Source organism: Williamsia sp. CHRR-6 (assembly GCF_018474015.1).
Taxonomy (GTDB): domain Bacteria; phylum Actinomycetota; class Actinomycetes; order Mycobacteriales; family Mycobacteriaceae; genus Williamsia_A.
Map to the genome: position 1 here is coordinate 230,443 of NZ_JAHCSG010000004.1, position 230,686 is coordinate 461,128.

General features: G+C 66.9%; 216 protein-coding genes, 3 tRNA genes and 1 pseudogene (1 of these 220 cut by a window edge). 97 read left to right on the plus strand and 123 right to left on the minus strand.

Features of this window, described 5'->3' with window-relative positions:
* The 3 genes from KIK15_RS18620 to ispH form a co-directional block, all read left to right on the plus strand.
* Nucleotides 1-2,416: the 3' portion of a PGRS repeat-containing protein gene (locus KIK15_RS18620; RefSeq protein ID WP_214244957.1), read on the plus strand. It extends 119 nt beyond the left edge of the window; only the last 2,416 of its 2,535 coding nucleotides appear in the window; the start codon falls outside the window, past its left edge; the stop codon is at nt 2,414-2,416.
* A gap of 203 nt (nt 2,417-2,619) precedes the next feature.
* Nucleotides 2,620-2,925: a FeoA family protein gene (locus KIK15_RS12560; protein ID WP_214244959.1), complete on the plus strand. Its 306-nt coding sequence runs from the start codon at nt 2,620-2,622 to the stop codon at nt 2,923-2,925.
* Between the two features lie 173 nt (nt 2,926-3,098).
* Nucleotides 3,099-4,046 carry a 4-hydroxy-3-methylbut-2-enyl diphosphate reductase gene (gene ispH / locus KIK15_RS12565; protein WP_214244961.1) on the plus strand — a complete coding sequence of 316 codons (948 nt, stop codon included), beginning with the start codon at nt 3,099-3,101 and terminating at the stop codon, nt 4,044-4,046.
* A gap of 18 nt (nt 4,047-4,064) precedes the next feature.
* Here the strand turns inward: ispH and KIK15_RS12570 are convergent, their stop codons facing one another.
* From KIK15_RS12570 to KIK15_RS12590, 5 genes are all read right to left on the minus strand, one after another.
* On the minus strand, nt 4,065-5,132 hold the full coding sequence (locus tag KIK15_RS12570; RefSeq protein WP_214244962.1) for a metallophosphoesterase: 1,068 nt from the start codon (nt 5,130-5,132) through the stop codon (nt 4,065-4,067).
* Between the two features lie 125 nt (nt 5,133-5,257).
* Complete coding sequence (locus KIK15_RS12575) at nt 5,258-5,620, minus strand: iron chaperone (RefSeq protein ID WP_214244964.1); 363 nt, start codon at nt 5,618-5,620, stop codon at nt 5,258-5,260.
* The gene (locus KIK15_RS12580) at nt 5,617-6,372 is read right to left on the minus strand and encodes a hypothetical protein (protein WP_214244966.1); all 756 of its coding nucleotides are present in this window, start codon (nt 6,370-6,372) and stop codon (nt 5,617-5,619) included. Before KIK15_RS12580 ends, KIK15_RS12575 begins: the two co-directional genes overlap by 4 nt.
* Before the next feature lie 10 nt (nt 6,373-6,382).
* On the minus strand, nt 6,383-6,964 hold the full coding sequence (locus tag KIK15_RS12585) for a NifU family protein (RefSeq protein ID WP_214244968.1): 582 nt from the start codon (nt 6,962-6,964) through the stop codon (nt 6,383-6,385).
* Nucleotides 6,965-6,966: 2 nt separating this feature from the next.
* Nucleotides 6,967-8,910 (minus strand): ferrous iron transporter B, encoded by a 1,944-nt coding sequence (locus KIK15_RS12590; protein WP_214244970.1) that lies wholly within the window; start codon nt 8,908-8,910, stop codon nt 6,967-6,969.
* A gap of 589 nt (nt 8,911-9,499) precedes the next feature.
* On the opposite strand from KIK15_RS12590, the gene KIK15_RS12595 reads away from it, so the two are divergent.
* From KIK15_RS12595 to KIK15_RS12605, 3 genes are all read left to right on the plus strand, one after another.
* On the plus strand, nt 9,500-11,428 hold the full coding sequence (locus KIK15_RS12595) for a CocE/NonD family hydrolase (RefSeq protein WP_250324575.1): 1,929 nt from the start codon (nt 9,500-9,502) through the stop codon (nt 11,426-11,428).
* Nucleotides 11,429-11,649: 221 nt separating this feature from the next.
* Entirely contained in the window at nt 11,650-11,892 is a 243-nt protein-coding gene (locus KIK15_RS12600; RefSeq protein ID WP_214244974.1) for a hypothetical protein, read from the plus strand.
* A 265-nt stretch (nt 11,893-12,157) separates the two neighbouring features.
* A complete protein-coding gene (locus KIK15_RS12605) occupies nt 12,158-12,523 on the plus strand; it encodes a VOC family protein (RefSeq protein WP_214244976.1) in 366 nt (121 codons plus the stop codon).
* 15 nt (nt 12,524-12,538) lie between these two features.
* Here KIK15_RS12605 and KIK15_RS12610 read toward each other — a convergent pair whose 3' ends face one another.
* From KIK15_RS12610 to KIK15_RS12625, 4 genes are all read right to left on the minus strand, one after another.
* Nucleotides 12,539-13,126, minus strand: a complete 588-nt coding sequence (locus tag KIK15_RS12610) for an SgcJ/EcaC family oxidoreductase (RefSeq protein WP_214244977.1) — start codon at nt 13,124-13,126, stop codon at nt 12,539-12,541.
* A 106-nt stretch (nt 13,127-13,232) separates the two neighbouring features.
* On the minus strand, nt 13,233-14,555 hold the full coding sequence (locus KIK15_RS18775; protein ID WP_214244979.1) for a HAMP domain-containing sensor histidine kinase: 1,323 nt from the start codon (nt 14,553-14,555) through the stop codon (nt 13,233-13,235).
* Nucleotides 14,552-15,286, minus strand: coding sequence for a response regulator transcription factor (locus KIK15_RS12620; RefSeq protein ID WP_214244981.1), 735 nt, complete (start codon nt 15,284-15,286; stop codon nt 14,552-14,554). The genes KIK15_RS18775 and KIK15_RS12620 overlap by 4 nt, the downstream gene beginning before the upstream one ends.
* Nucleotides 15,287-15,361: 75 nt before the next feature.
* Nucleotides 15,362-15,508 (minus strand): alpha/beta fold hydrolase, encoded by a 147-nt coding sequence (locus tag KIK15_RS12625; RefSeq protein ID WP_214244983.1) that lies wholly within the window; start codon nt 15,506-15,508, stop codon nt 15,362-15,364.
* Nucleotides 15,509-15,600: 92 nt separating this feature from the next.
* Here KIK15_RS12625 and KIK15_RS12630 point away from each other — a divergent pair, with 92 nt between their 5' ends.
* The gene (locus KIK15_RS12630; RefSeq protein WP_214244985.1) at nt 15,601-17,274 is read left to right on the plus strand and encodes an HNH endonuclease signature motif containing protein; all 1,674 of its coding nucleotides are present in this window, start codon (nt 15,601-15,603) and stop codon (nt 17,272-17,274) included.
* On the opposite strand, the gene KIK15_RS12635 is transcribed toward KIK15_RS12630, so the two are convergent.
* On the minus strand, nt 17,267-18,184 hold the full coding sequence (locus tag KIK15_RS12635; RefSeq protein WP_214244987.1) for a hypothetical protein: 918 nt from the start codon (nt 18,182-18,184) through the stop codon (nt 17,267-17,269). The two genes, KIK15_RS12630 and KIK15_RS12635, sit on opposite strands and share 8 nt — an antisense overlap.
* 41 nt (nt 18,185-18,225) lie before the next feature.
* Nucleotides 18,226-19,476, minus strand: coding sequence for a serine--tRNA ligase (gene serS, locus KIK15_RS12640; protein WP_214244989.1), 1,251 nt, complete (start codon nt 19,474-19,476; stop codon nt 18,226-18,228).
* Between the two features lie 49 nt (nt 19,477-19,525).
* Between serS and KIK15_RS12645 the strand changes: the two genes are divergently transcribed.
* Together KIK15_RS12645 and KIK15_RS12650 are read left to right on the plus strand one after the other, a co-directional pair.
* Nucleotides 19,526-20,782, plus strand: a complete 1,257-nt coding sequence (locus KIK15_RS12645; RefSeq protein ID WP_214244990.1) for a septum formation family protein — start codon at nt 19,526-19,528, stop codon at nt 20,780-20,782.
* 6 nt (nt 20,783-20,788) lie between these two features.
* Nucleotides 20,789-21,139 carry a metallopeptidase family protein gene (locus tag KIK15_RS12650; protein WP_214244992.1) on the plus strand — a complete coding sequence of 117 codons (351 nt, stop codon included), beginning with the start codon at nt 20,789-20,791 and terminating at the stop codon, nt 21,137-21,139.
* 3 nt (nt 21,140-21,142) lie between these two features.
* Here the strand turns inward: KIK15_RS12650 and KIK15_RS12655 are convergent, their stop codons facing one another.
* Entirely contained in the window at nt 21,143-21,796 is a 654-nt protein-coding gene (locus KIK15_RS12655) for a histidine phosphatase family protein (protein WP_214244994.1), read from the minus strand.
* Nucleotides 21,796-22,725: a prephenate dehydratase gene (gene pheA / locus KIK15_RS12660; RefSeq protein ID WP_214244996.1), complete on the minus strand. Its 930-nt coding sequence runs from the start codon at nt 22,723-22,725 to the stop codon at nt 21,796-21,798. Before pheA ends, KIK15_RS12655 begins: the two co-directional genes overlap by 1 nt.
* 96 nt (nt 22,726-22,821) lie before the next feature.
* Here pheA and KIK15_RS12665 point away from each other — a divergent pair, with 96 nt between their 5' ends.
* From KIK15_RS12665 to KIK15_RS12685, 5 genes are all read left to right on the plus strand, one after another.
* Nucleotides 22,822-23,577: a DUF2470 domain-containing protein gene (locus KIK15_RS12665; RefSeq protein ID WP_214244998.1), complete on the plus strand. Its 756-nt coding sequence runs from the start codon at nt 22,822-22,824 to the stop codon at nt 23,575-23,577.
* 83 nt (nt 23,578-23,660) lie between these two features.
* Nucleotides 23,661-24,143 (plus strand): DinB family protein, encoded by a 483-nt coding sequence (locus KIK15_RS12670; protein ID WP_214245000.1) that lies wholly within the window; start codon nt 23,661-23,663, stop codon nt 24,141-24,143.
* A 22-nt stretch (nt 24,144-24,165) separates the two neighbouring features.
* Nucleotides 24,166-24,987, plus strand: coding sequence for a CPBP family intramembrane glutamic endopeptidase (locus KIK15_RS12675; RefSeq protein ID WP_374222855.1), 822 nt, complete (start codon nt 24,166-24,168; stop codon nt 24,985-24,987).
* A gap of 55 nt (nt 24,988-25,042) precedes the next feature.
* Nucleotides 25,043-26,347, plus strand: coding sequence for an LCP family protein (locus tag KIK15_RS12680; protein WP_214245004.1), 1,305 nt, complete (start codon nt 25,043-25,045; stop codon nt 26,345-26,347).
* Between the two features lie 65 nt (nt 26,348-26,412).
* Nucleotides 26,413-26,967, plus strand: coding sequence for a ferritin (locus KIK15_RS12685; protein WP_214245006.1), 555 nt, complete (start codon nt 26,413-26,415; stop codon nt 26,965-26,967).
* A 33-nt stretch (nt 26,968-27,000) separates the two neighbouring features.
* Here the strand turns inward: KIK15_RS12685 and KIK15_RS12690 are convergent, their stop codons facing one another.
* The 4 genes from KIK15_RS12690 to KIK15_RS12705 form a co-directional block, all read right to left on the minus strand.
* A complete protein-coding gene (locus KIK15_RS12690; RefSeq protein ID WP_214245008.1) occupies nt 27,001-27,942 on the minus strand; it encodes a DUF5926 family protein in 942 nt (313 codons plus the stop codon).
* A 26-nt stretch (nt 27,943-27,968) separates the two neighbouring features.
* Nucleotides 27,969-28,766, minus strand: a complete 798-nt coding sequence (locus KIK15_RS12695; RefSeq protein WP_214245010.1) for a glycerophosphodiester phosphodiesterase — start codon at nt 28,764-28,766, stop codon at nt 27,969-27,971.
* Nucleotides 28,766-29,548: a DUF4328 domain-containing protein gene (locus tag KIK15_RS18435; RefSeq protein WP_214245012.1), complete on the minus strand. Its 783-nt coding sequence runs from the start codon at nt 29,546-29,548 to the stop codon at nt 28,766-28,768. Before KIK15_RS18435 ends, KIK15_RS12695 begins: the two co-directional genes overlap by 1 nt.
* Before the next feature lie 492 nt (nt 29,549-30,040).
* Nucleotides 30,041-30,892, minus strand: coding sequence for a S49 family peptidase (locus KIK15_RS12705; protein ID WP_250324576.1), 852 nt, complete (start codon nt 30,890-30,892; stop codon nt 30,041-30,043).
* 31 nt (nt 30,893-30,923) lie between these two features.
* On the opposite strand from KIK15_RS12705, the gene KIK15_RS12710 reads away from it, so the two are divergent.
* From KIK15_RS12710 to KIK15_RS12730, 5 genes are all read left to right on the plus strand, one after another.
* Nucleotides 30,924-31,847, plus strand: coding sequence for a TIGR03560 family F420-dependent LLM class oxidoreductase (locus tag KIK15_RS12710; RefSeq protein ID WP_214245297.1), 924 nt, complete (start codon nt 30,924-30,926; stop codon nt 31,845-31,847).
* Nucleotides 31,848-31,958: 111 nt separating this feature from the next.
* Entirely contained in the window at nt 31,959-32,762 is an 804-nt protein-coding gene (locus KIK15_RS12715; RefSeq protein WP_214245014.1) for an SPFH domain-containing protein, read from the plus strand.
* A 15-nt stretch (nt 32,763-32,777) separates the two neighbouring features.
* Nucleotides 32,778-33,557, plus strand: coding sequence for a maleylpyruvate isomerase family mycothiol-dependent enzyme (locus tag KIK15_RS12720; protein WP_214245016.1), 780 nt, complete (start codon nt 32,778-32,780; stop codon nt 33,555-33,557).
* Entirely contained in the window at nt 33,557-34,294 is a 738-nt protein-coding gene (locus KIK15_RS12725; RefSeq protein ID WP_214245298.1) for a VOC family protein, read from the plus strand. Before KIK15_RS12720 ends, KIK15_RS12725 begins: the two co-directional genes overlap by 1 nt.
* The gene (locus KIK15_RS12730; RefSeq protein ID WP_214245018.1) at nt 34,291-35,031 is read left to right on the plus strand and encodes an alpha/beta fold hydrolase; all 741 of its coding nucleotides are present in this window, start codon (nt 34,291-34,293) and stop codon (nt 35,029-35,031) included. The genes KIK15_RS12725 and KIK15_RS12730 overlap by 4 nt, the downstream gene beginning before the upstream one ends.
* Nucleotides 35,032-35,104: 73 nt before the next feature.
* Here the strand turns inward: KIK15_RS12730 and KIK15_RS12735 are convergent, their stop codons facing one another.
* Genes KIK15_RS12735 through KIK15_RS12750 form a run of 4 tightly spaced genes read right to left on the minus strand, consistent with a single transcriptional unit; the run spans nt 35,105 to nt 41,987 of the window.
* Nucleotides 35,105-36,178 carry a winged helix DNA-binding domain-containing protein gene (locus KIK15_RS12735; protein ID WP_214245020.1) on the minus strand — a complete coding sequence of 358 codons (1,074 nt, stop codon included), beginning with the start codon at nt 36,176-36,178 and terminating at the stop codon, nt 35,105-35,107.
* 3 nt (nt 36,179-36,181) lie between these two features.
* Complete coding sequence (locus KIK15_RS12740) at nt 36,182-39,580, minus strand: ATP-binding protein (protein ID WP_214245023.1); 3,399 nt, start codon at nt 39,578-39,580, stop codon at nt 36,182-36,184.
* Nucleotides 39,577-40,440 (minus strand): DUF4194 domain-containing protein, encoded by an 864-nt coding sequence (locus tag KIK15_RS12745; protein WP_214245025.1) that lies wholly within the window; start codon nt 40,438-40,440, stop codon nt 39,577-39,579. Before KIK15_RS12745 ends, KIK15_RS12740 begins: the two co-directional genes overlap by 4 nt.
* Nucleotides 40,437-41,987: a DUF3375 family protein gene (locus KIK15_RS12750; protein WP_307851874.1), complete on the minus strand. Its 1,551-nt coding sequence runs from the start codon at nt 41,985-41,987 to the stop codon at nt 40,437-40,439. The genes KIK15_RS12745 and KIK15_RS12750 overlap by 4 nt, the downstream gene beginning before the upstream one ends.
* Before the next feature lie 185 nt (nt 41,988-42,172).
* On the opposite strand from KIK15_RS12750, the gene KIK15_RS12755 reads away from it, so the two are divergent.
* The 4 genes from KIK15_RS12755 (at nt 42,173) to KIK15_RS12770 (ending at nt 44,693) form a co-directional block, all read left to right on the plus strand.
* Entirely contained in the window at nt 42,173-42,343 is a 171-nt protein-coding gene (locus KIK15_RS12755; RefSeq protein ID WP_214245027.1) for a hypothetical protein, read from the plus strand.
* Between the two features lie 173 nt (nt 42,344-42,516).
* On the plus strand, nt 42,517-43,146 hold the full coding sequence (locus KIK15_RS12760; RefSeq protein WP_214245029.1) for a superoxide dismutase: 630 nt from the start codon (nt 42,517-42,519) through the stop codon (nt 43,144-43,146).
* A gap of 163 nt (nt 43,147-43,309) precedes the next feature.
* Nucleotides 43,310-43,846: a peptidase gene (locus KIK15_RS12765; protein ID WP_214245031.1), complete on the plus strand. Its 537-nt coding sequence runs from the start codon at nt 43,310-43,312 to the stop codon at nt 43,844-43,846.
* A 124-nt stretch (nt 43,847-43,970) separates the two neighbouring features.
* On the plus strand, nt 43,971-44,693 hold the full coding sequence (locus KIK15_RS12770) for a TMEM165/GDT1 family protein (RefSeq protein ID WP_214245033.1): 723 nt from the start codon (nt 43,971-43,973) through the stop codon (nt 44,691-44,693).
* Here KIK15_RS12770 and KIK15_RS12775 read toward each other — a convergent pair.
* Both KIK15_RS12775 and KIK15_RS12780 read right to left on the minus strand, forming a co-directional pair.
* Nucleotides 44,677-45,264 carry a helix-turn-helix domain-containing protein gene (locus tag KIK15_RS12775; protein ID WP_250324578.1) on the minus strand — a complete coding sequence of 196 codons (588 nt, stop codon included), beginning with the start codon at nt 45,262-45,264 and terminating at the stop codon, nt 44,677-44,679. The genes KIK15_RS12770 and KIK15_RS12775 overlap by 17 nt on opposite strands.
* A gap of 214 nt (nt 45,265-45,478) precedes the next feature.
* On the minus strand, nt 45,479-47,125 hold the full coding sequence (locus KIK15_RS12780) for a TM0106 family RecB-like putative nuclease (protein WP_307851875.1): 1,647 nt from the start codon (nt 47,123-47,125) through the stop codon (nt 45,479-45,481).
* A gap of 142 nt (nt 47,126-47,267) precedes the next feature.
* Here KIK15_RS12780 and KIK15_RS12785 point away from each other — a divergent pair, with 142 nt between their 5' ends.
* On the plus strand, nt 47,268-47,984 hold the full coding sequence (locus tag KIK15_RS12785) for a DUF6474 family protein (RefSeq protein ID WP_214245035.1): 717 nt from the start codon (nt 47,268-47,270) through the stop codon (nt 47,982-47,984).
* A 37-nt stretch (nt 47,985-48,021) separates the two neighbouring features.
* The gene (locus KIK15_RS12790; protein ID WP_214245037.1) at nt 48,022-48,537 is read left to right on the plus strand and encodes a hypothetical protein; all 516 of its coding nucleotides are present in this window, start codon (nt 48,022-48,024) and stop codon (nt 48,535-48,537) included.
* A 39-nt stretch (nt 48,538-48,576) separates the two neighbouring features.
* Here the strand turns inward: KIK15_RS12790 and KIK15_RS12795 are convergent, their stop codons facing one another.
* The 4 genes from KIK15_RS12795 to KIK15_RS12810 all read right to left on the minus strand — a co-directional run bounded on the left by KIK15_RS12795 (nt 48,577) and on the right by KIK15_RS12810 (nt 51,753).
* On the minus strand, nt 48,577-49,326 hold the full coding sequence (locus KIK15_RS12795; protein ID WP_307851876.1) for a CPBP family intramembrane glutamic endopeptidase: 750 nt from the start codon (nt 49,324-49,326) through the stop codon (nt 48,577-48,579).
* 36 nt (nt 49,327-49,362) lie between these two features.
* Nucleotides 49,363-50,916: a succinic semialdehyde dehydrogenase gene (locus KIK15_RS12800; protein ID WP_214245038.1), complete on the minus strand. Its 1,554-nt coding sequence runs from the start codon at nt 50,914-50,916 to the stop codon at nt 49,363-49,365.
* Nucleotides 50,917-51,016: 100 nt separating this feature from the next.
* The gene (gene rraA, locus KIK15_RS12805) at nt 51,017-51,502 is read right to left on the minus strand and encodes a ribonuclease E activity regulator RraA (protein WP_214245040.1); all 486 of its coding nucleotides are present in this window, start codon (nt 51,500-51,502) and stop codon (nt 51,017-51,019) included.
* Between the two features lie 29 nt (nt 51,503-51,531).
* Nucleotides 51,532-51,753 carry an RNA-binding S4 domain-containing protein gene (locus KIK15_RS12810; RefSeq protein ID WP_214245042.1) on the minus strand — a complete coding sequence of 74 codons (222 nt, stop codon included), beginning with the start codon at nt 51,751-51,753 and terminating at the stop codon, nt 51,532-51,534.
* 105 nt (nt 51,754-51,858) lie between these two features.
* On the opposite strand from KIK15_RS12810, the gene lysX reads away from it, so the two are divergent.
* Nucleotides 51,859-55,137, plus strand: coding sequence for a bifunctional lysylphosphatidylglycerol synthetase/lysine--tRNA ligase LysX (gene lysX, locus KIK15_RS12815; RefSeq protein WP_214245044.1), 3,279 nt, complete (start codon nt 51,859-51,861; stop codon nt 55,135-55,137).
* On the plus strand, nt 55,134-56,114 hold the full coding sequence (locus KIK15_RS12820; protein ID WP_250324579.1) for an alpha/beta fold hydrolase: 981 nt from the start codon (nt 55,134-55,136) through the stop codon (nt 56,112-56,114). The genes lysX and KIK15_RS12820 overlap by 4 nt, the downstream gene beginning before the upstream one ends.
* 6 nt (nt 56,115-56,120) lie before the next feature.
* Here KIK15_RS12820 and KIK15_RS12825 read toward each other — a convergent pair whose 3' ends face one another.
* Nucleotides 56,121-56,294, minus strand: a complete 174-nt coding sequence (locus tag KIK15_RS12825; protein WP_214245046.1) for a hypothetical protein — start codon at nt 56,292-56,294, stop codon at nt 56,121-56,123.
* 168 nt (nt 56,295-56,462) lie between these two features.
* Between KIK15_RS12825 and KIK15_RS12830 the strand changes: the two genes are divergently transcribed.
* Nucleotides 56,463-58,316, plus strand: a complete 1,854-nt coding sequence (locus tag KIK15_RS12830; protein WP_214245048.1) for a LamG-like jellyroll fold domain-containing protein — start codon at nt 56,463-56,465, stop codon at nt 58,314-58,316.
* Here KIK15_RS12830 and KIK15_RS12835 read toward each other — a convergent pair whose 3' ends face one another.
* From KIK15_RS12835 to KIK15_RS12890, 12 genes are all read right to left on the minus strand, one after another.
* Nucleotides 58,317-58,697, minus strand: a complete 381-nt coding sequence (locus KIK15_RS12835; protein WP_214245050.1) for a DUF4189 domain-containing protein — start codon at nt 58,695-58,697, stop codon at nt 58,317-58,319.
* 55 nt (nt 58,698-58,752) lie between these two features.
* Nucleotides 58,753-60,219, minus strand: a complete 1,467-nt coding sequence (locus tag KIK15_RS12840) for a glutamate synthase subunit beta (protein WP_214245052.1) — start codon at nt 60,217-60,219, stop codon at nt 58,753-58,755.
* Complete coding sequence (gene gltB / locus KIK15_RS12845; protein ID WP_214245054.1) at nt 60,212-64,810, minus strand: glutamate synthase large subunit; 4,599 nt, start codon at nt 64,808-64,810, stop codon at nt 60,212-60,214. The genes KIK15_RS12840 and gltB overlap by 8 nt, the downstream gene beginning before the upstream one ends.
* Nucleotides 64,811-65,103: 293 nt before the next feature.
* Complete coding sequence (locus tag KIK15_RS12850) at nt 65,104-66,957, minus strand: EAL domain-containing protein (protein WP_214245056.1); 1,854 nt, start codon at nt 66,955-66,957, stop codon at nt 65,104-65,106.
* 426 nt (nt 66,958-67,383) lie between these two features.
* Complete coding sequence (locus KIK15_RS12855) at nt 67,384-69,312, minus strand: cysteine-rich tail protein 1 (protein ID WP_214245058.1); 1,929 nt, start codon at nt 69,310-69,312, stop codon at nt 67,384-67,386.
* Nucleotides 69,312-69,971, minus strand: coding sequence for a hypothetical protein (locus KIK15_RS12860; RefSeq protein ID WP_214245060.1), 660 nt, complete (start codon nt 69,969-69,971; stop codon nt 69,312-69,314). The genes KIK15_RS12855 and KIK15_RS12860 overlap by 1 nt, the downstream gene beginning before the upstream one ends.
* A 5-nt stretch (nt 69,972-69,976) precedes the next feature.
* On the minus strand, nt 69,977-70,756 hold the full coding sequence (locus KIK15_RS12865) for a hypothetical protein (RefSeq protein WP_214245062.1): 780 nt from the start codon (nt 70,754-70,756) through the stop codon (nt 69,977-69,979).
* A gap of 23 nt (nt 70,757-70,779) precedes the next feature.
* Nucleotides 70,780-71,385, minus strand: a complete 606-nt coding sequence (locus KIK15_RS12870; RefSeq protein ID WP_214245064.1) for a hypothetical protein — start codon at nt 71,383-71,385, stop codon at nt 70,780-70,782.
* 275 nt (nt 71,386-71,660) lie between these two features.
* Entirely contained in the window at nt 71,661-72,320 is a 660-nt protein-coding gene (locus KIK15_RS12875; protein ID WP_214245066.1) for a hypothetical protein, read from the minus strand.
* Between the two features lie 362 nt (nt 72,321-72,682).
* Nucleotides 72,683-73,354 (minus strand): hypothetical protein, encoded by a 672-nt coding sequence (locus tag KIK15_RS12880; protein WP_214245067.1) that lies wholly within the window; start codon nt 73,352-73,354, stop codon nt 72,683-72,685.
* Nucleotides 73,351-73,521, minus strand: coding sequence for a hypothetical protein (locus tag KIK15_RS12885; RefSeq protein ID WP_214245069.1), 171 nt, complete (start codon nt 73,519-73,521; stop codon nt 73,351-73,353). Before KIK15_RS12885 ends, KIK15_RS12880 begins: the two co-directional genes overlap by 4 nt.
* Nucleotides 73,521-73,955, minus strand: coding sequence for a hypothetical protein (locus KIK15_RS12890; protein ID WP_214245071.1), 435 nt, complete (start codon nt 73,953-73,955; stop codon nt 73,521-73,523). The genes KIK15_RS12885 and KIK15_RS12890 overlap by 1 nt, the downstream gene beginning before the upstream one ends.
* A gap of 483 nt (nt 73,956-74,438) precedes the next feature.
* On the opposite strand from KIK15_RS12890, the gene KIK15_RS12895 reads away from it, so the two are divergent.
* From KIK15_RS12895 to KIK15_RS12910, 4 genes are all read left to right on the plus strand, one after another.
* Nucleotides 74,439-74,672, plus strand: coding sequence for a hypothetical protein (locus tag KIK15_RS12895; protein ID WP_214245073.1), 234 nt, complete (start codon nt 74,439-74,441; stop codon nt 74,670-74,672).
* Between the two features lie 619 nt (nt 74,673-75,291).
* A complete protein-coding gene (locus tag KIK15_RS12900; protein WP_214245075.1) occupies nt 75,292-75,765 on the plus strand; it encodes a hypothetical protein in 474 nt (157 codons plus the stop codon).
* A gap of 125 nt (nt 75,766-75,890) precedes the next feature.
* Nucleotides 75,891-76,661: an ABC transporter permease gene (locus tag KIK15_RS12905; RefSeq protein ID WP_214245077.1), complete on the plus strand. Its 771-nt coding sequence runs from the start codon at nt 75,891-75,893 to the stop codon at nt 76,659-76,661.
* Between the two features lie 126 nt (nt 76,662-76,787).
* Nucleotides 76,788-77,795, plus strand: a complete 1,008-nt coding sequence (locus KIK15_RS12910) for an alpha/beta hydrolase (RefSeq protein ID WP_214245079.1) — start codon at nt 76,788-76,790, stop codon at nt 77,793-77,795.
* A 16-nt stretch (nt 77,796-77,811) separates the two neighbouring features.
* Here the strand turns inward: KIK15_RS12910 and KIK15_RS12915 are convergent, their stop codons facing one another.
* The 6 genes and pseudogenes from KIK15_RS12915 to KIK15_RS12940 form a co-directional block, all read right to left on the minus strand.
* Nucleotides 77,812-78,693 carry a haloalkane dehalogenase gene (locus tag KIK15_RS12915; RefSeq protein WP_214245081.1) on the minus strand — a complete coding sequence of 294 codons (882 nt, stop codon included), beginning with the start codon at nt 78,691-78,693 and terminating at the stop codon, nt 77,812-77,814.
* Nucleotides 78,694-78,774: 81 nt separating this feature from the next.
* Entirely contained in the window at nt 78,775-79,668 is an 894-nt protein-coding gene (locus KIK15_RS12920; protein WP_214245083.1) for a haloalkane dehalogenase, read from the minus strand.
* Complete coding sequence (locus KIK15_RS12925) at nt 79,665-80,243, minus strand: TerD family protein (RefSeq protein WP_214245085.1); 579 nt, start codon at nt 80,241-80,243, stop codon at nt 79,665-79,667. Before KIK15_RS12925 ends, KIK15_RS12920 begins: the two co-directional genes overlap by 4 nt.
* A 91-nt stretch (nt 80,244-80,334) precedes the next feature.
* Nucleotides 80,335-80,487: pseudogene (locus KIK15_RS12930) on the minus strand (C-terminal helicase domain-containing protein); the annotation flags it as partial.
* Between the two features lie 12 nt (nt 80,488-80,499).
* Nucleotides 80,500-81,360: a formyltetrahydrofolate deformylase gene (gene purU / locus KIK15_RS12935; protein ID WP_214245089.1), complete on the minus strand. Its 861-nt coding sequence runs from the start codon at nt 81,358-81,360 to the stop codon at nt 80,500-80,502.
* Nucleotides 81,357-81,980 (minus strand): TetR/AcrR family transcriptional regulator, encoded by a 624-nt coding sequence (locus tag KIK15_RS12940; RefSeq protein ID WP_214245091.1) that lies wholly within the window; start codon nt 81,978-81,980, stop codon nt 81,357-81,359. The genes purU and KIK15_RS12940 overlap by 4 nt, the downstream gene beginning before the upstream one ends.
* A gap of 98 nt (nt 81,981-82,078) precedes the next feature.
* Here KIK15_RS12940 and KIK15_RS12945 point away from each other — a divergent pair, with 98 nt between their 5' ends.
* The gene (locus KIK15_RS12945; protein ID WP_214245093.1) at nt 82,079-84,313 is read left to right on the plus strand and encodes an MMPL family transporter; all 2,235 of its coding nucleotides are present in this window, start codon (nt 82,079-82,081) and stop codon (nt 84,311-84,313) included.
* Between the two features lie 30 nt (nt 84,314-84,343).
* On the opposite strand, the gene KIK15_RS12950 is transcribed toward KIK15_RS12945, so the two are convergent.
* The 5 genes from KIK15_RS12950 to KIK15_RS12970 all read right to left on the minus strand — a co-directional run bounded on the left by KIK15_RS12950 (nt 84,344) and on the right by KIK15_RS12970 (nt 87,934).
* On the minus strand, nt 84,344-85,216 hold the full coding sequence (locus KIK15_RS12950; protein ID WP_214245095.1) for an SDR family oxidoreductase: 873 nt from the start codon (nt 85,214-85,216) through the stop codon (nt 84,344-84,346).
* A gap of 42 nt (nt 85,217-85,258) precedes the next feature.
* Complete coding sequence (locus KIK15_RS12955) at nt 85,259-85,396, minus strand: hypothetical protein (RefSeq protein WP_214245097.1); 138 nt, start codon at nt 85,394-85,396, stop codon at nt 85,259-85,261.
* Entirely contained in the window at nt 85,393-86,748 is a 1,356-nt protein-coding gene (locus KIK15_RS12960) for an OFA family MFS transporter (protein ID WP_214245099.1), read from the minus strand. Before KIK15_RS12960 ends, KIK15_RS12955 begins: the two co-directional genes overlap by 4 nt.
* 92 nt (nt 86,749-86,840) lie before the next feature.
* A complete protein-coding gene (locus KIK15_RS12965; protein WP_214245100.1) occupies nt 86,841-87,377 on the minus strand; it encodes a hypothetical protein in 537 nt (178 codons plus the stop codon).
* 23 nt (nt 87,378-87,400) lie between these two features.
* A complete protein-coding gene (locus tag KIK15_RS12970) occupies nt 87,401-87,934 on the minus strand; it encodes a hypothetical protein (RefSeq protein WP_214245102.1) in 534 nt (177 codons plus the stop codon).
* Nucleotides 87,935-88,119: 185 nt separating this feature from the next.
* On the opposite strand from KIK15_RS12970, the gene KIK15_RS12975 reads away from it, so the two are divergent.
* The 3 genes from KIK15_RS12975 to KIK15_RS12985 all read left to right on the plus strand — a co-directional run bounded on the left by KIK15_RS12975 (nt 88,120) and on the right by KIK15_RS12985 (nt 91,097).
* Nucleotides 88,120-89,220 (plus strand): sensor histidine kinase, encoded by a 1,101-nt coding sequence (locus tag KIK15_RS12975; RefSeq protein ID WP_214245104.1) that lies wholly within the window; start codon nt 88,120-88,122, stop codon nt 89,218-89,220.
* The gene (locus KIK15_RS12980; RefSeq protein ID WP_214245106.1) at nt 89,217-89,897 is read left to right on the plus strand and encodes a response regulator transcription factor; all 681 of its coding nucleotides are present in this window, start codon (nt 89,217-89,219) and stop codon (nt 89,895-89,897) included. The genes KIK15_RS12975 and KIK15_RS12980 overlap by 4 nt, the downstream gene beginning before the upstream one ends.
* Nucleotides 89,898-89,978: 81 nt before the next feature.
* Nucleotides 89,979-91,097 carry a hypothetical protein gene (locus KIK15_RS12985; protein ID WP_214245108.1) on the plus strand — a complete coding sequence of 373 codons (1,119 nt, stop codon included), beginning with the start codon at nt 89,979-89,981 and terminating at the stop codon, nt 91,095-91,097.
* A 253-nt stretch (nt 91,098-91,350) separates the two neighbouring features.
* Here KIK15_RS12985 and KIK15_RS12990 read toward each other — a convergent pair whose 3' ends face one another.
* A complete protein-coding gene (locus KIK15_RS12990; protein ID WP_307851877.1) occupies nt 91,351-92,163 on the minus strand; it encodes a toll/interleukin-1 receptor domain-containing protein in 813 nt (270 codons plus the stop codon).
* 33 nt (nt 92,164-92,196) lie between these two features.
* On the opposite strand from KIK15_RS12990, the gene KIK15_RS12995 reads away from it, so the two are divergent.
* From KIK15_RS12995 to KIK15_RS13015, 5 genes are all read left to right on the plus strand, one after another.
* Entirely contained in the window at nt 92,197-93,933 is a 1,737-nt protein-coding gene (locus tag KIK15_RS12995) for a class I SAM-dependent DNA methyltransferase (protein ID WP_214245111.1), read from the plus strand.
* Nucleotides 93,930-95,162 (plus strand): hypothetical protein, encoded by a 1,233-nt coding sequence (locus KIK15_RS13000; RefSeq protein WP_214245113.1) that lies wholly within the window; start codon nt 93,930-93,932, stop codon nt 95,160-95,162. The genes KIK15_RS12995 and KIK15_RS13000 overlap by 4 nt, the downstream gene beginning before the upstream one ends.
* A complete protein-coding gene (locus KIK15_RS13005; protein WP_214245115.1) occupies nt 95,162-95,878 on the plus strand; it encodes a DUF3800 domain-containing protein in 717 nt (238 codons plus the stop codon). The genes KIK15_RS13000 and KIK15_RS13005 overlap by 1 nt, the downstream gene beginning before the upstream one ends.
* Before the next feature lie 117 nt (nt 95,879-95,995).
* Nucleotides 95,996-99,109, plus strand: coding sequence for a type I restriction endonuclease subunit R (locus KIK15_RS13010; protein ID WP_214245117.1), 3,114 nt, complete (start codon nt 95,996-95,998; stop codon nt 99,107-99,109).
* A 488-nt stretch (nt 99,110-99,597) separates the two neighbouring features.
* On the plus strand, nt 99,598-100,902 hold the full coding sequence (locus KIK15_RS13015; RefSeq protein ID WP_307851878.1) for an HNH endonuclease: 1,305 nt from the start codon (nt 99,598-99,600) through the stop codon (nt 100,900-100,902).
* A 25-nt stretch (nt 100,903-100,927) separates the two neighbouring features.
* Here KIK15_RS13015 and KIK15_RS13020 read toward each other — a convergent pair whose 3' ends face one another.
* The 4 genes from KIK15_RS13020 to KIK15_RS13035 form a co-directional block, all read right to left on the minus strand.
* A complete protein-coding gene (locus KIK15_RS13020) occupies nt 100,928-101,884 on the minus strand; it encodes a hypothetical protein (RefSeq protein WP_214245121.1) in 957 nt (318 codons plus the stop codon).
* A gap of 72 nt (nt 101,885-101,956) precedes the next feature.
* A complete protein-coding gene (locus KIK15_RS13025; protein WP_214245123.1) occupies nt 101,957-102,346 on the minus strand; it encodes a DUF779 domain-containing protein in 390 nt (129 codons plus the stop codon).
* A gap of 43 nt (nt 102,347-102,389) precedes the next feature.
* Complete coding sequence (locus KIK15_RS13030) at nt 102,390-102,803, minus strand: DUF779 domain-containing protein (RefSeq protein WP_214245125.1); 414 nt, start codon at nt 102,801-102,803, stop codon at nt 102,390-102,392.
* A gap of 36 nt (nt 102,804-102,839) precedes the next feature.
* Nucleotides 102,840-104,363 carry an aldehyde dehydrogenase family protein gene (locus KIK15_RS13035; protein ID WP_214245127.1) on the minus strand — a complete coding sequence of 508 codons (1,524 nt, stop codon included), beginning with the start codon at nt 104,361-104,363 and terminating at the stop codon, nt 102,840-102,842.
* A gap of 118 nt (nt 104,364-104,481) precedes the next feature.
* Between KIK15_RS13035 and KIK15_RS13040 the strand changes: the two genes are divergently transcribed.
* Nucleotides 104,482-104,946 (plus strand): SRPBCC family protein, encoded by a 465-nt coding sequence (locus KIK15_RS13040; RefSeq protein ID WP_214245129.1) that lies wholly within the window; start codon nt 104,482-104,484, stop codon nt 104,944-104,946.
* 63 nt (nt 104,947-105,009) lie between these two features.
* On the opposite strand, the gene KIK15_RS13045 is transcribed toward KIK15_RS13040, so the two are convergent.
* The 4 genes from KIK15_RS13045 to KIK15_RS13060 form a co-directional block, all read right to left on the minus strand.
* Nucleotides 105,010-105,453 carry a potassium channel family protein gene (locus KIK15_RS13045; protein ID WP_214245131.1) on the minus strand — a complete coding sequence of 148 codons (444 nt, stop codon included), beginning with the start codon at nt 105,451-105,453 and terminating at the stop codon, nt 105,010-105,012.
* A gap of 62 nt (nt 105,454-105,515) precedes the next feature.
* Complete coding sequence (locus tag KIK15_RS13050) at nt 105,516-106,280, minus strand: acetoacetate decarboxylase family protein (RefSeq protein WP_214245133.1); 765 nt, start codon at nt 106,278-106,280, stop codon at nt 105,516-105,518.
* Nucleotides 106,281-106,324: 44 nt separating this feature from the next.
* Nucleotides 106,325-107,590 (minus strand): GAF domain-containing protein, encoded by a 1,266-nt coding sequence (locus tag KIK15_RS13055; RefSeq protein WP_214245135.1) that lies wholly within the window; start codon nt 107,588-107,590, stop codon nt 106,325-106,327.
* Nucleotides 107,591-107,656: 66 nt separating this feature from the next.
* On the minus strand, nt 107,657-108,526 hold the full coding sequence (locus KIK15_RS13060) for an SDR family NAD(P)-dependent oxidoreductase (protein ID WP_214245136.1): 870 nt from the start codon (nt 108,524-108,526) through the stop codon (nt 107,657-107,659).
* A 57-nt stretch (nt 108,527-108,583) separates the two neighbouring features.
* Here KIK15_RS13060 and KIK15_RS13065 point away from each other — a divergent pair, with 57 nt between their 5' ends.
* A complete protein-coding gene (locus KIK15_RS13065; protein ID WP_214245137.1) occupies nt 108,584-108,985 on the plus strand; it encodes a YccF domain-containing protein in 402 nt (133 codons plus the stop codon).
* A gap of 13 nt (nt 108,986-108,998) precedes the next feature.
* Here KIK15_RS13065 and KIK15_RS13070 read toward each other — a convergent pair whose 3' ends face one another.
* The 5 genes from KIK15_RS13070 to KIK15_RS13090 form a co-directional block, all read right to left on the minus strand.
* On the minus strand, nt 108,999-109,319 hold the full coding sequence (locus tag KIK15_RS13070) for a barstar family protein (RefSeq protein ID WP_214245138.1): 321 nt from the start codon (nt 109,317-109,319) through the stop codon (nt 108,999-109,001).
* A complete protein-coding gene (locus KIK15_RS13075; protein WP_214245139.1) occupies nt 109,316-109,732 on the minus strand; it encodes a ribonuclease domain-containing protein in 417 nt (138 codons plus the stop codon). The genes KIK15_RS13070 and KIK15_RS13075 overlap by 4 nt, the downstream gene beginning before the upstream one ends.
* Nucleotides 109,733-109,855: 123 nt before the next feature.
* Entirely contained in the window at nt 109,856-110,206 is a 351-nt protein-coding gene (locus KIK15_RS13080; protein ID WP_214245140.1) for a hypothetical protein, read from the minus strand.
* Between the two features lie 163 nt (nt 110,207-110,369).
* Complete coding sequence (locus KIK15_RS13085; RefSeq protein WP_214245141.1) at nt 110,370-111,872, minus strand: ATP-dependent DNA ligase; 1,503 nt, start codon at nt 111,870-111,872, stop codon at nt 110,370-110,372.
* A gap of 13 nt (nt 111,873-111,885) precedes the next feature.
* Nucleotides 111,886-112,122, minus strand: a complete 237-nt coding sequence (locus KIK15_RS13090; protein WP_214245142.1) for a hypothetical protein — start codon at nt 112,120-112,122, stop codon at nt 111,886-111,888.
* Between the two features lie 172 nt (nt 112,123-112,294).
* Between KIK15_RS13090 and KIK15_RS13095 the strand changes: the two genes are divergently transcribed.
* Nucleotides 112,295-113,164: an alpha/beta hydrolase gene (locus tag KIK15_RS13095; RefSeq protein ID WP_214245143.1), complete on the plus strand. Its 870-nt coding sequence runs from the start codon at nt 112,295-112,297 to the stop codon at nt 113,162-113,164.
* Nucleotides 113,165-113,210: 46 nt separating this feature from the next.
* On the opposite strand, the gene KIK15_RS13100 is transcribed toward KIK15_RS13095, so the two are convergent.
* The 3 genes from KIK15_RS13100 to KIK15_RS13110 form a co-directional block, all read right to left on the minus strand.
* The gene (locus KIK15_RS13100) at nt 113,211-113,423 is read right to left on the minus strand and encodes a hypothetical protein (RefSeq protein WP_214245144.1); all 213 of its coding nucleotides are present in this window, start codon (nt 113,421-113,423) and stop codon (nt 113,211-113,213) included.
* A 153-nt stretch (nt 113,424-113,576) separates the two neighbouring features.
* Nucleotides 113,577-113,921 carry a hypothetical protein gene (locus KIK15_RS13105; RefSeq protein WP_214245145.1) on the minus strand — a complete coding sequence of 115 codons (345 nt, stop codon included), beginning with the start codon at nt 113,919-113,921 and terminating at the stop codon, nt 113,577-113,579.
* A 123-nt stretch (nt 113,922-114,044) separates the two neighbouring features.
* Nucleotides 114,045-115,097: a Brp/Blh family beta-carotene 15,15'-dioxygenase gene (locus KIK15_RS13110; protein ID WP_214245146.1), complete on the minus strand. Its 1,053-nt coding sequence runs from the start codon at nt 115,095-115,097 to the stop codon at nt 114,045-114,047.
* Nucleotides 115,098-115,332: 235 nt separating this feature from the next.
* On the opposite strand from KIK15_RS13110, the gene KIK15_RS13115 reads away from it, so the two are divergent.
* Both KIK15_RS13115 and KIK15_RS13120 read left to right on the plus strand, forming a co-directional pair.
* Nucleotides 115,333-116,151, plus strand: a complete 819-nt coding sequence (locus KIK15_RS13115) for a bacteriorhodopsin-like (RefSeq protein WP_214245147.1) — start codon at nt 115,333-115,335, stop codon at nt 116,149-116,151.
* Nucleotides 116,152-116,441: 290 nt separating this feature from the next.
* Nucleotides 116,442-116,816 (plus strand): hypothetical protein, encoded by a 375-nt coding sequence (locus tag KIK15_RS13120; protein WP_214245148.1) that lies wholly within the window; start codon nt 116,442-116,444, stop codon nt 116,814-116,816.
* Nucleotides 116,817-116,843: 27 nt separating this feature from the next.
* Here the strand turns inward: KIK15_RS13120 and KIK15_RS18915 are convergent, their stop codons facing one another.
* Nucleotides 116,844-116,969, minus strand: coding sequence for a hypothetical protein (locus KIK15_RS18915; protein WP_374222856.1), 126 nt, complete (start codon nt 116,967-116,969; stop codon nt 116,844-116,846).
* A gap of 161 nt (nt 116,970-117,130) precedes the next feature.
* On the opposite strand from KIK15_RS18915, the gene KIK15_RS18920 reads away from it, so the two are divergent.
* Entirely contained in the window at nt 117,131-117,406 is a 276-nt protein-coding gene (locus tag KIK15_RS18920; RefSeq protein WP_214245150.1) for a hypothetical protein, read from the plus strand.
* 376 nt (nt 117,407-117,782) lie between these two features.
* Here the strand turns inward: KIK15_RS18920 and KIK15_RS13135 are convergent.
* Nucleotides 117,783-117,866, minus strand: a tRNA-Leu gene (locus tag KIK15_RS13135).
* A gap of 215 nt (nt 117,867-118,081) precedes the next feature.
* Between KIK15_RS13135 and KIK15_RS13140 the strand changes: the two genes are divergently transcribed.
* The 7 genes from KIK15_RS13140 to pknB all read left to right on the plus strand — a co-directional run bounded on the left by KIK15_RS13140 (nt 118,082) and on the right by pknB (nt 127,736).
* Nucleotides 118,082-119,416 carry an FhaA domain-containing protein gene (locus KIK15_RS13140; RefSeq protein WP_214245151.1) on the plus strand — a complete coding sequence of 445 codons (1,335 nt, stop codon included), beginning with the start codon at nt 118,082-118,084 and terminating at the stop codon, nt 119,414-119,416.
* A gap of 165 nt (nt 119,417-119,581) precedes the next feature.
* Nucleotides 119,582-120,043 (plus strand): FHA domain-containing protein, encoded by a 462-nt coding sequence (locus KIK15_RS13145; RefSeq protein ID WP_214245152.1) that lies wholly within the window; start codon nt 119,582-119,584, stop codon nt 120,041-120,043.
* The gene (locus KIK15_RS13150) at nt 120,040-121,521 is read left to right on the plus strand and encodes a PP2C family serine/threonine-protein phosphatase (RefSeq protein ID WP_214245153.1); all 1,482 of its coding nucleotides are present in this window, start codon (nt 120,040-120,042) and stop codon (nt 121,519-121,521) included. Before KIK15_RS13145 ends, KIK15_RS13150 begins: the two co-directional genes overlap by 4 nt.
* Complete coding sequence (locus tag KIK15_RS13155) at nt 121,521-122,954, plus strand: FtsW/RodA/SpoVE family cell cycle protein (protein ID WP_214245154.1); 1,434 nt, start codon at nt 121,521-121,523, stop codon at nt 122,952-122,954. The genes KIK15_RS13150 and KIK15_RS13155 overlap by 1 nt, the downstream gene beginning before the upstream one ends.
* Nucleotides 122,951-124,459 (plus strand): penicillin-binding transpeptidase domain-containing protein, encoded by a 1,509-nt coding sequence (locus KIK15_RS13160; RefSeq protein WP_214245155.1) that lies wholly within the window; start codon nt 122,951-122,953, stop codon nt 124,457-124,459. Before KIK15_RS13155 ends, KIK15_RS13160 begins: the two co-directional genes overlap by 4 nt.
* Entirely contained in the window at nt 124,456-125,835 is a 1,380-nt protein-coding gene (locus KIK15_RS13165; RefSeq protein ID WP_214245156.1) for a protein kinase, read from the plus strand. The genes KIK15_RS13160 and KIK15_RS13165 overlap by 4 nt, the downstream gene beginning before the upstream one ends.
* A complete protein-coding gene (gene pknB / locus KIK15_RS13170) occupies nt 125,835-127,736 on the plus strand; it encodes a Stk1 family PASTA domain-containing Ser/Thr kinase (protein WP_214245157.1) in 1,902 nt (633 codons plus the stop codon). The genes KIK15_RS13165 and pknB overlap by 1 nt, the downstream gene beginning before the upstream one ends.
* On the opposite strand, the gene KIK15_RS13175 is transcribed toward pknB, so the two are convergent.
* Nucleotides 127,733-128,389, minus strand: a complete 657-nt coding sequence (locus KIK15_RS13175; RefSeq protein WP_214245158.1) for an aminodeoxychorismate/anthranilate synthase component II — start codon at nt 128,387-128,389, stop codon at nt 127,733-127,735. The two genes, pknB and KIK15_RS13175, sit on opposite strands and share 4 nt — an antisense overlap.
* 101 nt (nt 128,390-128,490) lie before the next feature.
* Between KIK15_RS13175 and crgA the strand changes: the two genes are divergently transcribed.
* Nucleotides 128,491-128,781 (plus strand): cell division protein CrgA, encoded by a 291-nt coding sequence (crgA, locus tag KIK15_RS13180; protein ID WP_214245159.1) that lies wholly within the window; start codon nt 128,491-128,493, stop codon nt 128,779-128,781.
* A 94-nt stretch (nt 128,782-128,875) separates the two neighbouring features.
* Nucleotides 128,876-129,292 carry a PH domain-containing protein gene (locus KIK15_RS13185; protein ID WP_214245160.1) on the plus strand — a complete coding sequence of 139 codons (417 nt, stop codon included), beginning with the start codon at nt 128,876-128,878 and terminating at the stop codon, nt 129,290-129,292.
* 79 nt (nt 129,293-129,371) lie between these two features.
* Here the strand turns inward: KIK15_RS13185 and KIK15_RS13190 are convergent, their stop codons facing one another.
* From KIK15_RS13190 to KIK15_RS13205, 4 genes are read right to left on the minus strand one after another with little or no spacing between them, the layout of a single operon-like run.
* Nucleotides 129,372-130,199 carry a rhomboid family intramembrane serine protease gene (locus KIK15_RS13190; RefSeq protein WP_214245161.1) on the minus strand — a complete coding sequence of 276 codons (828 nt, stop codon included), beginning with the start codon at nt 130,197-130,199 and terminating at the stop codon, nt 129,372-129,374.
* A gap of 35 nt (nt 130,200-130,234) precedes the next feature.
* The gene (locus KIK15_RS13195; RefSeq protein WP_214245162.1) at nt 130,235-130,762 is read right to left on the minus strand and encodes a peptidylprolyl isomerase; all 528 of its coding nucleotides are present in this window, start codon (nt 130,760-130,762) and stop codon (nt 130,235-130,237) included.
* Nucleotides 130,763-130,785: 23 nt separating this feature from the next.
* Nucleotides 130,786-131,727 carry a hypothetical protein gene (locus KIK15_RS13200; RefSeq protein ID WP_214245163.1) on the minus strand — a complete coding sequence of 314 codons (942 nt, stop codon included), beginning with the start codon at nt 131,725-131,727 and terminating at the stop codon, nt 130,786-130,788.
* Nucleotides 131,724-132,251: an RNA polymerase sigma factor gene (locus tag KIK15_RS13205; RefSeq protein WP_214245164.1), complete on the minus strand. Its 528-nt coding sequence runs from the start codon at nt 132,249-132,251 to the stop codon at nt 131,724-131,726. The genes KIK15_RS13200 and KIK15_RS13205 overlap by 4 nt, the downstream gene beginning before the upstream one ends.
* A gap of 170 nt (nt 132,252-132,421) precedes the next feature.
* Between KIK15_RS13205 and KIK15_RS13210 the strand changes: the two genes are divergently transcribed.
* Nucleotides 132,422-132,964 (plus strand): hypothetical protein, encoded by a 543-nt coding sequence (locus tag KIK15_RS13210; RefSeq protein WP_214245165.1) that lies wholly within the window; start codon nt 132,422-132,424, stop codon nt 132,962-132,964.
* 285 nt (nt 132,965-133,249) lie between these two features.
* Nucleotides 133,250-133,624 (plus strand): DUF4190 domain-containing protein, encoded by a 375-nt coding sequence (locus KIK15_RS18780; RefSeq protein WP_214245166.1) that lies wholly within the window; start codon nt 133,250-133,252, stop codon nt 133,622-133,624.
* A 22-nt stretch (nt 133,625-133,646) separates the two neighbouring features.
* On the opposite strand, the gene KIK15_RS13220 is transcribed toward KIK15_RS18780, so the two are convergent.
* From KIK15_RS13220 to dnaA, 10 genes are all read right to left on the minus strand, one after another.
* Nucleotides 133,647-133,719 (minus strand) — tRNA-Ala (locus KIK15_RS13220).
* Nucleotides 133,720-133,833: 114 nt separating this feature from the next.
* Nucleotides 133,834-133,907: transfer RNA gene (locus KIK15_RS13225), tRNA-Ile, on the minus strand.
* A gap of 54 nt (nt 133,908-133,961) precedes the next feature.
* The gene (locus tag KIK15_RS13230; protein ID WP_214245167.1) at nt 133,962-134,999 is read right to left on the minus strand and encodes a DUF3566 domain-containing protein; all 1,038 of its coding nucleotides are present in this window, start codon (nt 134,997-134,999) and stop codon (nt 133,962-133,964) included.
* A 42-nt stretch (nt 135,000-135,041) separates the two neighbouring features.
* Nucleotides 135,042-137,558, minus strand: coding sequence for a DNA gyrase subunit A (gyrA, locus tag KIK15_RS13235; protein ID WP_214245168.1), 2,517 nt, complete (start codon nt 137,556-137,558; stop codon nt 135,042-135,044).
* A 53-nt stretch (nt 137,559-137,611) separates the two neighbouring features.
* Nucleotides 137,612-139,702, minus strand: coding sequence for a DNA topoisomerase (ATP-hydrolyzing) subunit B (gene gyrB, locus KIK15_RS13240; protein ID WP_307851893.1), 2,091 nt, complete (start codon nt 139,700-139,702; stop codon nt 137,612-137,614).
* A 187-nt stretch (nt 139,703-139,889) separates the two neighbouring features.
* Nucleotides 139,890-140,450 carry a DUF721 family protein gene (locus KIK15_RS13245; protein ID WP_214245170.1) on the minus strand — a complete coding sequence of 187 codons (561 nt, stop codon included), beginning with the start codon at nt 140,448-140,450 and terminating at the stop codon, nt 139,890-139,892.
* Nucleotides 140,447-141,646 carry a DNA replication/repair protein RecF gene (gene recF, locus KIK15_RS13250; protein ID WP_214245171.1) on the minus strand — a complete coding sequence of 400 codons (1,200 nt, stop codon included), beginning with the start codon at nt 141,644-141,646 and terminating at the stop codon, nt 140,447-140,449. Before recF ends, KIK15_RS13245 begins: the two co-directional genes overlap by 4 nt.
* A 3-nt stretch (nt 141,647-141,649) precedes the next feature.
* Nucleotides 141,650-142,546, minus strand: coding sequence for a phosphogluconate dehydrogenase (NAD(+)-dependent, decarboxylating) (gene gnd / locus KIK15_RS13255; RefSeq protein WP_374222852.1), 897 nt, complete (start codon nt 142,544-142,546; stop codon nt 141,650-141,652).
* A gap of 14 nt (nt 142,547-142,560) precedes the next feature.
* Entirely contained in the window at nt 142,561-143,727 is a 1,167-nt protein-coding gene (gene dnaN, locus KIK15_RS13260; protein WP_214245173.1) for a DNA polymerase III subunit beta, read from the minus strand.
* Nucleotides 143,728-144,174: 447 nt separating this feature from the next.
* A complete protein-coding gene (dnaA, locus tag KIK15_RS13265) occupies nt 144,175-145,653 on the minus strand; it encodes a chromosomal replication initiator protein DnaA (RefSeq protein ID WP_214245174.1) in 1,479 nt (492 codons plus the stop codon).
* A gap of 514 nt (nt 145,654-146,167) precedes the next feature.
* On the opposite strand from dnaA, the gene rpmH reads away from it, so the two are divergent.
* From rpmH to KIK15_RS13310, 9 genes are all read left to right on the plus strand, one after another.
* The gene (gene rpmH / locus KIK15_RS13270) at nt 146,168-146,311 is read left to right on the plus strand and encodes a 50S ribosomal protein L34 (RefSeq protein WP_214245303.1); all 144 of its coding nucleotides are present in this window, start codon (nt 146,168-146,170) and stop codon (nt 146,309-146,311) included.
* A 38-nt stretch (nt 146,312-146,349) separates the two neighbouring features.
* Nucleotides 146,350-146,745, plus strand: a complete 396-nt coding sequence (gene rnpA / locus KIK15_RS13275; protein ID WP_214245175.1) for a ribonuclease P protein component — start codon at nt 146,350-146,352, stop codon at nt 146,743-146,745.
* Nucleotides 146,738-147,025, plus strand: coding sequence for a membrane protein insertion efficiency factor YidD (gene yidD, locus KIK15_RS13280; RefSeq protein ID WP_214245176.1), 288 nt, complete (start codon nt 146,738-146,740; stop codon nt 147,023-147,025). The genes rnpA and yidD overlap by 8 nt, the downstream gene beginning before the upstream one ends.
* A 3-nt stretch (nt 147,026-147,028) precedes the next feature.
* Nucleotides 147,029-148,174 (plus strand): membrane protein insertase YidC, encoded by a 1,146-nt coding sequence (yidC, locus tag KIK15_RS13285; RefSeq protein WP_214245177.1) that lies wholly within the window; start codon nt 147,029-147,031, stop codon nt 148,172-148,174.
* Between the two features lie 45 nt (nt 148,175-148,219).
* Nucleotides 148,220-148,783: a R3H domain-containing nucleic acid-binding protein gene (locus KIK15_RS13290; RefSeq protein WP_214245178.1), complete on the plus strand. Its 564-nt coding sequence runs from the start codon at nt 148,220-148,222 to the stop codon at nt 148,781-148,783.
* A gap of 113 nt (nt 148,784-148,896) precedes the next feature.
* On the plus strand, nt 148,897-149,574 hold the full coding sequence (gene rsmG / locus KIK15_RS13295) for a 16S rRNA (guanine(527)-N(7))-methyltransferase RsmG (protein WP_214245179.1): 678 nt from the start codon (nt 148,897-148,899) through the stop codon (nt 149,572-149,574).
* Between the two features lie 34 nt (nt 149,575-149,608).
* Entirely contained in the window at nt 149,609-150,580 is a 972-nt protein-coding gene (locus tag KIK15_RS13300) for a ParA family protein (RefSeq protein ID WP_214245304.1), read from the plus strand.
* Complete coding sequence (locus KIK15_RS13305) at nt 150,577-151,578, plus strand: ParB/RepB/Spo0J family partition protein (protein WP_214245180.1); 1,002 nt, start codon at nt 150,577-150,579, stop codon at nt 151,576-151,578. The genes KIK15_RS13300 and KIK15_RS13305 overlap by 4 nt, the downstream gene beginning before the upstream one ends.
* A gap of 150 nt (nt 151,579-151,728) precedes the next feature.
* On the plus strand, nt 151,729-152,481 hold the full coding sequence (locus KIK15_RS13310; RefSeq protein ID WP_307851879.1) for a hypothetical protein: 753 nt from the start codon (nt 151,729-151,731) through the stop codon (nt 152,479-152,481).
* On the opposite strand, the gene KIK15_RS13315 is transcribed toward KIK15_RS13310, so the two are convergent.
* The 9 genes from KIK15_RS13315 to KIK15_RS13355 all read right to left on the minus strand — a co-directional run bounded on the left by KIK15_RS13315 (nt 152,436) and on the right by KIK15_RS13355 (nt 164,447).
* Complete coding sequence (locus KIK15_RS13315) at nt 152,436-153,641, minus strand: N-acetylmuramoyl-L-alanine amidase (protein WP_214245181.1); 1,206 nt, start codon at nt 153,639-153,641, stop codon at nt 152,436-152,438. The two genes, KIK15_RS13310 and KIK15_RS13315, sit on opposite strands and share 46 nt — an antisense overlap.
* Before the next feature lie 105 nt (nt 153,642-153,746).
* Entirely contained in the window at nt 153,747-154,085 is a 339-nt protein-coding gene (gene trxA, locus KIK15_RS13320; protein ID WP_214245182.1) for a thioredoxin, read from the minus strand.
* Nucleotides 154,086-154,147: 62 nt separating this feature from the next.
* A complete protein-coding gene (gene trxB / locus KIK15_RS13325; RefSeq protein ID WP_214245183.1) occupies nt 154,148-155,122 on the minus strand; it encodes a thioredoxin-disulfide reductase in 975 nt (324 codons plus the stop codon).
* 77 nt (nt 155,123-155,199) lie between these two features.
* Nucleotides 155,200-155,943, minus strand: coding sequence for a hypothetical protein (locus KIK15_RS13330; RefSeq protein ID WP_214245184.1), 744 nt, complete (start codon nt 155,941-155,943; stop codon nt 155,200-155,202).
* A 74-nt stretch (nt 155,944-156,017) separates the two neighbouring features.
* Complete coding sequence (sigM, locus tag KIK15_RS13335) at nt 156,018-156,617, minus strand: RNA polymerase sigma factor SigM (protein ID WP_214245185.1); 600 nt, start codon at nt 156,615-156,617, stop codon at nt 156,018-156,020.
* Nucleotides 156,614-157,252 (minus strand): DNA-3-methyladenine glycosylase I, encoded by a 639-nt coding sequence (locus KIK15_RS13340; RefSeq protein WP_214245186.1) that lies wholly within the window; start codon nt 157,250-157,252, stop codon nt 156,614-156,616. Before KIK15_RS13340 ends, sigM begins: the two co-directional genes overlap by 4 nt.
* On the minus strand, nt 157,245-161,099 hold the full coding sequence (murJ, locus tag KIK15_RS13345; RefSeq protein WP_214245187.1) for a murein biosynthesis integral membrane protein MurJ: 3,855 nt from the start codon (nt 161,097-161,099) through the stop codon (nt 157,245-157,247). The genes KIK15_RS13340 and murJ overlap by 8 nt, the downstream gene beginning before the upstream one ends.
* Nucleotides 161,096-163,516, minus strand: a complete 2,421-nt coding sequence (locus KIK15_RS13350) for a DUF6049 family protein (protein ID WP_214245188.1) — start codon at nt 163,514-163,516, stop codon at nt 161,096-161,098. Before KIK15_RS13350 ends, murJ begins: the two co-directional genes overlap by 4 nt.
* The gene (locus KIK15_RS13355) at nt 163,419-164,447 is read right to left on the minus strand and encodes an NUDIX hydrolase (RefSeq protein ID WP_214245189.1); all 1,029 of its coding nucleotides are present in this window, start codon (nt 164,445-164,447) and stop codon (nt 163,419-163,421) included. Before KIK15_RS13355 ends, KIK15_RS13350 begins: the two co-directional genes overlap by 98 nt.
* A gap of 125 nt (nt 164,448-164,572) precedes the next feature.
* On the opposite strand from KIK15_RS13355, the gene KIK15_RS13360 reads away from it, so the two are divergent.
* Both KIK15_RS13360 and KIK15_RS13365 read left to right on the plus strand, forming a co-directional pair.
* Nucleotides 164,573-166,054: a CCA tRNA nucleotidyltransferase gene (locus KIK15_RS13360; protein ID WP_307851880.1), complete on the plus strand. Its 1,482-nt coding sequence runs from the start codon at nt 164,573-164,575 to the stop codon at nt 166,052-166,054.
* A 459-nt stretch (nt 166,055-166,513) separates the two neighbouring features.
* Nucleotides 166,514-167,677, plus strand: a complete 1,164-nt coding sequence (locus tag KIK15_RS13365; RefSeq protein WP_214245305.1) for an EAL domain-containing protein — start codon at nt 166,514-166,516, stop codon at nt 167,675-167,677.
* Between the two features lie 27 nt (nt 167,678-167,704).
* Here the strand turns inward: KIK15_RS13365 and KIK15_RS13370 are convergent, their stop codons facing one another.
* The 6 genes from KIK15_RS13370 to KIK15_RS13395 all read right to left on the minus strand — a co-directional run bounded on the left by KIK15_RS13370 (nt 167,705) and on the right by KIK15_RS13395 (nt 173,199).
* A complete protein-coding gene (locus KIK15_RS13370; RefSeq protein WP_214245191.1) occupies nt 167,705-167,965 on the minus strand; it encodes a hypothetical protein in 261 nt (86 codons plus the stop codon).
* 427 nt (nt 167,966-168,392) lie between these two features.
* Nucleotides 168,393-169,325, minus strand: coding sequence for a diacylglycerol kinase family protein (locus KIK15_RS13375; protein WP_214245192.1), 933 nt, complete (start codon nt 169,323-169,325; stop codon nt 168,393-168,395).
* A gap of 21 nt (nt 169,326-169,346) precedes the next feature.
* Nucleotides 169,347-170,039, minus strand: coding sequence for a hypothetical protein (locus KIK15_RS13380; RefSeq protein WP_214245193.1), 693 nt, complete (start codon nt 170,037-170,039; stop codon nt 169,347-169,349).
* Nucleotides 170,039-170,572 carry an RNA polymerase sigma factor gene (locus tag KIK15_RS13385; RefSeq protein ID WP_214245194.1) on the minus strand — a complete coding sequence of 178 codons (534 nt, stop codon included), beginning with the start codon at nt 170,570-170,572 and terminating at the stop codon, nt 170,039-170,041. Before KIK15_RS13385 ends, KIK15_RS13380 begins: the two co-directional genes overlap by 1 nt.
* A gap of 58 nt (nt 170,573-170,630) precedes the next feature.
* A complete protein-coding gene (locus KIK15_RS13390; RefSeq protein ID WP_214245195.1) occupies nt 170,631-171,500 on the minus strand; it encodes a DUF4394 domain-containing protein in 870 nt (289 codons plus the stop codon).
* A gap of 91 nt (nt 171,501-171,591) precedes the next feature.
* Nucleotides 171,592-173,199, minus strand: coding sequence for an FAD-binding oxidoreductase (locus KIK15_RS13395; RefSeq protein WP_250324582.1), 1,608 nt, complete (start codon nt 173,197-173,199; stop codon nt 171,592-171,594).
* 20 nt (nt 173,200-173,219) lie between these two features.
* Between KIK15_RS13395 and KIK15_RS13400 the strand changes: the two genes are divergently transcribed.
* Nucleotides 173,220-173,819 (plus strand): TetR/AcrR family transcriptional regulator, encoded by a 600-nt coding sequence (locus KIK15_RS13400; protein WP_214245196.1) that lies wholly within the window; start codon nt 173,220-173,222, stop codon nt 173,817-173,819.
* Entirely contained in the window at nt 173,819-175,399 is a 1,581-nt protein-coding gene (locus KIK15_RS13405) for a glycerol-3-phosphate dehydrogenase/oxidase (RefSeq protein ID WP_214245197.1), read from the plus strand. Before KIK15_RS13400 ends, KIK15_RS13405 begins: the two co-directional genes overlap by 1 nt.
* Here the strand turns inward: KIK15_RS13405 and KIK15_RS13410 are convergent.
* Together KIK15_RS13410 and KIK15_RS13420 are read right to left on the minus strand one after the other, a co-directional pair.
* Complete coding sequence (locus KIK15_RS13410) at nt 175,372-176,523, minus strand: aminotransferase class V-fold PLP-dependent enzyme (RefSeq protein WP_307851881.1); 1,152 nt, start codon at nt 176,521-176,523, stop codon at nt 175,372-175,374. The genes KIK15_RS13405 and KIK15_RS13410 overlap by 28 nt on opposite strands.
* A 448-nt stretch (nt 176,524-176,971) precedes the next feature.
* Nucleotides 176,972-178,495 carry an MFS transporter gene (locus KIK15_RS13420; protein ID WP_374222853.1) on the minus strand — a complete coding sequence of 508 codons (1,524 nt, stop codon included), beginning with the start codon at nt 178,493-178,495 and terminating at the stop codon, nt 176,972-176,974.
* A gap of 14 nt (nt 178,496-178,509) precedes the next feature.
* Between KIK15_RS13420 and KIK15_RS13425 the strand changes: the two genes are divergently transcribed.
* Genes KIK15_RS13425 through KIK15_RS13435 form a run of 3 tightly spaced genes read left to right on the plus strand, consistent with a single transcriptional unit; the run spans nt 178,510 to nt 180,379 of the window.
* Entirely contained in the window at nt 178,510-179,130 is a 621-nt protein-coding gene (locus KIK15_RS13425; protein ID WP_214245199.1) for a YqgE/AlgH family protein, read from the plus strand.
* Nucleotides 179,127-179,723, plus strand: a complete 597-nt coding sequence (locus KIK15_RS13430; protein WP_214245308.1) for a molybdenum cofactor biosysynthesis protein — start codon at nt 179,127-179,129, stop codon at nt 179,721-179,723. Before KIK15_RS13425 ends, KIK15_RS13430 begins: the two co-directional genes overlap by 4 nt.
* Nucleotides 179,720-180,379 (plus strand): TVP38/TMEM64 family protein, encoded by a 660-nt coding sequence (locus KIK15_RS13435; RefSeq protein WP_307851883.1) that lies wholly within the window; start codon nt 179,720-179,722, stop codon nt 180,377-180,379. Before KIK15_RS13430 ends, KIK15_RS13435 begins: the two co-directional genes overlap by 4 nt.
* Here KIK15_RS13435 and KIK15_RS13440 read toward each other — a convergent pair.
* Nucleotides 180,369-181,349 carry a bile acid:sodium symporter family protein gene (locus KIK15_RS13440; protein ID WP_214245200.1) on the minus strand — a complete coding sequence of 327 codons (981 nt, stop codon included), beginning with the start codon at nt 181,347-181,349 and terminating at the stop codon, nt 180,369-180,371. The two genes, KIK15_RS13435 and KIK15_RS13440, sit on opposite strands and share 11 nt — an antisense overlap.
* Nucleotides 181,350-181,352: 3 nt before the next feature.
* Entirely contained in the window at nt 181,353-181,793 is a 441-nt protein-coding gene (locus KIK15_RS13445) for an SdpI family protein (protein WP_214245201.1), read from the minus strand.
* Nucleotides 181,794-181,852: 59 nt separating this feature from the next.
* On the opposite strand from KIK15_RS13445, the gene leuS reads away from it, so the two are divergent.
* Nucleotides 181,853-184,696 (plus strand): leucine--tRNA ligase, encoded by a 2,844-nt coding sequence (leuS, locus tag KIK15_RS13450; protein WP_307851884.1) that lies wholly within the window; start codon nt 181,853-181,855, stop codon nt 184,694-184,696.
* A gap of 21 nt (nt 184,697-184,717) precedes the next feature.
* Here the strand turns inward: leuS and lon are convergent, their stop codons facing one another.
* Complete coding sequence (gene lon, locus KIK15_RS13455) at nt 184,718-187,042, minus strand: endopeptidase La (RefSeq protein ID WP_214245202.1); 2,325 nt, start codon at nt 187,040-187,042, stop codon at nt 184,718-184,720.
* Between the two features lie 90 nt (nt 187,043-187,132).
* The gene (locus tag KIK15_RS18625; protein WP_214245203.1) at nt 187,133-188,659 is read right to left on the minus strand and encodes a DUF222 domain-containing protein; all 1,527 of its coding nucleotides are present in this window, start codon (nt 188,657-188,659) and stop codon (nt 187,133-187,135) included.
* 131 nt (nt 188,660-188,790) lie between these two features.
* On the opposite strand from KIK15_RS18625, the gene KIK15_RS13465 reads away from it, so the two are divergent.
* The gene (locus KIK15_RS13465; RefSeq protein ID WP_214245204.1) at nt 188,791-189,288 is read left to right on the plus strand and encodes a hypothetical protein; all 498 of its coding nucleotides are present in this window, start codon (nt 188,791-188,793) and stop codon (nt 189,286-189,288) included.
* A gap of 63 nt (nt 189,289-189,351) precedes the next feature.
* Here the strand turns inward: KIK15_RS13465 and KIK15_RS13470 are convergent, their stop codons facing one another.
* From KIK15_RS13470 to KIK15_RS13485, 4 genes are read right to left on the minus strand one after another with little or no spacing between them, the layout of a single operon-like run.
* Nucleotides 189,352-189,864, minus strand: a complete 513-nt coding sequence (locus KIK15_RS13470; protein ID WP_214245205.1) for a hypothetical protein — start codon at nt 189,862-189,864, stop codon at nt 189,352-189,354.
* A 19-nt stretch (nt 189,865-189,883) separates the two neighbouring features.
* A complete protein-coding gene (locus KIK15_RS13475) occupies nt 189,884-190,333 on the minus strand; it encodes a hypothetical protein (RefSeq protein ID WP_214245206.1) in 450 nt (149 codons plus the stop codon).
* Between the two features lie 7 nt (nt 190,334-190,340).
* On the minus strand, nt 190,341-190,724 hold the full coding sequence (locus KIK15_RS13480) for a DUF5313 family protein (RefSeq protein ID WP_307851885.1): 384 nt from the start codon (nt 190,722-190,724) through the stop codon (nt 190,341-190,343).
* The gene (locus KIK15_RS13485) at nt 190,721-191,188 is read right to left on the minus strand and encodes a MarR family winged helix-turn-helix transcriptional regulator (protein WP_214245207.1); all 468 of its coding nucleotides are present in this window, start codon (nt 191,186-191,188) and stop codon (nt 190,721-190,723) included. The genes KIK15_RS13480 and KIK15_RS13485 overlap by 4 nt, the downstream gene beginning before the upstream one ends.
* Nucleotides 191,189-191,338: 150 nt before the next feature.
* On the opposite strand from KIK15_RS13485, the gene KIK15_RS13490 reads away from it, so the two are divergent.
* Entirely contained in the window at nt 191,339-191,836 is a 498-nt protein-coding gene (locus KIK15_RS13490) for a DUF427 domain-containing protein (RefSeq protein ID WP_214245208.1), read from the plus strand.
* A gap of 22 nt (nt 191,837-191,858) precedes the next feature.
* On the opposite strand, the gene KIK15_RS18785 is transcribed toward KIK15_RS13490, so the two are convergent.
* From KIK15_RS18785 to KIK15_RS13505, 3 genes are all read right to left on the minus strand, one after another.
* On the minus strand, nt 191,859-192,983 hold the full coding sequence (locus KIK15_RS18785) for a diguanylate cyclase (protein WP_214245209.1): 1,125 nt from the start codon (nt 192,981-192,983) through the stop codon (nt 191,859-191,861).
* Nucleotides 192,984-193,095: 112 nt separating this feature from the next.
* A complete protein-coding gene (locus KIK15_RS13500; RefSeq protein WP_214245210.1) occupies nt 193,096-193,770 on the minus strand; it encodes an SDR family oxidoreductase in 675 nt (224 codons plus the stop codon).
* An 11-nt stretch (nt 193,771-193,781) separates the two neighbouring features.
* Nucleotides 193,782-194,432 (minus strand): TetR/AcrR family transcriptional regulator, encoded by a 651-nt coding sequence (locus tag KIK15_RS13505; RefSeq protein WP_214245211.1) that lies wholly within the window; start codon nt 194,430-194,432, stop codon nt 193,782-193,784.
* Nucleotides 194,433-194,561: 129 nt separating this feature from the next.
* On the opposite strand from KIK15_RS13505, the gene KIK15_RS13510 reads away from it, so the two are divergent.
* Genes KIK15_RS13510 through KIK15_RS13525 form a run of 4 tightly spaced genes read left to right on the plus strand, consistent with a single transcriptional unit; the run spans nt 194,562 to nt 199,777 of the window.
* Nucleotides 194,562-195,929, plus strand: coding sequence for a cytochrome P450 (locus KIK15_RS13510; protein ID WP_374222854.1), 1,368 nt, complete (start codon nt 194,562-194,564; stop codon nt 195,927-195,929).
* A gap of 56 nt (nt 195,930-195,985) precedes the next feature.
* The gene (locus KIK15_RS13515) at nt 195,986-197,326 is read left to right on the plus strand and encodes an amylo-alpha-1,6-glucosidase (RefSeq protein WP_214245212.1); all 1,341 of its coding nucleotides are present in this window, start codon (nt 195,986-195,988) and stop codon (nt 197,324-197,326) included.
* Between the two features lie 40 nt (nt 197,327-197,366).
* The gene (locus tag KIK15_RS13520; protein ID WP_214245213.1) at nt 197,367-198,755 is read left to right on the plus strand and encodes a hemolysin family protein; all 1,389 of its coding nucleotides are present in this window, start codon (nt 197,367-197,369) and stop codon (nt 198,753-198,755) included.
* A complete protein-coding gene (locus KIK15_RS13525; RefSeq protein WP_214245214.1) occupies nt 198,752-199,777 on the plus strand; it encodes a CNNM domain-containing protein in 1,026 nt (341 codons plus the stop codon). The genes KIK15_RS13520 and KIK15_RS13525 overlap by 4 nt, the downstream gene beginning before the upstream one ends.
* Before the next feature lie 117 nt (nt 199,778-199,894).
* Here the strand turns inward: KIK15_RS13525 and KIK15_RS13530 are convergent, their stop codons facing one another.
* Nucleotides 199,895-202,015: a PhoX family phosphatase gene (locus KIK15_RS13530; protein WP_214245215.1), complete on the minus strand. Its 2,121-nt coding sequence runs from the start codon at nt 202,013-202,015 to the stop codon at nt 199,895-199,897.
* Nucleotides 202,016-202,122: 107 nt separating this feature from the next.
* Entirely contained in the window at nt 202,123-203,790 is a 1,668-nt protein-coding gene (locus KIK15_RS13535; RefSeq protein WP_214245216.1) for a FumA C-terminus/TtdB family hydratase beta subunit, read from the minus strand.
* A gap of 105 nt (nt 203,791-203,895) precedes the next feature.
* Between KIK15_RS13535 and KIK15_RS13540 the strand changes: the two genes are divergently transcribed.
* The 7 genes from KIK15_RS13540 to KIK15_RS13570 all read left to right on the plus strand — a co-directional run bounded on the left by KIK15_RS13540 (nt 203,896) and on the right by KIK15_RS13570 (nt 211,644).
* Entirely contained in the window at nt 203,896-204,573 is a 678-nt protein-coding gene (locus KIK15_RS13540) for a GntR family transcriptional regulator (RefSeq protein ID WP_214245217.1), read from the plus strand.
* A gap of 156 nt (nt 204,574-204,729) precedes the next feature.
* Nucleotides 204,730-205,494 carry an SDR family oxidoreductase gene (locus KIK15_RS13545; protein WP_214245218.1) on the plus strand — a complete coding sequence of 255 codons (765 nt, stop codon included), beginning with the start codon at nt 204,730-204,732 and terminating at the stop codon, nt 205,492-205,494.
* On the plus strand, nt 205,491-206,660 hold the full coding sequence (locus KIK15_RS13550; protein ID WP_214245219.1) for a CaiB/BaiF CoA-transferase family protein: 1,170 nt from the start codon (nt 205,491-205,493) through the stop codon (nt 206,658-206,660). Before KIK15_RS13545 ends, KIK15_RS13550 begins: the two co-directional genes overlap by 4 nt.
* Nucleotides 206,657-208,129 (plus strand): aldehyde dehydrogenase family protein, encoded by a 1,473-nt coding sequence (locus KIK15_RS13555; protein ID WP_250324584.1) that lies wholly within the window; start codon nt 206,657-206,659, stop codon nt 208,127-208,129. The genes KIK15_RS13550 and KIK15_RS13555 overlap by 4 nt, the downstream gene beginning before the upstream one ends.
* Nucleotides 208,126-208,983, plus strand: coding sequence for a CoA ester lyase (locus KIK15_RS13560; RefSeq protein WP_307851887.1), 858 nt, complete (start codon nt 208,126-208,128; stop codon nt 208,981-208,983). The genes KIK15_RS13555 and KIK15_RS13560 overlap by 4 nt, the downstream gene beginning before the upstream one ends.
* Before the next feature lie 64 nt (nt 208,984-209,047).
* Nucleotides 209,048-210,496, plus strand: a complete 1,449-nt coding sequence (locus tag KIK15_RS13565) for an aldehyde dehydrogenase family protein (protein ID WP_214245220.1) — start codon at nt 209,048-209,050, stop codon at nt 210,494-210,496.
* A 44-nt stretch (nt 210,497-210,540) separates the two neighbouring features.
* A complete protein-coding gene (locus KIK15_RS13570; protein WP_214245221.1) occupies nt 210,541-211,644 on the plus strand; it encodes an NAD(P)-dependent alcohol dehydrogenase in 1,104 nt (367 codons plus the stop codon).
* Here KIK15_RS13570 and KIK15_RS13575 read toward each other — a convergent pair.
* Nucleotides 211,622-212,056, minus strand: coding sequence for a thiol-disulfide oxidoreductase DCC family protein (locus KIK15_RS13575; protein WP_214245222.1), 435 nt, complete (start codon nt 212,054-212,056; stop codon nt 211,622-211,624). The genes KIK15_RS13570 and KIK15_RS13575 overlap by 23 nt on opposite strands.
* A 364-nt stretch (nt 212,057-212,420) precedes the next feature.
* Here KIK15_RS13575 and KIK15_RS13580 point away from each other — a divergent pair, with 364 nt between their 5' ends.
* A complete protein-coding gene (locus tag KIK15_RS13580) occupies nt 212,421-213,326 on the plus strand; it encodes a hypothetical protein (RefSeq protein ID WP_214245223.1) in 906 nt (301 codons plus the stop codon).
* 75 nt (nt 213,327-213,401) lie between these two features.
* Here the strand turns inward: KIK15_RS13580 and KIK15_RS13585 are convergent, their stop codons facing one another.
* Nucleotides 213,402-214,211, minus strand: a complete 810-nt coding sequence (locus KIK15_RS13585) for an LLM class F420-dependent oxidoreductase (protein ID WP_214245224.1) — start codon at nt 214,209-214,211, stop codon at nt 213,402-213,404.
* Between the two features lie 101 nt (nt 214,212-214,312).
* Here KIK15_RS13585 and dinB point away from each other — a divergent pair, with 101 nt between their 5' ends.
* Nucleotides 214,313-215,491 carry a DNA polymerase IV gene (gene dinB, locus KIK15_RS13590; RefSeq protein WP_214245225.1) on the plus strand — a complete coding sequence of 393 codons (1,179 nt, stop codon included), beginning with the start codon at nt 214,313-214,315 and terminating at the stop codon, nt 215,489-215,491.
* A 32-nt stretch (nt 215,492-215,523) separates the two neighbouring features.
* Nucleotides 215,524-216,807, plus strand: a complete 1,284-nt coding sequence (locus KIK15_RS13595) for a lipase family protein (protein WP_214245226.1) — start codon at nt 215,524-215,526, stop codon at nt 216,805-216,807.
* A 40-nt stretch (nt 216,808-216,847) separates the two neighbouring features.
* Here KIK15_RS13595 and KIK15_RS13600 read toward each other — a convergent pair whose 3' ends face one another.
* Together KIK15_RS13600 and KIK15_RS13605 are read right to left on the minus strand one after the other, a co-directional pair.
* Nucleotides 216,848-218,254, minus strand: a complete 1,407-nt coding sequence (locus KIK15_RS13600; protein ID WP_214245227.1) for an HNH endonuclease signature motif containing protein — start codon at nt 218,252-218,254, stop codon at nt 216,848-216,850.
* A 373-nt stretch (nt 218,255-218,627) separates the two neighbouring features.
* Complete coding sequence (locus KIK15_RS13605) at nt 218,628-218,894, minus strand: hypothetical protein (RefSeq protein WP_214245228.1); 267 nt, start codon at nt 218,892-218,894, stop codon at nt 218,628-218,630.
* A gap of 264 nt (nt 218,895-219,158) precedes the next feature.
* On the opposite strand from KIK15_RS13605, the gene KIK15_RS13610 reads away from it, so the two are divergent.
* On the plus strand, nt 219,159-219,419 hold the full coding sequence (locus KIK15_RS13610) for a hypothetical protein (RefSeq protein WP_214245229.1): 261 nt from the start codon (nt 219,159-219,161) through the stop codon (nt 219,417-219,419).
* Nucleotides 219,409-219,828, plus strand: coding sequence for a TA system VapC family ribonuclease toxin (locus KIK15_RS13615; RefSeq protein ID WP_307851889.1), 420 nt, complete (start codon nt 219,409-219,411; stop codon nt 219,826-219,828). Before KIK15_RS13610 ends, KIK15_RS13615 begins: the two co-directional genes overlap by 11 nt.
* Before the next feature lie 742 nt (nt 219,829-220,570).
* Here KIK15_RS13615 and KIK15_RS13620 read toward each other — a convergent pair.
* Together KIK15_RS13620 and KIK15_RS13625 are read right to left on the minus strand one after the other, a co-directional pair.
* Complete coding sequence (locus tag KIK15_RS13620) at nt 220,571-221,665, minus strand: inositol-3-phosphate synthase (RefSeq protein ID WP_214245230.1); 1,095 nt, start codon at nt 221,663-221,665, stop codon at nt 220,571-220,573.
* Nucleotides 221,658-222,257, minus strand: coding sequence for a PadR family transcriptional regulator (locus KIK15_RS13625; protein WP_214245231.1), 600 nt, complete (start codon nt 222,255-222,257; stop codon nt 221,658-221,660). The genes KIK15_RS13620 and KIK15_RS13625 overlap by 8 nt, the downstream gene beginning before the upstream one ends.
* 189 nt (nt 222,258-222,446) lie before the next feature.
* Between KIK15_RS13625 and KIK15_RS13630 the strand changes: the two genes are divergently transcribed.
* From KIK15_RS13630 to KIK15_RS13640, 3 genes are all read left to right on the plus strand, one after another.
* Nucleotides 222,447-222,851 (plus strand): DUF5318 family protein, encoded by a 405-nt coding sequence (locus KIK15_RS13630; RefSeq protein ID WP_214245316.1) that lies wholly within the window; start codon nt 222,447-222,449, stop codon nt 222,849-222,851.
* 160 nt (nt 222,852-223,011) lie between these two features.
* A complete protein-coding gene (locus tag KIK15_RS13635) occupies nt 223,012-225,132 on the plus strand; it encodes a transglycosylase domain-containing protein (protein ID WP_214245317.1) in 2,121 nt (706 codons plus the stop codon).
* A 25-nt stretch (nt 225,133-225,157) separates the two neighbouring features.
* Nucleotides 225,158-226,738, plus strand: a complete 1,581-nt coding sequence (locus KIK15_RS13640; RefSeq protein WP_214245232.1) for a glycosyltransferase family 87 protein — start codon at nt 225,158-225,160, stop codon at nt 226,736-226,738.
* On the opposite strand, the gene KIK15_RS13645 is transcribed toward KIK15_RS13640, so the two are convergent.
* Together KIK15_RS13645 and KIK15_RS13650 are read right to left on the minus strand one after the other, a co-directional pair.
* Nucleotides 226,651-228,189, minus strand: a complete 1,539-nt coding sequence (locus KIK15_RS13645) for a hypothetical protein (protein ID WP_250324586.1) — start codon at nt 228,187-228,189, stop codon at nt 226,651-226,653. The two genes, KIK15_RS13640 and KIK15_RS13645, sit on opposite strands and share 88 nt — an antisense overlap.
* A 2-nt stretch (nt 228,190-228,191) precedes the next feature.
* Complete coding sequence (locus KIK15_RS13650) at nt 228,192-230,192, minus strand: aminoglycoside phosphotransferase family protein (protein WP_214245233.1); 2,001 nt, start codon at nt 230,190-230,192, stop codon at nt 228,192-228,194.
* 181 nt (nt 230,193-230,373) lie between these two features.
* Between KIK15_RS13650 and rpsF the strand changes: the two genes are divergently transcribed.
* Nucleotides 230,374-230,661 carry a 30S ribosomal protein S6 gene (rpsF, locus tag KIK15_RS13655; protein WP_214245234.1) on the plus strand — a complete coding sequence of 96 codons (288 nt, stop codon included), beginning with the start codon at nt 230,374-230,376 and terminating at the stop codon, nt 230,659-230,661.
* The last annotated feature ends 25 nt before the right edge of the window (nt 230,662-230,686 follow it).

Here is a 230,686-nt window from a genome sequence, read left to right on the forward strand (position 1 = left end):
CGGCGGCGGTGTGGTCTCCACCGATCTGGCCGACGCGGCACCGGAGTCGACGACAGACATCACCCTCGCCGGTTGGACCGGTGGCGGCGTGTTCTGGTCGCTGCCCACCCCGTGGGGCGGATCGGTGACGGCGAACCTGCGCACCGGCACCACCCCACCGTCGGTGTCGGGGCAGTCCTCGGTTGCAGCCCAGGCGACCGGGCCCGTCCAGTCGGTGACCACCACCCAGGCCGTCACGCCGCGCGCCGGCAAACACCGCCGGGTCGATCGCACCGCCCCGCCGGCCGGTGGTCCGGCGTCCTCGCCGATCGCCGGGCTGGCCGCGTTGATGAGCTCCACCCCGTCGCCCGGGACCGGAACCGCTTCGGTGCCCACCGACCCGACGAGCCCCACCTCGACCGTGTTGTCCAGCGTGCGAACCACTTTCGCGACCCCCATCACCCCGCTGGGGGTCAGCCTGGCCGCACCGACGGCCACACCGCCCGGGCTGATCACCACCTCGGGCCCGCTGCTCAACCCGCTGGCCCAGTTGATCGCCGCACTCATCGGTGACGGCGCCGATGCCGCAGCCGACTGCGTGGCGCAGGCGTGCAACGGCGGTAACGGCGGCATCCTGTTCGGCAACGGCGGCAAGGGTGCCAACGGCGGTCGTGGCGGCAACGCGGGACTGTTCGGCAACGGTGGTGCCGGCGGCAACGGCAACGCCGCCGGGGTGGCCGGCGGTGCGGGCGGCAACGGCGGATTCTTCTCCGGCAACGGCGGCGCCGGTGGCAACGGCGGGATCGGCGCCGACGGTGGCGCGGGCGGCAACGGCGGCTTCCTCTCGGGCAACGGTGGTGCTGGCGGCAACGGCGGCGCCGGTGTCGCCGGTGTCGCGGGCACGGCCGGTGTCGTGGGTGTCGTCGGCGCGACCGGCGCCGACGGCGACGCGGGTGCAGTCGGTTCGGCGGGCGCGGCTGGTCAGGCTGGCGCCACCGGCACCGCAGGTGCCGCGGGTGTCAACGGCGCCAACGGTGTGGACGGCGTGAACAGCACCAGCAACACCAGCCAGGCCGCACCGGGACCCGCGGGAGGGGACCTGACCGGACAGAGCGGGATCACGACGGCCGGCGCCGGCGGCGCTGGAGCGAATGGCACCGTGCCCGGACAGCGCGGCGGCGACGGCGGGACCGGTGGAACCAACTCCGCGCCCGCGGGGATCAACTCGGGAGGCAGCGGCGGTGCCGGCGGCAACGGCGGTCCCGGAGCAACCGGTGGCAACGGCGGCGCAGGTGGCTTCGCGGTGAACGACAACGGCATCGCCATCGGCGGTGCCGGTGGCGCCGGCGGTACCGGTGGCGCGGGCGGTGGCGCAGGCGGCAACGGCGGGGTGGGCGGCACTGCTCGCGATCCGGGGCTGTCGCTGGCCAACGGTGGCACCGGCGGCACCGGGGGCAAGGGTGGAACCGGTGCCGCCGGTACTGCCGGTGCCAACGGCTCGGCCGGGGGCGCAGGCGGTCAGGGCGGCGACGGCACGGCCGGTGGCGTCGGTGGAACCGGTGGCAATGGCACCGCAGGCGCCGCCGGCGGGACCGGAGGCGTCGGCGGGATCGGCGGTGCGGGGACCGCGGGGACTGCCGCCGGAGCCGGCGGAGCCGGCGGGCGCGGCGGACTCTTCGGTAACGGCGGCGCCGGGGGCAGCGGCGGTGACGGCGGTGACGGTGGAACCGGAGGCGTCGGCGGGACCGGCGGGACCGGGGGCACCGGTGGGACCGGCGGCGCGGCAGGCAACGGTGGCGTCGGCGGGACCGGCGGAGCCGCGGGCGACGGCGGTGTGGGCGGCACCGGCGGTAGCGGCGGCAACGGCGGCAACGGTGCGACGGGCGGCCCCGGCGGCAACGGCGGCAACGGCGGCAATTCGGCCGGCGACGGTCGCGTCGGCGCGGGTGGAGGCGCGGGTGCCGGCGGCGACGGCGGGGCTGGTGGTGCCGCGGGCACGGGCGGCGCCGGTGGCATCGGAGGTGCAGCCGGACAGGCCGGTGCTGGCGGAACCGGCGGCGCGGCAGGGAATCCGGGTGCAGGCGGAGCCGGCGGCCCAGGCGGCGCAGGCGGGGCCGGCGGGGTCGGTGGGGCCGGCGGCTCCGGTGGTGCGGCAGGCGCGGCTGGTGCGGGCGGAGTCTTCGGACGCACGGGCACCGCAGGGACGGCCGGAGCCAACGGCTCCGCCGGGGCAACCGGCGCGGCCGGGAACACAGGTGCAACCGGCCAATCCGGTGCGACCGGGGCGACCGGTTCCGCAGGTGCGACCGGCGCCTCGGGTGCAGCGGGCCAGGCTGGTGCCACGGGGAACGCCGGTGCCAACGGCACCGCCGGGGCTGCCGGGGCGACCGGCGCGTCGGGTCAACCGGGGGGCTCGGGATCGAAGATCCCTCGTTGACCGGATCGAAGATCCCTCGTTGACCGGATCGAAGATCCCTCGTTGACCGGATCGACGATCCCCGGCTGACACCGGGCCTGTGGTCGAGCGCGATCAGCCCGGCGTGATCGGCATCACACGTAGCAACATCCGTTGTCCAGGTTATGCTTGCCTTACCGAGGTGAGCCTTTCTTTCCCGGCTCACTCCCAAGGAAGTGGTGGACATGTCGTTGATGACCGAGCAGCTGGGTAACCGCACGATGGTCGAGCCGGCCGAGCTCGACCGCGACGTGATGTCGGTTGCCGACCTACGGCCGGGCCAGCGCGCGCGGGTCACCCGCTTGTGCGCCGACGCCGACGCCGCCACCGCGCGTCGCTACTTCGACCTGGGATTCACCCCCGGCGCTCTCATCATCGCTCAGCGTCGGGCGCTGTTGCGCGGCCCGGTGGTCCTACGGGTGGCCGGTTACGACGTGGCGCTGCGCCGAGCACAGGCCAGCTGCATCAAGGTCGAAGTCCTGGACCACTAGCCACGCATCACAGCTCGGTAACGGGGGCGCCAACCCGCCGGGTGTCCGAATCGATGTCATCACAATTCGCGGGTCCGACTGCCCCACAAAATAGCCTCTGAACTGCACAAACAGCCTTTTTCTCGGCATTTCGTCATGCTGCAGGATTCCAGCTTGGATGTTGTTCTTGTCTCATGGCTCCCGATCGCACCGTACTGGTCGCGGCTCCGCGCGCGTTCTGCGCCGGCGTGGAGCGCGCCATCGACATCGTCGAGCGTGTTCTGGCCACCCATCCGCACCCGGTCTACGTGCGCAAGCAGATCGTCCACAATGCACACGTGGTGGCCGACCTGTCGGCCCGCGGCGCGATCTTCGTCGAGGATCTCGACGAGGTTCCCGCCGGCGCCACCGTGGTGTTCTCCGCTCATGGGGTCTCCCCCGCCGTGCGTGCCGAGGCCGACCGCCGCGACATGACCGTCTTCGACGCCACCTGTCCCCTCGTGGCCAAAGTGCATACCGAGGTGCAGCGGTTCGCCGCACGCGGCGACACCATCCTGTTCATCGGTGAAGCAGGCCATGACGAGACCGAGGCCACCCTCGGCGAGGCGCCCGAGCAGACCATGCTGGTGCAGACTGTCGACGATGCGCGCACCGTGCAGGTCCCCGACCCCACGCGCGTTGCTTACCTCACCCAGACCACGTTGGCGCACGACGAGACCGCCGAGATCATCGCGGCGCTCTCCCGACGGTTCCCAGCGCTGCGAGGCCCGGGCTCCGACGACATCTGTTACGCCTCCACCAATCGGCAGGCCGCGTTGCGTGAGATCGCCGAGACCTCAGATCTCGTCCTGGTGGTCGGTTCGATCAACTCGGCCAACACCGCCCGCCTGGTCGACATCGCTCGCCGCATGGGCACCACCGCTCACCTCATCGAGGATGTCGGTGCCATCGACGAGCGGTGGTTGATCGGCGCGATGACCATCGGGGTCACCGCAGGGGCATCGGCGCCGCCTGCACTGGTGGACGAGGTGATCGACAACCTGCGCCGTCGTGGCAACGTCGTCGTGCGCGAGGTGGTGGTGGCGCGCGAGACTCTCACCTTCGACGTGCCCGCCGGCCTGCGTCGGCTGTCGGTCAGCTGACGCAGGCGGCGAAACGCATCAGCCTGCGGCCTGCTGGGTGTAGGGCACGCGGGTCCAGCTCAGCACGTCCGTGGCGCCGATCGGGTTGACCGTCACCCGCAGGTAATCCTTGTTGTTGGACGATCCGTCGACGGTGACACGGGTGAGGTTGTCCACGCCGGCCGAGAGCCCGTAGAACGAGAGCCATTTGGATCCGGGAGCCAGTGGGTTGTCGGAGTTGTAGACGTGGCTGTCACCGTTGAACAGGTACACCGGCTTGCCGAATGCTTTCGACTCCGTCGCCAGCGCCTGCACCAGCGGCGCGAACGCACCCGCGTCGTTCTGGGTGACGTTGACGGTGGGGTCGAACATGTCGGCCTGCAGGTAGAACGCCACCGCACGCTGACCGGTCTTGCTCGCCACAGCAAAGGTGTTGCGCACCTGGGTGATCGCCGCGTCGATCCGTTGCTTCTCGTCGGCGATCTGCTCGGGGGTCGCAGCGGTCTTCCCGATCCCGGTCCAGGGCTGCAGGTCGTCGTTGCTGCCCACCACGTGCAGCGTTGCCATCCCGACCCGCGCGCGCGTCAGGGACACGTTCTCGGGTACCCCGATCGCCGCCTGACTGGCCACACGGATCGATTGCCGGCCCAACGTGCGTCCGGGCCGGTCAAAAAACACCGAGCGGACCTTCGCCAACCGTTCCAACGGGTTGAACGCACCGTTGTTCGCGCGGTGGCAGTCGGTCCACTCGTTGTCGCCGGGGGTGTAGATCAGTGGCTTGGTGAAGGTGTCGAACCCTGTGCGGATGAAGGAGAAGTAGTCGTCGGAGCACTGCGACGAGCCGTTCTTGATGTCGCCGAGGTGGAAGGTGAGCGACACCGCAGGATCGGCGTTGATCTGGGCGATCCACTTGTCGAACACGTCGATCTGCGCCTGGCCGTAGGGCACGTCGCCGATAACGGCGTAGGTGTAGCTGCTGCCGGCACCGGAGCTGCCGAAGTCGATGCCGCCGAGGATCGGATCGGCAGAAGCAGGCGCGGCCGCCACCCCCAATCCGACCAGCGCGCAGGAGGTGATCACCGAGAGTCGTCTGAACACAGATGTCATCGGACCACCGTGTCCAGGCCAGGTGAACAGCATCTTCTCGACGGGTTACCACCCGGTGGCGCACTCCTGTCGGGTCACCCTGCAACCCGTCGAGTGGGCGGTAAACCCCGTCGAGTGGGCGGTAACTACCGACCGCCGCTCTCGATCTCTGCCATCCGAGTACGCACCAACTGCGCGATCACATCAGTGTCCACGGGTTCGTCCAGCGGCAGATGTACTGCGCCAGAGGTGGTTCGGAATCGTTGCAGCACCTGCGGCAGGGTAGCGATCACCCCGCCACTGCACGGATAGAACCCATCATGCTTCTTGGCCGCGGCGTATGCGGCCAGATGCTTTGTATGCCAACGGAACCCGGGCATCGCATAGAGCATGTCCTCGACAGCGTCCGGGGCGGTGGCGACGATGGCGGCCCGGATCGTCTCCATTCGCTCACGGCGGGACGGGTCCAGAGCCGCCAGATACGTCTCGATACGTTCGGCTGTACTCATGAGCCACGGTGTTCGATCAGCCACCGCGTCCCCTCATCTGCGGCCTGTCGCAACGCTTTTCGCTCACCGACGTAGTCGGCGGCCGCACCCACCACGGGCAGTTTGCTGAACACCTTCGACACCCGGCCCGGACTGGGTCGCTGTGCCAGTTCGCTGCTGATGCTGCGCAACACCTTGGCGGCCTTCCACATTCGTCGGGCCACCTCTCGCGCCGAGCGCGGCACGCGACGGTCCTCGTCGGTGATCGGTTCCTCATCCCGATCGGGCTTGACAGCCACCACGATCGGTGAATCGCCCGGTTTCACCAGCGAGACCTCGGGCTCTGATTCGGCCAAAAGCGTTGCTGAATGCAGATTCCGATTGCACAACACTGCGGCCAGCAGGTCGGTCTGGGTGTGGCGGTCATCGACGCCATAGGCCTGGGCCACCGCACACAACACGAACGCCTGCTGGGTGAACCCCAGCAGGTCTTGGACCGGCAGCCGGTCGGCCACGGCACCGAACACGCCGGGATAGGCCACGATCACCGTGGTCACCGCGCCCATACGGTCCACCCACCAGTCGGCTCTGGCGGCCTCATCGGCGCTCTGCCACGCCGGTGAACCCGGCGCACCGATCGCGCTGCCCACGATGGCCAGCCGGCCGGCCGCCAGCGGGCCGTCGTCGTGGGCCAATGCGGCCAGCACCGGGGCCGCCAATCCGGTCACCCGATGCAGCGCGCGGGCTACCCGCAGGTCGTCGAGACGGGGCATAGATGGGTCCTCAATGGTTGACCGGCATGATGCCCAACAGCTTACGTCCCGCGCCCATCGCCGGCGGCGCAGCAGTGCGCACCGCGCGCAAAGCCGGAAAGCGTTCGCGGACAGCACTTTCAAACCTGTCGGTCAAGGTCACCTCGGACGCCGGGCAGTGCGCACAGGCGCCCTGCAGTTCCAGGGTGATCACCCGATCGGCGATGTCGAGCACCCTCAGACCACCGCCATGCGAGGCGATGAACCGACCGACGTCACCGGCCAGCACCTCGTCCACCGCGGCGCGCAACACGTCGTCTGGGGTGCCGACGGTCACCGGCGACCACTCGTCGGGCTGGGCCAACGCGTGCTGCAAGACAGTACGTACCCGAGCGCCCTCGATGCGCCATGACCTGTTGGGACCCAACGTGGTTCGTAACGCCACCGGCTCCATCACCAGCGCCGCCAGCACCCCCTCGTCGAGGAGCTGCTGCACTGCCGCTGGAGCCGACCCGACCGGGCCGACAAAACCCACGGTGCCCGCGGGCATCACCCAGCGCAGGTCGGTGGAGTCGTCCACGGCCTCTGGATGAATGGCCACGATGTCGGTCATGGTCAGGTGACCGCCGAGACCACGGTGTAGGCCAGAAACGACATGATCCAGGCGAGGGCGAACATGTAGCCGAAGGCGATCACCGGCCACCGCCAGGTGCCCGACTCGCGGCGCATCACGCCGATGGTCGACATGCATTGCAGGGCGTAGAGGAAGAACACCATCAGTGCAGCCACCACCGGAGCGCTGAACAGCTTCTCGCCCTTACGATCTCCGCTGGAGACCGTCATCTTCTCCAGTGCGTTCTTGGGGTCGTCGGGGTTCTCGGCCGCAGCCACCTGACCCAGTGTGGCCACAAACGTCTCGCGCGCCGACAACGATGCCAACACCCCGATGTTGATGCGCCAGTCGAAACCCTGCGGCTCGAAGACCGGCGAGATGAACTTGCCCACCGAGGCGGCGAAGCTGTGGTCGATGACGTAGGCAGAGGTGGCTGCGTCGTCAGCGGGATCGATGCCTGCCTTCGCGAAGTCGGCATCGGAGCGGAACGGGACGTTGAGCAGCACCCACAGGATGGCGGTGGTGGCCATGATGATGACCGCCACCTTGCGCACGAACCCGCGGCAGGCGTCCCACACCGACAGCGCCATCGACCGCATCGAGGGCAACCGGTACGGCGGCATCTCCATGTAGAAGGGCAGCAGAGGGCCGGTGCCACGTCCCAATCGCGAGAACAGTGCCGCGGTCAGCATGGCCGACACCGCGCCACCGATGTACAGACAGAACATCACCAGACCCTGAGCCCCAACGGGTCCCACGCGACTCGACGAGTCGACCAGCAGGCCCGTGAGCAGGATGTACACCGGCAACCGTGCCGAGCAGGTCATCAGCGGAGCGGCCATCATGGTGGCCAACCGGTCGCGAGTGGACGGCAGCGTTCGCGTGGCCATGATGCCGGGGATGGCGCACGCCAGCGACGACAGCAACGCCACGAACGCGCGACCCTCCAGACCGACGGTCGACATCAACTTGTCCATCAGGAACGCCGCGCGCGCCATGTAGCCCACGCCCTCGAGCAGCGCGATGAGGATGAACAGCAGCGCGATCTGGGGCAGGAACACCAGCACCCCGCCGACACCGCCGATGAGTGCGTCGGCGATGAAGCTGGCCAGCCATGGCGGGCCGACATGATCGTTGACCAGTCCGGACAGGTAGGCGAAGAACTCTTCGACGTATCCCTGCAGCGGGGCGGCGACGGTGAAGATCACCTGGAAGAACGCAAACATGGTGGCGAAGAAGAACAGCGACCCCCACACCGGGTGCAGCAGCACCGCGTCGATTCGCCTCGTGCGCGAATCCATTTGTGGCAGAACATACTTCGATGCGCGCAGTACCGATTCGATCCAGGTGGTCACCTCCTCGGCTGCGGTCGGCGGGGCCACCGGTGGGGCCGGCCACTCGTCGGGCCGAGCCATCAGCTCACGCAGCTCGGCGAGTTGTTGGCGTCGGCCGCTGGTGACGGTGACCACCGGGGCGCCCACCGCTCGCGCAAACGCCTCGACGTCGATCGATCCCTGTCGTCGGGTCAGTTCGTCGGAGAACGTGAGCACCACGCACACCGGCACACCGGTGCCCTGAACCTGGGCCAGCATGCCCAGCGAACGCCGCAATGTGGTGGCGTCGAGGGTGACCAACAATCCATCGGGGGTGTCGATGTCGGTATGGGCGGGGTCGAGGACGTCGGCGACGATCTGCTCATCGGGACTGATGGCGTCGAGGCTGTAGGTGCCCGGGAGGTCTTCGACGATGATCTCGGAGTCGCCCACACGGGTGCGGCCCTCGTAGCGCGCCACGGTGACGCCGGGATAGTTGCCAGTTTTGGCTCGCAGCCCTGTCAGCGCGTTGAACAGGGTCGTCTTGCCCGAGTTGGGGCTGCCGACCAGGGCCAGCCGAATGTCGGCAGCGAGGGTGGCGGTGCCCCCGTCGCCGTGCGGTCCACAACTCATCGAGTGCTGCTCCTGGTCGGGTGTCGGACACGGACGTTTGTCCGTGGTCAGGTAAGGCTGCCCTGACCACATCGAGAGTAGACCCAACCGAGCCCACGGTGTCAATCGCGATGGCTGAGCCCTCGAGTGGGTGGAACAGCGACGTCGAGAGGGTGCGCAGTGCAGTAGACCCGCCCCGGATGCTTTCGCCACTTGGCTTCAGGTGCGCACACGCGTCCTTTTTGCACTTTGCCATCCGTGAATGTCATTGTTTATCTCTATTCATGCAGCTGAGAACCTCTACTAGGGCCTCCTAGCAACACTGCCACTTGACAATGGCACTTTGGCTGATGCAGCCTCCTCTGCACCAACGCACAGACCTACCGGCGAGTAACTGTGACATCTCACATGTCGGCTGCGTTGTCATCGAGGCGCCTGGTCCACGTCGCCTCCGTCCCTCGACAGTTGGAGAATCATGGCCTGGAAACGGCTACAACGAGCAACTGCGATCGCGGTCAGCGCTACGTGCCTGTCCGTCGCAGCGATGTCATCGAGCCCAAGTGGCCCCGCCTCTGCCGCGCCATGGACTCCGGGTCCTGGTGTCTCCGGCATGATCAACCCCGCCTGGACAGCCGCCCACGACGGACCCGCAAAGTATCCGCGCATCGCCACCCAATGGGACGTCCCGATCCGAATGTCGGACGGTGTGGTCCTGCGTGCGAACGTTTATCGGCCTGCCGATGCTGCTGGGCGGCCGATCAACACCCCGATGCCCGCATTGCTGAACCTGACCCCCTACACGAAACTCGCCAGCGCACTGTTGGACCTCGCTCTCAACGTTCCAGTGTTGTCACAGGCAGTCATCAACCTTCTCAATGCGATCAACTTCGCCGGCACTCCCATCTCCGGAATCGACGATCTTCGCAACGTGATCACCAACGGTGCGGCCTCTGTGTTCACCACCGACCAGAAGCTCATCCGCAACGGCTACACGCAGATCGTCGTCGATGTCCGCGGCACCGGCTATTCCCAAGGAACGTGGGACGTCCTCGCCGACCGCGAACAACAGGACACGATCGAAGTCCTCGATTGGATTCGTGGACAGAAGTGGGCGAACGGGCGGATGGGCATGTTCGGCGCCTCCTACTCTGCAATCAATCAGCTGCAGGCCGCATCCCGGAATCCGCGGGGCCTACAGGCTTTGTTTCCCGTGGTGCCAGGCGGCGACATCGCCCGCGACATCGTCATCCCGGGCGGTGGTATCGGGCTGGGCTTCCTGACGCCATGGCTGGCGGGCGTGAACGCTGCAAAATTCGTCCCCGACCTTCGATCGCTCCTGACCGGCACCTTTGACTGGAAGTGGTTGAAGAGTCGAATCGAGAACCCGGCAGTGTTCGTACCGGAGCTCGTCAGCGCCCTGCTGGCGCCAAACCTGTCCCAGATGACACCGACAACCCGACGACTCTTCGACGACACATCGCGGCTGCGGGCCGCATACCGCACCCCGCTGGATCGCATCACGGCCGCAACCTTCGCGATCGGTGGCTGGCACGATCTGTTCACGAACACCGAATGGCGACTGCCCGGGGCCCTCACCAGCCTTCCCAGCACCAAGAAGAAGCTGATCATGGGCGACATCCACCACGCCACGGTGACCAGCGACATGGGCCGCAAGAAGGGGCAGCCGACTCGTCCGGATGTCCTGCAGATGGCTTGGTTCGACAAGTGGCTCAAGGATGTGGACAACGGGATCGAGAAGTACTCACCGGTGACGGTTCACCGAACGGGTGGCGGCTGGGCCCTCAGCCCGACCTTCCCAGAACCCGGGCAGCGCTATCAGCGTCTCTATCTTTCCGGGCGCCGGTCGGGCACTGCACCGAAAGCACTCAGCGACAACACTCTTCAGCTGACTCCGCCCACCGCTCCGGCCAGACGAACCATCGCACCAGGTCTCACCACCCTGTGCACCGACGACACCGGGCAAGCTGCGGCGGGCATCCTCATCTTCCCTGGCTGTACCGATGACAACCGCGTTGGAGAACTCAACGCGCTGACATTCACCTCGGCACCGGTGACAACGACCACCGTCGTGTCAGGTCCGATGAATGTTCATCTGAACACCACTCAGGACGCGCGTGATGCGTACTGGAGTGTCACCGTGACCGATGTTGCCCCGGACGGCCGATCTGATCTCATCAGCTCGGGTCAGCTCACCACCTCGCTCAGACAGATCGATCCGTCACTGAGCACGCGCGCTCCCAATGGCGATTACACCGACCCGCAGTACCGACTCAATCTCTTCGAGCGGCAACTCGTTCGGCCGGGCCAAGCCGTGCAGCTCGACATCGGTACGCACGCGGTCAGTGCGTTGCTCAAGCCGGGGCATCGCCTGCGGGTCAACGTCTACGCCCTCAACCTGATCAAGGCCATGACGGTAGGACCTGTCACTGCCACCACGTTGCTACGCCCCCAGCATGTCTTGATCGACCCGCGGCAGCCCAGCTATCTCGTGGTGCCCTCGAACACGGCGCTGCGCTGAGGACACCGACGCGGCGAAAGGGATGGACCGATGAACCTGTATTGGATGCTCGCGACAATCGTCTTGCACTGGCTGGCAGCGGGGTGGGTGACGGCGTTGTTCATCGGGCGCACAGTGGATCTGGCTGAGACAGAGGAGCCCGACCCAGATTCCGAAGACACGGTCAGGTGCTTCTTCTGCGGTTCCGGAGACGCGGGGTGACCCACCCCTGGGCACTGACGGTGGTTCCCGACGACGATCATGCAGATCCGGTGATCGTCACAGGAACTGCGACTGCGGTGGCCGTGGCGACTGCCACGGCCGCCGCAACCATCCTCGAGGTCCTCGACCAGCGAAAGATCGGCACCCGTTGGGCGCTCGTCTCTTTGACGATCGGGGCTCGCAATGCCCTACTGGCCCTCGAGTTGCAGCAAGGCCCAACCCTTACGACGCTCACGACGGTGTTGACGAGCGCCATTCGGTGACCGATCTACGACCGGCGTCACCCTCTCCGACGGAGTCGGCGTCCAACTCGTAGCCTGCCGTGCGCGCAGATTCAGGGCTGACGATCAGCTCGATGCGTGTTTGAGAACTGAACAATGCAGCGTCATGTCGAGTGGGTGGACCAGCGCCGTCGAGTGGGAGGCGCTTTTTCCGCCCACTCGACGGGGTTTTCCGCCCACTCGACGGGGTTTTCCGCCCACTCGACGGGGTACACGCACCCGGCGCGATCTCGGCTGTTTTCACGAGATGACTGCGCGAGCCGTGATCTATGTCGGTGACCTCGAGAAGATGGTCAGCTTCTACTCCCGCATGTTCGGGCTCACCCGTGTCGATGCCGAAACAGGTTTCGCCACACTGTGTTCAGCCGAGTGGGAGCTGAGCCTGGTGCAGACGCCCGAGGCCGCACCCACCACGGCGCCCGCGCCCAGGCGTTCGGACACCGCTGTGAAGGTGGGGTTCTCGGTGGTCGACCTCGACGCCACGGCAGCGCTGGCCACGGCCTTGAACGCGACGATGGACCCACCGGAAAACCGATGGGTCCATCGCGGGCGTGTGCTCTGCGACCTGGTCGATCCCGAGGGCAACGTCCTGAGTCTCAGTGCACCGGAATGAGATCCGGCGCAGCGATCACTTGGTCTCGGGCTCGGGCAGCTTCGAGGAGTGCTGGGTCTCGATCAGCCACTTGCCGTTGATCTTCTCGTAGAAGAAGCTGAAGCGTGCGCGCACCACCGACTTCGAGCCGTCCTTGTTGGTCAGAGTGAAGTCGTAGATGCCGCTGTTGCCGGCCGAGTTGGAGTCGTAGACATCGATGTACTCCGACACGATCTTGCCCTGGGGCTTGCTGGGCAGGAACTCGTTGGCGAAGTAGGCGCGGATGCCGGCGCGGTCGATCCGCGGAGTGTTGCTGACCGTGGGCAGCAGGATGGCACCGGGGGCGTACTCGTCGGCCACGCGGTCCGGGTTGAGGGTGGCCAGCGCAGCGTTCCAGCGATCGAACAGGGCCGCGATCTCTGCCTTGCTGGCCAGCGGACCCTGCTTGTAGCCACCCGGCTTGCCCGGCGCGTGGTGCGGGGCGGCGCTTGCGGGGGCGGCAACTCCGGCCATGCCGGCGAGCACCGCTCCGGTGGCGAGGGCTGCGGCGACGGCGCGCTTGAGCGAGTTCATGAAGTCTCCCGAATCGTTGTCGTTGACCGCAGACCCGCGGTCGACACCCATGCTGCCGAAGCGTGCGTCAACAGATGATCAAGAAAGCGACAACTTCTCGCTCGGTATCGTCACGAATCACCCTTGGAATCTTTACGTTTCGCCGAGAATCGGGCAATCAGGAGAATCTGCGAAGTCGGATCGTGACTTTCAGTCCGCCATCATCGGGAGATTGCAAATCAACTGTGCCACCATCACGTTCGGACAAGTTACGCACAATGGACAACCCGAGTCCACTGCCTGCACCCGATGTACGTGCCCGCCAGAACCGATCGAAGGCGCGACTACGTTGCTCCTCGTTCAGTCCCGGTCCGTGGTCGCGGACCGACAGCAGCACCGAGTCGCCGTCATCGTGTACTCCCACCTCGATACGGGTACCCGCCTCGACCACCTTCAACGCATTGTCGACCAGATTGTCCAAGATCTGTTCCAGCGCACCGGGTGTGGCCAGCACCATGCCGTAACCATGCACCGTGGTCACCCATTCGACGTTCGCCTCGGTCAGCACGGGCAGCCAGACCTCACGCCGATCCTCGACCAGCTGGGCCAGGTCGATCCGAGTGGGTGGCGCCGCAGGCACCTCGGCCCGTGCCAACGCCAACAGTCCTTCGACCATCTTGTGCATCCGCACCACCTCGCCCTCCACCCGTGCGACCTGCCGAACGATGGCGGGGTCTTCGGACGCATCCGAGATGTTGTCCAGGGACAACCGCATCGACGTCAGCGGAGTGCGCAGCTGGTGTGAGGCGTCAGCGACGAAGGAGCGTTGCGACGCGAGCAGTGCCTCGGTGGTGGCGGCACTGTTGTTCAGTGTGCGGGCCAATTCCGCTATCTCCGCAGGGCCGTCTTCGGGTGCGCGCGCCGACCACTCACCGTCGCCGAGCCGACGGGCCACCGTCTTCACACGCTCCAGCGGCCGAACGAGACTGCCCGCCAACAGGAATGCGAGGGCACCCGAGGCGATCAGGACGATCACACCGACACTGATCCGGAACTGCCAGATTCCGGCGATCTGATCGTCGACTTCATCAGATGGCGCGACGATCTGCACCGCGGCCACCGTGCGGCCGTCTTGGCGCACCGGGATGACCACGCTGACACCCTCGGCACGTAGCAGTGCGTTCCTGCCCCAAACAGCCTTGGGCTCTTTGCCTTCCAGCGCCTGGGCGACCTGCCCGTCCGGCACCTCATCGCCCACACGGACCAGTCGCACCTTCGCCCCGGTCGCCCCCTCGAAGTCCCGGGTGCGGTCGGCGATGGAGGTGGCGGCGGCGCTGTCGGAACGCAAGACCAGCGGAACAAACAGCTGCGCTTCACGTTTGACGTTCGTCTCCAAGGTGCTGCGCAACAGGTTCGACGAACTGATGGCCACCGGAACGGTGAACAAGGTCAGGGCGACGGCGACCAACAACAGGTAGCTGACGACCAGGCGCCGTCTCACGGCTGCTCCACCCGAAAGCCCACCCCGCGCACCGTGGTGATCTCCAGGGCACCGGTGAGCTTGCGCCGCAGCGCCCCGACGTGGACATCGAGGGTGCGGGTGGAGCCGAACCAGTGTTCATCCCACACCTCGTTCATCAGGTCCTCGCGCCCCAACACCACGCCTGGGCGGCTGGCCAGGGTGGCCAGCAGGTCGAATTCCTTCGGGGTGAGGCTCACCTCGTCGTCATCGACGAAGGCCCGCCGGGCGTCCCGGTCGATACGCAGACGACCGATGGTCTGCACCTGTGTTCCGCCGGCCGCTGGGATCGGACCGGTGGTCGCCGCCGGTGAACCCGATGGCCCAGCGTCCGAACCATCGGCGTCCGGCGTCGCCACCGCGGTGGTTCGCCGTAGCACAGCCCGGATGCGAGCCACCAACTCCCGCAAACCGAATGGCTTGGTCAGGTAGTCGTCGGCACCGAGTTCCAGGCCCACCACGCGTTCCACCTCATCCGACCGCGCGGTGATGATGAGCAGCGGCACATCGCTGGTCGCGCGAATGGTCCGACACACCTCGATTCCGTCTGCATCAGGCAGGCCCAGATCGAGCAGCACCACCTCGGCGTCGTCGAACCCGGCCAACGCCTCTGCGGCCGTGGTCACATGCGTCACCTCAAACCCGTAGCGCGGCAACCCATCCACCAACGCCTCAGCGATCGCCGGGTCGTCCTCCACCAGCAGCACACGCATGTCCGAACTCCTTTGTCCAGGCCAGAATACTGATCGGGGGCTTGCGACCGGGTGCGCGGCAGCATTGCGGCCGAATCACTTGGCCAGGAAGTTCAGCAGCGCCGCGTTCACCTCGTCGTGATGGGTCCACGGCAGACCGTGCGGCCCGCCCTCGATCTCGACGTAGGTCGCACTCGGGAGCAACGTGATGATCTCCTGCGCGGGCGAGTCGATCGGCAGCACCCGGTCGCGAAAGCCTCTGCCACCAACCTCATCTCAGCTGCCCAGGACTGACGCCGACCGAGAATGTCATACCTCGCTTTTATAATGTCAGCATGAGCTCGGGGGCAGCCAATCCGCTATCGGTGCAGGTCACAGACCTGTCCGTCGATGATTTGCTGGCCCTGCGCGACGCGATCGCCGACCGGCTGCTGCAACCGGGTGCGTTGCTGTCGTTGACCGACGCTCAGGTAGTCACCACCGCGCAACGAGTCGAACGGCAGGCCCGGCGCGATGAGGCGCTCACCCTCGACCTCACTGCCGCGATGCGGGAACGATCGATGGCAGCCAAGATCGGTCTGCGGCCGTCAGCACATCTGAGTCAGGTTCTGCGACTGTCGAAGTCGGAAGCATCGGCGCGCGTCAAGGATGCTGAACTGGTCGCGCACTGGCACGACATGACCGGCGAACTCGCACCCGCCTCGCTGCCCGCCACGGCAGCTGCCCTGCGCGACGGCGACATCTCGCGACGTCATCTGCGCGTCATCCACTCGACCCTGCAGTTGCTGCCCGCCTCGGTTCGCAGCGACGAACGGTGGCACGCAGCCGAGAAGCAACTCGGCACCCTGGCTCGCACCCTCGACATCGACGAACTGACCGCGGTCGGCAAACGTCTGGTCGCCTATCTCAACCCGGACGGCGAATTGACCGCCGACCGTGACCGCCACCGTCGCCGCGGGTTGTCGGTGTCCCGACAGGATGTCGACCACATGTCCGCTCTGACCGGCCAACTCGACCCGGCCACCCGTGCCCTGTGGGATGTCGTAGCCGAAAAGTGGGCACGCCCGGGCGTCAACAACCCTGACGATCCCGATTCGCCCACCGGTTCTGGAGATGGCGTGGACCCGGCCATCCTGGCCGACGCCGCCGCCCGAGACACCCGCACCCCACAACAGCGCCAACACGATGCGTTCCGCCGCCTCCTCGAAACCACGGTGGCAGCACAGACATTGGGCTCACACCGCGGGATGCCCGCCCAGATCGTTGTCACCATGACCCTGACCGAACTCGAGCAGGCGACCGGCGTGGCCACCACCGCATCGGGCGGCACGCTGCCCGTCCGCGACGCGCTGACCCTCGCCGGTGACAGCCGGCCGTTCCTGGCCCTGCTCGATCACGCCGACCGACCGCTGTTCCTCGGCCGCACCCAGCGGCTGGCCACGATCAACCAGCGGCTGGCCCTGTTCGCCGCCGAGCGCGGCTGCGGACGACCCGAGTGTGACTCACCTTTCAGCCGCGTCGCCGTGCACCACATGGTCGAGTGGCGCAATGGTGGTCGCACCGACATCACCACTCTCACGGGCGCGTGCGATGCCTGCCATGCCTTAGTCCACGACGGACCCGACGGCTGGATCACCGAGGTCATCGGACCCGACACCGGCCCACCCCAGTGGTGGGGCCGAGTCGGCTGGCGCCAACGCAGCAGCGGAGAGCCGTTGCGCCCCAACGATCGACATGTCCTCGACCGCACCTTCCACGCCGAGCTCGAACGACTGCGCGACGAGATGCTCGGCGTGCCCCCGAAACCGGGACCACCACCACCGGCGGAACCACCACCCACGTCACCACCACCGGCGCCTGAGCGACCAGACCTGGTCGACGATCACACCCGCCTCCGTGAGCGCATCCTGTGGGAGGTCATCCGATCGACCCCATGTACCGATCCGCACTCACCGGCCCAGCCGGCGCGCACCATCGACCTGCGGTGGAACACAACATCAGTCAGCTGAGAGTGGCGCCGAGCTGGACTCCGGTCTCGCTCTGCGAAGCTGCCTCCACCGCACCCGACCACGCCACGGCCACCGCACCGATCACCGCGGCAACAAACCCGAGTACGGCCAGCCAACCGAGGCCCGGCAGAGTGCGGTCACCGAGCATCAACACTCCGATCACGCCGGGCACCACCGTCTCACCGACGACCAGCGCGGCGGTGGCACCGTTGACCGAACCCAGTTGCAGCGCAACGGTGTGCAGGTAGAAGCCGCCTGCGCCGGCCAACGCCAACGCGTACGCAGCCGGATCACTCAGCAACACAACGAGATCGAACGGCGACACCCCGTCGAGCACCCGCACCGAGATGGCCACTGCGCCGAACAGAGCGCCTGCACTCAAACCGGCTGCGATCGCCGCACGAGAACCCAAGTAGCGCACCAGGATCACCGAGACCACCAACACCACCGCGGTGATCACCAACAGCGCCCAGTGGAACGCACCGCCCTCAGACTCGCGCGGGTTCTCCTCCGCCGAAAACCCCAGCGCGCACAACGCCGCGATCACCACCCCGATGGCCAGCCAGTCCCGCGGGTGCAGCCGGATACCCAACACCACCGTCCCCAGCAACGCCGTGACTATCAGGTTGGCACTGACGATGGTCTGCGACAGGAACAGCGGCGCCAACCGTGCCGACACCGCGCTGCCGGCGAACCCGACCACGTCCAACACGGTTCCCACGATGAAGTACACCGTCAGCATGGCCAGCAGGGTGGCCCGCAATGTCGGTGCGCCCGTGCGGGTTTCCAGACGAACATCGCCGCGTGCAGCCGCCGCGGCGTGCGAGCGCCGCGCGCCGTAGGCCTGCAGCACCGAGGAGACGCCGTAGGCCAGGCTGGCGAACAGAGCGAACACCACTCCGACGATCATCGGTTCACCTCACCTCCTCCGCGAGCCGCACCCCAGGCGGCTCACTGCAACAGATCGGTACCCATCTGCACGGCCAGCGCCTCAGGCAGCTTCACAGTGCCGTCGGTCTGCTGGTGGTTCTCCAGGATGGCCACGATCCAGCGAGTGGTGGCCAGGGTGCCGTTGAGGGTGGCTGCGGTCTGCGGTTTGCCGTTCTCGTCGCGGTATCGCACCGACAGTCGGCGGGCCTGGAAGGTGGTGCAGTTCGACGTGGAGGTGAGCTCGCGATATGTCTGTTGCGTGGGAACCCAAGCCTCACAGTCGAACTTGCGCGCAGCAGACGACCCGAGGTCCCCGGCTGCAGTCTCGATCACTCGGTAGGGAACATCGATGGCAGCCAGCATCTCCTTCTCCCAGTTGAGGAGTCGCTGGTGCTCGGCGGCAGCGTCGGCGGGCGTGCAGTAGACGAACGCCTCCACCTTGTCGAACTGGTGGACGCGGATGATCCCCCGGGTGTCCTTGCCGTAGCTGCCCGCCTCACGCCGAAAGCAGCTCGACCAGCCCGCGTACCGCTTGGGACCGTCACTCAGGTCGAGGATCTCGTCCATGTGGTAGCCCGCCATCGGAACCTCCGATGTGCCGACGAGGTACAGGTCGTCGGCGGGCAGGTGGTACACCTCGTCGCGATGCGCACCGAGGAACCCGGTGCCCTCCATCACCTCTGGGCGCACCAACACCGGCGGGATCATCAGGGTGAACCCGTTGGCCACGGCCAGACGAGTGGCCAACTGCAGCAATGCCAACTGCAGCAACGCACCGTGACCGGTGAGGAAGTAGAACCGCGACCCCGACACCTTGGCGCCACGCTCCATGTCGAGCAGCCCCAGCGACTCACCGATCTCGAGGTGATCCTTCGGCGCGGCGATCGCCCGCGGCTCCCCGACGTGTTCGAGCACGATGAAGTCGTCCTCACCACCGGCGGGCACCTCGTCGGCGACGATGTTGCCGATCGAACGGTGCGCGGTGGTGAATGCGGCATCGGCCTCGTTCGCCGACGCCACTGCGGCCTTGACCCGCTCGGCCAACTCCTTGCCGCGGGCCAGCAGCGCCGGCTTCTCGTCGGGGTCGGCCTTGCCGACCAGCTTGCCCAGCGACTTCTGCTCGGCCCGCAACGCGTCGGCCTCGGCAACTGCAGACCGACGTGCTTGGTCGGCGGCCAGCAACGCATCCACCAGCGCAGGATCATCGCCCCGCTTGCGCTGCGAGGTACGGACGAGTTCGGGATCATCGCGGACGATCTTGAGGTCGATCACGAGATAGGACCCTACTGGTGCCTGCGTCCACCAGGCATCATGGTTTCCGATGTCCTCACCCACCACGCCTCCCGAGCCGGATCCGACCGCGCCGGATCAGACCGAGCCCGATCAGACCCAGCCCGATCAGACCCAGCCCGATCAGACCGGGCGAGATCAGACCCAGCCAGATCAGACCGGGCCAGATCAGACCCAGCCGGCCCCGACCGGGCCAGACGCCGGCGCCGCGGTCGGCCGTCCCGACCGCTGGCATCGGGTGCGCGCGCATCCGCTGCGCACCGTCCTGGGTGCGGTGGTCATCGGGGCCCTGATCTGCGGCGGCATCGTGGTGGCCTCGGGAGGGTTCTCCGACTCCGGCCAAGTCAGCAAGACCGCGATCGGCGCCGACGATCGCGGCCCGGCGAAGAACGACTTCAACCAGTCGGTTCCCGGCGACTGCCTCACCTGGCCACCCGACGATCCGGGCAAACCGAGCAAGATCGGCTGCGGCGGCCAACACTATTTCGAGGTGGCCCACGACCTCGACCCCAGGCTGCTGCCCCCGGTCGAGTTCGACGCCAAGGCAGCGTGGCCCACCCGGGAACGCTTCATCGCCATCAAAGATCAGTTCTGTCCGGCCCCGGTCACCGCGTATCTCGGCGGACGCTACGACCCCAAGGGTCGCTTCTCCATCGGCTTGCTCTACCCCTCCCGCATCCAGTGGGACGCCGGGGAACGGGCTATGCGGTGCGGGCTGCAACTGTCTGACGCTCGCGGACGGCTGCAACCGTTTCTCGGCCGGGTCGCCGACCTCGACCAGGCGTTGCAGTGGCCGGTGGGAACCTGCGTGGGCATCGACCTCACCACCCGCCAGCCCACCGACACCGTCGCCTGTGCCGAACAGCACGCCTTCCAGGTGACCGGGCTGGTGCGGTTGGGCGTCAAGTTCGGGGCCCCCGCCTCGGGGCGTCCCTGGCCGCCGGAGCGCGACCAGAACGCCTTTCTGGCCACCACCTGCCCCACCATCACCAACAGCTACTTCGGCGGTCAACCCAACTTCGCCAAGACCACCCTCAACGTGCAGTGGTCCACCATCAGCCAGGCGGGCTGGGCGGCGGGCAGTCGCACGGTGGTCTGCTTTGTCGCCCTACCCGACGGTCCCGGCTTCGCGACGCTGACCGGTGACGCCAAGGGCGACCTGCTGATCAACGGACGCAAACCGGTGCCACCGCCGGCCGAACCACCGGGTCGCTTGCTGCCCACGCCGGTGCCGTTGGCCCCCGGCCTGCAACCCAACCCGACCGAGGTACCGGCCCCGGAGGGCTGAGCAACGATGCCGGTGACGATGGGTGAGCGGGAGTTCGAGGACCTGGTGGCCGACGCACTGGACACCATTCCCGGCGATCTGACCGACGCGATGAGCAACGTGGTGATCCTGGTGGCCGACCACCACCCCGAGGAACCCGACCTGCTGGGTCTCTACGAGGGGGTGGCGTTGACCCACCGCGACACCACCTACGGCGGTTACCTGCCCGACACGATCACCATCTACCGCGAGCCACTGCTGGCGATGTGCCGTGATCGCGCCGAGCTGGTGCACGAGGTGGCGGTGACCGTGGTGCACGAGGTGGCCCACCACTTCGGCATCGACGACGACTGGCTGCATCGCCACGGCTGGGGCTGAGCCTCAGCCCATCGGGTCGACAGCGGTGGCGCGACCTTTGGCCGCGGGCACCTGCCCACCCCAGTTCACGCACTCCCACGCCCCGTCGCGCCAGGCCAGTTCGATCGATCCGGTGTTGGGCAGGCCGTTGGCCATCGCGAAGTCGCGATCCACCTCGGCCAGATGCGCCGCGGCCAGCCTGATCGCCGCGCCATGTGAGACCACGTAGATGTCTGCCGAGTCGGGGTCGTCGAGGTGCGCCATCCGCAACGACTCGATGATCGGCACGTAGCGCGACAGCAGGTCGTCCAGGCTCTCGCCGCCGGCGAATGCGATCGCGGAATCACCCGTATACCAGGTGTTCACGAGATCCCGGAACGCGCGCACCGACTCGGGGTCGTGGGCGTCCTCGAGGTCGCCGACCTGTACCTCATGCAGGTCGGGCACCGTGGTCACCGGCAGCTGCCACACCGATCCGATCAACCCGGCGGTCTGCTGGGCGCGCAACGCCTGCGAGGAGAACAGCGCCGCCGGGGTCGCGTCGGGACGTTCCAACGCGAAGCGGACTGCTTGGCGCGCACCGAAATCGGTGAGCCCCGCACCCGGCAGTCGGGTGTCGAGTCGACCCATCACGTTGGAGATGGTCTGTCCGTGTCGGACCAGGTGCAGGGTGCCCATCAGCGTTCCCCTCGTCGGAGTTGCTCGATCCACCCCGACGCCGCCGAGCTGTCCGGCGGGGTGGCCCCGTTGTCCCGATCGGCCGGCCACGAGCCGAGGAAGGTGACGCGATCGGCGTAGGCGTGCACGGCCGCCAACGCCTGAGCCATCGCCTCGTCGTCGAGGTGACCGGCGGCATCGAGGAAGAAATAGTAGTAGCCGGCCCGATCTCGCCGAGGTCGCGACTCGATGCGGGTGAGATCGACTGAGCGCATGGCGAACTCGTTCATCGCGCGCACCAACGACGCCGGCCGGTTGGGCAGGTCGAGCACCATCGAGGTGCGGTCGTTGCCGGTGCGGGCGGGCAGTGGGGCTGGGGTTCCCAGCAGCACGAAACGCGTTGTGGCACCTGCCATGTCGGCCACGCCGTCGGCCAGGGTGGTCAACCCGTGCAGCGACGCGGCCAGCGCAGTGGTCAGGGCGGCATCGGCGCGTCCCTGCGCAACATCCTGTGCCGCAGCCGCATTCGAGGCAGCGGGGATCACGTGGGCCTGCGGGTAGAGCTGCTCGATCGATTCGCGGGCCTGCCCGGCGGCCACCGGATAGGCGGCGATGGTCTGCACCGGCTGACCGGCGCGGACGGCGGCCACGGTGAAGGAGATGTCCAGGACGGTCTCGGCGAAGATCTGCACCGGTTCGCCGGTGGCCAACGCATCCATGGTGGCCGGCACCGAGCCCTCCACCGAGCTCTCCATCGGGACGCATCCGAACCCGACCGCACCCGAGCGCACGGCTGCGATGACGGCTGCGGGACTGCCCAGCGGGATGGTCTCGACCGCACCGGTCCCGGCATCGGCCAGCGCAGGCGGTCGGTGCGGGGAGTCGAGCAAACGGCCCAACGCCATCTCGGTGAAGGTCCCGGGCGGACCGAAATAGGCGACGTCAAGCACGGACCCAGCGTAATGCACCCCCTTGCGCGACCCCGCGACCTCGTTTTAGGTTAGGTTTACCTAATCCACACCACGCCGGACCCAGAGCGAGGATCGATGACCGAGACGATGACCGGACGTCCTACCGACGCCGAGGCGATCGCGACCGCCTGCATGAACCCATCGGCGGCGATGGTGGCGCTGGGGGTGAACACCGGGCGCGCGGGCGGCGACCCGTCGCCGGTGTCGATGGTCCACCTCTTCGACGACCAAGCATTCCTACTGGTCGAGAGCTTTGGTGCCGCCGTGGCCGCCCTCCTCGCCGACGCCTCCGGCGTGCCGGCGATGGTGGAGGTGACCGACTTGGCGCCGGTGGCGTTGGCGGAGCGGGCGCGGTCGCTGGTCTGGCTGAACGGGGAACTACACCCGGTACCCAGCGATCTCGAGCGCGACCTCGCCGTGGAGATCGCCGCCGAGCATCCCGCCGACGAGTTGCTGGACCTGGGCCACGGGTGGTCGATGCTGCGACTGCAACTCAGCGGTGCAGTGATCGCCACCGGCTCGGGGGCGGCCGCGGTGTCGGTCGATCAGCTGACCCGCGCCACGCCGGATCCGTTCTGGGCCTACGAGGCGCAGTGGCTGACCCACCTCGACACCCACCACACCGACATCATCGACCGGCTGGCCATGCGCCTGCCCGCCCACCTGCGCGACGGTGATGTGCGGCCACTGGGACTGGATCGACACGGCATTCGGCTACGGGTGCACGATCCGGCCACCGACGTCCGCCTGTCCTTCGACCGACCCGTCGACGACATCGCGCAACTCTCCCACGCCCTGCGCACACTCGCCGGCTGCCCGTTCCCCACCTGAGCCCGGCCGCCTGTTCTGGCCCATCTGTTCGACCCCGAACTGTTCCGGCCCAGGGGTTCTCACTCGGATCTACTGTCGCAGGCATGAGGGAACACGACGAGCTGATCGATGCCCTGGCGACCCATCGCCGCTTCCTGCGCCAGACCCTGCGCGACATCGGCGAAGACGCCGCGCGCGCCACCCCCACGGTGAGCGTGTTGACGCTGGCCTCGCTGGTCAAACACGTCGCCGACACCGAGGAGCAGTGGATCACCTTCGCCCGCACCGGGTCCATGTCCGGGGGCGGGGAGTCAAGCGGTGAGGACACCCGATTCCTGTTGCGCGACACCGACACCGTCGCCACGCTGCTCGCCCGATACGACGAGGTGGCCGCCGCGACCGAGGAATTCCTCGCCCACGCCGATCTCGACGTGGCGCACCCGCTGCCCAGCGCACCCTGGTTCCAACCGGGCGCGTCGTGGTCGGTGCGGCGCATGGTGGTGCATGTGCTGGCCGAGACAGCCCAGCACGCCGGACACGCCGACATCATCCGCGAATCGATCGACGGCGCCCGCACCATGGGCTGACGCAGCGCGGCGCGTGACTACGCTGGCGGCGGTGACCGATCGGATCCACACGCTGCTGCGCCCACCGCGGCCCGTCGGCATCGAGGTGGTGACCGACCCCGTCCGGCGCCGCGCTATCGGCATCGAGATCGCCATCGTCCTGACGCTCACCTTCGGGCTGTCGGGCGCCTCCTCGGCACTGTCGCTGCTGGAGGACGCGTTGCGACCCGGCGGCATCGGCGGGCAGACCGTCGCCCTCAACCAGAGCACCTCGGCCAACGAGTACATCGACCTGGCGCGCCAGTTGCTCTCGGCCACCCGGTTGTTCGCCATCGCTGCGTTGGCGGTGTATCTCGTCTACCGCAGCGGCGTGGCGCTGCACCGCGCGGGCATCACCCGCCGACCCACCCGCATCGACCTGGCGTGGGGCGCGGGCCTGGCCGCCGGTATCGGCATCCCGGGGCTCGGGCTGTACCTGGTGGCGCGGGCGCTGAACTTCAACGCCCAGGTGCTGCCCAGCGACCTCACCGAGACCTGGTGGCGGCTACCGATGCTGGTGGTCTCCGCGATCGGCAACTCGGCGGCCGAAGAGTTCCTCGTGGTGGCCTACCTGATCACCCGGCTACGCCAACTCGGCTGGTCGGAGAACCGGTCGTTGCTGGCCTCGGCGCTGCTGCGCGGCAGCTACCACCTGTATCAGGGCCTAGGTGGTGGCCTGGGCAACGTGGTGATGGGCCTGGTGTACGGCCGGTTCTTCCAGCTCACGCGCCGCACCTGGCCGTTGGTGATCGGTCACGCATTGATCGACACGGTGGCGTTCGTGGGGTACGCGCTGCTGCGTGACCACCTGACCTGGCTGACCTGAGCTTGCGCCCGAGAAACCGACAGGCGAGGCGTTCTCAGCTGCGATACGTACAGTCATGGGCGTGAATGAGCAGGACCCGTTCATCCGGCGTCGCCCGAACCCCGCCCCACCGGGGAGGGTCCCGCCCCGGGCGCGCCGCGCGCCCGGCCCCGCTCCTGCTCCTGCCTACCGCCCGCCGCAGGCCTGGTCGCAGGCCCCCGATCCGCGCCCGGTGACACCACGCAACCTCGGGTATGCCCCACCACAGACGCCCGAACCGATTCCCGTCCGCGCTCGCCCCGACGGCTTCCGCCGCGACCCCACCATCGATCGACCGTTCGACGCCCACCGCGAACGTCGGGCCGGTGGCCCACCGCGTATCGGCGACGGCGACCCTCCCAGCGCGGCTCCCAGCCGTCGACGCCGCCGATTCCGGCTGGGTCGCACCCTGCTGGTGCTGTTGGTGGTGTTCGTCGTCGCCGCGGTAGGACTGGTGTTCTACTACGACGGCAAACTCACCCGCGTCGCCGCCCTCACCTCCTACCCCGGCCGGATCGGCGACACCCCAGGCACCAATTGGCTTCTGGTGGGTTCGGATTCGCGCGAAGGACTGTCGGCGGCCCAGAAGGCACAGCTGTCCACCGGCGACAGCGCGGGCAGCCGCACCGACACCATCATGCTGGTGCACATCCCCGAGAACGGGCGCGCGACGATGGTCAGCATCCCACGCGATCTGTATGTCACCATTCCCGGCCAGGGACCGCACAAGATCAACGCCGCCTTCGCGTTCGGGGGCCCGTCGCTGCTGGTACGCACCGTGGAGACCACCACCGGCATCCACATCGACCACTACGCCGAGATCGGGTTCGGCGGGTTCGACACCCTCGTCGACGCCGTGGGAGGGGTGAGGATCTGCCTCGATCAACCGGTGAACGACCCGAAGGCAGGCATCCGGCTACGCGCGGGATGTCAGACGTTGAACGGCAAGCAGAGCCTGGGCCTCGTGCGTACCCGCGCGTTTGCCAACGCCGACCTCGAACGCGTGGTCAACCAGCGAAAGTTTCTGTCCGCGTTGATGAAGAAGGCCGCCAGCCCCGGCACGGTGCTCAACCCGTTCGCATCCATCCCGTTCGCCAACGGCGCGGTGCGGTCGTTGACCGTCGACAAGGGCGATCATCTGTGGCACCTGGCCGGGTTGGCGTGGGCACTACGCAGTTCACCGATCACCACCACCACGCCCACCGGCGGGCCCGAGGACACCGACGACGGCAACGCGTTGGCGGTCAGCGACGACACCACCCGGTTCTTCGGATACCTCGCGCGTGATCAGCAGGTACCGGCCGACCTGATCAGCAACACCGGCGGCGCCATCGCAGGCTGAGGCTGAGCGCGAACACCTCTCGGGTGACCTGGACAAACACGCGAGGTAAGGTTAGCCTTACCCGCATGACTGCATCGAACCGTGCCGGTGAGACCAACCGCTTCCACGACCTGCTGCACGCCCAGATCGGCAACGAGTTCGCTGCCTCCCAGCAGTACATCGCACTGGCGCTGTACTACGACGACGCCGACATGCCGCAGTTGGCTCGTCACTTCTACGCCCAGGCTGTCGAGGAGCGCAACCACGCGATGATGATCGTGCAGTACTTCCTCGACCGCGATCTGCCGGTGGAGATCCCCGGCATCCCGGCCCCGCAGACCTCCTTCGCCGACTACCGCGCACCCATCAAACTCGCGCTGGCACAGGAGAACACCGTCACCGACCAGATCGTCGCGCTGGCCACCACCGCGCGCGACTCGGGTGACTACCTCGGCGAGCAGTTCATGCAGTGGTTCCTCAAGGAGCAGGTCGAGGAGGTGTCGGTGATGACCACCCTCGACACCGTGGCGCAACGCTGCAACGGCAATCTGTTCGACCTGGAGACCTTCGTCGAGCGCGAGCTCAACGGTCCCGAGGCCGCCGACCCCACCGCTCCACCTGCGGCCGGCGGCAACCTCTGACTACACCTCACGCCCACCCATGGGCGCTGGAGTTCAGCGCAGAGTGACCTGACGGCTGCGGATGCCGTCGCGGGAGCGGCGCTGCTCGGCGGTCAACTCGCCGGTCTGTGCCAACGCCTCGAGCAGGTCTGCCTCAAAGCGTTGCGCCGGGCCCACCCACTCCTCGTGGTGTCGCTCGTTGTCCAGGTCGAACACCGGCACCAGCAGACCGTGGGTGCGGAATGATCCGGCAAAGCGCGACCCATCACCCATCGTCAGCTTGCCGGCCGCATGCAACCGAGCTAACGCCGTCATCACGTCGTCCTCGGATTCGCCTCGCACCCAACGGATGTGGGCACGTTCACCGGCGTCCACCCACCACGGTGCACCACCGAGATCGGCCTGCAGCCGCGCGGTGGGCATGATCGACTCCGACGCCTGGGCCACCATCGCCTCGATCTCTGGGCTCAGCTGAGCACCGGGGGCGAACCACCACGAGAAGTCCTCGTGGGTGGTGATGTCGAGGACGGTGTCGGCGCCCACCGTTGCGACCAGATCGTCGGTGCCCGAGCTGGTGTCGAGGACGTCGTCGTCGGTCTGCTGGGTGTAGGGGGCTCCGGCGGCAGCGTTGGACGCCCAGCGCAGCGCGGCCGCGATCTCCCCGGGCACGTCGGCGGCGTTGAACTCGGTCTGCAGCGCGACCAGACCCTCGACGACATCGCCGTTCTCCCGGGTCAGGGCCTGCACCGCGCCCGGCAAAATGGTGGCCAGCGAGACCGCGTTGGTGCCCACCCCGTCACCGGCGGGGGTGATGGCCACGGTGGCCGAGGCGACGAACGCGCGCAGCGCCACCAGGTCACACTCGGCGGCCAGCCCGTCGAACGGACGCGCTGCGGGGGCTGCGGACTGGGCCTGGCGCAGCTTGCGCGCCGCCACCCGCTCGGCCCGGTTGCTACCCGGGCGGGGACCTGATCCGCGTTTGCTCTTCTTGGCCATGGGTCACAACCTACCGACCGGCCGACTCAGCTCGGCGTCGACTCCAACCATCGCAGCACCCGGTCGGGATGGTTGGTGGCCACGAAGTCCACCCCGTAGCGGGCGCAGTGGGTGACGTCGGTGCGCTCGTCAACCGTCCAACAGTAGGTGGCGCGGCCCGACATCGCTGCGCGCGTGGCGATCTCGGGACGATCACGCAGCATGGCGATCGACGGCCCCACTGCGGTCGCCCCCACCGAGGTGGCTGCGACACCCCGCAAGAGGGTGGCCGCGTCCCCCAGCAGGACCGTGGGCAGCATCGGGGCCTGGCGCCGGATCCGCCACATACCCACCGTCGAGAACGAGATCACCACGGCGCGACTGTGGTCCACCGACGGCGGCGAGGCCACCTTGAACCGCTTCAGTTCCTCGAGCACCAGGTCCTCGACCTGCCCGCCGTAGCGCACCGGATGTTTGGTCTCGATGAACAACCGCGCCGGTCGGTCGTGGTCGAGGGTGAGGGTGATCAGCTCGGCCAACGTCAGCACCGTCGCCGGACGCCCGTGGGGATGCCAGCTGCCGAAGTCCAACTCCTGCAACTGTGCCAGCGTCATCTCGCTCACCACGCCAGTGCCCGACGAGGTGCGGTCGACGGTGCGGTCGTGGATGCACACCAGCCGGCGGTCGCGGGTCAGGCGCACATCGCATTCGAGGCCTTCGGCGCCCTGGGCCAGCGCGAGTTCGTAGGCGCCGATGGTGTGTTCGGGGCGGTCAGCCGAGGCGCCGCGGTGTGCGACCACCGCGGGCCGACCCGGTCGGCGGATGTCGCCCGGATCCTGCGCCATCACGCGGCCAACCAGCGGGTGACCGGCTCGGGCCGGGCCTCGGCGTCGAAGCCGTTGCGCAGCAATCGGATCGACACCACGGCGAAGGCTGCGCCCAGCAGGTTGCAGATCACGGTGAACAACACCGCATTGGCACCCCACTGCACCGACTCGGCGCGCAGTCGGATGAGAAGGATGACGACGCCGAACGCGTTGAGCCCCGCCCAACTCGCCCACCACAACCGCAGCACCCGATCCACCCGGTCGGCAGGCAGGTGATGGCCCAGCGCGGCCAGCTCGTGGATGAACAGCGCCGGGAACACGATGGTGGCACCCGGGACGAGAGTGCCGGCCAGCAGTTGCCACAGCGGCCGCGGATCCACCCGATCAGCGGCGGCATAGGCCTTCGCCCGGGCGCGATGCAGCCACGAGACGAAGGCAACCGCGGTGAGCACCACCACGGCCACCGACAGGCCACCGGTGAGCCAGGTGAACAGATACGACATGACGGCGACGGTCTCGTCGATCGGATGCGACCGATTGATCACCAGCAGTGCGTAGACACCCATCTGCGCGACTGCGGCCACGCCGAGCACCGCGGCGGTCACCAGCAGTAGGTGGTGCAGTGATTCCCCCAGGGACTCGAACACGGACTTCTTCGCGGTGCCGTCGGCCTCGGCCGGGGCCACCGCATCGCGCAGACCCCAGCGCGGGATGGTGGCGTAGCGCGGGGTGGGTCGTCGCCGAGTCGTCTGCCCGGGGGTGGCGCGGGGCGCGCGCGCCTCGGGGGGACGAGAGGCCACCCACCGCACCCGGGGTGCCGACGCCGGGACGGCGACCGGTCGCGGCGGCCACGGTGCGCCAGCGGCCTCGGGCACCACCTGCAGTCGACCGCTGCACCGCGGACAGCCGGTGCGACGAGGATCGTGCGGCGCCTCGATCCGGCATCGCGGACAGAAATCCATCAACGCTTCGATCCCTCCTGCGGACTCGGCACGAGTCCATGGTGGCACGACGGTGTGGCGACTGGTGGAGCGTCGGGTGATCCACAAGTTGTCCACAGGTGAAAGGCGAGAATTGTTCGTCTGCCTATCCGTAATCGAATTCACGATCTCGAGTAATTCCGGGGACAAACCCACAATTTGCTGTGATGCAACTCACTCGTATCGTCCGAACGGGCTACGTTGTCCACAGTTTCCACAGCCTCATCCACAGGTTGAGACTGCCCGTGTACGGCCGGTGCCAGCACTATCAGGGCGTACCTGTGGATGGATTCGACGGGGCGAACCGGTTGCTCACAGGCCGAGCGAGGACCACCGACCGCGCTTGTCCAGCGCCGACAATGCGCCGGACATGACGCCGTCCATCACCGCTGACATCTCCAACTGGCCGCCGGTGATACGCGCGAGCAATGGTTTGGGTGGCGCGATGACATCGACCTCGGCATCGGGATAACGCTCGGCGATCACCGAACGCAACACCCCGACGCCATCGACCAACCCGACGCCCAGCGCTTTGCGTCCGATCCACACATCGCCGTTGAACAGTTCGTCGTCGGTACCGCTCAGCTTGGCTCCGCGGCGCTGCTTGACCCACCCGATGAACGCGCCGTGCAGATCGCCCTGCAACTCCGCCAGCCACGCCACGTCCTCGGGTGACTCCGGGCTGAACACGTCCAGGCGCGACTTGTTGGCACCGGCGGTGTAGACGCGGCGCTCCAGGCCCACCTTCCCGATCAGCTCGGTGGCACCGAACCCCGAGGACACCACCCCGATCGATCCGACCATCGAGGTCTTGGCAGCGAAGATCTCGTCGGCGGCACACGCGATCCAATACCCACCGGATGCGGCCACGTCCTCACAGAAAGCCAACACCCGCACCCCGTTCTCCGAGGCGAGCTGACGGATGCGTTCGGCGATGTACTCCGACTGCGCGGGTGAGCCTCCCGGCGAATTGATGACCAGCACCACGGCTTTCACCCGATCGCCGGTGAACGCCTGCTTGAGCACCGGCTCGAGACCGTGCCCGGTCAGCCCGCCGCGACCCATCCCGACCGCACCGATCACGCCTTCTAGGCGCACCACCGCGACCCGATCCTTACCTGCTTTACCGAACAGACGGTGCAAACGTGTCGATACCGAAGCCATGGCCCCACTGTAGAAGGGCATGCTGGAGGTCATGGAGATATGCGTGTTCACCGAACCCCGGCTAGGCGCAACCTATGACGAGCTGCTCGCAGTGGCCCGTACCGCCGAGGCCGCCGGCTTCACCGGCTTCTTCCGGTCCGATCACTACCTGGCCATGCACGCCGGTGACGGTCCTGGACCTGGCGACGCCTGGATCACGCTGGCGGGTTTGGCGCGGGAGACCTCCAGCATCCGGCTGGGCACCCTGGTCACCTCGGCCACCTTCCGGCTGCCCGGCCCCACCGCCATCTCGGTGGCCGGGGTGGACGCGATGTCGGGCGGACGCGTGGAGTTCGGGATCGGTGCGGGCTGGTTCGAGGCCGAACACACCGCCTACGGCATCCCGTTCCCCTCCCTCGGGGGCCGGTTCGACCGACTCGAGGAATACCTGGCCGTGGTCACCGGACTGTGGTCCACCCCGGTCGGTGACCGATTCGCGTTCGACGGCAAGCACTTTCAGTTGTCCGACTCGCCCGCACTACCCAAACCCATCCAGCAGCCCGGCCCGCCGATCATCATCGGTGGCGGTGGCAAGAAGCGCACCCCCGCACTCGCCGCCCGCTACGCCTCCGAGTTCAACGTCCCCTGGGCCACCCCCGAGGACAGCGCACCGTTGTTCCGCCGGGTGGAGGCGGCCTGCGTGGGGGTGGATCGTCGGGCGCCCATCACCCATTCGGCGGCCCAGGTGCTGTGCTGCGGCGTGGACGAGGCGAGTGTGGCTCGCCGCGCCGAGGCCATCGGCCGTGACGTGGCCGAGCTGCGGGCCAGCGGTCTCACCGGCAGCCCCGCCGAGTTGGTGGACAAGATCGGCCGCTTCGCCGAGGTGGGCGCCAGTCGCATCTACCTGCAGGTGGTCGACCTGGCCGACCTCGACCACATCGAGCTGGTCGGATCAAAGGTCCTGCCGCAGCTGTAGCGGCTCAGGCCAACCGGGGTCTTTGGACCCTGTCGAGCACCACCGCCGCACGCGGAGCCTGAGAGACGAACACCCCCACCAGATCGATGGGGGTGCAGCCGGAGGCTCGTCATGACTGCATTCGTAGTCGTCGTGGTAATCGTTCTCATCGTCATCGCACTGCTGCTGGCCGCGTCGATTCGCGTGGTCACCCAGTACGAGCGCGGGGTGTTGATGCGCTTCGGTCGGGTGGTCGACGTCCGTCAGCCGGGTCTGACCTTCATCATCCCCGTGGTCGACCGGCTGGTGCGGGTGTCGATGCGGGTGGTCACCATGCCCATCCAGTCCCAGGGCATCATCACCCGCGACAACGTCAGCGTGGACATCTCCGCGGTCGCCTACTTCCGCATCGTCGATGCGGTGAAATCGGTGGTCGCCATCGAGAACATCCGCATCGCCATCGACCAGATCGCCCAGACCACCCTGCGCAAGGTGGTCGGCAAACACGCACTTGACGAGGCGTTGAGCGACACCGACGCCATCAACTCCGACATCCGCACCATCCTCGACGTCACCACCCTGGAGTGGGGTGTGGAGGTGACGCTGGTGGAGCTCAAGGACATCCAGTTGCCGGTCAGCATGCAGCGCGCCATGGCGCGTCAGGCCGAGGCCGAGCGGGAGAAGCGCGCCAAGATCATCGCCGCCGAAGGCGAGGCGATGGCGGCTGCAGCCCTGGGCCAGGCTGCCGACACGATGGCTGCCCACCCGATCGCACTGCAGCTACGCAACCTGCAGACCCTGGTGGAGATCGGGGTGGAGAAGAACACCACGGTGATCTTCCCGGCGCCGCTGATGAGCACGATCGCCGAGTTGGGCACGTTCCTCACCCGAGAGCAGCACGCCGGAGCGGCGTCGAACGGCCACGTCCACGTGTGATGTAAGACTTGGGGCATGAGTGTCTCCCTGACCTTGGACCCGTATCTGCAGTCCATTCGCCAGGCCACCGGGCAGATCATCACCGCCGCCGGCGCCACCGGACTCGATGCACGGGTGCCGACCTGCCCGGACTGGACCATGGCGCACCTGCTGGCGCACATGGGGATGGTCCATCGCTGGGCGCAGTCGCAGTTGTTGGCCACCGAAGCGCCCTTCGTCAACGAAGAATCGGTGCTCGAGACCATCCCGGCCGCAGGCCTCGCGGAGTGGCTGAGTGTCGGGTCGAACGGGCTGGTGGAGACCCTCGATGCAGTCGACCCTGAGATCGAGGCGCCGATCTTCCTGCCCGCCACCGGATTGACACCGCTGATGTTCTGGGCGCGCCGACAGGCCCACGAGACCGTGATCCACGCCGCCGACGCGATGTCGGCGGTGCGGGGCGGCTATCCGATGGCCGCAGACCTGGCGATCACACCGCAGTTCGCCGCCGACGGTCTCGACGAACTGCTCTACGCGATGGCGCCGCTGGGCCGATCCAAACTGTTCACCGATGTGCCGTACCGAATCCTGGTGGCAGCAGCCGACATCCCGGCTCGCTGGACCCTGTACGTCACCGCAGATGCGCTCACCTGCGAGCGGATGGACACAGCCGACCCCGAAGTCACCTGGTCCGGTTCGGCGGCCGAGCTCTACCTCGCCCTGTGGAACCGTGGCGAGTCCATCACCATCTCCGGGTCGGCCACCCCGCTGCTGTTGTGGCGCGAGCGGCACCAGATCCGGCGGGGTCGCCGATGATCGAGATCCGCTGGCTGACCGCGTTTCTCGACTTCCCTGCCGACGAGTTCGGTGACGAGGTCACGTTCTGGCGGGCCATAGCGGGCAGCACCATCTCCCCACCGCGTGGCGACAAGAAGCAGTTCGCCTCGCTGGAACCGTTCAACGGCGATCCGCACCTACGGGTGCAGCGCGTCGATTCCGGTCCCGGAGGTGTGCATCTCGACCTGCACGTCATCGACCTGGGAGCCACCGCCCGGCACGCGCAATCCGTTGGTGCCGAGCTGGTCTCGGTGTCCGACGGGCTCACCCTGCTGCGCTCACCGGGCGGGTTCGTGTTCTGCCTGGTGCCCTGGCAGGGGCAGACCACCAGGTCGCGACCCATCCGGTGGCCCGGCGACACCATCAGCATCATCGACCAGGTCTGCATCGACGTGCCGGCCCGCGCCTACGAGCGCGAGTGCACCTTCTGGACCGAACTCACCGGATGGCCGATCAGTGCGGGCACCACCTACCGACATCTGATCAGGCCTGACCACATTCCCTTGCGGATCCTGTTGCAGCGCATCGGCTACGGCGTGATCGGGGCGCATGTCGATCTGGCCAGCACTCACCCGCAGGAAGAGGTGAACCGCCATGCGGACTGGGGTGCCGAGGTGGTGGCCCACCACGATCACTGGACGGTGATGGCCGATCCGACCGGGCGGCCGTACTGCATCACCGCCCGCAACCCGCGAACCGGAGAACTCCCCACGTGACGTCGGTGGTGTTGCTGCACGGACACCTGGGGCTCGGGTTCTCCTGGCGGTACCAGGTGAAGGCATTGCGCGAGCACGGTTTCGAAGTTCACGCGCCCGATCTGCCCGGTCACGGCACCACCCCATTGCCGCCGGGCGACCTGTCGTGGCCGGCGCTGATCGACTGGCTGAGCACGCTGCTCGACGAGCACGCCATCGACGACGCGGTCCTCGTCGGCCACGACATCGGGTCGGCGCTGGCGGTGGCGTCGGCGCGCCGTCACCCCGAGCGGGTCTCCGGCCTGATGCTCATGTCGATGCCGTATCTGATTACGCCACAACCGATTCCGTCGGTAGGACGGCTCCTGCGTGACCCGGGGCAGGCCGCATCGGTGTCGGCGTATCTGCGCGAGAGCCTCATCACGCTCTGCGCCGACACCATCCCGATGTCGGATGCGGAGCTCGCGGTGTTCGTCAACGCCTACACCGCAACCGGTTTCGCCGAGGCCCGGGCCTGGCTGGATCTGACCGTCGGACACCTCGACGGCCCCGCTGAGCTCCCGACGCCCGCCTACTTCCTCGACGGCGAGCATGATCAGGGTGTCGCGCTGGCCGGGGTGCAGTCCATGGGCGCCATGCGGTCGGTGATGCCGGCGTTGCGCGGTGTGCACACCTACGACAACGCAGGCCACCTGTTCGCCCAGGAGTTTCCCCGCCAGATGAACGCCGCCCTGCTCGGGTTCATCCGCTCGCTGTAGTCGACGCCAGTTTCCGCCCAGTCGACGCCGGTTTCCGCCCAGTCGACGCCAGTTACCGCCCAGTCGACGCCGGTTACCACCCAGTCGACGCTGCGATGGTCAGGTGTTGCGCCTCGGCCGCGATCTCGGCGCGCTGGCCGGCGGTGACGGCGGCCAGCTCGGTGACCGACACCCTGCCGTCGCCCGCCACCGTCCACGCACCCACCACCCGGCCATCGACCAGCACATATCCGGGCTGACGGCCGTTGGGAGACTTCAACTTCTCGAACACGTCGTCGTCGATGACCCGCCGCCGATCAGCCTGCGACACCACGATGTTGTCGTAGGGGGCCAGCAGCCGCACGGGCGCGGGTTCGTCGCCGGCGGCCAGCTCCAGACCGTCGAGGTCGAACAGCTCCTCACCCTCGGGGCCAACGTAGGTGCACAACTCCCAGTCCTGCTCCATCTTTCGCACCAGCGGCCCCAGACCGGTTCGACCGCACCACTTCTGGATACCCCCGATGGTTGCGGGCCCAAAGCCACGCAGGTACAGCCGAATCAGGTCGGCCAGCGCCTCCTCGCCGGTCACCGCAGGCTCCCCGGGCCCCACCCAGTCGTCGAACACCGCATACGTGGTGGCCCCGTGCCCGTCCCACAGTCCACGTGGCGGCACCTGTACCAACGGCACCGCGCAGCGCGCGACGCTCACCAGGGTCGACGGCGACTCGTCGGGCCACCGCGCCGCCAGGTGCTCACCGAGGTGCTTGGTGGACAACGGGTTGTCCCGCAGAGCTTCTCGGGCCATCTCGGCCACCGCCTGCGCCGAGGCCGCGACCAGCTTGCGGCTGTGCAGCGCCAACTCCCGGTCCAGGCTGGTCCGCGCCACCTCCCGCACCCACCGGGCGTCCTGGGTGTCCATCAGCCACACGGTGGCGCGCAGCAACGCCATCCGCACCACCTCACGTTCGAGCATCAACGCGTCGAGGTCGGCCGGGTCGAAATCCTCGATGCGCGCGAACAGCCCGAAGAACGCCGCGCGCGGCTCCTGCGACTGCATGCCGACGGTGCGGTCGAGCACCTCGACGACGTCCTCGTCGATGCGCGTCAGAAGGTGCTGGCGGGCCAGCAGCGTACGGTTCCACTGCCCACGTGTGATCTGGCTGCTCATCACCTATCGACCGGCGGATGCGCTTCGGGCATCGGCGATCTCACCGAAAGTGGCGGTCCGGGCGTCGGATCGGGCGCCGTCGGGGCCGACCCGTTTGTCCACCAGGATCACCTGCCCGATGAACGGCTCGACAATGCCCGCCATCCGGATCGGGGCAGCGATGATGAGCTGGAACCCGAACTGTTCGAACGCCCGCAACGACTGCGAGGAGAACGTCTCGTCGGACTTGCTGAACGCCTCGTCGAGCATCAGCGGCGCGAACCCCGGCCGATGATCTTCTGGGCTGCTCAGCGAAAAGCTCAGCGCCGCAGCCAGACAGAACGCGACCAGCTTCTCCTGCTCGCCACCGGAGTTGGTGGCGGTGTTGCGGTAGGTATGCACCGGCGGATCATCCACGCCCGCCCCACTGGGCATCTCCTTGCCGTAGAAGAAGTAGGAGTTGCGCACATCCAACACGTTGTCGCACCACCGTTTTCCCTCGGTGTCGGTGGCGGTCAGTTTCGCGATCAACGACTTGATCCGATAGAACTGTCGCGCCAGCACCGCACCGTCGCCCGCGCGGGCGGCCGGGGCGTCACGCATCATCGAGTCGACGATCCGACCGAACTCCAGCGCCTCGTCGGTCGGGTTGTGCTGCACCGCGATCTGCAGATATGTCCCGGTGTTGAAGTCCACGCGACGCAGGCCCGAGTTGACCTCGGCGATGCCCTGGCGGATGCGTTTGTTGGTGTCGCCGATCTCCTTGTACAGGTTGGACACCGAGTGGGAGATGTCGGTGGTGATCAACTGCCGGAACCGTTCTTGCGTCGAGGCCAGTCCATGCTCGACCAGGCTCTGGTGGATCGACACCAGATCGGCGGCACACTCGATGGTCGGTGTCAGGTTGTTCGCCGCCGCCGGCCACTCCCGCACGAAAGCCTCGGCGGCGCGCACCACCTTGTTCTCGGCGTTGTCGCGCACGGTGTTGGCTTCGGCCTGGATCGACTCCAATGCATTGCGCAGATCCGAGCGCACCTCCCCATAGGTGCTCAGGGACAACTCTTTCCCGCCTTCGGCGAGCACCTGGGCCAACACCCCGCCCAGGTAATCGCGGTCGTCGTCGGACAACTCGTCGGTCTCGGTCGTCTGCTCCAGTTCGGCCAACCACCGGTCCCAGTCGGTGCCGATGTGACGCAACTGGTCGTTGATCGCCCCCACCCGGGCCACCGCCTCCCGCCAGTCGGCGCGGGCGATGTCGACCTGCTCTTCGAGTTCGGCCAGATCCACCCGGTTCTCCCGTACCGCGTCGATGCGGCGGTTCAACTCGTCGGCGTCACGTCGCGACGACCACCAGTTCAGCTCCGTCCACGACCCGTACGCCGCCAACGCCTCGGCCGCCTTTGCGCGCTCCCGGTTGTCCTCCAACAGGTCTCGCATGTCCTGGGAGGCCTGGCGGGCCTCGTCGAAGCGGGTCTGCAGACCCACCAACGACTCCTCCAACGCGGCCCGTTTCCCATCGGTGTTGGACCCGAAGATCCAGTGGGTGCGGTCATCGACCCGCCGCCGATCGTCCTTGCGGTAGCGATCGCGACCGGCTTTCACCAGACCCTGCGGGGTGACTGCGAGATCGTGGCGTTCGAGCTCGATGGCGTTGTCGACGCACAGGTGCTCGGCCGAACGTGCCACCACCCCGGCCAGCCATGCCCCGGCCGGGTGATCACGCGCCACCGACAGTTTCTCGGCCAGCGACCCCGGCACCGGCGTTGCGACATCGGGCGCGTGGTCGGGGTACACGCGAAACTCCAGCACCCCACCGAGGTTGGTGGCGTTGACGAACTCATTGACCCGCTGCCGATGCTGCTCGGGCACCAACAGTGTCATGCCCAGCCCACGTAGCACCCGTTCGGCGGCACCAGCCCACACGGCGCGATGCGGTTCGGCCACCTCGATCAGCTCGGCGGCGAACGGCAACTCCGCGGCGGGCACGCCGGTGGCGGTGGCGATCGCGTCGCGCTGGGCCAATGACTCGCGCGGCAGCAACGATCGCCGGGTGGTCAGGGTGGCCAATTCCTCCACCACAGCGTCGTATTCGCGACGTGCATCGGTCTCGGCGGAGAACACCGCATGCGCGCGACCCGACAGCGACGCTGCCGATTCCTTGGCCGCGCGGGCGATCGATGGCGCCCGGTCCCGCAATGCCGCGAACTCCTCCTGCGACTCCGGGGTCTTCTCACCCAGGCGAGCCACCACCGCGGCATAGCGCTCGTAGGCACGGTTACGGGCGGTCACCTGTTGCTCGAACGACTTGAGTTCGCTTTCCAAAGCCGTCAACTCACCTTTGTCGACGGTCAGCTGATCCCGCAGGGAGGTGTGACGGTCCTCGCGCTCGTCGGCGATGTTCTCCCAGGTGACCACCTCGTTGTCCAGTGCGGTGCGCTGGTCCTCGATCTCGTCGAGTTTGGCCTGTAGCAACGACACCCGGTGTTCGCGCATGAACGCCCGCATCGGTGGGCCCAGCAGCTCACCTGCCCGTGTGGTGGATTCCTCTGCGCCACAATAGGTCTCCCACGCCTCGGGGATGGGCCGCAGCACCTTCTCCTGCGCATGGGCTCGGGCCGCGGCCTGATACGCCTCGTCGAGCTGGGTGAAGTTCTCCACCAGTCGTTGCGCTTTGGCGTAGGTGTCGGGGCGATCCAGCATGTAGGTACGGATGAACAGGTTGAGGTCGCCGACGTTCTTCATCGCCTTGGCCTTGCCCATCAGCGACAGTGCGGCGGTGGAGCTGCCGATACCGACGCGCCGACGCAGCGCCTCGGAGTAGGCACTCTGCACGTCGAAGCACGCCACCTCGGGGTGGCGGCTGCGGTAGGCGCGGATGTCGAAACCGCTTGCAGCCCATTCGTTGAGATGCAGCAGGCTCACCTCGCCCGGATGCAGCTGGTACCACGAGCGCAGGCTGGAGCCGTCGTTGCCCGAGCCGGGGAACCACTTGAGCGCGACCGCGGTGGTCACCGAGCCGGCCCCGTTGTCGTAGGTGGCCGCGATCGCCGACCAGGTGGCCCCGGTTCCCCGCAGATATTGCACCTGGGATTGGTTGTGTTCGTCGTCGTTCTCCGCCCACGCACCGCGCACATAGTCGGCCATCGACCGGGCCGCACGCTTGGCGCCCTTGGCTGTCATGTCCGCCGAGGCGTTGAAGACCTGATCGTAGGTGGGCAGCAGCACCACCGAGTGGCCGTCCATCAGCGATGACTTGCCCGAGCCCGACGGGCCGGTCAGCAGCACGCCGCGCTCGTCGATGGGAAAGTCCTTGTAGCCGTGAAAGGTTCCCCAGTTGACCAGCTGGATGCGGGTGAGTCGGAACTGGCCGATGTTGATCGCCCTGGTGGACTCGGCGGCGCGTTCGACGACGGTGTCGGTCATGGCGTCTCCTCGTCGGCGGCGAGCGGGGTAGATACGTTGGCGGTAGGCGCGTCGGTGGTAGGTACGTCGGTGGCAGATGCGTCGGTGGCAGATGCGTCGCGGTCGTCGAGCTCGGCCAGATCGCCGCCGGCACCGGAGAGTTCGCGGTAGGCGGCGGTGTATGCCTCCACCTGCTCGGGAGTCAGCAGCGAGACGATCACCCCGTGGATCAGGTAGCGGTCGGTGCCGGCCACGGCCCGGATGATCTTACGGTTCTCCAACACGTTGATCGCGGCCTCGATCCGGCGGACGAAACCGGCCTCGTCGGTGTCGCGGCTGGGCTTGTAGGTGAGCATGTGGTCGATCATCTCGGTCCGCTCCACGGTGGCCGACTCGTCGATGCTGGTGAGGAACTTCTGTCGGAGATACAACGCCAACACCGAGGCTGCGAGGGTCAAGGTGGAGGCGCGCAGGATGTTTCGTTGCCGCGGATCGGTGTCGGTCACCTGACGGGTGAAGGCGTAGCGGTATTCGGTGTTGATCTCCAACAGCAGGTTCAGTTCACTGAGCCGCGACCGGATGATCGCCTCGTTGGCCTCGATGGCCCGCCAGTTACGCGATTTGGAGCTTACGTGGGCGGCGGCGATCAGCTCCTGCAGCGCGTAGCACACCGGCGCGGGCAGCTCCGAGGTGTCACCGGCGAACCGCGGTGCCACCCGGGCTTCGCTGATCTCACCCGGCGGACCGCCCGACCCGTCGAAACTGAAGTGCGACAGGTCGACCGACGGTTCGGAGTAGGCCTGCGGGGTGTCGGCGAACAGGTCGTCACCGGTGTCGGCGGGGCTGTCTGCGGGGGTGTCGGTGTCGCCGCCGGTGCTCATCCTCGGACCCCTTTCACGTCGTCGAGCAGGTGCATTGCCGGCGCCTCTACGACCGGCGGGGGTGCGGGCAGCGGCGCGGTGAACGTCATGGCCGGGATGTGGATGTCGCGGATGCCGCGCGCGGTGTGCGCGGGCACCACCGCGCGCGCCAGGCCCACATCGACCGTCCCGTGGCGTTGCGCAAGCGACCAGATGCCGACGATGTCGCCGACGCGCGGCGCGGGCAGACCGGCCAACACCGCAGGCAGATCGGCGGGCCCGCGGGCCACCGCCTCATTGACCGCCTCGGTCAGCACCTGCCAGTCGATGGTCTCCGATCCGACGAGTTCGGCGGGGTCGATGGCGATCTCACCGACGGTCACCTCCACCCCGTCGGGCACCTCCACCACCCCGTCGTGCATCGACAGTGCGCCCACCGAGGACGAGTCCACCCCGGCCATCGGCACCTCGATGCCCATGTCCCGGCCGGCCGACGCAGCTTCGAACGCGGCCGCCGCGGCACGCTGAGCCACCGAGATCTGTTCGCGCAGTGCGCGATAGTGCAGGAAGTCGCCGCCCTTGACGAAGGTGTTGATGCGGCGATAGACCTGCCCGCGGATCTCGTCGACCCGCTGCACCTCGTCCCACATCCGATCGATGAACCGCGCCAACGTGTCTGCGATGTCAGCCGGTAGATCGGGCAGCCCGGTGAGGATGTCGTCGATATGGCGTTCGAGGGTCTCGCGCATCCGGTGATCCGACATCAGCAGATAGAACGCATCGAACGCGGTTCCCTCCGCCGACTTCCCAAGCTCGTCGTGTCCGTCGAACATCCGGTTGAGCGCCTCGGCGTAGGCACCGGCGTGATCGTCGAGGCCGCCGGTGAGCAGCGCACGGGAGTTGGAGCGCAACTTCTCCCCGTATCCGATGATGTCGGCGGGCATCCGTTCAGCCAGCGAGGTGACCATCCGCAGATCGTCGTAAAGGCGACGGGCGTCGACGGTCGGTAGGGCCCCGGAGGACAGGGCGGCGCGCCGTGCCGTCAGCTCGGCGATCTTGGCGTCGATGTCGCGGATGTGTTCGCCGGGATCCGGGTTGATGGTGACCGCGATGTTGGACAGGCGGCCGATGACCAATTCCATCGCGGTCTCGGTGGCCACCGAGCGATCGTGGCGGACGGCCTGCACCTGGGCCAGCGCCGTGGTGGCCCCCCGGGTGAGCTGGTAGCGCTCGAGGTGACGTTGCTCGTCGAGCGTGCGGGCCACGAACCCGTCACGCACCCATCGATCCAGCAGCTCCTCGGCGGTGGGAACCGCGACCCCACGATCGCTCCAGTGCGAGGCCAATGTCTCGATGTCGTGTGCGATGCCCGCAGCCAGGTGGTCGCCGTCGACCTGACCGTCGGACAGCCGCGCCGCCATCATCGCCAGGTAGACCATCGCGCTACGGGACCGCAGCAGCCGCAGGGTGACGTCGGCGTCGGCGTTCTCGGTGAACGCCGCGTAGAGCGCGGCAGCGTCCGAACGGGCCAGGCTCACGCGCGGATCGGCGGACCGGTGGCTGCTCACTCGGGAAAGGATAGAGGGACGCGGTGAGGGTGGACGCAATCGAACCGAAACCCACTCCCGTCGTGCAACGACTTGTGGTTACCGCATCGTGACCTTATGCTCGGGTGACTGGCCGGGCTTGTGATTGCTATCACGCGATCAACTGGAATGACCACGACCGGCATGACGACGAGAAGGAGAAGGCGATGGCAACGCACTCGCATCCGGACCTCTTCACCTCCGTCGCCGCCACCCCCCTCACGCGCCGGACGGGGATCGAGACCGAGCTGCACCTCGACATCCGTCGCCGCTGCATCGGCATCTCGGTCAGCATCATCGCGCTGGTCTCGGTCCTGATGCTGCTCTGGCTGGTCTGAATCCACCCCTGACGATCTCTTTGCCCCGTCGGCGTTGAGTTGCCGAGGGCGACCTCGCTGCGGTTGACACCTGCGCGCGTCATGTTGTTGCCAACATCGCAGTAGGTGCGTAAGTCTGGAGTCTGCACACACGCAGATCGCAGACGGGCCGAAAACCCGAGGAGAGGAACATCGTGTCTGACTACACCTTGCCGGATCTCGACTACGACTACGCGGCCCTGGAGCCGCACATCTCCGGCAGGATCATGGAGCTGCACCACAGCAAGCACCACGCCACCTACGTCAAGGGCGTGAACACGGCACTCGAAAAGCTCGCTGCCGCACGGGAAGACGGCACCATCGCCGACAAGGTCTTCGGGCTCTCGGCCAACCTCGCCTTCCACCTCGGTGGCCACACCAACCACTCCATCTTCTGGAAGAACCTGTCTCCCAACGGTGGCGACAAGCCCGAGGGTGAGCTCGCAGCCGCCATCGACGACCAGTTCGGTGGCTTCGACAAGTTCCAGGCGCACTTCACCGCAGCGGCCACCACGTTGCAGGGCAGCGGCTGGGCCATCCTCGGATACGACACCATCGAGGGCAAGCTGGTCATCCAGCAGCTCACCGACCAGCACGGCAACACCTCGGTGGGCCTGGTGCCCATCGTGATGCTCGACATGTGGGAGCACGCCTTCTACCTCGACTACCAGAACGTCAAGCCGGACTACGTCAAGGCGTGGTGGAACGTGGTCAACTGGGCCGACGCCGCAGCCCGGTTCGCCACCGCCACCAGCCAGGGCAAGGGCCTCATCGTCCCCGCCTGATCGTTCGCGAACCACCCTCACGGCCCGGGAGTCCAGCAGGACCACCCGGGCCGTCGGCGTATTCGGCCGACCGTGTTCGTAACACGGGCGCAACGCCGCCGTTTAGCACTCCACTCCCCTTGTGTGCCAGCGCTATTGGCGGGCACAGTGAGCTATGGAATACATGGACGACCCGGCGCGCACCACCACGGCGATCGGACTGACCCCGTTCCATCGCGACGGCGAACTACGGGGCATGCTCATCTCAGGTCGCTGGCCCGAGACCACCCTGGAATGGACACAGACACTGGTCGCATCCGTGCGAATTGCGTGTCGCCCTGGGTTCTTGCGGTCGACCACCGTGTTCGGGGTGGTGGAGGATCGCCCCGACAACTGCGCCGCCGACACCGTCGGCATGATGCTGTCGGTGGGTGCGGTGATCGACCCCGACTTCATCGACCGGGCCGCGCGTCTGAGCAGCCCGCCGGCGCTGGTGATGCTGCACCCGCCGTCGCACACCCGAGCGTCGCTGCCCGAATGCTCCGAGGTCGCCTCCGGGTGCGTCCTGCTGCCGGGTGTTCCCGAGCTGGGCCTCGATCACCGCGCGGGCTGGGCCGAGGCCGAGGCCGACGGCACCGTGGTCACGCTGCGCAACCAGATCGGCGTCGACCCCAACGCCGATCCCGACACCGCGGTGCTGGCCATGCTGCTGGCCGCCTGATCCCGCGGGCGTACGCAACGGTTTCCTCCGGGCACCCGAACTCTCCAAAAAGGGGCTCCGAACAGGGCTTTTGTGGGTCCATGAACTGTTGCGCAGAAACGCACGCGTGGCTAGCGTCGGTCGCGTGCTCACCGCCCTCCTGCTCAGCTTCGGCGTCATCTTCGTCGCCGAACTGGGCGACAAGTCGCAGCTGATGGCGATGACCTACGCCATCCGCTACCGCTGGTGGGTGGTGTTGCTGGGCATCACGGTGGCCACCACGGCCGTGCACGCGGTCTCGGTGCTGCTGGGTCATCACCTCGGCCTGTCCATCCCCACCGACCTGATCTCGATCGTCGGCGGCGTGGCGATGGTGGTCTTCGGACTGTGGACCATCCGCGGCGACGAGCTGGACGAGAGCGAATCAGCCGCCGCCGGCCGGGTGGGTGCCTCGGTGCTGCTGGCCGTGATGTCGTCGTTCTTCCTGGCCGAGCTGGGCGACAAGACCATGCTCGCCACCATCACCCTGTCCACCGACCACGATGCGGTCGGCGTGTGGATCGGCTCGACCGTGGGCATGGTGGCCGCCGATGCACTGGCCATCGGGGTGGGCGCAGTGCTGGGTCGCCGACTGCCCGAGCGGATCATCTCCCTGGGTGCGGCGGTGCTGTTCTTCGGCTTCGGCGCCTGGTTGATCGCCGAGGGCATCCTGGCCGCGAACAGCGCAATGGTCACGGTGATCGCGCTGAGCGCCACGGCCGTCGTGGGCGCCGTCGGGACCACCTACGTGGTCGCGGTGCGTCGCGCTCGTGCGGCTCGCTCACCGGCGTTCGGTCACGCCGACGAGGTGGTCACCGATAGGCGGTGACTGCGCGCAGACCACCCGGACGGGAACGGTCAGCCGCGGCGGCGGTGTCGGTGCTCGCCGGGTCGGTGGCTGCGGGTGGGTCGACCAACGCGGTGCCGGTGGGCAGGTCCGGGGGATCCTCGGGGAGTCCCTGCTGCACGCGCAGCACCCGGATCAACTCGTTGACGATGAACACCGCATCGCTCGACAACCCCGCCAGCCGGAACGCAGTCAGCTGCACGCTGGTGTCGGCCTGCAACCGCATGCGGTCGATCTCGTCCCGAGTGCGTTGTGCGGCACGATCTTCCAAGAAGTAGTGGACATCCACCCCGAAGGCGGCCGCGATTCCCTCGACGGTCCGGAACGACGGAGATTTCGCCTTGCCCGAACGCAATTGGCTCAGATACGACTCGCCGAGGCGAAACCCGCGCTCGGTGGAACGCGCCGCGATGGCCTTGGCACTGTAGGCGCGGCCGTTGGGTCCGGGCACCGTCCGAAACAACTCCTCGAGCCGACGCGCGAACAACCCCGGATCGTCGTCGACCACGCCACCGGTGCGACCGAATGCGGTCGCGTCTCTGTTTCCGGACATCTGCTGTGCCGCCCCCACTGTGTAACCGTGTGCAGACACAGGTGCGTCGGCCTAGACCGTGAGCCCCCGTGCTCTCCGCGACCGCGAGTTTCCCCCCCGGGTCATCGGTGCAATGTGTGCATCAGGGTATACGAACAGCGCACCAGGCGGAACACCACGCGCACGCATGCGTACCAGTTGACCGGTGAGAGGAGCCGGTCTCTGGAACCTACCCCTAGACATCGTCGACGTGGGGCACATCGGTCACAGCCGAACTCGACATCCACTCGCGCAGAACCTTGGTGGCCCACACATCGTCCTCGTTGTAGCGGAGCAACCGATCGCGTTGAGTGGCATCGATCATCGTGCCGTCCAGACCCACCGCGAGCCGATACCAGTCCATCGAGGCCTCGCCGCCGGCTTCGGAGTCGCGCCAGTCGAAGCCGGCCACCGGGGCAATCTTCTTGAGGCCCTTGCCTTTCGGACAGATGAACGCATCACCCACCGCCTCGTAGACATCCACCCACTCCGGTGAGTCGATGAATGCCTGCACCTCGGATTCGGTGGGGACACCGGCGATTCCGTGAAACCGGCGGGCCGATCCGAGGAGCCACCGATTCTCGGCCTGCTGTGAATAGCAGTAGGCGGCGAACGTGCGGCCGGCCGCGTGGGCCGCCGCGCGTTCCGCACTCAGCCAGGCCCAGAACTGTGCGAACGAGCGCGCCTCGTCGACGGTGGGCAGCGGATCCCAGGTGACGAACGGGCGGTAGCGCACCGGGCGAGTCGGATCGGTGGTGTCGGTGAGCAGCGTGCCCCACAGGTAGGCGCCGTCCTCACCGAAGCTCTCCATGTCGACATCGACCTCGATGTCGGCGCGGGTGATCTCGGGCGCCACCACGCGCCGGACCAGCGGTACATCGCGCAGCCATGCCCGCGCCAGCACCACCGCATCGGCGAACACCCCGTCGCTCCATTCGTCCGGTGGCGGCCCGGTGTGGGCGGCCAAGGCGTCGACGGTGTCCAGTCCGGCCAGCCGAGCCCCGGTCACCTGCCCGCCACCGAGCACCAGGCTGACGTCACGGGCGGCCACCAATTGCCGTTCGCACACCGGCCACCAGGCGCATGATCGGCATTCGCCCACCCGGCTCGGCCGGGTGGGCACCTGTCCGGCCGCGATGGCGCCGCGCCGGGCGAAGGTCTCGTCGTAGCTGTCGGCGCAGGCGACGAGATCGTGGACGACCACACAGTCGGCGTCGAGCCCGATCACCCCACCCAGCCCGCACGCCGAGCCGTGGCCTGCGACGGCCAGCAGCCGCTGCAGATGTCCCAGTCGCAGCAGATCCCGCCGGTGGTTGCGCAGCGCGCGGGTGGTGTCTCGGGCCGGCGCCCACGTGTGTAGTGGACTGCTGAGCACGAAGCGCTGCTCGGCGACGGGACGTTCGGCGTTGCCGGCAGCGGCCGGTTCGCTGACACGGTGGTTGACCACGATCACCGGCACATAGCCGTCGTCGACGCGGATCAACAGCTCGCTGCCACCCCGCCGTCCGGCGACCCGGTCGGCGGGGAGCATGGCGTTCCAGATGCGCGCCGCACCCGCTTCGAGGGCGTGCACGGTGGCGTCCACCCGCGCCTGGGTGGTGGCGGCCTCGATGCGCACGTGACCGTCTGCGGTGGTGGTCACCAGCTCACGCACCCGCTCCCGGTGCGCGGCGGCCGCCTCCTTACGCCGAACCACCGACGGGTCTTCGCCGTCGCGGGCAACAGCGCCGGGTGCGATGGCCGCGGCGCCATGATCGAGGGCCACTCGGTGTTCACACCCGGCCAGTTCGCGGGCGCTCAGCAGTACCGGTGCATAGGCCCGGATCACCACCTCGTCGCTCACGCCCGCTCCCTACGTCGATCACTCGTTGTGCCATGCTGGTTCTGCTAGTTCTTCTACCGTAATCACCAGACATTTCGTCGGCGGCGGCGAAGTCGAGAACACTCTCGACCTCACCGTCCCCAACCCCGGGAGGATCTGCCCTATGGGTCTGTTCACCTCGAGCCGCACCAGCCGCTCACAGAGGAAGGCGCAGGCCAAGGCCATCAAGGCCCGGGAGAAGTTGTCTGCGCGGCTCAGCGCGCGGGTGTTGCGCAAGGACCTGCGGGCGCGGCTGCGGCAGGAGCGCACGCTGGCGAAGAAGGCGCGGCGATCCGAGCAGAAGGCGGCCCTGCTGGCCGCGAAGACGGCCAAGGAGACCAACCGGGTTGCGTTGAAGGTCGCCAAGGCCGAGGTGGCCAAGGCCAAGGCGCAGGCCGAGGCGGCCGCCGCGGGCACCAGCATCACCCCCAAAAAAGTGAAGCGGTTCCTGTCGCTGGCGCGGCTGGCGGCACCGGTGGTGGTCCCGCTGGCCTACCGGGCGTCGACGGTGATCCGCGAACAGCTCACCGAGTACCGGGCCAACAAGATGGGCGTGCCGCTGGCGGAGCTGAACAAGTTCAGCGGGCACGGTGCGGCCCTGTCGGCGCGGATCGCCGGGGCGCGACGCTCGCTGCAGACGTTGGCCGCCACCCGTGACAACACCGCCGAAACCAAGCGGTTCGTCGCGACGATGAACGAACGCCTGACCGATCTGGCCGCTGCCGTCTCGGCCGCCGAGCACATGCCGGCCGCACGTCGACGGGCCGCCCACCAGGCCATCTCGCGCGAACTGGCCGGGATCGACGCCGATCTGCTTGCCCGCCTGGGTGTTCGGCCCTGATGATCTGAGCCCCACCGAAGGACAGGAGTCGTCGCAGATGACCGGCCCCCAGACGCCATCCGACCCGGAACAGCCGGGCCTGTTTCCGGAGCTGCCCACGGCCGCATCCGATCCGGCGGCTCAGCCGCCGGCGTCGGTCGCCAAGAAGGCTCCCGCCAAGAAAGCACCGGCCAAGAAAACGCCGGCGAGAAGAGCTCCGACGAAAAAGGTCGCCGCCCAGAAGGTTCCGGCCAAGAAGGTTCCGGCCAAGAAAGCATCGCCCGCGAAGGTCGCGGCCACTCGTGGTCCGGCCAAGAAGGCCCCGCCGACCAAGGCCACCGCGAAGCCCAAGCCTGCCGCAGTCACACCGCCAGCGCCCACGCCGCCTGAACCGGTTGCGCCGCAGCCGCAGTCACCGAAGTTCACGCCGATTCGACGCGCCACGACGGTGGCCCAGCCCGACCCGATCAACCCGGTACCGATCGCCCTCGGCCTCGGCGCGATCGGCGTGGTGTTACTGGCTGCGCGCCGCCGCTCTCGCAGACGCGCCGCCCGCCGCCGCACGGAATCCTGACCGCAACAGGGTCGTTCGCGTCCGACCGGGTGCGGTCGGTCAGTGTGAGGTGACGTGCCACACGGCGAGTGCCGCCAGCGCGCCCGCCCCGTTGAGCGCCCAGTGCAGTCCGATCGGGGCCAGGATGCTGCGGCTGCGGTGGCGCAACCAGATGAAGGCGAATCCTGCGACGGTGGTTGCGGCCACCGCACCCAGCACTCCGAGGATCTGCCCGACGCTGCCGCTCCCCACGGCACCCGAGAAGCCCTTGTTTCCCGCCGTCAGGCTCAGCGACGAGGCAATGTGCCACAGCCCGAACAAGATCGACCCGATGACGGCAGCCGACTTGAGTCCGAAACGGCGAGAGAGGGTTCCGTGCAGGACGCCACGGAACAAGATCTCTTCGGGTATCACCGTCTGCAGGGGGATGATCACGAGCACCGCGAGCAGCGTGGCGCCGACGTTGACGCCGTAACGCTCGTTGAGGAACGCCGGCTGCAGGGCGGGGATCAGAGCGACTGCGGCTACTGCGGCGACGGTTACGCCCGCCACCACGCCTCCCCAACGCGCGCCGCGTCGCAACTCGCGCAAACCCAGTTCGTGCCAACGCATTCCGCGAAGCCTCGCGTAGGCGAGCAGGGCGAGGGCGCCGACCGGCACCGCCACCAGCTGCATGGTGTCCGACGAGAAGTGCGCGGTCACGTTGACCGCGGCCAGAGCGCCAACCACGGCGGCCACGTCCACCAGGAGCCAACGAGAAGGGGTGCCCACGGGACTCGGCAGCGCCGACGGTGGGGATGTAAGGGTCACCTCACCCAAAGTAGCAAACAGCGCGGAACTGCGCGGTCAGCGACCGGGCAACAGTCCGGTGGCGCGCATGGCCAGCGGCACCAGCTTCAGGAACAGTTTGCGCGGCACGCCTCTGATCCCGTCGATGCCGATGAATCGCTGGGTGGCGATGGTCTGCGACTCGCAGTACTTCACCAGGCCCTCGGGACCGTGCCGCCGGCCGACGCCAGAGATGCCCATGCCGCCCATGGGCGCCGCGGTGGATCCCCAGGCGGCCGCGTACCCCTCGTTGATGTTGACCGTGCCCACCCGCAGTTGCGCGCCGATCTCCCGAGCCTCCTGAGCGTCACCGGCGAAGACACTGGCGTTGAGGCCGTAGTCGGTGTCGTTGGCCAGCTTGATCGCCTCGTCCACCGAGTCGACCTCGTACACCGACACCAGCGGGCCGAAGGTCTCCGACGCGAAGCACTCCATGTGCTCGTTCACCCCGGACAACACGGTGGGCGCATAGAAGAACGGGCCCAACTCCGGCAGCTTCTTGCCGCCGGCCAGCACGGTCGCACCCTTGGCCACCGCGTCGGTGACGTGTGCGTCGACCGCGTCGACCTGCGCCTTGGAGGCAAGCGATCCCATGTCGGCGTCGAAACCGTAGTCCGGGCCCACCTTCATGGAGTTGACCTTGGCGGCGAACTTCCGGGTGAACTCGTCGGCCACCGGCTTTTCCACGTACAACCGCTCGATGGCGATGCACAGCTGGCCCGAGTTGGAGTAGCACGCGCGGGCGGCACCCTCGACCGCGCGGTCGATGTCGGCACCCTTGGTCACGATCATGGGGTTCTTGCCACCGAGCTCGGCGGAGAATCCGATCAGACGACGACCGGCCTGTTCGGCCAGCGTGGCTCCGGTCTGCGAGGAGCCGGTGAACATCAGGTAGTCGGCCGTGGCGACCAGCGCCTGCCCGACCACCCCGCCGGGCCCGGGCACCACGGCGAACAGCTCGGGGGCCAGCCCGGCCTCGTAGAGCAACTCGGCCACGGCCAGCGCGCAGTACGGGGTCTGTGAGTCGGGCTTGATGACCACGGCGTTGCCGGCCATCAGCGCTGCCACCGCGTCGGACGCGGCCAGGGTCACCGGGTAGTTCCAGGGCGAGATGACGCCGACGACACCCTTGGGCTGATAACGCACGCGCACGTCGGTGGCCACCGGGATCATGCCCTTGACCTTGCGTGCGGCCAGCGTCTTGGGGCCCACCTTGGCGTAGTGCCGCGCAGTCAGCGCGACGTCGACCACTTCTTCTTGCGCGTAGGCGCGGGCCTTGCCGGTCTCGGCCTGGGCGATGTCCATCAGCTCGTCGAGGTGGTCGAAGACCAACGCCGCGAAACGCTCCAGCAGTTTCGCCCGCTCTTTGGGAGGGGTTGCCGCCCAACGGGTCTGGGCTGCGCGCGCCCGCTGCACGGCCAGGGTCAGATCGTCGGCGGTGCCGACGGGGATGGTGGCCATCTCGGTGCCGCTGAAGGCTTCCAGGATCGACCGGGTGGGACGGGCGTCGTACCCGTCGATCGCGACGAGCCGAACTAGACGATCAAACGTCGCGGTATCCGGTTTCCCCATGGCGGGCCTCCTCCAGGCTCTCGTGTCGACGTCGACACGGCAGGCGGCGTGTCGATCTGACACGGCATTGTCTCAAGTGTAGGGGACGGGTGTCGCCCCATCAGCTGGGCGAGACGACCACGATTCCGTCGTCGTCGCTGTACACGATGTCGCCCACGCGGAAGGTCACCCCACCGAACGCCACATCGACATCGGCCTCGCCGGCGCCGGTCTTGGTGGACTTGCGCGGGTTGGTGCCCAACGCCTTCACCCCGATGTCCATCCCTGCCATCGTCGCGGCGTCCCGGATAGCCCCGTGAGCCACGATGCCGGCCCAGCCGTTGGAGCGGGCGAGCTCGGCGATCAGGTCGCCCACCAGCGCGGTGTGCAGCGACCCGGCACCGTCGATCACCAACACCTGTCCCGCACCCGGGGTCCCGAGCACCGACTTGAGCAGCGCGTTGTCCTCGAAACAGCGCACCGTGCGCACCCGACCCACGAACTCGCGCCGGGCCCCGAACTGGCGGAACTGGGTGTCACAGCTACGGACGTCGGCACCGATCTGGTCGACCAGGTCGGCGGTGGGGGTGAAGGTGAGATCGCTCATGGGTGCTCAGCTTAGGACGCGCGCGCTGCTCAGCCGCGCTCCACTCGGGCTCGCATGCCGCCGACGCTCACCACGTCGCCCACCACCAACTGGCGACCACGGCGGGTCTCCACCTCGTCGTTGACCGTCACCTCGCCGTCGGCGATCACCAGCTTGGCCTCGGCTCCGGTGTCGATCAGGTTGGCCAGCTTGAGGAACTGGCCCAATCGGATCGAGTCGTCCCGGATCGGCACGCCGTGCGCGTCAGACATGTGGGCTCCTCACAGTTCGGTCTCGGCCACGGTGCATCATCGCGTGGACGGGGCCGGGATATCTAATGTCGACGCAACGACTCTGCGGGGAAGGCGGGCACCGACGTGGCACTGCGTTCTCATGACGCCCCCACCGTGGCCGGACGCGTGGTGGGCGCGTTCACCCTCGTCCTGCTGATCAGCAGCATCTCACCGCTGTTCCGCCACCTCATCGCCGTGCCCCGGCACTGGGTGGACACCTACGTCATCTCCGCCCCCGACACCTCGTTCGCGTGGGTGGTGGTGCTGGCGCTGATCTCGGTGGCGCTGTCGGCCCGCAAACGCATCGCCTGGTGGGTGACGCTGGGTTATGTCACCGTCTTCGCTGCCACCAACGCCGTGCTGTTCGTGCCGGCGATCGGCAGGCAGGCCGACATCGATCGGACCGACCGCATCAACCTGACCATCGGTCTCGCGCTCGACGCGGTGATCGCGGGATACCTGCTGGCCACCCGCCGCCAGTTCTTCACCCGGGTGCGCCGCGGCGCGGTGGTGACGGCCGCGGCGGTGCTGTTCGGCGGGCTGGCCACCGCCACCGCTCTGGGCTGGGCGCTGGTGGAGGCCTTTCCCCGCGATCTCACCCCGGCACAACACCTTCCGTACGCGTTCAACCGGGTGGTCGCCTTTGCCACCGCATCTCCTCGCACCTTCGACGGACGTCGCTCGTACATGGTGATCGACTCACTGCTCGGTCTGCTCGGTGCGGTGGCGCTGATCGCGGCAGCAGCGGTGTTGTTCCGATCGCAGCGCCGCACCGGGCTGCTCACCCCGACCGACGAACGCGTATTGCGCGCCCTGGTCGACGCGTATGCAGCCGAGGACTCGTTGGGCTACTTCGCCACTCGCCGCGATCGTGCCGTGGTGTTCGCGCCCAGCGGACGCGCCGCCGTGAGCTACCGCGTGTTCGTCGGGGTGGGCTTGGCCGCGGGTGACCCCATCGGCGACCCCCGGTACTGGCCGCACGCGATCGCAGAATTTCTCGAGGTGTGTCGACGCTACGGCTGGTATCCGGCCGCGCATGGGGTCAGCGAACGCGGGGCCATCGCCTACGGGGCGGTGGGGATGACGGCGCTGACCATCGGTGACGAGTGCATCGTCGACGCCCGCCGATACCGCATCAGTGGACCGCAGATGCGTGGTGTGCGTCAGGCCGTCACCCGCGCCCGCCGGGCCGGCCTCAGTGTCCGGATCCGCCGTCACCGCGAGCTGGACGCCGCCGAGATGGCTGCGGTGATCGACCGCGCCGACCGGTGGCGCGATACCGATTCCGAACGCGGCTACGCAATGGCGTTGGGCCGCTTGGGCGATCCGGGCGACGCCGACTGTCTGCTGGTCGAGGCGGTCCGCGGGATCGGTACCGCCGACGAGGACGTGGTGGGCATGCTGTCGTTCGTCCCGTGGGGTCGCACCGGCGCCTCGCTGGACCTCATGCGCCGCGACCGCAGCGACATCAACGGGGTGGTGGAGTTGATGGTCAGTGAACTGTGCCTGAACGCAGGCACATTCGGTATCACCACGGTGTCGTTGAACTTCGCGGCCTTTCGCGCGGTGTTCGCCGACGGTGACCGGATCGGGGCCAGCCCCTTCATCCGGGGTGCGCGCGGCGTGCTCAGCTTCGCATCACGGTTCGTGCAGATGGAATCGCTGTACCGGTCCAACGCCAAGTACCTGCCCACCTGGACCCCGCGCTACCTGTGTTGCGAGGACACCCCGATGCTGCTGCGGGCCGGGCTGGCGGCCATCGTCAGCGAGGGTTTCATCCCGCTGCCCCGGCTGGCGCGCCGAGTCACCGAGAACCCCGGTCCCCCAGCTCTTCCCGCCGACATCGACGTCGACGAGCTGATCGCCGACATCGCCGCCCACGCTCACGCGGCGGCCCGACCGCCCAAGAGACCCGAACAGGTGCGGGTCCGGATGGCGGCGTTGGCTGAGCTGACCGCAGCCGGGATCACGGCCTATCCGCAGGCCCGGCCTCCGACACATCGGTGCAGCCAGGCGCGGAACGCACCGCCCGGCAGCCCCGTGGAGGTGGCCGGTCGGGTGTTACGCCTGCGCGATCTGGGTGGGGTGGTCTTCGCCGAGGTACGCGACTGGTCGGGATCGGTGCAGGTGCTGTTCGAGGCCCAGATCGCCGGTGCAGCAACCACATCAGAGTTCGCCCGCGTGGTCGACCTGGGTGATCTGGTGTCGGTGCGCGGCCACCTGGGCCGCAGCCGCAGCGGCGAGATCTCGGTGGTGGCACAGGGATGGTCGATGCAGGGCAAGTGTCTACAGCCGTTGCCCGACAAGTGGCATGGGCTGGTGGACGCCGAGACCCGGGTCCGGCAGCGATATCTCGAACTCGCGGTGGACCCGTCGGCGGCCGAACTGCTGCGCATCCGAGCGCGCGCAGTCAAGGCCATCCGGGACACGTTGTGCGACTTGGACTTCGTGGAGGTGGAGACCCCGATCCTGCAGCGGGTGCACGGCGGCGCCAACGCCACACCGTTTCGGACCCACATCAACGCCTACGATCTGGATCTGTACCTGCGCATCGCCCCCGAGTTGTACCTCAAGCGGTTGTGTGTGGCCGGGGTGGAGCGAGTCTTCGAGTTGGGGCGCAACTTTCGTAACGAGGGCGTCGACCACAGTCACAACCCGGAGTTCACCAGCCTGGAGGCCTACTGGGCGCACAGCGACTACCGTCGGCTGATCCCGTTGACCCAGGAGCTGATCTGTGCGGCCGCCGTCGCCGCTCATGGTCGGGCCGTCGTCCGCCGGCCCGACGACACCGGTGGGCATCAGCTGATCGACATCTCCGGACAGTGGGCGGTGATCTCGGTGTTCGACGCGATCAGCGCAGCGGTGGGCCAACCGGTCGGTTCTGACACCGATGTCGATCGACTCCGTACGCTCTGTGAGCAGATGGGTGTGGCCTATCAGCCGTCCTGGGAAGCAGGTGAGCTGGCGTTGGAACTCTATGAGCAGCTGGTGGAGGGCGCCACCACCACGCCCACGTTCTACGTCGACTTCCCCACCTCGGTGTCGCCGTTGACCCGCGCCTGCCCGGATGATCCCGCCGTGGCGCAGCGGTGGGATCTGGTGGCGTGGGGGGTCGAGTTGGGGACGGCCTACAGCGAACTCACCGACCCGGTGGAGCAGCGCTCGCGGTTGCTGGCGCAGTCTCAGCGGGCGGCGCAGGGCGACCCCGAGGCGATGGAGGTCGACGAGGACTTCCTGACCGCCCTGGAGTATGGGATGCCCCCGACCGGTGGACTGGGGTTGGGCATCGACCGCGTGATCATGATGATCACCGGAGCCTCGATCCGCGAGACCGTGACGTTCCCCCTGGCCAAACCCCGATGAGCGCCAGCGAATCGGCGTCAGACCCGATGAGCGCCAGCGAATCGGCGTCAGATCCGATGAGCGAACAGCCGTTCAACCCGGTGGCCCACGCCGACGGTGCACCGCCGACCCCGGGCCGCCTGGTCTCGTTGAACGGCTTGGACATTCATGTGGTGGTGCAGGGCGCCGGTCCGCCGGTGTTGTTGCTGGCGTCGTTGGGCGGACACTGGTTCGATCTCGACCATCTGGCGAATGCGTTGGCTGATCGCTTCCAGGTGATCCGTTACGACCGGCCGGGCTATGGCCTCAGCAGTCCGCTGGCGCGCCACCATCACCCCACTCTGGCCGCGGAGATCGAGCGGATCGGTGCGGTGTTGGATGCAGCCGGGGTCACTGGGCCGGTGCTCATCGCCGCTCACTCGATGTCGTCGATGTACGCCGAGGGTTTCGCACGCACCGCGCCGGATCGGGTGGCGGCGCTGCTGATGATCGACGGCAGCTTCGTGATGGCGCCGTGGCGGGTGTTGCCCACTGCGGTGCGGGTCCGCAATGCGCATCGTGCGGCTCGGGCGGTCCGGGCCACGGGTCTGCTGCCGCTGGTCGGTCCTCGTCTTCGACATCTGGCTTTGCCGACCCCGCCGGGTGGCTTCGATCCTGTTCAACGACAGTGGATCTCACGGGTCTTCTCGCGGTCGGTCCACATCGCGGCGACGATGGTGGAGAACGCCGCGTTCCCTGCCATCAACCTCGATCTCATCCGGGTTCGTCGCCGACATCGGCTCGATGTGCCGGTCACCGTGCTGGCGGCGCTGCCGGTGCAGGGCTGGTGGTACCGCCGGGCGTGGCGGTGGCGCCAGCGCCGCTACGCCCGTCACCTCGATGCGGTGTACGAACAGCTCAGTCCCACAAATCATCTGCTGGTCACCGAACATCCCGAGCCGGTGGCGCACGCCATCGAGCGTCTCGCGCGCCGGTCGGGGTTCATGCGCCCGAGCTGAGCCGCCTCAGGTCTGTGGCCTGCGCAGATCGGCGGGGGTGACCATCCGCTCGGCCTCCTCGGGCCAGATCCGGGCCGAGCGGGTGCGGACCAGCCGCCCGATCACCCGGGCCCGCGTCCGCGACAGGCCGAGGTTCGGCGCTTGGCCGCGCGGTTGTCGTGTGGTGCTCGTCAGTTTCATGGCCGATCACTCCCCTGCCTCGAGCCAGGTCCCGTTGGTCTGATCTGTGACCCGTGTGACAGATGGTACTGATGAGGTTCACCGGATCCGGGCCCGACACGCTGGGCGTTCATCCTCGATTCGCACGGCGGCAACGTCGGGTTTCCACGAGCGGCGCATGGTGCGGTGGTGCCTGACTTCCCCGACCTGTCCCGCCGCGGCTTCCTGCGCACCTCGTCGGCGGTAGGTGCCGGCGCGGTGATCGCCACCACCGTCGGGGGTATGACAGCATCACCCCCGGCCGCAGCCGCCTGGCGGTACGACACCACCGCGCAACGCTTCACCGTCGCGGTCATGCCCGACACCCAGTACTTGTTCGACGGTGATTCCATCCACCCCGAGCCCCTTGCGGCTTCGTTTCGCTACCTGTACGACCGCCAACGGGACCTGAACCTGGCCTTCCTCGCCCACCTGGGTGACGTGACCCAGAACGGTGCGCAGAACGAGATCACCGCGGCCAGCCGGGTCTTCGACTCCCTCGATCGCGCCGGCGCATCGTGGAGCGTGCTGGCGGGCAACCACGACGTCAACCCCAGGACCGACGATCAGCGCGGACCTACCCCGTTTCTGAAGGCGTTCGGTCCCAGCCGCTTTCGCCGCTCGAGCACCTACCGGGGTGCGTCGCCGGATGGCTACAACAGCTATCACGTGTTCAGTGCCGCCGGGCGCGACTGGCTGGTGTTGTCGCTGGACTGGCGACTCTCGGCAGCCGGATTCGCCTGGGCACGTGGTGTTCTGACCGCCAACCGCACCACCCCTACCATCCTGATTTCCCATGAGCTGGTGGCTCCCTCCGACGACACCAGCGGGAAGGCCGAGTTCAGCGAGTACGGCAACACCATCTGGACGTCGCTGGTCAACGGATTCGATCAGGTCTTCCTCACCCTCAACGGGCATTTCTGGCCGTCGGCTCGGATGACCGCGCGCAACGACGCCGGCCATGACGTGCACCTGCACATCACCAACTACCAGAACCGCTACTACGGCGGCGCCGCCATGATCCGGCTGTACCACTTCGATCTGAACCGCAAAGTGATCGACGTGGAGACCGTGAACCCGTTCATCGAGGCGCAAGATCCGCGGCGCCGCAACGAACTCGCCGCCCAGGAAGTCGAATTGTCCGGTGATGTCGACCGTTTCAGCATCGACCTCGACCCCGACACCCGGTTTGCTGCGTTCGCGCCACCGCCGGTGCGACCGCCCCGCGCCGCCGCGGCGGTGCTGATCCGCGACACCGCCGCCTATTGGCGGTTCGACGGCAACCCCGACGGATCGGCGGTGGCCGGTTCCACTCGGGTGAAAGACCTGTCGGGCAAGGGCAACGACCTCGTGGTGGCCACCACCGCAGGCTCGGCGGGCACCGACCTCACGTGGTCGTCGTCGCATCACCCTGATCAGCCCGCCGCGGCCAGCCTGCTGTTCAACGGCAAGCCCAAGACCTCGACCTATCTGCAGACGGTTGACGGAGCACCCATCAACACAGCCACGTTCGCCTCCGGCTACACCGTGGAGGCATTCTTTCGCCTCACACGCGACTTCGACGCCGACGCCAACGGCTTCTCTGCCGTGTTGTCCCGCTACGGAAACGCCTCGGCCGCAGGCAAAGCCGGCGGCGGCGCATCAGGTGACCCGGATGAGCCGGTGGTCACCCTCAGCCTGTCGGGTGACCGCGAGTTGCAGTGGTGCGTGTACCCGACGTCGTCGAACTCCTCGATCACCAACTGGGGTCACGAGTTGCCGCTGGACCGTTGGTGGCACGTCGCGGTGGTCAACGACACCCGGCGCACCGTGATGTACGTCGACGGGTGTGAGGTGGTGCGCAACCCGTCCACCCCCAACCGTGGCCTGGCCACCGTCGGAAAGCCCTGGCTGGTGGGCGGTTACGAGTACGGCAACGCCATCGACAAGACGTTCGTCGGGTGGATCGGCGACATCCGCGTGGTGGCGCGGGCACTGAACCCACGCGAGTTCATGATCAGCTGATCAACGAAGCGTGCACACGAAGCGCGCGACGTAACCGGGAATCCCCAACCTACGCAACGCCCCACGCTTGGCCTCGGCGGAGGTGCGGTAGCCCTTGGCGGTGGCATACCGGGTACCGAAGTTCGAGAACGCCACCGCACCACAGGAGTTGCGGAACGACGAGTATCCGCAGTCTGCACCGCACCGGGCGATCGCGGCGTTGATGGCGCTTCGCTCGGTGGGATAGTTCCACGCCACGCTGGTCCGCGCGTCGTAGGAGAACGCGATGGCCGCCCAGTAGGCGGGTGCCGCGTTGGCGGGTGCCACTCCGACGGTCAGGGTGCTCATCACCGCGATGGTCATCGACACCGCAGCTCCGGCCAGAAGCTTTCTCATACGCATGTACAGGAGAGTAGCAGTCGATGAGATGCAGTGCGTGCGCGGTACGCCGCCGAGGTCAGCGCTGCGGCGCCTGCGTCGGCACGATGGGCGCCGGCAGGAAGGTCTCCTGGGTGAGGTAGCGGTCCACCGCAGCGGCCGCCGAACGGCCTTCGGCGATGGCCCACACGATCAGCGACTGCCCGCGACCGGCGTCACCGGCGACGAACACCCCGGGCACGGTGGTCTGGAAGTCGTCGTCGCGCACCACGTTTCCGCGTTCGTTGTAGTCGACACCGAGCTTGTCGAGGAAGTCTTCGCGCTCAGGTCCGACGAAGCCCATGGCCAACAGGACCAGGTCCACCTCGAGCTCGAAATCGCTGCCGTCGACCTTCTGGAAGCGACCGTCGACCATCGTCACCTCGTGTGCCGACAGGCTGGTCACCACGCCGTCGGTGCCGTTGAACTTCTCGGTGTTCACCGAGAAGACGCGTTCGCCACCCTCCTCGTGCGCCGAGGACACTCGGAACATCAGAGGGTAGGTGGGCCACGGGGTGCTCTCGGCCCGCTCCTCCGGCGGGCGCGGCATGATCTCGAACTGGTGCACCTCCTGCGCACCCTGGCGCAGTGAGGTACCCAGGCAGTCGGCGCCGGTGTCGCCGCCACCGATGATGACCACCTTCTTGCCTTTGGCGGTGATGGGCGGCTGACCGTTCTCGTCGGTGACGTCGTCGCCGAGCTGCACCTTGTTGGCCCACGGCAGGTACTCCATGGCCTGGTAGATGCCCGAGAGTTCACGTCCGGGGATCGGCAGATCACGCCAATTGGTGGCGCCGTTGGCCAGCACCACCGCATCGTGGTTGCCGCGCAGGTCCTCCACGCTCAGGTCGACACCGACGTTGACCCCGGTGCGGAACACCGTGCCCTCGGCCTCCATCTGCTCGATGCGGCGATCGATGTGGCGTTTCTCCATCTTGAACTCGGGGATGCCGTAGCGCAGCAGACCCCCGATGCGATCGGCGCGCTCGTAGACGGTCACGGTGTGACCGGCGCGGGTGAGCTGTTGTGCCGCGGCCAGTCCGGCCGGACCCGAGCCGACCACGGCCACGTTCTTGCCGGTCTGCTTGCTCGGCGGCACCGGGGTCACCCAACCCTCGTCGAAGGCGTTGTTGATCAACTCCACCTCGACCTGCTTGATGGTGACCGCGGGCTGGTTGATGCCCAGCACACACGACGCCTCGCACGGGGCCGGACACAACCGGCCGGTGAACTCGGGGAAGTTGTTGGTGGCGTGCAGTCGGTCGATGCCCTCGCGCCACTGCCCCTTGTAGACCAGATCGTTCCACTCGGGGATCAGGTTGCCCAGCGGGCAACCGTTGTGGCAGAACGGGATACCGCAATCCATGCACCGGCTGGCCTGATGCCGCAGGACCTCACGGTCCTGCGGTTCGTAGACCTCTTTCCAGTCCTGCAACCGCAGGTCCACCGGCCGACGTGCCGGCAGTTCCCGCTCGGTGTACTTGAGAAATCCGCGCTGATCACCCACGAGCTGCCTCCATGATCGCTTCGTTCACGTCCCGCCCGTCTCGCTCGGCGGCCGCGATTGCATCGAGCACCTTCTTGTAGTCACGCGGCAACACCTTCGCGAAGGCGCGCTGCGTGGTGTCCCAGTCCGCCAGTATGGCTGCGGCGACCGGGGATCCGGTCTCGTCGCGGTGCTTGGCCACGATGTCGTGGAGGAACGTGATGTCCTCGGCGTCCAACGCGACCAGGTCGACGAGTTCGGTGTTGAGATCGGCGGAGAACGTCGAGTTCGGGTCGTAGACGTAGGCGATACCGCCCGACATGCCTGCGGCGAAGTTGCGTCCGGTGCCACCGAGGACCACCACCCGCCCGCCGGTCATGTACTCGCATCCGTGGTCGCCCACACCCTCGACCACCGCGGTCGCGCCGGAGTTGCGCACGCAGAACCGCTCACCCACCACACCGCGCAGCAACAGCTCACCGCCGGTGGCGCCGAAGCCGATCACGTTGCCCGCGATGATGTTCTCCTCGGCCACGAAATCAGCCGGGGCGGTGTCAGAAGGACGCACGATGATCCGTCCACCCGAGAGTCCCTTACCGACGAAGTCGTTGGCGTCGCCGTGCAGCCGCAACGTGATGCCCTTGGGCAGGAACGCACCGAAGCTGTTGCCCGCCGACCCCGAGAAATCGATGGCGATGGTGTTCTCCGGCAGTCCGGCCGCACCGTAGGCCTTGGTCACCTCGTGACCCAACATCGTTCCGACGGTGCGGTTGACGTTGGAGATGGCCGAGGTGAACGCCACCGGCTCACCGGAATCGATGGCCGGGCGGCTCTGGGCGATCAGCTGCTGATCAAGTGCCTTGTCCAACGAGTGGTCTTGGCGGCCCGAGCAGTACAGGTCCTGGTTCATGAACGGCGAGTCGGCGATCGCCAGGATCGGCGACAGGTCCAGCTTGCCTGCTTTGGCCCGCTTCCAGTGCGCCAACGCCTTGGAGGTGTCCAGGGCCTCCACATGGCCCACCGCCTCCTGCAGAGTGCGGAAGCCCAGGCGCGCCAACAGCTCTCGCACCTCCTCGGCGATGAACATGAAGAAGTTCTCCACGAACTCGGGCTGACCGTTGAACCGCTTGCGCAGCACCGGGTTCTGGGTGGCCACGCCCACCGGACAGGTGTCGAGGTGACAAACCCGCATCATGATGCAGCCCGAGACCACCAGTGGCGCGGTGGCGAAGCCGAACTCCTCGCCGCCCAGCAGAGCGGCGACCACCACATCACGGCCGGTCTTGAGCTGACCGTCGACCTGAACCACGATGCGATCGCGAAGCCCGTTGAGCAACAACGTCTGCTGCGTCTCGGCCAGCCCCAGCTCCCACGGCGCCCCGGCATGTTTGACCGAGGTGAGCGGGGTGGCGCCGGTGCCGCCGTCGTGACCGGAGATGAGCACCACGTCGGCGTGCGCCTTGGACACACCCGCGGCGACGGTGCCCACACCGACCTCGGAGACCAGCTTCACGTGGATCCGTGCGGCCGGGTTGGCGTTCTTCAGGTCGTGGATCAGCTGGGCGAGATCCTCGATCGAGTAGATGTCGTGGTGCGGCGGCGGCGAGATGAGCCCGACTCCCGGTGTGGAGCCACGGATCTCGGCCACCCACGGGTACACCTTGTGCGGCGGCAACTGCCCACCCTCACCCGGCTTGGCGCCCTGGGCCATCTTGATCTGGATGTCGGTGCAGTTGGTCAGGTAGTGCGAGGTGACACCGAACCGACCCGAGGCGACCTGCTTGATGGCGCTGCGCTTCCAGGTGCCGTCGGGTTCGCGGTCGAACCGCTTGGGATCTTCGCCGCCCTCACCGGAGTTCGAGCGCGCGCCCAACCGGTTCATCGCGATCGCCAACGTCTCGTGCGCCTCGGCCGAGATCGAGCCCAGGCTCATCGCGCCGGTGGAGAACCGTTTGACGATCTCGCTGGCCGGCTCCACCTTGTCGATGGGGATGGGGTCGCGATCTCCGAAGTTGAACTCGAAGAGTCCACGCAGCGAGGCCATCTTGGCCGACTGGTCGTCGACGAGCTTGGTGTACTCCTTGAACACCCGGTACTGGCCGGTGCGGGTGGCGTGCTGCAGCTTGAACACCGTGTCCGGGTTGAACAGGTGGTACTCGCCCTCACGCCGCCACTGGTATTCGCCACCCACCTCCAATTCGCGGTAGGCGCGCTCCTCGGGCCGGGCCTCGAAGGCGATGGCGTGGCGGGCGGCCACATCGGCGGCGATGTCGTCGAGGTCGATGCCACCGAGGTGGCTGTGCATGCCGGTGAAGTACTCGTCCACCGTCGCCTGACCGATGCCGATCACCTGGAACAGCTGGGCCCCGGTGTAGGAGGCGAGCGTGGAGATGCCCATCTTGCTCATCACCTTGAGCACGCCCTTGCCCGCAGCCTTGGCGTAGTTCGTGCATGCGGTCGGGAAATCGATGTCGCCCAACACACCTCGCTCGATCATGTCTTCGATCGACTCGAACGCCATGTACGGGTTGATGGCCGCGGCACCAAACCCGACCAGGCACGCCATGTGGTGCACCTCGCGGGCATCACCGGACTCCACCAGCAGCCCCACCTGGGTTCGGGTGCGTTCGCGCACCAGGTGGTGGTGCACCGCCGCGGTGAGCAGCAGCGACGGGATGGGTGCCAACTTCTCGTCGGACTCACGATCGGACAGCACGATCAGACGCACGTCGTCGGCGATGGCCTCGGACACCTTGCGGCGAACGTCCTCGATGGCGCGCCGCATGCCCTCGCCGCCCTCGACGACCGGGTACAGGCCGTGGATGACCACGCTACGGAAGTCGGGGTACTGACCGTCGTCGTTGAGCCGCACCAGCTTTGCCAACGCGTCGTTGTCCAGGATCGGCTGGCTCAGCGCGATCTGACGGCACGACTCCGGCGTGGGGTGCAGCAGGTCGCGCTCGCGGCCGATGGTGCCACCGAGGCTGGTGACCACCTCTTCGCGGATGGCGTCCAGCGGCGGGTTGGTCACCTGGGCGAAGATCTGCTGGAAGTAGTCGAACAGCATCCGCGGCCGCAGCGACAGCACCGCCAGCGGGGTGTCGGTGCCCATCGACCCGATCGCCTCGGCGCCGGTCTTGGCCATCGGGGTGACCAACATGTTCAGCTCTTCGGTGGTGTAGCCGAACACCTGCTGGCGCAACCGAACCCGGTCATGCGACATGTGGGTGTGCGGGCGGGCCGGCAGCTTGTCCAACGCCAACAGCCCGTCGTCCAGCCACTGCTGGTAGGGGTGCTCGGCAGCGAGTGCGTCCTTGATCTCCTCGTCGGCCACGATGCGGCCCTGAGTGGTGTCGACCAGGAACATGCGACCGGGCTGCAGGCGCAGTTTGCGCACCACGTCGGCGGGGTCGATGTCGAGGACACCCACCTCCGAGGCCATCACCACCAGTCCGTCCTTGGTCACCCAGACTCGGCTGGGGCGCAGACCGTTTCGGTCCAGCACGGCGCCGATGACGGTGCCGTCGGTGAAGCACACCGACGCCGGTCCGTCCCATGCCTCCATCAGGGTGGAGTGGTATTCGTAGAAGGCCCGGTGCTCGGGCTTCATGCTCTCGTGGCGTTCCCAGGCCTCGGGGATCATCATCAACACCGCGTGCGGCAACGGACGTCCACCGAGGTGCAGCAGCTCGAGCACCTCGTCGAAGCGGGCGGTGTCAGAGGCTCCCGGAGTACACGTGGGGAAGATCTTCGCCGCCGCATCGGGACCGAACACGCTCGCGTCGATCAGCGCCTCGCGGGCGCGCATCCAGTTCTCGTTGCCGGTGACGGTGTTGATCTCACCGTTGTGGGCGACGCGCCGAAACGGGTGCGCCAGCGGCCACGACGGGAACGTGTTGGTGGAGAAACGTGAATGGACAAGGCCCAGTGCGCTTTCCACACGCTCGTCCTGCAGGTCGAGGTAGAACCCACGCAACTGAGGGGTGGTCAGCATGCCCTTGTAGACCAGGGTGGCGCCCGAGAGGCTGGGGAAGTACACCGTCTCGCGGCCGGGCCCGTCCTGGCCGGCGCCGTTGGTGCCCAGCTCGGATTCCACCCGCTTGCGCACCACGTAGGCGCGGCGCTCCAACTCGTCTCCGGTGAGGCTCACCCCTGCCGCCCCGGCGATGAACAGTTGCCGGAAGGTGGGCATGGCGTCACGGGCCAGGGCGCCCAGGGAGGTCTCGTCGACGGGCACCTCACGCCAGCCGAGCACCGACATGCCCTCTTCGACGGTGATGCGCTCGACCGCCTCGACCGCGGCCTTGGCGTCGCCAGAACCCTGGGGCAGGAACGCGATCCCGGTGGCGTACTCGCCGGCCGGCGGCAGCTCGAAGTCGACCACTGCACGCAGGAACCGGTCGGGGACCTGGATCAGGATGCCGGCGCCGTCACCGGTGTTCGGCTCGGCTCCCGCTGCACCTCGGTGCTCGAGGTTGACCAGCGCGGTGATCGCCTTGTCGACGATGTCGCGGCTACGGCGTCCGTGCATGTCGACGACGAAGGCCACGCCACACGAGTCGTGCTCGTTGGCCGGGTGGTAGAGCCCTTGCGGGCCGGGAGCCTGCTTCATCACTGTTCGCCCTAACATCGCTGCTTCGCGATCACGCCTCAGGTTGGTGGATGGCTTCTCCCAGTATGGGGCGGCCTCCGCTGAGGACTGTTCCGATATGCGCTGACCTGCACGGATGCTCTGGTCGTAGACATCCGTGGGTTACATCAGCGCCGTTGCTGACGTGCGGGTGGACCCCTCGGTGGTGTCCTGAGGTCCCACGAACTGCCCGCGTGGGTTGGCCCGCGGGTAGATCATCGTCAATTTTCTCACGACAGGGGTCGTGAACCGTAATCGGACTGTGACGGCCGGCGTCAGTCTTCGAAACCCGGGGTGACCGGTGCCAGCACCCGGTCGAGCAGGGTGTCGGCGCGCTGCGCCACATCACCGCGATCGCTGAGCGGCAGGACGGTGAGCTGGGCACCCAGCTGCCCGATCGACGGGTGTACCCGCAGCCACCGAGATTGGGTCCAACGCGCCATGGCGTGAGCCTGGGCGAGGATGCCGGGCCCGAAGTTGTGGGGCCGGTGGGAGTACATGGTCAGCAACGCAGACCGACCCTGGTGTGCGGCGAGGTGGTACTGCACCACCGAACCCACCGGCCCCAGCGCGGTCACCATCCGGCGATAGCTCTCCCACCGCTCGTCGGCGTCGAGATCAGCGATGTGCAGCACCGGGGCACCCTGGTCGAGGCCGAATCCCGAGGACACGCCGTAGTGCTGGGCGATGTGGTCGAGCAGCATCGGGAACTGGTTGCTGGCCCCCACGGTGCGCACCTTGCCGTCGGCCGAGACCAGCGACAAGCCGACGCTCTCCAGACCAGGCACCACGGCGACGACGGTTTCGGCTATGGCGCACAGGTTCTCGTACACGCTGTGCGGCGCCCCGTGCGCGCGACGAGCCCGCACGCCCACCCGGTCCTCATGTTCCAGCGAGAGCCGGCGGGCCAACACTCGGGCCATCGCGGTCACCGCAGCGCGGTCGGTGGTGTGGTTCCAGGCGTAGCGGCGCGCCATCAGCGGACCGGTGTCCCCGAGGTCGCGTGCCACCAGCGTCGCGCCGTCGTCGGCACCGAGGCGCACCAGCACGATGTGGTCGTCCAGCGCCTGCATCCGGGCCCCACGCACACCGTGGGGCAGTCGGGTGCCGGCTCCGATCACCCCCACCAGGCTGCACGAATCCGACAGTTTCTGATAGCGCACCGCGGTCGCGGTGTCGAACAGCGCGGGGTCGGGCAACGACAGCAGCACGCAGGTGTCTCCGTTCCCGGCCAGCACCCGCTCCTCCATCGCCAGGCGGATCTCCTCGATCTCACCGAGCGGGTCCACCCGGGTGGGTTGGCCGTCGAGGAGTTGTTGAATGTCGGTGGAGCGCACCGGCACCACCGTCGCGTCCTGGTCCAGCACGTCACTGCACCGGGCCGCGGCCATCAGATCGTCGGTGATCGCCAAGGGGCCGGGGCGCCCGAAGTGGTAGCCCTGTCCGAGCACAGCACCGAGTTCGACGGCACGATGCAGATCCCGCTCGGTCTCCACGCCCTCACACAGCAGCAGCGCCCCGGTCTCTGCGATGTACTCACGCGCCACCCGCAGGGTCCGCTCCTGCTCGCGGCCCAGCTCGGCAGCCAACATCGAGCGATCCAACTTGATGATGTCGGGCCGCAGCAGTGGCAGCAGCGTGATGGAGTCGGCGTTGACGCCCACGTCGTCGAGCGCGATGGAGCAGCCTTGTTCGTGCGCCCAATCGGCCACCCACAGAACAGATCTCGGATTCGACAGCAGCGCCCGTTCGGTCAGCTCCAACACCAGTGATGTGGCGGCCGCGGCGTCGCGCAGGGCCATCGGGTCGATCTCCCACGGCGGCGGCTCGCCGACCACGCCGGGCTCGATGTTGAGAAACAGCCGCAGCGGTCCGGTCATACCGCCCTGCTGTGCGCCCAGCATCGCGGCGCGGCGGCACTCCCAGTCCAGGGCCCCCAGCACGCCGAGCTCGCGGGCCCGGGTGAACATCTCGTAGGGACCCACGCCTGGACGGTTGGGGAATCGGGCCAAAGCCTCGAACCCGACGACTGTGGAGCTGCCGATGTCGACGATCGGCTGGAAAACCGACCTCACTTTGCGGTGGGCACCCAGCAGCTCGTCGAGCACGTCAGATGACGACGGGATCACCCTGGACACCTCCCCCAACTCACGCTCGAGTTACCGGAGAGCCCCCGCCGCCCCGTCGATCAGTGCCGATGGTAACCCCACGGCGGTTGATCAGGGAATGATCGCTACAACCAGCCCCGCTGCTCGGCAGTGGCTGCCGTCTGGGCGCGGGTGTCGGCCCCGGTCGTCGTTGTTGCGGAACGTCTTGGCACGGCCGGGCCCGCACGGTCTGGGTCGGTTCGCACGGCCTGCGTCAGTTCGCATGGTCTGCGTCGGTTCGCACGGTCTGGGCCAGTTCGCACGGCCTGGGTCAGTTCGCACGGCCTGCGTCAGTTCGCACGGCCTGCATCAGTTCGCACGGTATGGGCCGATCCGCACCCCACATGCACCGTGCGAACCACAGCACACCGTGCGAACTGCACGACACCGTGCGAACCCCGCCACCAATCAGCGGCGGGGTGCCCCTCCACCGCCGCCACGCACCGGGCGATCATCGGTGGTGTCGAGGTTGAGCCCACCGATCACTGTCGGCGCCACCTCCTGCTCACCACCCACCAACTCCTCACCGTTGGCTTTGGAGTTCAGGTAGCGGGCCGACTTGTGGCCCTTACCCTCGCCACCTTCACCACCCGGACGGGCACCACCCATCGGCGCACCACCCATCGCCCCCGGCGCACCAGGACGACCATTCTGCAGCGCAGCCTGCTCCGCAGCCACCATCCGCTCAGCAGCACCCATCGACCCCGCCCGAGCCTGCAACGCCTTCTCCGCTGCCGCCGCACCGCCCAGGCCACCACCAGCACCACCGCCGCCGCCGCCCTTGCCCATCGCGGCAGCCGCCTTCGCCGCCTTCGCCGCGGCAGCTTTCTCCGCATTCGCCAACGCACCCGCCGACCTGGTTGCCGCGGAGTTCCCCAACCCAGACCCCGCCCCCGCCAAACCCTTCGCCGCACTCCCCGCCTGCGACGCCGCCGACTGCGCAACACCCGCCGGATTCCCCGCGGCCGCAGCCTTGGCCGCCGCCTGCTGCGCAGCTGCGGTCTTCGCCGCAGCCTCCTTCGCCACCGCATCGGCATTCGCCGCCCGCGTCAATGTCGCAGCCTTCTGCGCCGACCCCGTACCCGATGACCCCGGACCCGCAGCAGGGCCAGGACTCGACGCAGTCGACTGCGTCTGCAAGGTTTTCGGTACCGGCCCAGACGTCCCCTTACTACCCTGCGGACCCGGCGGAGGCGTCATCCCAGGCACCAACAACGGCGCCGACCCCACCGGATTATGCGGATCAGAGATGTATGACATGCCTGTCGACGCAGTCATCACACCCGGGTTATAAAAGGCTGCCATAAGATCGCGGGCCTGCTGTTCGTACCATTCCTGCCGACCCGCGACAGCGGCCGCCGTCGCCGGCGACGCAGCCAAAGCCGGCAGCTCCGTGGTCCGCTGATCATACAGGGCCTGGATTCCTGGCTTGGTCTGGCCGAGCGCGGTACCGAAATGCGCGGTCGCATTCCCGATCCGCGCCATCTCACGCCCAATGTCACCAGAACGCGCGGTGAAGTCTTGCAAACCCTTGTAGATCGCATCCTTTGCATTACCCGACCATTTATTGTGGTCGTCCATATGCGACTTCGATCGCGAATTGAACCGGTCCAACGCCGTCAAAAGATCATCAGCGATACCACGCCACAGCGCTGCCAAAGTCTCGACCTTCGGACCATCAGCAGACGTGAGCAAGAAGTTCGCCATATCCAGAATCGGCCCAGCAACATTCTCCGGCGACGCACCAGTCGGATACGTACCCGAATCGGCCCCACCCGGAATATACTTGTTATTGTACTTTTCCGCGGTGTAATGCCTATTGGATATATCGGGCCACGCATCAGTGGCCTTAGGGTGATTCACACCATTCTTGTAGACTCCCAGCGCCTCATCGTAGCTACCCTTGTTATGCTCCCATGGCATCGGGGGGATCCCGCCATTTTCCTTCCATTGCTTCAAATACGACTTACGGTCTTCAACCGCCTGAACTGCCGCCTGGCTGATCACATGGCGGTTCTCAGACTCCTGAGCCAGGAGATTCTTAGCCGCATTTTGAATCGCATTAGAAACCTCCCTGCAGATTTCGGATAACCGCCGAAGAGCTATCAATGCGGCGTCACCGAGCGCAAGCAGAGACGCTTGCAGGAGATTTCCAGAATTGAAGTCACCTGTGGCGGCCGAGCGCGCAAGTTCTTGCGCGCTGGCAAGAAGCTTGTCTATAACCTCCTGGAGTCCTGTTAGATCGCTCAAAACATCCGATGCAACTCCGACATCGAATGTCATACCGGCACCACCAGGACCGGCAATAGCTGCAATTACGTCAAACCGATCAGTCACTACTTCGACCTTCTCATCTGCGAGGGACGGGTGGGCAGATTTGGTGCGACAACTTCCGCGTACGAGAGCGCTCGCTGGCATTCATCCTCTGAGCTATCAGCACTTCGGTTATAGGAAACCTCCGCGACGCCGTAGAATGTTCCCCACGCCACAACGCACTCACGACTATCTGGATCTAGGCGCTGACGAAGAAGGGTGCCAACTCTCCCGCCTGGGAGCGGAACGCCTTCGCGAATGACCCGATAAGTCTGTCCAGACTTGTACTGATAGAGCGGAAGTGTGTAGATAGCCGATGCGCCAACCCAGCCCTGGTTGCTATCAGGCTGGAAGGCGCAGGACTGGATATAGTCAGATAAAATTGCAGAAGTAACCTTCGAAGCTCCGAGGGCTTCGAGTTGCTTCCTTGGCAGGAAAGGACAGATCTCCGGCAAGTTCCCCACGTACGGGCTCTGGTTCTCCGGAATCGTCGTCACCACACCCGACATGTCCTTGGTGGAGTTCAAATCCCTGATCGAGTCTTTCGGCACATCCGCGGGCACCGACACCGACACCACCTTCGCAGCATCGGAGTTCGGTGATCCACTAGTCCCCGACGAACATCCCGCCACCACCAGCACCGACACCACCGCAACCACACCACACCCGAGAATCCGCTTCACACCCATCACCCCTGGCTCCCCGCAGCCGCCGCATCGCGACGCCGCTTCAACGTGTTGAACACACGATTCATCGTCTTGGCCAACGTAGTCGCAGACACACCCATCGCCACCCCCACCTCATCAACCACCAGCAGGTACCGGCCGTCATCAGGGATGTCATGCCACCGCAACTCCATCTGCCACCGCCGATCCGTCCCATCGACAGCATGCACATTCAGGTTTATCTGACCGCACAGGGCGGGCATCATATGCCGAAACGCTGCGGCCGCAGTCGACTTCGGGGCGGTGGCCGCAACCACAGCAAGCTTGGCGTCACCCAATGACTCCTGGTCGAACTCGACCGCCGAATCGGTGGGCAACCGACCAGGCCCGGCTAAACCCGGGATCAGCGCAGCCACCCCACGCGTCCATGAGGCGACGTCGGTTCGTGTCACCCGCACATCACCCCCAGCACCCACCTCTGGGCCGGGGAGTTGCTGGGCGATGAACGCATCATCGTCTCCCGCCCAATAAGCATGTACGCGAACGTAATGCGACGGATCCTTGATGTCTTTGCTGACATCACAGCCACTGATGTCGATCTGGTAGATCGGTTTGGCCAGAGCGACCAATGCCGCCTTCTTCGCCGGGGTGAGTGCGGCGCGGAACTCCTCACGCACCCGCGACTCGATCAGCCGGAAAGCATCGTCGTCTGCAGCGGCGGTCTTGACACCCCAGACGAACGAGGCCGGGTACCTGGTGTGTCCCACCTCGGCCAGGCCGAGACGGAACTCGTGAGTGCTCATCACCCATGCGGAGTCCACTGACATCACTCGACCCGCCTACTACGCACTGGAACGGGGAACGCGTCGTCGACGGCAGTACTCGCCGCCCGCTGAGCGGCCGCCGCGACCTGAGGAAGCAAGGCGGGCGCCTGCACCGCGATCTGCTGGGCGTTCGAGGCGGCCGCATCATTCAGTACTACGCGCGGGGCGATGACACCGACGGCGAGCGCATCGAGTTCAGCTGCCGAACGTGCAGTGAGAGCGACTACCGCAACAAGCTGGTCGTCCACTCGTGCCACGTCTTGCCCAGCGCCCACGGCCGCGCCGCCATCCACCGCTGACACTGCCACCGACAACACCGGTGTGCCCCACAGCCCCGTCGCCACCGACTCCAACCGCGACGCGACTTCCGGCGGAGCAGTCGCCGCGGTCTGTGCGCGGCGCGCATAGCCGTTTACGACGCACTCGTGCCCCGGCACCAGCGCCGCACCAACCGACAGATCGTCGACGTGGACGGTGCAGGACTGAACCGCATCTACGACGCGCCGACAGGGTTCGCGGGGACCAGCTACCAGCCCCGGTTGCCACACCACGTCACCACTCCCTTCTCCCACACCGTTAAGACGGGCCTGCGGACCGATCGGTTCCATCGAACCACCCGCTGGGCATCGGGGCACGAGTCTATCGACATCGCACGTCTGTGCGACAGATGAGGAGCTCTCCTGATCGTGCCTACGCTAATGAGTTGTGACCCGGTAGCTGTGCGACGTCGCCGGTTGTCGTAGTGCCAACCACCTTCGGCGCCTTCCCCTGCACTTTCGCAACGCCGCGGACATCGCAGCCAAATCGCCGCACGTACTTGACGCAAAGGCGATATCAGATAAGGCGCTATCGCCACCGCCAGAAATAGTGGCCTGTGTTGTTCTCACCTTTCAGTCTTCCTTCGCATCTGAGACGGTTTTATCGACAAATATTCTGCTACGATCTTTGCATATGCAAGGGCGCGGTCGCACTCGTTTTCCGAGCTATCAAAGCTCGCATTGTAGTTCGTTTCTGCGACTCCATAGAAAGTCCCCCAAGCTACGACGCACTCTCGACTGTCGCCTCCAGATGTACTCTTCATCATGAACGCCTTATTATTTCTCGGTAACATAATCCCTTCTCGAATCACCTTGTAGGCAGGATTATCTTTGTAGTCGTATTCGGGGACGGTAAAGATGGCAGCCGCGGCGCCCCAGCCCTCGATACCATCTGGCTGGAATCGGCATGACTGAATGTATTCGCCATCAAGATTCAAAACAATCTTTTTCGCACCGAGCGCCTCCAAAGGCTTCTTTGGCAGGAAGGGACACACCTGCGGTAAGTGCCCAACATACGGACTCTGGTTTTCCGGAATAGTCGTGACGACACCCGACATGTCCTTGTTGGAGTTCAGGTCCCGGATGGAGTCTTTCAGCACATCCGCGGGCACCGACACCGACACGACCTTCGCTGCATCGGAGTTCGGTAATCCACTGGTCCCCGACGAACATCCCGCCACCACCAGCACGGACACCATCACACCGCATCCGAGTACTCGCTTCACACTCATCACCCCTTGGCTCCGCGCAACCGCCACACGCCAGCGCCGCTTCTCTAATAGAAATCTCCCTCGCGCCTCGAACCGGTCGGGCGCAGCGACCGCTTACTGGGGAATCTCTTGAAGGCACATTGGCGCATATCGAGCTGCCCGACAAAGTGAATCGACCACCGCCGGAATCCTGCTACCGGATGTGACGCCGCCCGTCTGTGTCGACACGGCGAGTGCCTGTCCCTGCATCGGCAGGATATCTGTAGCGTGCTTCCGCCCGGCGAGATCGCTGAGAATATCTGAAGCGACCGCGACGTCAAAGGTCATACCAGCGCCGCCGGGTCTAGCGATAGTGGCAAGGGTGGACTGGGGTGCCGTCATGACTTACCTCTTCTCATCTGAGCAGGTTCCCTAGGCAGCGCTGGCTCGACTATCTTGGCATATTCCAAAGCGCGAGCGCATTCATCTTCAGAACTGTCCGAGGCTCGGTTATACGATACTTCGGCGACGCCATAAAATGTTCCCCACGCGACCACACATTCTCGGCTATCGGCAAGTACTTTGTTGCGGAGGTACACCCCGGGTTTGCCTGTAGGCAGGGTAAGAGGCCCCCCCACAATACCGTAGCTATCACCATTGACAAACTGGTAATACGGGACGGTGTAAATCGCGGCGGCGGCGATCCAACCTTCGATTCCCTCAGGCTGAAATCGACAAGACTGAATATACTCCCCATCGAGGTTCAGGAGTATTTTTTCAGCACCCAAGGCCTCAATCGGTTTCTTTGGCAGAAACGGACACACCTGCGGCAGGTTCCCCACATACGGACTCTGATTCTCAGGAATAGTCGTCACCACACCCGACATGTCCTTGGTGGAGTTCAGGTCCCGTATCGAGTCTTTCGGCACATCCGCGGGCACCGACACCGACACCACCTTCGCTGCATCGGAGTTCGGTGATCCACTAGTCCCCGACGAACATTCCGCCACCACCAGCACCGACACCACCGCAACCACACCACACCCGAGAATCCGCTTCACACCCATCACCCCTGGCTCCCCGCAGCCGCCGCATCGCGACGCCACTTCAACGTGTTGAACACACGATTCATCGTCTTGGCCAACGTAGTCGCAGACACACCCATCGCCACCCCCACCTCATCAACCACCAACAGGTACCGGCCGTCATCAGGGATGTCATGCCACCGCAACTCCATCAGCCATGCGAACGAATCCAGGCGCCAATTCTGTTATTCTCCCAGAACTGATTCAGGATCGGCTTGCGATCCTGAATCGCGCCGACAGCAGCCTTGCTAAGAACATGATGGTTCTCAGACTCCTGAGCAAGAAGATTCTTGGCCGCGTTTTGGATTGCGAGCGATACCTGGCGACAGATCTCGGAGAGATTTTTCAACGCCACGCGCGCCGCATCGCCTAATGCCGTAAGCGAAGCTTGGATCATATTTCCCGAAGTGAAGTCGCCAGTATGGGCTGAGCGCACGAGCTCCTGGGCAAAGAAGAGGAGTTTGTCGACGGTCTCTTGCAGCCCAGTGAGGTCGTTCAAGATGTCCGAGGCGACCGCTGGGTCAAAAGTCATGCCTGCACCACCGGGACCGGCGATGGCCCCGATTCCATTGAACGGACCAGACATTAGCTGCTCCTTCTCATTTGGGTTGGACGCGTCGGTAGCGCGGGTTCCACCACCTTCGCGTAGGCAAGCGCCTTCTCGCATTCGTTTTCGGTGCTATCAGCACTCCTGTTATAGGAGACCTCCGACGTGCCATAGAAGGTTCCCCAGGCGACAACACACTCTCGACTATCGGCATCCGAACGGGGACGCAACATAATTCCGAGCTTTCCACGCGGAGGTGGAATACCCTCACGAATTGTCGTATAATTGGCGCCAGCCCTGTACTGAAACAAAGGCTGCGTATAGCTAGCTGCGCCACCGACCCAACCCTCATTGCTTTCGGGCTGAAACGCACACGACTGAATGTACTCGCCATCTAACCCTAACGTAATCTTCTTTGCACCCAGCGCTTCCAGAGGCTTCTTCGGTAGAAAGGGACATATCTGTGGCAGGTTCCCCACATACGGACTCTGATTCTCAGGAATAGTCGTCACCACACCCGACATGTCCTTCGTGGAATTTAAATCTCGGATGGAATCCTTCGGCACATCCGCGGGCACCGACACCGACACCACCTTCGCTGCATCGGAGTTCGGTGATCCGCTGGTCCCCGACGAGCAGCCAGCCACCACCAGCACCGACACCACCGCGACCACACCACACCCGAATATCGGCTTCACATCCATCACCCTTGGCTCCCCGCAGCCGCCGCATCACGACGCCGCTTCAACGTGTTGAACACACGATTCATCGTCTTGGCCAACGTAGCCCCCGACACACCCACCGCAACTCCATCTGCCACCGCCGATCCGTCCCATCGACAGCATGCACATTCAAGTCGCAGCCGCTGATGCCGATCCGGTGGCCTGGGGAGCCAACGCGTCGGTGCCGCCTCCACCGCCAGCCGAGACGCACATCGTCAGCGGTGGGGCTACTCCAACCGCCGTCTGTGCGCGCCATGCGCCGCCCCCACGCCTGCGCGACGCGAGCAGAATTGTGACCCGGTAGCTGTGCGATAACGGCACGATGTCGAATTGTGCGATGGTGGCAGCGGTATACGAGATTGCGATCTGTCGGTATCTCGGGAAATTCGTTCGACCGCAACCGAATTGGGTTCCGGGGATACCCAACCGCAGGTGTGCTGATGCATGGTTGGCAGTGGTGAAGAATGGTCCGATATACCGCTTATGTGTGCTGCGCCGGTAAAGTCTCTTTGATGGACCGAGCGTTGTCGAAAGAATTGACTGGTGCTAATTTCTTCGAGACCGACCACGGAACATGGCAACGGCCGAATCGGTTTTCATAAGACACTCACGTGTAGGAGAATCCCTTGATCTGGACCACGAAAATCAAGCGCTTGACAGCAGGTCTTCTCGTTTCCGGCGCGGCGCTGACCAGCTTCATCGCCGGAGCCAGCCCCGCCGCAGCCGCAACCGGACCCGACGGCGCCCCCCAGGTGGGCGTGATCAGCTTCGACCCTGCCACCAGCGGAAACCAGCCCCCGGGCGACGCCTCGTACCAGATGGCTCTCTTCGCCAACTGCTCAGCGTGGTTCAACAAGAACTTCGGGATCAGCGGCGGCGATCTCAACCAGTGCCTGTCGGCAAACGCCTCACCGGTCAACTGGAAGTTGACCTACGACCCGCAACCGGCGAACGTCACCTTCGCCTTCTACCACTCCGGCAGCAATTTCACCGGTTGCCCCGGCACACCCCGCCGCTACGTCAAGTGCTTCAAGGCGTCCCTCAGCGGACAGGCGTACTGGTTCAGCATCTACGGCGATGACGACTCATATTCGCGGTACGGCATCAATTGGGCTGAAGCCGCCTGACAACACACATCATCGTCGACAACCCGCTCGGGTGAACACCGAGCGGGTTGTTGCTATTCGGCCCGAGTAATACGCCTCACCGCCCAGCACATCACCACTGCCAGAGCATTCCCTACGCTGACCCCATGTCCGACACCCTGGTGCGTATCGGTCCGACCTTGGCTGTGATCACCGTGGTGTTGGCGATCATCGCCACCGCCGTCGCATGGCTCGGTGGCACCGGGCACGCCGCCGCCATCATTCGGGCCGTGCTTCGGGCGACGGTGCAACTGGCCCTCCTTGCCCTCATCCTCGGGGTGGTGGTGCGCAACCTGTGGCTGGCCGCACCTTCAGTGGCTGTCATGGCCGCTGTCGCCGCCTTCACCGCCGCGCGCCGCCTCCGTTCCACGGACCCGCGGGGAAGCGCGCCACGACCACCCTCGTTCTCGATGATCCTGCGGTGCCTGCTGTCGGTCGCCGTGTTCCCGGTCACGCTGCTGACCGTGATGATCGGCCTGCGCGTCATCCCCGCCACCGGCCTGGCCATCATCCCCACCGCAGGCATCCTGATCGGCGCCTGCATGAACACCACATCGGTGTGCGGTCGCCGCGCCCACGACGAACTGCACACTCGCCACGGCGAGACCGAGGCCGCGCTGGCGTTGGGGTTCAGCCCCTACTGGGCGCGCCTGGAGGTGTGCCGAACCGCCGCCGCCACCGCACTGATCCCCGCCCTGGACCAGACCCGCACCGTCGGGCTGGTGACCATTCCCGGTGCTTTCGTCGGCATGGTGCTCGGTGGCGCATCGGCCCAGAACGCGGCAATCACACAGCTGTTCGTGTTGGTTGCCATCCTGGCCGGCAGCTCCATTGCACTGGTGTCCACCACCGACATGGTGGCGCGTGACAAACTGTGACCTCCAACGCCTGCGATAACAGAGCGACATCAGATCGGGCGATCATCACAGCAACGGCTCGCACCCGATTATGTTGGTTGGCAACTTCTTTCGTTTCCAATCGCTTCGCGCACGGGGGTGGCGACCATGACGGCGACCGTCGGATCATTGCAGGACACCGGTGAGGACTTCCCGTGGCATTCCGTGCGGGGATCCATCCGCGCACGCGGGTTCTCCACCTCGATGCGTTGGGCGGTGCCGGCCGTGGCCACCGGCTTCGGGGTCCGGTCCGCGGCCGCGGCCAACGCCCCGTCGCCCGCACTGATCCGGGCGGTCCGACCGGTCCTCAACCAGACCATCACGCGGCTGAGCCCCGTGCCCCGCGGAACGGTGACCACCACCGTGCGCGACGCCACCGGGATACGCGGCGAGTGGGTGCACGGTCCAGACGTGTTGCCCGGCGCGCGGATCATCTACTACCTGCACGGCAGCGGCTACGTGGTGTGCACGCCGCGCACCCACAGAGGTGTGGTGGCTCGGCTGTCGGCTCTCACCGGGCTGCCCGCCTTCACCCTCGACTACCGCAAGGGCCCCGAGCACCGGTTTCCCACCGCCGGTGACGACGCGATCGCCGGCTACCACTGGCTGCTCGACCGCGGCTTCACCGCCGAACAGATCGTGGTCGCGGGCGATTCCGCAGGCGGGCACATGACGCTGGATCTGTTGGCGCACAACCACGCTCACGGCACACCCCAACCGGGGGCCATCGTCATGTTCTCACCGCTGTCCGATCCCACATTCGGGCTGTCACTGGCCCGCCAAGCCGGCGGACACCGCGACCCCATCCTCGACGCACGACTCGGCGAACACGTGTTGCGGATGTACCTCGGCGACACCCCCGCCGACCACCCACGCATGACAATCCAACTGCCCCAGGGTATCTCGTTGCCGCCCACCCTCATCCAGGTGGGAGGCCAGGAGGTGATGGCCGACGACGCCCGCGACATCCACGCCCGGATGATCACCGCAGGCGCGTCCTGCGAACTACAGGTGTGGCCGGACCAGAATCATGTCTTCCAACTGTTCCCGCTCATCTCCCCCGACGCCAACCGCGCGGTGCGCGCGGCCGCCCGCTTCATCGACCGACACATCTGAGTTCTCTCGGCCACGATCAGGACGTCATCCAGTCCAGGAGCCGGCCGACGATCACCTCGCTGCGCTCCTCCTGCATGAAATGGCTGCACCCGTCGAGAATGATCGGCTCATCTAGCGCGGGGATCAAGGCCGTGAGGGCCTCGCCTGACTCGGGGTACGGGAAGACCGGGTCCTTGACGGAGAAGAAGGCGATGGTCGGCTTGGTCCACACCGACATCAGGTCGCGAATCCGGGCCAGCGCTGCGGCCTCAGGGGAATCCGGGTCCGACGGCAGCAGCTGCGCAAACTGCACCGCCCCCGCTTTCGACATGGCGGTGGGGAAGGGCGCCTCATACCCTGCCTGCACCGCCGGTGGGACCTCGAGGTACGTCCCACCACCGATGATGCTGCCGATCGGCAAATCCGGATGGCGCACGGCGTAGGCCTGATAGGCCGTGATACCCGGCGGCAGCGGCGGGATGAGGATGTTGGTGCTCATCAACACCAGCCGCTGCACCCGGTCGACGTGATCGCCGGCCCACTCCATCCCCATGATCCCACCCCAGTCGTGGCCGACGATCGTCGCGCCGGAGACGCCGAGGTGATCCATCAGATGCGCCAGCACCGCCGAGTGCAACGCGTAGGTGTAGGCCGACCGATCGGTGGGCTTGTCCGACCGCCCGAACCCCACGTGGTCGTGGGCGATCACGCGGTACCCCGCATCGACCAGCGGCCCGATGAAGTGCCGGAACAGGTAGCCCCAGGTGGGGTCGCCGTGCAGCATGACCACCGGCGGAGCGCTCGGGTCGCCCTCGTCGATGTAGTGCACCCGCAGACCCTGGTAGTCGAAATAGTTCGGGGCGAAGTCCCAGCCGACCAGGTCGACAAAACGGTCATCGGGGGTGCGGTAGACGTCCACGGGCACGAATCCTTTTCAGGGCTTTGAGCGAATCGGCAGGGAGCCAGAACGCCTAGGTTATCGATAACCCTACCGTCGCCCTCAGCCCTGCAGCCACCGCAAGATCTCGTCGGCGATCAGCTCGCCGCGATCTTCCTGCAGGAAATGCGCGGCACCAGCGATGGTGACCTGCTCACCTGCGGTGGGGATGAGGTCGGTGAACACCTGCCCGGACTTCGGATGTGGGAACACCGGATCGGAATCGGAGAACGCCAGCAGTACCGGCTTGTCCCACCGCGACAACGCGTCGGAGACCTGGGTCAGCACCTGCGCACCCACCGATTGCGCCGAGATGGGCACGATCAACGGGAACTGGGCCGCGCCAGCCTTCGATTCGGGCGTGGGAAACGGCGCGTCGTAAGCGGCCACCACCTCTGGCGCCAGGTCGGTGACTGTGCCTCCCGAGATGATGCGTCCGATCTCCATGTCGGGGTTGGCCTCGGCGAACGCCCGCCACGCCAGGAAGCCCTTGCTCACCCGACCGGTGAACAACCCGGTGTTCATGATGACCAGCCTCTGTACCCGTTCGGGATTGTCGGTGGCCCAACGCAATCCGATCGGGCCACCCCAGTCCTGGACCACCACGGTGGCTCGGGCCACGCCCAGCTGATCCAGGACGTCGGCGGTGATGGCGCTGTGCCGATCGAAGGTGTACCACTGCCGGTCGGTCGGCTTGTCCGATCGACCGAACCCGGCGTAGTCGAACGCGACCACCCGATGTCCGGCGGCCGCCAACGGGCCGATCATCTTGCGGTACAGGTAACTCCAGGTCGGTTCGCCGTGGAACAGCACGATCGGATCACCCGAGCCGACGTCGACATAGTGGATACGCAGCCCGTGCGATTCGAGGTAGCGGGGCTCGTGATCCCACCCCGGCAGGTCGACGAACCGATCGTCGGGTGTGCGATACACCTCGACCACATCGTCGCCGCTCATTCGACGTTCACGCCGTAATCGAGTGCGATACCGCGCAATCCGCTGGCGTAGCCCTGGCCGATGGCACGAAACTTCCACTCGCTGCCACGCCGGTACACCTCGCCGAACACCATCGCGGTCTCGGTGGACGCGTCCTCGGACAGGTCGTAGCGCGCCAGCTCCCGATCATCGGCACGATCGACCACGCGGATGAACGCGTTGTAGACCTGACCGAAGTTCTGTCGCAGGTTCTCTGCGTCATGGATGGTCACCGGGAACACCACCGTCTCCACGGCCGGGTCCAGCGCAGCGAGGTCGATGGTGATCACCTCGTCGTCGCCGTCGCCCTCCCCGGTCCGGTTGTCGCCGGCGTGCTCGATGGCACCGTCGGGCGACTGGAGGTTGTTGTAGAAGATGAAGTGTCGGTCCGAGAGCACCTTTCGGTTGGAACCGACTGCCAACGCGCTGGCGTCGAGGTCGTACCCGGCGCCATCGGTACCGCGCACATCCCAGCCCAGGCCGACGCTGATCGAGCGCAGGTTCGGTGCTTCCTTGCTCAACGAGACGTTGCCGCCCTTGGCCAAACTCACCGACATCGACTACCTCCTGCACGTCTGCGATCACCTGGGTTCCAGCGTAGTGGCAGCACCGCACTCATCAGGCTGATTGCTGATCGCCGCCCAACAGTCCCCGCTTGAGTGCCCGGTCGATGGCCTGGGCTTCGGCAGCGGGGTTCCACCGCGGTTCGAGCATGAAGCAGCAGTCGGCCTCCGTCAGGTTAAGGCCGAATCCACCCGCCTCGAGGCTGATGAGGAACACATCGGTGGAACCGGCGGTGAATGTGGCCACAGATCAAGGAAAAACCACAGTTTTGTGACCCACCAGGAACACTCGGTCCTCGGCGTAGGCCCGGACCGCGCGAGCCAACACCAGACGCTCGGTGTCCTGACCGAGTTCCACCAGCTGCTCGGCGGTGTGGGTGTGGCTGACCCGAGCCACGTCTTGTTCGATGATCGGCCCCTCGTCGAGGTCTGCGGTGACGAAATGTGCTGTGGCGCCTATCAACTTGACCCCACGCTCATGGGCCTGGTGGTACGGACGGGCACCTTTGAAGCCGGGCAGAAACGAGTGGTGGATGTTGATGGCCCGTCCCGACAACTGTGCACACAACCGATCAGACAGGATCTGCATGTATCTCGCCAGCACCACCAGGTCCACTGCGTGGCTGTCCACCAGCTCCAGGATCTGTTGTTCCTGAGCGGCTTTGGTGTCTTTGGTGACCGGCAGATGGTGGAACTCGATGCCGTCGCCCTCGGCCAGCGGCCTGGCGTCGGGATGGTTGGAGACGATGGCGCAGATGTCGATGGGCAGCATCCCGCCACGCCATCGGTACAGCAGGTCGACCAGGCAGTGGTCGTGGCGCGAGACCAGGATGAGCACCCGCGGCCGACGCTGCAGTGGCCGCACCCGCAGCCGCGCGCCGGGGTCGGCGGCGCCGGGCCGCAACGCGCCGGCCACCGCCGCATGCACCGCCACCGACTCCACGTCAGGGGTGGACACCACCGTCCGCATGCAGAAGGTGCCGGTGTCGTGGTCGGTGAACTGAGCGTTCTCCACCACGTTGGCGCCCACCTGCAACAGGCCGGCGGTGACCGCGTGGACGATGCCGGGTCGGTCCTGACAGGTCAGGGTCACCACGTGCTGGGTGCTCACGACAGGGGAATGGTGGGCAGTACCGGGGGTTCTGCCCGCAGTCGGGTGAGAACGTCGCGCAGCAGCGCCTGGGCCTGCTCGGCGGTGGCCTGATCCGAGGGCACGTCGACGGCGTCGCCGTTGCGACGCTCGCCGACCAGCTCGACCACGGTGGTGGCCATGCGTGCGGTGGCCCGGCAGAACAGATCGTCGGGGTCACGTCCCAGCCGCTCGGCGATGGCCTGCTCGAGCAGTACCCGCTCGTTCGCGAACGCCTCGTAGATGCGTGCCGCCAGCGACGGCGTCGAGGAGACGATGTCGAAGATGGCGGCGAACCGGCCCGCATCGGCGCGGGGGGTGGTCATCAACGCGTTCACCGCGTGCCCCAGCGCCACGTCGATCGGCTCGTCGGCCGGGCGGGCGCGCATCTCGGTGGCCATCTGTCCGTTGAGCTCCAGCGGTGAGGTGATCAGCAGGTCTTTGCTGGGAAAATACCGGTACAACGTGGTGGTGCCGATCCCGGCAGCCGAGGCGATCTCTTCCATGGTGGTGGCGGGATAACCCTGCTCGGCGAACAGCGTGAACGCCGTGGACAGAATCAGTTCACGCGTCGCAGCTGCCTGCATCTCCCGAAGACCCATGTGGCCGAAGATAGCGAACGCCGACTACTGACTCGGTAGTGACTACCATCACGGGAAGAAAACTGGTAGTCACTACCGAGTCGGTTTACGCTCCACCAATGGCATGGAACCTCTTTCGACTGGGCCGGTGGTCCTTCCGGCATCGGCGCATCGTGTTGGCCGTCTGGATCGGGCTGCTGGTCGTCGGTGGCATCGGCGCATCGACCCTCGACACCAAGACCAGCGACTCGTTCACCATCCCGGGTCTCGAGTCGACCAAGGCCTTCGATCTCATCTCCGAGCGCAACGGCGGCGCCAACGCCAACACCGCCACCGCGCGCGTGCTCTTCGAGGCGCCCGAGGGCACCACGCTGACCTCCGAGGCGAACCGCAAGGTGGTCGCCGATGCCCTGGCTGCGGCCAAGACCCCCGACGTCCGATCCATCTCCGACCCCTACGCAGCCGGCTCCATCGCGCCCTCGGGCCGGGCCGCCTACGCCACGGTCACCTACTCCCAGAGCGTGATCGACCTGCCCGCCACGAACAAGAAGGCCTTGGAGAAGGCCAAGTCCGTGGCCAAACAGTCCGGGGTCAGGGTTGCCCTAGGCGGCGACGCGGCACGTGACAGAGGAGAACCACCCACCGGTGAGTTGATCGGCGTCGGTGTGGCCATCGTGGTGTTGGCCATCACGTTCGGCTCGCTGGTGGCCGCCGGGATGCCGTTGCTGACCGCCCTGCTGGGTGTGGGGCTGGGGATCTTGGCCATCACGGTCCTCGGTGCATTCACCGAATTGAGCTCCACCACATCCTCTTTGGGCAGCATGCTGGGCCTGGCCGTGGGTATCGACTACGCGTTGTTCATCATGTCGCGCTACCACAACGAGGTGGGCAAGGGACGCTCGTTCGAAGAAGCGGCCGGCCGCGCGGTCGGAACTGCTGGTGGCGCAGTGATTTTCGCCGGGCTCACCGTCATCATCGCGTTGGCGGGCTTGTCCATCACCGGCATCGGGTTCCTGGTGCAGATGGGCCTCGGCGGTGCCTTCATGGTGGCCGTGGCGGTGCTGGTGGCCCTCACCCTGCTGCCTGCCATCCTCGGGTTCGCAGGCAAGAAGGCCGCTCGGGGTCGGATCCACGTGGAAACCGACGACCCCGACAGCGAACAGCGCACCAACGGTCGGCGCTGGATCGAGGGCATCAGCCGATTCCGTTGGCCCGCACTGGTGGTCGGCCTGCTCGCCGCGGCCGTGGTGTCGCTGCCGATCGCCTCGATGCAGTTGGCGTTGCCCGACGACGGCAGCGCACCCGCGGGCACCGACAACCGGGTCGCGTTCGACGTGATCGCCGAGAACTTCGGTCCCGGCGCCAACGGTCCGCTGGTGGTGGTGGTCGACACGGCCAAGGCGGCCAACCCCGTTCAGGCGGTGAACCAGGTGGTGGCCGAACTGGGCACCATCAAGACCGATGTCGCGTCGGTGGGTGCACCGCCCGCGCAGACCCTGCAGGCACAGCTGGCGAAAACCAACCTCGCCACCATCCAGGTCATCCCCAAGAGCGGACCGTCGGACAAAGCCACCAAGGCACTGGTGGCGACCATCCGATCGTCGCTGCGAGATCTGCCTGGTCAGTCCGGGGCCCGCGCGCTGGTCACCGGCAGCACCGCAGTGGGCGTCGACATCTCCGACAAGTTGTCCGGAGTGTTCCCGTTGTATCTGGCCGTGGTGGTGGGCCTGGCGTTCATCCTGCTGATCCTGGTGTTCCGCTCCATCCTGGTGCCGCTGAAGGCGGCCCTGGGGTTCCTGCTCTCGATCGGCATGTCGCTGGGCGCCACCGTCGCGGTGTTCCAGTGGGGCTGGCTGGCCAGCCTCATCGGCGTGGACACCACCAGCCCGGTGATGTTCCTGCTGCCGCTGCTGCTGACCGGCATCCTGTTCGGCCTGGCCATGGACTACGAGGTGTTCCTGGTCAGCCGGATGCGGGAGGCCTACGTGCACGGCGACCCCGCCAAGCACGCGGTGATCGTCGGATTCCAGCACAGCGCGCGGGTGGTGGTGGCCGCGGCGATCATCATGCTCGGGGTGTTCGCTGGGTTCGCCCTCACCGACCAGGTCATCATCAAGACCATCGGTTTCGCACTGGCCGTGGGCATCCTGGCCGACGCTTTCCTGGTGCGGATGACCATCGTGCCCGCAGTGATGCTGATCGTCGGCGACCGCATGTGGTGGCTACCGAGGTCCCTGGACAAGGTGCTGCCCAACCTCGACATCGAAGGCGAGACCCTCGATGCTCAGCTCGCAGCGGCCGGGCGGTCCGACGAGGACCAGGTGCTGGTCGGTTCAGCGACCGACCAGCACTGACCGGGGCGCTGGGTCAGCGGAATCGTTCCCTCAGGACTCGTCCGCGTCGTACCGGGCGCTCGTGCCGCGACCCAGCGCTGCGGCCTGCTCATCCATCGCGGGCACCAGCCGCGGGACGTGGCCGATGGTGGACCGTTCGCCCACCCGTGAGGTGACGATCGGTTTGGCCCAGCCCAGGAACCGCACCCATCCGGGCACGTACACCCGCCGCTTGCGGTTGGCCAAACCGTCGACGAACGCGGCGGCGCACTTGTCCACGGTGGTGGTCTTGTTCAGCGGCCACGGCAGAAGTGTCAGCATCTCGGCGAACGCTCCGAGGTCGTCCTTGGCGTCACGCACCATGGGGGTGTCGACCCACGACATGTGGGCGCTGCCGACCCCCACCCCGAGATAGTCGACCTCCAGGCGCAGACCGCTGGCCAGTTGCTCGACACCTGCTTTGGTGGCGGCGTACGGCGACAGCCCCGGGGCCGGCGAGAACGCGGCGAGTGAAGCCACCAGCAGCACATAGCCTTTGGACTCGATCAGCGCGGGCAGCGCGGCGCGCACGGTGTGGAACACCCCGACGAGGTTGATGTCGACGATGCGCTGGAACATGACGGGGTCGATGTTGCGGATGGAGCCGTAGGTTCCGATGCCCGCGTTGGCCAGCACCGCGTCGATGCGTCCGAACGCCTCGACCCCCCGACGCACGGCGGCCTGCATCGACGACAGATCGCGCACGTCGGCGACGGCACTCACCGCACTGGGTCCCAGCTCGGCGACCACCTCGGCCAGAGGTCCGGCATCGACGTCGACCAGCACCACCTTGGCGCCCCGCTTCACAAGCAGACGCGCTGTCTCACAACCGATTCCGCGTGCACCCCCGGTGATGAACACTACTTTGCCGTTCACGCTGGGCACGATGATCGATCCTCTCCTCGGGCGGGCCGCTACGAGGTGGACTCAACCAAACAGGTTCTTGGCGCGCAACACCAGCTCATACACACCCCAGGAGAACGGAACCAGGACCCACGTCCAGGCCACCACCAGCAGCACCACACGGGATACGGGTGTCGCAGCGGCAGGCGTCGGCTCGGTCATCGGAGGGCCCCTTCGGCGGAGACGGATGTGACGGGTTGGTGGTGGCGCGCGGCCACCGGGCGGATCAGTTCGTTGGCGACGAATCCGATGGCCAGCAGACAGATCATCGTGACGAACGCCGGTACGTATCTCGACGTGCCCGGATCGCCGGCGTCGGCGATGGCGTTGACGATCAGCGGACCCAGCACCCCCGCCACCGACCACGCGGTGAGCAGCCGCCCGTGGATGGCGCCGACCTGATAGGTGCCGAACAGATCACGCAGATAGGCTGGGACAGTGGCGAATCCGGCGCCGTAGAAGGACAGGATGACCATCGCCGCCACCAGGAACAGCAGCTTGTTGGTGTTGGTGAACACCGACAGGTACAGGTAGAGCAGCGCGCCCACCCCGAGGTACATGCGGTAGACGTTGCGGCGGCCCACCAGGTCTGACACCGAGGACCACACGAACCGGCCCAACATGTTGGTCGCCGACAGGAAGGCCACGAAACCGACTGCGGCGGTGGCCACCGACTTCGGGTCAGTGGGGTCGGGAAAGAAGTCGGTGTAGATGCCTGAGGCCCGTTCGAGGATGCCGATGCCTGCGGTCACGTTGACCAACAGCACCACCCACAGCAGCCAGAACTGCGGCGTCTTGACCGCGTTGGCCGCCGACACCGCGATGCTCGCCTGCGCGCCGGGGGCCGCGACGGGTGGTGTCCACCCCCGTGGTGTCCACCCGTCGGCGGGTACCCGGATGAGCACCACGCCCAGGGCCATGAACACCGCGTACCCCAGCCCCAGGGTGAGGAAGGTCTTGGCGATGGCGGCATCGGAGACGCCACCGAAGTGGTCGAACAGTTGGGTGGTCAGCGGCGAGGCGATCAGCGCGCCGCCGCCGAACCCCATGATGGCGATACCGGTGGCCATGCCTGGACGGTCGGGGAACCACTTGATCAGCGTGGAGACCGGCGAGATGTAGCCCAAGCCCAGGCCGATTCCGCCGACCAGCCCGTAGCCGAGGATGACCAGCCAGAACTGGTCGAGCGCCATGCCTGCGGCGGAGATCAGCAGACCCGAACAGAAGAACGTCAGCGACATGGCCATCGCCCAGCGGGGTCCGCGGCGCTCCACCTGGGTGCCCAGCAGCGCAGCCGATAGCCCCAGCATCACGATGGCCAGCTGGAACGGCAGTGCAGTCATGGTGCCCGAGAGCCCCATGGACGCCGGCGAGGAGATGGCGGCCTTGAACACGCTCCACGCGTAGGCCTGACCGATGGCGAGGTGGATGGCCAGCGCGGCGGGCGGGATCAGCCAGCGGGACCAGTCCGGTGGCGCGACGATGCGGGAACGGTCGAGAAGGGGTACGGACATGTAGGCCAGTGCAACACGAACCCGATTGGGGCCGTGGCGGATTGACGCAGCCGGAGGCGGTCAAAGCGGACTAACCGCTCGAATCGGTCGGGCTAGGAGCGGGGGATGCGGGAGGTGAGGTGGTCAAACGCCGGCGGTGGACACAGGACCTCCGGCATGACGATCCCCATCGCCGACGTCTGGTAGGCCAAGGTCACCACACCCCGACCACGATGTGGCTGCCGAAAGGCCTCGTACCCGACGACCGCGGTGGACATGGGTGTGACGACGGCGATGGAGTAGGCATCAAAACCCAACCCCCACACTGCGCCCGGGGCCGTGATGGAGTCCAGCGACCGTCGTATCCGCTGGTAGGTGGAGAACGGGAGCACCACCAGCAGGAGCACGAGAAACACGACCGTGTACGTGGTCGCGCGGTCGTGGGGTGTGAAGACCGCTAGCATCACGGCGATCGCGATGATGGTGATGTACGTCCGGATGGTGCTGCGGTTGGTCAGTGCGTTGAGGGTGGCTGCGCGCGCCAGTTGAGCTGTGTCGCCGGGCTGGGCGGTCCATACGTGCTGCAGAGGCGGCAAAGCCCGCACCAGCGGTTGCTGATGCGGGTAGCCGGACGGTTGTGAGGGGTGCACCCGCACAACATAGCCAAGGTGAGTCAGGCGAGGGCGGCAACGCTGGTGCGGGTGCCGTGCAGTGCCGCGGCGCGCCCAGCGAGGATGGCTGCACGGCCCAGCACCATCGACAGCGCCCAGATGACGAAGAACGGGGCGATGACTGCGGGGGAAAGCTGCAGCGACATCAGGTGCTCACCGAACCACTGCCGGAAGGCGGTGATATCGGTGGTGGCCCAGACGAATCCGATCCGGGCGGCGACGGCCACCGCCCACACCGCGACGAAGCCCAGCCCGCAGCGGGTCATGATCGATCCGGTCTCGCGGTCGGTGAACATGCGGGTGGTGGCCGCGGCGATGAGGGCGAACACCAGACCCAGTCCCAACGCCACGCCGTAGACCATCATCGAGTTGTGGTCGGTGGGGGCAGTTTTCAGGTAAGCCATGCCGAAGACCCCGGCCAAGGCGATCGGCAGCACGATGTTGCGGCGACCGTAGCTGCGGGTGCCGTACTGGGTGGCCATCATGACTGCGAAGATTCCGCCGCTGATCTGGACTGCGCTGGAGAGATCCGACATCGCTGACTCCTTGGTGTGTTCGGTTTCGGTCTGTTCCTGCCCGGGGCAGTGCGCCCGGCATGGCAATGAGATTGCTCGGATTCGGACGCGGTCGGATCGGCCCAGCGGTGGAGACCCGGGTGGAGCTTGGCTCTCCACCCGTGGGTGGAGGGCCCCACCCGGCCGGCGATGGCAGGCTGATGCCCATGTCCACTCGCCGCCGTGTGATGCAGGAAGCGTTCGCGATCGTCATCGTGATGACCGTCGTGTGGGCGTGGCTGTCGGTGACCCCGATCGGGACGCGCGGCCGAGGACTGGTCGGACTGATCCTGCTGGTGGCGGGCACCGCTGCGATGGCCATGCGGGCGCTGCCGGCCCGACGCTGGGAGTCACCGTGGGGCGTTGGCGCGGCGGTCAGTGCTGCGATCGCATGCGGGGCACTGTTCGGGTTCGCGCCCACCACCGCGGGTGCAGCGTTCGCGCCGATCTTCGCAGGGATGGCGGGCTACCGATTGCCCACGCGCCCAGCAGTTCTGGTGGCCGTCATCGTGTCGGTGTCGGCGTTCGTGGCGGCCCTGGTCGAGCACCGGGCCACGCCCGGGTTGGCGCTGCTGGCGGGGCTGGCGGTGTTCGTGGGCATGGGCCGACGCGATCGGATGGAGGCGTTGCGGCTGACGGAGGAGAAGTTGGTCCAGACGCAACGGGCGGTGGAATCGGAAGGGCGGGCACAGATGTTGGCCGAACGCACGCGGGTGGCACGCGAAATCCATGACGTGTTGGCGCATTCGTTGTCGGGGGTGAACATGCAACTGAACCTGGCCGATGCGTTGCTGGAGAACGGTCGCACCGAGGACGGTCGCCAGGCGGTTCGCGATGCGCAACAGGCAGTTTCGGACGGGCTGGCCGAGGTGCGGCGCGCGGTGTATGCGCTTCGCGATGAGCCGGTGGACCTGGTAGCGGGCATCGAGGGACTGGTGGCCGGCGATCACGAAAGCGTGACGGTGGACGGTGCGCCGGGCTGGCTCAGCGATGTGCAGACCACGCAGCTGGTTCGTATCGTGGGTGAGGCCCTGACCAATGCGCGTCGACACGCTCCCGGCGCGCCGGTGCACGTGGCTGTCGCGGGCACCGACGACCAGGTGAGCGTGGTGGTGTTCAACCAATCCGATTCGACAGCAACACCTTTTACCAAGGGAGCGGGTGTGGGCCTGGTGGGGATGGGTGAGCGCGCCGCGCAGATCGGGGCGCGTCTGCAGGTGGGGCCGGCTGACGGCGGCTGGACGGTGCGCGTGGAGTTGAGCCGATGAGCGAGCCGATCCGCGTGGTGATCGCCGATGATCAGACCACCATCCGTGAGGCGTTGGCCATGATGTTGGACCTCAACGAGGACCTATCGGTGGTGGGGACAGCCGAAAACGGTTCGCTGCTGGTGGATCTCGTGGAGACGGCGACGCCGGATGTGGTGTTGACCGATCTGCGGATGCCGGTGCTCGACGGGGCCGATGCCACCCGCGCGATCTTGGAGCGTCACCCGGAGTTGCCGGTCGTGGTGTTGACTACCTTCGATGACGACGAGTCGATTTTCCGGGCGTTGGATGCCGGGGCGTGTGGCTATCTGACCAAGGACGCCAACCGTCACGAGCTGGCGGCAGCCATCCGCGCCGCGGCAGCGGGACAATCGGTACTGGACCGCTCAGTGCAGCAACGTCTGATGCGTCGGGCCGCCGGGTCTACGCCCGCGCCTGCACCTGGTGCTGCTGGCGCCTCTGGCTCTCCCGAACTCGCCCAGCTGACCACGCGCGAACGAGAAGTACTGGTGCACATGGCAGCTGGATCAAGTAACCGCGAGAATGCCGCCGCATTGTTCATCAGCGAATCCACCGTCAAAACCCACATCAACAACGTCTTCGCCAAACTCGCCCTGCGCGACCGCGCCCAAGCCATCGCGTTTGCGCATCGACATGGTCTGGCCCCGGACCAATAGGGACTTGACCGCGTTCCGCGGAACGCGGTCATCGCTACTGGACGCGGAGCCCAGGATTGTGTCCGTGGTTAGGCTGCTGAAGTGAGGCAATCTGAGCGCGTTGAGGCGGTTGGCCACTACTTCCTGGTCGCCACGGATGACGCGGACACCTTGAGTCCTCGCGCGACAGGCAGTCTCATCGAGGTGGGGGATGACTATCTGCGCCTACTCACTGGTGTTGCGTTTGGCCCAGTTTCGCTCACCGTCGACGTCGTCGACACCATGCCGGAGTACAGCGAGGCGGCCGACGAGCCATGGGAGGTTGTTGAACAGACGTCGATGAAGGTTACGCAAGACATGCGTGTCCTCACCGGCGAGCTTGAGCCGGCTGACGGGTTCCAGGGCTTGGGCCTCAAGCCTGGCCGCTACACGGTGAGGGGATACGCACGAGGACGCGACGAACAATGGGACGGCATCGCTGACGAAGCACATGAGAGATACCTCCTCCTGATCGCGCGGTCAAAGAGCCGAAGTCGGTTGCGTCAGTTGAAAAAGACCGACGCGGTATGGAGTGCTCCGGTCGCATTCCATCAAGTAAGGCAGTGGTACGAACCCGACCCGGCCAGCGATGCCAGCGCTTGGATCTACATCGGGCGAGATGCGTACATCGAACAGCAGAAGGAAACCGCGCGGATGTGGGGCGGCCGCCCGCCGGGTGACCTGGCCCGATCGATCGGGGCGCGATCGTTGGCCTACTATGACCGCGGCCTGGCCGACGCGATCGCGCGCGCCAAAGCCGCAAAGCGAAACTCTGTCGGCCAGTGGGCGCTCCATGAGGCACTTGACGCTTCGGGGCTGCCTGAGCGGGAGTGGGCCGCCCCATACATCGTGGCGCTCAAGGACGAGTCCCAAGCCGTGGAGATCGCATCATTTGAACAGTTCGAGGTGGTCCATAACCTCGTTGCTCGCGATCCTCACCTCAACCACCTCAGCGTTGATCTACCCGTACCCGGCGGGCCGTCGAATGGCTACAGCGCTACCAGCGTTATCCGAGCCATCAACCAACAAGCTACGACCCGCAATTTCGGAAACGAAGTATTTGCCAACATCGAGATGGCGATGACCTTTGCACCTGGCGGTCACCTCGACGTCATTCAGCGGCTACGGCAGCAGTTCTTTCCCCGCCTCAAGCGCGCTGACCTCTTTGAACGCTGGGTGTGAGCACCTGATTTTGCCGATCTCTGCGGAGACGTGACACCGACCGTCGGCACCGCTCACATAACTGCGCTCAGCCCACCGGTCCTGACCTGGCCAGATGGTTGTTTCACGTTAAGGGTGTTCCCTCTGGGGGTCCCAGCCCGCTTCAGTGTCCAGCAACCCGAACGGACCTCCAACCGCGTTCCGCGGAACGCGGTGAGTGGTGCCAATCCACGCGCGCTTACCTGGATGTCGCCTTAACCGGGTGTGCGCTCAGCTAACCTGCTGCCGCTGTTGCCACAGCGATCTTCTGCGCGACCTGCTTCATCGAAAGCGAACCGGTCGTCAAGCCGGAACGAGCTGCAAGAAGCGGGCTGATATCGCGGAGGGCATCGAAGGTGGTGTCGTGCGCTACGGGGATCACTCGGTCGGTGGAGAGAAGCGCTGAGAGCTCCTTGCCCGCCAGCCCCGACGATGATTCCAGACCGTGCAAGAGTGCGGGCGTCACGAGGACAATGCCGGCGCGGGAATTGGCCAACCCTCTGTCGACCTCCTGGATGAGCGACGTACCAAGCGAGACGTCGTACTCGCTGAACCACACGGTGGCTCCGTACGATTCAAGGAAGTCACACAGCTCCTTGGCTGGCCCCTCGCGGTCATTCCATGCGTGGCAGAGGAAGAGATCACGGCGTTCGGGGTGTGCACGCGCGACGGTCTCCGCCCTTCTCACTACGGGTTCCAAAGTGCGCCACTCTGTTGCACTGAACGAGAGTGACTCTCCGCCGCGCAGACGACGCGAGTTCCCACCTGAACTCGACCGGCGACCCGCTGCGGCGACGGCGGGGTAGCCGCCGTTCCGAGCGTGCGTTGGTGGTGGTGGCGCGAAGTACGAGTCGGTTCGGCGCGTACCGCCCCGGCAAGCCGGGCACCTCGCAGCCGCGGTGGATGAACGATGGCCTTCAACTGGAGCAGTGCAACTGGACATGTTGGAAGGATGGGAACGAGTCCCGACATACACGCGCAGCGGGGAATCGCGGCCTCGCTTCGCCTTCGTCTCAGCGGGGAATAGACCATGATGATCCTGACGCATGAACGGCACTGCTAGGAAGCAAGGGGACCAGGCTTGAGCAAGTTGGGAAACTTCGTGTGGGGTATCGCCGACCAGTTGCGAGGTGTGTACAAGCCCCACCAGTACGGAAACGTGATCTTGCCGTTCACTATTCTGCGGCGGCTCGACTGCATCCTCGAACCCACTCGCGATGAGGTCGCCACCCTGACGGAGAAGTTCGCGGGCGGCGCGCTGGACGTCCAGGTGAAACGCAAGACTGGTCTTGCGTTCTACAACACCAGCCCGTTCACGTTCACCACTCTGCTGGAGGATCCCGAGGGCCTTCGCGCGAACCTTGTCGACTATCTGACCGGATTCTCGTCGAACATCGATGTGTTCGAGCGGTTCAAGTTCGACAACGAGCTGGCCACCCTGGATGAGAAGAACCGGCTGTATCTGGTGACGTCGCAGTTCGCCGGGGTCGACCTGCATCCCGACACCGTGAGCAACGCCGAGATGGGCGACCTGTTCGAGCATCTGATCTTCAAGTTCGCTGAGGCGTCCAACGAGGAGGCCGGTGAGCACTACACCCCGCGTGATGCGATCCGGTTGATGGTCGACCTGCTGTTCGCCGAAGACAGCATCGGGCTGATGGAGCCGGGCACGGTTCGCACCATCTACGACCCCACCGCCGGTACCGGCGGCATGCTGTCGGTGGCTGAAGAGCGACTCATCGAGCGCAATCCTGAAGCGCGCCTGCGGCTTTACGGCCAGGAGATCAACGACCAGTCGTACGCCATCTGCAAGTCCGACATGATCGCCAAAGGCCAAGACGTCGGCAACATCAAACTCGGCGACACCCTCGCCGACGACCTCTTCTTCGACCGCACCTTCGACTTCTGCATGTCCAACCCGCCCTATGGCGTGGACTGGAAGGCGTCGCAGGATTCGGTGAAACGAGAAGCGCTGGCGCAGAATTCGCGTTTCTCTCACGGTCTGCCATCGATTGGTGACGGTCAGATGCTGTTCCTGTCGCACATCGCCAGCAAGATGCGACCGGCCCATGAGGGTGGTGGCCGCGCAGGGATCGTGCTGAACGGTTCACCGCTGTTCAACGGCGCCGCCGAGTCCGGGCCCTCGCAGATTCGGCAGTGGCTACTCGAGTCCGATCTGGTCGAGGCGATCATCGCGTTGCCCACCAACATGTTCTTCAACACCGGTATCGCCACCTACATCTGGCTGTTGGACAACACGAAACAGCCGGAACGCGTAGGCAAGATCCAGTTGATCGACGCCACCACGTTCTGGACCAAGATGCGCAAGAGCCTCGGCGCGAAAAGCCGTGAGATCGACGCCGACGCCCGCGACCGCATCCTCGCGCTGTACGACCAGTTCGATGAGGCCGACCCCGACTTCTCGAAAGTGTTCACCGCCAACGACTTCGCCTACTGGACAGTCACGGTGGAGCGCCCGCTGCTGACCGACACCGGCAAGGTGTCCGCCGATCGCGCTGGCAACCCGAAGCCGGACCCAAAGAAGCGCGACACCGAAAACATCCCGTTCACCTACGGCGGCAACACCGACGGCGCGATGGCCAAGGCATCGACCATCAAGGCCTACTTCCAGGCCGAGGTTCTCCCCCACGTTCCCGACGCGTGGATCGACGAGAAGAAGACCAAGGTCGGTTACGAAATCCCCTTCGCCCGCCACTTCTACAAATACGTCCCACCCAGACCCCTCGCCGAGATCGACGCAGACTTGGAGAAGCAGGCCGCCAAGATCATGGACCTACTACGCGAGGTTGAGGGGTGAGTGCCAGTGCAACCGCATGGCGGATCCAGCGGCTTAGATATTTGCTATCAGTCGATCCTCCAGTCGCCTCCTATATACGCGATGATCCCGATCGCATGGTGTCGTTCCTCCCGATGGAGGCGGTCGGCGAAAACGGCGGTCTAGACCTATCGCGCGAGATTCGTGCCGCTGACGCGCTGGCCGGTTACACATTTGTGGCGGATGGCGATGTCCTGCTGGCGAAAGTGACGCCGTGTTTCGAGAACGGGAAGGGGTCCGTGGTCACGGGCCTAGTGGGTGGTGCAGGCTTCGCAACGACGGAGGTGTACACGCTTCGACCAGGACCTGACGTGCATGCCAGGTTCCTGGACTATTTGCTTCAATCGCGAGTTTTCCGCGCCTACGGCACAGCTCGCCTTACAGGGGCAGGCGGACTCAAACGACTCTCTGCAACCGACCTTCGCAACTTCGAAGCTCGAATACCATCGCATGGCGAGCAGGTAGCCATCGCCGACTTCCTCGACCGGGAGACGGCGCGGATCGACACGCTCATCGAGGAGCAGCAGCGCCTCATCGATCTGCTACGCGAGCGGAGAGTCGACGCAGTTGCAGGGGCTCTCCAAGGGCTGCAGGGGCGAACACGACTGAAGTATCGTGCCATCATCCAAACCGGCGTCACATTAAACGGCGAGGGCGATCCCGCCTGGCCAGAGTGGCCCTATCTGCGAGTGGCGAATGTCCAGGTCGGGCGCGTCGATCTCACCGAAGTCAAAACGATCAGGCTGAAACCAGAGGACGCTGCAGCGAGTTCACTCCTGCCCGGTGACGTTTTGATGACCGAAGGCGGGGACATCGACAAACTCGGACGGGGTGCACTGTGGTCGGGTCACATTCCGAATGCGCTACACCAGAATCACGTTTTCGCGGTCCGCCCGGACGAGGGACTGCTCCCCGAGTTTCTCGTGTATGTGCTCGACGGCCCAGAAGCCCGCGGCTACTTCATGACCACAGCCAAGAAGACGACGAACCTTGCCTCCACGAACAAATGGACTCTCGGCAACTTACCTCTCGCCTGCCCTTCTGTTGGAGAGCAACGTCGTGTCGTTAACTACCTTGATGAGCAGATCGAGAAGATTGACAGGCTGGTCGCCGAAGCCGAGAGGTTTATCGAACTGTCGCGCGAGCGCCGAGCTGCTCTGATCACCGCGGCAGTGACTGGGCAGATCGATGTGCGAGGCACGGCAGCCTGATGCTGTTGGCGTTCGTCGATGAGTCCGATCAAGGCGATTTCCATTGCTTCGGTGCAGTTTTGGCCGATGAGAACGCCACGAAGCAACTCACCGAGCGGCTCAATTCCCTAATGCGCCGGGCCTGTTTCGACTATGGCATTCCACAGAACACAGAGTTCCATGCGCATCCCATGTTTCACGGTAAGGACGCTTGGCAGACGGTCGGTCAGCGCGCTCGCGCGAATTTGCACGAGAAGGTCGTCGACGCGATCGTCGAGTCGGATGTGTCACTGCTCCTTCGGCACGTCAGTCGGAAGCGGCTGGCCGACCGGCAGGATCGGAAGGGCTACCCGGAGCGATTCCCCCCAGAGCAAGTCTGTTTTCAACACGTCCTGCAACGTATCGACCGCGTCGCACAGGCGCGGTCCACCTACGCGCTTGTCATTGCCGACGAGCGAGGCGATCGGGAACGACACCGCGAGCGATTCGCGACTTATCAGGTCGCCGGAACCCCGGGAATCTACCGCCACACAACACTGCCGCGGCTACTGGACACTGTTCACTTCGCTCCGAGTCATCACTCACGCATGCTGCAGGCTGCGGACATGTTGGCGTTCACTTACCGAAGGCACCAGACCGTGGTGGAACCTGACCACCGCGCACAACGAATCATGGATCGGTTGTGGTCAAAGCTGCAGGACTCCGGAAAGCTGTATGAACCGGGAGGCTGGCCATGATGCACAACAGCCCCGCACAAGGCGGGGCTGAAGGCCATGCGGGCGGCATCTCTGCGGCCTGCGTTGAAAGGCTAGCACGACGCCCTGACGGGCCACACCCTGCAGAACGGACGGCGCATGGCTCAGCACAATGAGGTGGAGTTCGAGAAGGAGATCGCCGAATACCTCGGTGCACATGGGTGGGAGTACTCACCCAACGGGCAGGGCTACGACAAGGAACGCGCACTGTTCCGCGAGGACGTGCTTGCCTGGCTTGACGAGACCCAGCCCGAGCAGCTCGCGAAGGTGATCAAGTTCGACTCGAAAGATGTTGTCAAACAGCAGGATCAGCTACTCGACCGGATAGTGAAAGTGCTCGACACGCCGCTGGAGAACAGCGGCGGGACCTTGAATCTGTTGCGTAAGGGGTTCTCTCACCTCTCGGCGAAGTTCGCGATGTGTGTGTTCCGCCCCGAGGCAACTCTGAACGAGAAGCGGAACGCCGACTACGCCGCCGTTCGACTGCGGGTGATGCGTCAGGTCTACTTCTCCACTGCCGATAACCGGTCGGTTGATCTGGTCTTCTTCGTCAACGGGCTCCCTGTCGCGACCGCGGAACTCAAAACCGACTTCACCCAGACCGTGTCCGACGCGATGACCCAATACCGCACCTCACGGCTCCCGAAGGATCCGCAGACGGGAAAAGTACAGCCGCTGTTCGTCTCCGGTGCCCGCGCTCTGGTGCACTTCGCGGTGTCGAACGACGAAGTGTGGATGACCACCAAGCTGGCCGGCGAGAAGACCCACTTCCTGCCGTTCAACCGGGGAGCCGAAGACGGCGGCGCCGGCAACCCAGTCAACACAAACGGCTCACGTTCTGCGTACCTCTGGGAACGCGTACTGCAGCGCGACGCGTGGCTGAACATTCTCGGCCGCCTGATGTACATCAAGCACGAGTCGAACACCGACCCCATCAGCGGCAAGACCACCAAAACGTCGTCGCTACGGTTCCCGCGGTTCCACCAGTGGGAAGCAGTCACCGAACTCACCGCCGCCGTGACATCCGAGGGTGTCGGCCACCGGTACCTCATCCAGCACCCGGCCGGCTCGGGTAAGACCGACTCCATCGCCTGGACCGCGCACCGGATGGCGCGGCTGCAGGTGGAGAACACCAAGGTCTTCGACTCGGTCATCGTCGTCACCGACCGCAACGTCCTCGATGCACAACTACAGGATGCGATCAAACAGATCGACAACGATCAGGGCATCGTCGTCGGCATCGACCGCGACGCAGCCAGCAAGGCCGGCGGGTCAAAATCGGGGATGCTGGCGCAGGCACTCACCGACGGCAAGCTGATCATCGTGGTCACCATCCAGACGTTTCCCTTCGCGATGGAGGAGATCCAAAAAAACAAGGGGCTCAAAGGCAAGGCATTCGCAGTGATCGCCGACGAAGCGCATTCATCGCAGTCGGGCCAGGTCGCCGGCAAACTCAAAGCCGTCCTCACCGCTGATGAGTTGCAGGAAATCGAGGACGGCGGCGAGGTGTCCGTCGAGTCGGTGCTCGCGGCCGAAGCCAGCGAGCGCGCCGCCTCGGCGAACATCTCCTATTTCGCGTTCACCGCGACACCGAAGGGCAAGACACTCGAGCTGTTCGGCCGCAGACCAACCCCCGACGAGGCACCCGCGCCGTTCCACGTCTACACGATGAAACAGGCCATCGCGGAGGGCTACATCCTCGACGTCCTGACCGGATACCACTCCTTCAAGCTCGCCTTTCAGATCGGGCAGAACGCCTCCGTCACCGGCGACGAAGTGGATCAGTCCGAGGCCACGAAGGCCGTGATGAAGTGGGTGAAGCTGAACCCACAGACCATCACACAGAAGGCCGCGATCATCGTCGAGCATTTCCACGCGAACGTGAGCGGCTTGCTCGACGGTCACGCGAAAGCGATGGTCGTCGCCGACTCACGCAAGGCCGCAGTACGTTTCAAGCTTGCGATCGACGGTTACATCGCATCGAAGGGCTATGGGTACGGCACGCTGGCGGCGTTCTCCGGCGCGGTGCAAGATCCCGAGTCCGGCCCCGACGACTTCACCGAAGCCACCATGAACCCGGGCGTGCGTGACCTGCGCAGAGCATTCACCGGCGATCAGTACAAGGTCATGATCGTGGCCAACAAGTTCCAGACCGGTTTCGACCAGCCGCTGCTGTGCGCGATGTATGTCGATCGTCGGCTGTCGGGAGTCACTGCGGTACAGACGCTCTCGCGTCTCAACCGCACTTACCGAACCCCGACGGGCATACCGAAGACCGCGGCGATGACCCAGGTGGTCGACTTCGTCAACGACCCCGCCACCATCCAGGAATCGTTCGAGCCGTACTTCACCGACGCATTCCTCGAAACCGAGACCGACCCGAACCTGGTGCATGACCTCTCGGCAAAGCTGGACACGGCCGCCATCTACACCCAAGCCGAGATCGACGAGTGCGCCAAGCGCTATCTGGAGGGCAAGGGGAACAACGCGCTGTACGGCGCCGTCGACGCAGGTAAGAAGCGGTTCGCCGAGCGGTATCAGGCGGCGCTCATCCACAACGGCGGCGAGGGGGACAAAGCCGCGCTGGCCGAGCTCGACATGTTCCGCAAGGACGTCGGGTCGTTTGTGCGCCTGTATGACTTCATGTCGCAGATCATCGACTACGGCGACCCCGAGCTGGAGAAGAAGCAGATCTATCTGCGCGCACTCGAAGCAGTGATTCGGCCCGACAACTACACCGCACCGATCGACCTGTCGGGGGTGGTGTTGCAGCACGTGAAACAGATCGACCGCGGCCAGGTCGACATCGGATTCGGGACCAGAGTGGGACTCAAAGGGACCACCGCGGCCGGCTCCGGTGAGAAGCGCGACCCGACGATGGTCGCGTTCCAGGTGGTCCTCGATCGGCTCAACGACCTGTTCGGTTCCGAGGACTTCACCGAGAGTCAGAAGGTGTCGTTCATCGAGTCACTCCTGCGGACACTGCTCGACAACGAGTCGCTGATCCAGCAGGCCAAGGTCAACACGCCCAAGCAGTTCACCGAGTCACCCGACTTCGACGACGCTGTCACCGACGCCGTCGCCGACAACCAAGGCGCCCACCAGAAGATGAGTGACTACTTCTTCACCAACAGCCCCGGCCGCGCTCACCTCATCTCCGACATCGCCAAGTGGTTCTATCAGGTCGTCACGAGGGAGAGTGAAAATGCGTAACCGCCAGTACTGGGACGATCTAATGAACGAGGGACGTGGACTTACGCGAGAAGCGGAGGGCGAAGCCCGTGGCCTACGCGTGCCCCGACATCCCGACGACCGTGCGCGAGTTCACGAGGTTGCGCAGCGGTGGCGCGATTCGATCGCGGACAAGCGTCATCGGGAGCGCGATCGCCCTGAGCATCAACTCCAGGACGTCACGACGCGTATCGCAGCCTGCACCCCCATGCCGACAGGGTGATCGGGCCGCGCGGCGAACCCCGGCGCTGAGCCCGAGACTGCGCCCAGCAAACCGAACGGACCGCCAACCGCGTTCCGCGGAACGCGGTTCTGCCATTGTCATAGGGTCCCGATAGGCTGCGTTCAGTTAGAAAATCGCAGTTCACGGGGGTATTTCAGTGTCGGTTACAGCCATTTCTTCAACGTCGTCGGATCTGTTTGATCAGGCAGCGCCCGAAGGGTTGAGTGATCGGGAGTTGACTGATCGGGTGGTTGGGCATGCCACTCAGATCGCGGCGTTGACGGCCCGGTTCCTCGACCTGCTGCGCGTGTTCGATGAGCGGGGGGTGTGGAACGGGGCTGGTATCCGCTCGTGCGCGCACTGGCTGTCCTGGAAAACCGGGTTGTCGTTGCGGACTGCGCAGGATCATCTGCGGATCGCCCACGCCCTGACCGAGCTACCCCTGTTGCATGCCGCGTTCGCGCAGGGTCGCCTGTCGTATTCGAAGATCCGGGCGGTCACCCGGGTCGCCACCCCCGACCGGGAAACCGAACTGGTGAACCTTGCGATCTCGGCGACCGCCGCCCAGGTGGAGCGGGTGGTCCGTTCCATCGCCCACATCGACCGCGCCCAGGATGAGTATGCGGCCGGGCGGGTCGAATCATCGGCCCGGTGGCGGTGGTGCAATGACGGGACCCTGGCGGTGACGATGCGACTGTCCCCGGTCGATGGGGCCCGGTTCCTGGCCGGGGTGGTGCGCAGCGAATACGAACGGACCCGCACCACCGGCGACCCCGATGTCCCCATCCCCACCACCACCGGCGACGACGGCGAGGAGGTGGTGGTGGCGGCGAAACCGGATCTGTGGCGCCATGTTCCCGCCAACATCGCTGATGCGGTGATCGTGATGGCCGATGCCGCCCGCACCGCGATCGCCATGCCGGAGTTCGCGCCCGGCGCCGAAATCGTCATCCACACCGACACCGACAGCCCCACCGATTCCAGCGTGGATGCGCATCTCGATGATGGTCCCGCTCTCACGGCCGCCGAGGTAGATGAAGCATCCTGCGGTGGTTCCACCCGCACCATCGATCACGCAACGCGGACCCGGGCGGGTCGGCGTGGGGTGGCGTTGACGTTCGGGCGTAAACGCCGTCTCCCGACTCATGCTTTGCTGCGGGTGGTGTTCGAACGTGACCGTGGTTGTCGGCATCCGGTGTGTGGCCGTACCCGACATCTACACGCCCATCATGTGCGGTTCTGGCGTGACGGTGGCACCACCGACCCCGACAACCTGATCATGCTGTGTTCCACCCACCACCAGGCACTGCACCACGGGGTGTTCACCATCGCCGCCCACGGTAACCAACAATTCAGTTTCCACCGCCCCGACGGCACCCTCATCGACACCGCACCCACACTCGCGGTGACCGGAGACTGGTTGCCCAACACCACACTTCGTCCCACCGCGATCACACCCATCGAACCCGGACCCCTCGACCTGGCCTACACCATCGAAGTCCTCTACGGCATCTGGGACCACACACCATCACGCCACCCGATCGCCGCCTGACCGCGTTCCGCGGAACGCGGTCAGTTCAGCGCCGGCAGGTGTCGTAGTCCGCGCGGATTCGCTGTTCCAGATCCGCAGCGGCCTTCTCAAAGTCGGTGTCTGCGTGACGGCCATATGTTCGCGGATAGTCGCAGCTTCCTACCGACACCACGCCATCAGCGTCTCGCTCCCAGGTCGCCACCGCTGGGCTGACACTCCAGCTCAGGCGCACCGGATGAGCCCGGTCAGCACCCAGCGACGCGATGACGCCCCGCACATTCGCGTCAGCGACTTCCTGGGTCCCCGCATCGATGGCCAGCTCTGTGATCAAGCCGCCGTCGACGGCAACGGAGGTGACAAGGATTGTCAACGCGCGGATCCGACCCTCCAGTTGCCGTAGTCGCGCCGCCGCCACCGGGGTGGTAACCGTCCAGCGCGGCTGGGCGGCGCGTGCTTTCGGGCTCGCAACAATGCTCCCGCGAGCCGGACCGATTGCCGCTGCCATCGCACCCGCCACGGCACCCGCAGCATCGACCGGATCTGTGGCACCCATGATCTCCACGTCGATACGACCCGACCGCAGAAACACCGTCACGTGATCGGCCGTCACCCGACGCTGCGCGCTGCGGGCCGTCGCCAGAACTGTCGCGGCGTTCTCGGGTGTGAGCTGCTTCTCCGATTCGACGCGAACGCCTGCACCCAGATCGATACTCACGGGGGTGGCGTAGTCATCGAAGTCGTGACCCATCAAGGTGTTCATCCGATGAACCATCGCCACCACCTGGGCGTCGTCGGCGCCGGACATGCCGACATCGATACTCACGGTGTACCCGCTGTCAAAACCGTTGACGTAGGACACATCTGCGCTGCCCACACCAGGAACGCCCCGCAACGCTGACTCCAACTCGGCGGCTTCGGCACTCCGATCCGGCGCGCTACAACCAGCGGTGACGAGCGTGATCGCCGACACGATCAACGCAACCGCGAACACTCGACTTCTCATGCACTCAGCGTCACAGCACTGAGCTGTCGGGCGACAGCGTAGAACTACGTGGCGTCCGGCGGCGGCATGCGGCTATCCATACGAACGCGCGACGAAACGCACACCCTCCGGTGCCTCCAGGCTGAACCCCGAACCCCGCCCGCGGGCCACGTCGAGAACCACCTCGCCCGACTCCCAGCCGTCAGCGAACTCGTCGGCCACCAACACCGTCACCGGCGGCAGGGGGTCGGGCAGCACGATCTCACCGACCGCCACCTCACGGCTACCGGCGTGCAGGGTGCCCACCGCGTGACACATCGGGTCCGACCCGGCGCACGCCCCTCCGGCGTGATGCACCACCAGCGCACCGTGCAACTCGGTGAGCGTGGTCAGCAGGTCGCGCGCCCCGCTGCTGACCAGCACGGTGGGCGCACCCGTCGTGACGACCGGGGCGTGACGGGCGAAGTTCTCCAAAACGGACATCGGCCAATGATGAGCACAGCGGCGTCCATCCGCACATCGAGATTCAGCCGGCCACCTCGGCCCCACGCCGCGGCGGGCATGCATCCAACCAAGTGTTCTCGGCCTCGTTGAACACCCGCGACCGGGACAGGAACCGCACCCCCTCCGGCGCCTCCAGGGAGAACCCGGCCCCACGGCCAGGCACCACGTCGAGGATGAGCTGAGTGTGTTTCCACAGCTCGTACTGGTCGCCTCCAATCCAAACCCGAACGGCCGGAATGGGTTCGGGCAAGTCGATTTCGCCCAGCAGCACGTCTCGCTGGCCGACCCGGTACTCGCCCACCGGGTAACACATGGGAGCAGACCCGTCGCAGCATCCACCGGATTGGTGGATCATGAGACCGCCGTGCAGCTCGGACAGTTTCGTCAACAGCTGCACGGCGGGCTCAGTTGCGACGACTCGTTCTGTAGCAGTCATCACAGTCCTTTTGTGGTGGCAGTCACGCCGAGGGGATCAGAAGAATCCCTTCGCGCTCTGCGCGTAGCCGACCAAGAGGTTCTTGGTCTGCTGGTAGTGATCCAGCATCATCTTGTGGGTCTCACGCCCGATGCCGGACTGCTTGTACCCGCCGAACGCCGCGTGCGCCGGGTAGTCGTGATACGTGTTGGTCCACACTCGCCCGGCCTGGATCTCCCGCCCGGCGCGGTAGGCGGTGGCACCGTCACGCGACCACACCCCGGCACCCAATCCGTACAGGGTGTCGTTGGCGATCGACATCGCCTCGGCGTAGTCGGAGAACGACGTGACCGACAGCACCGGGCCGAAGATCTCCTCCTGGAAGATGCGCATCTTGTTGTTGCCCTCGAACACCGTCGGCTTGATGTAGTAGCCGCCGGCCAGGTCGCCGTCGAGCTGCGCCGCCTCCCCACCGGTCAGCACCTTCGCGCCTTCCTCCCGGCCGATGTTGAGGTAGGACTGGATCTTCTCGAACTGATCGTTGGACGCTTGCGCACCCATCATGGTGTCGGTGTCGAGCGGGTTGCCCTGCTTGATCTGCTCGACCCGCTTGATGGCGTGGTCCATGAACTCGTCGTACATCGACTTCTGCACCAGCGCGCGGCTGGGGCAGGTGCACACCTCGCCCTGGTTGAGGGCGAACATCGAAAACCCTTCCAGCGCCCGGTCGAGGAAACCGTCCTGCGCGGCCATCACGTCGGAGAAGAAGATGTTCGGGCTCTTGCCGCCCAGCTCCAGGGTGACCGGGATGATGTTCTCCGAGGCGTACTGCATGATCAGGCGCCCGGTGGTGGTCTCACCGGTGAACGCGATCTTGCGGATCCGGTTCGACGAGGCCAGCGGCTTGCCCGCCTCCACACCGAAGCCGTTGACGATGTTGATGACTCCCGGGGGCAGCAGGTCCTCGATCAGGCTCATCACGTAGAGGATGGACACCGGGGTCTGCTCGGCCGGCTTGAGCACCACCGCGTTGCCGGCGGCGATGGCGGGCGCCAACTTCCAAATGGCCATCAGGATGGGGAAGTTCCACGGGATGATCTGACCGACCACACCCAGTGGCTCGTGGAAGTGGTAGGCGACGGTGTCCTCGTCCACCTCAGAGATCGAACCCTCTTGTGCGCGAAGGGCTCCCGCGAAGTAGCGGAGGTGATCGATCGCCAACGGGATGTCGGCGGCCAACGTCTCGCGCACCGCCTTGCCGTTCTCCCACGCCTCGGCGACGGCGATCTTCTCCAGGTTCTGCTCGAGCCGGTCGGCGATGCGCAGCAGCGTCAGCGACCGCTCCGCCACGGGCGTCTTGCCCCACGCGGGCGCGGCGGCGTGCGCGGCATCGAGAGCGAGGTCGATGTCCTCGGCGGTCGAACGAGCCACCTCGCAGAAGGTCTTACCGTTGACCGGCGAGGGGTTCTCGAAGTATTGGCCCTTGACCGGCGGCACCCACTTGCCGCCGATCCAGTTGTCGTAGCGCGATTCGAAGTTCATGATCGCGCCGTCGGTACCGGGTTGTGCGAACACGGGCATCGTGTGGACCTCCATGTGAGGGGTTGTGATGTACACCACAAACGTACGCCGCATCACGTTGCAAGGCCGTTGCATCTGGCGCGGGCGGGATGCCGTGATCGCGAGCTACGGTGGAGCCATGTCCACATCAGCAGTGACCACCATCGACGCCGGCCCGCAGATCGTTGCCCGTCAGGTCCAGGTGAACGCCCCCGCCTCAGAGATCTTCGCTCTGGTGGCCGACCCGCATCGCCACCACGAGCTCGATGGCTCGGGCACTGTCCAGGCCAAGGTGACCGGTCCCCGGCAACTGACCAAGGGCGACAAGTTCAGCGTCGCCATGAAGATGTTCGGCCTGCCCTACAAGATCACCTCGACAGCCACCCAGATCGAGCCGAACCGGGTGGTCGAGTGGCAGCACCCGATGGGCCACCGGTGGCGCTGGGAGCTCGACGAGCGCACCCCCGGCGTCACCACCGTGACCGAGTCGTTCAACTACTCCACGTCCAAGGGCCCCAAGGTGCTCGAATTGCTGGGGATGCCCAAGGCCAACGCCGGCGGCATCACCAAGACGTTGCAGAAGCTGGCTGAGCGCTTCGCGTGACCGGACAGCTCACCGCAGCCGGGTGAGCTGACGCGCTCGCACAACAGCTGGGTTTCCTTGCGCTCATAGCTCGTCGGGTGCGAAGCCCTTCTCCTTGAACCACTCCAGTGAGGGCAGCTCGGTCGAGTCGGCGTCGAAGAGATCCATGCGACGTCCGATGAGCCACAGCGCACCCTCCATGCGCTCTTGTTCCTCGTGGGAGAACAGGTTTCGATCCTCGACCACTGCAGCCACCACGTGGGCGGCGGCGAACATCATCAGGAAGACCGTGGTGATCATGTATGCGGCTGCGGCGATGCGGCCCAGCCCCGTCACCGGGAACTGGTCGCCGTAGCCGGTGGTCGACCAGGTGACCACGCCCCACCAGAGACTGTCACCGTAGGACTTGTCCTCGGCCACCCAGTAGATGAACGTGGCCATCAGGTAAGTCCCCAGGATGAGACAGAACACCGGCCCGGTGCGGTTGAGTGCGGCGCGTGCACTGCTCAGGATGACGTGGTCCCTCACCGAAATTCTCCTCGTTGTCGGCAGCTGACGTGCCTCACGAGTGTACGAAAGCAGTGCCGGGATCAGGCTCGGATACGCGCCGCCCCGAGATGTAGATCGTCATAGGTGACCGTCCCGCCCCGATAGGTTCCCGACGGGAACAGTTGCTGCAGAGCGGGACTGCCGCTGGTTTCCACGGTGACCCGAGCCCCGGCCATGCTCAGCTTCAGTTCCGGCAGCCGCTCGATGGCCGCCAGTCCGCGGCGACCGTCCCCGTCGACCTGCTCGATCCCCACCAGGGCCGAGGCCAGTGCGGCGACAGGGCCGAACCCGGCGACGGCGGGGATACGGATCGGCCTGGCGGCGGATGCAGGCCCGGTGGTCATCGACACCGACCAGTCGGGTCCGGTTGCGGTAAAGGTGGATTCGGCATCCGGGTCACCGGTGAAGGTGGCCAACGTCTTGGGCAGCGACCAATTCTCGCGGCCACCTCGAGTGGTGGCCGCCGAGTCGACCGGGAGGAACGGGATGTGGACCCGCACCAGCCCGTAGCGCAGGTAGACGATGGCGGCACCCAACTCGTTGTAGGTGCCCACCGGGGTGTGGCTGTAGCGCACGGCAAAACCCATGCGCCGCAACGGGATGGCTCCCGAGCGCACAGAAGGCGGCAACAGCGAGCGATCGGAGCGGTGCGCTTTGGCGGCCCAGTGGACACCCCGGCCGGCCAACCGCCACGGCGCGGGCGACCCGGTGGCCGGCAGCTGCGCATCCATCTCCGGGGAGAGCTGCGCCTCGGGCACGGTGACCGGTAGCCGCCGCCACCGCAACTCCGACGTCGTGTTTGTCATTGGCACAGACTAACAGGATCGTCTCATTGAGCGGTACGTGCTGATCAAAGCCCTAATCGGCGGTCCAACAGCTGCACCCGGGCGGCGGCGCGCGCACCCTCGGGATGCTGCGGCCCCAGCATCGACCCCAACAGCGACCAGGCGGCGGCGTCATCGCGACCGTGTGCACACGCCGTCCAGGCCTGCAATGCCGCTCGATCCGCACCGGCCACCACCGCCGAACGCAGATCGGCCAGCACTTCTTCGAACAACTCGACCACCCCGGGCGCGTGCGAATCGGCCAGCAATCCACCCCGACCCACCACCTCGATCGCCCCGACCACGTCGCCACCGCGAGCGCGTTCGATCGCCTCGGCCACATCGGTCTCGACCGTGAACCCCAATCGATACGGCCGCGACAGCACCGCCTCGGCGCCCAGATCTCTTCGTAGCCGCGAGATCTCCGCGCGCACGGTCACCGCGTCCACCCCGTCGTCGGACAGGGCCAGGGCCAGTTCGTCGGTGCCGAGTCCGTGCGGGTGCGCCGAGAGCAGCAGCAAGATCTCGCCGTGGCGTGGACTGAGCCGACGCACCGATCCATCCGCGGCGATGAACTGCGGGCCGGTGGCCGACAGCACCTCCAGGCGTGGCGTGGCACTACGCGCCAGGCAGCCGAGATCGATTCCGCCGTAACGGATCTGCATCTCCAGAGCCGCCACCACCGACCGCACGGTGGCCAGCGCGAAGGGCTCGGCGACCGCCCGGCCACCGGTCACGTCCAACACACCGATGACATGCCCGGTCACCGGATCGTGCACCGGGGCTGCTGCACAACTCCACTCCTGAACCGGTTCGGCGAAGTGTTCGGCGCCCACGATCTGCACGCTGCGATCCATCCGCAGCGCCAACCCGGGAGCGTTGGTGCCCGCCACCTCCTCCGACCACAGGGCTCCTTCGACGAAGTCGATGGCCGCAGCCCGGTCCCGGGCCTGCCGGTCGCCTTCGAGCCACAGCAGCCGGCCCACCTCGTCGGTCAGCGCCACCACCACACCGGCGTCGGCCACATCGTCGAGCAGCAACGACTGCACCAGGGGGCGCATCGCGGTCATCGGGTGTGCTGCGCGGTAGTCGGCGAAGTCGGCCGGGGTCATCTCGGCCACTGCCGGTGAGCGTGGGTTGACCCCACGATGCAGCGACCGCATCCACGAGTCGCGGACCACCGACCGAACGACATCGTTGGCCGGACGCCCGTCACGGAAGTCCTCGTACGCGGTTCTGATACGCGCGTCCCACAGTGCAGATCCGGGTACCGGTCCGACGGACGGTGTCATCGCTCCCCTACTGCTGACGGTCAGTTGTGGCGTGCACCACATTGTGCCATGCGGCAACGGCTGTGATCAGACCGTTCCCCGGGTGACCATCGCGTCGGCCACGTCGGTGGAGACCGCACCCACTCGTCGCAGGAAACGGGCGATACGGGGCATCACCTCGGGCTCGCGGTGCACCGCAGCGTGGATCAGCCACCGCGCTGCCTCTGCCGAGGTCAACGCCGGCGCCTCGGTGTACTCGGCGGTCGGGGAGATCATCGGAGTGCGCACCAACGGGAAATAGACTGTGCTGACCGCGATTCCGGTGCCACGTAAGTCAGCGGCGATGCTGCGACCGAAGACGGTCAGCGCCGCCTTGGACCCGGCGTACGCCGAGAACCGCGGCATGGTGCCCATCGGGATGCCCCAGGTGGAGACGTTGATGAAGTGTCCGCTGCCGCGTGAACGCATCCCGTCGAGGAACCCGAGGGTGAGTTGCACCGGCCCGAAATAGTTGACCGCCATGGTCCGCTCGTAGTCGTGCAGTCGATCGGTCGAATCCAGAACGCTGCGCCGGATGGACCGTCCGGCGTTGTTGATGACGATGTCGGGCACCCCATGTTCGGACTGCACGTGCTCGACGAGGCGGGCCACGTCGTCGCGGTCGGACAGGTCGGCGGGCGTGGGGTGGGCCAGGCCTCCGGACCCGTGGATGCGGTGGGCCACCAGGGCCAGCTCGTCCTCGCGGCGGGCCACCAGGATCACGTTGGCGCCGTGGCCGGCGAACAGTTCGGCCGCATCGGCTCCGATCCCCGACGATGCGCCGGTGATGAGGACGGTCGTGCCCCGAAGGTCGTCGGCGGAACGACCAGACAGCGGGCTCAGGTCTGCGGTGGTTCTGGGACGCTGCATGGCGGTGCGCACCACACGGTGCGCGAACGCGGTCACTGGATCAGACATGCTTCGACGGTAGTTGACCCCGATGGCCGGGCCGATCGGCCCGGGCACACTGGTGGGATGAAGACGATCCTGAACATCATCTGGTTGGTGCTGGCCGGTTTCTGGCTGGCGCTGGGCTACTTTCTGGCCGGACTCATCTGTTTCATCCTCATCGTCACCATCCCCTTCGGCATCGCGTCGTTCCGCGTGGGCATGTACGCGCTGTGGCCGTTCGGCCGCACGGTGGTGCGCGATCCCAGTGCAGGCACCCCGTCGCTGATCGGCAACGTGATCTGGGTGGTGGTCGCCGGGTGGTGGCTGGCTTTGGGACACATCACCAGCGGTATCGCCCTGTGCCTGACGATCATCGGGATCCCGTTGGGCATCGCCAACTTCAAGATGATCCCGGTCTCGCTGCTGCCGCTGGGTGCCCGGATCGTCGACTCAGATCAGCGCCTACCCGCCTACGTGGCGCGCTGATAGCCACACCGCGTCAACGAAGTTCGAGCGGAACCTGCTCGTGGGCGAACACCTCGACGATGCGCTCGAGCACGTCGTCGTCGGCACGCGCCAGACGGGCACGGGCCGTGGCACTCTCACGCCACTCGAAGACGAACGGCCGATCCTCTGGCGTGCCGAAGCCACCACGCAGACAGTCGGCGAGGGCATCGAGATTCGACCCGAAATACCCGCCCGGACCGTTGACCGCCCGACCGATCTCGGCGTAGAAGTCGGCGAGGTCGTGGATCACCGACCCGTCGAGCTGGTAGCGGACCGGTTCAGTCGATTCGGGCGGGTTCGGGTCGGGGCTCATGCGTCGACTATCTCGCAGAAGGTCGAGTAGTGATCACCGGTGTAGTAGAAGTGCGGCGGATTGGTCAGCGGGATGCCCCCGGTGACCACGCGCCGCGCTCCACGGGTGGACGCGCCCGGGGTGATCACCGTGTACTCGTGGTAGTAGCCCGATGAGGCTTTGGGCAGCACGCCCTCGAAGTTGGAGAAGACCACGCCGTCGTTGCGCGGGTACGGGAACGGCCCACCCTGGTGGATGAGGTCGACGGTGTCGGTGGCCTGCGCAGGGAGGTTCGACAGGTAGCAGGTGCCGATGGCGGCGTTGGCCGAGGCCGGGGTGAGCATCGCTACGGAGGCAGCAGCAAGCAGTGCGGCCGCGAGCCCCACGGTGCGGGTGCGACGGACGGGGCGGCGTGAGCTGTGAGTGGTTAGCATGCGCAAGAGTATTCCCGACCATCTGAACGCGCGCAGCGCATCGAGATGAACGTCAGATGACGAATCTCAATGCGCTGCTTCGCGTCCCGCACTCGGGGCCGCGGCGGTGACGATGACCTGCACTCAGTAGAACCGGAACAGTCCATCGGGGCTGATCGGGTCCTCGCGAACCGTCCGGAAGATGATGCCGGTGGTGCAGTCCGGCGAGGTGAACAGGGCCACCGACACCACTCGGCCGGAGTAGGCGTCAAGGCCGAGGTCGGAAACGCCCGCGGGCCCCGGGCGGTTCTCGTAGCACGCTGTGAGGTCGTCACCGGCAAAATCGGAACGAGCCACGTAATAGCTGCTGTAGGCGACCGGGGTGTCGACACGAATCGGGATCCGGGTGTCGGCCTGTGCCGCGCCCGGAGTGACAAATCCTGCGACGAGCGCTGCCGCAGCACTGCCGAGCATGATTCTTGCGGTGTTCTTCACTGTTGACCTCCTCGGTAGACAGGCACCGGCGTTTGCTGTGCCTGCCCTACGTTCTACCGCTCCCCGCGCCTAGCGGCCACGCCGCTATAGAACCGTAACCGTTTGCGGCACTCCATATTTCGGTCATTCCGCCCGTACGGGACCGCGCTTCGGAAAAGACCGCCTACCGCAGGGATCGCACTGCATCGATGGTGTCGGCCTGCGCGGCGGTCTTGTCCGGTCGGTAGCGCACCACCCGCGCAAAGCGCAGCGCCACCCCACCCGGGTACCGGGTCGAGGTCTGTACTCCGTCGAGTTCGATCTCCACGACGATCTCCGGACGCAGATACACCGTGTGTGCGTCGCGATGTGACTCGTGGCGAACGAACTCCTCGGTCTGCCACCGCAACAGCTCGTCGGTCAGACCTTTGAAGGTCTTGCCCACCATGATCGGTGCGCCGCCGTCGGGGTCGCGCGCACCCAGATGCAGGTTGGACAACCAGCCGGTGCGCCGTCCGTAACCCCATTCCGCGGCGATGACCACCAGGTCCAGGGTGTGTTCGGGTTTGATCTTCAACCAGCTCTTGCCGCGGCGCCCGGCCGCGTAGGTGGAGTCGAGCGCCTTGACCATCACCCCCTCGTGTCCGTCGGCGATGGCGGCATCGAAATGTGCCTGTGCAGCAACGGTATCGGGACACATCAGGGCCGGGATGCGATGGTCTCCGACCACCGACTCCAGCGCCTGCAGTCGACGCGACAGCGGCTCGTCGAGCAGGTCCATGCCGTCGAGATGCAGACAGTCGAAGAAGAACGGCGTCAGCAGCAGCTCACCCGACGCCGACCCGAACCGGCTCATCGTCTCCTGGAACGGACGTGGGCGCCCGGAGTCGTTGAGCGCCAACGTCTCTCCGTCGAGGATGATCGACCTGCAGGGCAGGGCAAGCACCAACTCGACCAGCTCGGGCACCGAGGCGGTGATGTCACGCAGCGTGCGGGTGACCACCAGGACCTCGCGGCCGTCGCGGTGCACCTGGATGCGAGCACCATCGAGCTTGTACTCCACCGACACCTGCGGCCCCAGGGCGGCGAGCGCTGCGGAGAGCGATTCCCCCGGCGAAGCCAACATCGGTCGCACCGGCCGTCCTACGGTGAGCCCGATCTGCGCCACCGCCGCCGCGCCGTCGGTGATGGCGATACGGGCGACGGCAGGCAGATCGCCGGACAGCATGGCCGCGCGCCGAATCGTGGGCGCAGGCAGGTCTGCGGCGCGGGCGATCGCGTCGGCGGCCAGACCCTCCAGCGAGCCCTGGCGCAGTTCACCGGTCAACATCCGCACCAGCAGATCCTGTTCCTCGGCGGTGGCCGCGCCCAGCAGCTCGGAGAGCGCGGCCGCGCGGCGGGCGGTCGAACCGGTGCCACTGATCCCGGCCAGCTCCGTCAGCGCCGCTTCCACATCGGCCACCGTCAGCGCGGCCTCGGGGGCCGGCTCGGGCCGCGAGGCGACCAGGGTCTTCCAGCCCACGCCCAGGCGCCCCTGCCGCAACTCACCGGCCAGCCAGGCGACCACCGGCTCGATCTCGGGCCCCTGCGCCGATCGGATCAGCTCGGCGAACGTGTCGATCTTCGCGGTACGGGCTCGCGTCGAGGCAATCTGACGCGACGCCTCGATCACGCGGGTGAACAGCACCGATACCGGTGGTTCAGAACGTGAAATGGGGCACCGGGACGGCGAATCCGCCCCGGTCGACGCTGATGGCCTGGTTGGTCTCGCTCATGCCGTCGGTACGCACCAGCAGGCGGCCGTCGGCAGTCTGCACGATGACGGTGACCTGGCCGTCGGCTCCGTGCAGTTCGATCGTCTGGTCGCCGGAACCGTCGACAGCAACACTCTGTCGCGGGTACCGATCGGTACCGAAGGTGGGGAACGATGGCCGCATGTGAGAAGCTCCGTGGATGTTTGCTATGGCACAGGTCTACGTCGCCAGGGCGGGCGACGCGTTCAGCCTAGGTTTTCGATCAGAAGGCGACTATAGCCGCTGGTGGTCGAAAGTGACGTAGTCCGAGAACATGAATCTTTGAGACGAACCCGACAACCTGGAGTCCACGAGCATGACGCGCACGACGTTCACCCTGATCAGCACCGTGATCGCAGCAGCCGCCCTGATGGTCCTCGGGCCACCCGTCAGCGCAGCCCAAGCCGCTCCGGCGTCGACTGCGACCGGATCGGGTTGTGCGCCGGTGGCGATCGTCGCGCTGCGCGGGTCGGGAGAGAACGGCCCCGGAGTCATCATCCCGCGTCGCTACACACCGACCGTGGCGACAGCAGGCTGGGAGGGGACCATCGCGTCGCGGCTGCTGAGCGAGTTCTACCGAAGCACTCCCACCGCGGCGGGCACACCGATCGTGCAGGTGCCGGGCGGTCCCGGCGGTTACCCGGCCGTCAAGGTCTCACTCGTCGACGACGTGGTGACCGAACCGCTGCAGGCCAATCCGCTGTACCGGTCGGCGCAGGCCGGCGTGCGTCGAGCGTTGGCGGAGATGGCTCGATTCCGGGCTGCCCGACCCGATTGCGCGTCCACTCGATTCGTGCTGATCGGACACTCACAGGGGGCGATGGTGGCACGCGGGGTGGCGCTGGCCGCCCCGGAGCAGGTGGCCGGTCTCCTGCTCTACGGCGATCCGTTCCAATTGCCCGGCCGGGCCACCACCGCCGGGCCGGGACGATTCGGCACCGGCGCTTTGCGACTGCGCTACGGCGGTCAGGCCCCACTGATCGACCGCTTCTACCGGCTGCGGGTGCCGCTGCGGGAGGTGTGCCACCGCGACGATGCGGTGTGTGGCGTGACGCCGCTGGGGATCGCGCTGAGCATCAAGGGCTATCCGGGGCCGCACGACACCTACGCCCAGGGTGATACGGCTGCGGCCCGCGCAGAACGAGCCGCCGATGTCGCCTTCCTGCGGTCTGTGGTGCTCGGCTAGGTCTGAGTTCCTGAGCTAGGTCTGTGCTGCTGGCCTGGAGATGACGTCAGCGTCGGATCGGCTCAGTGTGGCCGGCGGGGCGGACAGCGATCGCATGTCCGGACTGGTTCATCCCAGCCGTACGTACCTCGATGGTGCCGTCCGGGAACTGGATGAGCGTGACCGTAGAGCCGTCGGAGCCTTGGACCTGTATCTCGACCGCGCCGGATGAGCGGTCGAAATCAACCCCGTGAGCGGTTGTCGTCGTCTCGATGGTCATCGTGGTGAAACCCCTGTCGAAGTGTTGGCCCCTTGGCGCTGTTCCATGTGTCAATTCGTTGACACCCGCCGCGCAGATGGCTGCGATCTCCGATCCATGCCAAACGCCGGGCCCCTGGCGGGACCCGGCGCTGGTTGAGAAGGGGGCTTGTCGTCAGCCGGGGATGCCGAAGGCCGGGTTGGCGGTCAAGCACAGGGCGCGGGCGTTGGGCGCCGAGGTGGGGATGAAGAGCCCGACGAGCGACCCGCCGTTGTTGGTGGGCACGTAGAAGCTGCCGTTCCAATTCTCGTAGTTGAACTGCAGGGTGGCGCGCACACCGTCGGTGACCGGCGAGTAGTCGTAGGTCAGGTTGATGCGAGTCCCGTTGTCGTTGTTCGCGTTTCGATAGCAGTAGGTCTGACCGGTGGCGGCCGATGCACTACCCGCGCCGATCGCTAACACACCCGCGATGGCAGCGGTGACCGAGACGACGGCGGCGGTGATTCGTGAAATCTTCATGGCGACAGGTCCTTTCGGGGGGCGATTGCGAACCCGACGCTACTCACGTTCAAGCGATAATCGATCGGCGCTCAACAATCGTTATCGCAGCACCCCGAAGTGTGACTTTCGGGCGCTGAGCCGTTACGCAACAGTGCGTTTGGACTTCGCAATACCCCCGAACCGGGCGCTGGGTGCCCGGTCACGAGCGCGCGTCACGCGCACCAGTTGCCTGCTCGACAACGTGGCACTGCTCCCGCCCTGCCCTCGCCGGGCCTGATGGTCCAATGCCGCCACCACACCCATGTGCGGGACCGTCAGCGCCAACAGCACCACCAGGGCCGTGCCGAGCGCCGCGGTGGGGTCGGCCGCACGGTCGATCAACACGGCCACGATCAGCATGAAGACCACTGCCGCCGCTGTGGGTGCGGCCGCCCATCGCAGCAACGCCCGCAGCGCGGATCGGGTGTCACCGGCCTGCACGCGGGTGCGCAGCGATGGATGCTCGAGCAACAGCCGAGACAGGTGGCGGACCGAGTGCCAGCCGCCGAACCACACCGCGAACGCCACCAGAGGTGGGGCCAGGGCACCGAGCGCGGCGATCAGCGCGACGTCCACGATCAGCCCGCGATGGTGTCGGCGGGCGGCGATCACCACCGTGGCGAGCGCGGCCGCGGCCCAGAGCAGTGCGCACGCCCACCGCACCCACGGTTGGGACAGGAAGGTGTCCAGGCCGGGGCTGATGGCGTGGGCCACCTCGGCGAAGGACGACGGGTAGCGCGCCATCGGGAGCAGCAGCGCTCCGCAACCGGCCACCCCCACCAGCGCGGTCTCCCAGCGTGTCACGCCCGGCCCGAACGCGGCCCGCGCCATCTGCGCCTCGCCGGCGGCGAAGTGCAGCAGGCTCAGCACCAGCGCTGCCACCACGGCCGGCCACCCGATCAGGGTCATCACCGCCCAGGCGACACCAGCACAACATCCATAGGCCAGCGCGGCCACCGACGGGCGGAGACCGAACAGATGCGCGGCCATCTGGTGGTCGATGGCCCCATGCGGGAGTCCGGCGGCGAGCCCGCCGACGACGAGGACCACTGCGACAACCGATCCCGCGGCGCCACCGATCAGGGCCGAACCACCGCCCACGACGACCGCGGCGACGGCACAGGCTCGGGACACACTGATTGCGGTTTGTCTCACCACTCCAGTGTCGACCTGTGCACATCGAGAGGGCGATTTTGCTTGGTAACGTTTCGGGGGATCAACAGTAAATTAGGGTGACCATAGATCACGATTGCGGTTCTTTGTGGCGATCTAACGACTTTTTACGAAATCGGGTCCAAGCTTGGGTGACCGACTGAAGAAAATGGCCGGCGTCATAGACGGGTTCGGCCTGCGCGTAGCCAACCGTCTCCACGTTTGACGGAGGTATCTCGTGATCCCCGATTCACTCACCCAAGGACAATTCGACTCTGTGTACAACGTGCTGTCGCTTGCGATCGCAGCACAGCTGTTCACCGCGATCTTCTTGATCGCCGCGCAAAAGCGTGTCCTCCCCCGCTACCGGCAGGCGCTCATCGTCTCCTCGATCGTCTGTGGCATCGCGGCGTACCACTACTTCCGCATCTTCGCGTCCTTCAAGCTCGCGTTCGTGACCGACTCCGTCGGCGGCAAGGGCACGTATGTCCAGGCCAAGGGCGAGTCTTTCAACGAGGGCTACCGCTACGTCGACTGGCTGCTCACCGTTCCTCTGCTGCTCCTCGAGCTGATCGTTGTGCTGGCGCTGGCTCGCAAGCTGCAGAAGTCGCTGCTGTTCCGCTTGATCCCGGCCTCGGCAGCGATGATCGCGCTGGGCTACCCGGGTGAGATCAGCCACGACGACACCACTCGCCTGATCTGGGGCACGCTGTCGACCATCCCGTTCCTCTACATCCTCTACGTGCTGTTCATCGAGCTGACCAAGTCGCTCGACCACCAGCCCCCCGAGGTCCGCTTGATCGTGTCGCGGATGCGCATTCTGCTGTTCGCCACCTGGGGCGTGTACCCGATCGCCTACCTCATCCCGGTGTTCGGTCTCGACGGTGGCGATGCCTGGGTGGGCAAGCAGGTCGGGTACTCGGTGGCCGACATCCTGGCCAAGTGCCTCTACGGCCTGCTGATCTACCGCATCGCACGCCTCAAGTCCTTCGCCGACGATCCCGAGTTCGCGAAGACCGAGGAGCACGACGAAAGCGCGGCACCGGCAAAGGTGTGATCCGCGCAGCTCGATCCCCGCACCGATGGCGCGTCCAGAAAAGTCTGGACGCGCCATCGGCGTTGTGAATTGTTGTCATATTGACGGGGCAATCCGAGAAATTGAACGGTAGTCATTCGCACCTCTGTGTGCCGGTGAAGAAATCGACACAGATGTTCCGCGCCGATCACGGGCGGGTCACGATTGTCGCGTCAGTTGTCGGAGAATCCGACGAGCACGACAAACAGGGTTGCGATCTCGAACGGCAGCCGATGTATTCGAGTGACTATCCCCACGAAAGGTTGCCCTCGATGAACATGCGACGAACCGCCACAGCGGCGGCACTGGCGGCCAGTGCCCTTGCCCCCCTCCTGATCTCGGGCGCAGGCACCGCCGCGGCAGCAAGCGACGTCTACTGCTACCGAAACGCCAACAACGACAACGGGACTCGCGTTCACCTGCGGAGCTTCGCCATCGGCGCCCGCAACACCGACATCATCGTGGTCGACGCCACGGCGTATCTCGAGCGTTACGCAGGTGACGGCGTCGGGTATCTCATCACCGGGTCTGGGGTTGACATCGAGGGGCAACCCGTTCGGGCCTCAGCCGGCGATGCGAACGCGATCTGCGCCGCGGTCAGTCAACGCGCCGGCTTCGGCACATACGGGATCGGCACCTTTGGCTGACCCACGGTGAGGGGGCGGCGTCATTCGTCAGCTAGACACCACCTCCAGCATCCCGGGCGCCAGCACGTCGGCCAGGCGTACCCAGGGGATGGTGATGTCGATGCGGCCCAGCGCATATCCGCCCAGCTGATAGTCCAGGAAATGAATCTGCATGCCCTGCGGTGAGGCGGTCCAGTTGGCGAAGTTCTCCTCGCGCGGTTCGATCCCCCCTGCGTTCGTAGCCGACGCCCGCGCGCGTTCGTGGAACCAGCTCGGCGGCGACACCTGACAGGCGGGTGAGCCCAGCGCGCAGATCGGGGAACAGGTCGCTGACGGTGATCGGCCGCGCGGTGTCGGCGTCGACGGTCACCGTCGAGATCAACGTGCCCCCGTGGGCCGGGACCGGGATGGGCACGAAGTACACCAGCAGTTGCGAGCTGATGACACGACGGCCGATGTGCACGGTGAAGTCGCCGGGCTGGTTCTGGGCATCGCCCCGGTCGGCTCGAGTCGGGTCGGTGATGCCCTCGACGGCCGCGCGCATGGACTCGTTGAACTCCCCCGCCACCGCAGGCGAACCCCCGGACACCTGCGGGATGGTGATGTCGTAGGTGATCGACCGGGAGTCACCGCCACGCAGCCGGGTCGGCCGGACCACGTAGGGCAGCCCGGCCTGGGCAGGCGGCGCCGATGAGGCAGCGGTGGAGGCCTCGACACCACGCGGCGCGACACTGCGCGGCACGATGCTGGTCAACGTCAACACGCTGGTCTTCGGGGCGATGCTGCGTGGGGTGCTGTCGGTGGCGCAGCCGGTCGCTGCGAGCAGGAGCAGGCCGACGACAAGCGCAGCACCCGCGCGGGTCGATGTCGTGTTCATCAGACAATTGGACGTCTCGCGAGCGGCGTTGGAAAGGGTGAAAACACTCAGTCGCCCCCACAAAATGTGAAGCCCCCGAGCCGGTTCGGCTCGGGGGCTTCACATCAGGGTGGGCGAAGGGGGACTTGAACCCCCACGTCCCATAAGGACACTGGCACCTGAAGCCAGCGCGTCTGCCATTCCGCCACTCGCCCATGGCGTCCGTGCTGTGGACGGGATCGACGATAACACGCATCACGGCGCCCACTAAATCGGCGACGGCGGCATGTGAGCAGGTCGGAGGCGCACACGTGTGTGACAGGGGTGACGGGTGGGGATCTGATGGCACGACGTCGGTGCGGAATCGCTATCATCAAACGGCACGAGATACACCGCGACACGCTCGAACGATCGGAGAGGAGGTCGTCGGATGGGGATACTGCAACGCATCGAGCGCACGCTCGAGGGAGCGGTCGACGACGGCTTCGCCCGTGTGTTCGGCGGCAAGGTCGCTCCGCAGGAGATCGAGAACGCACTGCAGCGTGAGGCCGAGGACTCCTTGGAAGACCTCGGCGACGGCGCGCTGCTGGCGCCAAACAGTTATGTGGTGGTCGTCAGCGGGACCGATCACGCCGAGATGGCCGCCGAGTACGAGCTCAACCGCAAGGCCTTCTCGAAACATCTGGAACATTTCATCCGCGACAACGGGTGGCAGACATACGGTGATGTGGTCGTCGAGTTCGAGCACAGCCCTACGCTGCACACCGGGCAGTTCCGGGCGCGCGGACACGTCGACCCCGATGCTCGCCCGCGCCCACCTCATGTCGCCAACCGGGCGTCGGCGTTCGCACCGCAGCCCTCATCCACCCACAATGGTCCTCGACCGGATGCGCAAGCAGAAGTAGGAGCCTTTCCGATGACCCAGAACCCAGGACCCGACCCGCGCAGAGGCTATGACCAGGCTCGCGACCGGGGCTACGAGGTCGAACGGGGCCAGGCTCCGGCGGGCTACCCCGACGACCGCGGATACCCGGTGGCCAACGGTTACGACCCGGGCGATCACCAGCGCGGTGGCTACGACCAGGCCGGTGGGTACGCCCGCGATCAGCAGGGCTACGCAGGCGGCGGGTACGACCGCGGTGGCGCCGACTACCAGCGGGGCTACGACCAGCCCGCGGCGTACGGTCGCGAACAGGCGCAGCCGGGATACGGGCGCGAGCCGCACGCCGACTACGACCGCGGCGGGTACCCGCCGCCCCCCGCCGACTACACCTACCCCGAGCAGGGTTACCGCGATCCCGGCTACGCCGGCGGTGCCGGTTACGACCAAGGCGACTACGACCAGGGCGGATACGCCCCCCGCGGCGGCTACGACCAGGGCTACGACCAAGGCGGCTACCCCGCAGGCGGTGGCTACGGCGGTGGCGCAGCGTATGACCAGGGATACGGCGGCGGCACCGCTGCACCCGCCTACGCCCCGGCGTCGATCACCCTGTGCCTTGAGGACGGCAGCAACCGCACCTTCGTGCTGCGCGACGGCTCCAACGTGATCGGTCGCGGCCAGGACGCCCAGTTCCGGCTGCCCGACACCGGCGTCTCGCGGCGCCACGTGGAGATCCGTTGGGATGGCCAGGTGGCCGTGTTGCACGATCTGAACTCCACCAACGGCACCACGGTCAACGACGTGGCCGTGAGCAGCTGGGAACTCGCCGACGGAGACCGCATCCGCGTCGGGCACTCCGACATCACGGTTCGCTTCCAATAGACCCTTCCACCTGCGGGTTCGTCCCGGTGGCCACCGCCGCCGGGACGTTGCCGTGTCAGGGGTCGACCAGGCGACATCAGTAGGTCACGTTCTGATACCGATGGTTATCTGTCGTACCCATAGGATGTGGAGCCAGGAGTTGTCGGATCAGGGAGGTGAGCCACCGTGCAGGGCATCGTGCTGCAGCTGACCCGCGTGGGGTTCCTCCTGCTGTTGTGGCTGTTCGTGTGGGCCATCCTGCGCACCCTGAGTCACGACATCTATGCGGCCAGCGGACAACGACTCACCCCCCGCTACGAGCGTCGTTCCCGGCGCGGCGGCGATCGACCCCGCGGCGCAGCCCGGTACCTGGTGGTCACCCACGGCGCCCTGGCCAACACGCGCATCACCCTGGGCGCCCAACCGGTGTTGGTCGGGCGCGCCGACGACTCCACGCTGGTGCTCACCGACGACTACGCCTCCGAACGCCACGCGCGTATCTCGCGCCGGGGCGACGACTGGTACGTCGAAGATCTCGGCTCCACCAACGGCACCTACCTCGACCGCGCGAAGGTCACCACCGCGGTCAAGGTGCCGCTGGCCACCCCCATCCGCATCGGCAAGACCGTGATCGAGTTGCGCCCGTGACCCTGCTGCTGCGCTACATCGCGCGAAGCGATCGCGGTCTGGTGCGATCGAACAACGAGGACTCGGTCTACGCAGGCGCTCGCCTGTTGGCCTTGGCCGACGGTATGGGTGGACATGCCGCAGGCGAAGTGGCCAGCCAGCTGGTGATCGAGGCGTTGCAGCCGCTGGACGAGGACGAACCCGGCGGCGATCTGCTGAGCAGCCTTGAGACCGCCACCCGCAACGGCAACGCGGCCATCGCCGAGCAGGTGGCCGCCGAACCCGAACTCGACGGCATGGGCACCACTCTGACCGCGATCCTGTTCGCGGGCAACCGGATCGGGCTGTGCCACATCGGTGACTCCCGGGCGTATCTGCTGCGCGATGGGGAGCTGAACCAGATCACCCGCGACGACACCTGGGTACAGACCCTGGTCGAAGAGGGCCGCATCACCGCCGAGCAGGCGCACACACATCCGCAGCGCTCGCTCATCATGCGCGCACTCAACGGCACCGAGGTGGAACCGACGTTGACCGTGCGCGAAGCGCGTGCCGGCGACCGCTACCTGCTGTGTTCGGACGGCCTTTCCGACGTCGTCACCGAGGAGACCATCGCCGACACCCTGGGTTCGGTGGCCGATCACGGGGCCTGCGCGGACCGACTGATCGAGCTGGCGCTACGCGGCGGCGGGCCGGACAACGTGACCGTGGTGGTGGCCGACGTGGTCGACGTCGACTACGGCGACCACGTGCCCATCCGCGGCGGTGCCGCCGGCGACGACCCCGACGCCGAATACACCCCCGACCCGTCCACCGCGGCCGGTCGGGCCGCGGCGCTGCGCCCCCCGCCGGAGACGACCCGACGTCCCGTCGCAGAGCCCGAGGAGCAACAACCGCAGCGCAATCCTCGGCGTAAGTGGCTCTACATCGGTGTCGCACTGTTGTTGGTGGCGTTGGCCGTGGCCGGTGGCTTGGTGGCCCGCGCGGTCATCCGCTCCAACTACTACGTGGGCGAACACAACGGCACGGTGGTGCTCTACCGCGGGATGCAGGGATCGCTGCTGGGGCTGTCGCTGCACTCGGTGAGCCTGACCACCTGCGTCAGCGACCCGAAGGCTGCCACCCCGAGCATCACCTTCGCCGACGCCGATTCGGCGCCCAGATCCTGTGTGCCGCTGTCGGTCTCGGACCTGTCGCAGCCCAGCCAGAACACCGTGCGCGCCAGCAAGCCCAGCGTCCCGCTGAACGAGGCCAAGCAGAACGTGAGCCTGCTGTCACTGCTGCCGCTGTGTGACAACCCCACACCATCCACCGCCACACCACCTCCCGCCACACCACCTCCCGCGATACCGCCGCCCCCAGCACCGCCCGGCGCGCCGCCGGCCACCACCCCGCGGCCCTCGAGCACCACGGCGAGCACGACCGTCTCGTCCACCACGCCCGCACCCAGCGTCGACCGCTTCGACGAGGGTGGTCGAAAGATCTGTCGGGGTCGCTGATGTCGCAATCCGTGTCGTCGGCGATCCATCAGCCCGCCGCTCCCGCCCCGCGCCGGCCCACCGGTCGGTCCACCGAGTTGATGTTGCTGGGGTTGGCTGCGGTGCTGGTGTTCGCGGCGTTGCTCAACGTGGAGGCCGCCCAAGAGCAACAGGTCACCTGGGACCTGCTGAAGTATCTGGCGGCGTTCGTCCTGCTCTACGGGTTCGCCCACCTGATCATCCGCCGGTTCGCCCCCTACGCTGACCCACTGATCCTGCCCTTGGTCGCGGCCCTCAACGGGTTGGGTCTGGTGCTGATCCATCGGCTGGATCTGGGCACCGGGCGCAGCGCCGACTCGCCCACCACCACCGAGCAATCCCACAACGCCGATCAGCAGGTGCTGTGGGCGGTGCTGGGGGTGGTGGTCTTCGCCGCAGTGCTGATCCTGGTGCGCGATCACCGCACCCTGTCCCGCTACAGCTACACCCTGGGCTTGGGCGGCCTGGTGTTCCTGGCCATCCCGGCCATCCTCCCGTCGTCGCTGTCGGAGATCAACGGCTCGAAGAACTGGATCCGCACCCCGCTGTTCAACATCCAGCCCGGCGAGTTCGCCAAGATCGCGATCATCGTCTTCACGGCGTCGCTGCTGGTGTCCAAGCGTGACCTGTTCACCGTCGCCGGGCGACACGTGCTGGGGATGGATCTGCCGCGCGCTCGGGACATGGGTCCCCTGCTGGCGGCCTGGATCATCACCATCGGCATCTTCGCCCTGCAGAACGACCTCGGTGGACCGCTGCTGATCTTCTCCACCATCCTGGCGCTGATGTACGTGGCCACCGGTCGCGTCGGCTGGGTGGTGATCGGGGTGGCGTTGTTCGTGGTGGGCGCGCTGGTGGCCTACCAGCTCTTCGGTCACCTGCAGGTGCGCGTGTCGGTGTGGCGCGACCCGTTCGCCGACTACGACGGCAACGGTTATCAGGTGGCCCAGAGCCTGTTCGGGCTGGCCACCGGTGGACTGTTCGGAACCGGGCTGGGGTCGGGCCGGCCCAACATCGTCCCGTTCGCCAACACCGACTTCATCATCGCCACCATCGGTGAGGAACTGGGTCTGGTGGGACTGACCGCCATCCTGGGGTTGTACGTGACGCTGGTCGCGCGCGGCCTGCGTGCGGGCCTGACCGTGCGTGACAGTTTCGGCAAGCTGCTGGCCACCGGGCTGTCGTTCACCATCGCGGTGCAGTTGTTCGTGGTGGTGGGCGGGGTGACCAAACTGATCCCGCTGACCGGCCTGACCACCCCGTTCATGTCTTATGGCGGGTCGTCCCTGCTGGCCAACTACATCCTGGTGGCCCTGCTGATCCGGGTGTCCAACGCCGCGCGCGAACCCGATGCGGCCAAACGCAAGTCGGTGCCGGTGGCATTGGCACAGACGCAGGTGGTGAAGGGCCTGTGAACGTACCGATCCGGCGGGTGGCCATCGCAGTGATGGTGATGGTGGTGGTGTTGCTGGCCAACGCCACCTATGTGCAGGTGTTCCAGGCCGACAAGCTGCGCAGCGACAGTCGCAACAAGCGGGTGCTGCTCGACGAGTACTCCCGGCAGCGCGGCCTGATCACCGCCGGCCAGGACGTGATCGCCCAATCGGTGCCCACCGAGGACCGATTGAAGTATCTGCGCGTCTACCCCGAGACCGCAGCTGCCGCGTTCGCCCCGGTCACCGGCTTCTACTCGTTCCAGTTCGACAGTGCCGGACTGGAGCAGAGCTACGATTCGCTGCTCAACGGCAACAGCGACAAACTGTTCGGTCAACGGTTCCTCGACATGTTCTCCGGCCGCGATCCGCGCGGAGGCAACGTGGTCACCACCATCCGGCCCGATCTGCAGCGGGTGGCCTACGACGCGATGCGGCGCGGCTGCAACGGTGGCTGCCGCGGTTCGGTGGTGGCGCTGGCCCCCAAGACCGGTGCCATCTTGGCCATGGTGTCCACCCCGTCCTATGACCCCAACAAGCTGGCCAGCCACGATCAGACGGTGCGCGAAGCCAGTTGGGGCACCTGGGTGCGCAGCACCGGAGTCGACGCCGACCAGCCGCTGTTGAACCGCGCCATCAACGCCACCTACCCGCCCGGATCGACGTTCAAGGTGGTCACCACCGCCGCGGCCCTGTCCCAAGGCATCGACCCCGACGCGCAGCGGCTGACCGCGGGTTCGACGATCACGCTGCCCGGGACCACCGTCGGACTGAGCAACTACGGCGGGCAGACCTGCCCCGGGTCGGCCGGCGGCACCGTCACCCTGCGCCAGGCGTTCCAGTACTCGTGCAACACCGCGTTCGTGCAACTGTCGACCGAGAAGATCACCAACCAGATCGACACGTTGACCAGTACGGCGGCCCGGTTCGGGCTCAACGACGACGCACCCGGTATCCCCCTGTCGGTGGCCGACTCCGAGACGGGATCCATCGACGATCTCGCCGCACTGGGTCAGAGTTCGATCGGACAGCGCAACGTGCGGCTGACCCCGCTGCAGAACGCGGTGATCGCGGCCACCGTGGCCAACGGCGGCGTTCGGATGCAGCCGTACCTGGTGGAGAAGCTGCAGGCGCCTGACCTGCGCACTCTGAGCACCACCAACCCGACCACCGTCAACGAGCCCATCTCGGCAGCGGCGGCGGCCACGTTGACCAGCCTGATGGTCGACTCGGAGAAGAACACCACCGGTTCGGGCGGGTCGGTGACGATCGCCTCGAAGACCGGGACGGCCGAACACTCGGCCGACTCGCAGGCCGCCGACACCCCGTACGCCTGGTACATCGCGTTCGGTCCGTCGGCCAACGCGCAGATCGCGGTGGCGGTGATCGTGGAGAACGGGGATCGCGGCGTGCAGTCGACCGGCGGATCCACCGCGGCGCCGATCGGGCGCGCGGTCATCGAGGCGATGGTGGGAGGGTCGCGATGAGTTTGCAGAGTGGGACCACCATCGCCGATCGCTACCGGCTGATGCGACTGATCGCCACCGGGGGTATGGGTCAGGTGTGGGAGGGTCTGGACACTCGTCTCGATCGCCGGGTGGCGGTGAAGGTGCTCAAGTCGGAGTTCTCCGACGACGCCGAGTTCCTCCAGCGGTTCCGCATCGAAGCCCAGACCACCGCGCGCCTGCACGACCCCGGCATCGCGAGCATCTTCGACTACGGCGAGACCCCGGACCGCTCCGGCGGCCCAGCGCTGGCCTACCTGGTGATGGAGTTGGTCAACGGGGAACCGCTCAACGCGGTGTTGGCCCGGATGGGCCGGTTGTCCATTCCCAACGCGTTGGACATGTTGGAGCAGACCGGTCGGGCGTTGCAGGCGGCGCATTCGGCGGGGCTGGTGCATCGCGACGTCAAGCCCGGCAACATCCTCATCACCCCCACCGGCAAGGTGAAGATCACCGACTTCGGCATCGCCAAGGCGGTCGACGCGGCCCCGGTCACCCAGACCGGGATGGTGATGGGTACCGCCCAATACATCTCCCCCGAGCAGGCCCTCGGTGAAGACGCGACGTCGTCGTCGGACGTGTACTCGCTGGGAGTGGTCGGCTACGAGTCGATCTCAGGTCGCCGACCCTTCCTCGGCGACGGCGCCATCACCGTGGCGATGAAGCACATCCGCGACACCCCGCCACCGCTGCCCGGCGATCTACCCGCCGGCATCCGGGAGCTGATCACCATCACCCTGGCCAAGGACCCCGCGCAGCGCTACGCCAACGGCGGCGAGTTCGCCGACGCGGTGGCTGCGGTGCGCGCCGGACGCCGTCCCCCGGCGCCTCGGGGCGCGATGGCGGCCGCACCGCCCCCGACGGGGAGCACCCGCGAGATGTCGGCACCCATCCCGCGCCCGGCCGGACCGCCGCCGCCCACGACCACCAGCCGTCGCCCCATCCCGGCCGCTCCCCTGCCCGACGACGGTCGATGGACCACCGGGCAGAAGGCATTGGCTGCGGTGGCCGGGGTGCTGCTGGTATCCGCGCTGGGCTTGGTGGGATATCTGCTGCTCAGCGGGTCTGGTGGCACAGGTACCTCGCCCACCACGCCGCCACCGGTGATCGAGACGACCGTGGTGACCAAGCAGGCCCCACCGGAGCCCACCACCACGACCACCGAGACCGAGACCACCACCACCACGACGACCACGACGACGACGACGACCACCACCACCACGACCCCGTCGACGACCACCACCACGACTGATCCGTTCGATGGGATACCGGGCATACCGGGCGTCAGCAACCCCTTCGCGCAGCAGAACTACAATAAGAAAGCCCCCCGCGCTCCACGACCGAAGAACGGTGGCTGATGTCGACACCGCGTCACCTGTCCGACCGCTACGAGTTGGGCGAGACTCTCGGCTTCGGCGGCATGTCGGAGGTACACCAGGCGCGCGACGTACGCCTGCACCGTGACGTCGCCATCAAGGTGTTGCGCGCCGACCTCGCCCGCGACCCGAGTTTTTATCTGCGGTTCCGGCGCGAGGCCCAGAACGCGGCGGCGCTGAACCATCCCACCATCGTGTCGGTGTTCGACACCGGGGAGGCCGACACCCCCGAGGGCCCGCTCCCGTTCATCGTGATGGAGTTCGTCGACGGCGAGACGCTGCGCGACGTGCTGCGGTCCCAGGGACACGTTTCCCCCCGCCAGGCAATGACCTGGATGGCGGATGTGGCTGCGGCCCTGGACTTCTCGCATCAGCACGGCATCGTGCACCGTGACATGAAGCCAGCGAACGTGATGATCGACAAGTCCGGTGCGGTGAAGGTGATGGACTTCGGGATCGCGCGAGCGATGTCTGACAGCAGTGCCGCGATGACCCAGACCTCCGCGGTCATCGGCACCGCGCAGTACCTGTCGCCGGAGCAGGCACGTGGCGAGAGCGTGGATGCGCGTAGCGACGTGTACTCGATGGGCTGTGTGCTGTTCGAGTTGCTGACCGGGCAGCCGCCATTCACCGGCGACTCACCGGTCTCGGTGGCTTATCAACACGTGCGCGAAGATCCGCCGATCCCATCGAGCATCCGCCGCGACATCCCGCCGGCGTTGGACTCGATCATCCTCAAGGCGATGAGCAAAAACCCGGCCAACCGATACCAGTCGGCCGGGGAGATGCGCTCAGACCTGATGAAAGTGCTGGCCGGTGGACGCCCCAGCGCCCCCATGCTGCTGTCGGATGACGAACGCACCGCGATCATCGACGCGGTGCCCCGCGCGCGGTCCGCGCGGGTCGGAACGGCGTCGCATCGCCGACTCGACGAGCCCGACGACGAACCACGTTCACCGGTGGTGAAGTACTTGGCCTTCGCGACGGTGGCGGTGCTGGCCATCGCGGCGGTGGCGTTGCTGCTCACCCGCCCCTGGGCCGGTGGCGACGGCGGATCGGTTGCGGTGCCGCAGGTCTCGGGCATGTCAGCAGCGCAGGCGCGCACCACGTTGGAAAACGCCGGCTTCAAGGTCAACCCCCTCAAGATCGCCAGCGACGACGTCGACGTGGACATGCCGATCCGTACGGCGCCTGCCTCGGGGGTGCGCGCAGACAAGGGTTCCCAGGTCACTCTCTACATCTCGAGTGGACCCGAACGCCAAGACCTACCCGATGTCACCGGCAAGACGCCTGAAGAGGCCACCGACGCGCTGAAACAGTTGGGGTTCAGGGAGATCCGTACAGCCACGGTGTCCTCCACCAAGGAACTCAAGGGCAAGGTCACCGGGTTGTCACCGGCCATCGGTACCTCTCAGACCGTGTCGACCGCCATCACCATCCAGGTGGGCGGTGGCCCGAAGAAGGTGGCGGTGCCGTCTCTGACCGGACTCACCCAGGATCAGGCGCAGCAGATGCTCGACGAGTTGAAGCTCAAATTGGTCGCGGTACAGGGTGATTCGGACAAACCGGCGGGAACCATCATCAGCTCGTCGCCACCGGCGGGCACCCAGGTCGACGAGGGCGCGACTGTGCAGGTGACGGTGTCCAAGGCCAACCAGTTCACCATGCCTGATCTGCGCGGCAAGACGGCACTGCAGGCGCAACAGACCCTGACCGCGGCGGGCTGGAAAGAGACCACCCTCACCCAGATCCCGCGCAACGTGGGACTGGGTAGTCCGGACGCCGACCGGGTGATCGATCAGGACCCGGCGTCGGGCACCCTGGTCAACGACGACGCCTCGATCACGATCACCGTGGGACGCACCAGCCTGCTGCCCGGTTAGCCGAGTGCGGCGGCGGCCTGCGCCTCCAACGTGAGCACCAGGTCCTCGTCGACCGGGCGGCCGCAGGTGCGCAGCCAATTCGCCAGCATCCGATGCCCACCCTGGGTGAGGACACTCTCGGGGTGGAACTGGACGCCGTGGATGGGAAGTTCGCGGTGCATCATCGCCATCACGATCCCGCTGTCGGTACGACCGGTCACGATCAGCTCGTCGGGGATGGTCTCGGGCACCACGGTCAACGAGTGGTAGCGGGTGGCCACGAACGGGCTGGGCAGCCCGGCCAGCACCCCGACACCGTCGTGGAAGACCTGAGATGTCTTGCCGTGCAACAACTCCGGGGCACGTTCCACGGTGGCGCCAAACGCTGCCCCGATCGCCTGATGACCCAGGCACACACCGAGCACCGGCACCCCGGCACGGGCGGCCACCGACACCATCGGCATGGTGGCCCCAGCCCGCTGCGGGGTACCCGGGCCTGGGCTGAGCAGGATCGCGTCGAACTGTGCCGCCACGGCGTCGAGGTCGGCCAGCCGGGGATCGTCGTTGCGCCACACCTGCGCGTGCACACCCAGTTGTCCCAGGTACTGGACCAGGTTGTAGACGAAGCTGTCGTAGTTGTCCACGACCAGCACGGCGGGCGTATCGGTGCTCACCGCGCCCACGCTACCGCCGGGGCCGCCCGGTCCTCACATCGGTTTACACAGGTGGGATACCGTGGAGGTTCACGTGTTACGGGCCCACCAGCGAGGAAGTCATGCCGAAGTCGAAAGTCCGGAAGAAGACCGACTACACCATCAACCCGGCCAGCCGTACGCCGGTGAAGGTGAAAGCCGGTCCGTCGAGCACCATCTACGTCAGTGCGATGCTGGGTCTGATGCTGCTGGGCCTGGTCTGGCTACTGGTCTTCTACTTGGGCGCCAACTCGTCGAACCTGGGCGATCCGGGCAAGGCGTTGCACTGGATGAGCCAGCTCGGAGCGTGGAACTTCCTGATCGGATTCGGCTTCATGATCGCCGGTCTGCTGATGACGATGCGGTGGCGGTGACCACCAGCGACGGTGGGAATCACATCGATGTAATTCATCCACATTGGGGATAAACCCTGTGGACAACTCGACGGCATGGTCCACACCAGCGCCGATGGCGGTCGCACTACTGGGTGCCGGTGTGGTGTTGACCGGGGCGGCCGCACTCTCCGGTGCCGATCCGGCCGGTGTGGTGATCATGGGGCTCGCCGGTCTGCTGTTGCTGGGGATGGGCGCAGCGGGTCTGTACGTGCGCCCCCGGCTCGCGATTGTCGACGAGGGCCTGGCTCTGCGCAGCCTGCGCGGGACGCGGGTGTACACGATCGGTGAGATCGTGCGGATTCGCGTGGTCAGCTTTCCCCGGTTCGGGCGTTCGGTGCCGTCGTTGGAGATCGACGTGGTCGAGCCGGACACCCCCGACGATGAACGCCTGCTGGTCCTCGGTCGCTGGGACCTAGGCGCCCACCCGCTGGCCGTGGCCGACGCCCTGCGCGGCGCCGGCTTTCCCGTCGCCGATCCCCGCCGCAGCTGAGAACTGCCGCCGGGTCCACTCTCACGGGGCGAGAAGCAAGAACCCCGGGCACCACGACGCCGGCACCGTAGGGGACTTCTCAGCTGAGGACGGCCAGACCCAGTGCCAACACGATCAACAACCCCACGGCGATCCACCCGATGGTGTTCACCGACGGCGCGCGACGTTTGTCCGAGGACAACAGCAGCGAGGGCAGCACGACGATCCCAGCGGTAGCCGCCGCCCCGAACGCGAGACCACCCAGATGGGCCCACAGCGAGATGCCCGGGATGGTGACCGTGATGACCAGGTTGATGACGATGGTCCCGATGATGCCGCCGGGTGGGATCTTGGCGCGCAACACCACGATCAACAGCCCGCCCAACACCCCGTAGATGGCGCCGGACGCACCGGCGGTGGCCGAGTTGGGTGAGAACAACAGGACCGCAGCACTGCCGCCGAGCAGCGACGCGACGTAGACCCCCACATAGCGCGCGGTGCCCAGCGCACGCTCGAGGTCACGCCCGAGGATGTAGAGGGTGAACATGTTCAGACCCACGTGGATCACCGAGAAGTGCAGGAATCCCGAGGTGAACAGACGCCAGTACTCGCCGTCGTGGACCAACGGCCCGAACAGGACGCCGTCGTAGAAGACCCGCGAGTCGTTGGGGTTCAGGTTGCCGCCGGTGCGCGCCTGTATCGCGGTGATGGCGAAGACCACCAGGTTGATCGCGATGATGACGTAGGTCGCCAACGGCCGGCGAGCGCCGAGTTGCTGCACACGCGGGGTGCGCGCGGCTGCCGCGCCTACGCAGTCCAGACAGTGCTGACCGACGGCGGCCGGGCGCAGACACTCCGGACACGCCGATCGCCCGCAGCGGGTGCACTGCAATCCGGTGGGGCGATCGGGGTGTCGGTAACAAACCATCGGCGGCGCACCGCCGGGCGCCGGCTGATACGGGTTCAGCTGATCTCGATCTTCTCGATGATCACGTCGTCGAGGGGTCGATCCCGGTGGTCGGTCGGGGTGGTGGCGATCTTGTCGACCACAGCCTTGGAGTCGGCATCAGCGACCACACCGAAGATGGTGTGCTTGCGGTTGAGGTGCGGGGTCTTGGTGACGGTGATGAAGAACTGCGAACCGTTGGTTCCAGGTCCGGCGTTGGCCATGGCCAGCAGGTAGGGCTGATCGAACTGCAGCTCCGGGTGGAACTCGTCGCCGAACTGATACCCCGGGCCGCCGGTACCGGTGCCGGTCGGGTCGCCGCCCTGCAGCATGAACCCGTCGATCACCCGATGGAAGACAGCGCCGTCATAGAACGGGCCACTGTTGCCGCCGGAGGCGTTGAGCGTCGAGTACTCCTTGGATCCGGTGGCCAGTCCGGTGAAGTTCTCCACCGTCTTGGGGGCGTGGTTGCCGAAGAGGTCGATCACGATGTCACCGACATTGGTGTGCAGCGTTGCGGTTGCGGTTTTCGATGGTGTGCTCACGTCCCCATGGTGCCATGTGGTCGTCACCGGACAGGCACGACTCCGATGGCGGCCACCGCAGCCACCCGCACCACCGAGCTGGAGAACATCACCGAGCCGCTGCCCGGGTTGGTGATCCGCTCCCCGAGGAAACGGCCGTCGGTGTCGGAGAAGATCAGCCCGATCGAGCCGAGCCGCGGATCACTGATCTGTAGGGCGGTTCCAGGTCGACCCGCCGCGTCGGTGACCCCGCGGACCACCGTCAGCCCGGAGATCTCCTTGGCCGCGGTGAACAAGGTGTCCTGTTTGTCTGCCGGCAGGATCTCGGCGAGCTCACGCACCTGCTCCCACGCGGCGACGTCGGAGGTGGTGCCGTTCTTGCTGATGTCAGCGCGGGTGCGGGGGTCGTTGCGGATGTCGGTGATCAGGGTCTGTGGATCGTCGGTGAGCCCCTGCAGCGCCAGATACGAGCGGTCGGTCAGTGCGACCGGTGACGTGGCGGCGGTGACGGGCAGGGTGCGGGTGCCGTCGAAGGCACTGGGCGCACCCGTGGTGGTGGTGACAACCCGACCGGGTTGCGATCCGTCCGCGCGTTGCCAGCTCCGTTCGGTGAGGACGGTCAGGCCGTTCTGTCGAACGACCTCCCGGTAGATCCACCCAGTCGGGGCCACCTGCAGCGGCGGCAGCTTCTGCGCCGAGGAGCCCGCGCGCTGAAGGATGGTGGCGGCGTCGGCGGTGGGTGTCGTGGTCGATGATCCGAGCAGACCGGTGACCCCGAATGCGCCGGCGGCCGCGACGACCACTGCGGCGGCAGCCACCGCCACCCGACCTCGGGTGAACACGGTGCCCGACCGGCGGGTCGCCCGCGGTGTGCTCGCCCCGAAGACCTGGCCATGGATGGCGGCATAGGAGCTCATCGGCATGTCCGGTACATCGTCACGAAAGTGCTTCAGGGTCGCAAGGATGTCGGTGTCGTGGTTGGTCATGAGTTCTTCTCCTCGTATGAGCGTAGGAAGGTACGAGCTTGGTGAATACGTGAACGCACATGCGCCACAGTGGAATCGAGGGCAACAGCGGTCTGTTCGTAGGTGAGTTCCTCCCACGCGGTGAGCAGCAGCGCGTCACGGTCGAAGTCGCAGAGCTGGGCAAGTGCACCGGCCACGATGCGGGTGCGTCGGTCGGCGAGGTCGCGCTCGATGACCGCTCGCTCGGGGCCTTCGACCTCGGTCGGGTCGGCCCCGCGTTCGGCCAGGCTCCGGTAGCCGGTGATCTCGCGCCGACGGTGGCGGGCCAGGGTGTGTCCGGCGATGCCATAGAGCCACGGCCGAATCCCGTCGTCGGATCCGCGAAAGGAGCCGAATCCGGCCAGCGCGGCGGTGAACGTCTCGGCGGTCAGATCGTCGGCCAGGTCCGGGCCGGCTCGACGGGAGAGGTATCGGTGGATGGCTCGGGCGTGAGCGGTGTACGCGGCTGCGATGGCCTCACGAGCTCGCGCACTGTCGGGGGGCACGGGTGTGATCCTGCCGTTGATGATGGACACGTCAGGTACTAGTCACCGGCGCCGCTCCAGTTGAGCGTCTCGTGGTGTGACTCGTGTCACTGTTGCCTCACCTGGCAGAGTGGAGGCGAAAGACCGGCATGCTGGCGGTCGACACCTTTCCGGCGAGAAGAGGCGAGCAGATGGCAAGCACGACACAGGTCGAGTCCCAGGTACAGCCCGGGGTGGCCACAGTGGTGAAGCGACGGGCCAAGCGGTCCTTCATCGCGGTGCTGCTCGGCTACTTCGCGCCGTGGACCACGCCGTGGCGAGTGTTGTGGCGGCGCCTTCGCTCGTCGAAGGACAACTCACCGGTGCGTGACGTGGTCGAGGAGATCGGCACCCCCACGTGGTTCCCCTTCGGTACAAAGCGCTCCACCAGCACACGCAGCTCGAAGTCCAAGCACACCGCACGACCCACCCACACCGTTCTCGGCGACTTCGACGTCGCCGACATCAACAAGGCAGCGGCGGAGGTGGTCGAGTCGGCCGCCGAGGCAGGCAAAGCTGCCGCACACGCCACGACAGCAGCGGTGCGGCGGATCGACCGGAAGAAGGTGGCGATCGTCGTGGTTGTGTCCGGCGCGGTCGTCGCGGTCATCGCTGCGGTGCGCATCCAGCAGTCGCGCAGCACGCCGCCGCCGGTGGCCGCGGCTCCGCCGCGCGTGGAGGACGTACCCACCTAGAGCGGTAGCTTGTAGGGCGTGTATCCCGACGAACGACCCGAGGACCGACGTGGGCCCCGCCCGCCGAGCGGGCCCGCCGGCCCCGGTGCTCGTGGGGTGCCCCCGCGTCCACCGCAGGGCCCAGCGCCTCGCCCGGCTCCGCCACGTCAGGGCGCGCCGGCTCGACCGGGCCCCGCACCCCGGTCGGCCCCACCTGTCCCGCCGGCACCCCGGCCGAACCGTCCACAGCCTGCCGCGCAGACTGTGCGCCACCACGACCTACCCACGCGGGCCCATCCCCCCGAGGTGCTCAGTGGTCCCGCCGCGCACGCGAACGCCGCATATTCGCTGTCCCCGGAGCGGGATTCGATTTTCAGCGAGACCCGTGACGCATACGGCGGCCATGACGACACGATCGACGATTCGGATCAGGACCCGGTGAACAGCTCTGCGCCCAACACGACCAACATCCTGGCGATCGTGTCGCTGGTGCTGTCCTTCTTGGGGATCACGTCACTGTTCGGGGTGATCTGCGCCCACGTGGCCCGCCGCCAGATCCAACAGAGTCGCGAACAGGGACGCTCGTTGACCACGGCGGCGCTGTGGATCGGCTATTTCTATCTGGCCACGCTCACACTGTGCCTGGGCGTGTACCTGGCGATCGCAGGTCAAGGGAACTGAGCTGATCGCAACGAAAAGATTGTGGAGCCTAGGAGATTCGAACTCCTGACATCTGCCTTGCAAAGGCAGCGCTCTACCAACTGAGCTAAGGCCCCGTGCCAGCGTCGTCCTGGCGAGGCGGGAGGCTGTGCCACGAGGACGTGGACTGCCGGTTTCGGATCGCGATCAGCACGCCGACCACGGCAACCACCATCACGATCTTTCCCACGTGGGCCTAGGAGGACTTGAACCTCCGACCTCTTCGTTATCAGCGAAGCGCTCTAACCGCCTGAGCTATAGGCCCGTGAACCGAAGCGAGGTTACCGGATCGGCGGCCTCGGACACAAAACGGGTGATCTCAATCCCGGTCGGCCAGGGTCACTTCCACCCCACCGACGAGGTCGGCACTCATGTTGTAGATGAACGCACCGACGGTGGTCAGCGCGGTGAACACGATGACGTACACCGCGCCGATCAACGCCGAGATGCCGAACACCCCACCGGCGGTCACCTCGAAGGAGTTGGTGGTGGTCGTGTCGCTGGAGGTCACCGTGCGAAACGAGCTGTTGACCGAGTCCCAGACGCCCATGCCGTCGAGCACCACGTACAACACCCCGGTGGCGATCATCCAGATGAGGAACAGCGCGATAGCCAGCACCGCAGAGATCTTGAAGGTCGACCAGGGGTCGATTCGGCGCAGCTGCACCGAGGCGCGCAGCGGACCCCGAGCCCCGCCTGCGGCTACGGCCTCCACCGCGCGGGTGGGTGCCGACTGCACCGCCGCAGGCGCAGCCTGCGGCGCATACCCGGGCAGCGGAGCCTGATCGGGTGCGGCGGGGGTAGGACCGGGTGCCGCGGGCGCATAGGCGCCAGGGTGGTGAATCGCGTCGAGATCGGGCAGATCATCGGGGATGTCACTGCGATCGATGTTGCGGGTCGGACCGTCGATCACCTTGCCCACCAGGGAGTTACGCCCGTTGGCGGTGGCCGCGGGTGGACGTGCACCCAGCCGACCCTCGGAGTCGACCTTGGCGATGGGCACCTTGGTGGTGGGAGCGGTGGCCGACGGGATCGACGGGGTCGGTGCACCCGGCGCCTTGGTGCCGGTCACCAGCGGACGCGTCGGCTCGGCGGCGGGGTTGTTGGGCTCGACCCCCGGCGCAGGGCTGCCCGTGTTGGGCAACGTCGCTCCCACCCGCTGCCAGGGCGGCTTCCCGCCCGCGCCACCGGCTTCTGACGCAGCCGACTCGGTCGTGGTGTCGGTCGACTCGGTGACCTCGGCAGCATCAGCCGACGGCTCGTCGGCACCGTGTGGACTGGCACCGTTCTGGCCGGCACCGTTCTGGGCAGCTCGATCGGCGACTGCGGAGGCCTGTGACTCCTGGGGTGTGCTCACCTGCGTTCCTTCACCTCAATGGACGCACCCGCACCCACCGGCTCAACTGCCGGCATCGGATCCGCCCTCGGACTCGTCTGGCTCATCAGCATTCCGAGCAATAGCCAAAAGAGTAGTTCCTTCGTCGAGGTTCATCAGGCGGACGCCCTTGGTCTGGCGTCCAGCCTTACGCACCTGCTTGGCCAGCGTACGGATCACGCCGCCGCCGGAGGTGATGGCATAGAGCTCCGCGGTGTCGTCGACGATCAGGGCACCGACCAGTGCGCCGCGACGAGTGTCGTACTGGATGGTCAACACACCCTTGCCACCACGGCCCTGCACCGGGTAGTCCTCCATCGCGGTGCGTTTGGCGTATCCACCCGAGGTGGCCACCAGCAGGTAGGTGCCGTCGGCGACCACGTTCAACGACAGCAACTCGTCGTCGTCGTTGAACCGCATGCCCTGCACACCCGAGGTCTGACGACCCATCGGACGCAGCGCCTCGTCGGTGGCACTGAACCGGATGGACTGTCCACGCTTGGACACCAGCAACAGATCGTGCTCGGCGCTGCACAATTGCGCGCCGACCAGTTCATCCTCACCGCGCAGGTTGATCGCGATGATGCCCCCGGATCGAGCCGAGTCGAAGTCGGTCAACCTCGATTTCTTCACCAGACCCGCTCGCGTGGCCAGCACCAGATACGGCGCGTCCTCATAGCTCTTGATCTGGATGACCTGGGCGATACGTTCCTCAGGCTGGAAGGCCAGCAGGTTCGCCACGTGTTGGCCGCGAGCGGTGCGGTTGGCCTCGGGCAGCTCGTAGGCCTTGGCCCGATAGACCCGGCCCTTGGTGGTGAAGAACAGGATCCAGTCGTGGGTGGAACACACGAAGAAGTGCGCCACGATGTCGTCCTGTTTCAGGCCCGCACCCTGCACACCCTTGCCGCCACGCTTTTGACTGCGGTAGAGGTCGGTCTTGGTGCGTTTGGCATACCCGGTTTCGGTGATGGTGACGACCACGTCTTCCCGAGCGATGAGGTCCTCGTCGCTGACATCGCCGTCGGCGGCGATGATGCGGGTGCGGCGTTCGTCACCGAACTTCTCCACCACCTCTTTCAGCTCGTCGCGCACGATGGCACGCTGACGCTCCGGCTTGGCCAGGATGTCCTTGTAGTCGGCGATCTCGAGCTCGATCTCGGCGAGTTCGTCGATGATCTTCTGCCGCTCCAGCGCCGAGAGCCGACGCAACTGCATCGCGAGGATGGCATCGGCCTGGATCTCGTCGATGTCGAGCAACCCGATGAGGCCGCTGCGCGCTTCCTCGGTGTTGGCCGACCGCCGGATCAACGCGATCACCTCGTCGAGGGCGTCGAGGGCCTTGACCAGACCACGCAGGATGTGGGCCCGCTCCTCGGCCTTGCGCAACCGGTATCGGGTCCGGCGCACGATGACGTCGATCTGGTGCTCGACGTAATGACGGATCATCTGGTCCAAGCGCAGGGTGCGCGGCACTCCGTCGACGATGGAGAGCATGTTGGCACCGAAGCTGGTCTGCAGCTGGCTGTGCTTGTACAGGTTGTTGATGACGACCTTGGCCACCGCGTCGCGCTTGAGGGTCACCACGATCCGCATACCCACGCGATCGGAGGACTGGTCTTCGATCTTGCTGATGCCCTTGAGTTTGCCGTCGTTGACCTGCTCGGCGATCGATAGGATCATGTTGTCCGGATTCACCTGGTACGGCAGCTCGGTGATCACCAGTGTCGTTGCGCCGGTGCGAGATTCCTCAACCTCCAGCACACCGCGCATGCGGATGCTGCCACGGCCGGTGGTGTAGGCGTCGGTGATGCCCTGACTGCCCACGATGAGACCGGCGGTCGGGAAATCGGGGCCCTTGACGCGCTCCAGACACGCGGCCAGCGTCGTCTCTTCGTCGGCGTCGTAGTTCTCCAACGCCCAGAACACCGCGTCGGCCACCTCGTTGAGGTTGTGCGGGGGGATGTTGGTGGCCATACCCACGGCGATACCGCCGGAGCCGTTCATCAACAGGTTGGGGATACGGCTGGGCAGCACCGTCGGCTCGAGGGTCTTGCCGTCGTAGTTCGGCGTGAAATCGACGGTGTCCTCGTCGATGTCGCGCAACATCTCCATCGCCAGCGGCGTGAGACGCGCCTCGGTGTAGCGCATCGCGGCGGCGCCATCGTTCCCGCGCGAACCGAAGTTCCCCTGACCGTCGACGAGCGGATACCGCATCGACCAGGGCTGCGCCAGCCGCACCAGGGCGTCATAGATGGCGGTGTCGCCGTGGGGGTGGTAGTTGCCCATCGTCTCGGCCACCGGTTTTGCCGACTTGACGTAGCTGCGGTCGGGCCGGAATCCGGCGTCGTGCATTGCGTAGAGCAGACGGCGGTGCACCGGCTTGAGGCCGTCGCGGACCTCGGGCAGTGCGCGACCCACGATCACGCTCATCGCGTAGTCGATGTAGCTGCGCTGCATCTCCTGCTGGATGTCGACCGGCTCGATCCGGTCGCCACCAGAACCGTCGGTGGTGCCGCCAGGAGGCAGCGTGGTGTCAGTCATCAGATCACTTTCGTTGTACGGGGCCGTGTTTCACGTGAAACGAACTGCCACCATCAGACGTCGAGGAAACGCACATCCTTGGCGTTGCGGGCGATGAAGCTGCGCCGCGCCACCACGTCCTCCCCCATCAGGACACTGAACAGTTCGTCTGCCGCGGCGGCGTCGTCGAGGGTGACCTGACGCAACACCCGCACCGCCGGATCCATCGTGGTCTCCCACAGTTCTTTCGCGTTCATCTCACCGAGACCCTTGTAGCGCTGGATGCCGTCGTCGGTGTTGATCTTCTTGCCGGCGGCCTTGCCCGCCTCCAGCAGTCCGTCCCGTTCACGGTCGGAGTAGGCGAACTCCGGTGCCGCACCCTTCTGCCACTTCAGCTTGTACAGCGGGGGCTGCGCGAGATAGACGTGGCCGTGCTCGACCAGTGGTCGCATGAACCGGAACAACAGGGTGAGCAGCAGCGTAGAGATGTGCTGACCGTCCACGTCGGCGTCGGCCATCAACACGATCTTGTGGTAGCGCAGTTTGGCGATGTCGAACTCGTCGTGGATGCCGGTGCCGAACGCGGTGATGATCGACTGGACCTCAGAGTTCTTCAGCACCCGGTCGATGCGGGCCTTCTCCACGTTGATGATCTTGCCGCGGATGGGCAGGATCGCCTGATACATCGAGTCACGGCCCGATTTGGCACTGCCGCCGGCCGAGTCACCCTCCACGATGTAGACCTCGCACTTGGCGGGATCGTTGCTGCGGCAATCGGCGAGCTTGCCCGGTAGACCACCGATGTCGGTGGCGCTCTTGCGCCGCACCAGCTCTCGCGCTTTACGCGCGGCCAGGCGTGCCTGGGCCGAGCCAACCGCCTTGTTGATGATCACCTTGGCCTCGGCCGGGTTGGACTCCAGCCAGTGCGACAGGTGCTCGTTGGCCACCTTTTGCACGAAGGTCTTCACCTCGGAGTTGCCCAGCTTGGTCTTGGTCTGTCCTTCGAACTGGGGGTCACCCACCTTCACCGAGATGACCGCAGCCAGACCCTCGCGGATGTCGTCGCCGGTGAGCTTGCCGTCCTTCTCCTTGAGCAACTTCTTGTCGATGGCGTACTTGTTGACCGTCGAGGTGAGCGCGGAGCGAAACCCCTCCTCATGGGTGCCGCCCTCATGGGTGTTGATCGTGTTGGCGAAGGTGTGCACCGATTCGGAGTAGCCCTCGTTCCACTGCATGGCCACCTCCACCTCGTGGCCGGTGCCCTTGGCACTGAAGCCGACAATGGAGGAATGGATCGCCTTACGTGACCGATTCAGGTGAGCGACATAGTCTTCCAGCCCACCGGGATAGTGATAGGTGCGGGTGCGCGGCTTACCCGACTCCTTCTCCACCGCCGGGACGTCGGCCGCCACGTCCTCGTCGTCGTGGCGCTTGACGATCTCGGCGGTCTCGACATCCTCGGAGTCGTTGACCACTTTGGGCCGCTGATCGGTGAGGTGGATGGTGAGTCCCTTGTTGAGGAACGCCATCTCCTGCAGCCGCCGCGAGATGGTTTCGAAGTTGTAGTCGGTGGTCTCGAAGATCTCACCATCGGCCCAGAACCGGGTGGTGGTGCCGGTCTTGCGTGACGCGGCGCCTTTGATCAGCTCGCCGGGCTTGGCGTAGTCGTACGTCTGTGTCCAGTGCGAACCGTCTCGGTCGATCTCGAGCTCGACTTTGGTCGAAAGCGCGTTGACCACCGAGATACCCACACCGTGCAGACCACCAGACACCGCGTAGGAGTCGGAGTCGAACTTGCCGCCGGCGTGCAGCTGGGTCATGACGACCTCGACGGTGGGGACACCGGTGGCGTGCATCTCGACCGGAATGCCACGGCCGTCATCGCGGACCTCGACGCCACCGTCGGCGAGCAACGTCACCGACACTTCACTGGCGTATCCCGCCATGGCCTCGTCGACAGAGTTGTCCACGACCTCCCAGATCAGGTGGTGCAGACCGCGTTCGCTGGTCGACCCGATGTACATGCCGGGGCGCTTGCGTACCGCTTCGAGGCCCTCGAGGATGCTGATGGATTCCGCACCGTAGTTCCCGGGTTTTTTCGCCGAGGCTCGGGTGGCCTTCTTCGCGGTGGTCGGGGTGTCGTTGCTGCTGTCGCTGTCGGCCACGAGTGGTGTCCGCTCCTTCGCCTTGCCGGGGATGGTCCATCGCCCCTCTCGAGGCACGCCTTCCATACTACTGCCTCGGTCGCCAGGAAATGGCCTTGCGTGGTGTCTGACGCGCACACAGACCGGATTTTTTCGACTCGGCTAGGTCGCGGAGACCTAAGGTCCTACGACGAGGCAGCGGAGCGGCTCAGCCGTAGGTGTCGCGGGGCCCTCGACCACGGATGTGCCGTTCACCTTTGCGCCACGACGGAGCCTTGGGACCGGTGATCCGCAGACTGGTGACCACGCCGTTGCCCACCGACTCGGCGATCTTGGCCAGGATCTGCGCCTGGATGAGTCGCAACTGAGTGGCCCACGCTGTCGACTCGGCGCTGATGTGCAACACCTTGTCGTGCAACACCGTCGGTTGCGCGTGGGCCGCGATGTCGGCACCGACGATACGATTCCAGCCGGCCAACACAGTGCCCTCACCGATGCGGGGGTCCCAGCCACGCGTGGAACTCACCCCGCCCAGCAACCGTCCCAGCGGTTGGGGATCGCGTTTGTCCGGACCCGCACCCGACCAGCGCGTACGGCTGCGATCCCGACGTGGACGCGCCACCGAGCGTCCTTCCCCCACCGACTTGCCGGCCGCTCGCGCGGCATTGCGTGCCTCTTCCAGGGCCTTGCGTGCCAACTGGTGACCACGCGAGGATTCGCCGTCGCTGTCAGAGGACTCCCCGTCGGTGTCATCAGCAGATGTGCTCACCCCGATTCACCTCCTGCGTTCGTGTCGGCCACGATCTGTGATCGTCGACTGCCGTCGGGATCGTCGATCATCTCCACGCTCACCCGTCGACCCGAGATCCCCTCGGGGACATCTTCGGCGACTGCGGCGGTGACCATCACCTGTTCCACCGATTCGGCAAACGCCGCCAGCGCGATCCGCCGCTTGGCGTCGAGCTCGGCGAACACGTCGTCGAGCAGCACCACCGGCTCGGCGCCGTCGGCCCGGAGCAACTCCACCGAACCCAACCGCAGGGCCAACGCCAGCGACCACGACTCACCATGGCTGGCAAAGCCTTTCGCCACATGTCCGCCCAACAGGATGTCCAGGTCGTCACGGTGAGGTCCGATCAGACACACCCCACGGTCGATCTCCTTGCGCCGACCGGACACCAGACGTTCCAACAGGATCGCCTCGATGTACTCGACGTCGGCGGCCGCGTCCCCCTCAGGCCACACCTCGTCGCCGACCACCGCTCGATAGCGCAGGTCGACCGGAGGTGAATGTGGAGCCAGGCGTGCGTATTCGGCGGCAACATAAGGACTCAGAGCCCGGACGACGTCGATGCGCCCCGCGGTGACCTGCGCCCCGAAGGCGGCGAGTTGGGTGTCCCAGACATCGAGGGTGGAGATCACCGAAGCGGCCGAGTCGCCGCCACCACGCATGGCTGCGGCTGCGGTCTTGAGCAACGCCGAACGCTGACGCAGCACCCGGTCGTAGTCGGCGCGGGCCGCCACCATGCGTGGACCCGCCAGCGCCGCCAGCTCGTCGAGGAAACGGCGCCGCTCGGCCGGCTCCCCCCGCACCATGGCCAGATCCTCGGGGGCGAACAGCACGGTGCGCAAGATGCCCACCACGTCGCGGGCTCGCCGTGATGGCGCACCGTTCACGCTGGCGCGGTTGGCTTTTCCTGCCGTGATCTGTACTTCGACCGTCAGTTCTCGACCACGATTGACCACAGTGGCCGCAGCTGTGGCCGTGTCACATCCGGTGCGGATCAGTGCGGCATCGGTGGACACCCGATGAGAACGAAGCGCGGCCAGATAATTCAGCGACTCGATGAGGTTGGTCTTGCCGAAACCGTTGCGCCCCACGAAGATCGTCACGCCGGGACGCAGATCGAGCTGCACCTGCGACCAGGAACGGAAGTCGCGCAACCGCAACGAGCGTACGAACACCGATCAGCTGTCGGCGCGTTTGACCGCGTGACCGCCGAACTGGTTGCGCAGCGCCGACACCGCCTTGAGAGCCGGTGACCCGTTGTCCTGTCGAGATGCGAAGCGGGCGAACAGCGCTGCGGAGATGACGTTGGCCGGAACCGAGTGCCGGATGGCCTCCTCGACCGTCCAGCGACCTTCCCCGGAATCGGTGGTGTAGTCAGAGATCTTGGCCAGGGACGGATCGGCCTGCACCGCCTCGACCAACAGATCCAGCAGCCAGGACCGGATGACGGTGCCATGGGTCCAGGCACGCAGCGTGCCGGGGACATCGGTGATCAGTGATTCCGCGCAGAGCAGTTCATAGCCCTCGCCGTAGGCGTGCATCAGTCCGTACTCGATGCCGTTGTGCACCATCTTGGCGTAGTGACCGGCACCGACCGGTCCGGCGTGGACGAACCCGTCGGCGCGCTCGCCCGGCGGACGCAACGCATCGAAGATCGGCATCGCGAACTCGATATCGGCCTCGGCGCCACCGGCCATCAGCCCGTAGCCGTTCTCCAGACCCCACACACCACCGGACACACCACAGTCCACGTAGCGGATTCCCTTGGCCGACAACAGGTCTGCATTGTGCTGATCATCGGTGTAGCGCGAGTTGCCGCCGTCGACGACTAGATCACCGTCGGTGAGGACTTCGGCCAGTGCCGCCACGGTGTCGCGGGTGGGGCTACCGGAAGGCACCATCACCCACACCAGCCGGGGCGTCGGAAGCGACTCGGCCAGCTCGGCCACCGACGCGACGTCGGTCACCTCGGGACGCGGGTCGTATCCGGTCACCTCGTGTCCGGCCTGGCGCAACCGCGTCCGCATGTTGGCGCCCATCTTGCCCAGCCCGATGAGTCCGATGTGCATGCTCACGATCCTTTCGTGGATCAGCCCGGCAGTCGCACCGGCATCAGTAGATAGGTGAAGTCGCTGGCGGGGGCCGCGAATGCGCCCGCAGCGTCGGCCTCGGGGATATCGCCGGTGGACGGACGCAACACCGCGGGACGACTGGGGGTGGTGAACCCGAAATCGACCGCGGTGGTGTGTAGCGCCGCCAACCCGTCGAGCAGGTAGATGGGATTGAAGGCGATGGTCAACGGTGCCCCGTGGAAGACGACCTGCATCTCCTCCTCGGCCTTGCCCGCGTCATCACCGCCTGCGGTGAGCAGCACCGACCCGTCGGTGAACTCCATGCGCACCTGTGCGCCGCGCTCGGCCACCAGGGCCACGCGCTTGATGGCGTCGGTCAACGGCGCGATGTCGATCGTCGCCATCGACGTGTGGGAGGTGGGCAGCAACTGTCGGAACTTGGGGAACTCTGCGTCGAGCAGCCGGGTGGTGGTCTGCCGGTTCTGGCTGAGGATGCCCAGCAGCCCGTCGGAGCCCACGCTGCCCGAACCACCCAGTGCCAACGACACCGCGGCGTTGCCATCGGCACCGGCGGACTTGGCGGCCTCGGACAAGGTCTTCGCCGGGACCAGGACTGCGGCGCTACCGCCGGCGGTCGGCTGCCACGTCAGTTCCCGCACGGCCAGCCGAAACCGGTCGGTGGCGGCCAGGACGACTGCGGTGTCCTCGATCTCCACCCGGATACCGGTCAGCATGGGCAGGGTGTCGTCTTTGCCCGCTGCGATGGCGACCTGCGCGATGGCCTCGGCGAACACATCGCTGGGGACCGTACCGGTGACCGCGGGGACGGCAGGCAGCGTCGGATAGTCCTCGACCGGCATGGTGGGCAACGAGAAACGTGAACTCCCACAGGAGATCGCGACCCGGGTGCCATCGAGGCTCACGTCGACCGGCTTGGACGGCAGCGAGCGGGTGATGTCGGCCAACAACTTGCCCGACACCAGGACCCGACCCTCGTCGGCCACCTCGGCGGAGAGTTCGACCTGGGCTGAGACCTCGTAGTCGAATCCCGAGACGCTCAGACCGGCGTCGCCGGCCGACAACACGACACACCCGAGGACCGGGACCGGTGGACGGCTCGGGAGGCTACGGGCAACCCAGGCGACTGCGTCTGCGAACTCATCGCGTACGGCGCGGAACTTCACAGCGATCGAGCCTCCATCACGTTGGAGCGGGCGGGTGGATTCCCACTCTAGAGCGCCACGAGTGCTCCGGGAGCCAACGGGGCGATCGGATCGATGCGGGTGGGTGTGCGAGATCGGACTGTCCTGTGGATCGGTGAGCTGTCCACACGGCTGCTTTTCAAGAAGAAGATGGAAGAGATATCAGAAGTAGTAGTAGGGGCTGTGGAATCTGGGGATGACACGCGCTCATCGCTGCTCGGGCGGCGTGGCGCGATGTGGACGCTCGGTGTACGGGTGGGGACCGATCACCGACTGGTTGTGCACATGTCCGCCGTTGTTCACCACCGCTCACCGTTACTCCACAGGTTCCGGTACTTATCCACCGGTTTATCCACAGCTGGGGAAAGGCGAATCGGGCCGCAAAGATCCCCGACGATCTCTCAGGATGTGGGATCGGGGCCGCTGATGTCAGTGCTGTGAACGCTGTTTGATCCGCGCGGTGAGCTTCTGGACGTGGTCGTAGACCTTGCGCCGCTCGGCCATCTCCTTGCGGATCTTCTTGTCCGCGTACATCACCGTGGTGTGGTCGCGGTCGAAGGTCTCACCGATCTTGGGCAGCGACAGATCGGTCAGTTCCCGACACAGGTACATCGAGATCTGACGGGCCTGGGCCAGGTCGCGGGTCTTGCCGGGCCCACGCAGTTCGTCGACGGTGATACCGAAGTACTCCGCGGTGATGGCCAAGATGGCAGGTGCGTTGATCTCGATGTTGCGGGAGTCCGGCAACAGCGCCTGCAGAACGATCTCGGCCAGCCCGAGGTCGAGATCGGCGGAGTTGAGAGAGGCATACGCGGTCACCCGGATCAGCGCCCCCTCGAGTTCGCGGATGTTGCGTTCGATCTTCGAGGCGATCAGCTCCATCACGTCGTCGGGGACCTTCAGGTCGTCCATCTGCGCCTTCTTGCGCAAGATGGCGATCCGGGTCTCCAACTCGGGCGGCTGGACGTCGGTGATCAGGCCCCACTCGAACCGGGTACGCAGCCGATCTTCCAGTGTCGCAAGCTGTTTGGGCGGACGATCGGAGGACACCACGATCTGCTTGCTGGCGTTGTGCAAGGTGTTGAAGGTGTGGAAGAACTCTTCCTGGATACCTTCCTTGCCCTCGAGGAACTGGATGTCGTCGACGAGCAGCACGTCTACGTCGCGGTAGCGCTGCTTGAAGGCCACACGCCGGTCATCACGCAGCGAGTTGATGAAATCGTTGGTGAACTCCTCGGTGGAGACGTACTTGACCCGCATACCCGGGAACAACCGCTGGGCGTAGTGGCCGGCGGCGTGCAACAGATGTGTCTTGCCCAGTCCCGACTCACCCCAGATGAACAGCGGGTTGTAGGCGCGTGCGGGCGCCTCGGCGATGGCGACGGCCGCAGCGTGGGCGAACCGGTTGGAGGCACCGATCACAAAGGTGTCGAAGGTGTACTTGTGATGCAGGCTGGAGTTGGTGTCGACGGAACGGAACGAATTGGCCCACTCGCCTTGCCGCGGCGTGAGTGGTTCGACTCGGCCGTCGCTGGTGTCGGGTCGATCGGCGAAGGTGTCGGGGGCCGATGCGCTGGGGACGGACCCGATGGGGGTGGGTGCCATAGGAGTCGGCCCGAGCGGAGGCAGCACCGGGTCGCTGGCGGTGATCCGAACGCCCAGGTCGACCTCGGTCGCGAGAAGCCTGCTGAGCGAGGCGCGGATGGGTTCGCGCAGGGTCCGCTCGATTTGCTCCTGTACGTAGGGGTTGGGGACCGCCAGCAATGCGAAACCCTCAGCGAGAGTGAGAGGTTGGACCAGGGAGAGGTATGCCTTCTGCTGGCGGGTCAGCTCGGGGTCGGCACTGAGCTCTACCGTGACCTGGGCCCAGATGTCGCCGAACGACTCACGATCGGACGCTTGGGACACCGGCTCCTCCTGGACTGACACGGCTGCGCCGGACGTGCGAGCCCCACAGCGGAACCGCCTACAGCGCAGGTTGTCCACATGGTTATCCACAGATGTGGAGTACTGGTGTGAACGAGCGCACCGGTGCTCGAGCCCGGTGATCCTGCACTGATCGTGGTGGCGCCGCCTGTGATGGGGTCCAACGTTTCGGGCAAAGTTAACAGAGCATCGGCTACGTCTCAACCGAATCGATATCGCAATATCTCGAAAAGGCAAACACCTCGGTGTCGTCCGGCGTGTCGAGTATCGCGCCGACCAGCATGGCACGGCTCCCCGGTCGGCCGCGAACGGGCAGCCTCACCTCCACAGCGAGGCTGCTCACCTGGTTTGACCTGCATGGGACCGATCAGTAGTCTCGAACGGTCGCCGCGAAGTCGGCCGATGGATCGTGCATCGGGCCGCGGCAGCCAGACCATCACAGTCGGATGACGTGGGGCCCGCGCGGTCGCGTCATCCCGAGAACGAGGAGAACCCCGTGGCCAAGGGCAAGCGGACCTTCCAGCCCAACAACCGTCGTCGTGCGCGCGTGCACGGTTTCCGTCTGCGCATGCGGACCCGGGCCGGCCGCGCCATCGTCAACGGTCGCCGTCGTAAGGGCCGTGGAAGCCTGACGGCCTGATCCGGCTCGTTCCCGTATCGGGAACACGAGTCAGGACCGTGCTCACCCCCAGCCGCCGGATCACCAGCGGATCCGATTTCTCCCGCACACTGAAGCTCGGTGCGCGGGCTCGTCGTGGTGCGGTGGTCGCCCATTCGGTGCACATCCCGAGCGTGTGGCCCGACCCCGCCGGAATCCGCCGCGACCTCACCACACCGTCCGGTCTACGCTGCGGCCTCATCGTCAGCAAGGCCGTTGGCAATGCCGTCACCCGACATCGGGTCGCGCGGTGCCTACGGGTGGCGGCAGACACGGTATTCGACGAGCTCGAGCAGCGGGCCCGAACACAGCTCCTTGTGGTGGTGCGTGCGCTGCCCGAGGCGGCCGACTGCTCGAGCACCGAACTCACCGCCGATCTTCGTGCAGCATTACGCAGGACCGGCGCGTATGAGTGATCGCGTCGTCACACTCCCCCGGCGCTCGCTGGTCTTCCTCATCGAGCTGTATCGGACGTGGGTGTCGCCGATGCGATTGCCGTCCTGCCGATTCGAACCGACCTGCAGCGCCTACGCCGTCGAGGCCATCACCGAGTACGGGGCACTGCGCGGCGGCGCCATGTCGGTGGTGCGGTTGCTCAAGTGCGGACCCTGGCACAAGCCAGGTTATGACCCTGTGCCCGAACGGAACAGGCACCATGGACCGCAGACGATCGATCTAGGAACAAGGAGTACCTGACACGTGCTGAACTTCATCTACTATCCGGTCTCCTGGATCATGTGGTTCTGGCACTGGTTGTTCGACCTGGTGCTCCCCAACTCCCCCGGTGGCAGCGGCATCGCGTGGTCACTGTCGGTGATCTTCCTCGTCTTTACCCTGCGAGCACTGTTGTACAAGCCCTTCGTCAAGCAGATCGAGACGACGAAGAAGATGCAGGAGATCCAGCCGCAGCTGGCCGCGATCCGCAAGAAGTACGCCAAGGATCGCGTGAAGATGACCGAGGAGATGCAGAAGCTGCAGAAGGAGCACGGGTTCAACCCGCTGCTCGGTTGCCTGCCGATGCTGGCGCAGATCCCGGTGTTCATCGGTCTGTTCCACGTCCTGCGCTCGTTCAACCGCATGGGAACCGGATTCGGTCAGCTTGGCATGACTGCCGCGGAGACCCGCAGCTACGGCAACTACGCGTTCAGTGCCGAGCAGGTGCGCAACTTCCTCGACGCCCGACTGTTCGGTGTGCCGCTGTCTTCGGCGGTGTCGCAGCCACAGAAGGAGTGGGAGGCGTTCAACCCGACCGGCGTCATCGACTTCACCCGGGGACACATCATCGCCCTGGTCATCCCGCTGGTGATCATCTCCTCCATCGCCACCCACATGAACGCGCGCGCCGCCGTTGCGCGACAGCCGGCGGCATCGCTGGAGAACCCGCAGACCGCGATCATGAACAAGCTGTCGCTGTACGTGTTCCCCCTCGGCATCCTGGTGTCGGGTGCCTTCTTCCCCGTCGCGATCCTGCTGTACTGGGTGAGCAACAACCTGTGGACCTACGCGCAGCAGCACATCGTGTTCGGCCGCATCGCCAAAGAGGAAGCCGCGGCCAAGGAGGCCAAGCAGGAAAAGTTGCGGGCCAATGCGCCGAAGCCGGGAGCACGTCCGGATCGGACCAAGCGTGGCGTGGACACACCGGCGGCCAACCTGAGCAAAGGCGAGGCTGCGGCCGCGCCGGCGGACGAGCCGGCTGAATCGACGTCGGCGAGCGGTGGCGGTGCGGCGCGGCAGAGTGGATCTCGCCCCCCGAAAAAGGCGCCCGGCGGCGCGCCGCGTACCGGCTCGCAGGCCAACCGTCCGCGAAGTACCTCCGCGCAGCAACGCCGGCGCAAGAGGCGCTGACCCCCTACACGTTGTCCGTAGATACGACCGAAGGTGAACACAACGATGACTGCAGAGACGCGTGACGTCGATGTCCTCGAAGACGAGAATGATGAGGCGGCCGCCGACGCGGTCGACGATCTGACTGGCGATAGCGACGCCGACAGTGGTGACCGGCTTGTCGAAGAGGGCGAGGTGGCTGGCGATTACCTCGAGCAGCTGCTCGACCTCCTCGACTTCGACGGCGACATCGATCTGGACGTGGATGGCGATAGAGCGATCGTGAGCATCGACGGCGGTCGGGATCTGGGCAAGCTGGTCGGCAAGAACGGTGAGGTGCTCGACGCGCTGCAGGAACTGACCCGGCTGGCCGTGCAGCAGGTGACCGGCGATCGATCGCGACTGATGCTCGACATCGCGCAGTGGCGGGCAGGTCGGCGGGAGCGGCTGTCGGCTCTCGGGACCGAGGTCGCGCAGCGGGTCGCGGCCGACGGTGGACGCGAGGAGTTGGATCCGATGACCCCGTTCGAGCGCAAGATCGTTCACGATGCCGTGGCTGCGGTGGACGGCGTCTACAGCGAGAGCGAGGGTGCCGAGCCGCGCCGTCGGGTCGTGGTGATCAAGGAGTAGCGGCGTTCGTCCACGACGACGAACATTCGACACACCGTCCTCAGGGCCTTGGCAAGCGCGCCGAGGCCCTGAGTCATTTCCGAATCTCATCCGTGTGATTCGACTACCGAGAGATGTTTCACGTGAAACAAGACGACGAGTTCGCCACGCAGTCCGATGCCATCACGGCTGTGTTCGGTCAGAACCTGACGCCGGCCATGCAGTACCGCGAGTTCTTGGCCACCGCCGGTGTAGAACGTGGTCTGATCGGGCCGCGCGAGGTGGATCGACTGTGGAGCCGCCATCTGTTGAACTGCGCAGTGATCGGTGAGGCGATCGACCATGGCACCGATGTGGTCGACGTCGGCAGTGGATCGGGGCTGCCCGGCATCCCGTTGGCACTCGCGCGCCCCGATCTGCAGATCACGTTGGTAGAGCCACTTCTTCGTCGATCCACGTTCCTGGCCGAGATCGTCACCGAGTTGGGCATCGGTGGACGCGTGCAGGTGATCCGTGGGCGTGCGGAAGAGAAGAAGGTGCGCACCGAGATCGGTGGTGCGTCCGTGGTCACCTCCCGCGCCGTGGCCCCGCTCGATCGGCTGGCTCGGTGGTGTGTCCCATTGCTGCGCGGCTCGGGAGAGCTGATCGCGATCAAGGGAAGTTCGGCCCCCGAGGAGGTGGCCACCCATCGCGCGGATGTCGGCAAGCTCGGACTGCTGGAGCTTCGCGTGGAGGTGTGCGGTACCGATAGGCTGTCGGAGCCGACCACCATAATCAGAGGACGGATGAAGGCGCAGTCGCGTCGACGATGATCCGGCAATGCGGTCGCAGGGGGTGAGGCGCACAATGTTGGGTAAACGGGGGCGAAGGAGTGTGGCTGTGGCCAAGGATTCCGTGGGTCCTGTTTCACGTGAAACATCGGAGAAGTACGTGGACACTCCAATCGCCGCAGCCGCAGAAGTGGCCAGCCAGGTCTTGACCAAGGGCCATGCCGGTACTCTCCCCCGCCCCTCGGCCACCCGGATCATCACCGTCGCGAACCAGAAAGGTGGCGTCGGCAAGACGACCACATCTGTGAACCTGGCGGCCGCGCTGGCGTTGCATGGTCTCGGCGTTCTCGTCATCGACCTTGACCCGCAGGGCAACGCCAGCACTGCACTGGGGATCAATCACCGCGACCCCGACATCCGATCGGTCTACGAGCTGCTGCTGGGTGAGATCACGTTGGCTGAGGCCATGCAGAAGACACCGGCGTACGACAACCTGTACTGCGTCCCTGCGACGCTCGACCTCGCTGGCGCGGAGATCGAGCTGGTGTCGATGGTGGCCCGCGAGACTCGACTGCGCAACGCCCTCGATCTGGCGACCATCGCCGAGTACGGGATCGACTACGTGATCATCGACTGCCCACCGTCGCTGGGGCTGTTGACCGTCAACGCAATGGTGGCCGCTCGTGAGGTGCTGATCCCCATCCAGTGCGAGTACTACGCCCTCGAGGGTGTCGGGCAGTTGCTGCAGAACATCGAGTTGGTCCAGGCGCATCTGAACCGAGAGCTGTACGTATCCACCGTCCTGCTCACCATGTATGACGGTCGCACCAAGCTCGCCGACCAGGTGGCCGACGAGGTGCGACGACATTTCGGCGACAAGGTGCTCAACACGATCATCCCGCGCAGCGTGAAGGTGTCCGAAGCGCCCGGCTTCGGGATGACGATCATCGAGTACGACCCCGGATCACGCGGTTCGATGAGCTACCTCGACGCCGGTCGCGAGTTGGGCATGCGTGGTGCGCCGTCACCGCAGGGAGGACAGCGATGACACAGCGTAAAGGTGGACTGGGACGCGGATTGGCCGCCTTGATCCCCACCGGACCCGACGAGGGACCACGGCTGGGCAACGCGGCCGCCGATGTGGTGCTGGGCGCACCGCGACCCTCCCCTGCGCGTCCCCCGGCCGCCCCGGAGGCCGACGTCGTCGCCGATCCCGGTGTGGGTGCGGTGTACCAGGAGATCGCGCCGGGCGAGATCCAACCCAACCCGCAGCAGCCGCGCACCGCCTTCGACGAGGAAGCCCTCGCCGAGTTGGTGCACTCCATCCGTGAGTTCGGACTGATGCAGCCGATCGTGGTTCGCCGCCTCAGCGAACCGATCGGCGCCATCCGATACCAGCTGGTGATGGGTGAGCGTCGATGGCGGGCCAGCCAGGAAGCCGGACTGACGGCTATCCCGGCCATCGTCCGGGAGACTGCCGACGGCGACATGTTGCGCGACGCGCTACTGGAGAATATCCATCGGGTTCAGCTCAATCCGCTGGAGGAGGCGGCGGCCTACCAACAGCTGTTGGAGGAGTTCGGCGTCACGCACGACGAGTTGGCCACTCGTCTGGGCCGTTCGCGTCCGGTGGTCACCAACATGATCCGACTGCTGCGGCTGCCCATCCCGGTGCAGCGTCGGGTGGCGGCCGGAGTCCTGTCCGCCGGCCATGCGCGCGCGCTGCTGTCGTTGGAGGCGGGTTCGGATGCGCAAGAGGCGTTGGCCGCGCGCATCGTCGCCGAGGGCATGTCGGTGCGGGCAACCGAGGAGGCGGTGACCCTGGCCAACCGGGACGGCGTCCCCACTCCATCCACACCGCCGGCCAAGCGCAAGCCGATGCAGATGCCGGGCCTACAGGACGTGGCCGAGAGGCTCTCGGACCGACTCGATACGCGGGTGACGGTGTCGTTGGGCAAGCGGAAGGGCAAGATCGTTGTCGAGTTCGGCTCGGTGGACGACCTCGAACGCATCGTGGAGCTCGTGTCGAAAAATGCGGCTTCATGACGCGGAGTTTCGGCAACCACCCGGTCGGGACCGAAACGTCACTGTGACGCCATACCCCGCCAGCGTAGCCTTCCATCTCGAAAGTCGTTGGGGCCGTGCTTCGTTCGCCTTCGAGAGGGCCACCTCGAGCTCGGCCGACGGGGGTGAGCCGTGGGAGTGATCGTCACGCCGCTCGATCTCGCTGGGTTCGACCGTCTTCCGTTGCACGTGCGTCGATGCGTGTCGTGGGAGGTCGACCCTGGAACCATCCCGGCTGCCGACTCCGGACTCACCATCGACTCCGAGTTCGACAAAGAGGCGTGGGTGTCGATGGTGATGCTCGATTGGGGCACCTGCGCTCAGATCGCAATCGAGTCATCGGTGAACGCGACGGTCGGCAGCGCGTTCTACGCACCTCCCGGTCGCGTACCGCGAGCCCACCTCTTCCCCACCTCACCGGTCAGCCCCGACGCCGTGTTGCTGATGTCGGTGCGCGTGGAGCCAGGTCACACCGGGGTGGCCGAGCGGCTGATCGACCGGGTGGTGGCCGACCTCATCCAGCGGGGTGTCCGTGCGGTCGAGGCGTTCGGGTTCGTCCGTTCGGCGGCCACCTCGCGCAGCACCGACAGCCGCATGAGCGGTGACGCCGCCAACGGACTCTGCGCCGGCTGCATGATCGACGCCCACCTGTTGGCCGAAGCCGGATTCGAGGTGGTCGCCGCACACGACGTGTTCCCCCGCTACCGCCTGGAGCTCGATTCCGGTCTCAGCTGGAAGTCGGCGGTGGAGAATGCGCTGGAAGGATTGGTGCTGATGGCGTCGATCGACGTGCTGGGGCGAGAACGGGCAGGCGCTTCGGCGGCGTCACCGGGCTGGGTTCAGCGCGCGAGTTGCTCCGACGCCAGCAGGTCGGCGAACGTGTAGGTGCCGGTCGGCTGATCGTCAGCACCGAGCAGATAGAGGCGCTTGACCGCCACCAGGATGGCGTCGGCGATGGTGTCACGGATCCCGGCGTCGGAGAGCATGGCCGTGTCGCCCGGATTGGTCACGAAGCCGACATCTACCTGGACGACCGGCATCTCGGTGAGCCGCAACAGATCCCAGGTGCGCCCGTGTGAACGGCAATCCAACAGCGGTGTCCGGGCCGCGATCTCCCGCTGGATGAAACCCGACAGCGAGTGACCGATCGATGACACCGACCCCCGCGAGTTGCCGAAATGAAAAGTGGCCACGCCGTTGGCCTTCGGGGTGCGGTGGTGTCCGCAGCGCAACGCGATCACCAGATCAGCTCCCACCGAGTTCGCACGGGCGGCGCGGGTGGCGTCGTCGGGGTTCTCCTCATAGGACCGGGCGGCGAACGTCTCCACGCCGGCCGCGCCCATCCGACCTTCCAGCCGCCGAGCCAGGTCCCAGAGGATGTTGGTCTCGAGCTCGGCGAGACGGGCGTCGACCAGGCCGTCGATGGCACCCACACCGGCGTCGATCACGATTCGCTTGCCGGCCAGCTGTGGGCCGGATCGGCGAACGGTCTCCTCTTCGCGGATGGCGTGCGGCGAACCGCCGGTGACCCGGGTGCCCAGGCGTTCTAGTGAGCGCAGGGTGCCCGGTCCGCAGATGCCGTCGGCCACCATCCCGTACTCGCCCTGGTACTGGCACAACGCCTTGTGGGTCACCTCACCGAAGCGACCGTCGACGAGTCCGGTGTAGTAGCCGAGATTCTGCAGCCGTGACTGCAGGGTGGCGACGTCGTCTCCATGCATCGGGGCCGACAGGCGGAAGGCCAGCACGCGGGCCCCGAACTGATACGAGGCCTCGCGCAACACCCGATAGGTGGCCGGCCCGACGATCCCGTCGACGATCAAACCGCGTTCCTGCTGGAACGCACGCACGGCGTGATCGGTCTGCTGGTCGAACACGGCCTCGTCGATCTGGTGACCGTCGACCACCCGGTCGGCGGGTGACGCGTGACGGCCGCGCGGCGCGTCCAGGGCAGTTCCGTGCGCGGTGAGCAACCCCTGCGCAGCAAGGATGGAGCGGATCTCGGCGACGGCGGAGCCACGATCACCAAGGCGATACAACGCCATCTGCAGCTCCTCTCCTCGGCCAACGCGCACCGAGATGCGCGGCCCGCCCTGTGCGGCGGACTGACTCTAGAGTGTTGCAGGTCGCCGAGCCGTCGGCCAACACGGTCAGGCGCTGGTGCCCAGCACTCCATCGAGTTCACGTAGCAGCGCCGCTTTGCCCTTGGCGCCGACGATGGTCTTGGTGGGTTGTCCGTTCTCGAAAAGGATCATGGTCGGGATCGACATGATCTTGAAGTCCCGTGCGGTGTTGGGGTTCTGATCGACGTCGACCTTGGCGATGGTCAGCTTGTCGGAGTTGTCGGCGGCGATCTCCTCCAACACCGGGGCCACGGTGCGGCACGGGCCGCACCAGGTGGCCCAGAAGTCGACGAGCACCGGCTTACCGGCGCCGATGACCTCGCTCTGGAACGTCGCGTCGGTGACCTCGACGGTGTGTGCACCCATGATGAACCTCCTGTTGGCGAATGGGTTTGTGAGGGAACGGATTCCCTGCAGATCGGTGTGGATCAGGCCGGTGTGGCGACGGTCGCTGCGGCCGAAGAGTCCGCATGATCGGCCAACCAGCGTTCGGTGTCGATGGCGGCCGAGCAGCCACTGCCCGCGGCGGTGATGGCCTGACGGTATCGGCGGTCGACGAGATCGCCACAGGCGAACACCCCGGGAATCGAGGTGGCGGTGGTTCCGTCGGTGACCACGTAGCCGTCAGCGTCGAGATCGACCTGCCCGAGGACCAGCTCACTGCGCGGATCGTGTCCGATGGCTACGAACATCCCGGTCACCTCCAGGGTGGAGGTCTCACCGGTTGCGTTGTCGCGCAGGACGATCCCGGTGAGCGAGGAATCCCCGAGCACCCGCTCGACCGACACGTCGGTGACGAACCTGATCTTGTCGTTGGCCCGTGCGCGCTCCAGCATGATCTTGGACGCACGGAACTCCGAGCGTCGGTGGACCACGGTCACGCTGCGGGCGAACTTGGTGAGGAAGGTCGCTTCCTCCATCGCCGAGTCACCACCGCCGATGACGGCGATGTCCTGGTCTTTGAAGAAGAATCCGTCGCAGGTGGCACACGACGACACGCCTCGGCCCAGCAGATCACTCTCGCCGGGAACGTCGAGGTAACGGGCAGCCGCACCCATGGCCAGGATCACCGACCTGGCGCGGTACACGGTGCCGTCGACCTCGACCTCCTTCACGGGGCCGTCGAGGCGGATCGCGTCGACGTCCTCCATGCGCAGGTCGGCGTGAAAGCGCAACGCCTGCTCGCGCATCTGCTCCATCAGAGCCGGACCCTGGATGCCCTCGCGGAAGCCGGGGAAGTTCTCCACCTCGGTGGTGGTCATCAACGCGCCACCGAACGCGGTGCCCTCGAACACGATGGGCGCCAACTCGGCGCGCGCAGCGTAGATCGCGGCGGTGTATCCGGCGGGACCGGAGCCGACGATGACCACCTCGTGGATCGTGTCGGTGCCCGTGTCGCTCATCTGACCTCTTCTCCTGCGTTCGTCGACTGACTCAACATCAGGGTAGAGGCATCTGTTCCCAGCCCTGCGGGCCTGGTTCAGCGGGTCGGGATGACTGCTCCGATGGTGGTGCGTGTGAGCAGTCCCGGGTTTCCGGTGTCGCAGTCGAGGGTGACGACCAGCGCATCGAATCGGCCCGCCACCCCGGTACCCAGCAACACCACCGCGGCCGGCCCGGTGCGCACCGTGATGGGTCCCGAACCCAGGACCGGAGTCTGGTCGGGGACGCCGTTGGCCTGCAGGCACCGCCGCAACCGGGCCTGGTCGGTGAACGGGGCACCACCGGTGCGCCCGAGCACCGCGAGCAGAGCTGTCGCCGGCGGTAGTTGATCGGCGCCGATCGTGGTGCTCGGGCCCGCAGCGGTGCGGGTGGGCGTCGAGTCGCCGCCGCCACCGGCGACGATGGCCACCGTCGCGACCACCGCGAGTACCGCTGCTGCCGAGGCCGCGCCCACCAGCGCCCGCGGATGACGCCATCCGCTGCGCCGCGTGCGGTGCGTGGCGAGATCGGCCACCCCCGACGACGCGGTCACCTCGGCGGCGATGGTGGCCAACGTGGCCTCGATCTGGGCGCAGACCTGCGGTGGCGGTGCGATCGGTTGGATCGTCGACGTCGCCAGCTGGTGGCGGGTGGCCTCGAGCGCCTCGATGACCGCTGTCGCCTCGGGGTCGGCGTTCACCCGCGGCCAAAGTGCGGCGGCCTCGTCGTCGGCGAGCACCCCCGCGTGCAGATCGGCGAGCACGTCGAACGGTATGTGGGGATCGGGTGTCCCGTCGGTCACGAGGTGCCTCCTTTCGCGGATGTTGGGGGGATCAGTCGGACGATGATGGTGCGGGCCTTCACTCTTCTGACGCGCTAGGGCGGCCTCGGGTTCCCTTCCGGCGGTGATCCGGTGGAATCGCGCAGATGCCCGAGAACCACCGCCAGCTTGGCGCGGCCGCGTGAACATCGACTCTTGATGGTGCCTGGTGGTACGCCCAGCAGGTCGGCGGCCTCGACGACCGAGTAGCCCTCCACGTCGACGGCCACCACCGCGGCGCGCTGGTCGGCGGGCAGCTGATCCAACGCGTCACCGACGGACAGCCGCAGATCGACGGCCCCGGGGGCGTCGACGGGATCGGCCAGGCCCGCGCCCATCTCGTCGGTGAGTGTGATCGCCGGCCGCTGCCGGTTCTGCCGGATGCGGTCGAGCGCGCAGTTCACCACGATGCGGTGCAGCCATGAGGTGACCTTGGCGTCGGAGCGGAAGCCGGGCGCGCTGCGGTGGGCCTTGAGCAGCGCTTCCTGCAGGGCATCGGAGGCGTCCTCGGAGGTGGCGCTGGTGCGCCGGGCGACCGCCCACAGATAGTTCTGGTGGCGGTGCACGATCACGGCGAAGGCGCGGGGATCACCGGCGACATGCGCGGCGAGGAGGTCCTCGTCGGAGCGGGGATCGCCGCTCCCGGTTTCGATCATGGATGGCAGGCTAGTGGACGCCGCCGTCCATCAGCGGCCCACAGGCCAGAGCAGCCCCGCCGGTGCGATCCGATCAGGTGGGTGTCGACCATGCCGATGGCCTCCATCAGGGCGAACATCGTGGTCGGGCCGACGAACCGGAAGCCTCGGCGCCGCAACTCCTTCGACATCGCCGCCGACTCGACCGACGTGGTGGGCACCTCGTCGACGGTGCGGGGGGTGGGCGTGCGATCGGGACGAAACGACCACAGCAACGCCACCAACCCGCCGTCCTCGCGCAAGCGTTGCGCGGCACGGGCGTTGCCGATGGTGGCCTCGATCTTGCCGCGATGGCGGATGATGCGGGCGTCCTGGGTCAACCGGGTCACGTCGTCCTCGGTGAACGTGGCCACGGTGTCGACGTCGAAGCCGACGAACACCTCCCGGAACGCCGGCCGTTTGCGCAGGATGGTGGCCCAGGACAGTCCGGACTGAAATCCTTCGAGGCACAGCCGTTCGAAGTGCGCGGCCTCGCCCTCGACGGGGACACCCCATTCGGTGTCGTAGTAGTCGCGCAGCACACCCGGGGCGGCGCCCCAGGGGGTTCGGATCAGTCCGTCGTCGCAGACAACCGGTCCACCGGGACGATCAGGCACTCACCGAGACCTGTCCGATCGAGCCCTGATACGCCCGACCCGACTGGGGCAGCGACGTGATCCACAGCAGCACATAGGGACTCGGCTGCGGCGATGCGATGGTCACGGTGGTGGACTCGCGTTCCAGCGTCACCTGGGCCACCGAGGTGGTGTCGTCGAGCCGCGCGGTGGCCGAGGGCGCCAACCGGATCTGCAGGGCCACACCGGGAGTGGGTGTGGTGATGGTGATGGTCTTGACGGCGGCCGGGCGCGACAGCGCGAACATCAGTCCCAGGCCGTTCTTGAGGTTGCCGAACCGGGGACCGCCGCGGTAGGCGTCGGTGCGCCACGCCGGGCTGCGACCGGTGATGGTGTTGCCGACGTTGACGCTGGAATCCGGGGTCTGCGTGGAGTAGTCGACCACCGTCACCGACCGCAACGACACCGGAGCACCCGCTGCGGGTGGGGCAGCCGAGGCGCCCGCAGCGGCGGCCCCGCTGGTGATGATCGAGTCGATGTCGGGGGTGGAATCCTTGTTGGAGTCCGACCCGCCGGTCAACGCGACGACCAGGGCGATCACGATCAGCAGGGCCAACAGACCCACCCCGGCCATGATCGCCAGGCGCCGGCGCGACTGTGGGGACGCCTGCTTCTCGGCGCGCACGTTGCTCGCCGGCGGCAGCCGCGTCTCGTCTCCGACCACCGGCATCAGATCGGTCTTCTGATCGACCACGGTGGCCTGATCCAGCACGTGCTGAATGGTTGCGGCCGTGCGGATCCCGCTGTTGCCCTGCAGGGCGCGCGCGGCCACCGCCGAGATCTCGAAGGGCACGTCGGCACGCACCGCACGGGGTTCCTTGGGCACCCCGGTGTCGGCGAGAGCAGCGGGCGGCAACCCGCCGACCGGTTCGTCGGACTGCGCACCCGGCCCGCGGATGGAGCCGTCGGCCTCGAGCGGCCACTGCGCCAGCAGCAACGCGTAGAGCACTGCCCCGAGTCCACGCACGTCGGTCGACTTGTCGTCGCCGGCCAGTGTCCCGGGGAACGCCAGCACGGCGTTGCCTTCGCGGGAGACACGGATGCGGTCGGGGTGGTCGATGGACAGAGAACTACCGGTGCGGTGGGCGGCCTCTGCGGCTGCGGCCAGGGCGCGGACCGCGCGCGCCGCCCCGATCGGTGACGGGTTGGTGCGGGCCACGTCGGTCAACGACGACCCGTCCACCCATTCGGCGACCACGATGCCCCCGGAGGATCCGCGGACCACGTCGAGCACCCGGGCGATGCCCGGTGAGTTGACCCGGCCAAGTCGCAGGGTGCGCGACAGCACCGCCTGCGGACCCTCGCCGCGGCTGCCTGCGGCGGTGTCTGGGTCGGGAGCCGGTGCAATCTGTTCGGCGTCGACGAAGGTCAACGCCACGTCGCGGTCGAGGTTGATGTCGCGGGCCCGCCAGAACCGCAGGCCTCTGGCCCCGCCGTGCGCGGTGAGCAGGCGGTATCGGCCACCGGCCACCGCCGCACCGGGCACCAGGCGCGGTCCACGGGCCCCGCTCTCGGTGGCGGCGGGAGGAGGAGGTGCCGGGGAGATCGGTGCCGGCGGCGGGGCGTCGTCGCGGATGGCACGCAATCGGGGGTTGGTGTTGACCAGTCCAGGCAGGTCACGAACCCCGCCGGAGTCGACGTCGTCGGTTCCCACGAGGTCCACTCCTCTCCGTCGATACCGCAGATCGCGGGCCGGGGCGGGTGCGCCACGGCCCACCGCTCCACCGGTGTAGACCGAATATGCCTGCCACCGTTCGGTCCCGCTGTCGAACCGGCGAAGCACCTGTACCTGGCCAGAATACGGGAGGTCCTCTTCCCCGGTGATGCGCGGGAAGGACACCGTGAGCTCGGCCGTCGATTCGTTGGGCGGCTCGCGCGTGGGCGCTATGCCCGGAATGAACCGGCCGAGCATCCGTCGGATGCTGACGCTGACGGCGATCACGTCGGGGATCCGCAGCAGCACCAGCGCGGTGTAGACGAGGCCCAGCGCGACCAGGGCGGTGAACATGAGGTAGGCCAGCGACCCGATCTTGCCGTGTTCGTCGGCGAACCGGTGCAGACCCGACACCTGGGCCACACCCCAGACCACCCCACAACCGGCGATCGAGGCGAGCACCGTCATGGTCGTCGTGCGGGTCACGTTGGTCATCCGGATCGGCCCGAGCCGACGCCGCAGCAGGAGGTGTCCGACGATGGCGCCGACGAGGTAACCCAACCCGTTGGACAGGGCCAGCCACCGCACCACGGCGGGACCGTCGAGGAACGCCGCACCGGCATACGACGAGATCACCTTCACCACGGTGATCCCGACGGCGATGGCGGTGGGAGTCCAGGCGTCTTCTCGGGCGTAGAACACCCGTAGCTGCACCAGGGTCATCGAGTACGGGATGATCGTGAACGCACCCCAACTGAGCACGCTGCCCAGCTGATCGGCGTCGGACAGGGTGAACCGACCGAAGTTGAACACGGCGATGGCGATGGCCGGTCCGAAGAACGTCATGAACGTGATGATCGGGACCAACGCGACCATCGTCAGTCGGGTCGACAGCGACAGATCGTCGACCACCGAGTGGGTGTCGTCGGCGGCGGCATTGCGGGACAGCCGCGGCATGATCGCGGTCAAGATGGTCACCCCCAGCACGCCGTAGGGCAACTGCAACAACTGCCAGTGGGTGGCGTAGATCGACACACCCGAGGAGTCGGCGCTCGAGGCGATCCGATAGGTGATGAAGAACCCCACCTGCAGCACCGCGACGTACACGACGATGGCCCCGGCCATCCGCCCGAAGCTGCGCAACCGGTCATCCAGGCCCCACCGCAGCCGCAGCCGTACCCCCGCTCGGCGCAGTGCCGGCAGCAGGATGCACGCCTGGGCCACCACGCCCAGGGTGGTGCCCAGGCCCAACACCAACAGTTTCGCGTCGCCCATGCGCACCGGGTTCAGCGAGATCTCCCCCGGCACCAACGCGTAGACGACCAGCGTGGAGATCTGCACCACGTTGTTGAGCACCGGTGCCCAGGCTCCGGGACGGAAGTGGCCCTTCATGTTCAAGATGGCGGTGAACAGCGCCGACATCCCGTAGAACAGCACCTCGGGCAGCAGCAGATAGGCCAGGGCGGTGGCCAACGGTCGGTTGACCTGTCCGTCGCCGAGGTTGAGGTAGGTCAGCAGCGGTGCGCCGATCATCGCCAGCACCGTGGCCACCCCCAGGGTGAGAAGCGCCAGGGTGAAGATGCGGTTGATGAAGCCCTCCCCGCCGTCACCGTCCTCGGCTTCGGCGCGGACCAGCACCGGGATGACGATCGCGGTGAGCACCGCGCCCAACACCACCTCGGCGACGATGCTGGGCAGCACATAGGCCGCCTGGAACGACGAGGCGACCGCAGAGCCCAACATCGCCAACACCAAGATGGTGCGCACGAACCCGGTGATGCGGCTGATCAGGGTGGCCAGCGCGATGGAACCGCTGGTCCGCAACACCGATTCGTCGGTCTGGCGCGCCGGTCCGCTGTCGACGGCCGCGAAGATGTCGGTGGGACGGTCGTCGACGAGCACCCCACGAGGGCGGGGACTCGGGGGCGGGGCGGGCGGCTCGCCGGTGACGATGCGGCGGGTCTGATCGGTGGATATCACCCGTGGCTGTGCCGCACGGGGCTTTCCGGATTGGGGCAGGGCCGGTCCGGGTGGGATGCGGCGCGGCGCGGCGCGCTGTCCCGGGGGCATGCGCTCGGGATTGCGCGGTACCGCTGCCCCCGGCGGGATGCGGCGCGGTGCGGCTCGGGTCGGTCGCGGTTCACCGTCACCGCGGCGATCGATGCGGTCAGTCATCGGTCGAGGTCCGCCGGATCAGGCTGGCCACGGAAGCGGTGCCACAGGCGTCGACCGGCGAGCAGCACCAGCAGCACGCCTGCGCAGATCGTGATGATGAACAGCGCCTGACCATATGCATTGGAATGTACTGAGAGGGTGATGGGAGTGCCCATCGCCACCCCGCTGGAGGTGACCAGCGCGATGTTCACCGACATCGACGACGACGACCGGGCCTCGGTGGGCAGCTGGATCTGTCGGGTGCCGCGCGCCGGGATCTCCAGCACCCCGATGTCGCCGATGTCCAACTCCGGTGGCGCGGCGGTGTCCAAACGCACCCGGATGGGGACGGGTAGTTCGTTGCGCACCACCAGCAGCAGCGGACTGCGTTCGGAGGCCAGGGTGTAGCGGCCGCCGGGGTCGAGGATGCGCACCGAGTCACGTAACCGATCCAGGGTGGAGGCCACCGCCCGGACCCGGTTGACCGCCTGAGTCGTCGCCACCGTGCGGTCGCCGGCGGAGGTGACCGGCGCTGCTCGCATGGCCCGCACCAGGTCCTGGGCCAGGGGGTCGACGAAGGCCTGCGGCGAGATGGTGCCGTCGTTGCGGCCGATCATCGAGGCCTCGAGTTGGAAGGTGAGTCCCGCCGCGCGGGTCAACGGCGTGGTCATGGCGTCGTCGAAGGACACCAAACCCAGCGTCGTGTCGGCGGGGGTAGCCCAATCTGCCTGCGCTGACGTTGTTTTCAGCTGCTCGTCGATCATCCCCAGCGGGGCGGGCGTGGCCAACCCCGAGGACAGCAACCCACCGATCGTGTCGAGCACGGCCCGTGCGTCATCAGCTGAGGCCGACCACACCGGCGGCGGCATGATCAGGTCGCTGCGACCGACCACCGGGGAGACACTCGGCCGGTCGGTGGTGGCAACCGACGTCGAGGGCACCAGCGCCGAGTAGGTGAGGGCGCCGATCGCGGCGACGCGACGACTCACCGCCGACTCGGTGGTGAGGTTGAACCGTTGGTTCATCGGGGTGATCGCTGGGGTGCTCGGCGCGGTGCCCAGCGCGGCCAGGGCGGTGGTGACGGCCGGGTCGAAGGTCTGTACCCCGGTGTCGCCCACCCGGTATCGCCCGTCGGCCGACGGGCGGTCGGTGCGTACCGAACTGCTGGCCACCAGCGCCTTGGTCATCCCCAACCGATCGAGCATGGTGGCAGTCGTCGTCGCCAGCGCCCCGGTCACCGGCACCGCCACCCCGCGCAGGCTGGAGATGCCCAGTATCGAGTCGACGATCTCGGCCGGATCGGACACCCCGATCCGGATCAACGCCGGATCGCCTGCGCGGGCCAGGCTGTCGAGGTCGGCCTGGGCGAACGGCAACGCCACCACGCACAGCCGGGCGGCGGTGGTCCGCAGTCGCTGCAGCCACTCCTGGGCGGCGGCGGTCCCGGTCCCCTCGCGGGTACGCGACTGCGGGTCCGACGGGTCGAGCGCCACCCGGTATCCCGCGGTCATCGCCTGCACGGTGAGCAACAGATCGGGGTCGATGGCCAGGCAGGTGCTGCGGGTGAGCGCGGAATCGGCTGCGGCCGTTGCCTCGTCGACCGTGGTGAGTAGTCCGTTGAGGCGTCCGCCCGGGCGCAGCGAGGTGGCCAGGTCCTCGCTGGCCAGGCGCACCGGTTCGTCGGTGCCCCCAGGACGGCCCGGTGCCACCTGCGGGGTGGCCGCCAACGGCCACATCACGGTGACCGCCGATGGGCTGCCGATGGTGGGGGTGATCGGGGCCGCCCCGGGCGCCCCCGGGGTGCCCTGCACGGTCAACAGGGTGCGGGAGTCGTCCAGGCGGGCGGGGGCGCCGTAGTCGGGGGTGCCGTTGAGGTTGACCAGCAGCGGATAGATCCCGGGCTGGTCGATCCCCAGCCCGCCGGCACCGCTCAGCGGCACCGACAGGGCAAAGGCGCGGCGCTGCCCGGGATCGAGGCGCGTGGTGACGTCGCGAAACGGTGTCACGGTGTCGTACTCGGCGGGATCGACGGTCAGTCCGGTGCGCAGTCCGGCACCGGAGTCGACCCGTGCGCCGCGCTGCAGTCGCATGATCAGGTCGGTGACCGGGCGATCGCCGATGTTGCGCAGGCTGCCGGTGACGGTGACCGTGGTGCCCGAACCGGCGGTGACGATCGAGGGGGTGAGCGATTCGACGTCCATCTCGACGAACCGGGCGGCATCGGGGAACGGCGTGGCGTCGGCCCGTGCGGCACCGCCGAACCCGGGCGCCGCGCACAGCAGGGTCAGCGCCACGACCGCCAACAGCGCGCCGGCGCGCACCCGACTCCGGTCCAGCAGGTCACTCACCGCTGTCGGCACCCGAACCCTCGACAGCCCCTGGGCTTGCGGACCCACCACGGCGGGAACCGCGGCGGCGACGCCGGGGGCGGGGTGCACGCGCGGGCTCGTTGCGGCGTTGATTGCGCGCCGCGGCGGCCCGCTCGTACTCGTTGGGTTCGGTGCGTGCGCTGTCGGCTTCCGAACGCGCCATCAGTTCGGGGTCGGCGGCCAGCTCATCGATCACGTCGGCAGCCGCGCGCGCCAGCCGCCGTTCGTCGGAGTAGGTGAGACGTTTGGGCAACTCCGACAACGGAACCCACGCCACCTCGGCCACCTCGTAGTCGGCGTCGGACAACTCGCCGCCGGTGTGGCGCATCAGGTAGTGGTGCACGGTCTTGTGGATCCGCTTGCCCTCGCTGACAAACCAGTACTCGATCTTGCCAAGGGGGGCAATCACATTGCCTTCGATGCCGGTCTCTTCGGCCACCTCACGCATCGCAGTTTGCTCGGCGGTCTCCCCGGTCTCGATGTGCCCCTTGGGAAGTGACCACATCATCCGCCCGCGGCGGTCCATGCGTCCGATGAGCGCGGCGCTGCGTTGCGCGGACGGGCCGGCGATCCCGCTGACCACCAGCCCACCGGCCGACGTCTCACGCACGGTCCGCAGGCGGGGTGCGGTGGGGTCATCGGGTGTGGACGCCGGGGTGGTGCGTCGGGTGCCTGCGCGTGGATCGACGCGCCGGGCACTGATGTCGGAGGGCTTGACCGGCGACGAGGCGCCGGTGCCCACGTCGGGCAGGGCTGCGGTGGTCGCATCGGAGGGTGGGCGGCTCGGTGAGCGCCGTCGTCCGCGCCGTCCGCGGCGGGAGCGGCTCCTGCCCTCCCCGGTACCCGCGCCGGAGGTGGCCGACGGCTCGGTGGCGGCCGGTTCTGCGGGCACCTCCGGGGTGGCCGTCGCCGACCGTCGCCGTCCACCCCGGCGCTTGCCACGCCGATGCCGCGGACGTCCCGCGACGTCGGGGTTCGGCTCGCTGGGTTCGGCTGACACCCTTCGATGCTAGCCGTTGGTAACCCGCTGTTCGGGCCATGGCAAGCGGCGGATCGGCGAGCAGAGCAGGCCCGCGTCGCCGCGCGGGTCGGTCGGTGTCGAGTCGGTCGGTAGTGTCGTCACCCGTGACCGCCCCCCAGGCTCCGCAGGCACGCGCCGGCGAACCATCCGACGACCGGCGCACCCGGTTGTTGGCGGCGGCGGCGGTGTCGTTGCGGTCGTTGTCGGACGTGTTGGACCCGTTGGCCGACCGGTTCGCCGCGGCTGGTCACCAGCTGTATCTGGTGGGCGGCTCGGTGCGTGATGCGGTGCTCGGGCGACTGGGCACCGACCTGGACTTCACCACCGATGCGCGCCCCGAGCAGGTGCAGGCGCTGCTCAAGGGGTGGGCCGAGGCGGTCTGGGACACCGGCATCGCGTTCGGCACCATCAGCGCCGCCAAGGCGGGTCAACAGGTGGAGATCACGACCTTTCGGGCCGACACCTACGACCAGGTGACCCGCAACCCGATCGTGGAGTTCGGCGACACCCTCGACGGTGACCTGATCCGCCGCGACTTCACCATCAACGCGATGGCCGTCGCGCTCGGACCGGGCGGTGAGCAGCGGTTCGTCGACCCGCTCGACGGGATGAGCCAGCTGCTGGCCGGGGTGATCGACACCCCGTCCACCCCGGAGATCTCGTTCCACGACGATCCGCTGCGGATGCTGCGCGCGGTGCGCTTCGTGGCCCAGCTCGGGTTCACCCCGGCGCCCCGCGTCATCAGCGCGATCAGCGAGATGGTCGACCAGATCGACCGGATCACCGTGGAGCGGGTGGCCGCCGAACTGGACAAGTTGATCCTGGGCGAGCACGCCGTGGACGGCATCGTGGCGCTGACCGACACCGGCCTGGCCCAGCGCATCCTGCCCGAGATCCCCGGTATGAAGCTGACCATCGACGAACATCACCAACACAAGGACGTCTACTGGCATTCGCTGACGGTGTTGCAGCAGGCCATCGACCTCGAAGACGGCGATCCCGACCTCATCCTGAGGTGGGCGGCGCTGTTGCACGACATCGGCAAACCTGCGACCCGCCGGCACGAACCCGACGGCGGGGTGAGTTTCCACCATCACGAGGTGGTGGGGGCCAAGATGGTCCGGAAGCGACTCAAGGCCTTGAAATATCCGAAGGCGGTCATCGAGGACATCGCCACCCTGGTGTTCCTGCACCTGCGGTTTCACGGATACGACGAGGGCAAGTGGACCGACTCGGCGGTGCGCCGCTATGTGGCCGACGCCGGTCCCCTGCTGCCGCGGCTACACAAACTGGTGCGCGCGGACTGCACCACCCGCAACAAGCGGCGTGCGGCGCGACTGCAACGCAATTACGACCACCTGGAGTCTCGTATCGCCGCGATCGCCGCGCAGGAGGATCTGCAGCGGGTGCGCCCCGACCTCGACGGCAACGCCATCATGGAGCTGTTGGGGCTGCCGCCCGGGCCGTTGGTCGGTCAGGCGTGGCGCCACCTCAAGGAGCTGCGGCTGGACCATGGGCCGCTTGACCGCGACGCCGCCGAGGCCGCGTTGCGCGCCTGGTGGGCGCAGCGTCCGGAAAACCGCTAGTCAGTCGTGGCCGGGAGCCGGTCGCGAACCGGGCGACGCATCATCACGATTGGATGAAGCCGAATCGGGCAAAAGACTTGTTTCTGTCGAAACGGTGGCCCAGAATCGGGCATACCGGGTGTTTTGCTGTCGTCGTCTGACCGCTTCGGGTCCCGGCCCGCGTAACCGCGGTTACTATTGCATGAGAGGTCGAGCACAGGCCTGTAACGCATTCCATTCCCACCGTCACCAGTTCGTCTCGTTTGGGTAACAGTCGGCCGCTTCGGTTCGGCCCTGACGTGGCAACTCGGCCGGTTCGGCCGGATGATCAGGGAAGACAGGATCGGCACGCATGCCACACACCATTTGCACCACCCACGGCGCACAGTCCGGAGGGTGGTGATCTCAATTCCCACTGATTTCGGCCGAGTAGACTCGGACCAGGAAAACTTGTCGTTCGTCGGTGCGTTGGAGGTCTCCATGCAGTTCGCACCGGTACGTAGGCTCAGTGACGGCGCACTCGCTGCCGCCGAGCTCCAGGTGCGCGGTCCCGCCGGGTCCGCATTGTCCACCGCAGATTCGCTTCGGCATGCCGCTCGTCTCATGCAGCAGGATCATCTGATCGATCGGCACAAGCTCGCATATGCGGCCAGCAGCGAGGTCAAGTCGATCTCCGAGGTGTTGCCGCTGCTCGTCACGGTCGACCTCGCCTCCGCCGACACCGCCGACCTCGACCCGGATCTGGAACGCCTGGCCGTGTCGGTGCAGGCCGACGAGGTGCTGCGGAATCCGCAGCAGACCTTGGCCAAGGTGGCGGCCGCGCGTCGGGCCGGTCGGATGATCTGCGTCGACGGGCTCGGGGTCAGCGAGTACGCGATCACGTTGCTCTCCTTGATCGAGCCCGACGTCATCATCACCGGACCCGAGCTGTTGACCCGCACCACCGACCCGGACATGGCCCGACTGGCTCATGCCCTGGCCGCGCACGTGGAACGCAGTCACGCGGTGGTCATCGCCGAGGGCGTCGACACCATGGAGATGCTCATGGCGGCGCAAACCGTCGGGGCCACCTTCGGTACCGGCAAGCTGTACCCGCCGGTCGACGATCCGGCTGTGTTCTCCAAGGAGACCGTGGTCCCGCTGCCCTCGGTACCGGTGTGGTCCACCCCGTCGGCGGAGACGCTCACCCCCTACGCCATCGCCTGCTCGGCGCACTCGCCTCGGCGCGGTACCAAGCGGCTGCTCATCGAGATGAGCAAGGCTCTCGAGGCCCAGGCCTCAGCGGCCGGTGCAGCAGTGGTGGTGCTGGGCACGTTCCAGCACGCTCGGCACTTCACCATGCTCACCGCCAAGCGGTGGAAGGAGCTGGCCGACCGCACCGGTTTGGCCGGGGTGTACGGCGTGGGACTGGCGAACATGGTGGACGGCAACGTTCAGCACGCACCGCTGGACCCGCAGGACGATCTGGTCAACGAGTGGAACGTGGCTGTTCTCGGGCCGCACTTCTGCGCGTTGCTCGCCGCCCGTGACCTGCACGAGGACAACCCCGACATGGAGCGGACCTTCGACTTCGTGCAGAGCTACGACCGGTTGACCGTCACCCAGGCGGTGCACTCCATCTTGTCGCGGTTCACCGTCAGCTGACCTGACGCCTGGGCGGGTGTGTGGCTGTCACGGACGTGACAGGACGAACAGCGTCGCCATGCCCGCCCCGGCGAACAGCGCCATGATCGCTGCCGCCAGGATCACCGATCCCACCAGCGGCAACGCCACGATGAACATGCAGGTCAGCAGAGCCAAGGCCAGCACCAGCCCGCTTGATGACCGATCTTCGAGCCACGCCCGACGGCTTTCGGCGGGGCGTTGACGGCTGGACCTCACGGTCGTCGGGATCTCGGTGGTCGGGATCTCGGTCATGGTGGATCTCGTCACGGTGCACTCCTTGAACGGCGTAGCCCTGGTTGTCGACCAGCCTCACAGGCTGACGCTGCGGCCACCACCCTTTGGGCGTCACAGTGCGGCAGCAAGTCGCATACGACGCGGTCCCTAGAGGTCACCGAACGATAACGGCTTGTTCAGTGTTACCCAGGTCATACAAAGCACCCGCGACGAGTTCGCGGGTGAGACGGAATCGGCCCGAAAAGCGTTGTGGGAAGCGAGCTTTCACCGACGGGCCGGACTGCCTACCGCCCGGATGGTCCGGTTCTCGATGACCTTGACCGAGGATTCGAGATCGTGACGTGATGCGGCTCAGTGCGATTCGCAGCCCAGGTCACAGAATCGTATGCACGACAAAGCCTTCTCCCCCGGTTGTCCACAGGCGGGTTGTGGAATGTGTGGATAACCGTGGCGCCAGCCGTCATCGGACCAGGAAGGTGACCGCGGCGGGCAGCACGTCGATGCGCGCAGGAGTGGTCCCGATCACATCGCCGTCGGCCGACACCGGGACCGGCGGGTCTGCGCTCACCTCGACGGTGGTCGCGGTCGCGGTCTGCACCTCGCGTCGACGGACGTGGGTCCCGCGATAGATGGTCGGGAACAGTCCGAGCAGCCGCACCCGGGCCGCATGCGCCACCGTCGTCACGTTCAGCGCGGCGTCGTCGATCGCCGCGTCGGGACAGATCCGCATGCCGCCGCCGTAGGTGGCGGTGTTGCCGATCGACACCATGATCAACTCGTCGGTGCTGCTCACCGGCTCGCCACCGACGGTGGTGGTGACGGTGAACGAATGCCGCTCGAGGGTCGCGATGGCGGCGAGTGCGGCCAGCGGATAGCGCGCCTGCCCGCGGGGACGGCGCATCGCGACCGCCCGCTGGGTGACTGCGGCGTCGAGCCCGATGGCGACCACGGTGCCGAACACCGCCGACCCGCCGACCGCGCTCACCCGCCCCAGATCGCACCGCCGGGCGCGGCCACCGGCGATGACGGCCACGGCCGCGTCGAGGTCGTCGACGGGGATGCCCAGCGCCCGCGCGTGGTCGTTGCCAGTCCCTGCCGGGATCAGACCCACCGGCACGTCGGTCCCCGCGACCGCCGCCAACACCGCTGCGATGGTCCCGTCGCCGCCGATCACCACCACCGCATCGGCCTGCCCGGCCGTCACCGCCGCAACCGCCCGTCGGGCCAGGACGCGGGCGTCGTCGGCGTCGGTGCCGGCCCATTCGGCGACACCCACCCCGGCCGCGTCGAGCAGGCGTAGGGCCCGTCGGATGGTCGCCGCGCCTTGCCCGTTGCGGGCGGTGGGATTGGTCAGAGCGATCACCGTGCGGATGGCGGCGGTGGGAAGGGTCATGGCACGAGTGTGCCCTCGTGGTCAGGCCGGATCGGGTAGATCGCCCCACACCACTGCTCGCCCCGCCGGATCCATCACGGCGAAGCTCTTCGCGTCGGCCAGCAGGACCGCGCTGTTCATCCGGCAGTCGAGCTCCCGGTTGACGCCGATGAACGCGCCGGCGTCGTAGACGCGGCCGTCGTCACCGGTCACGACCACCTCGTAGTCGGTGCCTGCGGGCAGACCTGACACCGTGAACTGCACCTCCACCCCCCACGTGTGATCCACCACCCCGGCGCTGGCGCGCACACCCGGCGAGGACCGCAGGTCGGCCACAGCCAACACCGTCGGACCCGTCGGCTCGGTCGGCTCCGACTGCACGTTGGTCACGACCAGCACGGCAGCTACGCCGGCAGCGGCCCCGACCAGCGCGGTGGCGTACGGCAGCAGGCGACGCCGGCGCGGGTGTCGCGCGCGTGCGGGCAGGATGGCGTCGATCCGAGCGTCGAGTTGTGCCGGCGGCGGCCCGCCGAAGGCGTCCTCGGGTGTCGGTTGCGCCCACGAGGACAGTCGCCCGGCCACCCGCTCGAGGTCGGCCAGCTCGTCTGCGCGCTCAGCCGACGCCGACAGCAGCACCTCGAATCTGGTTCGGTCGGTTGCGGACAGCTCACCGAGAAGGTGGGCGGTGAGCAGGTCGTCCCACTCCTGCTGATCGTGCGTCGGGTCCTGATCCATCACACCTCCTCTCGACTCAGCGCTGCGCGCAGGTGCCGCAGACCGTGGAAGACGCGGCTGCGCAGAGTGGCCACCGGGATACCCAGTTCGCCGGCGACGTCGGCGTACGGGCGGTCCCGCAGGTAGGTCTCCACGATCGCCGTGCGGTGATCGTCGCTGAGCAGCCCCAGTGCGTGGACCACCGCGGCCCCGTCGGCCACGATCTCGGCCGGATCCCCGCCCGCGGCAGCCGGGTCCCCGCCCGCGGCACCCGGGTCCCCGCCCGCGGCGTCGGGGGTGGATGCCGCCCACCGTCGAGCCGCCAGCTGATCGATCACCACGTTGCGGTGGATGGCGAACAACCAGGTCCGCAGCGAGGCGCGCGCGGGGTCATAACGGCCGCCGGCTTTCCAGGCACGGACGATGGTCTCCTGCACAGCATCCTGGGCAGAGGCGTCGTCGCCGAGGCGTGCGAGCGCATAGCGGTACAACTCCCCGCCGTGACGGTCGTAGCCCCGGCGCACGAGCGCCTCCGGTTCGGCAGGACCCACCACGTGTCGTTCCCCCCGGTCAGGCTTCGACGGACGTGCTGAGCCTACGGAACGATCCCGATCAGCGGTGGGTGACCGCGATCTGAGCCACGTTGCCGCCGATCGGTCCGACCTTGGCGACCTGTCCGGTGGTCAGGTCGACCTTGTACAGCGCCTTGCTGCCGCCGACCGGGGTGCCCAGCAGGTAGCCGGTGTTGCCGGTTGCTGTGGTGCCACGGACGGTGGAGGCGATGTCGAAGCTGGTGACCGATGCGAAATCGATGCCGAGCTTGCCGACCGGGACCAGGGTGCCCGCGTTCGGCGGCACCTGCAGGACCAGCTGGTCTTGGGTGGTGTCGATGTCGTAGAGCGCGGTGGCGGTGGCGGCAGAGGTGTCGTTGTTGGTGTACCCGACCGCCTGGATACCGGTGACCGGGGTGCCTGCGGTGTAGTTGACGGCGGTGTCGACGGCGGTCATGGGCGTCGCCTGGGTCACGTCGTGGCGCAGGCTCTGGCCGGTGTCGCTGATGATGCGCAGCCGGTCGGCGGCCGGGTTGAAGTCCACTCCGAACGCGGTGCCCTCGAGTGCGACGCTGAGCTGCGAGACCTTGGTCGCCACCGACCGGGAGATCGTGTAGACCCCACCGGTGTTGCTCACCCCGTACAGCGCGCCGGTGGCCGGTCGCACGTCGATGCCGATCAGCTTCTCACCGGCCGGCAGGCCGGTCACGGCGCCGACGGTGCGCACGAAACGCGGGGTGGAGGTGGTGAACTGCGACAGGGTGCGGCCGTCGGAGCTCAACCCGAAGACGGTGGTGCCGCCTACGGTTGCGCCGGCGGTGCTGGTGCCGACGGCCGCGGCCGAGCCGATGAGCAGGGCTGCTCCCGCGCCGGCGAGTGCGGCTCGCGTGAGCAGAGTGGGGCGCGTGACGAGGGTGGGACGGGTACGCATCAGTGGAATCCTCCAGGTCGGGGTCGGCCGTTGTGGCCACCTCGATGGGGATACCGCCGAACGCCCGGTTGCGTTGAACGGATGGACGAGATCAGGGGATCAATTTGCCGGGGTTCAACACCGCGGCCGGATCCAGCGTGGCCTTCAGCGTCCGCAGGATCTGCACACCCACCGCGCCGATCTCGGCGTGCAACCACGGCCGGTGATCCATGCCGATCGCGTGGTGGTGGCTGATGGTGGCGTGCTGGGCCACGATCGCCTCGCACGCGGCCGCCTTGGCGTGCGCCCACTGGGTCACCGGGTCGTCGCCGAGGGCGTAGACGACGGTGAAGTACAACGACGCACCGGTGGGATAGGTGTGCGAGATGTGGCACAGCACCAGCGCCCGCGAACCGGACTCCTGCAGCGCGGTGAGCAGGGCGTCGGTGACGGCTGTGCGCAGATCCATCAGCGCCGACCACGTGGTCGCGGTCTCCAGGGTCTCGCAGCCCGCTCCGACCGCCAGCAACGCGTCGCGCAGGTAGGGGGCACGGAAGCGGCCGTGCTCCCACGCATCGGCCGGACCTGCGCCCAGCGACTGCCCGCCAGCGGCGGCGAGGGTGGCTGCGGTCAGTTCCGCGCGGGCGAGACAGGCTGCCTCGTCACCGTCGAATCGGGTGACGGCCAGACAGCCGCCACCCGTCGCCTCGCCGATGGCGCCGGGCGAGGCGAGGTTCACCCCGGTCTCCATCTCGTCGGACAGCCGTAGCACCGTGGGGCCCAGGCCCGCGCCGCGCTGGGCGAGCGCACGCAGGGCCGCGGCGCCGGTGGCGAAGTCGGGAAAGCGCCAGGCCGCACCGATGCTGGTGGTCGGCGCCCGATGCACTCGCACCGACACCGACGTGATGACCCCCAGCACGCCCTCCGAACCCAGCATCAGCTGCCGCAGATCGGGACCCGCCGCCGATCGCGCCACATCGCCGAGCCGCAGGATGCCGCGCGGCGTCACCACCGTCAGTCCCACCACCATGTCGTCGAATCGCCCGTATCCGGCCGAGGCCTGCCCCGATGAGCGGGTGGCGGCGAATCCCCCGATGGTGGCGAACTCGAAGCTTTGCGGGAAGTGGCCCAACGACAAGCCGTGGGCGCCCAGCAGTTCCTCGGCGCGCGGGCCACCGACCCCGGCACCGAAGGTGGCGATCCCCGAGATCTCGTCGAGGTGGATCAGGGCATCGAAGCGACCGAGATCGAGTGAGAGGACCGCGTGGTGCGGCCCGGCCTGTGGATCGGTGCCGCCCACCACACCGGTGCCCCCGCCGAGCGGGACGACGGCCACGCCCGCCGACTCGGCCCACCGCAGCACCGCCGCCACCTCGTCGTCGTCGGCGGGTGCGATCACCGCGTCCGGCACCATCTGGTGCGACATCCGCCGTCGCAGCAGATCCGGGGTGGACCGCCCGCCTGCGCGCAGCAGCCGGTCGTCGCGTTCGCGGCTCACCGCCTGCGGCCCCACGATCGCGGCGAGCTCGCCGAGGGCGGCGTCGTCGAGACGCGAGTCGGGGATCGCCACGGCCTCCGACGCCACACCCGGGGTGGGATCGCCCTCGATCCCCAGGGCCGCGCTGAGCAAGCCTCGGATACCGGGGGACAGCTCGGTGGCGGCCTCGGCGCTGCCCCAGGCATTCCACTGCATGGCGGGCATGGGCAGGATGCGTGGCATGCGTTACAGTTTTACACATAATGTCAACTAGTAACGAGGTGTTGGACGCGGCTCGTCGGTGCCTGGTGCGCGGCGGGGGCCGCAAGGTGACCCTGGCCGAGGTGGCGCGGGAGGCAGGGGTGAGTCGGCCCACGGTCTATCGACGCTGGCCCGAGGTGGGTGCGGTGATCCGCGAACTGCTGACCCGCGAGATGGCCGAGCTGGTGGCCGCCAACTCGGTCAGCATCGACCCGTCCAGTGCCACACCCGACGCGGTGCTCGACGCGATGGCCGACAGCATCGTGGCCGTCGCCGATGCGGTGAGCGGCGACGAATTGTTCGTGGCGCTCAGCGAGGGCCAGCCCGACGTGATCGCCCCCTACGTGTTCACGCGACTGGGAGCCAGCCAGCGCGGCATGATCTCGGCGTTGACCGGCCGGATCGAGGCCGCTCAGCAGATCGGTGCGGTCCGCGCGGGCGTGGCCGAGCATCTCGCCGCGATGGTGCTGCTGATCGCACAGTCGGCCATCCAGTCGCGCACCATGATCGCCCCCATCCTCGGCAGCGCCTGGAGTACCGAGCTGCGCTCGGCGATCCGCGGTTACCTCGCACCCGCCGCCGGATCGGGCCAGGGGCGGTGATGGGACCCGACCTGTCGCCGGCGCGGATCCGCGCCGACGCCGACGTGCTGCGCACCCGACGGGCCGCGTGGGATGTGTTGGTGATCGGGGGCGGCATCACCGGTGTCGGGGTGGCGTTGGACGCCGCCTCCCGCGGCCTGTCGGTGGCGCTGGTCGAGGCGCACGACCTCGGGTTCGGCACCAGCCGGTGGAGTTCGAAACTGGTCCACGGGGGCCTGCGCTATCTCGCCAGCGCCCGGGTCCAGATCGCCTGGGAGAGTGCACACGAACGCCACCACCTGATGACCACCATTGCCCCGCACCTCATCTCGCCGATGGCCCAACTGGTTCCCCACCACGCGGCAGCCGCCGATGACGACTGGCGTGATCGGCTGTCGGTGACGGCCGGGTCGGCGCTGGTGGGGGCCGGGTTCGCGGTGGGGGATCTGTTGCGGCGCAGCGCCGGTACCCCGTCGTCGACGTTGGCGAGCCCGAGCCGGGTGGGGCCGGGCGAGGTGCTGGCGGCGTGTCCGACGGTGACCGCAGAGGGGTTGCGCGGCGGTTGGCTGGCCTACGACGGCCAGCTGATCGACGACGCCCGACTCGTGGTCGCGGTTGCGCGTACCGCCGCCGCCCACGGCGCCCTCATCCTGCCGCGACATCGGGCGCAGGAGGTCACCGGACGCGGAGCCCGCATCACCGACACCCGCGACGGCACCACCTTCTCGGTGTCGGCGCGCGCGGTCATCAACGCGACCGGTGTGTGGGCGGCAACGGTGGACGACAGCATCGCGATGCGTCCCAGCCGCGGCACCCATCTGGTCATCGACGCCGCTGCGATGGGCAATCCCACTGCGGCCCTGACGGTTCCGGTGCGCGGCAGTCGCAGTCGCTTCGTCTTCGCCCTGCCCGCCCAACTCGGCCGGGTCTACGTCGGTCTCACCGACGTCGAGGCGCCCGGGCCGATCCCCGACGTGGCGAGAGGCACCGAGGACGAGATCGACCACATCCTCGACACCATCAACCAGACCTTGATCCGACCGCTCACCCGCGCCGACGTCCGCGGTACCTTCGCCGGTCTGCGGCCCCTGCTGGACCAGGAACCCCGCGGTCGTCGGCGGTCGACCGCCGAGGCCTCGCGTGACCACACGGTCAGCGTCAACTCCGACGGCGTGATCACCGTGGTGGGCGGCAAGTTGACCACCTACCGCATGATGGCGCGGGACGCCGTCGACGCCGCGGTGCGCCTGCGGTCGCTGGCTGCCTATCCCTGTGTCACCGACGCGATCCCGTTGGTGGGGGCGCGTGGTCCGGCCCAGACCGGTCGGGTGCTGCCGGCCTCGCTCGTGGCCCGCTACGGGGCTGAGGCCGCGCGGGTGGTCGAGCAAGCCACAGTGTCCTCGCCGCTGTCGCCCATCGCGCCCGGCATCGACGTGACCCGGGCCGAGATCGAGTTCGCAGTCACCTGCGAGGGGGCCCTGGACACCGACGACGTGCTGCACCGGCGGACCCGCATCGGACTGGTGGACGCCGATGCCGAGGCTGCTCGCCCGGCGATCACCCACATCGTCGATCAGGCGGGAGCCGCGTTCGCCGGGTGAGCTCGCTGCAGCGCGTCGACGAACGCGTCGAGGTCGCCGACGGTCACGTCGAGGTGGGGGCTGATGCGCAGCACCGTCTCCGCCGGTTGCAGTGGGCTGCGCCATGATTCGGCGCAGGTGGTGACAAATCCATTGCGCAGCAGATGTGCTCGCACGTGCCACACGTCGATATCGGCGTCGGTGGCGGGCCGCAGCGTGGTGGTCGCGCTGGGTTCGTCGGACGGCTCCACCACCGTCCAGCCATCGACCGCGCTCACCTGGGTGCGTAGGTGTCCACCGATCGCCGACAGCCCGGCGTGCACCGACACCGGTCCCAGGTCGAGGATCTGCCGCAGTGCCACACCGAAACCCAGCCGTGCGGCCACCGCGGCCTCGGCGCTCTCCAGCTCGGCAGGGGCGGGTAGATCAGCCACCAGCGGCGGTGCCGCGGGGGATCGACGGACCGAGAGGAAGCCGACCCCGCGCGGACCGGCAGCCCACTTGCGGCTGGTCCCGTAGACGATGTCGGCGCCGGTGCGGCTGTCGATCTGTACCAGTGCCTGCGCGGCGTCGACGACCGTGACCACCCCGGCGGCCCGGGCCAGGGCCACCAGTTCGGCGGCCGGCTGCACGATGCCGGTGCGCGAGCCGATGTGGCAGATGTGCAGCACATCCGGCGGTCGCTTGAGCAGCATCGCCTCGGTGGCCGCGACGTCGACATGTCCGAACTCGTCGGCGACGGGCAGGGTGGTCACGGTGTGACCGTGGTGGGCGAAGTCGGCGACGTTGGGTCCGTACTCGGTCGGACACACCCAGATGCTCAGCGGTCTGCGCCAGTGCCGCAACAGTTCTCGGATCGCAGCCTGCGCACTGCCCACCAGTGCGACGTCGCCGTGGTCATGACCGATCAGGGTGGCCACCGCGGCGTGGGTGGCCGCGAGGTCATCAGCGCGGGCCGCAGCGGCGACATATCCGCCGTGGGCGGCCTCGGCGTGCAGGTGCTCGGTGATGGTGTCGATGACCGCCCGCGAGCTGCGGCCCGCAGCGGCGGAGTCGAGGTGCACCCCGGCTGCGGGTACACGGAGCGAATCCCACTGCGCACCGATCGTGCTCAGATGGATGCCGCGGTCAGAGGGCGTGGTCACGATCGATCACAGTACCGATGGAACCCGATCGGCTTCTTCGGCGTCACAGGTACATGGACTTCTTCTTCGCGGCGACCACATCGGATGCACCGGACGGCGAATCGGGGTCGGTCACCTACGGGTTCGGGTCGGGCACCGGCGGCGTCAGCTCGTGGACGTCGGTGGCCACACTCGACGTCTCCGGTGACGGGCGAGCCGATGCGGTGCGGCTGGACTTCGACGGCGACGGCCGCCGTGACGATGCGATGTGGGATTCCGACGGTGACGGCCGCGCCGATCTCGCAGTCCTCGACACCGACGACGACGGCCGGGTCGACGCCGCCTACTCCGACACTGGTCGGGGGCTGTGGGATCACCGGGTGCGCGACGTGCCGACACCGTCGGCCGCCGGGGCCGACCGGGCCGGCGTCGAGGCAGACGTCGACGGTGACGGTGTGGCCGACGACCGCTACGTCGACTGTGTATCCACCGACGGGTCGCCTGAGCGCACCCGGCTGGGGCTGGTGTTCGCCGGGGCCGACCCGGCGACTCCCACCCAGGTGTTCGTCGACACCGACGGAGACGGAGCCGCCGAGGCGGTGCTCGACGATGTCGACGGTGACGGTGTGGCCGATCGGTGGACCGAACGCGGCGGTGCGGTGGTGTAGCCGGCTGGTGCGTCTGGGGTGTCACACCTCGGGTGCAGCCGCCGGACCAGCAGCAACGACACCGCGTAGATCAGCGCGCCCACCAGCGGGAGCAGCAGCGCACGCCCGTCGGCGGGCACGGTGAACGCGGCGATGGTCACCGCGGCCACGTAGGTCACGTTGAACACCGCGTCCTGGAAGGCGAACACTTGTCCACGCACCGCGTCGTCGGCCTCGAGCTGCATGGCGGCGTCGGCGCAGAGCTTCAACGTCTGCCCCGCCAGGCCCAACACGGTGGCCACCACGCAGATGACGATCCCGTTGAACGACGCCAGCGCCAGCTCGGCCACCACGGCGATGACCAGGGCGGCGCTGATGGTGGCGCGGCGACCGCGTCGGGCCACCGACCACGGGGTGATGACGGCCGCGGCGAACATGCCCACGGCAGTCAGTCCGGCCACAGCACCCACCCCGGCCAACCCCAACGAGGTGTCGCGGGTGAGCACCAACAGCATCAGCGTGTTGACGCCGAACACGAACCGATGAGCGCCGACGGCACACAGGGCCGCAGCGATGCTGTGGGCCCGTCCGACCGCGCGGGCACCGTGGGCCAGCCCCACTGCGACTGCGCGCAGGGCCGGACCGTTGGGGTGTTCGGGGGTCAGCGCAGCACCGTCGACGTCGGGGTGATCGGGGCCCAGCGCCCGCGGTCGGAATCGTGCCGCCACCGCTGCACCGGCCACCGCGAGCACCAGCGCACCCATGGTGGTGGCGGCGCTGCCGGTGTTGTCGTTGCCGAACACCGCACGCAGACCCAACGCCAGCCCGGCGCCGACGGCCAGCGCCACCGATCCGATGGTGGTGAAGAACGCGTTCATCGCGACCAGGTGCCGGGTGGAGGTCACGTGCGGCAGCGACGCCGACAGCCCCGACGCGACGAATCTGCTTGCGCCGGTGACGGTCAGCGCCGCGATTAGCACCAGGGTCTCGTTGCCGCCGGTCGCGATGGCGACGGCGGTGAGCATGATCAGCAGGGCGCGCGCCAGATTCGACCAGATCAAGACGGTACGTCGGTCCCAGTGGTCCAGCAGGGCGCCGGCGAACGGGCCGATGATCGAGTACGGCAGCAGCAGTACCGCCAGTCCGCCCGCGATGGCCACCGGGTCGGCGTGCCGCTCGGGGTTGAACAGGATCGCCCCACCCAAAGCCGCCTGGAAGAGTCCGTCGGTGGTCTGTCCGCAGAGGCGAACGGCGAGCAGACGTGAAAGTGCGGGCCTGGTTCGGATCTCCCGCACAATGGTCACTTGCCCCAGGGTACAAACCTCGGGGACCGTGCGCCCAGCCATGCGATGATGTTCACGTGGCCAGTACAGATGAGCCCGACGAGACCGCCCGGTGGACCGATGATGCGCCGTGCACGGGCCGAGTGCGGGCGGGCAGTCTGCTCCTGTCGTCCACCGATCTGTCCGAGCCGACGTTTCGCCGCACGGTCATCTACATCATCGAGCACAACGACGCAGGCACCCTCGGCGTGGTCGTCAACCGGATGAGCCAGACCGCGGTGCACAACCTGTTGCCCCAGTGGTCGAACCTGGCGGCCCGACCGCGCGCGGTGTTCATCGGTGGGCCGGTGAAGCAGGATGCGGCGCTGTGTCTGGGTGTGGTGCGTCGAGGTGTCGACACTGATCGGCTCGCCGGGGTGCGCCCGGTCGACGGTCGGGTGGTGCTCGTCGACCTCGACAGCGATCCCGCCGACCTGCACGAGTGCCTCGACGGGGTCCGCATCTTCGCCGGTTACGCCGGCTGGAGTCTGGGGCAGCTCGAGGACGAACTGGCCCGTGACGCCTGGCTGGTGGCCTCGGCCTTGCCGAACGACCTGTTGGTGCCCGCCGACCGTGATCTGTTCGCCACGGTGTTGCGCCGCCAACCGTGGCCGCTGCCGCTGCTGGCCACCCACCCCATCGACGTGGACCGCAACTGAGCGGCACCTACCGCTACGACGTCGAGATCGTGGCGTTGCTGCGCTCCCCCACCCACGCCTATTTCGGTCGGGCCAAGGACGGACCGGCGGCCGACGCCGTGACCGTCGTAGGTGATCGGGTGGAACTCAAGGCGCACAAGGGGATCTGTGGTGACCGTTTCTTCGGGGTCCGCGCCCACACCGAGGCTGCGGTCACCTTCCTGGCGTTGGAGGCATGGGAGGCGGCGACCACGGGCGCCGATCCGTTGGTGGCGCGGCGCAACGTGATGGTCCGAGGTCTGCAACTCGATCCGCTGCGCGCGGTGGAGTTCGAGATCGACTGCGGCACCGGACCGGTGCGTTTTCGAGGCGGCCGGCCCGCGCATCCGTGTTCCTGGATGGACTCGATGGCCGGCGCCGGTGCCCGCACGGCGTTGATCGGGCGTGGTGGTCTGAGTGCGGCGGTGCTCACCGACGGTGAGCTGAGAGTCGGGCCGGCGGTGATCTGGTCGCCGGTGGCCCTGGATGCCGCCCGCGCCGCATATCAGGTCACCCGGGCGCAACCGGTCGACATTAGGCTGATGCCCGATCGAGGGGACGGGGGCCGCAGGTGACATCGATCGAGACGACGCCGCCACGTCCCCGGTTGGGGCCGCGCGCCAAGGCGTTCATCCTGGTCGCCATCATCGTGGTGGCGACGGTGGCGGTGTTCGTCGTCGACATCCCCGACCCGCAACCGCTGCGCGAGCAGGTGCGTGCCGCCGGGTTGTGGGGGGTGTTGTTGTTCGCCCTGGTCTACGCCGGGGTGTCGCTCACCCCGTTCCCGGCCAGCGCGTTGACCATCGGCGGCGGGTTGCTGTTCGGGTTGGCGGTGGGATCGACGGCGGTGATGCTCGGTGCGACGACCGGTGCGTGGCTGGGGTTCAGTCTGGCCAGGGTGCTCGGGCGTGACGGTGTCGCTCGGATCGGCTGGTCGTCGGTGGCCTCGGTGGATGCGGTGCTGCAACGTCGCGGCCTGGTGTCGATGATGATCATCCGGCTCATCCCGCTGCCGTTCGCGCTGGTCAACTACGCGGCCGGGCTCAGCGCCGTGCGCACCCGCGACTACCTGGTGGGGACGGCGGTGGGAATCGTGCCCTCGACCGTCGGGTATGCGGCGGTGGGCGCCTACGGCACCTCCCCCACCTCGTGGCCGTTCATTCTGGCGGTCGTGGTGGTCGCGGTGCTCGGGGTGGGCAGCAGCGTGGTGGGTCGACGGGTCACGCGGTAGCGGTTTCGCTGTCGGTGTACCGCGCCAGCCGACCCGCCCACCACGCGCACATGATCAGCTGCACCTGGTGGAAGATCAACAGCGGCAACACGATCAGGCCCACCTGGGAGTCGGCGAACAGGACTGCCGCCATCGGCAGCCCGGTGGCCAGGCTCTTCTTGGTGCCGCAGAACGCGATTGCGATCTCGTCGGCGCGGTCGAAACCCAGGCGCCGGGCGACCCGCGAGGTGAGCCACAGCAGTCCCGCCACCAACACCACTGATCCGGCCACCAGGACCAACACCTGCCACCACCGCACGGTGGACCAGATGTGTTGGCGCATGCCCTCACTGAAGGCCACGTACACCACCAGGACGATGGAGCCGCGGTCGACGAGCTTGGTCGGTTTGGCGTGTCTGGTCAACCATCCGCCGATGATCGGACGGGCGAGCTGTCCGATCAGGAACGGCACGAGTATCTCCAGCACGATGGTGAGGAACGAGCTTCCCGAGATGCTGATCCCGCCGGTGGTGGAGATCAGCGCCAGGACCAGCAGCGGGGTGAGCACCACGCCCAGCAGGTTCGACACCGAGGCGCTGACGATCGCGCCGGCCACGTTGCCGCGGGCGATGGAGGTGAACGCGATCGACGATTGCACCGTCGAGGGCACCAGGCACAGGAACAGCAGCCCGGTGTAGAGGTCATCGCCGAGGACGGGCTCTGCGACCGGCCGCAGCGCCAGCCCGATCAAGGGGAACAGCAGGAAGGTGAAGGACAGGATCACCAGGTGCAGCCGCCAGTGGGTGAGGCCGGCCAGCGCCTCCCGCGGATGCATTCGTGCCCCGTAGAGGAAGAACAACAGGGCGATGGCCGCGATCACCACCCACGACATGATGTCGGCGAAGGCGCCGCGCGCCGGGAACACCGACGCCACGGCGACCGCGCCGAAGATGGCGAGGATGAACCCGTCGATGTGCAGCCGAGCGAGCAAGGGCTAGGTGTTGGTGGTCCGGTCGGGTGTGCAGGCGTCGGCGAACGAACACGATCCACACCCGCCTGCGGTTCCGCAGCTGGGGGCATCGTCATCCCAGTCCGGCACCGCCGCCGCCGCCCGCAGACCGAACGAGCTGGCCGACCCCAACAGCACCAGACCGGCCAGCAGACCGATGGCGGCGAACCCGGTCGCGGCGGCACCGGACAGACCCAAGCCCAACATCGCGCCCAGGGTCAGGACCACCGAGCCGGCCACCAGTCCAGGACCGGCGGTGGCGTGGGCGGCGGCGAACGTGGCGTCGCTGCGCAGAGTGGCCGCCGTGCGGATGCCGACGACTCGGTTGCGGGGCAGGCGGCGGGTGATGCCCAGGACTCCGACCACCGCGAACACGACGGCCAGAACGGCGTCGATCACCGCGATCGTCATTGCTACCGAGTTCATACTTCCGAGTCTACGACCGCCGGTCGGAACCGAATCGAGCAGGCTTTACGCTGGTCAGCGTGACCACGAACGACATCGCCGCCGCGCACCGCTACACCGCCGAGTTGGCCGGGGAGATCGAAGCGCGCTGGCAGCAGGCCTGGACCGAGCGAGGCAGCTTCCAGGCGCCCAACCCCGTGGGCCCGCTGGCCGGTGACCTCTCGGGGTTCGGCGGTCACGGGCGTCCGGCCAAGCTGTTCATCCAGGACATGTTTCCCTACCCGTCGGGGGCCGGACTGCACGTCGGTCATCCGTTGGGGTTCATCGCCAGCGACGTCTACGCGCGTTTTCATCGGATGGACGGCGTGAACGTGTTGCACACCATGGGTTTCGATGCGTTCGGGTTGCCCGCCGAGCAGTACGCGGTGCAGACCGGTACCCATCCGCGCACCACCACCGAGGCCAACGTGGAGCGTTACCTCGGGCAGATCCGTCGGTTGGGCTTGGCCCATGACGAACGTCGGCGGGTGTCGACCACCGACGTCGAGTTCTATCGCTGGACGCAGTGGATCTTCCTGCAGATCTACGGCGCCTGGTACGACGAGGAGGCGGGTAAGGCACGTCCCATCGGCGACCTGATCGCCGAATTCGATTCCGGCACACGCACTCCGGCCGACGGCTCGGTGTGGGCTGACCTCGACGCCGCCTCCCGCACCGCCGTCCTGGACACCTATCGCCTGGTGTACCAATCCGATTCGATGGTCAATTGGTGCCCGGGACTGGGCACCGTGCTGGCCAACGAGGAGGTGACCGCCGACGGTCGTAGCGATCGCGGCAACTTCCCGGTGTTCCGTAAGCGGTTGCGGCAGTGGATGATGCGGATCACCGCCTACGCCGACCGCCTGGTCGACGATCTGGAGCTGCTGGATTGGCCCGACAAGGTCAAGGCCATGCAGGAGAACTGGATCGGGCGTTCTCGTGGGGCCCGGGTGTCGTTCGCGGTGGCCGGTGGTGACGCTGCCGTCGAGGTCTTCACCACCCGTCCCGACACCCTGTTCGGTGCCACCTACATGGTGCTTGCGCCCGAGCACACGTTGGTCGACGAGATCGTCGCTCACGAATGGGCGTCCGGCGTCGACGCGCGGTGGACCGGCGGCGCGGCCACCCCGGCCGCCGCGGTGGCCGCCTACCGGGCGGGCATCGCCGCCAAGAGTGACCTTGAGCGCCAGGAGAACAAAGACAAGACCGGCGTCTTCACCGGCGCCTACGCGGTGAACCCGGTGAACGGCCGGCAGATCCCGGTGTTCATCGCCGACTACGTGCTGCTGGGGTACGGCACCGGCGCCATCATGGCAGTGCCTGCCCACGACGTGCGCGACCACGAGTTCGCCACCGCGTTCGGCCTGCCCATCGTGGAGGTGATCGGCTCCGAGCAGGGTGTGGCCGATGCCGCTTTCACCGGTGACGGCCCGGTCGTCAACTCCGACTTCCTCGACGGCAAGCCGGTCGATGAGGCGAAGACCGCGATCATCGAGTGGCTTGAAGCGCACGACGCCGGTACCGGCGTCGTGCAGTACAAGCTGCGTGACTGGCTGTTCGCGCGTCAGCGGTACTGGGGTGAGCCGTTCCCCATCGTCTACGACGAAGCGGGACAGGCACATCCGATCCCCGAAGCACTGCTGCCGGTGGAGCTGCCCGAGGTGGCCGATTTCGCACCGGTGTCGTTCGATCCCGACGACGCCGACAGTGTGCCCTCTCCCCCGCTGGCCAAGGCGAGCGACTGGGTGCACGTGGAGCTCGATCTCGGTGATGGGTTGAAGAGCTACACCCGCGACACCAACGTGATGCCGCAATGGGCGGGCAGTTGTTGGTACCAGTTGCGCTACATCGATCCCACCAACGACGAGACGTTCTGTGCGCCGGAGAACGAGCAGTACTGGATGGGTCGGGTGCCGCAGGTACACGGCGACAACGACCCCGGCGGGCTCGATCTCTATGTCGGTGGGGTGGAGCACGCGGTGCTGCACCTGCTGTACTCGCGGTTCTGGCACAAGGTGCTCTACGACCTCGGCCACGTCAGCTCGGTCGAGCCGTACCGAAAGCTGTTCAACCAGGGCATGATCCAGGCCTACGCATTCACCGATGCGCGTGGTGTCTATGTGCCGGCCGAGGAGGTGGTCGAACGCGAGGGCGGCCACTTCTATCAGGATCAGCCCGTCACCCGTGAGTACGGGAAGATGGGTAAGTCGCTGAAGAATTCCGTTGCGCCCGATGACATCTGCCGGGACTACGGCGCCGACACCCTGCGGGTGTACGAGATGTCGATGGGGCCGCTGGATCAGTCGCGGCCCTGGGCCACCAAGGACGTGGTCGGTGCGCAACGGTTTCTGCAGCGGGTGTGGCGCCTGGTGGTCGACGAGGAGACCGGCACGGTTCGGGTCACCGACGACGAGCCCACCGAGGCCACGCGAAAGGCACTGCACCGCACCATAGCCGGGGTACGCGAGGACTATGTGGCCCTGCGCGACAACACTGCGGTGGCCAAGCTGATCGAGCTGACCAATCACCTCACCAAGGGTTACCCGGATGGGGCCCCGCGCGCGGTGGTGGAACCGCTGCTGCTGATGTTGGCGCCGGTGGCCCCGCACATCGCCGAGGAGCTGTGGAGCGTGCTGGGACACTCGGATACGTTGGCGCGCGGCCCTTTCCCGGTCGCCGACGAGAGTCTGTTGGTCGAGGACAGTGTGGAAATCCCCATCCAGGTGAAGGGCAAGGTGCGCAGCCGCGTGACGGTGCCTGCCGACGCCGACGAGGCGACCGTCACCGCAGCTGCGTTGGCCGACGACAAGATCGTCCCGTTGCTCGACGGCGAACCCCGCAAGATCATCTACGTACCAGGAAAGATGCTCAACATCGTTCCGTAGGGCGACCATCACCCCGGGACATCACGCCGCCGCGGTCACCTCGCCAGGAGCCTCGAGCGCGGCGGTGACGATGTCGGCCACGTCGGTCATCGGTCGCACGTCGAGCGCGGCGAGGATCTCGGCGGGCACGTCGTCGAGGTCGGGTTCGTTGCGTGCGGGGATGAACACCGTTGTCAGACCGGCCCGTTGGGCGGCCAACAGCTTCTGTTTCACCCCGCCGATCGGTAGCACCCGACCGTTGAGGGTCACCTCGCCGGTCATCCCGACATCCGAGCGCACCGGGCGCCCGGTAGCCATGGACACCAGCGCGGTCACCATGGTGACCCCGGCCGACGGGCCGTCCTTGGGCACCGCACCCGCCGGAACATGCAGGTGCACAGGGTGATCGAGTGTGGACACGTCCACCCCGAGTTGTTCGGCGTGGGCCCGCACGTAGGACAGGGCGATCTGCGCCGACTCCTTCATGACGTCGCCGAGCTGGCCGGTGATGGTCAGCGACGGGTCATCTCCCGGTGCGGTGAGCGCCTCGATGTAGAGGACATCACCGCCCATCCCGGTGACGGCCAGGCCGGTGGCCACCCCTGCAACGGCCGTGCGTTCGGCTGACTCCGGGGTGAACCGGGGCCGTTTGAGGTAGGTCACCAGATCCGACGCGTCGATGGTGATCGACGGGGTGTCGGTGCCCAAACGTGTTGCCGCCTTGCGCATCAGGGTGGCCAGCATCCGTTCGAACTGGCGCATGCCCGGTTCGCGGGTGTACTCGGCGGCGATGGTGCGCAGGGCCGCGTCGGTGATCACCACCTCGTCCTCGCTCAACGCCGCGCGCTCGCGTTGCCGCGGAAGCAGGTGCTCGCGCGCGATCACCACCTTGTCGTCTTCGGTGTAGCCGTCGATGGAGATCAGCTCCATGCGATCGAGCAGGGCAGACGGAATCTGTTCCACCACATTGGCAGTGGCGAGGAACACCACGTCGGACAGGTCGAGGTCGAGGTCGAGGTAGTGGTCGCGGAACGTGTGGTTCTGGGCGGGATCGAGCACTTCCAGCAGCGCTGCGGCGGGGTCGCCGCGGTAGTCCGAACCCACCTTGTCCACCTCGTCGAGCAGCACGACCGGGTTCATCGACCCGGCTTCGCCGATGGCTCGCACGATGCGTCCGGGGAGAGCGCCGACGTAGGTGCGTCGATGCCCGCGGATCTCGGCTTCGTCCCGCACACCGCCGAGGGCGACCCGAACGAAGTTGCGGCCCAACGCCCGTGCCACCGATTCACCGAGGGAGGTCTTTCCCACCCCGGGTGGACCGGCGAGCAGCAGCACAGCACCAGAGCCGCGTCCGCCCACCACCTGCAGTCCTCGCTGGGACCGCCGGGCGCGCACGGCGAGGTATTCGACGATGCGGTCTTTGACGTCATCGAGGCCGTGGTGGTCGGCGTCGAGGACGGCTCGTGCCGCTTCGATGTCGGTGGAGTCGGTGGTGGTCACCGACCAGGGAAGATCCAGCACGGTGTCCAACCACGTGCGAATCCAACCGGTTTCGGGTGACTGGTCGCTGGCGCGCTCCAGCTTGCCCACCTCCCGGAGCGCCGCCGCACGCACTCGGTCAGGTAGCTCGGCGGCCTCGATGCGGGTGCGGTAGTCGTCGCTGCCGTCGGGCTCGTCCTCACCGAGCTCCTTGCGGATGGCGGCGAGCTGCTGGCGCAGCAGGAACTCCTTCTGCGTCTTCTCCATACCCTCACGCACGTCGTCGGCGATCTTGTCGTTCACCTCCACCTCGGCGAGATGGTCTGTGGTCCAACCGATCAGCGCGGTCAGCCGCTCGCCGACGTCGGGGGTTTCCAGCAGCTGACGCTTCTGCACGTCGGTGAGATATGAGGCGTAGCCGGCGGTGTCGGCCAGCGCTGCGGGATCGCTGAGCTTGTTCACCGAGTCGATGACCTGCCAGGCCTCGCGGCGCTGCAGCATTGCCAGCACCAGCTTCTTGAACTCGGCGGCGAGATTGCGCACCTCGTCGGTGATCTCGGTGTCGGTGATCGGTTGCACCTCCACCCACAGCGCGGCGCCCGGACCGCTGGTACCGGAACCGATGTGGGCGCGGGTCTCGCCGCGCACCACGGCCGCCGGTTGCCCGCCGGCCATCCGACCCACCTGCACCAACGTGGCGATCACGCCGTGCGTGGGATAGCGGTCGTCTAGGCGCGGTGCGACCAGTAGTTTCTTCGTCTCGGTGGCCTGAGCTGCGTCGATGGCCGCAGTGGTGGCGTCGCTGTCGAGGGCGATGGGTAGCACCATTCCGGGCAGCAACACCGTGTCGCTGAGGAAGAGGACGGGTAGGCGGGTGATATCGGACAAGGGAACCTCCAGAAGTTCAGTCTGTAAGGCTCAACTCGTCTGAGACTTGATATGTTCCGACTCAACTGTTCGTCCTGAGCGAACAGACCGTCAGAAGGGTGGTGGGTCGTCGGCGCCTGCGGTGGTGCGGTTGCGGTGGCGTTCGGTGCGGCGGCGGGCGTGTTTGTCTGCCAGGCGTGGTTGGCGTCGGGTGGGTTCGTCTGGTGTGGGTGCGGCTGGTGGTGATGGCGTGGTGGGTGGGGCGTGGGCGGGGTGGGTGAAGGTGATGTCGGCGAGTCCGGGGAACAGGTCGTCGCCGGTGAAGGCGGGCCCGGCCAGGGTGATCCCTTCGGGGGTGGTGATGGTTTGTGTGGTGATGCCGTGGGTGACGGTTTGATCATCGAGGAATGTGGTGAATGTTTTGATGCCGTGGTGGAAGCGGCATTTGGTGTTCATGTCGCGGTAGCAGGTCTGTCCACCGGCAGCGGGGTCGTGGTGGTCGTATTCGGTGACGTGGTCGAGATCAGCGGTCCAGGCCCGTAGGTTGCAGCCGGGCCAGGTGCAGTACAGGTCACGGGTCCGCAGGATGGTGTCCAGGGCGGTCGAGGGCCGGTAGGGGTCTGACGGCAGGTGTGGCGGGAGTGGTGTGTCGGATCCGCCGACCGGGCGGATCGACGTTCCGGGACGGGTCAGTAGGTCGGTGAGGTGGGGTGCGGAGATGACGCCGTAGCCGTCGATGAATGCCGGTGTTTCCCCGTCGCCAGCGGCGGTTTCCAAATCACACACCACGTGCACGACCAGGGAGGTGGCGGTCGCGGGAATGTCACGGCGGGTGACGGCCTCAGCATCGGGAACAACGGGTGCCGTGCAGTCGGGGGTGTGGCAGCTGCATTCCCAGGCGACTCCCATGGTGAGGCAGAACAGGGCGTCACTACGCCGCGCCGCCAGGGTGCGGTCGTCGCGGCTACAGACGGCGCGGGCGAGGGCGTCGATACGGCGGGCCATCGCGACGGCTGCTTCGGCGGTCATGGTCGCTGAGAGTTCGGCCATGCCGTCGGGGCGCGGATCACACCAAAACCCACGTTCGGATAGGGCTTGTTTGCGGCGTTCCCGCACGGCGTAGGAGTCGTAGCGGTAGACGATCCGATCGACCATGTCGCGTAGCCGGGCCGTCGACCACGACCCCCGCCGGTGCAGGGTGGCGGCGATGTCGGTGTCGATCGACGCGTGGGTGTCGGGGTCGGTGATCAGGTCGGTGCGGGTGATGATGGTACGGAGGTCCCGGCCCGAAATCAGCCCATCCCGCAAACATGTCCCCACCTTCGGCAACCGCGACGCCATGGTGACTGCGGTGTCCAACAGGCGTTCCCCGGCGGTTTGGGACATGTTGTGGACCGCTGCGATTGAGGTGGCGCATTGGACGAACCCGTCAAACCGGCGGGTATCAGACTCGGCGGTCGGAGCGACCCGACGGGCATGCAACTCCGCTGCGCGGGATAGGCGTAGCCACTCCAGAAACGCCTGCCCGGCCGTGGCATGCCGCATATCGGTGAGCAGCCCAGCATCAGAGGCGGCGGTGGGATCAGCAAGCAACCCCATCGCCTCCCGCGACACCCCCGACCACCCCCCACCAGCCATACCCGGCACGCTACGACACGGGTATGACAATCCTGACGAAACCAGCGCTGACGTGGCAAAACGCAAGCCGGGCTGGGGTGTGGGTACCGTCGGTTGTGGCGGTGTCAGCGTGAGCGAGGTAGGTGGAAGTGGTGCGGGATGTTCGGGGTCTCGGCGTTGCGGCGCTGATCGTCGTCACACTGGCCGGATGTTCACAGGGCAACGGCGACAGTGACTCTGGGCAGCCGTCGACTCCGTCCACCTCGGTGACGCCGATCGACTTCAGCTGTCCGGCGTCGAGTGATGCTGGCTGGCCCGACACCGATCATCCCAAGGCACGCGACGAGCTGCTACCCGCCACCCCGGTTGCAGGCGTCGAATGCCGCTATCGCGGGCCGTCGTTCGCAGCCCAGTCGGATGGTCCGACGGTGCGGCTGTCGAGAGACGAGATAGGTGGCCTGGTGTCGTCGTTCGCGAAGGCGCCGGAACTGAAACTGCAGCGGTGCCCCAACAGCGCCGACCCGATCACGTTCAGCAAGTACCACTTTCAATATTCCGACGGCACGGTGGTGGTGATCGAGAAGGGCCGCTACACCTGTCCTCCGTCGATCAGCAACGGGCAACGCCAGCGAGGTTATCCGACCAGCTGAACGAGTGGTCGCCAGAACCGATGTCGTGTCCGCAAGTGCGGCCGTCACCGCCCAGAGGTGCGGCTACCGGGGCTTGGACAGGACGGTCCACGGTGTACGTGCAGCCGTCCGCCGCGGAACCTTCTTGCCGGTCGCCCTCTCGAACTCCTCGATGGAGTTGTAGCGCTGCACGCTGGCCACCAATGCGGCCGCGAGGACCCCGACGACAAAGAGCTGAGCGAACAGCACCAGCGGACCTCCGAGGATCCCCATGGTCACACCAGCGCGGCCCGCGGCAGTGCGTCCCGCTTCGGTCGATCCGCTGTGCATGATCATCGGTACGCCCAGGCGTTTCTCGTCGTCGGTGCGCCGCAGGAGGCTGAAACCGTAGGCGAAACTCCAGAGCAACCCAGCGCCCGCGACGGCGAGCAGGATCACCCGGATCACTCCATGCGTCTGCGTGGCGATGAGATCGATGATGATCACTGAGATCCAGGTGCTGAGCAGCAACAGCACCACGAAGAACACGGTGAAGACGACGCGTCGCCGCCAGTATCGGAATCCGGTGGACCCGGGTTCACGCGTGGACGCAGTCACCACCGACCTCCCGGCTGCCTCATCCGAACGCGGTCTTCCACAGTGATTTCGCCGCATCGCCCACGGCCGATCCAGCGCCCTTACCGAGATTCCAAAGGTCCTCACCGGTGTTGGAGAAAACGTCTCCGGTTCCGTGGAGCACCCCCGCCACCTCACCGTGGTCGTGGATGTCTTCGGACCAGTGTTCATGGAAAGCCTGATAGACAACGTCTCCGGTGCCGATGACCGCTGCACCCGCTGTCGCAGCCACCACACCGACCGGCACGGTCACCTCCGAGGTAGCCGCCAACGCGACCACGCCGGCACCCGCGCCGAGCCCCACCAGCCCGGCGGTCCAGTCGTTGCGCCGAGCGGTCGACTCACTCCAGCCCTTTTCATGATCGTCGACGGTCTGCAGTTCGGCGACCACCCCGGTGGCCGCGACGTCGATCACCGGAATGTCCTTGAGGAACTGCAGACCCTTCGGCATGTAGAGCTCACTCGTCGCGGTAGGTCTCCAGGTAAGCCTGGCGTTCCCGATCGCGGGCCTCTTGGCGGCGCGCAGGCAAAATGGTCGGGTCCAAGCCGTGCAACTCCAGCCGGCGGGCCCGGTTCTGTTCCATGTAGGCCGCCGAGAACAACAGCGCCAAGATCAACGCCAGCGCCACCATGGCCAGCCGCAACCACAGCGCTCCCGGGAACAGCAGGAACGCCGCATACATCGGGGTCAGCGGCACCATGCCGCGAATCAGGTGGCGCACATAGGAATTACGGCCAGTCAGGTCGCGCAGCACCCAGTCGCGCAGATCATCAGGCAGTCGACGACCAAAGCAGTATCGGATCCACTCGACGACGCCGGGACGTCGGCGCTGCACGCTCACCGGCCCGTCGATGTGCGGGCGGCCACGGTGAAGCGTTCGAGCAGCGCGTACAACTCGTCGAAATCGTTCTGCGAAAGACCCAACGATGCGTTGACGGCCTCGGGGACCCGCAGCGCTCGCAGCCGCAGTTTGCGGCCGGCGGGGGTGACCGCGATGTCGAGGGCCCGCTCGTCGCGCAGCGAGCGGGTGCGCGTCACGAAGCCAGCCGCCTCCAGGCGCCGCAACAGTGGTGACAGGGTGCCCACGTCCATGTGCAGCTCGGTGGCGATCTCCCGCACCGACCGCGGCGAGGAGTCCCACAGCGTCAACATGACCAGGAACTGCGGGTGCGTGATGCCCAGCGGGTCCAGCAGCGGCCGATACACCGCCTGCACTGCCCGGTGGGCCACTCCGATGGCAAAACACACCTGCTGGTCGAGTCGCATCGCGGTCGGGGTTGTTGGGCCACGGGTGTCTGCGGACATGAGTAGATCGTACGTGGACCGAATATTGATGGACACGATGTTCGACACTGTGTGCGAGTGCGGCCGGCACACCCGGGCACGCCCGTACCCTGGCCGTGTGACCAGACGGCATGTGATCAGACGGCATGTGATCAGACGGGGTACCCATCGATGAGGCGCCCGGTCCCCGACAAGCCCGGTCCCGGACAGGAATCGGTCTGGGACTACCCCCGCCCGCCGCGACTCGAGGAGTTCGCCGGGTCGATCACCATCGAGCTCGGTGGCATCGAGATCGCCTCGACCACCCGAGGGTGGCGCGTGCTGGAGACCAGTCACCCGCCCACCTACTACCTGCCACGCGAGGCCTTCGTCGACGGCGTGCTGCGTGAGGCGCAGGGTGCGTCGTACTGCGAATGGAAGGGCGTCGCAAGCTATTACGACCTGGTGACCCCGGAGAAGGGGGCACCGCGGGCTGCCTGGACCTACCTGGATCCGACCCCTGGGTTCACCGCCATCCGCGGCGCGATCGCCGTGATGGCCGCCCAGGTCGACCGGGCCACGGTCAACGGCGAGACCGTCACCCCGCAGCCCGGTGGCTTCTACGGCGGCTGGGTGACCAGCACGGTGGTGGGCCCGTTCAAAGGCATCCCCGGCTCGATGGGTTGGTGAGCCGAGTGCGGCGCCGCGACGGTCAGGACGCAGCGGCGTCGCTGCGCTGAACCGGATCGTCCTGCGGGGTGGACCAGTCGATCTCTACGCGGTCGCCGCCGGCCTCCTGAGCCGAGAGCATCGCCACCTCCGCGCGGTGCAGCAGAGCATCGATCTCCACCTGCACCTGCGCGGCAGTCAGCGGGGTGGGTCGAAACGCCACGCCCACGCTGGCGCTCACCGGCACCGGATCCTCCACGTCGAAGACCAGCTCGCGGAAGCGGTTGGCGAAGATCTGTACGCCCTCGTGGGTGACACCGGCCAGCGCCGAGAACTCGGCGTCGCCGGTGCGCGCCACCAGGTCGCCGCCGCGCACCCCGTTGGCGAGCCGCGAGGCGATGCGGCGCAGCACCTGTTCGCCTCGCTCGCGCCCATCGCCGACGCTGATGTCGTGGAACTGGTCGAGGTGCACCCGTACCACCACCAGGAACTCCTTGCGGTTGAGCGTGCTCAAACCGGTGGTGGCCGCCGCGTACAGGCCGTGCCGGGTGAGGACCTCGGTGAGGGAGTCGCGCACCGGTTCGGTCGACTGCACCGAGCGTCGGCTGGTCAATTGCATGAAACCCAGATGCAGGATGAGCGGCAGCGCCACGCTGCCGAACACCGACGACACCAGGAACGGAGCCAGCGTGAGGAACGGTTCGTGGCCCACCGTCAGTCCGACGACCAGCACGGTGCACACCAACACCGCGCCGGCGGTGCACTGAGCGATCACCACGTTGCGCAGCGGGGAGAACGCCGCGAACAAGCCGACCAGGCTCAGGGTGCTGGCCACGGTGAGGCCCACCCGGCCGTCGGGTGCACTCAACGCCGCCGACAACACGCTCAGGTCGGCGATCGCCAAGAACGCCACCCCCGCGCGCAGACTGTTCCACGTGCGCAGCGCCCACAGGGCGGTGACCAGCAACGCCAACGCGATACCGATGCCCAGCAGGACGTAGCGTGCGGTGGTGTCCGGGCCGCCGGGTACCGCGGGCAAACCCAGCCAGGCGATGGCGGTGAGGCCGGACAGAGCAGCGATCGCACCGGAGATCGATTGTGCGATGGCATGCCAGGTCGATGCTCGGCTCGCCCCCCCGACTGCACGTCCCCCATCAGTTGTGGACACGGTCTCGATTCTCTCCGAGTTCTGTCGACGTGGTGCGGCACAGCCTACGTTGACCACATCGGATCAACGATGACCGACCGGCACCGGTGTAGTGGCAACCGTAGAGGATCGATCACCGTCTGGTGGGCCGCAGGATCACCTCGGTGAGATGCGCGTCGCGTGGGGTGGCGACAGCCGAGGCGACGGCGGCAGCGACGGTCGACGGCTGTAGGAACTGTGACCCGTCGTACTCACCGCCCTCGGCGTCGACGATCTCGCGTTGCATGTCGGTGTCGATGCGCCCGGGATAGACGGTGGTGACCCGCAGACCGGGTTCTTCCGAGCGCAGTGCGTCGGCGAAGGCGCGGAGGGCGAACTTGGTGGCCGCGTAGGCACTCCAGCCCGGGTTGGCGGTGCGTCCGGCGCCGGAGTTGATGAACACCACCTGTCCGTCGGCTGCCCGCAGCGCGGGCAACAACAGCCGGGTGAGCTCGGCGGGGGCGAAGTAGTTGACCTCCATCAGCCGCCGGTGCTCTTCGATCGGGGTGTCCTCCACGAGGCCGATGCTGCCCAATCCGGCGTTGTGGACCAGCACGTCCAGCGTGGTGATCGCCTCAGTCGCGGCGGCCATCTCGTCGGGGTCGGTCAGCTCCACAGTCCAGGTCGACGAGCCCTCCAACTCCTGGGCCAAGCCGTCGAGTTCAGCCGACGGGCGTCCACCCAGCAGCAGGTCGTAGGTCGGGGCCAGAGCGCGGGCGATGGCGGCACCGAGGCCGCGGCTGGCGCCGGTGATCAACGCGGTGGGCATGAGGGGGCCGTTCAGCCTTCGCCGGACCCGGCCATCAGCAATGCGATGGTCGAGGAGACCACCACCTCGATGACCGGCTCGATGGGGCGGTCGTGCTCGACCACCATCGCGGTCATCTCCTGGATGCCACCGACGAGGAAGCGGGCCAGGTCTTCAGATGCCGGCTTGATCCCGGCCCGGCGCAGGGCTTCGTTACGGGTGAGACCCACCAGCAGGGCAGCGAACTCGTCGCGTGGCTTGCCCTGACCGGTCACGGTCGGATCGCCCAGGCTGGGCAGCTCACGGACCCAGCTGCGAATGACTGCAGGGTTGGCCGCCACCGACCGAAAATATGCGCCGATGGCCTGTTCGACCTGATCACGCCAGTCGGCCGTCAGGTCCACCGCCTCGGCCACATCGCGCATCATGCCGGCGTGCACCGACCGCAGGAGCGTGAAGTAGCAGTGGTCGCGGTCTCGGAACTCCTTGTAGAACGTGCGCCGCGAGGTGTGCGCATTGCGCACGATGTCGGCGATCGTCACGTCCCGATACGAGGTGGTGACCAGCGCTTGGGCCAACCCGTCGGTGAGTCGCTTGCGATAGTTCGCCGACGGTCCGACCTCGGCGTCGGCCGGAGCGTGCGACGGGGCGACCAACTCGGGTGCGGCGGGGTGTGCAACCACGAAGAAACTCCTCGGACAGGTGTTGGGACGTCGAAAACAATCGCCAGCGCTAATGGAACGCTACCCTCGTCGCAACTGGGTACGTGGACGTTCCCGATTATCGCCGATCGTTTCTCGACCCGACCCTGATTGGATGCCGTGACCACCGACGCCCCGAGTGCTTCAGTCCTGGCCCCTGATGCCTCGATCGTGCTGCCGCCGCGTGCCGACTTCACCCGGGCTGTGCAGGGCGCGTTGTTCCTGCTCGACCGCCGCCGCCTGTTCGCGGCCGCGCGGCGCCGACACGGGACCACCTTCACCCTGGATCTGCCCACGTTCGGGTCAGTGGCCCTCATCGGCGATCCCGACGTGGCCAAACAGCTGTTCCTCACCGGATCCGATGTGGTCCACAACGTGCGCCCCAACCTTGGCCGGGTGCTGGGGCGGGAATCGATGTTCTCGCAAGAGGGCGAGGCCCATCGCCGACAACGCAAGCTGTTGACCCCGCCGCTGCACGGGCGGCGGATGCGTGACTACGAACAGATCATCGAGACCGAGGCTGCGCGCGAGCTGGCCACGTGGCCGCACGGCCGGCGCCTGCAGACCACGCCGGCGATGATGCGCATCACCCTCAACGCCATTCTGCGCGCAGTGTTCGGCGCCGACGGCGAAGAGCTGGAGATCCTGCGCGCCGACATGCCCGCCTGGATCGAGCAGGGGTCGCGCATAGCGCCGATACCCAAGCCGCCGTTTCGTTTTCCCGGATCGCCGTGGGTGCGTTTCGCCCGCAACCGGCGGACCTTCGACGAACTGATCGGCCGGTTGATCGCCACGGCACGAGCCGATCCGAACCTGGCGCAGCGGGTGGACATCCTGGCGATGATGGTGCGCGCCACCTATGACGACGGCGCCCCGATGACCGACTCGGAGATCTCCGATCAGTTGCTGACGTTGGTGGCCGCCGGCCATGAGACCACCGCCAACACGCTGGCCTGGGCGGTCGAACGGATCACCCGACACCCCGATGTCTTGGCCCGCCTCTATGACGAGGTGGACGGTGAGGCCGACCCCGACCCGGATGAGCAGCCACGCAACGTACTGCGCCAGGCGGTGATCCACGAGGTGCAGCGCACCCGGCCGGTCATCGATCTGTGTGGACGGACGGTGATGGCCGATCGGATGGCGCTGGGCGACTGGGTGTTCCCGAAGGGCACGGTGCTGCTGGTCAGCATCGCCCAGATCCAGGCCGACGAGGCGTTGTTCGCGCATGCCGGCGTCTTCGACCCGGACCGCTTCCTGGGTTCGCGGCCCAACCCCATGTCGTGGTTGCCCTACGGCGGTGGGACTCGGCGCTGCATCGGGGCCGCGTTCGCGAACATGGAACTCGACGTGGTGCTGCGGACCCTGCTGCGCACCTACGATCTGCAGGTCACCGGTGCGTCGGATGAGGGTTGGCATTCGCGCGGGATCGCGTTCAGCCCCGCCAAGGGTGGCCGGGTGGTGGTGCGTCCGCGCTGACCGGCCCGGTCCCGGGCCGACAGGCGTGGGCGGTGGGCGTCGGCGACAATGATGCCGTGGCAAACCAGGGTTTCACCCCCACCCAGCTCTCCGCGCGCGCGGCCTACCTGCTGCGCGGCAACGATCTGGGCACCATGACCAGTGCGGCCCCCAAGCTCTACCCCCACATGTGGAGTTGGGATGCCGCGTTCGTCACGGTCGGGCTGGCGCCGCTGAGCGTGGAACGGGCCGTGATCGAGATGGACACCCTGCTCTCGGCGCAGTGGTCCAACGGGATGATCCCGCACATCGTGTTCGCCAACGGGCGCGATGGCTACTTCCCGGGCCCCGCCCGCTGGGAGTGTCGCAGCCTGGCCGCAGCGGCACCCCAGCATGTCGACACCTCCGGCATCACCCAACCGCCGGTGCATGCCATTGCGGTGCAACGCATCCTGGATCATTCCCGCCGTCGCGGTCGCACCACCCGGCAGGTTGCCAACGAGTTCCTCGACCGCCGGTGGGGCAATCTGGTGCGCTGGCACCGCTGGCTGGCCGACGCGCGTGACCCGCAGGGCCGCGGCCGCGTCACCATCTTTCACGGCTGGGAGTCCGGCATGGACAACTCACCGCGCTGGGACAGTGCCTACGCCAATGTTGTTCCAGGATCAGATCTTCCGCCGTATCATCGCGCCGACCTCGATCACGTCTCCGACGCCTCGATGCGCCCGTCGGATCTGGAGTACGACCGGTACCTGTGGTTGGTGGAACAGATGAAACGGGCCCACTACGACGATGCGCTGCTTCCGGGCGTGCTGGATTTCGCCGTCGAAGACGTCTTCGTCAGCGCGATCTTCGCGATGGCCTGCGACGTGCTGGCCACCATCGGGGAGGACTACTCCAAACCGCGGGCAGATGTGCGTGACCTACGGGCGTGGTCGGACCGGTTCCGCAGCGGCGTGGTGGCTGCCACCAGCGAAAGGACCAACACCGCCCGGGATTTCGACCTCCGGGCGGGTCGGTGGATCAACACCGAGACCATCGCCGGGTTCGCGCCCCTGCTGTGCGGCGGGCTCTCTCGCGAGCGTGAGCGGGCGTTGCTCCGCGCCTTTGAAGGCCCCCGGTTCTGTGGTCATCCGGACCTGAGATACGCGGTGCCGCCGTCGAACTCACCGATCGCAGCCAACTTCAAACCGCGCGAGTACTGGCGGGGTCCGGTGTGGCCGGTGATGACGTGGCTGTTCTCGTGGGCGTTCGCCCGCCGGGGCTGGCCGGAGAGGGCGGCCCGCTTGCGTGAGGAGGGTCTGCGTCAGGTCCGCGAGGGCTCGTTCGCCGAGTACTACGAACCGTTCACCGGAGAACCGTTGGGCAGCATGCAACAGAGCTGGACTGCAGCATCGGTGCTGGACTGGCTCGACTGACGGGCCACTCACCAGACGCAGCCGGCCAGGCATAATCGAGGTGGTGGAGTTCCTCGGCGTCATCCTCGGTCTGCTCGCCGTGATTGCCATCACCGGGTTCACCGGGTACTTCGTGGCCCAAGAGTTCGCCTACATGGCGGTCGACCGGTCGCGCCTTGCGGCCGCGGCCACCGCGGGGGACACCTCGGCCACCCGGGCACTCGCGGTCACCAAACGCACCTCGTTCATGTTGTCGGGCGCCCAGCTGGGCATCACGGTCACCGGGTTGCTGGTCGGCTACGTGGCCGAGCCGCTCATCGGATCCGGTGTGGGCCGCATCCTCGGTGACATCTCCATCGCCGGTGTCTCCATGGGCACCGCGACCGGTGTCGCTTTCGGCGCTGTCATCGCGGTCGTGGCGTCGACGGTCATCCAGATGTTGCTCGGTGAACTGTTCCCCAAGAACCTCGCCATCGCCGTCCCCGATCCGCTGGCGCGCCGGCTGGCGCCCTCGACGCTGATCTACATGCGCGTGTTCGGACCCCTGATCGCGCTGTTCGACCGCTCCGCCGAAGCGTTGCTTCGAGTGTTGCGGATCGAGGCCGTCCACGATGTGGATCAGTCGGCCACGCCAGAGGATCTGATCCACATCGTCGCCCTGTCTCGCAACACCGGCGACATCGATCCGACGATGTCGATCATGTTGGACCGCATCATCGATTTCCCCGACCGCACCGTCGAACACGCGATGACCCCGCGAGCGGTGGTGGCGACGATGAGTCCGGAAACGACCATCGAGCAGGCCCGCGAGCAGATGACTGGTGGGCACACCCGGTATCCGGTGGTGGACGAGGCGCTGAACGTGGTGGGGGTGGTGAGCCTGCATGATGTGCTCGACCCCGCGCGTGATGTGGCCGACGGCACCGCGCGGACCGTCGCGGATGTGGCGCGCCCACCGCTGGTGCTGCCGCAGTCGGTGACGCTGCCCGTCGCCGAACAGGAAATGGTCACTGCCGGAGTTCAGTTCGCGGTCATCATCGATGAATACGGTGACATCGCAGGCATTCTCACCGACGACGACATCGTCGAGGAGTGGTTGGGCGAGCTGGCCGACGAGCACGACGAGAAGGTGCCCACCGCACCGGTCGGCCGCGGTGAGTGGACAGTGGCCGGCCACCTGCCGGTGGACGAGTTGTCTCGCCTGGTCGGGTTCGCCACGCCCGAGGGCGATTACGAGACCGTTGCCGGTCTGGCGATCTCCGCCGCCCAGCGTCTGCTGCAGCCCGGCGATGTCGTCGAGGTCGAATTGCCAGAGGTCGCATTGGATTACGCCCATCGCGACGATCCCGTTCGACGTCAGATGCGGTTGACCGTGGTGTCGGTCGCGCGTCGGGTCCCCAGTCAGCTCACCGTGTCGTTGTCCAGCTCGCCGGACGGCGTGCAGCCATGAGCAATCCCCTCGTGGTGGTCGTGGTGACCATCGGCCTCATCGCGGCCAGCGCGTTCTTCGTGGCCGCGGAGTTCGCCGTCATCGCGGCGCGTACCCATCGGCTGGCCGACGAAGCATCGTCGAACCGGGCGGCGCGGGCGGCGCTGCGCAACGCCACGGACCTGTCGTTGCTTCTCGCGGGTGCCCAACTGGGCATCACCGTGTGCACCTTGGCGCTGGGTGCGGTGACGAAACCCGCTGTGCACTACAGCCTCACGCCGCTGCTCACCGATGTGGGACTGCCCAAGACTCTGGCCGACGTGGTGGCCTTCCTGCTGGCGCTGTTCGTGGTCACTTTCTTGCACCTGGTGGTCGGGGAGATGGCACCCAAGTCGTGGGCCATCGCCTACCCCGAGCGGGGAGCGAAGCTGTTGGCGCTACCGATGCGTGGATTCCTCATCATCACCGGGCCACTGCTACGCGGCCTCAACGCCCTGGCGAACCGGATGGTGGTGGCCTGCGGGGTGACCCCGGTCGACGAGACCAGCGCAAGTCAGACCATCGCCGGCTTGCGGCAACTGATCGAGCATTCCTCCCGCGCGGGCACCCTCGACGATGGGCGACGTGACCGCCTGCTGCAGGCGCTGTCGGTACACACTTTGACCGTCGGCGATCTACTCGATCGCAGACGGGGCACCCGGGGCACCGAGCTGGCCACGGTGGCCGTCACCGACCCGCCGGCGGAGATCCGCCGGGTGGCACAGGAGTCCGGGCACCTGAGGCTGCCGGTGGTCTCGGCGTCGCGGATCGTCGGATTCGTCCATGCGCGTGACGCTTTGGGCCCGAACGTCACCTCGGCGTCGGAGGTGATGCGTCCGATCCTGCAGGTGGCGCCGACCGACGCAGTGCTCGAGGTGCTGGCACGGATGCAGACGTCACAGATCCACATCGCGGTGGTCGCCGCCGACGCGCATCGGTCGCGGGCAGTTCTCACGTTGGCCGATGTCGCAGCCACCTTGCGGCCCACGGCGGTCACCGCCTGAGCGTATTCGCGCTCCACTTTCTGCCGTTCGCTCCAGGGATAACCGGGGCGCGGGTCAAAAAGTGGAGCGCGAAGGGTGTCGGTGGTGCGGTCGGTGCGGTCGGTGCGGTCGGGGGGGTCAGACGCCGATCTTGCCGTCCTTCTTCCATACGGCCACCACGGCCGGGCGGGGCAGGGCGCCGTTGCCGTCGGGCCAGCTCGACGCGCGCTTGTCGGCGTTGAACCCGTCCACCTCGCCCGGATGCTGCACGCACACGATCACGCGGTCTTCGGTGATGATCGGTCCGCAGGTCTCTGCGCCGGCGGGCACGGTCAGGAACTGTTTGGTCTCACCACGATTCGGTCCCTCCAGCGTCACCGCGAACAGCCCGTCGTTGCTCTTGAGTGCGTTGCCGTCGGTGGAGATCCACAGGTTGCCGTGCGGGTCGAAGGCCACGTTGTCCGGACACGAGATGGGGCTCACCTTGGTCTTGTCGAATCCGCCGTAGTAGGTGTCGGCCTCGGCCGGGTCACCGCACACCAGCAGCAACTCCCAGCTGAACGTGGTGCCCGCGTGGTCGTCGGTGAACTCGATGATCTGACCGTTCTTGTTCTCGTTGCGCGGGTTGGCCTCATCGGCGGCGGCCTTGCCCTCGGTGCCGCGCTTGGAGTTGTTGGTCAGCGCGCAGTACACCTTGCCCGTCTTGGGGTGGGGCTCGATGTCCTCGGGGCGGTCCATCTTGGTGGCGCCCACCGCGTCTGCGGCCATCCGGGTGAACACCGCCACCTCGGCGGCAGACATGCCGGCCACCTTCGACTCGGCCTTCCCGTCCTCGGACACCGTCAGCAGCGGCTTCCACTCACCGGTGCCGGAGAATTTGCCGTCGGCGGGCAGCGCCCCCGACCCGTCGAACTTCTCCGGGGAGTCGCCGGTGAGGGTGGCCACGTAGAGGGTGCCGTACTCGAGGATGCCCATGTTGTGGGCCAGCGCCGACTTTGAGTTGCCGCGCTTGATCTTTCGGCTGGACACGAACTTGTAGATGTACTCGAAACGCTCGTCGTCGCCGGTGTAGGCCACCACGGTGCCGTCGTCGGTGACGTGGATGTTGGCCGACTCGTGCTTGGTGCGTCCCAGCGCCGAGTGCTTGATCGGGGTGGAGGTCGGGTCGTGCGGGTTGACCTCGACGATGTAGCCGAACCGGTTGGCCTCGTTGGGATCCTTCGACAGGTCGAACCGCGACTCGTAGGAACCCCACTTGTGGTTGTCGGCCTCGTCGTCGAAGCTGTAGCGCTTGAGTCGCTCGGCGGCGGTCGCGTCGGTGACCTTGGACACGCCGGTGAAGTAGCTGTTGAAGTTCTCCTCGCCGGAGAGCATGGTGCCCCACGGGGTGATGCCGCCCGAGCAGTTGGCGATGGTGCCCAGGATCGTCGTCCCGTCGGGGTCGGCGCTGGTCTTGACGAACTCACTGCCCGCCGCGGGCCCGGTCAGGCGGAACTCGCTGGAGGCGTGAATGCGCCGATTGCGTTTGCCCACAACAGGAGTCAGCTTGCCGCTGCCAGGTTCGGTCTTCACCTCGATCACGGTGATGCCGTGCGCGGCCATTGACGTGCGGGCCTGAGCCTCGGTGGGCTCACCCACCTTGTAGGCGGTGAACATGAACTCTTCGGTGGTGTACTCCTGGTTGCACACCAGGTAGAAGCGATCGGCGGTGCCGTCGACCGGGATGAGGCCGGCGAAATCGTTGTTGAACCCGAACTGCATCTCCTGGGCCTCAGGGGTCTGGTTGGCGGCGTCGAACTCCGGCGCCCCCGGCAGCACCGGGTCGCCCCAGCGGATGACGATCTGCTGCTCGTAGCCGTCGGGGATCACCACGGCATCGGCGGTGTTGGGCTGCACGGGGGTGAAGTTCATGCCGCGCGAACCGTTTCCGGTGCCGGTCACCTCTGGGGTGTAGCTGGTGGCCTGTGGTTTGTCGCTGCTGCCGCACGCCGCCAGCGCGGAGGTGGCCCCGACCGCCACGGCCACCCCGGCCGTTCCCTTGAGCAGAGAGCGACGAGACACCATCTGGCGCACGATGTCGCCGAAGTATTCGTTGTCGCTGACGTTGCCCGGCTGCTGCGAGCACGCGTCACCACACTTGTAGCGACAGGTGACGTGCGCGCGCGACGACCCACCCGCAGTTCTGCACGTTCCACCGGACGCGGAGTCGGGGTCGGCGGTGCGATCAGAGGTGAACAAGGTGAGCGGAATGCGGACCACGAGATCTCCCGGGGGCAAGAGGGCTGGACGCGCGAACCGTACGCAACCGAGGTGAAGCGCTCTCAAGCGAAAAGTAAACGAACGGCAAAGCGCCACGGCGGGCGGGTTCAGGTGGTTCGGACGGTCGGTCCAAGGTTCACCAGCACGCCGGAATCGTCGCGGGCGAAGAAGTCGCGCCCGGTGTCGTCGACGACGACGAAAGCGGGAAAGTCGCGAACCTGGATGCGCCACACCGCTTCCATGCCCAGCTCGGCGTAGTCGAGCACAGCGACGTCGGTGATGCACTCGGCGGCGATCCGGGCGGCTGGTCCGCCGATGGTCCCGAGGTAGAACCCGCCGTGCGTAGCGCAGCTTCGGGCCACGGCCGCCGATCGGTTGCCTTTGGCCAGCATGATCAGCGATCCGCCTGCGGCCTGGAACTGTTCGACGTACGAGTCCATCCGGCCGGCGGTGGTGGGTCCGAACGACCCCGACACCGCACCGGTCGGCGTCTTGGCGGGGCCGGCGTAGTACACGGGGTGATCGATCAGATACTGCGGCAGCGGGTCTCCGGCATCCAGACGCTGCTTGAGGGCGGCGTGCACCAAGTCGCGGGCCACGATCAGAGTCCCGGTGAGCGACAACCGGGTGCCCACCGCCACACCGTGCAGCTGGGTTCGGATGTGGTCGATCCCGCCGTCGAGATCGACCTCGATCACCTCGGCGCCCAGGTCGGATTCGGTCACCTCGGGCAGGAACTGGGCCGGGTCGGTCTCGAGTTGTTCGAGGAAGATGCCGTCTCGGGTGATCTTCGCGGTGGCCTGGCGATCGGCCGAGCAGGAGACGGCCAGCGCGATCGGGCACGATCCGCCGTGGCGGGGCAGCCGTACTACCCGCACGTCATGGCAGAAGTACTTGCCGCCGAATTGGGCCCCGATTCCCAATTCCTCTGTCATGGAGAGGATCTCGTGCTCCCACTCCAGATCACGAAACCCGTGTCCCGACGGTGAACCGCAGGTGGGTAGTCCGTCGAGAGCATGCGCCGAGGCGAGTTTGGCGGTCTTGAGTGCGAACTCGGCCGAGGTACCCCCCACCACCACCGCGAGGTGATACGGCGGGCAGGCTGAGGTGCCCAGCGCGGCGATTTTCTCGCGTAGGAACGTGCGCAGCGAGGTGGGGTTGAGGACCGCCTTGGTCTCTTGGAACAGAAAGCTCTTGTTGGCGCTGCCGCCACCCTTGGCCATGAACAAAAGCTCGTAGGTGTCGTCGCCGGCGGCGGCAATCTCGATCTGGGCCGGCAAGTTGGTGCCGGTGTTGGTCTCGTCGAACATGCTCAGCGGGGCGAGTTGGGAGTACCGCAGGTTCAGTTCGCGGTAGGCATCGGCAATGCCGTGGGCCAGTTGGCGTTCGTCGTCGCCGTCGGTGAAGACGCGCCGACCACGCTTGCCGGTGACGATCGCGGTGCCGGTGTCCTGGCACATCGGTAGTACTCGGCCCGAGGCGATGACCGCATTGTGCAGCAGATCAGTGGCCACATAGCGGTCGTTGGCGCTGGACTCCGGATCGTCGACGATGCGGCGCAACTGTTGCAGATGCGAGGTGCGCAGTAGGTGGGAGATGTCGTCGATTGCGGTACGTGCGAGCGCGCGCAGGGTCTGTGCGGGCAGGTGCAGCAATTCGAGGTCGCCGTGGCGCACCACCTCCGGCGCGGGCAGATCGAGTGCTCGGAACCGAGTGGTGGTGTCTGGGGCGACCGGCAGCAGGGTGGAGTGATCGAACGATTCGGATATCACCATTTGTCCTCCAGGCTCACGGCTCGCGATAATGCATGGTGCGACGGGTCATGCATTCCCAGGTGTACCCGCCGGCACGTGCCACCGTCCACAATCGAATGCGAGCCGATGACCGATCAGGCCCTGACCAAGAGCGAGCTCATTGTCGACGAGTTGCGTCGACTGGTGCTCTCGGGCGAGCTCGCGCGCGGTGAGCGCCTACGTCAAGATGATCTGGCCCAACGGTTTTCGGCCAGCATCACCCCGGTGCGCGAAGCCCTGCAGCAGCTGGTGGCCGAGGGGCTGCTGGTGTCTGAGCCGCATCGCGGAGTGCGCGTCGCCGGCGTGGATCTGTCCCGGATCACCGGTGTCTACGTGGTGCGACGATTGACCGAGGCCTATGCAATGCGTCGAGTGGTCGACCGGATGTCACCGCGCGATCTGCGTGCGGCGCAGGCCATCCTGGAGCAGCTGTCGGGTGCCCAAGCAGCGGGTGACGCGGCACTGGCGCGAGAGCTGAACCGGCGGTTTCATTTTCACTTCTACGATCGGTGCGGACTACCTGCGCTGCGCGACGAGATCGCCGGGATGTGGCGCGCGTTCCCCTGGGACCTGATGCTCAGTAGCGGAAGTCGGATGAGTCAGTCGGCCATAGAGCACGCGATGATCGTCGACGCCGTGCGAGCCGGTGACGCAGATCGGGCGGCTGAAGTCACCGAGCAGCACATCATGCACGGCTACTTGTCGCTGGCTGAACAGATCGACGGCGTTGCTGGGCGCGACCCGTTCGACATCGCCGAGAACTGAGCACCTAGTTGCAGGTCGCCGGCCATGCCCGGTGCAAAGAATGCATGATTATCATACTTGTGCATCACCACTGTTTTGATGCATGGTGGAAGGGAACATGTGACCCACGCCATCACATCGGTTCGGGTCCACCGCGTCCACCACCGAGGAGGCCCCGTGAACAGTCATGACCTGACCGGCAGAGTCGCAGTGGTCACCGGCGGCGCCAGCGGAATCGGGCGTGCCGCCGTCGAACAGCTCGCTCGAACCGGCGCATCGGTGGTGATCGCCGACCTCGACGAGGTGGCCGCCAAGGATGCAGCCCAGCAGGTGGTCGACCCCGACCTAGCGCTGGCGGTGCACTGCGACGTCGCCGACGCCGACTCGGTCCAAAGCGCGGTCGACAGTGCCGTGGACACCTTCGGCCGCCTCGACATCCTGGTGGCCAACGCCGGCATCACCCATCTGCCCACTCCGGCGCTCGACCTCGACGAAGAGCAGTTCGCCCGCGTCTTCGACGTCAACGTCAAGGGAGTGTGGCTGTGCGCGCGCGCCGCGGTGCCTGCCATGCGGGCCGGCGGTGCCGGCGGCTCGATCGTCATCACCGGCTCGGTGATGGGTGAACGCACCCGGCGTGGGTTCAGCGCGTACGCGCCCAGCAAGGCCGCCGCCAATCACCTTGCCCGAACCCTGGCCATCGAACTCGCCCCCGACATCCGGGTGAACGCGGTGGCACCGGTGGCCACCGACACCCCGATGCTGCCCAGTTTCCTGGGACCCGATGACCCGGCCGCCGCGCGCGAACGGTTCATCGCGGGTATCCCGTTGGGCCGCTTGGCCACTCCCGCCGACATCGCTGAGGGCATCGTGTTTCTGGCCTCGGATGCAGCGCGTTTCATCACCGGGTCGGTGTTGCCCGTCGATGGGGGGCGCGCCCTATGACTGCGTCACATGCCCTCCCGCTGGACGGTGTGCTGGTGGTGTCGTGCGAGCAGGCTGTGGCGGCGCCGATGGCCACCCGCCAGCTCGCCGATCTCGGAGCGCGGGTGATCAAAGTGGAACGTCCGGGCACCGGCGACTTCGCCCGCGCCTACGACGAGACCGTGTACGGCCAGTCCAGCCACTTCGTCTGGCTCAACAGGTCCAAGGAGAGCATCGCTCTTGACCTCAAAGACGACGATGACAAATCGGTTCTGCTGCAACTGCTCTCCCGAGCTGACGTCTTCGTCCAGAACTTCGCCCCCGGCGCGGTCGAGCGTCTCGGACTGGGTGCTGCCGCCCTTCAGAAGCGCAACCCGCGCTTGATCACCTGCTCCATCTCCGGATACGGCACCACCGGTCCGTACCGGGACGCCAAGGCCTACGATCTGTTGATCCAAGCCGAAGCCGGTCTGGTGTCAGTGACTGGTAGCCCAGATCAGCCCGCCAAGTCCGGTATCCCCGCGGCCGACATCGGCGCGGGCATGTATGCCTTCTCCGGCATCCTCACAGCCCTCTATGACCGTGAGAAGACCGGTCGCGCAGCGGCGTTGGACATCAGCCTGTTCGACTCGCTGGTCGAGTGGATGGGGTATCCGATGTACTACGCCGAGTATGGGGGACACGCGCCGGCACGGGCCGGAACCAGCCACGCGGCCATCGCACCGTACGGTGCGTTCGCCGCCGGCGACGGTGCGGAGGTGGTGCTGTCGGTGCAGAACGAACGGGAGTGGGCGTCATTCTGCACCTTGGTGCTGCGGCAACCGCAGCTTGCCGACGACCCCCGGTTCGCGACCGGCAGCGCGCGGGTGGCCAACCGAAAGGCGTTGCAGGACGACATCGACGCTGTTCTCGCCACCCTGTCGGTCGGCGAACTCGAGGCGAGGCTGCGAGCAGGTAACATCGCGCACTCGCGGATGCGGTCGGTGACCGAGGTGATGGATCACCCGCAGCTGCGTGCGCGCGACCGACTGCGCAGCGTGCAGACGCCGCGGGGGACGATCAGCGCGGTGCTGCCTGCCATCACCTTCCCCGACCGGCCGCCGCGGATGGATCCGGTGCCCGCGGTGGGCGAGCACAACGAGCCCATCATCACCTGGCTACGCGACACCCAGGAGTCCTCGTCATGACAACGATGCACGAGTTCCCCCCCACGGCAACGTCATCGAACGCCGCAGCGGTCACCCAGTCGTTCATTGCGGGTCAGTCGGTGGCTTCGACCGACACCTTCGACAACATCGACCCGGCCACCGGGCAGTCCCTGGGGCCGGTCGCCGCAGGCGGCGAAGCCGAAGTCGACCAGGCGGTGACCGCAGCGCGGGCCGCCACCCGCGACTGGCGGCGTGTGGCCCCCGCCGCCCGCGCCGAGATCCTGTGTCGACTCGCCGACCTGATCGCCGCGGACGCCGAGCGACTGGCCGTACTGGAGAGCGAAGACACCGGAAAACCGTTGTCGCAGGCCCGAAACGATGCGCTGGTGGCCGCCCGCTACTTCCGCTTCTACGGCCACGCCATCGACAGCCACTACGGACACACCATCCCGCTGGAACCCGACACCCACGCCTACACGCGACGCGAACCGTTCGGGGTGACCGGTCACGTCTTGGCCTGGAACTACCCGATGCAGTTGCTGTCGCGGGCGGTGGCCCCGGCCATCGCGGTGGGCAACTGCTCGGTGGTCAAACCGGCTGAGGAAACACCCCGGACCGCAGTGGAATTCGCTCGACTCGCGCAACAGGCCGGAGTCCCCGACGGGGTGTTCAACGTGGTCACCGGCGCCGGCCCCCAGGCGGGTTCGGCCTTGGTCGACCACCCCGGGGTCGACCACCTGGGGTTCGTCGGATCGACCGAGGTCGGTTCCCTCATCGCCCACGCCGCCGCCGATCGGGTCGTGCCCACAGTCCTCGAGCTCGGTGGCAAGTCACCGCAGATCGTTTTCGCCGACGCCAACCTGTCCACCGCAGCAGCGACCGTGGCCCGGGCCATCCTGCAGAACGCAGGCCAGACCTGTTCGGCCGGTTCACGTCTGCTGGTGCAGCGCGACATCGCCGATGCCGTCGTCGCCGACGTGGTGCAGCGGCTGCAGGCCGTTCGGATGGGCCCCGGCCTCGACGACCCCGACCTCGGACCGTTGGTGTCACGAACCCAGCAGCGGCGGGTGCAGTCGATGATCGATGCCGTCACCACCGGGGAGGTGGTCCTCGGCGGCACCGCGCCCACCGATCCGCAGCTGTCCGCGGGGGCCTACTTCGCGCCCACCGTCATCGTGGGCGTCGACCCAACTGCGCCCATCGCCCAGGAAGAGATCTTCGGTCCAGTCCTGACTATCAACACCTTTGACGACGAAGACCACGCCATCGCGCTGGCTAACGGCACGCCATACGGCTTGCTGGCCGCAGTGTGGACCCGCGACCTCTCACGGGCGCACCGGATGGCCGCTGAGCTGCGCGCAGGTCAGGTCTACGTCAACGCCTACGGAGCCGGCGGTGGGGTCGAGTTGCCGTTCGGTGGCTTCGGCAAGTCCGGCTACGGCCGAGAGAAAGGGTATGAGGCACTCGACGCGTTCAGCGCGACCAAGACCGTGGTGGTGACGCTGTGAACGACACGGTGCGGCGAGCGGTGCTGGTCGTCCCGGCCGGCGACGAACGCAAGATGGCCAAGGCCGCAGGCTGCGGCGCGGACGAGGTGGTCTTCGACCTCGAGGACGCGGTCGCCACTGAACGGAAAACGTCTGCCCGCGAGGCGTTGTCGAGGTTCGTGCGCACCTGGGACCAGCCCGCCGGCGGCCCTGCGCTGAGCGTGCGCATCAACCCGATCGGCACGCAATGGGGTGCCGCTGACCTCGACGTCGCCCTGGCTGCACCGGCCGTCTCGTCGGTGGTGGTGCCCAAAGTCGAATCCGCTGCTGACATCGAGCTGGTGGGCCGGCGAATCGACCGCAGTGGCCGGGCGGGTTGTGGGATTCAGGCGCTGATCGAATCAGCGGCTGGGCTGGCCGCGCTGCACCAGATTGCCCGGTGCAGTTCACGCTTGCGCAGCCTCATCATCGGTTACGCCGACCTCGCCGCGTCCCTCGAGCGACCCCTCGACGCCCCTGGTGAGGTCTGGTCCGGCGTACAGGATCGCGTGTTGCTCGCCGCCCGCGTCGCCGGCATCGACGTGATCGACGGGCCAGTGCTGTCGGTGGCCGATGACGACGCGCTACGCGCTGCCGCCGTGCGCGCCCGTCAGATGGGCCTCGACGGCAAGTGGGTGATCCACCCCGCCCAGATCGCTACGGTGACTGCGGTTTTCACCCCCGCCGACGCCGAGGTGCGCCGAGCCCGCGCCATCGTCGACGCCCTCGACGCCGGGGTGCACGGGGGAGCTGGAGCGATCGCCCACGACGGCGTGATGATCGATGAAGCCGTGGCCCGTAGCGCTCGCCGCGTGCTTGCGCGCGCAGCCATCTGACCGAGTTCGCGACCCGCCCGACGATCTGCCCCCGGACGATCCGCATTCAATCAAAGGAGACGCCATGACCGCAGTGATCCCCACCGACAACCCCGTCGACTTCACCGGGCCCTACCGGTTGAGCATCAACGGTGAACTCCGCGAGGCCACAACGACATTCGATGTGCCCAACCCGGCCACCGGCGCGGTGATCGCGCAGGCGCCCGACGGTGGAGCCGACGAGCTCAACGCAGCGGTGGCGGCCGCGAAGGCAGCCGTCGCATCGTGGTCGGGGCTGTCGTGGGAGCAGCGCAGCGCCTACCTCACCCGCTACGCCGACGCCCTCGACAGCCACCGCGACGAGCTGGCCACGCTGCTGACCACCGAGCAGGGTAAACCCCGCCACACCATGGCTGCCTCCGAGGTGGACGCCGCCATCTTCTGGGTGCGGGAGGTTGCGCAGCGCACGGTCCCCGTGGAGGTGATCGAGGACGACGACGACCACCGCGTGGAGGTGCATCACGTGCCGCTCGGCGTCGTGGGTGCCATCACGCCGTGGAACTTCCCGGTGTTGTTGGGACTGTGGAAGGTGGCTCCGGCGCTGATCACCGGGAACACCATGGTGCTCAAGCCATCTCCGTACACACCGTTGTGCAGCTTACGCTTCGGTGAGATCGCCGCCCGCGTGCTGCCGCCCGGTGTGCTCAACGTCGTCTCCGGTGGCAACGAGATCGGCCAGTTGCTGTGCGAACATCCTGACGTCGCCAAGATCAGCTTCACCGGGTCCACCGCCACCGGCAAGAAGGTGATGGCCAGCGGGGCGGGCAACCTCAAGCGCATCACCCTGGAACTCGGGGGCAACGACGCTGCCATCGTATTGGCCGATGCCGACTGGAAGTCGTTGATCCCCAAGCTGTTCGACGCCGCTTTCGGCAACTCCGGGCAGTGGTGCATCGCCATCAAACGGCTGTACGTCCACAGCTCCATCCACTCGCAGTTCGTCGACGAGTTCGTGAAGTACTGCGCCACCAAGACCGTCGGCGACGGCATGGACCCCCAGACCGATCTAGGCCCCATCCAGAACACCATGCAGTACGAGAAGCTGCGCAGCATGTTCGCCGACATCGAGGCCAACGGTTACCGCGTGCCGCTCGGCGGTCAGATCGACGTGGATCGGCCCGGCAACTTCGTGCCCATCACCATCGTCGACAACCCGCCTGAGGACAGTCGCATCGTTCGCGAGGAGCCCTTTGGTCCGGTGCTGCCGATTCTGTCGTTCGACACCGAGGACGAAGTGGTGGCCCGGGCCAACGACACCGAGTTCGGGCTCGGTGGGTCGGTGTGGGGCGGTCGGGAGCAGGCGGCGCGCATCGCGGGCCGCCTGGAGACGGGCACGGTGTGGGTCAACGAGATCCACATCCACGGCATCGATGTGCCGTTCGGCGGACACAAATGCTCGGGACTCGGGGTGGAGAACGGCGCCGAGGGGCTGACTGGCTTCACCAACACCAAGACCCTGATGTTCCACAAGTGAGCTGACGGTCCACAGATGAGCTCTCGACCGACGAGGAGAACGGCATGAAGGTGACAGGTGCGGTGGTGGCCGGTAGCGGGGCCCCGTTCGAGTTGATGGATCTCGACCTCGCTGACCCGGGACCAGCCGAGGTCCGGGTACGGATGGTGGCCTGCGGGGTGTGCCACACCGATCAGGTGATCCGAGATCAGCTGGTCCCGATGCCGTTGCCGGCGGTGCTGGGCCACGAAGGCGCGGGGATGGTGGAGGCCGTCGGTCCGGGCGTGACGAACGTGGCCCCCGGTGATCGGGTCGTGTTGTCGTTCAACTCGTGTGGCACGTGCAGCGCATGCTCCTCCGGTGCGCCGGGGTACTGCGCAGAGTTCGGCGCCTACAATTTCGGCGGCGGCCGACCCGATGGCTCGACGTCGCTGACCTGTGGCGGTGAGCGGGTCTCGTCGCACTTCTTCGGACAGTCGTCCTTCGCCACCCACGCCACGGTGTCCATGCGGTCGGTGGTGCGGGTCGACGACGAGGACGTGCCGTTGGAGATCCTCGGGCCGCTGGGTTGCGGTATCCAGACCGGAGCCGGCGCGGTGCTCAACTCCCTGGCCCCCGAGGCGGGTTCATCGATCGCCATCTTCGGCGCCGGCGCGGTGGGCGATGCTGCGCTGCTCGCGTCGCGGGTGGCCGGGTGCACCACGATCATTGCTGTGGATCGCATGGCCAAGCGCTTGGAATTCGCTCGGGAGTTGGGCGCCACCCACACCGTCGACGTCGCCGACGGGGATCCGGTGGCCGCGATCATGGACATCACCGCCGGGGCGGGAGTGAACTACGCCCTGGAGACCACGGGTGTGCCGCCGGTGCTGCGACAGGCGGTGGACTCGTTGGCCATCCGTGGGGTGGCCGGGTTGCTGGGCCAAGCGCCCATCGGATCAGAGGTGGCGTTGGAGACCGGATCGTCGTTGCTGCGCGGGTGGTCGTTGAAGGCGATCATCGAGGGCGACTCGGTGCCACAGGTGTTCATCCCCAGGCTGATCCGGCTGTACCGCGCGGGCCTGTTCCCCTTCGACAAGCTGATCCAGACATTCCCGTTCGCCGAGATCGGGGATGCTTTCGTGGCCTCCGAACATGGAGAAGTGGTCAAGCCGGTGTTGGTGATGTGACCGAGCGCCCGCACTCCTGCGGGGCGTGTTCGCAGTACGGGGTGACCCCGGGGAAGTACTGACGGTGGGTGGCCACCCAGGCGTACACCTTCTCCTGGGTCCACCCCACGCCGGGGATCATGTAGAGCCACAACGGCACCCGCACGCCGGTGGCGGTGGCGACGGCGAGGTTGGCTGCGCGCGCGGCCGAGGCGATCGCGCCGTCGTCACCGATCCACCAGATGGAGGCCATCAGCTGCTGGTGCGTGATGCCCAGTCGGTGGGCCAGTCCGGGTTCCTGCAGCGGTGTCAACGTCAGGCGCCCGGTGCGGTTGATGCGGCGCAGCACATTGACCGCGCGGGTACACATCCCGCAGTCCCCGTCGAAGTACAGCGTGCCTGCGGTGGTCGAGTATGCGCTGCGAGATCCCATGTCTCCAGTATGCGCGGGCGGGTGCGCCGCGCTGCGTGGCTCTGGCCACAGTGCTGCGCCGGTGCGGGATCGGCGATTTCTGATCGAGAACATTCCACGAAAACGCCGGTTTCCTCGAGCCGGGCAAACGGCCGCCAACTATACGGCGGTCAAGGACAATGTTGTGTCACAGAACCGTGAACAGTTGGTGTGTACGCGGCTCGTGGAAATCAGACGAAAAGGCGTAGTCACGCAATTTCACGTATCGACGGATCGTTGAATCTGGACAATATTCGCGAACAATGCAGTTCACGAGTGAACTATTCCTGCATCGGGCTGTTAGCGTCCGAACGTCATTCAGACACACCACAAGCGGGGAGTTTTCATGAAATTGTTCAACAAATCGAGAAGGTTGTACGGCTTCGCCTGTGCGGTGGCCGTTCTCGGCGGCCTCGTGGCCTCCGCGCCGACGGCCGTCGCTCAGCCTGCTGCGGCGGCGCCCAACCACGCTGCCGCACCGCTTGGCGTGCTGCCACAGGAGGGTGGCTTCAACTCGTCAGCCCCCATCTATGCGGGCGACCGGATTCGAAACATCACGCAATCGACCAACGGCAATGTTGACTGCACGGTTGGAGCCGTTCTGCTGCCTGGCCCCTGGGAGATTCTCCGCAACATCTTGACCGTCGGCTTCGCCAACACTCGCTGGTTGGTGACCGCAGGCCATTGCGGCAACGTGGGCGACAGTTTCTCGGCGGTGACTTCCGGGGAGGTCATGGGCTACATCGACAAGAAGCTCGACAATGCCGACGTCGCTTTCATCAAGGTCGAACCGGGCAGAAAAGGAAGTAAGAATTTCTACTGTGCCCCTGGATCATCCTCGATCGGATGCACCGGTGTCGGTCCGACAAGCTACTTTCCGCGGGCCAGTGGCAGGGTGACCTGCTCGCAATTCGGTCGAGACGCCCGGACTGTCCACCCGGTCAAGGGCTACGCCACCGATCTTCAAGGTGACTACCGGTACTGCGGGTCGTTCTCACCCGGTGAGCAGGTTGTGATCCCGCGGATAGAGGGCAGGGGTATCCCCAACGCGTTCTTCTCGCAGGTGCGCTACTCGCTGCCCGGCGACTCGGGATGCCCGATCTTCAGGCTCGGCGCAGACGGGGCCTACCTGGCCGGGATCACCAGCACCCGCCAGCAGGCTCTGGATCCGAACAACCCGCACTTCGGCGTCACGGCGACGAACCTCATGTTCGCGGTCGATCAGACCTACCACATCCTGGAGAAGGAGTAGCGGCATCGACCAGCCAGAGTCACCCCCTCGTGGCGACTCTGGCTGGTCACCGCCGTACCGCCGAGCGGGTCCGGGTCAGCTCTGGGAGTCGCGCCAGCGGCAGAGTTCGGCCAGTGGGGTCATGTCGTAGTCGGGGCCGTTGACGCCGACGGTGAAGAAGGTGACGCCCTCGGCCTTGAGGGCTTCGGCCTTGGCCACCAACGCTTTCAGGCCCTCGTCGGTGGGCACGGTGCGGTCGAACTCGACGCCCGCCGAGTGCTCGATCTCCGCCGCGTCCCGTCCGGCGTCGGCGCAGTGAGCCGCCAGCACGCCCGACTTGTGGCGGTATGACTCCACGTCGACGAAGTAGTGCCAGGTCTGGGCGTACTGGGCCACGAACTTCAGAGTCTTCTTCTCCCCGCCCCCACCGATGAGGATGGGGATCTGGCGGGTGGGTGCGGGGTTCAACTTGCCCCAGCGCTCCACGATCCGCGGCAGCGCGGTACCGAGATCGTTCAGACGTGAACCGGCGGTACCGAACTCGTAGCCGTACTCGTCGTAGTCACGCTGAAACCACCCCGACCCGATGCCGAGTATCAGTCGACCGCCGGAGATGTGGTCGACCGTGCGCGCCATGTCGGCCAACAGTTCTGGGTTGCGGTAAGAGTTGCAGCTGACCAGGGCGCCGATCTCGATGCGGCTGGTCTGTTCGGCCCAGGCACCCAACATGGTCCAACACTCGAAGTGGGCGCCGTCGGGATCGCCGTACAGCGGGAAGAAGTGATCCCAGTTGAAGGCGACGTCCACGCCGACCTCCTCGGCGCGCGACACCGCGTCGCGGATCGAGGAGTAGTCGGGGGAGTGTTGCGGTTGGATCTGAACGCCGATGCGGATGTTGTGAGCCATGGCTTCAGGTCTACACGCGCGGCGGACGCACGCGCCAAGGTTTCCTGGTGAACAACCGTTGAACCGGGTTGCGTGTCCGGGCGCTATGCGAACATGTGTTCGTGTCCCCGTCCATCCTGCACGCCGACCTCGACTCGTTCTATGCCTCGGTCGAACAGCGTGACGACCCCACGCTGCGTGGCCGACCGGTCATCGTCGGTGGCGGTGTGGTGTTGGCGGCCAGCTACGAGGCGAAGGCGTTCGGTGTCTGCACTCCGATGAACGGTGCGGCGGCGCTGCGGCTGTGCCCGCATGCGGTGGTGGTGCCGCCGCGATTCGAGGCGTACACCCAGGCCAGTCGCGACGTGTTCGAGATCTTCGACGACACCACACCGCTGGTCGAAGGGCTCTCCATCGACGAGGCTTTCCTGGACGTGACCGGGTTGCGCCGGATCGCCGGTGAGCCCCACGTGATCGCACAACGGCTGCGCGCGCGGGTGGCCGCCGAGGTGGGATTGCCCATCACCGTGGGCATCGCCCGCACCAAGTTCCTGGCCAAGGTGGCCAGTGCACATGCGAAACCTGATGGGCTGCTGGAGGTCTCGCCCGACGGGGAACTGGAGTTCCTGCATCCACTACCGGTGGAACGGCTGTGGGGGGTGGGCGCGGTGACCGCGGCGAGACTCCACGACGTGGGTATCGGCACCATCGGTGACATCGCAGCGGCGGGTGAGGCGATGCTGCGGGCTGCGCTCGGTAGGTCGGCTGCGGCGCACCTGTACGCGCTGTCGATGGCGCGTGATCCGCGTCGGGTCACCACCGGGGTGCGCCGCCGATCCATCGGTTCCCAGCGCGCGCTGGGTCGGGGGCCCACCTCGCCGGCCGACCTCGACGCCGCAGTGATCGCCATCGTCGACCGGCTGGGGCGCCGGCTGCGCCACGCTCATCGGGTGGCGCGAACCGTGGTGCTGCGTCTGCGGTTCGGCGACTTCACCTGCGCCACCCGCTCCCACACGCTGACTGAGGCGACCGCAGCCACCGACGTCATCTTGTCGGCGGCGCGGCGTCTGCTCGCCGACGCGATGCCGCTGGTGGGCGAGCGTGGCTGCACGCTGATCGGGGTGTCGTTGGGCAACCTCGACACCGACGACGCGGTGCAGCTGGTGCTGCCGTTCGCCCAGACCGACGCCCTCGATGCGGCGCTCGACGATCTGCGTGATCGCTTCGGTGCCGGCGCGCTCACCCGGGGAGTGCTGCTGGGTCGCGAACCGGGAATGGAGGTGCCCAAGCTGGCCGACTGAGTTCATGACTGTGGGCAACGTGCCATCGTCGGATGTCCTACGGTGTGCGGGTGGCATCACACCGACGCGGCATCGTGGCCGCCATCGCAACCGTCTTGACCGCTGGGTCACTGGCCGTGCTGACCCCCGGCGGACCTGCCGCAGCGGCCCCGGTCGATCGGTTCTACTTGCCGCCGACCGCGCTGCCCGCAGACGCCGGCGCCGTGGTCAAGACACGGCCCACCGCGGTACTTCTGCAGATCCCGGCGTTTCCACGGCCGTTCCCGGGGGCCGCACGCACGGTGATGTACACCTCCCGGTTGCAGGACGGCACGCCCACCGCGGTCACCGGCACCTTCATCGAGCCGTTCGTGCGGTGGCGGGGACGCGGCCCACAGCCGACGGTGGTGATGGCTCCGGGAACGGTGGGACAGGGCGATCAGTGCGCGCCGTCGAAGTTGATCGCGACCAGCGTCGGCATCGACCCGAGCAAACCGAGCATCGGACTGAACTACGAGATCCCCTTCGCCACAGCGTTGTTGGCCTCTGGCTACAAGGTCTTCATGACCGACTACATCGGTCTGGGCACCCCGGGCGTACACACCTACGTCAACCGCGTGGAGGAGGCGCACGCCGTGCTCGACGGGGCGCGGGCCGCTCTGCGGCTGGGCCGGGCGCCGTCGAATGCGCCGGTCGCGTTCTGGGGTTACTCGCAGGGCGGCGGTGCCAGCGCCGCGGCGGCCGAACTCGCGTCGACCTACGCCCCTGAGCTGAACGTGAGGGGCACCTACGCGGGTGCGCCGCCGGCTGATCTGGTCAAGGTGTTGGCGCGCGTCGACGGCAGCTCCATCTCCGGGGTCATCGGGTACACCGTCAACGCGCTGCTGGCCCGCTACCCCGACCTGCGGCCCATCATCGCCCGCGAGGCCAGCCCGTCGGGTCGGCGTGTGTTGGCGCAGCTGGCCGGCGATTGCGTCGGTGACACCGCGCTGCGGTTCGGGTTCCGATCCACCCGCGAGCTGACCACGGCACGTCAGCCCCTGTCGGCTCTGGTGGCCCGCTACCCGCAGGTACTGAAGGCGATCGACGAGCAACGCATCGGTCGGCTGAGGCCCAACGCACCAGTCCTGGTGGACACCGGTGTCAACGACGACATCATCCCGCACGGGCAGGTGCTGACGCTGGTGTCGGACTGGCGGGCCAAGGGTGCCGACGTTCGGTTGATCACCGACACCACCCCACCGATCTTCCCGCGGTTGGCCCTCAATCACGCGCTGCCATATTTGTTGAGTGCTGCACCCGCGCTGCAGTTCCTGCAGGCCCGATTCAACGGGTGACCGTGTCACGTCGGCACCGACCGTGGCCGTTGGCCGTGGGTCACCCGCGCCAGGGGTCATCAGTTGCACTGGGGCCACGTCGTTTTCGCTGACGGACCTGCTCGAGCAGTTCGTCGGGATGGTGTAGGTGGTTGACGCGAGGGGTTCGGGTGGGATCGATGTGTGCTGGGGCGATCCATCCGACGCGGCCTCGGTAGGGGCCGGATTTCATGATGGTGGTCGACCATTGGTGGGGCCCGGCGCCGATGGTGGCGTGGTGGCTGGGGCAGGCGGACGCGAGATTGTTGATGTCGGTTGCGCCGCCGTTCGACCAGTCGGTGTCGTGGTGGGCCTGCACCCAGGATGAGGGCAGGCAGCAGCCGGGTTTGGTGCAGCCTTTGTCTCGGATGTCCAGCATGATTCGTTGGGCGTGTGAGGCGAGTCGCTTGGTGCGGCCGAGGTAGAGCGGTTGCTCCTGGAGGTCCATCACGGCGAGCCAGGCGTGGTTGTGGCCGGCGAGTTCCACGGCATCGGCGACGGGGATGGTGCCGCCCGAGGGGGTGGTGACCACTCCGGTCATGCGTTCGAGCTTGTCGATGGGTATGGTGATGACGACCTGGGCGGGCGAGCCTTTGCTGCTACCGAGGGCTCCGGTGGCGATGATGTGCGTGAGCATCGCCGAGAACGCATCGTGGCGTCGTTGGGCGGGTGATCGCAGGTCGGTGCGGGCGGCCTCGTCGGGGTCGGTCGGGCAGGGATCGTCGGGGTTGTGTTTGCCGGGTGCGGCCCAGGTGTCGAGCAGGACGTCGAGTTTCGCGCGGGTTGCGGGATCCAGTGTCGCGGTCAGCTTCGACATCATTTGTGCGTCTTGGGGACTCAGCGTCAGCGCCCGGTGGCGGGCGCGGTCGGATGGTTCGGTCAGTTGCCCGTCAGGGTCGAGGTGAGCCAACAGTCGGTCGCCCAGCATGCGGATCTCGCGGGGCCGGAAGCAGGTTGCGGCTTCGGCCAGTGATGCCGCCGCCGAGGCCCGTTCGTCGTGGTCGACGGCAGCGGGGATCTTGTCGTACACAGACAAGACGGTGTCGGCGGCCGCCTCGCTGATCACGCCGGCCCGCACGCCAGCGGCGAGGTCTGGGTGGACAGGTGGCCGCTGGTCTCCTGTCAGTGTTCGCATCGCGACGATCGCGGTGGTGATCCGCATGCGGCGGGCCGCCTCGGCCGGGGACAACCGGAGCTCGTCGATCAACAGATCTCTACCGTTCCGGTGTCCCCAACGGGTGTCGAAGCCACGATCGGAGATCTCCACCAGCGCCTCGGCGGACGCGGCGACCGCTTTACGAGCCAGACGCTCGATGCCGTGCACCAGCGTCCGCAGTTCGGCCTCGTCGAGCTTGGTCAGTTCGGAGTCCAGCAGGCGGTCGAGCAGGTTCTCCGCGAGCTGCAGGTGAGTCACTGCGGTGACTGGCACATCGGCAATCGCAGTCAACTGTTGCTCACCCCCCGGCGTCGCGACGACCGAGCACGTACTCGATCTGCTACTCCGTACTGTACCACAATATACGAACACACGTTCGAATTATTCTCGAGGCTGGGACGAGGCGCCACGGCGTCCGCTGAAGGCGGGGCCGCCGAAATACAGCCGCACCTTCACTGTGTGCACGCAGCTTCCGTTGCCAAGGGCGAGGCTCCCCGTGACGACTATGTCGCCGATGCTGACAGCACCAGCGTCGCGCGCATGCTCGGCGACGGCCTTGGTGATCTGTTGGCTCAGTTGCGGACCTCGGAGGTCGGCTGGCAACTCACATCGAAATGTCGCCTCGTTGCTTTTCGCGATACAGCAATTATGTGCGGTCAGGCGAGACGGGTATCTGTGGGCCCGGATGAGTGAGGCCGGTCTGGTGTTGCGCCGGTCTGCGATGTGTCAGCCACCAGGTGACGGCGACTCCCATCCCGACCATGGTCGTGGTGCCGAGGCCCGCCAGCACCAACCCGCCCGCCGGGCCCAGCACGGCCACCACCGGGGCGCCGATCAGATACCCGCACAACATCGCAGCGGTGTTGACCGAACCCATTGTCGACAGGGCACGTGCCCGCGCCGAATCAGCCACTGCGTGAACGATGACGAGGCGGATTGCTGCTACCTGTGCTGCGTTGGCGGCACCAGCGAAGCTGAAACACAACCCAGCGAGCCACGGACTCGGTACCAACCCTGCAAGCAGGAGTCCGAAACCCATTGCCACACCAGCCGCGACCAGGCTTCGTTGGGCTCCGGCGTGCGTCACTCGTGCGCCCAAGCGGGAGCCGACCAGGTGTCTCTGCCTCGACATCAGCGTCGGCGCGATGCGGTGATGCGGTGATGCTACGATGTTGTGGTGCGTACCACTCTAGACCTCGACCCGGTGGTGCTCAGTGCCGCCCGTGCGAAGGCAGCTGCCGAGCACATCTCCCTGGGCAAGGCCGTATCCGAGCTCGCGCTCTCCGGCCTCAAAGCGCCGCGCGCACCGCGCAGTGCGCCATCGGGTTTCCCGGTGCTGTCCGGCGTCCCCGGACGTCCAGTCACCGACGAGCTGGTGGCGTCCTACCGCGATCACGAGATCGACGGCGACGAAGCGGACGACGACGGTGTTGCTTGACGTCAACGTGCTGCTCGCCCTGACGTGGGACCAGCATGTTCATCATGTGATGGCGCACGAGCGGTTCGCCGAGCTGGATGCCTGGAGCACGTGCCCCGGCACCGAGGCGGGGCTGCTTCGGCTGCTGTTGACCGAGCGGGTGGTGGGCCGAAAGGTGACCGGCGGCGAGGCGCTCGGGCAGCTGGACGCGATGCGGCGGGTGCCGGGGTGGAGCTTCCTGGCCGATGCGGGCTCGCTCGCGGCACCTGTGATCGACACCCGCGTGCTGATGGGGCGCCGACAGGTGACCGATCTTCAGCTCGTGAACCTGGCGGCTTCCAACGACACGAAACTCGCGACGTTCGACGCCACGATCGAGGGTGCGCTCGTGCCCGCGGATCGGCGCTGGGTCACCGTGTGGAGCGGGTGACGCCGAGTTCGACGGTCTCCACCAACGTCACCTGATCGGGCGCGACCGTATCCGGAAGGAAGGCATAGCCCTCGGGTGCGATGACGAGGCTCCCGCCGCCAAGGGTCTACGGACGCACTGAATCCCAGCAGCCGGCACATGTCAGCGGCCGGGGAAATCCGATCGACGCCGGCCGACGCGGGGCCTGCGGTGCTGACATGTCGCTCTTTCAGCGGACCCACCGCCGCGGCCGCGATGGCCGCGACCGCGAGTCCCAGCGCCACCCACGCACCGGAATTGCTCAGCCACCCGGTGGCCGCGTCGTCGATCCACCATCCGCGTACTGCGACGGCGAGGACACCGATCAGCGCGAGTGGCCCGGCCGGGGCGGGGGCGACGATGAGGCCGGGGACCATGAACCGCAACGCCATGACGGCGAAGAACACCAAGAGGAACAACGACGAGGCCCAGCCGGCAGGAGTCGTCGCGGTCACTCCGATGAGGATGTGGGCCAGGACGATTGCGATCCAGATGCCCGGCCAGGCCCGGGTCACCACCCCTGCAAGAGTCATCCGAACGCCGCGAGTGCCCGTGCACCCGATGATGCCCAATACACACCCCGAGCGCGACCGGCGTGACGGTCATGGACGCGAACCGGAGGCGGCGGGCGTCCCCGGCTACCACACAGGGATACAACACAGGCCCGCATCGGTGCGAAACCGGTTGCGGGCCTGTGCTTTTACAGTGTGAGGTGTCCTGGCTGTTACTCGGCGCCCACGATGAACGCTTCGAGCTGCTCACGCGCGACGTCGTCGGCGATCTGCTCGGGCGGGCTCTTCATCAGGTAGGCCGAGGCGGGCAGGATGGGGCCGCCGATGCCACGGTCCTTGGCGATCTTGGCGGCCCGCACGGCGTCGATGATGATGCCGGCCGAGTTGGGCGAGTCCCACACCTCGAGCTTGTACTCCAGGTTCAGTGGCACGTCGCCGAAGGCGCGACCCTCCAGGCGCACGTAGGCCCACTTGCGGTCGTCGAGCCACGCCACGTGGTCCGAGGGACCGATGTGGACGTTCTTGTCCTCGACCTTGCCTGCCAACGAACCGGTGAGGTTGGAGGTGACGGCCTGGGTCTTGGAGATCTTCTTCGACTCCAGACGCTCACGCTCGAGCATGTTCTTGAAGTCCATGTTGCCGCCCACGTTGAGCTGGTAGGTGCGGTCGAGGGTGACGCCACGGTCCTCGAACAGCTTGGCCATCACGCGGTGGGTGATGGTGGCACCGACCTGGCTCTTGATGTCGTCGCCGACGATAGGAACGCCTGCGGCACGGAACTTCTCGGCCCACACCGGGTCGGAGGCGATGAACACCGGCAGGGCGTTGACGAAGGCCACGTTCGCATCGATGCAGCACTGCGCGTAGAACTTGTCGGCTTGCTCGGAGCCGACGGGCAGGTAGGACACCAGCACGTCGACCTTGGCGTCTTTGAGCACCTTGACCACGTCCACACCCTCGCCGTCGGCTTCGGTGATGGTCTCGCGGTAGTACTTGCCCAACCCGTCGAGGGTGTGGCCACGCTGCACGGCGACACCGGTGGGCGGCACGTCGGCGATCTTGATGGTGTTGTTCTCGCTGGAGACGATCGCCTCGGACAGGTCGAAGCCGACCTTCTTGGCGTCGACGTCGAACGCGGCCACGAACTCCACGTCGCGCACGTGGTACGGACCGAACTTGACGTGCATCAGGCCGGGAACGCTGGCGGTCTCGTCGGCGTCCTTGTAGTACTCCACACCCTGAACCAGGGATGAGGCGCAGTTACCGACGCCGACGATGGCTACGCGCACTGAGTTGTTGTCACCCATGGTCGGGCTCTCTTTCTTTCGGTGGTGAATCTGATGTGTCCGGGCCTCCGGAGTCGGCGGTCCCGGCGGGATCGTCCGACGATTCGGCGGCGATGAGGTCGTTGAGCCAGCGCACTTCTCGCTCGCTGGACTCGAGACTCAACATGTGGAGCTGCCGCGTGTAGCGATCGACCGCCCGATCGGAGCGGCCCACCGCCTCGCGGAGGCCTTCGCGGCGTTCCTCGACCTGGCGACGTCGACCTTCCAGGATCCGCATGCGAGCCACGGCCGGTGTTCGGCTGAAGAATGCGAGATGCACCCCGAAACCGTCGTCGGTGTAGTTCTGCGGCCCGGTGTCCGACACCAGCTCGGCGAACCGTTCCTTACCTGCGGGTGTCAGCTTGTACACCCGCCGCGCACGTCGCTTGAGCGTCCCCGGGGGCCCGGCGTCCTCGACGATGAGGCCGTCGTTCTGCATCCGACGCAAGGTCGGGTACAGCGACCCGTAGGAGAACGCCCGGAAGGCGCCCAGCAGGCCGGTGAGGCGTTTGCGCAGCTCGTAGCCGTGCATCGGCGCCTCGAGGAGAAGTCCAAGCACAGCCAGTTCGAGCATCTGCCGACATCCTCCTCTCAACCTGTCGTCCCAACGTGTGACGGCGATGCTACACCGTTATGTATCGGGCCGATATAACTGGGTCAGGAAACCGGGGATGAACCCAGCCTTGCGCGTAGACGAGCGCCAGCCGAACAACGCGATCCCCGCGGCACGCCCGGTGCTGCACGTACTCTTGACGACGTGCTCGTGCAACGACAGACGGTGGATTACGCGCTGCAGCGCCGTTCCCTGCTGTCCGACCTGCACGCGGGGCGTACCGCGGTGGCCTCGGTGTGCGACGCCGACCCCTACCTGCTGCGGGCGGCCAAGTTCCACGGTCGGTCCAGCACGGTGGTGTGCCCGGTCTGCCGCAAGGAACAGCTGACGGTGGTGTCGTGGGTGTTCGGTGACAAACTGGGCCCCGCCTCGGGTTCGGCCCGCACCCCCGACGAGATCACCCGACTTGCCGCAGGCAGCGAGGAGTTCACCGTCCACGAGGTGGAGGTGTGCCGCAGTTGCCGGTGGAACCACCTCATCCAGTCGTTCGTTGCCGGGCTGCCACCCCGGCCCCGGGTACGTCGCTCGCGGCGGGTGGCCGGCACCGCAGAGTGACCGGGTCAGCTCTGCATGCGAGGAGGGCTCTGGCCCCAGGACAGATGATTACGGAGATGTTGTTGTGAGTAACGGAGCCGCGGCCACGCCGCGTTCGCCCCGCGAGAAGAAAGCCCTCCGGTTGCGCATCGTGGCCTGGGTGGCCGGTGTGGTCGGGGCCATGTTCCCCCTGGCTGTGGCGGTTGCCGCGATCGTCTTCCTGTTCACCTACCTCGGGCAGTCGGTTCCCGGCCCCGATGACATCAAGCAGAACCAGGTGGCGACCATCGTCGACGCCGCGGGTGGGCAGATCGCGCGCATCGTGCCGCCGGAAGGCAACCGCACCGACGTCACGATCGACAAGATCCCCCTGTCGATCCAGAACGCGGTGATCGCCGCCGAGGACCGCAACTTCCGCACCAATGCCGGCTTCTCGGTCACCGGTCTCGGCCGTGCGGCACTGGGGCAGGTGACCAACAACGCCGACGCCGGCGGTGGGTCGACCATCACCCAGCAGTACGTGAAGAACGCGCTCGTCGGCGACGAACGCACCTACACGCGGAAGTTCAAAGAGCTGGCGATCGCGACCAAGATGTCCAACGAATGGTCCAAGGACGAGATCATGGCCGCCTACCTCAACACCATCTACTTCGGTCGTGGCGCCTACGGCATCTCGGCGGCCGCGCAGGCCTACTTCAACACCGACGTCACCAAGATCACCGTTCCGCAGGCCGCGGTGCTGGCCTCGTCCATCCGGTCGCCCTCCTACTACGATCCGGCCACCAATCTGGCTGCCGCGCAGGAGCGTTGGCGCTACGTGCTCGACGGCATGGTTGCCATCGGGGCGTTGCCCAAGGGTGAGGAGACCACCCTGGCGTACCCCAAGGTCGCACCGGTGCGCGACACCTCCGGCGGCGTGACGGCCGGACCCAATGGGCTGATCAAACAACAGGTGCTCGCCGAGCTGTCCTCGCTGGACATCACCGAGCAGGACGTGCAAACCGAGGGCCTCAAGATCACCACCACCATCGACCCCAAGGTGCAGAACGCCGTGGTCAAGGCGGCCAACGGCCAGCTGGAGGGAGAGCCGAAGAACATCCGCGACGCGGTGGTGTCCATCGATCCGCGCACCGGCGCCGTCCGCGGCTACTTCGGCGGCAACAACGGACAGGGCTTCGACTACGCGCAGGCCGCCCTGCAGACCGGCTCGTCGTTCAAGGTGTTCGCACTGGTCGCTGCGCTCGAACAGGGCATCCCGCTGTCCAAGGTGTACGACGCCTCGCCGTATCAGGCCCCCGGCGGCACCACCATCACCAACTCCGACGGTGAGAGTTGCGGACGCTGCAACCTGGCCACGGCGCTCAAGATGTCGTTGAACACCGTCTACTACCGGCTGATGCTCGACCTCAACGGTCAAGCCCAGGCGGTGGCCGACGCCGCGCACCAGGCCGGCGTGGCCGAGAGCTTCGGTGACATCAAGAAGACGCTGGAGAACACCGACGGGTCCGGTGTCGAGGGTGGCGTGGTGTTGGGTCAGTACGCCTCGCGCGTCATCGACATGGCCTCGGCCTACGCCACGCTCGCCAACTCCGGCGTCTACCACGCCCCGCACTTCGTGCAGAAGGTGGAGACCAGCGATGGTCGGGTGCTCTTCGAGCGCAAACCCGATCCTGGCCAGCGGCGTTTCCCGGCTGCGGTGGCCGACAACACCACCGCCGCGATGAAGCCGATCGCCGCCTACTCACGCGGGCATGCCCTCGATGACGGCAACCGTCCGTCGGCGGCCAAGACCGGCACCACCCAGCTCGGCGACACCGGCCAGAACAAGGACGCCTGGATGGTCGGCTACACCCCGCAGCTGTCCACCGCGGTGTGGGTGGGCACCGACCGCAACGAGCCGTTGAAGAACTACCAGGGCTCCATCGTCTACGGCTCAGGTCTACCCGCCGACATCTGGCAGGCCGCGATGGACGGCGCGCTCGACGGAGAACCGGTGATGAACTTCCCCGAGCCCACCGAGATCGGCGGGCAGGCCGGGGTCCCGGTGGAGGCGCCGCGGAGCACTCCCCGGTCCAGCTCACCGAGCGTGCCCGGGCAAGACGGGGTGCCCTCGACCACGCTGGAACAACCAGGCATCACCCTGGCCCCGGGCATCACCATCCCGCTGGGTCCGCCCACCGAGCGCACCGTGCCCCCGGTGCCGGGTGACACACCCCCCGACGGCGCCGACAACGGGAACGGCAATGGCAACGGGAACGGCAACGGCAATGGCAATGAGAACGGCAACGGGAATGGCCCGTAGCGTCGACGCACAGGTCGATGCGTAGATGACACGAGTCGGGCCGGACACCGTCACCACCGACGAGCCGGAGTGGGATTCGCCTGCCCCGTTGGCTTCCGACCTCCGCGAGGCTGATCGGCGGGAGCTGCCCACCCGCACCGACTCGATCGCCCGTGAGGCGTCGACCGCCGTGGGCGGGCCGCTGGGAGTCCACGCGGTGGTGGGCCGGTCGCGATACCTCACCCCGCTGCGCGTGTTGTTCCTGCTGGCGCTGCTGGCGATGTCCATCGGTTGGTACGGCAAGGCGGGCTGTCTGCAGCAGGCACCACGCGCGGGAGACCGTGTACTGGAACTGGATTGGAGCAACCACCGCCAATACATCGCTCTGTGCTACTCCGACACGGTTCCGCTCTACACCGCCGAGCGACTCGACACCGGCGCGCTGCCCTACAAGTCCTACTGGTTCCAGAAACGACCCGACGGCACCACCGAACAGCGGTTCATGGAGTATCCGGTGCTCACCGGCATGTTCATGTACGCCGCCGCCCAGATCACCCACGGTTGGCAGTGGGCGCACAAGAACTATGGCGTCCCGTCGGCGCTGAGCGTGGTCGTCTTCTTCTGTGTGTGCGCGCTGGCGCTGGCGATGTTCTGGTTGATCACGGTGTGGGCCACCGCGCTGACGGCGGGTGTCCGGATCTGGTCGGTGGCGTTGGTGGCGCTCTCGCCGCTGGTGATGGTGCACATCTTCACCAACTTCGACGCCATCGCCACCGCGTTCCTGGCCCTGGCGATGTTGGCGTGGGCGCGTAAGAACCCGCTGCTCACCGGGGTGTTCATCGGTCTGGGTATCGCGGCCAAGCTGTACCCGGTGATGTTGTTGGTGGGGCTGTTCGCATTGTGTCTGCGCACCGGAAAGACCCGCGAGTTCACCGTCACCGTCCTGGCCACCGTCGGAACGTGGCTGGCGGTCAACCTTCCGATCATGATCGCCTTCCCCCGCGGGTGGCGAGAGTTCTTCCGCCTCAACAATGATCGCGGCTACGACCCGGACACCTGGTTCAACCTGTTGACCAAGATCACCGGATTCGACTGGGGTGGCGACGCGAACGGTCGCTCGGATCTGGTCAACGCCACGTTCATCGGGTTGATCCTGCTGGTGTTCGTGGGTGTGGTGTTCGTCGGGCTGCACGCCCCATCGCGACCGCGATTGGCGCAGTTGGCGTTTCTCACCGTCGCCGGGTTCCTGTTGGTCAACAAGGTGTGGAGTCCGCAATACTCGCTGTGGCTGGTGCCGTTGGCGGTGCTGGCGCTACCGCGGCCACGATTGCTCATCGCGTGGATGGTGATCGACGCGCTGGTGTGGGTGCCCAGGATGGGCCTGTATCTGCCTGCCGAGGTGAAATGGCTTCCCGAGCAGTGGTTCCTGGCCGCGATCGCACTGCGTGCCGTGGCCGTGGCCGGACTGTGCGCAGTGGTCATCTGGGAGATCTACCATCCCCGCAACGATTTGGTGCGCAACGGTTCTCGTGGGGAGTACTACGACGACCCGGGCGGTGGGGTACTGGACAACGCGCGAGACCTGTTGGTGTTGCGTCGCCGTCGCGCCGTTTCGCTGTCGGCCTGAGGATCGGGTGTGGCCACCCGGATCGCCGGCGTGGCCGTGACGAACACGAACACCAGCAGCGCCAACAGGACCGCGTGCATCCACACCCCGAACTGCACCCCGCCCAGCACCCACCACTGCATGGGGCTCTCGCTCTGATAGATGCCGAACAGCCGGAAGATGGTTGTGTCCAACGCGAAATCGGCGAGCAGATACAGCACCACGATGGGCCACCGGATCCGCAGCAACACGAAGAACGGCAGAATCCACAAGGTGTACTGCGGAGAGTGCACCTTGTGGAACAGCATGAACCCGGCCAACACCGCCGCGCTCACGCCGATCCACGGAAACGGCTCACCCCTCCGCCACACCCGCAGACCCAACGCGATGGCCAACACGAACGACGCCGCGATCAACAGGGGCGACAAGATGCCGACCAGATCGCTGTACCGGGCGTCGACCCGCCCACCCACCAGATGGCGAAATCCCCAGTACCAGAAGGTGTTCGTGTTGACGTTGGCCTCGCGTAGCGACTGGAACCTCAGCGATGCCTTCCACCCCTCGGCGCGGGGGATCAGGAAGGGCAGCTGGATGGCCACGATGGCAACCGCAGCGCTGCCCAGCACCGCTGCGGCGCCCCACCAATCCAGGGCCAACGCGCGGATCTGGCCGGACAACGCGGTCCAACGATGGCGTAGCGTGCCCGTGCGCGGCCAGGCGAAGCCACCGGGGACGCTCGGCCCCTGCGCCCGGGTCAATACGTACAGCGCCAGCGGCACCACGAACAAACCCGGGTAGATCTTCAGGCAGAAGCCCACCGCCAACAGCAGCGCCGCGACGATCGATCGGGCGCGCAACGACATTCGTGGCGCCCCGGTGCGCTTGGAGGTCGCGGCGCCGAACACCATCACCGCCACTGCTGCCACCGAGGTGGCCACCACGGGTAGTTCCCAGTTGTGGAAGGCGTAGAGGATCAGCGGCGGGGTGGCCGCCCACAGCAGCGCCCGCCACCGCGACAGCCAACCCAGCAAGGCCGACACCAGAAACCCGAAGGGCGCCAACAGGAACGCTGACTGCACCAGGAACTCGTTGTCGGTCTGGGCACCGATCGCGCCGATGTACATCAGCAGACCCGAGAGCACCGGATACTCCACGGCGCCGCCGAAGAGCACACCTTTGTCGGTGATCCCGCCGTGGATGTAGGGGAAGACGTGGTTGTTGATGTCGCGGCCCAGCCACAGGAACTGGATGTCGGAGTAGCACGGCATGATCAGCTCGTTCTTGCTGACCGGCCAGTGTTTGGTCCTACCGAGGGCGTCGTAGGGCCCGCCCGCGCAGTCCAGTTTCCCCAGCAGGCCCAGTGTCATCGCCACGGCACTGAGCAGCAGCAACACCAGTACGACCACCGTCACGTTGCCGGCCGCGGCCGACCAGCGCAGGCGTAGGCGGTGCAAAAACGTCACCTCGGGCATCGCTACACCGTAGGGGATGGGCAACTCCAGTCCATCCAGCCGAGTCCGGTCAATCCGTCGTTGCGGGTGAATGTTCCCCACGCCCGCTGCACCACCACCACCCGCCCACTGCGGGTGCGCTGACCCAGCGGTCCGTGACCCACGGTGGTGAAGCCGATGGTGGCCGAACCCGGTTCGATGGCGATGGTGCTGGCGGTGATCAGCCCCTCGTCGGACACGACGTCGATCACCCGGCAACGCTCCAACTGCACCGGTGGCGCGTCGGCGGGTTGATAGTGCAGGCGCGACCCCGGCGTCAGCCCGTGCGGTCGCACATCCAGCCCGTGCAGATAGGTGCCGTCCTCGAAGTGCACGGCGAACCAGAACCACGTGGTCGACCACCAGTCGGCGATGTTCCAGGAGTGGCTGCGCTGGCCGGGACCGTTGATCGCCAGTGGCCCGATGTGCAGGTCCGGGCCCGTCACCTCGATCGTCCCGGTCACCGCGCACGGCACCTCGTAGGCCTCGATCATGTCGCTGCGGTGGGCCACCCCGGAGGTGTAGAAGTTCAGGTCCAGGCTCACCGTCACCGGCACCTCGCCGCTCTGGACCACCACGTCGCGCGGGTCGGCGAAGGCCTGACCAGTTCCGGTGACCGACAGGCCGGTGTGCGAGAGCGCGGTGAGCACCCGCGCGGTGTAGCGCACGTTCTCGCTGGTGACGGTCATGTCCGGACCACTCAGGTCGGCCATGTCGATCCCGCGGTGCAGCAGGGTGATCGTCGGGATGGACGGGCCGCAGATGACACCGCTGAGCGTCCCCCCGCTACGACCGCTGCCGCTGCCCAGCCGCAGGTATGCCCCCACACCGTGGCTCATGTCGACCACGTCGTGATACCAGGTCTCGTTGGCGTCGAGCCCGCTCGGATCGCCGTGGGGGAACTCGTCGTCGGGGTCCACCCGGGCGACCGCGACGCGCGCTCGGCGGCTTGGTGCCTTCTCCATGTCGATGAGGTACTCGCAGGCACGCGAGAACATCGCCAACGCGTGCTCGTCGGAACGCTCGGCGGCGTGGGGGGCCGCGGTGGCCGACCCGGTGAACCGGCGCGGTCGACACAGGGCGGCCAACAACCCCACGTACGCCTGCTCGCTGACCTCTCGACGCATCGCCTCCATCGACGGCGCCCGGTCCCCGAGTCCCTCGTGGTACACCGCGATCACCGCGTCTCCGTGTTCGCGGCGCTCCTCGGGGGTCATGCCGCACGACAACAGCATGGCCACGTCGGTGGCCATCGGGCCCCACGACATCTGGTGCCACTGGGTCAGGGTCACCGGTCGCGCCGACCCGGGGCCGCCGAACATCAGGTTCGCGGGCCGAAAGTCGCCGTGTACCAACCCTTGTGGCGAGGTTGACCGCGCGGCCACGTCCTGCAGCGCCTCGGCCGAGGCGACCACCCGGTTGGCCACCGACAGATGGGTGACCGAGAGCCGTTCGCCGAACCGCTCCACGAACTCCACGTACCGATCACCCACCTCGTCGGCGGGGATGGGGGTGGACGCCGGGATCCAGTCGTGTTCTCCGCCGTCGCCGCGCCCCGACAGGGTCAGATGCATCTTGGCCAGCGCACTGGCCGCCAGCCGACCTTGCCAGTCGCCCACCCCGCGTAGATCGTCGCCGAGTTCCATCGGGCCTTCGGCGGACAGGATCAACCAGATCAGCCGGTGCGCGGGGACGAACATCGCGCCCACCAGGGCGCTGACCGTGGTGAGCTGGAATTCCCTTGCCCGCGTGTAGAACACGTGCTGGCGGCGCAGCGGTTCGATGGGCCCGTCGTAGTCGGGCTGACACAGCTTGACATAGACCGAGCGATGGTCGTCGGTAGGGGTGAGTGCATTGACCCGAACGGTGAGGTCATACGGCGATTCGCGGATCGGCTCGATCCAGATGCGGGAAACCCGACCCATGCCGGTGTGTTCTTCCACCCACGCCGGGGTGATGTCGGATACCGACCACCAGCGTGTCACGACGCTGACGATACATTCGCACGGTCCTGCAGGAGCCGCAATGGCCGCCGAGAAGGACGCCACGCCAGCGATTTCGCTGGTCAGGGGTCACTGGGGTAGCCTGGGCCGGTTGCCGACGCAGGCGACCCTCCTGCCACGGACAGTCCGTGGCCGATCAGCCCATAGGAGGTGATGTGGTCTTATGCGTCACTACGAATTGATGGTCATCCTCGATCCGAACCTGGACGAGCGCACCGTCGCCCCATCGCTCGACACCTTTCTCAACGTCGTCCGCAAGGACGGTGGAAAGGTTGCCAAGGTCGACATCTGGGGCAAGCGCCGTCTTGCCTACGAGATCGAGAAGCACGCCGAGGCGATTTACGCGGTCATCGACATCGATGCCGAGCCCAAGACGGTGTCTGAGCTCGACCGTCAGCTGAAGCTGAACGAGTCGGTGTTGCGGACCAAGGTGCTGCGCACCTCCAAGTAGCCAGGCGTCACGATCCGTCGAAGGT

Bases quoted from the DNA above. Each gene is read 5' to 3' on its own strand.
- KIK15_RS12560 (WP_214244959.1), top strand. From the start codon at position 2,620: ATGTCGTTGATGACCGAGCAGCTGGGTAACCGCACGATGGTCGAGCCG.
- ispH (WP_214244961.1), top strand. From the start codon at position 3,099: ATGGCTCCCGATCGCACCGTACTGGTCGCGGCTCCGCGCGCGTTCTGC.
- KIK15_RS12570 (WP_214244962.1), bottom strand. From the start codon at position 5,132: ATGACATCTGTGTTCAGACGACTCTCGGTGATCACCTCCTGCGCGCTG.
- KIK15_RS12575 (WP_214244964.1), bottom strand. From the start codon at position 5,620: ATGAGTACAGCCGAACGTATCGAGACGTATCTGGCGGCTCTGGACCCG.
- KIK15_RS12580 (WP_214244966.1), bottom strand. From the start codon at position 6,372: ATGCCCCGTCTCGACGACCTGCGGGTAGCCCGCGCGCTGCATCGGGTG.
- KIK15_RS12585 (WP_214244968.1), bottom strand. From the start codon at position 6,964: ATGACCGACATCGTGGCCATTCATCCAGAGGCCGTGGACGACTCCACC.
- KIK15_RS12590 (WP_214244970.1), bottom strand. From the start codon at position 8,910: ATGAGTTGTGGACCGCACGGCGACGGGGGCACCGCCACCCTCGCTGCC.
- KIK15_RS12595 (WP_250324575.1), top strand. From the start codon at position 9,500: ATGATCAACCCCGCCTGGACAGCCGCCCACGACGGACCCGCAAAGTAT.
- KIK15_RS12605 (WP_214244976.1), top strand. From the start codon at position 12,158: ATGACTGCGCGAGCCGTGATCTATGTCGGTGACCTCGAGAAGATGGTC.
- KIK15_RS12610 (WP_214244977.1), bottom strand. From the start codon at position 13,126: ATGGGTGTCGACCGCGGGTCTGCGGTCAACGACAACGATTCGGGAGAC.
- KIK15_RS12620 (WP_214244981.1), bottom strand. From the start codon at position 15,286: ATGCGTGTGCTGCTGGTGGAGGACGACCCGGCGATCGCTGAGGCGTTG.
- KIK15_RS12630 (WP_214244985.1), top strand. From the start codon at position 15,601: ATGAGCTCGGGGGCAGCCAATCCGCTATCGGTGCAGGTCACAGACCTG.
- KIK15_RS12635 (WP_214244987.1), bottom strand. From the start codon at position 18,184: ATGATCGTCGGAGTGGTGTTCGCTCTGTTCGCCAGCCTGGCCTACGGC.
- KIK15_RS12645 (WP_214244990.1), top strand. From the start codon at position 19,526: ATGTCCTCACCCACCACGCCTCCCGAGCCGGATCCGACCGCGCCGGAT.
- KIK15_RS12650 (WP_214244992.1), top strand. From the start codon at position 20,789: ATGCCGGTGACGATGGGTGAGCGGGAGTTCGAGGACCTGGTGGCCGAC.
- KIK15_RS12655 (WP_214244994.1), bottom strand. From the start codon at position 21,796: ATGGGCACCCTGCACCTGGTCCGACACGGACAGACCATCTCCAACGTG.
- KIK15_RS12665 (WP_214244998.1), top strand. From the start codon at position 22,822: ATGACCGAGACGATGACCGGACGTCCTACCGACGCCGAGGCGATCGCG.
- KIK15_RS12670 (WP_214245000.1), top strand. From the start codon at position 23,661: ATGAGGGAACACGACGAGCTGATCGATGCCCTGGCGACCCATCGCCGC.
- KIK15_RS12680 (WP_214245004.1), top strand. From the start codon at position 25,043: ATGGGCGTGAATGAGCAGGACCCGTTCATCCGGCGTCGCCCGAACCCC.
- KIK15_RS12685 (WP_214245006.1), top strand. From the start codon at position 26,413: ATGACTGCATCGAACCGTGCCGGTGAGACCAACCGCTTCCACGACCTG.
- KIK15_RS12690 (WP_214245008.1), bottom strand. From the start codon at position 27,942: ATGGCCAAGAAGAGCAAACGCGGATCAGGTCCCCGCCCGGGTAGCAAC.
- KIK15_RS12695 (WP_214245010.1), bottom strand. From the start codon at position 28,766: ATGGCGCAGGATCCGGGCGACATCCGCCGACCGGGTCGGCCCGCGGTG.
- KIK15_RS12705 (WP_250324576.1), bottom strand. From the start codon at position 30,892: ATGGCTTCGGTATCGACACGTTTGCACCGTCTGTTCGGTAAAGCAGGT.
- KIK15_RS12710 (WP_214245297.1), top strand. From the start codon at position 30,924: ATGGAGATATGCGTGTTCACCGAACCCCGGCTAGGCGCAACCTATGAC.
- KIK15_RS12715 (WP_214245014.1), top strand. From the start codon at position 31,959: ATGACTGCATTCGTAGTCGTCGTGGTAATCGTTCTCATCGTCATCGCA.
- KIK15_RS12720 (WP_214245016.1), top strand. From the start codon at position 32,778: ATGAGTGTCTCCCTGACCTTGGACCCGTATCTGCAGTCCATTCGCCAG.
- KIK15_RS12735 (WP_214245020.1), bottom strand. From the start codon at position 36,178: ATGAGCAGCCAGATCACACGTGGGCAGTGGAACCGTACGCTGCTGGCC.
- KIK15_RS12740 (WP_214245023.1), bottom strand. From the start codon at position 39,580: ATGACCGACACCGTCGTCGAACGCGCCGCCGAGTCCACCAGGGCGATC.
- KIK15_RS12745 (WP_214245025.1), bottom strand. From the start codon at position 40,440: ATGAGCACCGGCGGCGACACCGACACCCCCGCAGACAGCCCCGCCGAC.
- KIK15_RS12755 (WP_214245027.1), top strand. From the start codon at position 42,173: ATGGCAACGCACTCGCATCCGGACCTCTTCACCTCCGTCGCCGCCACC.
- KIK15_RS12765 (WP_214245031.1), top strand. From the start codon at position 43,310: ATGGACGACCCGGCGCGCACCACCACGGCGATCGGACTGACCCCGTTC.
- KIK15_RS12775 (WP_250324578.1), bottom strand. From the start codon at position 45,264: ATGTCCGGAAACAGAGACGCGACCGCATTCGGTCGCACCGGTGGCGTG.
- KIK15_RS12785 (WP_214245035.1), top strand. From the start codon at position 47,268: ATGGGTCTGTTCACCTCGAGCCGCACCAGCCGCTCACAGAGGAAGGCG.
- KIK15_RS12790 (WP_214245037.1), top strand. From the start codon at position 48,022: ATGACCGGCCCCCAGACGCCATCCGACCCGGAACAGCCGGGCCTGTTT.
- KIK15_RS12800 (WP_214245038.1), bottom strand. From the start codon at position 50,916: ATGGGGAAACCGGATACCGCGACGTTTGATCGTCTAGTTCGGCTCGTC.
- rraA (WP_214245040.1), bottom strand. From the start codon at position 51,502: ATGAGCGATCTCACCTTCACCCCCACCGCCGACCTGGTCGACCAGATC.
- KIK15_RS12810 (WP_214245042.1), bottom strand. From the start codon at position 51,753: ATGTCTGACGCGCACGGCGTGCCGATCCGGGACGACTCGATCCGATTG.
- KIK15_RS12820 (WP_250324579.1), top strand. From the start codon at position 55,134: ATGAGCGCCAGCGAATCGGCGTCAGACCCGATGAGCGCCAGCGAATCG.
- KIK15_RS12825 (WP_214245046.1), bottom strand. From the start codon at position 56,294: ATGAAACTGACGAGCACCACACGACAACCGCGCGGCCAAGCGCCGAAC.
- KIK15_RS12835 (WP_214245050.1), bottom strand. From the start codon at position 58,697: ATGCGTATGAGAAAGCTTCTGGCCGGAGCTGCGGTGTCGATGACCATC.
- gltB (WP_214245054.1), bottom strand. From the start codon at position 64,810: ATGAAGCAGGCTCCCGGCCCGCAAGGGCTCTACCACCCGGCCAACGAG.
- KIK15_RS12865 (WP_214245062.1), bottom strand. From the start codon at position 70,756: ATGAGCACTCACGAGTTCCGTCTCGGCCTGGCCGAGGTGGGACACACC.
- KIK15_RS12870 (WP_214245064.1), bottom strand. From the start codon at position 71,385: ATGGAACCGATCGGTCCGCAGGCCCGTCTTAACGGTGTGGGAGAAGGG.
- KIK15_RS12885 (WP_214245069.1), bottom strand. From the start codon at position 73,521: ATGGAGTTGCGGTGGCATGACATCCCTGATGACGGCCGGTACCTGTTG.
- KIK15_RS12890 (WP_214245071.1), bottom strand. From the start codon at position 73,955: ATGTCTGGTCCGTTCAATGGAATCGGGGCCATCGCCGGTCCCGGTGGT.
- KIK15_RS12895 (WP_214245073.1), top strand. From the start codon at position 74,439: ATGTCCTTCGTGGAATTTAAATCTCGGATGGAATCCTTCGGCACATCC.
- KIK15_RS12905 (WP_214245077.1), top strand. From the start codon at position 75,891: ATGTCCGACACCCTGGTGCGTATCGGTCCGACCTTGGCTGTGATCACC.
- KIK15_RS12910 (WP_214245079.1), top strand. From the start codon at position 76,788: ATGACGGCGACCGTCGGATCATTGCAGGACACCGGTGAGGACTTCCCG.
- KIK15_RS12920 (WP_214245083.1), bottom strand. From the start codon at position 79,668: ATGAGCGGCGACGATGTGGTCGAGGTGTATCGCACACCCGACGATCGG.
- KIK15_RS12925 (WP_214245085.1), bottom strand. From the start codon at position 80,243: ATGTCGGTGAGTTTGGCCAAGGGCGGCAACGTCTCGTTGAGCAAGGAA.
- KIK15_RS12940 (WP_214245091.1), bottom strand. From the start codon at position 81,980: ATGGGTCTTCGGGAGATGCAGGCAGCTGCGACGCGTGAACTGATTCTG.
- KIK15_RS12945 (WP_214245093.1), top strand. From the start codon at position 82,079: ATGGCATGGAACCTCTTTCGACTGGGCCGGTGGTCCTTCCGGCATCGG.
- KIK15_RS12955 (WP_214245097.1), bottom strand. From the start codon at position 85,396: ATGACCGAGCCGACGCCTGCCGCTGCGACACCCGTATCCCGTGTGGTG.
- KIK15_RS12960 (WP_214245099.1), bottom strand. From the start codon at position 86,748: ATGTCCGTACCCCTTCTCGACCGTTCCCGCATCGTCGCGCCACCGGAC.
- KIK15_RS12970 (WP_214245102.1), bottom strand. From the start codon at position 87,934: ATGTCGGATCTCTCCAGCGCAGTCCAGATCAGCGGCGGAATCTTCGCA.
- KIK15_RS12975 (WP_214245104.1), top strand. From the start codon at position 88,120: ATGTCCACTCGCCGCCGTGTGATGCAGGAAGCGTTCGCGATCGTCATC.
- KIK15_RS12980 (WP_214245106.1), top strand. From the start codon at position 89,217: ATGAGCGAGCCGATCCGCGTGGTGATCGCCGATGATCAGACCACCATC.
- KIK15_RS12990 (WP_307851877.1), bottom strand. From the start codon at position 92,163: ATGCGTCAGGATCATCATGGTCTATTCCCCGCTGAGACGAAGGCGAAG.
- KIK15_RS13005 (WP_214245115.1), top strand. From the start codon at position 95,162: ATGCTGTTGGCGTTCGTCGATGAGTCCGATCAAGGCGATTTCCATTGC.
- KIK15_RS13010 (WP_214245117.1), top strand. From the start codon at position 95,996: ATGGCTCAGCACAATGAGGTGGAGTTCGAGAAGGAGATCGCCGAATAC.
- KIK15_RS13020 (WP_214245121.1), bottom strand. From the start codon at position 101,884: ATGAGAAGTCGAGTGTTCGCGGTTGCGTTGATCGTGTCGGCGATCACG.
- KIK15_RS13025 (WP_214245123.1), bottom strand. From the start codon at position 102,346: ATGTCCGTTTTGGAGAACTTCGCCCGTCACGCCCCGGTCGTCACGACG.
- KIK15_RS13030 (WP_214245125.1), bottom strand. From the start codon at position 102,803: ATGACTGCTACAGAACGAGTCGTCGCAACTGAGCCCGCCGTGCAGCTG.
- KIK15_RS13035 (WP_214245127.1), bottom strand. From the start codon at position 104,363: ATGCCCGTGTTCGCACAACCCGGTACCGACGGCGCGATCATGAACTTC.
- KIK15_RS13040 (WP_214245129.1), top strand. From the start codon at position 104,482: ATGTCCACATCAGCAGTGACCACCATCGACGCCGGCCCGCAGATCGTT.
- KIK15_RS13050 (WP_214245133.1), bottom strand. From the start codon at position 106,280: ATGACAAACACGACGTCGGAGTTGCGGTGGCGGCGGCTACCGGTCACC.
- KIK15_RS13055 (WP_214245135.1), bottom strand. From the start codon at position 107,590: ATGACACCGTCCGTCGGACCGGTACCCGGATCTGCACTGTGGGACGCG.
- KIK15_RS13060 (WP_214245136.1), bottom strand. From the start codon at position 108,526: ATGTCTGATCCAGTGACCGCGTTCGCGCACCGTGTGGTGCGCACCGCC.
- KIK15_RS13065 (WP_214245137.1), top strand. From the start codon at position 108,584: ATGAAGACGATCCTGAACATCATCTGGTTGGTGCTGGCCGGTTTCTGG.
- KIK15_RS13070 (WP_214245138.1), bottom strand. From the start codon at position 109,319: ATGAGCCCCGACCCGAACCCGCCCGAATCGACTGAACCGGTCCGCTAC.
- KIK15_RS13075 (WP_214245139.1), bottom strand. From the start codon at position 109,732: ATGCTAACCACTCACAGCTCACGCCGCCCCGTCCGTCGCACCCGCACC.
- KIK15_RS13090 (WP_214245142.1), bottom strand. From the start codon at position 112,122: ATGCGGCCATCGTTCCCCACCTTCGGTACCGATCGGTACCCGCGACAG.
- KIK15_RS13095 (WP_214245143.1), top strand. From the start codon at position 112,295: ATGACGCGCACGACGTTCACCCTGATCAGCACCGTGATCGCAGCAGCC.
- KIK15_RS13100 (WP_214245144.1), bottom strand. From the start codon at position 113,423: ATGACCATCGAGACGACGACAACCGCTCACGGGGTTGATTTCGACCGC.
- KIK15_RS13105 (WP_214245145.1), bottom strand. From the start codon at position 113,921: ATGAAGATTTCACGAATCACCGCCGCCGTCGTCTCGGTCACCGCTGCC.
- KIK15_RS13120 (WP_214245148.1), top strand. From the start codon at position 116,442: ATGAACATGCGACGAACCGCCACAGCGGCGGCACTGGCGGCCAGTGCC.
- KIK15_RS18915 (WP_374222856.1), bottom strand. From the start codon at position 116,969: ATGCAGATTCATTTCCTGGACTATCAGCTGGGCGGATATGCGCTGGGC.
- KIK15_RS13140 (WP_214245151.1), top strand. From the start codon at position 118,082: ATGGGGATACTGCAACGCATCGAGCGCACGCTCGAGGGAGCGGTCGAC.
- KIK15_RS13155 (WP_214245154.1), top strand. From the start codon at position 121,521: ATGTCGCAATCCGTGTCGTCGGCGATCCATCAGCCCGCCGCTCCCGCC.
- KIK15_RS13165 (WP_214245156.1), top strand. From the start codon at position 124,456: ATGAGTTTGCAGAGTGGGACCACCATCGCCGATCGCTACCGGCTGATG.
- pknB (WP_214245157.1), top strand. From the start codon at position 125,835: ATGTCGACACCGCGTCACCTGTCCGACCGCTACGAGTTGGGCGAGACT.
- crgA (WP_214245159.1), top strand. From the start codon at position 128,491: ATGCCGAAGTCGAAAGTCCGGAAGAAGACCGACTACACCATCAACCCG.
- KIK15_RS13185 (WP_214245160.1), top strand. From the start codon at position 128,876: ATGGCGGTCGCACTACTGGGTGCCGGTGTGGTGTTGACCGGGGCGGCC.
- KIK15_RS13190 (WP_214245161.1), bottom strand. From the start codon at position 130,199: ATGGTTTGTTACCGACACCCCGATCGCCCCACCGGATTGCAGTGCACC.
- KIK15_RS13200 (WP_214245163.1), bottom strand. From the start codon at position 131,727: ATGACCAACCACGACACCGACATCCTTGCGACCCTGAAGCACTTTCGT.
- KIK15_RS13210 (WP_214245165.1), top strand. From the start codon at position 132,422: ATGGCAAGCACGACACAGGTCGAGTCCCAGGTACAGCCCGGGGTGGCC.
- gyrA (WP_214245168.1), bottom strand. From the start codon at position 137,558: ATGACTGACACCACGCTGCCTCCTGGCGGCACCACCGACGGTTCTGGT.
- yidD (WP_214245176.1), top strand. From the start codon at position 146,738: ATGAGTGATCGCGTCGTCACACTCCCCCGGCGCTCGCTGGTCTTCCTC.
- KIK15_RS13290 (WP_214245178.1), top strand. From the start codon at position 148,220: ATGACTGCAGAGACGCGTGACGTCGATGTCCTCGAAGACGAGAATGAT.
- rsmG (WP_214245179.1), top strand. From the start codon at position 148,897: ATGTTTCACGTGAAACAAGACGACGAGTTCGCCACGCAGTCCGATGCC.
- KIK15_RS13300 (WP_214245304.1), top strand. From the start codon at position 149,609: ATGTTGGGTAAACGGGGGCGAAGGAGTGTGGCTGTGGCCAAGGATTCC.
- KIK15_RS13305 (WP_214245180.1), top strand. From the start codon at position 150,577: ATGACACAGCGTAAAGGTGGACTGGGACGCGGATTGGCCGCCTTGATC.
- KIK15_RS13315 (WP_214245181.1), bottom strand. From the start codon at position 153,641: ATGGCGTTGTATCGCCTTGGTGATCGTGGCTCCGCCGTCGCCGAGATC.
- trxA (WP_214245182.1), bottom strand. From the start codon at position 154,085: ATGGGTGCACACACCGTCGAGGTCACCGACGCGACGTTCCAGAGCGAG.
- trxB (WP_214245183.1), bottom strand. From the start codon at position 155,122: ATGAGCGACACGGGCACCGACACGATCCACGAGGTGGTCATCGTCGGC.
- sigM (WP_214245185.1), bottom strand. From the start codon at position 156,617: ATGATCGAAACCGGGAGCGGCGATCCCCGCTCCGACGAGGACCTCCTC.
- murJ (WP_214245187.1), bottom strand. From the start codon at position 161,099: ATGACTGACCGCATCGATCGCCGCGGTGACGGTGAACCGCGACCGACC.
- KIK15_RS13365 (WP_214245305.1), top strand. From the start codon at position 166,514: ATGCAGTTCGCACCGGTACGTAGGCTCAGTGACGGCGCACTCGCTGCC.
- KIK15_RS13375 (WP_214245192.1), bottom strand. From the start codon at position 169,325: ATGACCCTTCCCACCGCCGCCATCCGCACGGTGATCGCTCTGACCAAT.
- KIK15_RS13380 (WP_214245193.1), bottom strand. From the start codon at position 170,039: ATGGATCAGGACCCGACGCACGATCAGCAGGAGTGGGACGACCTGCTC.
- KIK15_RS13390 (WP_214245195.1), bottom strand. From the start codon at position 171,500: ATGCGTACCCGTCCCACCCTCGTCACGCGCCCCACTCTGCTCACGCGA.
- KIK15_RS13395 (WP_250324582.1), bottom strand. From the start codon at position 173,199: ATGCCACGCATCCTGCCCATGCCCGCCATGCAGTGGAATGCCTGGGGC.
- KIK15_RS13400 (WP_214245196.1), top strand. From the start codon at position 173,220: ATGTCAACTAGTAACGAGGTGTTGGACGCGGCTCGTCGGTGCCTGGTG.
- KIK15_RS13405 (WP_214245197.1), top strand. From the start codon at position 173,819: ATGGGACCCGACCTGTCGCCGGCGCGGATCCGCGCCGACGCCGACGTG.
- KIK15_RS13420 (WP_374222853.1), bottom strand. From the start codon at position 178,495: ATGGCTGGGCGCACGGTCCCCGAGGTTTGTACCCTGGGGCAAGTGACC.
- KIK15_RS13445 (WP_214245201.1), bottom strand. From the start codon at position 181,793: ATGAACTCGGTAGCAATGACGATCGCGGTGATCGACGCCGTTCTGGCC.
- KIK15_RS18625 (WP_214245203.1), bottom strand. From the start codon at position 188,659: ATGGCTGGTGGGGGGTGGTCGGGGGTGTCGCGGGAGGCGATGGGGTTG.
- KIK15_RS13475 (WP_214245206.1), bottom strand. From the start codon at position 190,333: ATGCCGAAGGGTCTGCAGTTCCTCAAGGACATTCCGGTGATCGACGTC.
- KIK15_RS13485 (WP_214245207.1), bottom strand. From the start codon at position 191,188: ATGTCCGCAGACACCCGTGGCCCAACAACCCCGACCGCGATGCGACTC.
- KIK15_RS13490 (WP_214245208.1), top strand. From the start codon at position 191,339: ATGAGGCGCCCGGTCCCCGACAAGCCCGGTCCCGGACAGGAATCGGTC.
- KIK15_RS13500 (WP_214245210.1), bottom strand. From the start codon at position 193,770: ATGCCCACCGCGTTGATCACCGGCGCCAGCCGCGGCCTCGGTGCCGCC.
- KIK15_RS13525 (WP_214245214.1), top strand. From the start codon at position 198,752: ATGAGCAATCCCCTCGTGGTGGTCGTGGTGACCATCGGCCTCATCGCG.
- KIK15_RS13535 (WP_214245216.1), bottom strand. From the start codon at position 203,790: ATGGTGATATCCGAATCGTTCGATCACTCCACCCTGCTGCCGGTCGCC.
- KIK15_RS13540 (WP_214245217.1), top strand. From the start codon at position 203,896: ATGACCGATCAGGCCCTGACCAAGAGCGAGCTCATTGTCGACGAGTTG.
- KIK15_RS13550 (WP_214245219.1), top strand. From the start codon at position 205,491: ATGACTGCGTCACATGCCCTCCCGCTGGACGGTGTGCTGGTGGTGTCG.
- KIK15_RS13555 (WP_250324584.1), top strand. From the start codon at position 206,657: ATGACAACGATGCACGAGTTCCCCCCCACGGCAACGTCATCGAACGCC.
- KIK15_RS13565 (WP_214245220.1), top strand. From the start codon at position 209,048: ATGACCGCAGTGATCCCCACCGACAACCCCGTCGACTTCACCGGGCCC.
- KIK15_RS13570 (WP_214245221.1), top strand. From the start codon at position 210,541: ATGAAGGTGACAGGTGCGGTGGTGGCCGGTAGCGGGGCCCCGTTCGAG.
- KIK15_RS13575 (WP_214245222.1), bottom strand. From the start codon at position 212,056: ATGGGATCTCGCAGCGCATACTCGACCACCGCAGGCACGCTGTACTTC.
- KIK15_RS13580 (WP_214245223.1), top strand. From the start codon at position 212,421: ATGAAATTGTTCAACAAATCGAGAAGGTTGTACGGCTTCGCCTGTGCG.
- KIK15_RS13585 (WP_214245224.1), bottom strand. From the start codon at position 214,211: ATGGCTCACAACATCCGCATCGGCGTTCAGATCCAACCGCAACACTCC.
- KIK15_RS13595 (WP_214245226.1), top strand. From the start codon at position 215,524: ATGTCCTACGGTGTGCGGGTGGCATCACACCGACGCGGCATCGTGGCC.
- KIK15_RS13620 (WP_214245230.1), bottom strand. From the start codon at position 221,665: ATGGGTGACAACAACTCAGTGCGCGTAGCCATCGTCGGCGTCGGTAAC.
- KIK15_RS13625 (WP_214245231.1), bottom strand. From the start codon at position 222,257: ATGCTCGAACTGGCTGTGCTTGGACTTCTCCTCGAGGCGCCGATGCAC.
- KIK15_RS13635 (WP_214245317.1), top strand. From the start codon at position 223,012: ATGTTCCCCCTGGCTGTGGCGGTTGCCGCGATCGTCTTCCTGTTCACC.
- KIK15_RS13640 (WP_214245232.1), top strand. From the start codon at position 225,158: ATGACACGAGTCGGGCCGGACACCGTCACCACCGACGAGCCGGAGTGG.
- KIK15_RS13645 (WP_250324586.1), bottom strand. From the start codon at position 228,189: ATGCCCGAGGTGACGTTTTTGCACCGCCTACGCCTGCGCTGGTCGGCC.
- rpsF (WP_214245234.1), top strand. From the start codon at position 230,374: ATGCGTCACTACGAATTGATGGTCATCCTCGATCCGAACCTGGACGAG.